The organism is Pseudolabrys sp. (genome assembly GCF_050250095.1).
GTDB lineage: Bacteria > Pseudomonadota > Alphaproteobacteria > Rhizobiales > Xanthobacteraceae > Pseudolabrys.
This window is the reverse complement of sequence record NZ_JBFWPH010000006.1, coordinates 1-224614: the sequence shown is the minus strand read 5'-3', so window position 1 is coordinate 224614 and position 224614 is coordinate 1. Positions and strand designations below refer to the sequence as shown.

The window sequence follows — 224614 nt, the reverse complement described above, 5'->3', positions numbered from 1 at the left end:
CTCGATATCCCGATCCGTCACCCAGACGGCATGCGCCAGCGACGTTTTCGGCGTCAGCAGGCCCAGCCGATCGAGCAGTTCCGGCGTTGTGCAATTATCGCGCCGGTGGCGCTCGATCGCCTGAAGCCGCGTTTCCAGGAGATGCGTGTGGATCGGCAGGTCGTGGCTCTCGGCGAAATCGCGGCAGGCGACGAGAAATTCGTGGCTGCACCGCTCCGGAATGACCGGCGAAAGCGCGAGCCGGACCAGCTCGTTCCCTTCGCAGACCGGAAGCGCTTCCGCCACGCTGTCGAGCGCGAGCCGGCCGTCCCTGAGCGGGAACAGCCGGTCCAGCTCGCTGCGGTAAGCCGAATCCAACCGCTGGAGCAAACCCGGAATGGAATGATGAAACGGAATGTCCGAGACCGCCGGAGCGACGATGGCCCGGAGCCCGATATCGCTATAGGCGCGGACGACAGCCGCGATCACCGGCGCATCGACGACCGGAATATGCGTGAAAACTTCATAGGCAGACGTGACGCCATGTTTGAGCATCTCGATGGCGCCCAACGCGACCGACACATACTGATCTTCCGGCGTCCGGTCGTCCGACAGCGCGGCAAGCTGAAAAAGCCACTCCTCCAGCGGCCTGTTGTCGACGAGGCCTTTCAGCAGATTTTCCCGGCCGTGCGTATGCGCGTTGATAAATCCGGGCACCAGCAGCCGGCCCGAAGCATCGAGACTTTCCGCGCCATCCGGAGGCTGAAGATCGACGCCGACCGCCGCGATGTGCCGCCCCTCGATCAGCACATCCGTCCGCTCCGGCAAACCGTGAGCGGACGAAAGCACCAGTCCATTGCGGATATGCAGGGGCATGCAAATCTGCCTGATCGACCGTGTTCAACAGCGACTTCGGTTACCGGGTCAACAGCGGACCCGGATCCCTGACGAGACCGGCGGTCGCGCAATGCGGGCCGCCGCCGGTCTTCACGAATTCGGACATGTCGATTTCGATGACCTCGATATTCCTCTCACGCAGTGCCTTCGCGGTCTTCGGGTTGCCGGCCGGCAGGACGACAACGCCCGGCTTGAGGACCAGCGTGTTGCAGGCGGAATTATCCGCTTCGGCCGGATCGACCTCGACCAGCTCGATGCCCTTCCGCCGCAGATAGGCAAGGAAGGGCGGCTCCAGGCAACGCGGATCGACCACCGCGACCCAGTCCGACGCCATTCCGAAAGCCATATCGAGATGGATGACGTTCTTGAACGTGGTGAGGTGAATGTCTTCCACGCCGGAATCCTTGAATACGGACCAGACCTGGCGGACGCCTTCCATGTTGGTCGTCTTTCCGACGCCGATCACCAGATGCCTGGGGTCGAGCCATTGGCAATTGCCGCCAAGTTCGAAAACGCCGTCGCCGTGAATCGTGCACAGAATTGGGCAGCCTAGTTCGCCGAGCTTGCGCGCGAGCAGCGCCTCGAAGCCGCGGCGCCACGGCGCCAGGCCGTAACGCGGAATGATGGCGCCGCCATTGATCACGAAAGCCGACGCCGGAGCCCACAGCATGCGCAACCGGCCATAAGGCCCGATCGTTTCCGCCGGCGGATCGAAATAGACGACCTCGCTGCCGAAATCGACCAACACCTTCACCAGCTCTTTGTGCTGACGGCGCATCAGCTCGAGATTCGGAAACGAACCCTGCGTGGCAAAAAAGTGAGGATCGTCGCGCACTTCAGGCGACGCTTCGTTATCGCTCGGCCGGCTCACCATCACCGAACGCAGGTGGCCGATTTCGGACTGCGCACCCCACCGCTTGCCCCAGATCTTCGGAAGCTCGTCCATATATGAGGCCGATTCGATATCGGTTGTCGCCCCGGCCTGAGGTGTCGTTTCGTTCAGCATCTGTTGTTCCACTGTTGTTCGATGACTAGAGGTGCGGCCACGCCGATGTGACCGAGATATTGGCGCGACCGAGGATCCGCTTCGACCGCTGCTCGATTTCCCCGGTGAGCCAGGTCATGTCGATGCCGGGGAATACCCGGTCGCGCATGATGACGCGGCCATTCACGAGGACGGTGCGCACGCTGTCGCCACCGCCGGAATAAACCAGCGTGCGGACCGGGTCGCCCATCGGATGCCAGCAGGGAGCGCGCGTATCGACGACGATGAGGTCGGCCTTCTTGCCGGCCTCGAGAGACCCGATGGCCTCGTCCCACAGGATCGCGCGCGCACCCTTGATCGTCGCCATCTCCAGCGCGGCGTGAGCGCCGAAAGCGTGCGGATCGAGCGTCGCATCCTTGTGAGCGCAGGCCGCGAGGTACATCACGCGGAACATGTCCAGAGTCCGGCCCGCCGTCACCGAGTCGGAACCGAGCGAGATGTTGACGCCCGCTTTGTGCATCTTCGGGAACGTGCCCCGGGAGATGTTTCCATAGGCGCCGTGCATACTCGCCGACGGACAGTGAGCGACCTTCACGTCGTTCTCGGCAAGCCAGCCGATTTCCTCGTCGGTCACCCAGCCCATATGGACCAGATAGAGGTTCGGCCTCAGCATATCGAGCTGCCGCAGGCGCTCCAGAACGCGGACACCCCAGCGCTCGACGCTCATCTCGTTTTCGCCGTCCTGCGCGCAGACATGCGAATGGACCGCGACGCCATAGCGCTCGGCGAGATCGCGAACCGCGACGCAAAGCTCGTCGGACACGTTGTACGGCACACGCAGCGAGAACCAGGCCCGCAGGCAGTCGCCATCCTTGTACTGCTCGACAAGTTTGGCACCACGTTCAATCGCCTGCTCGGTGGTCTCACGCAGATTATCGGGCAGCGGATAGCTCGAGCTGTGAAGGTCGCGGGTCGATCGGGACAGGATCCCGCGAATGCCGATGTCCTTCGCGGCGCGGGCAAGCGCATGCTCGTGATATCCGCCGGGATCGCAGAAACAGGTCGTCCCGTTCAGGATCATTTCGACGAAATTGCCGAGCGAACTCAGATAGACATCGTCTTCGTCGCAATGAGCCTCGTAGGGATAAACCCGCTCATACAGCCATTGCAGGATGCCGACATCGTCGCCGATACCTTTCGAAAGATATTGGCCCGGATGATTATGGGCATCGATCAGGCCGGGCATGATCAGGCCGCCCTGTGCATCGATCTGGGTGGCGCCCTTGAACTGATGCGAAATGTCGCTCGCCTTCCCGACAGCAACGATCTTGTCGGCTTTGATGGCAACGGCGCCGTCGTTATAGATTGTGCGGGCGGCATCCATCGTGATGACGACGCCGCCCGTAACAATCACGTCAACCGCCGCGGGCTCCGCTTGATGAGTCATTTTCTACGCGCCGGGAGTTTGTTTTTACTTCAGGTAGTCGTTGGAGAAGATGTTCGCGGCTGCGTCCTTGGACTTGTCCAGCTTGAACGCCGAGGTGACGATGTCGTAGGTGGCCGTCATCTTGCCGGGGTCCATGTAGCCGACGCCGTTGGCCTTCGCTTCGTCGGTCATGATCAGACCGGCGGCCACTTTCCATTCGGACGCGGAAAGCTCGGGCTTGTTCTCGGGCTGGTGCTTGAGCAGCGCCTTCACCGCCTCGTCGGGATGCTTGACCGAATAGTCGAGCCCGCGCATCGCCGCCTTGACGAAGCGGCGCACCAGATCCGGATTCGCCTTGATGGTGTCTTCATGGACGATGACGGCATTCGCATAAACGCGGAAGCCGTAGTCGGCATAGAGGAAGTGCGTTGTCTTGTCCGGCGTCTGCGCGACGATCTTCGGGCCGCTGGTCAGGAACTCGCAGACCGCGTCCGCCTGACCGGCGGCGAAGGTCGCGATGGCAACCGTGGGATCGGCGATCCGCCACTTCACGGCATTGGCGTCGATTCCGGCGCCGGCGGCGAAGGCCGGAAACATCAGCTTGTTGGCGCTGGTGGCTGGACAGGCAATCGTCTTGCCTTCGAGGTCCTTCGGCGTCTTGAATCCCGATTTCTCGCGGAAGAAGACGGCATGCGGCGCGCGGCCGTAGAACATGCCGACGCCGCGCACGCGGATGCCTTCATTGATCCTCTGAAGGATCACCGAGCCCATGTCGGCGACGCCGAATTCGGCGCGCTTGGCCGCGACCCGCTTCGCGGTATCACCGGAACCGAAGCCACGCATGATGGTGACGTCGATATTGGCCTCTTTGAAATAGCCCTTGTCCAAAGCGAGGAACCAGCCGGCGGCCTCGCCGGTCGCCAGCCAGTTGAGCACGAAAGTCACTTGATCGGGCTTGGTCTGCGCCGACGCCTGCCACGCTATGCTGCTGGCAAACGCCAAACCGAGTGCGAACGATCGAACGAGCTTGATCTGCGTTGGCATGGTCCTTCACTCCTGTTTGTGTATCTATAAAAGTATTATTGCATGTTAGTGTATACTCAATTATACCCGAGATAAGAGGAAAATTTGTGCTCCTCTGCTTCGCAATTAGGCGTCATGCAACGTATCGATATGCGTGGCCGAAAAGAGCACGCAGGGCTTGCGCGATGGTCGGAGGAACTCACGTCCCGATGGATGCGGCGAACCCGCAAGCCGCGCGCGGCTGCCGGCAACGCGGCAAAGCTCGCGAATCCGCAAATCAGAAACTATCGCCAGCGTTGGCATGAGAGGTCAGTGATGAAGACGATCATCAAGAATATCGGCGCAATCGTAACCGGCGATCTTGCCAAGCCGAGGATCGAGGGCGATGCGATCCTCATCGACAACGGACGCATCACCGACATCGGGTACGAGCGCAACCTCAAGGTCGGCGAACGGGACGGCATCATCGACGCCAACCAGATGACGGCCCTGCCCGGCCTGATCGACCCCCATATCCATCTGGTCGTCGGCGACTGGAACCCGCGTCAGTCCGTGTTCGGACCGCTGGAAGGCATGCTCAACGGCGGCGTGACGACAGCGCTGAGCCAGGGCTCGCCCTATCTGCAGGGCCGCCCGCAGACGGCCAAGGGAACCAAAGCACTTTCAATGCTGCTGGCCTACACCTACCAGAACTTCCGGCCGGGCGGCGGACTCAAGGTCCATGGCGGCTCGGTGATTCTGGAAAGCGGCCTGACAAAGGACGACTTCGCCGAGATGCACGAGGCCGGCATCCGGATCGTCGCCGAGATCGGCGGCTCCGGCGTGACCGATCCGAAAGAGGTCAACCCGATGGTCAAATGGGCCCGCGACCTCGGCTGGGTCATCCCCGTTCATTTTGGGCCGAAATCGGTTCCGGCCTCGGCCTCGCTCCTGACGGCGGAAAGCGTGCTGCGCTACGAGCCCGACGTTCTCGTGCACGTCAACGGCGGCTCCACCGCCGCGCCGTGGGACGAAATCGAGAAAACGATCACCCAGTCGGAGGTCTATCTTGAGACCATTTTTGCCGGAAACCCCGCGGTTTCGCACCGGCTGGTCCGCACGCTGCTCGAGCGCGGCGAACTCAACAGACTCCTGATCGGATCGGATACCCCGACAAGCCACGGCGTGGTTCCGATCGCGATGCTCCGCATGGTCTACGAGCTGTCGTCGATGATCGGCATCCCGCCGGAGACGGCCTGGGCCTTTGCAACAGGCAACGTCGCGGATGCCTACAAGCTCGATGTCGGCCGCCTGCGCCCGGGCGCCCCGGCCGATATCCTGCTGATACACACGCCGATCGATTCGTCTGTGAATAATGCGCTCGAATGTCTGGCGAGAGGCGATCTTCCGGCCATTACAATGATCATGGTGGATGGTCGGCTCGTCAGTGAACACGCGAGAAACACGCGGTTCCCGTCGCGAAAGATCAAGGTGGAAAAATACGTGGCGCCGCCGGCTTTCCAAGGCATCGCGGACCCGCTACTCCCTCCGCTGTTCCGCGGCGAGCGGGCCTAAAATCCACCCGGAACTGCTACTATCAGGGCATTCCGGAATCAGGAGGCAAGCGTCGATTGAGCAAGTCACCCCGCACCAAGGGAACGTCCGTCGCCCTCCTCAAGGGTGCGCCGCCGAAGAAGCTTCAAGGTGAGGCGCTCGGGCAATATGCGACGCGCGTGATCCGCGGCGCCATTCGCTCGGGCCAACTCACCGCCGGCGAGCGGCTGCGCGAAGGCGACGTCGGGGCCTGGCTTGGCATCAGCCGAACGCCGGTCCGCGAGGCATTCCAGAGCATTATTTCCGACGGGCTGATGGTTGCCGGCCCGCGGCATGTCGCGATGGTCGCCGAGCTCAACCAAAACCAGCTTCTGGAACTGTACTTCCTGCGCGAGGTGCTGGATGGCGCGGCTTCCGAACTCGCGGCGCGGCTCGCATCGGACGCGGAGATCGATCATCTCCTGGAAATTGCCGAGAGCGAGCTGGCGGCAAAAGACGACCTCGGCCGTCTTGCGATCATCAACAGCGAGTTTCATCACGCTATCTACGCCGCCGCGCGAAACCGCTACCTCACGCAGTCGCTGAATGCCGTCATCGATACGCTGGGTCTGCTTCGTTACTCGTCGGCCGTCCTGCCCGGCAGCATCGAACAGGCCCGATCCGAGCATCTGGCCATTATCGAAGCCATTCGCGATCGCGATGGAAAACGCGCGGACGAGGCGGCACGCAAGCACGTCCGGAATGCGCTTGCCCTTCGCATGAGGCTGTTGCGAAAAGACCGTCAAGCATCCGACAATGCGGATGACAACAACGGCGCCGAGCGGATGTCCGAAGGCTTCCTGCTCCAGAACACCTGGCACCTGAGCAACTAGGCTTTCTCGGCGGCCGGCGATCCGTTCGCCGAATCGCACAATCTCGTTTTGAGCGCCGAATTCAGACCAGGCTGATCTGATCCTTGACCGACCGGTCGTCCTGCCGATGCGCGGGGAAATCCTGCCCGTCCCGGATCACGGTGCGCTCACCGGAAACCGGATGAAGCACGATCGGCGGCGGGCGCTTGAACGTTTCGCGCCCGGCTTTCAATCCGAGCAGAGGCTGAGCCAGCTCCGCAACCGCAGCCTCCGGCGTTTCGGCATCGAGAACGACGAGGTCCGCGGCGGCGCCGACCCGGATGCCGTAGTCTTTCAAATTCATGAGGCGCGCCGATTGCGACGTCACCATCTCGAAACACAGCGCCATCTCCTTCTCCTGCCCGACCTGCTGGATATTGGCGTACAGGTTTGCCATGCGCAGAAGCGAGCAATCGCCGAACGGCGTAAAAGGGTTCATCACGTTGTTGGTCGAAATGCTGCAGGTCACGCCCTGCTGAAGCAGACGATGCGCCGGGGCGACGCCGCGCGGCACCGAATGCGTCTTTCCATGCCCCATGAGAAAAAGGTCGGTCGCAGGCAGGACAGTCACCGCCACGCCGCAGCTGCGCAGCATTTCCGTCGCCTGCTGCAGCACAGGCGGCGGCGCGGCGGACAACTTGGACACATGCCCGATCGCCACGCGGCCGCCGCGACGGTGCTTTTCCGTCTGCCGGCACACCTCGTACAGATCCATGCTTGACGGATCGAGATCGAAATCGAGGTGAAAATCGATATCGACGTCATAGCGCTCCGCCAGTTCGAAAATGCGTGCGATCTGGCCATTGGGGTCGGTGTCGGTATAGGGGCATCCGCCGATGACGTCGGCCCCGCCTTCCAGCGCCTCAACCAGCAGATCGTCGGTCCCCGGATCGTTGAGGAGGCCTTCTTGCGGAAACACGCAAATCTCGAGATCGATCGCCCAGGCGTAGTCCTTCCTGAGCCGGGAGATCGCATCAAAGGCCCGCAGTCCGACACGCGGATCGACCTCGACATGCGTGCGCATGCGCGTCGTTCCCTGGATAAGGGCCTTCTCCAGAACGCGCCGGCCGCGCGCGTAGACATCGTCCTGCGTGAAATCGCGCTTGAGCGCGGAAACCTTGGCGATTGCATGCGCCAGCGATTCCGAATGTCCGCAACGGCCAAGAATGCACGCCTTGTCGAGGTGGATATGCGTCTCTATGAAGCCGGCACAGACAAGGCGGCCACCGAGGTCGATCTCGCGCGCATCAGCGCTTATCGACGGCGCGACCTCTACGATGCGATCCGCGCGTATTCCAATATCCATTGGCCGTTGATGGTCGCTTCCATGGATGCGGCCGCGACGCAGAACAATATCAAGCGGCGATCCCTCGTTCATGCTGACACCTTTTCCCCCGCTTCGGCGCAAACCCGGTCATTGCCGAGATAAGCCGCTTCGAGAGCGGGATCTCCACGCAATGCGTCCGCCGTGTCGGCACGGACCAGCGCGCCCTGTTCGAGCACGTAGCCGCGGTCGGCGACAGCAAGCGTGAGCGCCGCCATCTGGTCGACAAGGAGGATGGTGACCCCCTGGTCGCGCAGATCGGCAAGCACGGAAAACAGTTCCTCGATCATCTGCGGCGCGAGGCCGAGCGACGGCTCGTCGAGCAGAAGAATGCGGGGCTTCGCCATCAAGCCGCGCGCAACCGCCAGCATCTGCTGCTCGCCGCCGGACAAAAGGCCGGCACTGAGGTGCAGCCGCTCGCGCAGGCGCGGAAACCGGCAGAGCAAGGCTTCGATTTCGGATGAATAGTCACCCCTGCCGCGCCGGAACGCGCCGATACGGATGTTGTCGAGCACACTGAATTCCGGAAATATCTGGCGGCCTTCCGGAACCAGCGCCAATCCGCGTCTTGCAATTTCATGCGCAGGCAAGCGCTCGATGGCTTCCTCGCCCAGAACGACCTTCCCGTCGACAGGCCGCAGCAGGCCGCTGAGCGCCCGCATCGTGGTCGACTTGCCGGCGCCGTTGGCGCCGAGCAGAGCGACCATCTCGCCCAGCCCGACCTTGATATCGACGGACTTCAGCACGCCGACCGACCCATAGCCGGCACACAGATCGTCCACCGCAAGCACGCTCTCATCCGGCGCACGCCAGGCCTGCGGGCGCGGTTTGGCCTTGAGTTCACCCGAGCCCAGATAGGCCGCAATCACAGCCGGGTCCTTGCGCACTTTCGCCGGATCTCCGGACGAGATCGGCTTGCCGGCGTCGAGCACGAGGAGCTCGTCGGATATGCCCATGACGAGACCCATATCGTGTTCGACGAGCACGACGGCGATACCGAGATCTGCGATCTGCCTGAGAAGTCTCGACAGGACGTTCTTCTCGCCCTGCACCAGTCCCGCCGCCGGCTCGTCCAGCAGAAGCACCGCCGGGCGAAGCGCCAGCGCCCGCGCGATCTCGACAAGGCGGCGATCGACGTGCGGCAAATCTGCCGCGAGGGCATTGAGCGAACCCTCGTAACCGACGAACCTGAGAAGCCCCGCGGCGATGGCGGTATCCTTCGGCTGGGCAAGCGCGGCGACCGGATTGCCCAAGTGCCCGCGACGGAGGCCAATCAGGACATTGTCCAGCACGCTGAGCGAGGGAAACAGCTTGGTTGTCTGGTAGGTGCGCGAAATGCCGGCGCGCGACGCAACCGTCGCCGACCGACCGGCGAGTTCAACCGCTCCGATACGGATCGAGCCGGTGTTCGGGCGGTAAAAACAACCGATCATGTTCAGCACGGTTGTCTTGCCGGCTCCGTTCGGCCCGATAATGCTGGTCACGCGGCCGAGCGGCGCATTGAGACTCACACCGCTCGCTGCCCGGATGCCGCCGAACGTGATGCCGATGTCCGATACGGTCAGGCCGTCGCCGCCCTTTTCCCGCCGCAGGAAGTCGGTGACCGAAGCAGCCGAAACTTCCGCGCCGGATTCAGCCTTCGGCTTCCGCAGGAAACGGGAGAGAGCGCCGACAATGCCCGAAGGAGCAAGCCATAGCACGACCAGAAGCATGATGCCGAAGCACAGTAAACGATACTCGGCGAGCCCCGAGAGAAGCTCAGGCAGGAGCACGGTCACGACCGCGCCGACCACCGGCCCGAGCGTCCAGCCGATGCCGCCCACGATCACCGCGAAAAGAAAAATGATCGACTGCGAGAGGATGAACGAGCTCGGCGCGATGTACATCATCAGCGGCGCATAAAGCGCGCCGGCAAGACCGGTCAACGCCGCCGATATGGCGAAGGCGGCGACCTTGATTACGAGCGGGTGCAAGGCCACTGAACGCGCAGCGATCTCCGCGTCACGGACGGCGATCATGGCGCGGCCCCAGCCGCTGCGCGCGATCCGGTCGAACAGAACGAGCGCCAGGCCGGCCAGCACGATGGCAAGGATCGCCATTTCGCGTTCGGTGAACACAAAGTCGCCCAGGCTCGGGCCGGCGAAACCCATCAGCCCGTTCTGCCCGCCGGTCAGATCGCGCATCTCGATGATGCCGTGCTCGACAATGAAGCCGAATGCGATGGTGACCATCGCGAGATACGGGCCGGACACACGCATGGCCGGCAGCGCGAGCAAGGCGCCAACCGCGCCGGCGAGAACGCCTGCCGCCAGGAACGCCAGCCAGAAATTGACGCCGTTCAGATTGAGGATGGCGACTGCATAGGCGCCGATGGCATAGAAACCCACATGGCCGAGAGAAATCTGGCCGGTCAGGCCGACCAGGATATTCAGCCCGACGCCGACGATCGTGGTCAGCGCGACGAGGGCAACGACAAAAGTGAAGTAGCTGCCACCGACCAGGGCGAAGACCACGCTGCCGGCGGTGATCAGTCCAATCGCGGCAAGCATCGCCGGGTTGGACGATCCGAAAATATGCTTCATCGGCGTCCTCTCATCAGACCTTGTTGACGGTGGCGTGTCCGAGCAGACCATTCGGCCGCAGCGCGAGCGCGAGGATGATCATCGAAAACACCACGATCTGGGTATAGGTCGACCCGAGATAAGCCGTGACCAAAGCCTCGATCACGCCATACAGAAGCCCGGCAACGATGACGCCGGATGCCGATGTGATGCCGCCGAGAATGGCGACCGCGAAGGCCTTCAGGCCGAATAACGTACCCATGTCGGAATGCACGGAGAACAGCGGCGCGATGAGCAAGCCGGCGAGTCCGGCAAGCGCGGTCGAGATGGCGAACGCAAAGGCGACGACCACCTTGGCATTGATGCCCATGAGACGGGCGGCGTCGCGGTTCTGCACCACCGCGAGCAGCACCTTGCCGATATTCGTGCGGCGGAAAACAAGCTGCAGCGCGATGGCGACCACCACGCCCACCACCGGAATCACAAGCTGCAGCGGGTAAACGCCGGTGCCGAAGAAGTCGATGCTCTGGCTTGCGAGCGGCGACGGCAGGCTGCGCGGCTCCTTGCCGAACGTGAACAGAACGACGTTATCGACGACGATGCCGCCGGCGACGGTGGCCATCAGCCAGGCATCGGAGTTGCGCTCGACGAAAGGCCGCACCAGGAACCGTTCGACAATGAGACCGAACACAGCGCAGCCGGCCAGCGCGATCGGAGCCGCAATCCAGAACGGCATGCCGAGCGTCACCATCAGCACGAAGCCGAGCACGGAGCCGACCATCATCGCGCTGCCTTGCGCGAAGTTGACGGTGTTCGAAACGGTGTAGGTAATGTGGAAGCCCAGCGCGATGAGGCCATACATGGCCCCAAGCCCAAGACCCGTGATGACCGCCGAGGTAAACAGCATCAATCGTCCCCGCTTGGTTCTTTAACGACATGGAGGGCGGCAGGCGCCGGCGCCTGCCGCCCCGCCCGTTGCTATTCGAGGGGGATGATTTCACCTTTCACGAAATGCGTGAAGATGTAGTCGTTCGGACCGAGCGCATCGTGATTGCTCGGCGAAAACGGCTTTACATAGGTCTTGATGAGGCCGTCATACTTGTCGATGGCGTAAAAGCCATTGCGGATGGCGGTTCCGTCGGTGGAGCCCGCCTTCTTCATGGCGAGCGCCGACAGATGCAGCGCATCATAGGCATTGGCGATGCCGACGGCCGGCGTGACATCGGCGAGCGTCTTGACCGAATAGTCGGCCTTCAGCTTGGCAAGGATGTCGTTCGCCTTGGCCGATTGCTTTTCGCTGAACGTGAAGGTCTGAATGAAATGGACCGACTCGCCGCGCGGACCTGCAAGCTCGGTGAAGCGCCCGCCTGCCGGACCCCAATGCGACACGATCGGGACATCCCAGCCCATGCGCTCCAGTGATTTGACGACCTGCGAAGACGGCGCGACGTTGGCCACCATGAACAGCACATCCGCGCCCGACTGCTTCAGGCGCGTGAGCTGCGGCACGACGTCGACATCGTTGGTCTCAAACTTTTCGATGCCGACCGCCTTCAGGTTATGCCTTTTGAGAGAGTCCTGAAGTGCGTGCTCGTTCGATTCGCCCCACGGATTGTTGATGAGGATCATCGCCGGCTTTTTCGTGTGGTGCTTCTTGATCGCGTAGTTGACGAGCGCCTCGCCGACGAAGGCATCCACCGCCGAGACACGGAACACGTAGTTATCCTTGGCGCCGTTTCGGGTGATGTTCGTTCCGGCAGCCCAGACGCCGATGAACGGCGTCTTGACCTGATTGGCGAAGGGCACAATGGCGAGGGACACCGGACTGTCGAGCCCGCCGAAGAGAACCGCGACCTTTTCGCGCTGTATGAGCTCACGCGCCGCAAGCAGACCCTTGCCGGGGTTACTTTCGTCGTCGCGCGAGACAAGCGTGAGCTTGCGGCCGTTGATGCCGCCGGCGGCATTCACCTCGCTGATGGCGATGCTCAATCCGCGGATGATGGCCTCGCCGGATTTTGCCGACTGGCCCGACAGCGCGGCGACCAAGCCGACCTTGATCGGCTCCTGAGCCTGCGCGAGATTGAACGGTGCGGCCAGAAGCAGACTGGCTGCCGAAAGGCCCGCCACCACCAGGCGGCGCGACCAATGCCGATATGCGCATTTCATTTGTCTCTCCCTCTCTGTGCGAAACGCAATGCAACGCGGGTTGCAAATTGCATGCCAGTTTGAGTTTTTTGCACACACTCATGTCCAATTTTTTGAACTATGAGTGGAGCGTTTCCCCGTTTATTATGCATGCAATTAATGCATGCGATTTCTTCCGCGTCCAGTCTATTTTGCCAGGAACGCGGCTTTGCGCCGGAAGGGGGGACCGCAGATGCTTGATCAACGCGTTGAGAAACCAACAGGAGTTGCAGAAATGAGCGCGGCCGGGAAAAAAGCCGATACGGCGAGAGACGCTGAAATCGTGCGCGTCTATCTCGAGACACACATGATCCCCGACCCCGTGGCGGCGGCGAAATATGTCGGTTCCGACTTCACGCTGACCTTCACAGGCGGGCGCAAATTCGACAGCCCGACCGGCGCCACCGGCTTCAATGCACGCCGCTATAAATGGGTGAAGAAGAAGATGGATCGCTTCGAGACCGTCCCCGGCGAGAACGAAACCATCGTGTACAGCCTCGGCACGCTTTACGGCGAATGGCCGGACGGCACGCCCTTCGAAGGCAACCGCTATGTCGACCGCTTCGTTGTCCGCGACGGGCTTATCGTGGCGCAGGATGTCTGGAACGACAGCGCCGAGCGCCTGCTGACCAAAAACGGCATCGAGGCCTGAGACGCCGAGGCGGCGCCGGTCGCATGCCGGCGCCGCTTAATGGCGGCCCGACTTGCGCGGGTTGTCCTTGCGGCGCGCCGGCTTTGCCCGCGCGCTCGCTTCTGCCTTTTCCGTCTTGCCCTCATCTCCGCTCGGCTTATCGTCCGCGCCGTTTGCATAAGGAGCGAGTACATCCATCAGGCTTGTTGTGTGGACGTTGACGGGAGAAATCAGAGCGCGATTGGCAACCTCTTCCAGGTGGAAGTGCATGATGCGTATCGCGGCCTCAACATCGCCTTTTGCAAGGCTTTCCACGATCTCCATGTGCTCATTGATGGCGCATTCGGACGAATGCGGCCGCGCATAGAGCGTCAGCGTCAGTCCGCAGCGCCTGCATATTTCTTGCACATAACGAGTAAGAACCGGGCTGCCGGTCATTTCCGCGAGGATCGTATGGAATTCGGTGGCGAGGTGGACCGAGATGGCCTCGCGCGAGTTCCGCGCCGTGCTTTCCTTGGCGATGTGCTGACGAAGAATGCCGATCTGCTCAGCCGTCAGATGGCCGGCAAGCCGCGTCACAACGAGTCTTTCCAGGCTGAGACGCAGATCGAAGAGATCCCTCGCCTCCTCCCAGCTGGGTGTCGCGACTTCGGCACCCCGGTTGCGCTTGTGATCGACGAGGCCCTCGGCAGTGAGCCGCGCCAAAGCCTGCCGTGCAATGGTACGGCCGACACCGAACCGCTCCCCGACCGTGTCTTCCGGCAACTTGGTGCCCGGCCTTAAGGCCTGCTCGATAATGGCCTGACGCAGAGCGTCGCAAATGCTGCTGATCCGGTCGTTTTCAGAAGGTTTGCTGGGGCGCGGGGCCATTTTAAATCACAGAACAGCGTGTCTGGAATCGGCGGCGTAATACCGCGGTAACGCCGCGTTGTATTCAATCGACCCGCAACATTGCAACCACTTTGAACGTGGAAGCGCGCCGGATGAGTCCGGATCCTGCACCGATGCTTGTGCCGCCGAACCGGTGAGTCTGCCCAGCGCCGAAAGTTTGCACTGCACAATCATCGGGCGGGACCTGCAGCGCCAGTTTGGGGAACCAGGCATCCAGCGGCATCGCGCAAGAAATGGTTGGAGAAACGTGCTGCCTATGCCGGCGCGCGGGACATCACCGGCCAACGACCAGATAAGGTTTGCAAAGCCGTAGCGAGCACTGGGAGTTGATGTTCGCGCGCCGCTGCCGCTCACACGCCGATCCCGGAGGATGGACAGCGCGCCGGTCAAGCTGTCGTCGATCGCGACATTGTCGCGCAGCTTCCCTCGCGAAAGCCGATGCACAAACGGCCGTCTCTACCGATATGGCAGCGATTTCAACAAATCGCGTCGCGATGATGCATTGCGAGGCAACGACCTTGCGAGAAAACCACCTTTCGGAGTGTAATCGGCAATAAACAAAGGAGGGATTTTTGATGAGATCGGGACAAGCCATAACGATCATCGCGGCGGCGGCGCTGGCGGCCAGCATCGGGATCGCCGACGCGAAAGACAAGGTCAAGGTCGGGTTCATCGGACCGCTGACCGGCGGCGTGTCTGCCAACGGTCTCGGCGGGCGCAACTCAGCCGACCTCGCCGTCAAGCTTCGCAACGCCGATCCGAAATCCAAATACGAATACGAACTCGTCGTGCTCGACGACGAATGCAAGCCGAACGTCGCGGTGCAGGTCGCAACCAAGATGGCTGCCGACAAGGAAATCATCGGCGCGGCCACGCACTACTGCTCGGCGACCGCGATCGCGACCGTCGACGTCTATCACAAGTTCGGTTTCCCGATCATCGTCTGGGGCGCGGTGCTGCCCGATATCACCTATCGCAACAAATATGCCGAGGTGCATCGCGTTAACGGCACCATGATCAACCAGAACGACGCCAACGCCGAGCTGCTGCACAAGGTCGGCTATAAAACCGTCGCGATCATCCACGACACCACCGACTACGGCAAAGGCCACAACCAGTACTTCACCAAGGCCTTCGAAAAGCTCGGCGGCAAGGTGCTCGGCCGGTTCGGCGTCACCGCCGACCAGCAGGACTTCACCGCCGAACTCACGCAGATCAAGGCGCTCAATCCCGAAGTGATCTACTTCGGCGGCCTGACGCCGATCGGCGTGCGCATCCGCGCGCAGATGGACAAGCTCGGCATCAAGGCGGTGTTCGATGGCACGTCCGGCATCGTCTCCGACGCCTTCATCCAGGGCGTCGGTCCGCTCGCCGAGGGCGTCCTCGCCTTCCGCGAAGGCGCGCCGACCGAGAAGCTGCCCGGCGGCAAGTTCTTCCTCGAGAAGTACAACGCCCAAAAATACGACAACCCGCCGGAAGCCTATGGTGCGTTCGCCTACTCCGCGATGTCCATGATCCTCGACAGCATCGAGAAGGTCGGACCGGACCGCAAAAAGGTGATTGCCGATCTTGCCAATGTGAAGGATCGCGACTCGATCGTGGGCAAGATTACTTTCGACGACCACGGGCAGAACACCGTTGCCGTCATCACCAAATATGTCATCCAGGACGGCAAATTCGTCGAATGGGATGACAGCGAGTATGCCAGCGGCAAGCGGAAGCTGCCCGGGCAGAAATAAGCCCCGACAGACAATGCGGCGGGACGGTGGCCGTTCCGCCGCATGATCTTCTCCGTCACGACAGGATATCGCGCATGAATGCGGGCTTGCTCGCCCAATATGTCATGAACGGGCTAATGCTCGGCATGATGTATGCCCTCGTCGCCGTCGGCTTCACGCTGTTCTTCGGCGTGCTCGACGTCATCAAGTTCTCCCACGGCGACGTACTTACCGTCGGTGCATTCACCGCGCTCGCCGCCTATATCGGGCTCACCGCGGCCGGCGTGACCAGCGGCCCGGTCGTGCTGCTGCTGATCCTGCTCGCCGCAATTGCGATGATGGCCCTGCTCGGCATGCTGATCGCGCGCGTGCTGGTGATGCCGCTGCGCACCGCTCCGGCGCTCAACACTTTGCTGATCACCTTGATGGCCGGCACGGTGCTGCGCGAAGCCGTGCGGCTGTTCTACCCGCAGGGCGCCAACCCGAAGCCATTTCCCTCGCTGCTGCCAAACGGCTCTTTGACGCTCGGCACCTTCAACCTGCGTTATGACAACGTCATCATGCTCGCCGCCGGCATTGCCGTGATCGTCGCGCTGCAATGGGTGTTGCGGCGCACGACCCTTGGCCTCGCGATCCGCGCGGTCGCGCAGGATGAAGAAACGGCCCGCAGCATGGGGGTGAACTTCACCGCCATCGTGCTGATCACCTTCGCGATCGGCTCGGGCTTCGCCGCCTTCGCTGGAATCATGAACGGCCTCTATTACAACGAGATCAATTTCGGCATGGGACTTTATCTCGGCGTGATCGGCTTCGCCGCCGCAATCGTCGGCGGGCTCGGCAGCGTCTATGGCGCGATCCTCGGCGGCTTCGTGTTCGCCGCGCTGCAGACCATCGGAACTGTCGCGATGCCGTTCGCCAGCGCCTACAAGGACGTCTTCGCTTTCGGCGTCATCATTGCCTTCATGGCCTGGCGTCCGACCGGGCTGATCCAGGAAAAGATCAGCGAGCGCGTGTGATGTCCGCCCCCTCTTCGCACGCGACCACCTCCCTGCCCGCGCTCGCCGCCGTCGCGGCGGTGACCGTCTATCTCGCCGTCCTGCTCGGCGTCGAGAAACAGAATCTGATCATCGCGCTGCTTGCCGGCGCCATCATCTTTGTGACGGCCGCCTATCGCTTCTCCTTTCTCGATCCCGTCGCGCAAAGCTTCTCCGATCACGAAGATACGGTCGGTATCGCCAGCATCGTCGCGCTGGTCCTGCTCGCGGCCTGGTTCCACGAAGACCATTTCGTGCTGCTCCTGATCCTCACGGTGATGCTTTACACAGTCGCGACGCTCGGACTGAACGTGCAGTTCGGCTACGCCGGCGTCCTCAATTTCGCCGGCGCGTCGTTTTTCGGGATCGGCGCCTATACTTCGGCGGTCCTCAACGCGCATACCGCGATCCCGCATCTCCTGGTGCTGGTGATTGGCGGACTGATCGCCGCTGCGATCGGCTCGCTGCTGTTACTGCCGGTGTTGCGCACGCGCGGTCATTACGCCGCGCTGGTGACGATCGCCTTCGCCCTCCTGCTAAAGACCTTCCTTGAGGTCAATGACGTGCTCGGCGGACCACAAGGGCTGCAGGTCAAGCCGATGAACATCCTCGGCTGGTCGTTCAACGACAACGTCACTGTCGCCGGCTACGACCTATCGTTTTATCTCCACTATTTCGTCGTCGCGCTGATCCTGCTAGTCGCCGCCTTTACACTGACGCGCCGGCTGGAGCGATCCTGGATCGGCCTCAATCTCGACGCGCTGCGGCTCGACGAAACGGCTGCCGCCTGCTTCGGCCTCAACATCGCGCGCTGGAAGATCACCGCCTTCACCATCGGCAATTTCCTGATCGGTATCGCCGGCGCGCTGTTCGGCATGATCGGTGGCTTCGTCGCACCGAACAACTACACTTTCGCGGATTCGCTGATCCTCGTCTCGATCCTGCTGCTTGGCGGCATCGGCAATGCCTGGGGGCTCGCGGTTGCGACCGCGATCGTCGTCATCGTTCCGGAGAAGCTACAGACTATCCAGGAATACCGCTTCCTGCTTTACGCGGCGCTGGTGATTCTGGTGCTGCTGTTCCGCCCCGAGGGACTGCTGCCGCGGCCGGTCCGGCGTTACTTCCCCGGGTGGCGCGCATGACCGCCGCCCTGCTGCAAGCCCGTGGCGTCACCCGCCGCTTCGGCGGCGTGGTCGCGCTCGACCAGCTCGATATTGACGTCAACCGCGATGAGGTGGTCGGGCTGATCGGCCCGAACGGGTCCGGCAAGACCACATTCTTCAACGTCATCACCGGGATCTATCCGGTCGACGAAGGCAGCGTGACCTTCGATGGCGTCGACCTGACCAGCGCACCGGCGCCCGCTGTCTACAACGCCGGCATCGCCCGCACCTTCCAGCGTTCCCGGCTGTCGCTGCCGTTGTCGATTTTCGACAACATCATGATCGGCAACCACAAGCGCCTCAATCACGGCCTGTGGTTCAATCTCATTCAGCGTGGCGCATTCCGGACGGAATTCGAGACGCAGTATCGGCAAGCCCGCGCGCTCGTTGAAATCTTCGAACCGCGGCTCGCCGACCGCCTGCTGGAACCGGTCGGCAGTCTGCCGATGATCGATCGCCGCCGCATCGAGATCTGCCGCGCGCTCGTCAGCGAACCGAAGCTGCTGCTGCTCGACGAACCGTCCGCCGGCATGACACACGACGAGACCGATGCCTTGATGAGCGACATCCTGCAGGTCCGCAGCACCATGCCCGGTTTGTCCATCGTCATCGTCGAACACGAAATGGGCGTGATCGAACGCATCACCGATCGCTGCATCGTGCTCAATTTCGGCCGGAAAATCACCGAAGGACGCTATCGCGAGGTCGCCGCCGACCCGCAGGTCCAGGAAGCCTATCTCGGAGTGGCATGATGAGCGGGCGGCTGGAGCTTTCGGACATCACCACCGCTTACAGCAAGGCGGACGTGCTCAACGGCGTATCGTTGACCGTCGAACCGGGACGTATCACCTGCCTGCTCGGCTCAAACGGTTCCGGCAAAACGACGCTGATCCGCTCGATCCTCGGTCTGACGCCACCGCGCGCCGGGCAGGTGCGGTTCGACGGCGCCGACATTACCGGTTTCGCCACCCACCGGATCATCGCAGCCGGCATCGCCTGCATCCCGGAAGGCCGCAAGGTCTTCCCCAAACTGACGGTCGCCGAGAACCTGCGGATCGGCGCCTATCAGGAACGCTCCGCCGATGCGGTCGCCAGCCGTTTCGAGGAGATCTATCGACTGTTCCCGCGCCTCGCCGAACGCAAGAACCAGCTCGCCGGCACCATGTCCGGCGGCGAACAGGCGATGGTCTCGATCGGGCGCGGCCTGATGCGCGCGCCGAAAATCCTGCTGATCGACGAGCCTTCGCTCGGGCTGTCGCCACGTTTCGTGAAGGATAATTTTCGGATTATTCAGGATATCAGCGCCCGTGGCATCACGGTGTTCCTGGTCGAGCAGAACGTCCACCAGACCCTGGCGATCTCGCACTACGGCTATGTTCTGTCGAAAGGCCGGGTGGTGGCGGCCGGGACCGCCGCCGAGCTCGCCGACCGCAGCGAGGTGCGCGAGGCCTATTTCGGCTGACGGCCGGAGCCATCGGCGCGCGCTTGCAGCTCAATTGCGATCTCGTGCGATCACGAATTGCAATCCCGGCGATAGCTTCTGCCGTCAAAGAAAAACGGCAACTAACGCATTGAAACGATTGGTGGGCCCGGGAGGACTCGAACCTCCAACCAGACCGTTATGAGCGCGCTTGCTTTCCTGAAAACTCAGTAGAATCCAGTGCTTTCTGTGAGGTCCGAGGCCGGTTATTCGCGTTCGTTCGCGGGGTTTCTGTGGTCATCCTGTGGTCTGAGGGAACTGAATTTCGTCTCGGGCAATCTGCTTAATTGCATTTGCGGCGTGTAAATTCTTCTACCGGTCACGGCTAGGCGGCACCTCTTCGGCGGTACGATAGGAACAGCGGAGCCTACCGGAAGCAGCCTTGTCCGAATTGTCCGAGAGCATGTAGTCGAGCATCGCGAGCGCATCCTTGGCTTTGCGTGCCTTCAGTTCAAGCCGTCCGTTCCGCAACCGCGCCGTCAGCGATGGATCACCCGCTGCCGCATCCATGAACGCGGCAAGCGCGCCGAGAACCTCCGGTGGAAGCTCCGTCAGCCGGCGCACGAGGCGCGCCATGCCCGGCTCTTGCGTCCAGTAATAAAGCTCGAGAAAGCGCGGCGGCGATGTGGTCTCAACGACCTGTTGCATGAGCTTGCGTAAGTCGGGTTCGGATTTACCGGCCTCCGCTCGTGGGCTCATGATACGGCCGAGGATTTGCCTGGCGGGTGTAACAGGGCTGCGAGATCCATATCCAATTCACTCGACGCGTTCTCGATCAGCGCAATTCTCGCCAACCGGAGCAACATCACGAAGAGCGGTAGCCTCATTTGTGCCCCCTCCAGGATCGCACAATCAATCATGCCCAGCAGTGTCTCGACGTTATCTGCGTAGTTCCGCGGCCCGCGCCCGACCGACGCAGCGGTCTCGACCGCTTTGCCCGTCATTCGGACTACGCCGCCTCCTGTTCGTTCCGGCGCGTCCACACCACCGGAAAGTCCGGACCGCTGAGCGGATCGCCTTCGTTGAGGCGCTGGGTGTGGTGGAGCTGCTTGGGCGCCCAGGGCCGGGTCTTGAATCGGATGTCATCGCCACAATAGCGCAGCGATGCCGCGCGGCGGACCTGATAGCGGCTGTTGTTGCCGCCTGCGCCATGAACCGTGCGGTAGTGATGCACGAGAACATCGCCCGGCTCGACGTCGAAATGGACGATATCGTAGTCAGCCATATTGCCCTCGATGTCGGGTAACGGCTCCCCCTGTGCGCCCGGCAGCGGAGTCTGAGTGATGAAGACGTTGGGTTGATAGAGCCTGCCGTCACGGTGAGAACCGCGCACATACATCATGGCCCCGTTCTCCAGCTTTACCGGGTCAACCGGAATCCAAAGAACACAGCACTGATCGCCGTCGATCTCGAAGTAGGTTGCATCCTGATGGAAGGCGGTACGCTCGCGGGTGCGCGGCTCTTTCACGAACACCTGGTCGCCGAAGAAGTTGACCTTTTCTGAGCCAAGCAGCGCAGCGGCAATCTCTGGCGCGGCACCATTGAGGGTAAAGCGGCGGAAATCGCGCAGCCGCGACGTAATGCCGGTGTCGAGCAGGAAGCTGCCTTTGCTCTGTTCGACCTTGTCGACCAGCAGCGGTTTCCCGCTCTCTTTGATGAAATCCATGATGTCCGAAACATTATGCTGGCCGCCGCTTTCCGATTTCAGCGTGGCGTTGTCATCCGCTTCAAACGCCCGCGTCAGGAAACTCAAGTCATACCCGGCAGGGCTCTCCTTCAGCGTGCGCACCGCTTCATCGATGCTGCCCCGGAGTGAATTGACGGTCTGAAGGTCGAGGATGCCACGCAGCAGGACGACGCCGGCGACATTGTAGGCGGCGATCTCGTCCTTGGTGACCGGACGCGCGAGCTTGGTCATAAGAACCTCCTTAAAGGGAATAAGCGATTCAGTGGACGGCTGCAGCGACGGCCAATGCCGGCTGTGGCGACAGGCGCGGGACACGCACCGTACGCGCGCCGTAATCCCGGATATCCTGCAGCACTTGCTCTGTGATAGGCCAACGAAAGCCCATGCATTCGCCGCCGCCGGGAACACCTTTGCCGCCGCCGTAGGGATGGGATAATCCCAGCGGAATGGTGCGCGGCGTGATCTCGACGAAGCTGGAGAGCGTTCCGCTGTCGATGACGGTCTGGAGATAGGTCAACTGCATCGACAGGCACCACTCCATCAGGCCCGTCAGAAGTCGCACCTTGGCGATACGGTTGTTCTCACGGGTTTTCCTGGTCGGGAGGACGATGTAGCGCGTGGCCTCGTAAATGGTGGGCGACCGCGGCGGCAGGCCATTCTCCACCAGGTGCGGAAAGTAATCGGCCATCAGCGAGGACTTCACGGTGGGCGTCATCCGCACCGATCCTTGAATCTCACCGTCGTCGGTCAGGTCGATAAAATAGAAGGCATTCTCGTCATCGTACTGGTCGATTTCGCAGCCGTTTGAGCACGGCAGAGACCAACCACGGCCTTCGATGAAAACCTGCCGCCGTAATGTGAAGATGCGCTCGAAGTAATCGGCTTTCTCGCGGCGCTGTCGACCGTTCAACACAAGAAACATTTTTCTCCCCCGTCCCTGAGTGGAGAAGATTTTTCCAGTGAGCCGCCATTGCCGCTACTGTAAGAATTTACAGGTGTGAAAAAGCTAGCGCGTTAAAGCGTGATCTCACCGACGCGAATGGCTTGCACAACCGCATAAATGCGGCGGAACGTATCAAGCTTCTTCTTTGCGCTCTCGACGTGGAAGGTGACCGTGCGCGTGGTTACGGACAAGATGTCGGCAATTTCATCGTCCGTCTTGCCTGCCGCCACCCATTGCAGGACTTCGCGTTCCCTCGCCGACAGCGGCTTGTGAGGCTGTTCTTCACGCTGACGCTGCGTGAGCGAACGGCGTAGCGCATGGTGGCTATAAATGCCGATGATTTCCAAGGCAGAACGCGCGCGCGGAGAGAGATTCGGTTCAAGCCCGCAGGCGCTGAAGATTGATACCGACCCCGAACCCGTGACAATCGGGATTAGAAACCCGTCCCGCGCGCTGAACTCGCGGCCCTCATCCATAATCTCCTTCTCGAATTTCGCGAGGTCACGGTTCTTACGGATATCGTTCCAGGAATAAGGATTTAGGTTGCGCCGAAGCTCGCTAATCACGGGGTCGTAGGCGACGTAGTTCTTCTCGACGTAACGCTCGATATATCCCTGCGGGCGATTGTTGAACTGGATGCCGTCTTTCAGTTCGCAGCCAGGCCCCGGCACCGTCCAACTGGTGACGCAGGTGAGCCCGAACCACTCCAGCTCCTGCACAATAAAGCGGCAAATCTCGTCGTAGTCGGAAAGGCCCTGCAGGCGTTCGACAAAGTCGAGCGCGCGCTTTGCGTACCCATCGGCCTCCGATATCCCCACGGCCCACGGCCATTCTTAATTTTGATTATCAATTAGACCCAATTCTAACGATGCCCGCCAGCGCCAACCGCCTGAAGCCACATATCAATTTATTCTTTTTATCCGGCATTTAAATCCGCTATCCGAAGACAAAGTTGGTATCCCGGTATTCCGCTCTGTTCCCGGTTATCAACCTACAGTGATGTCGGGGTTGTAGAAGCCAGTTCGCTGTTGTTCGCTGCGGCATTCAATTTTCAAATATGCCGTAGCCGTCCCTTGTCCCCGCCCGTATTCGCGACGGACGCTGACATAACCAAGGGGCCGCTAACCCGTGTCTGATGTTGCCAAATCTTCAACGATCTCGCGAAGATCGCAAAGAATCATAGGGGGCGGAAACGGGCCATGCTCCACCAAACCGACAAATGCTTCATTCATTTGCCCAAGCAGGTCTGGGTGCTTCCGTTTCATTTCAACGGCCACCGTTTCGATTTTTGAAACAAATCGGATAAACGTCCAGGCGATTAAAAATAGCAGGGACGGATGCAAGTCGGGGCGGCTGATGGAAAGCAACAAGTTTGGCACTCGATCTACGCCCGCACCGCGAAGAACCTGCTGGAATTCATGGCGAGCAACTAATTCACATGCTACGGAAAATGCAGACGTAGCCTTCTCTATAGCGGCCGCACGGCTTTCCGACTCCTCCTGCGCCGTCAAATAGCGGAAGTTTCGTATAGCCTTACGCTGACGTCGCTCGTACTTATTCGGCATACTCTATGCAAGCTCCTGCCGCTCGAGCATTTTATACAGCGGTTCTAGATCGTCAGAACGAAATGGCTTCAAGAATCTATAAGTACGGCCGCTCATCGTGAGGAGACAGCCGCGCGGCATGTACAAATAAGGGAGAATAAAATAGTCGCGAAAATCTGCGATCTTATCGGAACGAACTACGACCAACACATCCTTTTGCCTCTGTCCTTCAACCACACAACGCCATCGACAATGCGTAGCTGGCGCTGAAGGCGGCGTTCGGCCCACAACAATCGCGATAAAGACTCCGTCTGCTGCGTGGATTCGACCATCTGGCACAATTCGCGCAGGGACCCCTCGATTTAAAAGCTCCTGCACTATCGTCGATCTGACAGCTTGCGCGACCCGCCTATTCTCCGGACGGCCTTCTATGAAGGTGTCACGATATCCAACTTCCTTATACGCCTTAGTCAAACCACCAAAATGGTCTCTATACGTATTCGCGCTGGGTCCAACTTGCCGAGTTTCGAGAACCGACCGAGACAGCGCACCACGAACGCACCACAATGCGGTGAGATAATTTTTCAGCTCGTTGCCGTCGTACGGATTTGCGTTTTCTTTCAGCTGCCGCTGCGCGGCCACAAATCTTCCGGGAGAAATTATTCCTTCAAACGCCCCTGGCACCCTCACCCATTCGCTAAACGGATTTCTCTTCGAGCAGCCACCTAGTTTTCTTGAGTACCGGTTGTAAACGTTTGCGCCAGCGTATTTCTCGTTCCGCAGGATTCCGTAGACGCTGACATCATTCCATCGTCGTCCGGTAGCTGATTTAATCTTCCTTGTATTAAGCTCCTTCGCTATCTGCTTGCCTGTCATTTTTTGATCGATGAACATCTCGAAAATCGCCTTTATAAGATTTACCTCCTCATCAGGGCCAGGAACCAGAATTAGCCTATCGTCCTTGATATTTTTTCGTTCGCCCTTTTCTAAGATCATTTTTCTTCGGCCGTTTCGGTCGATCAGACACCGCCGAAGCCCCAGCATAGGTGCTGAGCCAACGTGAAAGCCTTTCAATGCAACCCGCTGCTGGCCCGCGAAAACCTTTTGAGAAAGTTCGCGACTGTACTCCGCTGCCATTACTCTCTTGATGCTCTTAAGAAGAGTCGTAACAATCGTGTTGTCGTTCTCGAACTGCTCGGCGCAGTACTCAACTGTTACGCCCGCCTCCTTGCAGAGATATTCGTAATACGCGCTTTCATCAGCATCCTGAAATCGTCCCCAACGGCTTACATCATAAACAAGTACGGTCCCGAATTTTGCTTCGCCAAGCCTAACGTCGCTCAGTAATTGGCTTAACGCCGGCCGTCCCTTTATCTGCAAGCCGCTTTTTCCGGCGTCGGTATAGGTCCGAACGATTTCGATATTCTTTGCCGCCGCATAGGCGGCAATAGCTGCCGCTTGATTCTCGATTGAGTACCTCTGCATGTCAGTGGACATGCGTATGTACTGAGCGGCAATACGTTGATTTTCTGGGGTCGTCGCCGGCATTCTGAAGGCCTGGAAATTACGAACTATCCAAGCATCAGTTGGAGACAATCAGCGCTTTCGGAACATGCGGAATACAGTTTGGCGATAAAGCATGAATATGTTTAGAGACGTTTGGGTAAAGGTGAATGCTCCTCGGGGAGAGGCTTTTTGGGGTTCTCAAGACTGACGGTTCACAGCCGGGCGATTATTTTCGCCTTCATTGCAATGATCTCGTCGCCCGCCGGAGCCATCGTCGGCCCGGCGCCGCCCGCCCATGGCTGGGCCTCGCGCGCCATCGTGATGATCGTCGATCCGCGAGGGGACCTCTGCACCGGCACCGCGCTGACGCGCGAGCTGGTGCTGACCGCCGGCCACTGCGTCGGCCGGCCGCTCGCCTACAAAGTTCGCGTCTATCAGTCCGGCCAGACCGTCGGCGTCCGCACCATCGCGACGCATCCGCAGTTCAGCATGGCGGCGTACACCGCCGCACGTGTCACGGCGGACGTCGCACTCTTGAAATTAGAAGCACCGCTGCCCGACAGCGTCGTGCCCGCCGTGCTCGCACCCGCGCGCCGCGTCACGGTCGGCGAAACGCTCACCGTTGCCGGCTTCGGCGTCACCGTGCCGTTCACGCCTCGCGGCCTCGGCATTCCGCGTGCGGCCGCGCTCGCCGTCACCGGCCAGCCCGGCTCGCTGCAAATTCGCCTAGTCGATCCGCAAACGCGCGACAAAAGCGCCGGCCTCGGCGCTTGCACCGGCGATTCCGGCGGACCCGCCTTCGAGGCCGGCCGGGCCGCCGTAATCGGCATCGTGGCCTGGTCGACCGGCCCGCAAAGCAGCGAGGGCTGCGGCGGTCTTACTGGACTAACGCCGCTCCTAAACTATCGTAACTGGGTAATTGATACCGCGACGAAACTCGGCGCAGAACTTCCTGCATCCGAATAGTTTTCGTAACCGTATTTATAGCTATACCGTTGGCGCTCGACGGAATCCCTTCCTTAACCTCGGCACAGTGATCGAGCGTGTCACACAGTTGCGCTCGCGACAATGTGAAGCGTGTAACAATATCACAAGTACCGAAACGCTGGTTATTCAGGACTGACGCACGGTAGGGATCTGTTCAGACACCGGCTTCCACACGCGTTTAACCTTGACCGGGCAGAACCCACACCATATCAAGCAACAATATCTCCTGTCTGTTTTCGTTTTAAACGGATACCCGAGTATCGAATGCTCAAAAGCGCGGTGCGATCGCTTCTTTCGGGTCTGCGTTCTCCGGCCTTGCGCCGGAGCATTACTATGATCTGCGCATGTGCATTCTTGTTCGTGACTTTCGCGGATTCGATGTCTCACCTGAATCAGTCCCGCTCAACGATCGTTGTGCAGATTGACCAGAATACGTCAGGCAAGGAGCCGTTGTCCTCCAAGAAGAGCCTTCCGACTGTCGAGCACTGCTTCGCCTGCACGCTCATCGCGATTTTCACGCCCGCGACGGCTTCGCTGACCTGGAACGGCAGCGCGGACCGTGTCGCATGGCTCCCGCCGGCAGACATCGTGCCGTCTCCGCCCGGCATCGAAACTCCTCCTCCCCGATTCTCGATCTGAACGACCGAACGTGACGCCCGGCATGCCTGCCGGCGTCCGGGCTGCATTTTCAGTTCAGGTACGAGACGATGTGCTTTCAACGTACTGCGCTTCTTGCGCTTGCGCTTCTGGCCGCAGGTCCGATCACGACGTGCTTTGCAGCCGACAAACTCACCGGTTTGACGCTCGAACGTGCGCTTCACCGCGCGGTCACTTCCAATCCCAAGCTTGCTGCGGCTGACAGGGATATCGGGATCGCCGCGGGCAAGCATATTCAGGCCGGGGCCATTCCCAATCCGGAACTGTCGTTTGAACTCGACAACGCCTTCGGAACGGAGAGCTTTCGCGGCTTCGATTCCGCTGAAAAGACGATCGGGATCGGCCAACTGATCGAGCTTGGCGGCAAACGCGGCGCGCGGATCGCCGCCGGCGCAGCCGAGTTGCAAAGCGCGCGCTGGCAACGCGAGGCGACCCGGCTCGAAATTCTCTCGGATACCGCCGTTGCTTTTTTCGACGTCCTTGGCGCCCAGCGTAAAGTCCAGATTTTCGACGAACAGATCACGGCGCTCGACCGGCTCGCACCGCTGCTGCAGCGGCGCATCGATGCCGGCGCGTCGTCGCCGGGCGAGATCGCGCGCGTTCAGGTCGCCTCCGATCTCGTGCGCGCGGAACGCGAACGCGCGCGCACGGCCCTCGCCATTGCCCGCCGCGAACTCGCTGTGCTGATGGGCTCCTCCCGGGTCGACTTTTCTTATGTGAGCGGCAACCTGTCGCAAGTTGGCCGTTTGCCGGCATTTTCAGCCCTGCTCCGTCAGATCGACGGCAACCCGCAACTGGCCCGTTGGACGGCCGTGCGCGCGCAAAAGGACGCCGAGCTTCTGTCGGCGCGGCTCAAGAGCGTCCCCGACCTCAAACTGGAGCTTGCCTGGAAACTGATACGCGAGCCCGGCGAGCCCGGCGCCGGCTCGCGTAACAATCAGGCGTTCCGCGTCGGTGCATCGATCCCGATTCCGGTGTGGGACCAGAACCTCGGCAATGTCGCGGCGGCGCGCGAGGAGCGCGCCAAGGTCGAAGCCGAGCGCGACGGCAGCCGGGCCGCTCTGATCCTGACCCTCGCGAAAGCCTATGACAGCCAAGCCGGCGCGCTGCGCGAGATCGAAGTGCTCCGCGGCTCGGCGCTTCCGAATGCGCGTCGCGCGCTCGACACCATCGAAAGCGGCTACAGCCAGGGCCGGTTCGCGCTGCTCGACGTGCTCGATTCACTCGGCACCGCCGCGCAGGTGGCGCAGCGCGAGCAAGAAGCCCTCGTCATCTTCCATACCTCGGTTGCAACTATCCAGGGGCTGACGGGCATCTCGCTCGGCATCACCCGTGTGAGAGGCCAATGAAACGCATCATTCTGACTGCGACGGCACTCGTCGTCGTGCTGGCCGTCGGGGCCGCCGTCTATTGGCGCGCGCCGTCCGCCAGCAACACGCAATCCGCCGAGCATGCCGAACATGCAGGGCATAAAGACGACGAAGCCGGCCACAAGGACGAGCACAAGGACGGCGACAGCAAGGGCGACGGCGACGAACACGGCAAGGAGGGCGTCGAACTGTCCGTTGCAAAAATCGAGGCCGCTCGGATCAGGCTTGAGAAGGCCGCCCCCACCGTTCTGCACGACACCCTTGTCATCAACGGCATCCTGCAGCCGAACCAGGAAAAGCTCGTTCAGGTGACGCCGCGCTTTCCGGGCATCGTCAAGGACGTGCGTGGCAAGGTCGGCGATCGGGTTGGCAAGAATGACGTGCTGGCCCGCGTGGAAAGCAACCAGAGCCTCACCGTCTATGATCTCGTCGCGCCGCTTGCCGGCACGATCATCGACCGGCAGATCGCCCTCGGGGAGTATGTCGGCGAGCAAAAAGTTGCGTTCACGATCGCCGACCTGTCCAGCATCTGGGTCGATTTTTCGATCTATCGGCACGACCTAAACCGGATTCGCACCGGCGATACCGTTCTCGTCGACCCGGAGGACGGCGGACCGAAGATCGAAACCACGCTCGCCTACATCTCGCCGGTCGGGAACAGCGATACGCAAAGCGCGCTGGCAAGGGCGGTGGTCGCCAATGACGGACAGCGGCTGCGCGCCGGCCTATTCGTGACGGGCCGGGTTTCGCTGCGTCAGAAGCCGGTCGGCATCGCGGTCAAGTCGAGCGCAATTCAGACATTTGAGAACCGAACGGTGGTTTTCGTCCGCGAGGGCGAGCGGTTCGAACCGCGCAATATCGTGATTGGCGACCGCGATCAGGACCACGTCGAGGTCACATCCGGGCTACAGGCCGGCGACGTTTATGCCGCCGACAACAGCTTCGTCATCAAGGCCGAGTTGGCGAAAGGGAGCGCGAGCCATGAGCACTGAACCAGCCATGACGGTCATAACAGCCTTTGTCAGACCTCGCATGGAAGCGCGGGTCATCCATCCGCTGCACGACCTTCCCGAGTTTCCCGGCTTCTTCGTTTCGGAGGTTCGAGGCCAGGGGCGCGGCTACGGGAGCGGCGGCTCATATGAAGCGACAGAATCCGACCTGACCTATCTCCGCTTTCTGCAAATTCAGCTCGTATGCCGCGCCGATGCGGCGGAAACCGTTCGGCAAAAAATTGCGGAAGCGGCATGGACCGGTCGCAAGGGCGACGGCGTCATCTTCTCGACGGATGCCGGTTCATTCCTCCGAATTCGCCAAGCAATAGGTCAGCCAGGCGGACACCAGCAATGATCGACGCGATTCTCGCCTTTTCGATCCGGCAACGCTGGCTTGTCATGATCGCCGTCGCGGCGATGGCGGCGTTCGGCATCTGGAACTTCACGCGGCTGCCAATCGACGCCGTACCCGATATCACCAACGTGCAGGTGCAGATCAATTCGTCGGCGCCGGGCTACTCGCCGCTCGAGGTCGAGCAGCGGATCACCTTCCCAATCGAGACTGCGATGGGCGGCTTGCCCCGTCTCGATTACACACGCTCGATGTCACGATATGGCCTAAGCCAGATCACGGTGGTCTTTAAGGACGGCACCGACATCTACTTCGCTCGCCAACTCGTCAACGAGCGTATCCAGCAAGTCAAAGACCAGCTGCCGTCCGGCATCGAAACGTCGATGGGGCCGATCTCGACCGGGCTCGGCGAAATCTACATGTATGCCGTGGAGGCCAAGCCGGACGCGCGCAATAGCCGCGGCGAGCCTTACACTCCAACCGAACTGCGCACGATCCAGGACTGGATCGTCAAGCCACAATTGCGCACTGTGCCCGGCGTCGTCGAGGTCAATTCGATAGGCGGCTTCGAGAAACAGTTTCACGTCCTACCGAACCCGGCACGGCTGCTGGCCTACAAGCTGTCGTTCCGCGACGTGATGACGGCGCTCGCTGCCAACAACGCCAATGTCGGCGCCGGTTATATCGAGCGCAACGGCGAGCAGTATCTGGTCCGCACCCCCGGACAGGTCGCATCCCTCCAGGAAATTCGCGACATCCTGATCAGCACGCGCGGCGGCGTTGCAGTTCGCATCGGCGACGTCGCCGACGTGCGCGAAGGCCGGGAACTGCGAACCGGCGCGGCAACCCTCAACGGCGAGGAGACCGTGCTCGGCACGGCCATGCTCCTGATCGGCGAGAACAGCCGCACCGTCGCCCAGCGCGTGGCCGGCAAGCTCGACGAAATCGCACGCTCACTTCCCGAGGGCGTCGTCGCGCGAGCGATCTACGACCGCACCCATCTCGTCGAGGCCACCATCGCAACCGTGGAGAAAAATCTCGTCGAGGGCGCGGTTCTCGTTGTCGTCATCCTGTTTCTTTTCCTTGGCAATATTCGCGCAGCGGTCGCAACCGCATGCATCATTCCGCTCTCGATGCTCTTCACCATGACCGGCATGGTCGAGTACCAGGTCAGCGCCAATCTCATGAGCCTCGGCGCGATCGACTTCGGCATCATCATCGACGGTGCCGTCATCATCGTCGAAAATTGCCTTGCCCTTCTCGCCGCCGAACAGCACCGCAAGGGCCGGCTTTTGACGGCACCAGAACGGTTCGAGGCGATCCTGAGCGGCGCGCGCGAGGTCGTCCGACCCGCATTGTTCGGCATGGTCATCATCGCCGTGGTTTATCTACCGATCCTCACGCTGACCGGCGTCGAAGGCAAAATGTTCACGCCGATGGCGATCACCGTCCTGATGATCCTGGCCGGCGCCGCAATCCTCTCCATCACCTTCCTGCCGGCCGCCATCGCGATTCTGGTCACCGGCCGCGTATCCGAACACGAGAACTGGCTGATGCGGGCGGCGCGCAAGGGCTATATCCCGCTGCTCGACCTCGCTATCCGTAATCGCGTCATTGCGGTCGCCACCTCAATCGTGCTCGTCATTGCGACCGGCTTCATCGCCTCGCGAATGGGCACGGAGTTCATTCCAAGCCTCGACGAAGGCGACGCCGCGCTCCAGGCGTTGCGCGTTCCGGGGACGAGCCTCAGTCAATCCCTCGAGATGCAGTCGGCGCTCGAGAAACGGCTGGTCAAAATCCCCGAGGTCAAGGAAGCCTTCGCCCGGACCGGAACCGCCGAAGTGGCGACGGATGCCATGCCACCGTCGATCTCGGACGGCTACGTGATGCTCAAGCCACGCGATCAGTGGCCTAACCCGCGGAAGTCTAAGCGCGATCTGGTGGCTGAAATCGAAAAAGCCGCCGTCGAGATTCCGGGAAGCAGTTACGAGCTGTCCCAACCGATCGAGTTGCGGTTCAACGAACTGATCTCAGGCGTGCGCAGCGATGTTGGCGTCAAAATTTTCGGGGACGACCTCGACACGCTACAGACCATCGCGGGACAGGTTCAGACCACACTGCAGACCGTAGCCGGTGCCGCCGACGTCAAGACCGAGCAGGTGTCAGGCCTGCCGATGCTGACCGTCAAGCTCGATCGCGCCGCGCTCGCGCGATACGGCATCAGCGTCGCAGAAATGCAGGAAATCGTCGAAATCGCCATTGGAGGTAAGGAACAGGGAAGCGTTTTCGAAGGCGACCGGCACTTCAATATCGTCGTTCGGCTGCCCGAACATCTGCGCGTCGATATCGACGCCATCAAAGGCCTGCCGATTCCCATTCCGGAGACGCAAGTGCAGGCGCAGGCAAAGACCGTCCGCACGGTTTGGGCGAGTTCGCCGCTTGCTCAGGCGCGTTATGTCCCACTTTCATCGCTCGCGCAGATTGAGATCGCGCCCGGTCCGAACCAGATCAGTCGTGAAAACGGCAAGCGGCGGATTGTGGTCAGCGCCAACGTTCGCGGACGCGACCTCGGCTCCTTTGTCGCCGAAGCGCAGCAAAAGATCGCCGCGCAGGTGAAAATGCCGGCGGGTTACTGGGTCGGCTGGGGCGGCCAGTTCGAGCAGCTCGCGTCCGCCTCACAGCGGCTGGCGATCGTGGTGCCGATTGCCCTGCTGCTGATCTTCGTCCTACTGTTCATGAGTCTTGGATCGGCGTTCGATTCGCTGCTGGTCTTCAGCGGCGTCCCGCTCGCCTTGACCGGAGGCATCGCCGCCCTGGCCTTGCGCGATATTCCGTTATCGATCAGCGCCGGCGTCGGCTTCATTACACTGTCCGGCGTCGCCGTTCTCAACGGCCTCATCATCATCGCCGCCATCCAAGGCCTGCGCGAACAGGGACGACCGCTGGCCGAGGCGGTTCGAGAAGGCGCCTTGATGCGTCTGCGGGCCGTGCTGATGACTTCGTTGGTCGCACCGCTTGGTTTCGTGCCGATGGCGATTGCCACCGGCCCCGGCGCAGAGGTGCAGCGTCCACTTGCGACGGTCGTCATCGGCGGAATTATCTCGTCGGCAATCCTGACGCTCCTCGTCCTGCCGGCACTCTATGTCCTACTCCGAAGGGATAAACCGAAGGCTGTCGTGCGTGGTGACGACCTCCCGCTCGCGCAGGGGAAAATGCCGTGACGCGTGCCCTCGGATTGGCGTCCCCGTTGACGGCGTTCCCGCAATGACAACAAGAGCGGCCACTTGCGCGATCGTCGCGAGCGTCATGCTGACCGTTCTATCGTCGCCATCACTGGCCGGCGACCTCAAACCCGTCGCCGAGTTCGTACGTCCCGCCTATGTGGCGATGACATTGACGATGCTCTGCGCTCGGGACGATCCGTGGTTTCTGACAGATTCAAGTGGGCCGCGCGGGAATCCGATTCAATACGCCGAGCACGTCAAAAACGAGGCTATCATGTCACTCAGCAAGGCGGACGCACTGACCGTCCTTAAAAAGGCGGCCGAGGATGCTCGCCACGAAGCACAACGTGAGTTTCATAAAGTCGTCCCGACGCAGGATTACCGATACTCGCAAATCGCCGGCTGGTGCCGGAGCTATGTCCTGAAATTCGTACGAAATGTCATCAAAACACATGATTTAGATCATTCGCTGCGTATGCGGCATCTCGATCGTGACAAACGGAGACTCGGGCTTAAAAGCCAATAGATAACGGCCGTGATTAGCTTTCGGTTCTGCAGGCTCAGGAGACCCGACGCGCCAAATGAACCACGCGAGTTGAGATGATCCACAACGGTATCCTTTTGGCGTTGCTGTCGGCGCTCCTATTCGGGGCCAGCACGCCCTTCGCCAAGCTGCTTCTAGGAACGGTCGATCCGTGGATGATGGCCGGTATTCTCTATCTCAGCGCCGGAATCGGACTCGCGAGCATTCATGCCTCGCGGACGCTTCTGCGGCTGCCGGTTACCGAAGCTCCGCTTCGTCGCGCGGACATTCCCTGGATTATGATGATTGTCCTCACGGGTGGCGCACTCGGACCCGTTTTACTGATGTTCGGACTCGCCGCGACCGATGCGGCAACGGCCGCCTTGCTTCTTAACCTCGAAGGCCTCGCGACGATGGCGATCGCATGGGTCGTGTTCCGCGAAAATGTCGATCGACGGCTTCTCGCGGGCGCGGGCGCCATGGTCGCCGGCGCTGTTGTGCTGTCCTGGACAGGACAGGCCTCGTTTCATTGGGGGGTGCTGCTGATCGCCGGCGCATGCCTCTGCTGGGGCATTGACAACAACCTGACCCGCAAACTGTCGTCGAGCGATCCGGTGCAGATCGCGATGCTGAAGGGGCTGATCGCAGGTGCATTCAACCTCGTGATCGCCATGGGACACGGCGTTAGCCTTCCGCCGGCAAACACGGCGCTGACTGCGGGCTTGATCGGATTCCTCGGCTATGGTGTCAGCCTTGCCCTGTTCGTCGCCGCGCTCCGGCATCTTGGAACAGCGCGGACCGGCGCTTATTTTTCGCTCGCCCCTTTTGTCGGTGCGATTCTCGCCGTGATGATGCTCGGTGAACCCTTCACGTTCACGCTGGTCATCGCCGGCGCATTGATGGGCGTTGGATTATGGCTGCATCTGTCCGAACGGCACGACCATGAACACACGCATGAAGCGATGGAGCATGAGCACCGTCACTACCACGATGAACACCATCAGCATCACCATGGACCGGACGCACCTCCGGGCGAGCCGCACAGTCACTGGCACCGGCACGAACCACTGACACATCGGCACCCTCACTATCCCGATCTGCACCATCGGCACGGCCATGGCCGCGCCAGTTGAAAGGCTGCTCGCTGTCTGAACTTGCCAATACCGATGTAATCTCGCGCCACTCCCTCGCGTCCGTCGTTACGACAGGGGGCTTCCCGGGCGCTGCATCAAACCTGTCGAGGTAATCTTATGGCGGCCGCCATTCCCTACAAGCTGCGCATCGAAGGCATGGACTGCGCCGCCTGCGCTCTCAAGATCGAAAACGCGATGCAGCGCCTTCCCGGCGTGAGCGACATCAATGTCAGCTATACGGCCGGCACGCTTGCTCTTCAGTTCGATGAAGACCGAACGTCTCCGCAAACGATCGAGAAAAGCATCAGGGCGCTGGGCTATACGCCCGCCGGTGCGCCGGCGCCGTCCGCAAGCCTCCCGAGCAACCGGGACCGGCAACCCTGGTGGCGCGGAACCAAGGGCCGGCTAGTGCTTGGGACTGGCGCGTTGTTTGTGCTCGCGTTCCTGCTTGCGCAGTTACTGCCCGAGTGGGAACGCTGGCTTTATTCGGCGGCGGCCCTTGCCGGCGCACTCCCCTTCGCGCGGCGCGCGCTCGCCGGCGCGATGTCCGGCTCGCCCTTTACCATTGAAACCCTGATGACGGTCGCGGCACTCGGGGCAGTCGCCATTGGCGAGGCCGAGGAAGCCGCCGTCGTCATCTTCCTGTTCGCGGTCGGCGAGCTTCTGGAGACGGTCGCGGCCGGCCGTGCGCGGGCCGGCGTCGAAGCCTTGATCGGCCTCGTGCCGCGGATGGCGCTGCGCGAGCGCGACGGCGCAGTGGAGAAAATCGCTGCCGAGGATCTCAAGGTTGGCGACATCGCGGTCGTGCGGCCGGGCGACCGTATTCCCTCCGACGGCGAGATCATCGACGGCGTCTCCGAGGTCGATGAAGCCCCGGTGACCGGCGAATCCGTGCCGGCGCTCAAAGAAGCCGGCGCACAGGTCTATGCCGGCAGCATCAATGCTAATGGAGAACTTCGGGTCCGGATCAGCCGCGTTGCAGCCGACAACACGATTGCCCGCATCATCCACATGGTTGAGCAGGCGCAGGAGTCCAAGGCACCGACCGCCCGCATGATCGACCGCTTTAGCCGCTGGTATACGCCCTTGGCAATGCTGATGGCGCTCTTCATCATCGTCATTCCCCCCCTGGCGTTCGACGGTGACTGGATGACATGGATTTATCGCGGGCTCGCGGTGCTGCTTATCGCTTGTCCCTGTGCGCTTGTCATTTCCACTCCCGCCGCGATTGCATCCGGCCTCGCCGTCGGCGCGCGACATGGATTGCTCATTAAAGGCGGCAGCGCGCTGGAAACGCTCGGCAAGGTGCGGACCGTTGCTTTCGACAAAACCGGAACGCTGACGCGCGGCCGTCCACAGGTCACGGATGTCGTGGCGCTCTCGGCTGACGAGACCATGGTTCTCGCAAGAGCGGCCGCGGTCGAACGCAACACCAGCCATCCACTCGGCGTCGCCATCGCCGAAGCCGCGGCAGCGCGCGCGCTGGAATTGCCGGCGACGTTCGGCGGCAGCACCGCAACTCCTGGTAAAGCCGTGACGGCGCGCCTGAAAGACGGTTTCGTCTCGGTCGGCTCGCCGCGTTACGCGGCCGAGGTGACGGCAATCGCTCCCGATGTCGCCGAGACGATCACCACGCTCGAAAATCAGGGCAAAACCGTCGTGGCGGTCTTGGCCGACAAGACCATTGAGGGACTTATCGCGCTCCGCGACGAGCCGCGCGAGGATGCCGCCGAAGGCATCGAGCGGCTGACGGAACGCGGCATCCGCGCCGTGATGCTGACAGGCGACAACCGGCGCACAGGCAATGCGATCGCCGGGCAGCTAGGCATGGAGGTACAGGCTGAACTTCTGCCCGACGCCAAGCTCGCCGAAATCGGCCGGCTGCGGGAAACGGGGCCAATCGCCATGGTTGGCGACGGCATCAACGACGCGCCGGCGCTGGCGGCAGCCTCCATCGGCATAGCCATGGGCGGCGGCACCGACGTGGCACTCGAAACCGCTGACGCCGCCCTGCTGAAAAGCCGCGTGACCGGCGTCGCCGAAATGATCGCGCTGTCCCGCGCTACACTCGTGAATATTTGGCAAAACATCACCATCGCGCTCGGCCTCAAATCGGTGTTTCTCATCACCACTCTCTTCGGCGTCACCACGCTCTGGATGGCCATTCTCGCCGATACCGGCGCTACTGTGCTCGTTACCGCCAACGCACTTCGGCTGCTCGCTCGCCGCTCATGAAGCTGCCGCACAATTTGAACAGTATAAAGCCAGATAGCTAGTATCGAGACACTGTATAAACGATCTCGAATACGAGATTAGAACTATTGGACTCATGAACAATTGCTACTTTGTTCATGACTCATACAGATCAGATCGCCATATAGAGCGGCCGTCTGCTCAGCCTGGGCGATTTGGGGGGCGCGGGTTCTAATCCTACCGCTCAACCAAATCACGGATAACGGTTCAGGCTTTTGGCGTGGACTATCCAATTGCGACGTGTCCGTAGGCGTATGGCGCAACAGCGGCACTACCAGTTTCGATATCTTGCAAGGCCGAAACCGAACCCGTCGCAAATTCCAGCGCAGTGCCGCCGTGCAACCGGCGAAGAAGCTCGGAGATTACAAGACATCCGGCGATCAGCCCGACGAATGGTACTCCGACTGTGCGCGACGCAAGCTGTGTCAGGCCGCAGGATTCCATGCCAGCATCTTTGAGACGCTGATAGGCAGGCATGTTTTCGAAGCTTTTCGAGCCTTCGCCGACCTGCCGGGACCACATTTCCTTCGCGCGGCGTGCACCGGGAAAGGTGTGCATGGCAATACTCAGAAAAGCCTCCGGGCCAGCGCCCAATCCCGCCTCGATGACGATGTCGAAACCCGCATCTTCGAGAGCCGCGCGCGCGAGCGCATTATCGACACCACATAAGGCGACGCCCGGCTCGTCGGCAGATCGTCGTGTCCACTCACCAAAGCGCCGCTCCTCGATGAATGTTTCGAAACCTCGCGCTTCCAGCCAATCTGCGACCACGCGGCCCTTGCGGCGGCCAATGTCGCGGATGAACGAGAGCAACGACGTGCTGTCATTTGAGGAAGCGATACGGTCGAAGTCTTGCAGTACGAGTTGTGCCGTCGCCGTTTCGGTATATGGCAACGCGGCAAGCAACCAAGCGAATGCCTGACCGAGATTGCCAAGGCCAATGAGCCAGAGGCGTGAAGGCAGGTAAGCAAGGAGAGGTTCGGTCTCATCGGACGCTAGCCAATTTTTCCCCGGTTGCCAGAGCGAGAGGCCGTGCCCGCGCCGGCCGGCAAGGAGATGATCTCCCGAGTGGAACGCGAACGCTTCAGCTGCACAAATGGCAGCGGCGAGAACCGGCGCAAGCGCCATTGCTGCGTCTTCGTTGAGTCGGTCCGGTTGATGCGCGGGAACCACGCCACCACGCCAGCCTTCCCACGTCATGCGCCACGCCGGGCGTGGCGGCAGCGGGACGGTGCCGATGACAGCATTAGGCCAACCAGGACGCACTGCGGGCGACAGCGCACCCCCCAACTCGAGAACGGCGTCGGCCACACGTGGACTCTTGGACAAAGGCGAAAGGCAGACCGTATCCTCGGGGAGCCCGACAATCTCGACGCCGCCCAGAAGTGTGCGGCGCGCGAGATTCACAAGCGTGAGAAGCGCGGTCTGATGAGGCACGCTGGCGGCGATCTCGGGGCCAACGTGGACAGTAAGGCCGAAGCGCCGCAGCAGCGCCATCGCTTCCTCGTGCGTGCCCGCGCGCCCGTTGTCCATGAAATACTTGGCGGTGCGATGCAACCGCGTGTGATCGATTGGCATGGTCATGGCTAGCTCCAAAAGCCGGTGTAGAAATACGCGGGGGTGTGCCTGGGGCTATGGTCTCTCCATTTGTGATCGCCACGATATTCGTAGATGCCCATGCGGTCTGGCATGATGGGCCAGCGCGCGAAATCGGGAAGGATAATCGCAATGTGCCCGTCCCGTGCGACCATCGGATTGGTCCTATCCGAGTGGCTCTGAAAGCCGACGCCGGGATGCGTGTGAACGTCGGCGACGACGGCACAGCCGCGCGCGCGGCAGGTGGCCCAAAGCATTGCGAAGGCATCGCCATGTAGGACGCAGACGCCGCTCGCGTAAGCCTTGGGATCAAGCTCGTCGTAGTAGATCGCGCCCGTGATCGCGCGGCGACCTTCGGGCGAGGTGCTCCCGATGAGGAAAGCGCCGGCCTCGTGGCGACGCCCGCCGCGCCGGTCGAGCTCATGGACAATGTTCCGCCAGAGCCGCTGGGGACAGCTCAAGCGGTGCTCAGGCGCCCACCACGCCCGAATAGTCGCTATGATGGAGAAGGTCATAGATTTGCTCCAGGTAACACATGATGCCGCGCGCGGGCTTCCACAGGCGGCTGGGGTATTTGGTGCGCCACTCGTCGTGGCCGTCGATTGAGTGACGGTCACACGGCAGATAGAGACATTTGCCGTTCTTCCAGTCCGGCCGGAACACGGCACACACATGCGACGGACCGGTTGGCCATCCCGCGCGTGCCAGAGGTGCGTTCCGCTCGGCGTCCCAAGGCTGCGCCGTGACCGGCGTTTGCCGGTAGCCGGAGCATTCGAAGCGGAACGCGAATGCGTTCGGCGCTTTCGTACGCTCTGGTGCGGTGACCGCGATGACGACGTGCGGCCAGCGCGTAGCGATGTGACGCCAGCGGCCCTCAGCCTCGCCGCAGCGAAACTCTGCTGCGGCGAGGTCTTGTTCAAGCATAAGCCGATCGGGGGGGATGGGTGCGTTCATCGGTTAGCCCTCGACGCGCTTCTCCGGTACGAAGTCGAAACACACGGCGCAGTCATGGCCGTGCACGACCTGGTGCAGCGGCGTATCGCTGGACGGACGCTCAGTCGAGCCGCAGAGCTGGAGGACGTGCTCGGCGGCATCCTTCGGGCTGACGTGGAAGTGCCGCGCGGCCCACGCCTTCACGGCACGAACGCGGGTACCCGGCGCGAAGCGATGCTTCGCGGTCTTGTCGAGGTAGTGCACGGTCGTCTCGATCTGCTGACAGCGGCTGACATGTACGCGGCAGCCGTGCTTGATGTGCGGAAGACGATCGTCGTGGTGGCCGCTTTCGTGCTGCTCGGCTTCGTCGACGAACACAAATGTCTCGGCGTCAATCTTGATGCCGAGCTTTTCGAGCGCGGCGTGGAGTTCGCCGAGCGTCGCCGCCTCGGCAATTTCCAGTTCGTGAAGGCCCGGCTTGCCGTGAACCTGAACGAAGAGTGCGATAGTAGACATAGACGTTATCTCCTTGAACGGGGGCCGGTGACGGGCCCTTCAAAGAGAAAGCGAGACGAAGCCGGAAAAAGCGGAAGTCAACCTCTGCAGATGAAGTAGCAGGGGCAATTCGGACAGACGCGCGCGTCGGGCTTGGGCTGAAAGTTCCCCTGCTCGATGGCCGCGATTGCGTCGGTATACTTCTCGACCGCTTTAGCGTCGTTCTTGGCCACAGTCGGAAGCGCTTTTGCGTTTGCCAGATAGAAGATTTCCACGCTCGTTTGTTTGCCGGCGTAACGATTTACGGCTCCTTGCCGCAAAAGAGCGTAGATCGGCTTATCAGGCTCGGATTTCGTTTCCCGTCCCGTCCGCACGCGCTGGACGCGCACGGTGCCGGCCGGCGTGATGAGCACTCGATCTGGCGTCAGCACAACTTGATGGCGGCCCAGTGGGATCTGCCATTCGGCCCGTTCATATTGGCCAACTTCAGTGGCGATGGCATCGACCATAGATCGCACCATGCCCTCCGCCGCACGCCGGTAATACGGTTCGAACGGATGCGTAACCGGACCGGACTGCTCCCACTCGGCGGATAGCCGCGCAATCGCTTCGGCAACTTTCACTGTGTTTCCATTCTCACGCTCAGCCTCGAGCCAACGCACGGTGCTGTAAACGCAGCGGTGGAATGACACATACGCGGACTCGTCGCGGCCACCCCGCAAGCCCTCGATAACCATGTACCGGTACCGGGCCGGGCACTGCATGTAGATCGCCAGATCGCGCTCGTCATAGCGCTCTGATGCCTCCGGCGGATACAGTTTGACAGGGGAGGTATAGACTTTGCCTGACCCCCGATAGGTCTTGTGCGATACCGCGCTTTGAATGGCCGGGATGAATTTCGACGCCGATGCATTTGTCGTGGTGTAGCGCTCGGCCCGGCTTAGAAAGAGAAAGTCGCGTGCTCGCGAGAGTCCGACAAAGAATAGGGATTGCTCCTCAGCGTCGTGATCGTCAGGTTGCGCAGAGAGCCGTGCCAACGCCGGTGGCGGCGGACATCGGACGCCTTGGCGGATGGTCGGCATATAGCGGGTGGCAAGGGCCGGAAAGTGCACAGCGCGGAACTCTAAGCCCTTGCTACCGTGGATCGTCATCACGCGCACGGCATCCATGTCGGTAGCTTCTGAAGCAACCCTCCGGAATGAACTGTCGTAGTTAAGCACTTCTAAGCGGCGGATGCGGTCGAGAAATCCTTTGCGGCTCGACTGCCCGGCTGCGGCTTGCTCGCTGCAAAACTTCAGCAAATGATAGATTGCAATCAGTTTCTGCTGACCGAGAGCATTGTTGGCACCAAGGAGCGGCAGAAGGTGATTGCTACGCTCGAACAGCCAGGTCGTGAGCAATACCGGACTGCGACTTAGCGATCTGATGCGACTGTCTTGGTCACACGTTGGTAAAGACGCCATCGTTCTAGCGACAAGCAAAAGCAATCACCGCCGCGAGGCCATTATCCCTCTATACGGTGCTTTGCGAGACGTTCTGGCGCGGATTCCGAAACGAGCCACTGCCGTCCTTACCAGCAGCCGAAAACGGGCATGGACCCCGGACGGCTTTGGCAGTTCCTTCAACAAAGCCAAGATTGATGCCGGGATGGCAACCGTGGACCTGCATTTCAATGACCTCCGGGGCACCGCTGCGACCAAATTTTACATCGCAGGCTTCAGTATGCGCGAGATCGCCGAAACGCTCGCGTGGGAAGAAGAGTCGGTCGAGAAGATCATTCGCCGGTACGTCGGGCGGGCTGCCGCTCTCAAAGCCATGATCAAAAAGCTAGAGGGCAAATGACGAACAAAATCTGCAAAACCGCCTGCAAAACTCTACCTCAAATTTCAGTTAAGTGTTGGAGCGGGCGAAGGGAATCGAACCCTCGTATGCAGCTTGGGAAGCTGCCGTTCTACCATTGAACTACGCCCGCACAGGCTCACAATACCGAAGCTGCGGCATCCGCCGCAAGCACGGCATCGTCACTCCTTCTCAACCCTTGAAATGCTTGCTCAGCTTCAGGCTCTGCGCCTGATAGTTGGAGCCGATGCCCTGACCGTAGAGTGTGTCCGGCCGCGCGATCATCTTCTCATAGACCAGCCGGCCGACGATCTGCCCGTGCTCAAGGATGAACGGCACCTCGCGCGAGCGCACCTCAAGCACCGCGCGGGCGCCCCTGCCCCCGGCGCCGGCATAGCCGAAGCCCGGATCGAAGAAGCCGGCATAGTGGACACGGAATTCTCCGACCAGCGGATCGAACGGCACCATCTCGCAGGCGTAATCTGGCGGCACCTGCACGGCTTCCTTGGACGCCAGAATGTAGAACTCGTCGGGGTCGAGGATCAACGCATTGTCCGGCCGCGCCTGCACGGGCTCCCAGTAGTCGGGCACCGTGTAACCGTTGCGCAATTCGACGTCGATCAAGCCGGTGTGCCGCTTGGCGCGATAGCCGACGAGACCGCCGGGGCCGAGCCCCGACAGATCGACGCTGACGCCGACACCCTGCGACACGTCGGCGTCGTCACTGTCGACCAGCCGTTCCTTGGCGTGCAGCGCGCGCAGCGCTTCGGCGTCGAGCAGCGCATGGCCGTGGCGGAAGCGGATTTGCGACAGCCGCGATCCCTTGCGCACCAGCACCGGAAACGTGCGCGGACTGATCTCGGCATAGAGCGGGCCGCGATAGCCGGCGGCGATCTGGTCGAAGCCGCGAATGCGGTCGGCGATCACGCGGGTGAAGACGTCGAGTCGCCCGGTCGAGCTTTTCGGATTGGCGGCCGCCGAGATGTCGTCCGGCAACGCGAGGCTTTCGAGCAGCGGCACGATGTAGACGCAGCCCGTCTCGAGCACCGCGCCCTTGCTCAGCGAAATTTCGTGCAGCGTCAGTTCGGCGATGCGCTCGGCGACTGTGGTGCGGCCCGGCAGGAAGCTCGCGCGGACACGGTAAGCGACCTCGCCCAACCGCAGATCGAGACTCGCGGGCTGGATCTGGTCCGGCGCAAACGGCATCGTGGGCACGATGCCACCGGCCTTCGCCAGCGCCGCGATCATGCGGTCCGGCAGAATGCCCCTGTCATCCTTGCCAAGCGATAGCGTCACGTCGGTCATCCCGTTTTCGTGGGCGATCTAACCCGACGCGCCGCTTGACGGGAAGAGATGCCGGGCGTATCAAAATTTTTATCCCGTGGTCATTTGAGCCGGCCGGCTTGCAGCCACGTTAAATAAATCGCTAAAAGGCCGGGGGCATGTGGACCCGGCCGAGAACTTTTCTCCGGCCGGTTTTTTGTTGGAGAGTCGCATGCCTGCTTCTTCTGATACGACGGCGAAACGCCGCGATTACCGCCCCGAAACCCTGCTCGTCCAGGCCGGCACGCTGAGGTCCGAATTCAAGGAGACCTCGGAGGCGCTGTTCCTCACGCAGGGCTATATTTACGACAGCGCCGAGGATTGCGAGGCGCGCTTCTCCGGCAAGATTCCGGGCTATGTCTATTCGCGCTACTCCAATCCCACCATGTCGATGTTCGAGCAGCGCATGGCCGCGCTCGAAGGCGCGGAAGCCGCGCGCTCGACCGCGACCGGCATGGCCGCCGTCACCACGGCGCTGATGGGTCTGGTGCGCGCCGGCGACCACATCGTCGCCGCCAAGGCGCTGTTCGGCTCCTGCCGCTACGTCATCGAAGACTGGCTCGGCCGCTTCGGTGTCACCTCGACGCTGGTGGACGGCCGCGATCTCGACTCCTGGAAGAAAGCCGTGACCAAGAACACCAAGGCCTTCTTCCTCGAGTCGCCGACCAACCCGACGCTGGAGGTGGTCGACATCGCCGAAGTCGCCAAGATCGCCCACGCCGCCGGCGCCAAGCTGGTCGTCGACAACGTGTTCGCGACGCCGCTTTATCAGAGCCCGCTCAAGCTCGGCGCCGACTGCGTCGTCTACTCCGCGACCAAGCACATCGACGGCCAGGGCCGCTGTCTCGGCGGCATCATTCTCGCCTCCGAGAAGTTCATCATGGACCACGTCCATCAGGTGATCCGGCAGACCGGCCCGTCGCTGTCGCCGTTCAACGCCTGGGTCATGCTGAAGGGTCTCGAGACGCTCGCCGTGCGCGTCGAACGGCAGACCGCGACCGCGGCCTTCGTCGCCGACAAGCTCGCCGGCCATCCGAAGATCGAGCGGCTGATCTATCCGGGCCGGTCTGACCATCCGCAGGCCGACATCATCAAGAAGCAGATGAAGGCCGGCTCGACGCTATGCTCGTTCGAGGTGAAGGGCGGCAAGGCCGGCGCGTTCCGCTTCCTCAACGGGCTGCAACTCACCGGTATCACCAACAATCTCGGTGACGCCAAGAGCCTCATCACGCATCCGACGACGACGACGCATCAGCGGCTGACGCCCGAGCAGCGCGCCGAACTCGGCATCGGCGACGGACTGGTGCGATTCTCGGCCGGGCTCGAACATCCCGACGACGTGCTGGAGGATCTCGTCACCGCGCTCGACGCGGTGTAAAAATTAGCGCGTCGTGGCGCGCGCGGTGGCGACCGGCGGCCGTTTGGTCGCCGCTTCCGCGATCGCCACGGCCAGCGCCCGCGCGACGCAGGCGTAGCTCCAGTCGTTCATGTGCAGACCGTCTTCCGAGATGAAGTCGGCGAAGGTCATGCCGTCGATGACCCGCCAGCGCCGCATCAGTTCGTAGCGGTGGAACACGCCGACGTCGGCAAGCTTGCCGGCGATGCCGATCAGATCGATCGCCTCGGTAACGCCGGCCTTGACGTTGACCTTCGGCGCGAACTGCGGGTCGATCAGGACGATGTCGGCGCCGACGCTCTTTGCGCGCGCGATGCCGTCGCGAATGGCGACGCCTTCATCGGACAGTGGATGATCGCGGATCACCGCGTTGGTGCCGAGTTGCCACAATACGAGGTCCGGCTTCTCCGCGACGACGTCACGGTCGAACCGGGCGAGCATGTCCTTGATCTCTTCGCCACCGACGCCGCGGTTGACGACCTTGAAATCGCGGCCGGGAAAGAGGCGCGCCAGCTCGATCTTGAGGCGGCTCGGATAGGTCGCGTCCAGCGAACTCGCGCCCGCGCCGGCGGTCGACGAGGAACCGATGGCGACGATCGTCACCTGCTGTTTCGCGTCAAGCTTCTTGTGGACCTGCGCCAGGGGATAAGCGAGCCGCACGACGTCGAACGGCACTCGGCACGGCGTGCCGGTTTCCGCGAGCGCGGCGGCGGGTATCGTGATCCCGAACAGGAGAGCGGCTGCGGCGGCGAATAGGCGCGACGGCAGGCAAGTCGTCAAACGCGGCACGATGAGGTTCCAACCCCGGCTATCGCCCGCCCCCTGGCGGCGCGGCCAACCTGGCGCCCTCGGCGACGAGGGAGGCCAGCAGCCGCCCAATGCAATCATGAACCCGCTCGGCGGTGTCAAGTTTTTTCGTGGTGGAATGGAAGTTGAAGGTGCCCTGTTCCGACCAAAGCTGCATGATTCCGAAGCGGTCAAACAAAGGCAGTTCTTGCTGCAATGCAACCCAACGCATGCTTTCGTTGTAGGCGCCAAGCGCAATCATCGATTCCGTGCGCGGACTGTATTGGGAATTGACCAGAACGACGTCGGCGCTGGCCGACCGGGCGGCATTGATGCCGGCGTCGAGGGACGCGCTGAACCGGTCCGGGTCGACCGCGCGCATGGCGTCGATGGTCCCGGTCTGCCAGATCACCAGCGTCGGCTTTGCCGTTCCGAGCATGGATACGAGTTGGACGGACATTTCTGCCGCGCTGCGGCCCCGCTTGACGTCGGTTTCGACGCGGACGGTCACGCCCGGATAGGTCTCTGTCAGGGCCTTCTGCAACCGCGCCGGATAGGCCTTTTCGGCGCCGTCCTTGGTCGGCAGCGTCGAAGAGCCGGCGCCGATCACGAGCACATCCAGTTTTTTCTTGGCGAGCGCCGCAGCGACCTGCGGCAACGGAAAAGCGGCAACCACCTGCGATTCGGCAACCCGGCACGCCGCCGGCATCTCGGCCGAAGCAGGCGCCGACAGCATGACCAGCGCGATCAGCAGCGGCCGCAGCGATTTCATGCATTGCCCCGCGCGTAAGAAGGCGTGTCCGGCGGACGCGCCGAGCCCCCACGCTCGACGCGCTTATACCACGCAATCACCATCGCCGCGCCTGTCATGATTGCTATTCCGGCAAGGCTGACGGCCACCTGCATTGCAACAACGTTCGACACCTCGGTGAAAACAAAGTGGCCGGCGAACGACAAGAATACGCCGAGACAGAAAATTTCCAGCGAATGCTGGCCGCACAGCACCGCCGGATAGACCCAACGCGAGTTCAGCGCCGGCCAGTCGCGTGGAATGAGCCAAAGCGTGATGACGGCCAGCGAGAGGAAATGAGCTATGCGGAGCACGTCGAGATTGGTTTTATTGATTGGATAGATGAGTTCGGACACGACATGCGGCACGTAGATCGCAAGCCGCGGGAAATGCCAAGTCAGCGTGATGGAGAACGCAAAAGCGATATAGGCAATCGCAAGAACCAGCGTAACCGGCGACTCGATCCATCGCCGCAACCGCCGCGCGCCACCGAGCGCGCACCACGCGCCGAACACGAACAGCAACTGCCAGGCGAACGGGTTGAACACCCATGAGCCGCGCGGATAGGACGGGATATTGAAATCGAACCGCCACATCAGAGCATAAAGCGCGGCTGAGGCGACCAGCGCGCCGGTCGAGGAACGCAGCAGCAGCCATAGCGCCGGCGCGAAGCCGAGCAGCAGGACGATATAGAGCGGCAGCACGTCCATGTTGACCGGCTTGAACTTCAGGAGCAGCGCCTGAATGATCGTCTCGTCGGGATGCTGAAGGAAATTGATGATGCCCATTTCCTCGGTGTAGAGCGGGTTGTCGAAGCTGTGGGCGACATAAGCGATCTCGGCGAGATAGATCGCAAACAGGAAGACGTGGGCAACATAGATCTGCCAGGCGCGTTTCAACACCCGCGCGCCGGCGACGACAAAGCCGTTCTGCTGCATGGAGCGGCCATAGACGAAGGCCGCGGTGTAACCCGAAATGAAAACGAAGATTTCGGTGGCGTCGCTGAAGCCGTAATTCCGGATGGTGACCCAGCTCACCACGTTGGACGGGATGTGGTCGAGGAAGATCAGCCAGAGCGCGAGGCCACGGAACAGGTCGAGCCGCAAATCGCGTTTGGACGCAACCGTTGGCTTTACGCCCGTAGACATTGCGGCGTTTCTTTCGTCGCGCTTTTCGGCCATAATTCCGCGAGAGAATCCATTGAATACGAATCTCGAGGCCGGCAGCGGCAGGTTATCTGATGACCCGTTCCTCGACAGCAAGCAATATGTATCGCGCAGTCACACGAAAAATTGAGGTTTCGGTCACGCCGCGTTTCCTGCCGGAGCGATCATCGGAAACCGAGGGCTATTATTTCTGGGCCTATACGATCGGCATCCGAAACCAGAGCGCGGAAACCGTTCAGCTGAAGACGCGGCACTGGCGGATCACCGACGGCAACGGCCGCTTGCAGGAAGTGCGCGGCCCCGGCGTCGTCGGCGAGGAACCGGTGCTCAAACCGGGCGAGTCCTACGAATATACGAGCGGCGTTCCGCTGCAGACGGCGTCCGGTTTCATGCTCGGCAGCTACGGGATGGTGTCGGAAAGCGGCGAGCAATTCGACATCGAGGTGCCGGCCTTTTCGCTCGACTCCCCGGCCAACAAGCGCGTCATCAACTAACGCGGAGGCGGAAGGCAGGCGCCGAGGCGGCGCGCCGCCTGCGCCGGCAAAATCGCCAGCACCGCGCCGGGCGCGGCAAATTCCTGCAACGCACGCAGCGCCGGCTCTTCGAGCGCGACACAACCGGACGTCGAGGTCGCCTGCGGCATCTTGAGATGGATGAAGATGCAGGAGCCGCCGTGTTGCCGGCGGTTGGTCGGATAATCGACCACGATGCCATGCCGGTAGTGCGGAATGCGCCACATGTTCTCGCCATGCACCTTCCAGCCGACTTTGGCGCGCGAGGTGATGGTGTTGTAGGCGGGCGACGCCGGATCGTCGACGCAAACGGTTCCTTCCGTGAGGTGCAGATCACCTGCGCGGCTTGATGGCGCGAGCCCGAAATTCCGTCCCAGCCGATAGATCCCCGCCGGCGCGCGCTTGTCGCCATCGACCTTGACCGGCTCGCCCCGCACAGCAAGTTGCCGGAACGCGAAGGACCACGCGATGCCGTTTCGCCCGATGATCGCAGGCGCGACGCCGCCCGCCGGTCGCCAGCCTGCATTGGGCGCCGCCCGCTCGTAGAGCCGCAACCGCGCCTTGCTGGTGGTCATGCCGTCGGCGGTGACGAGCACAAGCCGGCGCGCCGAGGCAAGCGGCTCGGGACAGGACTGCGCGGCAGCAAGGCCGGACGACGCCATCAGGGCGGCGGCGACCGCAACGGCAGCGGCGCAGCTCTCGCCGGTCCGGCGCATCATGCGGGAGCAACCTCGTCGGGATCGAAGAGGTAAGTGCTGCTGCAGAACTCGCAGGTCACCGAGATGACGCCGTTCTCGACCATATGATCGCGATCGTCCTGCGAGAAGTTCCGCAGCATCGCCTCGACATTCGGCCGCGAGCAGGAGCACTCCGACCGCACATCGGTCGAGTTGAACACGCGCACGCCCCGCTCGTGGAACAGCCGAAACACCAGCCGTTCGCTGGACAGGTCGGGATCGATCAGTTCGACGTCTTCCACTGTCTCGACCAGCGCCCGGCCTTCAACCCAGGCGTCGTCTTCCTCGACCTCGTGCTGCGCCACGCCGTCGGGCGCATCGCCCGGGTCGAGGTCAGCAACCTGCATGCGCTCGGGCGCCCGCGGCAGGAATTGCAGCAGGATGCCGCCGGCGCGCCAGCGATGCTGTGCGCCACCTTCCGCCGCGCGCAGCTCCTCCGCGACCGCGAGCCGCACGCGAGTCGGGATCTGTTCGGAACGCAGGAAATACTCATGCGCGACGTCTTCCAGCGTGCCGCCGTCGAGCGCGACGAGGCCCTGATAGCGATTCATGTCCGGCCCCTGATCGATCGTCATCGCCAGATGGCCGCGGCCGAGCAGCGCGCCGCTGTCCGCCTTGCCCGCGGCAACCGCCGCCTCGACGAGGGCGCGATCGAAGCGCGCGCAGGCGCGCACCTTGTCCGGCGCGGTGTAGTCGACGAGCAGCATGCGAACCGGGCCATCGGCCTGCGTCTGCAGAATAAGCCGTCCTTCGATCTTCAGCGACGAGCCGAGCAGCACAGTGAGCGCAATGGCCTCGCCGAGCAGCTTGGCGACGGGAAGCGGGTAATCGTGCCGGCGCAGAATGTCGTCGACCGCAGGGCCGAGCCGCACGACGCGGCCGCGCAGATCGAGCGCGGAAATTTCGAACGGCAGGATCGCGTCGTCCTCGACCGCGGCGGACGGCGCGCGGGACGGGATGTCGGGATGACGAGTGATATCCGGGCGGGTCATGTCGTCGAATCCGTCGGTGGCAGGCCCTATGGTGGCAGGCCCTATGTAAGCCCGCGGGACGCGATTGCCAGTGCGGCCGGCAACCCCGCCCTAACGCACGTCCGCGTGCATGCACCAGGCGAGCAGGCCCTTCTGGGCATGCAGGCGGTTTTCCGCCTCGTCGAACACCACCGACTGCGGCCCGTCGATCACCTCGTCCGTGACCTCCTCGCCGCGATGCGCCGGCAGGCAGTGCATGAAAATCGCATCCGACTTGGCCTTGGCCATCAGCCGGGCATTGACCTGATAGCGCTTCAGCAGATTGTGCCGGCGCTTGCCGTCCTTGTCGCCCATCGACACCCAGGTATCGGTGACGATGCAGTCGGCATCCTTCACGGCAGCCTCCGGATCGGCGCCGATATGAATATCTGCGCCCGACGACTTCACCCAGTCCAGCAGCCATTTCTTCGGCTTGAGTTCCGGCGGCGTCGCCACCCGCAATTCGAATTTGAACCGCTCGGCCGCATGCATCCACGAGGCGAGCACGTTGTTGGCGTCGCCGGTCCAGGCCACCGTGCGGCCGCTGATCGAGCCGCGCTTTTCCTCGTAGGTCATCACGTCCGTCAGCACCTGACAGGGGTGCGAGCGCCGCGTCAGACCGTTGATGACCGGGATCGTCGCATGGGTCGCAATCTCGGTCACTGCATTGTGGTCGAGAATGCGGATGACGATGGCGTCGACGTACCGCGACAGCACGCGCGCAGTATCGGCCAGCGTCTCGCCGCGACCGAGCTGCATCTCCTGCGCGGTCAACAGGATCGCCTCGCCGCCAAGCTGGCGCATCCCGACATCGAACGAAACGCGCGTGCGCGTCGACGGCTTGTCGAAGATCATTGCCAGCGTCTTGCCGGCGAGCGGATGCTTGTCCGGTTCGCCCGCGGCGCGCCGCTCCTTCATGCGCCGGCTCGCCGCGATGATCGCGTCCAGCGTCTCGCGCGGAATATCGGTCAGATCGAGAAAATGTCTCACGTCGTTGTCCGTCATCAGGCCGCCCCCGCCTTCGGTGGCCGCGCATGATTTTCCGCAATCCTGGCGCAGGCGCGGTCGATGCGGTTCACCGCCTCGACCATCTCCGGCTCACTGAGGATCAGTGGCGGCAACAGCCGTACCACATTGTCACCCGCGCCGACGGTGATCATCTTTTCGGCGCGTAACTCGTCGACCAGTTCGCTGGACGGATTGACCGCCCGCAGGCCGATCAGCAGCCCCTCGCCGCGCACTTCCGCGATCACGGTCGGATAGCGGTCGCGGATTTCGGCAAGCCGCTGCTTGAGCAGCACGGAAATCTTGCACACATGGTCGATGAAGCCCGGCTTCATGATGACGTCGAGCACGGCATTACCGACCGCCATCGCAAGCGGATTGCCGCCGAAGGTCGAGCCGTGCGTGCCGGCAGTCATGCCCTTGCCGGCTTCCGCCGTCGAAAGACACGCGCCGACCGGGAAGCCGCCGCCAAGCGCCTTGGCAAGCGACATGATGTCCGGCGTCACGCCGCTGCGCTGATAGGCGAACAATTCGCCGGTGCGCGCAAAGCCGGTCTGCACTTCGTCGAACATCAGCAGGATATCATGCTGGTCGCAAAGCTGGCGCAACGCGCGCAGGAATTCCGGCGCGGCGACACGCACGCCGCCCTCGCCCTGGATCGGCTCGATCAGGATCGCGGCGGTCTCCGGCCCGATCGCTTTCTTGACGGCTTCGATATCGCCGAACGGTACCTGGTCGAAGCCCTGCACCGGCGGGCCGAAGCCTTCGAGATACTTTTTGTTCCCCGTCGCCGCGATGGTCGTCAGCGTGCGGCCGTGGAACGCGCCCTCGAAGGTGACAATGCGGTAGCGTTCCGGCTTGCCGGAGGCGGACTGGTACTTGCGCGCCATCTTGATCGCGCATTCGAGCGCCTCGGCGCCTGAATTCTGGAAAAACACGAGGTCGGCGAAGCTCGCCTCGCAGAGCCGTGCGGCCAGCCGTTCGCCTTCCGGGATCCGGTAGAGGTTGGAGACGTGCCAGACCTTTTTCGCCTGCTCGGTCAGCGCCTCGACCAGATGCGGATGTGCGTGGCCGAGCACGTTGACGGCAACCCCGGTGGTAAAATCGAGGTAGCGGTCGCCCTCAGCCGTGATCAGCCACGCGCCCTCGCCCCGCTCGAAAGCGAGGTCGATACGCGCATAGGTCGGCAACAGGTGAGAGGCCACGGCACGGTCCGTTCATCGACGGTTCGGTCGAACTGTTTGCAGAACAAATGAAATATGCCGCCCCGCCGGGCGGCACTCGAACCATATTATTGCCGGTCCGCCGGGTGTCAACATAAGCAAAGGCCCACCGCATCGCGGCGCAACAACGATGACTTGTGAATAGTGCCCGTTTTTCCGGCGAAAAATGTGGATGCGTTGACTTCGGCCGAATCGGACTCTTGCCGGCGAGTCACCCGATATTGTAGTTTTTTCCTAGGCCAGCACGAGATGTCGTGAGGCGGATCGGTCTCTTGTTCACTGTCGAAGCGTAGGCGTCCGGCCAGAGCCGCGTCGGACGGCGGTGAGGGATTCCGCCCAGTTTGTGTCACGGATTTGCGTCAAGTGGATGAGGCCAAAGGAGAATTTTCGATGGGTTGGACCGACGAACGGGTCGAATTGCTCAAGAAGCTCTGGGCAGACGGTCTCTCCGCCAGCCAGATCGCGGCCGAACTCGGCGGCATCACCCGCAACGCCGTGATCGGCAAGGTCCATCGGCTTGGCCTGTCCGGCCGCGCCAAGAGCCCCTCCTCGGCCTCCCCGCGCCCGCGCAAGGCCCGCACCTCGTCGCACATGATGCGGGTGCCGCGCGCCGCCATTCGCGGCAACACCGCACTCGCCTACGACTACGAGGTCGCGCCCGAGCCGGAGTTGATCGAGATCCCCGAGCAGCAGCGCAAGACGCTGCTCGAGTTGAACGAGCGGACTTGCCGCTGGCCGGTCGGTGATCCGGGCTCCTCGGATTTCTATTTCTGCGGCGGCGATGCCGAGCCGGAAGCGCCCTATTGCGTGCACCACTCGCGCGTCGCCTATCAGCCGGCGAGCGACCGGCGCCGCGAAAAGCGGCCGTTCCGCTGATTCGGCCGTCCGAACGGACCCCCAAATTGAGTGTCGGTTGACCGGTCGGCCTGCTCGCCAGAGCGCGGCCGGTCAGTCGTTTTTGCCGAAGCGGTCGTCGAAGGCGTAGCCGGCGCCGCGCACGGTGCGGATCGGATCGGTGTCCTGGCCGCGATTGATGACCTTGCGCAGCCGACCGACATGAACGTCCACGGTGCGCTCGTCGATGTAGATCTCGCTGCCCCAGACGCCGTCGAGCAACTGCTCGCGGGAAAACACGCGGCCGGGCCGCTCCATCAGAAACTCAAGCAGGCGGAACTCGGTCGAGCCGAGATCGACCGCGCGTCCATCGCGCGACACCCGTTTCTTCTCGCGGTCGAGCTCGATGTCACCGATCGCCAGCACGCTCGCAACCCGCTCCGGGTTCGCCCGGCGCAGCAGGGCGCGCACCCGCGCCAGCAGCTCCGGCACCGAGAACGGCTTGACGATATAATCGTCCGCGCCGGTCGCCAGCCCGCGCACCTTCTCGCTCTCCTCGCCGCGCGCGGTGAGCATGATGATCGGCAGTTGCTTGGTCTCGGCGCGGGCACGCAGCCGCCGGCACAGCTCGATGCCCGACAGGCCCGGCAGCATCCAGTCGAGCACGACAAGATCGGGGGTCGCTTCCTTCAGGCGGGTGTCGGCGTCGTCGCCGCGCGCAGCCGTTTCCACCTCGTAGCCCTCGGCTTCGAGGTTGTATCGCAGCAACATGGTCAAGGGCTCTTCGTCCTCGACGATCAGGATGCGTGCGCTCATGCTGCGGCGCTCTCCGTTCAACGTCCAGCGGCCTGCGAAATGGCGAAGGTGGTGTCCTCGCCCTTCGGCCGCCGCTCGGTGATCGCCTCACCGCCGATGATGTAATGAACCGTCTCGGCGATGTTGGTGGCGTGGTCACCCATGCGCTCGACGTTCTTGGCGCAGAACATCAGATGAATGCCGAACGTGATGTTGCGCGGGTCTTCGATCATATAGGTGAGAAGCTCGCGGAACACCGACGTACACATGGCGTCGATCTGCTCGTCGCCTCGCCACACCGCCATCGCCTTGGCGTCGTCGCGCCGGGCGTAGGAATCGAGCACAGACTTGAGCTGGCCGAGCACGAGGTCCGACATGTGCTCGACGCCGCGGATCAGCTTCGGCGGCGGGAAGTCGCCGTTGAGGGCGATCACCCGCTTGGCGATGTTCTTGGCGAGATCGCCGATACGCTCGATGTCGTTCGCGATGCGAAGCGCGCCGACGATATCGCGCAGGTCGACCGCCATCGGCTGACGGCGGGCGATGGTGAGGATCGCCTTCTGCTCGATGTCCCGCTGCAAATCGTCGATCTGGGCGTCGGCAGCGGTCACGCGCTGCGCGAGGCCGGTATCGCGGCGCGCCAGCGCATCGACACTGTCCGAAATCAGCTTTTCCGCGAGGCCGCCCATCTCGGCCACCATGCGGGCGAGTTCCTGCAGATCGCTGTCGAAAGCCTTGCTGGTATGGTCGCTCATAACCTGTCGTCCTTCCCTGATCCGCCTCAGCCGAAGCGGCCGGTGATGTAGTCCTGGGTGCGCCGGTCGTTCGGCGAGGTGAAGATCTTGGTGGTGTCGCCGAATTCGACCAGTTCGCCGAGATACATGAACGCCGTGAAGTCCGAGACGCGCGCGGCCTGCTGCATGTTGTGCGTCACGATGGCGATCGTGTAGTCCTCCTTCAGCTCGTTGATCAGCTCTTCGATCTTTGCCGTCGAGATCGGGTCGAGCGCCGAGCACGGCTCGTCGAACAGGATGACCTCCGGCCGCACCGCGACGGTGCGCGCGATGCACAGGCGCTGCTGCTGGCCGCCGGACAGGCTGAGGCCGCTCGCGTTGAGCTTGTTCTTGACCTCCTCCCACAGCGCGGCGCGGGCGAGCGCATGCTGCACGCGATCGTCGAGTTCGGACTTCGGCAGCTTCTCGTAGAGGCGGATGCCGAAGGCGATGTTCTCGTAGATCGTCATCGGGAACGGTGTCGGCTTCTGGAACACCATGCCGATGCGCGCGCGCAGCAGGTTGATGTCCTGCGACGGCGACAGAATGTCCTCGCCGTCGAACAGCACTTCGCCCGTGGCGCGCTGGTTCGGGTAAAGGTCGTACATCCGGTTCAAGATGCGCAGCAATGTCGACTTGCCGCAGCCGGACGGACCGATAAAGGCCGTCACCTTCCGATCATAGAGCGACACATTGATCGACTTCAGCGCACGATGGTCGCCATAGAGGAAGTCGAGATTCTTGACGGCAATCCTTGCCTCGAGCTCCTGCGGATCGACGGCGGAATGCGCGACGATCGGGACGGTGAAGGTGGCCATACTCATGACGATTTCCTCGGCGCCGCAAGGGCACGTGCAACGATGCTCAGGGCAAGCACCGTCAGGGTGATGATAAGCGCGCCGGTCCAGGCCAGTTGCTGCCATTCCTTGTAGGGACTGAGCGCGAACTGGAAGATGACGACCGGCAGGCTCGCCATCGGCGTGTTGAGATCCGCGCTCCAGAACTGGTTATTGAGTGCGGTGAACAGGAGCGGCGCGGTTTCGCCGCTGATGCGGGCGACCGCGAGCAGCACGCCGGTGACCATGCCGGCGCTGGCGGCACGGTAGGCGACCTTGGTGATCATCATCGCGCGCGGCAGGCCGATCGAGGCGCCGGCCTCGCGAAGCGTGTCGGGCACCAGCGTCAGCATGTCCTCGGTCGTTCGCACCACGACCGGCACCACAATGACGCTCAATGCTATGGCGCCGGCGAGGCCCGAGAAGTGCCCCATCTGCGCGACCATCACCTCGTAGATGAACAGGCCGATCACGATCGAGGGCGCGCTTAGCAGGATGTCGTTGATGAAACGCACCACGGACGTCAGCCGGTCGTAGCGGCCGTACTCCGCCATATAAGTGCCGGCGAGAATGCCGAGCGGCGTGCCGATCAGCACGGCGAGCACGGTCATGATGAGGCTGCCGACGATCGGATTGAGCAGGCCGCCGGCCGAACCCGGTGGCGGCGTCATCTGCGTGAAGACTGCGAGGGACAGGCCGCTGAAACCCTTCCAGAGCAGAACCGCGAGGATCAGCACGAGCCAGGCGAGACCGAACAGTGTTGCGCCGATCGAGAGCGTGACGGCGATTCTGTTTTTCTGGCGGCGGCGATAATAGAGGGCGCCGTTCATCGCATCACGCTCCCGCCTTGCGTTGCACGCGCATGAGCATGTAGCGCGCGAGCGCCAGCACGATGAAGGTGATGGCGAACAGGATGAGGCCGAGCGCGATCAATGACGAGGTGTAGATATCCTCGACCGCCTCGGTGAATTCGTTGGCGATGGTCGCCGAAATCGTCGTGCCGGGCGCGAGGATCGAGCCGGAAATGCGGTGCGCATTGCCGATCACGAAGGTCACCGCCATCGTCTCGCCGAGTGCGCGGCCGAGGCCGAGCATGACGCCGCCGATCACGCCGACCCGCGCATAGGGCAGCACCACATAGCGGACCACTTCCCAGGTCGTGCAGCCGACGCCGTAAGCGGCTTCCTTCAGGACCGGCGGTACGGCCTCAAACACGTCGCGCGAAATCGACGTGATGAACGGCAGCACCATGATCGCCAGCACGAGGCCGGAGGTCAGCATGCCGATGCCATAGGGCGGCCCCGCAAACAACGAGTTGAGAAGCGGGATATTGCCGAACACGTCGATCAGGAACGGTTGCAGCGTCGTTTGCAGAAACGGCGCGAAGATGAACAGGCCCCAGATGCCGTAGATGATGCTGGGGATGCCGGCGAGCAGCTCGATGGCGATGCCGATCGGTCGGCGCAACACCATCGGGCACAACTCGGTAAGAAACAACGAGATGAACAGCCCGATTGGAACGGCGATCGCCATTGCGATGATCGAGGTGACGATGGTGCCGTAAATCGGCGCCAGCGCGCCGAAATTGCCGGTGACCGGATTCCAGCTTTCCGTCCAAAGGAAGCTGAAGCCGAATTGGCCCAAGGCGAGGGACGAGCCGTGGATCAGCGACACAATGATGCCGCCGAGGATCACCAGGACCGCGATAGCGGCGGCGCGGGTCAGGCCGCGGAACGCCGCGTCAGTAACCTTCAGTTTTTGGAGAACCTTGGCGCGATCCGGCTTGACAGCCATCGTCGCCCGGACATCCCGTTGCAACGCTACATCAACCATCGGTCGCCTCTCGGCGGGTGGCATCAGGCTCTCCCTTGCTCGCCACCATCGGATCGCTCGACCGACGGCGGGCTAACCGGAGAGCCACTCAATCGGTCCTGTCGGAGGCTGGCAAGCCGCAAACCGAGACCGCGGTGGACAAGAAAAAGGCGCCGTTTGACGCCTTTTCCCCGTTTAGGACCAGGATCAGTTGGTCATCGCGTAGAGGGCTTTGCCGTTCGCGTCCTTGATTTCGGACGCCCAGGTCTTCTTGACGCTGGCGACCACGTTGTCAGGCATGGCGATGTAGTCGAGTTCGCCCGCCATGGCGTCGCCCTTGTCGTAGGCCCACGCGAAGAACTTCAGCGCCTCAAGGGCAACCGCCGGATCGGACGGCTTCTTGTACATCAGGATCCAAGTCGCCGCGGTCATCGGCCAGGATTCCGCGCCCGGCTGGTTGGCGAGGATCACGCCATAGCCGGGCTGCGACGACCAGTTGGCATTCGCCGCAGCAGCCTGAAAGGCCTTCGACTCCGGCGCGACGGTCTTGCCGTCCTTGTTGATCATCTTGGTGAAGGTCAGCTTGTTCTGCAGCGCGTAGGCATACTCGACGTAGCCGATCGAGCCCTTGGTCTGTGCCACGTTGTTGGCGACGCCTTCGTTGCCCTTGGCGCCGATGCCGGCCGGCCACTGCACCGCGGTGTTGGTGCCGACTTTCGACTTCCAATCGGCGCTGACGTCCGAAAGGTAGTAGGTGAAGTTGAAGGTGGTACCGGAGCCGTCCGAACGGTGGACGATGGCGATCGCCTGACTCGGCAGCTTGGCGTTCGGGTTGAGCTTCTTGATCGCCGCGTCATCCCATTTCTTCACGTCGCCCATGAAAATCTTGGCGAGCGTCGGGCCGTCGAGCACGAGTTCGCCGGGCTTCACGCCGTCGATGTTGACGACCGGAACGATGCCGCCCATCACCATCGGGAACTGGACGAGGCCGGTCTTCTCGAGGTCTTCGCCCTTGAGCGGCGCGTCGCTGGCGCCGAAGGTCACGGTCTTGGCCTTGATCTGCTTGATGCCGCCGCCGGAGCCGATCGACTGATAATTCAGGCCGACGCCGGTCTGCTTCTTATAGGCATCAGCCCACTTCGCGTAGACCGGATAGGGAAAGGTCGCGCCGGCGCCGGAGATATCGGCGGCGGCGGCCGGGGTCAGAGCGGCGGCCGCCAACAGGCCCGCCACTGCAAATTTGCTGAAGTGTTTCACTGTCTTCTCCATGTTTGAAGCCGATGGTGGTCCGCCGGTCCATGACCGCCGGTCGTCGACTTACGCGCCGCAGAGGCGCCTTTCGTGAACTCGGTGCGCCTTCTTGCACCGCGGATCCGGGCCGCCCTCGGTTTTCGTCTGGCGTGTTCCGGAACTGGCCGCAGGGTTATGGGCTGCACATGACGCTTTTATAAAAGCTGCATGACAAGCACATGACGGCGCAAAAACTTGAAAAATAAGGAGAAAATGAAGTTCAGCCAACCGCGGCGGGGCGCAATGGCAGATGAAGCGTAAAGGTCGCCCCTGCCCCCGGCGCGCTCTCGATCGCGAGCCGGCCGCCGTGCCGATTGAGCACGTGCTTGACCAGCGCGAGGCCGAGGCCGGTGCCGCCCTGCGCGCGGCTTCCGGCAACATCGACGCGATAGAAGCGCTCGGTCAGCCGCGGCAAATGTTCGGGCGCGATGCCCGGCCCGTAGTCGCGCACGACGATCCGGGCCTCCTCGGTGCCATCCCGCACCACTCCGCGCGACAGCGCGATGTCGACACCCTTGCCGCTCGCGCCGTATTTCAACGCATTCTCGACGAGATTTTCGATGGCCCGCACCAGTTCGTCGCGGTCGCCGAGCACCGTGAGCGACGCAGGCGGCGTGTCGATCCTGATTTCCACGTCACGCTCGCGCGCCAACGGCTGCAGACCGTCGACCACCTGCCTGACGATCGGAGCAAGATCGACCGGCGTATTGGGCCGCAGATGCGCGTTGAGTTCGATCCGCGACAGCGACAGCAGATCGTCGATCAGCCGCGCCATGCGGGCGGCCTGACTGCGCATGATCCCCAGGAAGCGTTCGCGCGCGGCGACATCGTCGCGGGCCGGACCCTGCAGCGTCTCGATGAAACCGGACAGTGCGGCGAGCGGCGTGCGCAATTCGTGGCTGGCATTGGCGACGAAATCGGCCCGCATTTCCTCGACCCTCCGCAATGGCGTGAGATCGTGGAACGTCATCACCAGCAGCTCGCGTGCGGTCTTTGCTTCGCCGGATGGCAGCGCTGCCGGCGCGACGAAGACCTCAAACCAGCGCTCGACCGGCACCCGCTGGTAATATTCGACACGCTGGCTTTCCCCTGTCGTGGAGACGCGACGGATCGCATCGACCACCTCCGGCATGCGCAGCGTGATGAGCGCCGGCTCGGCGGGCCGTAGCGCCGGCGCAATCGCCGCCGCCGGTGCGTTGAACGCCAGCACCTTGCCATCACGGTCAATCACGATGGTCGGCGCAGGGATGCCGCCGATGACGGCGTCGATGACCGCACCGTCCGAAATTACCGCGACGGCGGAGACCGGTGGTGGAACCGCTCGGTCGGCGGCCGACGCTTCTCCCGTCAACGCCTGCCAGGCGGCGCGAAACCGCGTCCGCCAGCCTTGCGGGACGCCATTCGTCGCGTTCGTACCTTCGGCCGCCATGGGTCGCCGCCCGGATTGTCTGACGGATCAGGCGCCGTCGCGTTCGCCGACCCGCTTCTCGATTTCACTGCGCAGCGGCCCGGACACCTCGACGCGCGACGACCGCGAGACCTTGCCCGTCCCGCGCATGTTAATGACGATTTCGCGGATGCCAAGGATGACAACCGCGAGGATGAACGGCGCGATGTAATAGAGCAGTCGGAACAGCAGCAGGCCGGCCAGAAGCTGCTCACGGTCGAACTGCCACAACGCCACCAGCATCGCGGCATCGAACACACCGAGGCCGCCGGGCGCGTGGCTCGCGAAACCCAGCAGCGTCGCCGAGACGAACACCACCGCGAGCGCGATGAAGTCGATCGGCGGATCGCCCGGCAGCAACATATACATCGCCAGCGCGCAGCAGCCGAGATCGACGATGCCGATCAGGATTTGCAGCAGCGTCGAGGGACCGTTCGGCAGCCGCACCACCCAGCCGCCGCGGCCGATGGCGCGCGGCGCGCTCCAGACCCACGCAACATAGGACGCGAGTACGACCAGCATGCCGATCGCGATGGCGCGATTGATCGCCGGCGGCAGTTGATCGACCGCCGAGGCAGCGCTCGGCTCGATAGCGACACCGAGGCCGAGCACCGTGACGTTGCCGAGCCAGAACGTCAGCCCGGCGATGAAGCAGATCTTGGCGACGTCGACCGCATCGAGACCGTAGGCCGAATAGATGCGGTAGCGCACCGCGCCGCCGGTAAAGACCGTCGCGCCGATATTGTGGCCGATCGAATAACTGGTGAAGCCGCCGATCGCCGCGATCCGGTACGGAATGTCGCGATACCCGACGGTTCGCAGCGCGAAAAAATCGTAGAAGGTCAGCGTGAAGTAGCCGCAGGCGACGAAGAACGCCGCGACGGCGATGTGACGGTTGTCGGTCGCACGGATCGCGGCCAGCACCTCGTCGATATCGATGCCGTGCAGCATGCGGTACAGCACGAACAGCGCGACGCCGATGATGCAAAGGCTCAAGACGAAGCCGATGCGATTCCAGCCGATCCGATGTTCGAGGAAGTGGGCTGCCGCGCGCAGCGGGGTCAACATGAAAAGCTCCGGCGGTGCGCCAAGCAGGGCGAACGCGAAACGCCCGCCATCCGTGTGAGATCGACGCCATGCAAGTAGCAGAACGCGCGAGCGGACGCGAGTAGGTTAGAGCCGTGAGATGGCGTCCGCGGCCCAATATCGCAAGCGTCGTTAAGATCGATCAGCTTTCATTTCCCGCCGCCATTGCCTAGATTTCGACACCGCAAAGCCAAGAGCATTTCCGAGACGAGAGCACCCTGCCGTGGCCGGCATGTTCCAGCCTCCTCATTATCCCACCGTCCAGTTCCTCCTGCGCTGGGGCGGCGTCCTCGCGATAGGCATCGCGTTCGCGCCGGTCGCCGCGGCGGCAGCCGCGATCTGGTGCGGCGCGGCCTGGTGGGTCGCGGTGGCAGCAGCAGCCGTGGGCGCAGTCCTCTGGCTTTTCGTCAAGAGCTACGTCGAGGTACTCTCGATCATCGCCGATACCCTGCTGCCCAAATGAACGCCGTCGACGTCGCGGTGATCGGCGGCGGTCTTGCCGGCCTGGTGGCGGCCAACCGCGCCGCCGAATCCGGCCTCGTTGTCGCGGTGTTCGAGAAGGGCGCGGACGAGCGCTATCTCTGCAATACGCGCCTGACCGGCGGCTTCTTCCACATCGCGCTTAATGACATCAACAGCCCGCCGGACCGGCTTCGGCAAATTCTCAACCGCGCGACCCGGGGCGCAGCGCGCCAGGATCTGGTGGATGCGCTCGCGGGCGATGCAGCGCGCGCGCTGACGTGGTTGAAGGCGCAAGGCATGCGCTTCATCAAGGTCGGTCCGCATGGCTACCAGAGCACGGTGTTTGCGCCGCCGGGCCTGCGGCAGACCGGCCTGCACTGGCAGGGCCGCGGTGGCGACGTCGTGCTGCGCATCCTCGGCCCTCTCCTGACGGATAAAAACAACGGCCAGCTGATCCGCGGCACGCGCGCGACCGGCCTTGTCATGGAGGCAGGCCGCTGTGCCGGCGTCGAGGTCGAAGGCACGGTGAACGGCGTCATCCGTGCCGGCGCCGTCGTGATCGCGGACGGCGGCTTTCAGGCCGACATGGATCGGCTGCGCCGGCACATCTCGCCGCAGCCGGAGAAGCTGCGCCAGCGCAACGCCATGACGGGCACCGGCGACGGCGCGCGCATGGCGGAAGCCGCCGGCGCAAAGCTGATCGGGCTCGGCGCGTTCTACGGCCATGTCCAGCATCACGATGCGCTGACCAATGACGCGCTGTGGCCCTACCCGGTGCTCGACATGGTTGCCGCTTCCGGCGTCGTCGTGAATAGCGACGGCGTCCGGTTCTGCGATGAAGGCGAAGGCGGCGTCTCGATTGCCAATGCCATCGCCCGTCTGCCCGACCCCGCGTCGTCGATCGCGATCTTCGACGAAGCGATCTGGGACGGACCCGGCCGCGAATTTCTGTTGCCCGCTAATCCCAATCTCGCCAAAGCAGGCGGCGAGATCATCGAGAGTAACGACATCGCCTCGCTCGCCGCAAAGCTGGCGCTGCCTTCCGCCGCGCTGGAGCAAACCATCGCGACCTATAACGCCGCCTGCGCGTCCGGCGCGCTTACCACCCTAACGCCGACGCGCACCACGTCGTCGATCAAGGCCTGGTCAATCGTCGCGCCGCCATTCCGCGCCGCACGACTCTGCGCCGGCATCACTTACACGATGGGCGGCATCGCCACCAATGCACATGGCTGCGTGCTCGATCGCAACGACGATCCAATCCCGGGGCTTTATGCGGCGGGCTCCACAACCGGCGGTCTCGAAGGCGGCGCACATGCGGCCTACACAGGCGGACTGTCGAAAACACTGGTGTTCGCGCTGCGCACCGGCGAAGCAATCGCGCGACAATTCGGACGCACATTGGCGTAGCGGCGGGCGATCGACGCGCGAATCCCGCGATGCGCCGGAATTCCGGTCCCCATTTTCGCCTCTATTCCCTGTATAATTGACGTGAAGTAAGCGTTGTCCTGCCGCATTTATTGGCGGGCTTCAAAACCGATAAAATCCCAGAGCATTGAGTTGACGTGCATTGTTCCGTCGCCGCAACCGGCCACGGATTCAAGACCATCGATTACGAGGGCCTTTATGAACACCAGCAAAAATCAGAGCAGCCGCCCCAAACTCATCATTCGCAACGCCCGCGCATCCGACATCCCCGGCATCCGCGCCCTGAACGCCAAGGCCTATGCGGCGCTCGGCGCCCATGCCGCCTTTTCGGAAGCGCAATTGCGCGGCCACCAGCATCAGTTTCCCGAAGGACAGTTCGTCGCCGTCTACAAGGACGCCATCGTCGGTTATGGCGCGACGTTTCGCATCAGCGGCGACATCGCGCTCAAGCCGCACGACTGGACCACAATCACGGGCCGCGGCTTCGGCTCGCAGCATGACCAGACCGGCGACTGGCTCTATGGCATGGATGTCTGCGTCGATCCCGACTATCGCGGATTGCGCATCGGCCAGCGGCTTTACAACGAGCGCCGCCGGCTGTGCGAGCACCTGCGGCTGAAGGGCATCGTGTTCGGCGGCCGCATTCCGGGCCTCAGCCGGCGCTGGAAGTCGATCGGCTCCGCCGAGCAGTATGTCGAGCAGGTGCGCGACGGCAAGGTTCGCGACACCGTGATGAGCTTCCAGATGCGCAACGGCTTCGAGCCGATCGGCGTGCTGTCGAACTATCTGCCGTTCGATCATGAATCGCGCGGCTTCGCCACTCACATGATCTGGCGCAATCCGCGCGTAGCGCAGGATGATGCCGAAATGCGCCCGCGCGGCGTGCGACGTCCGCGCTCCGCACGCGTCGCCGCGATCCAGTACCAGCAGCGGCCGATCAAGTCGTTCGAGGAGTTCGCCGCACAGGTCGAGTATTTCGTCGATGCCGTCGCCGACTACAAGGCGGACTTCGCGGTGTTTCCGGAGCTGTTTACGCTGCAGCTCCTCTCGATCGAGAACCGCCACACCAGCGCCGCCAAGGCAATCGCCGCGCTCAACAACTACACCGAGCGGTTCAAGAAACTGATGAGCGATCTCGCGGTCGCCTACAACGTCAACATCATCGGCGGTTCGCATCCGACGCAAGCCCCCGACGGCTCGATTTACAACATCGCCTACGTCTTCCTGCGCGACGGCTCGATCCACGAGCAGTACAAGCTGCACCCGACGCCGAACGAGCGTTACTGGTGGGGCATCCGCGGCGGCACCGACCTCACCGCGATCGATACCGATTGCGGCCGTATCGGCGTGCTGATCTGCTACGACGCGGAATTCCCCGAACTTGCCCGACACCTGATCGACCAGGGCGCCCTGATCCTGTTCGTGCCGTTCTGCACCGACGAGCGGCAAAGTTATCAGCGCGTGCGCTATTGCGGTCAGGCTCGCGCCGTGGAGAACCAGTGTTACGTCGTCATGGCCGGCAACGTCGGCAATCTCCCGAATGTCGAAAACATGGACATCCAGTACGCGCAGAGCTGCGTTTTGACGCCGTGCGATTTCCCGTTCGCGCGTGACGGCATCGCCGCCGACACCACGCCGAACGCGGAGATGGTGTCGATCGCAGACCTGCAACTCGACAATCTGGTCGACGCGCGCCAGTACGGCACCGTGCAGAACCTGCGCGACCGGCGCTTCGATCTTTATTCGGTGCACTGGGTCGACAAGCAGCCGGTGCCGGCCCGCGCCGTGGCCGGGCAACAGCCGGCATCCGAAACACCGGCGGGGCCTCCGCCATCCGAAGCGGCGCAATAGCTCGCCCGTCAAACACGCCAAACCCCGGCTTCCTGCGAAGCCGGGGTTCAAGCCGGGCGCATCGGACTGCGATCAGCCGCAGACCGTGACGCGACGGATACGCTTGCCGTACGGCGTGTAGACGACCTTGCGGACGACGTAGCAGTCGGAGCCGTAGTAGGCCGGGGCGTAGAAGCCGACCGCCGGACCGCGCCAGCCATGCCAGTGCTTGTGGTGGTGATGGCCGTGCCAGCCGGCCGAGGCGGCGGTCGGGACGGCGATCGAAGCGGCAGCGATGGCGGCGGTGGCGCCGGCGGCGATGATGAGCTTGCGGAACATCGTATTGGTGGTCATGGGTCTCTCCTCATGGGTCTCTGGGTGCGGGGATGCGCGGGGGTCGCATCCTGCAGGTTGGGTCGCAGGTCGCCGGCACCCGGTTCAAATCCGGCGCGAAAAAAGCATGCGGCCCTGACCTGCGGCCCTAACCGCCTGTCCCGATTGACTAAAATTTAGCTCTGGTGCGGCATATCGGTCCCGCCGGCTTGCCCGCGTATCGTCGAACCGGGCAACATGGTTTTGTTGCCTCGATATCCTGCGGCCGTGCCGGCCGGTCTTTTGATAGTCCGTTTGAACCTCGCGGCCCCGGCCAGCGACAGACCCAGTGAGCCGAGCGCCCTGTCGATGCAGACGACGTCAGACGATGTCCTGATCGGACGTATCGCCAAAGGTGACCGGCTCGCAATGCAGGTGCTGTTCGCGCGGCACCATGTGCGCGTCTACCGTTTCGTGCTGCGCCTCGTCCGTAACGAGGCGACGGCAGAGGACCTGATCAGCGAGGTGTTCCTCGACGTCTGGCGGCAAGCCGGGAAGTTCGAGGGCCGCTCGCAAGTGTCCACCTGGCTGTTGTCGATCGCGCGCTTCAAGGCGCTGTCGGCGATGCGCAAGCGGACCGACAAGGAACTCGACGACGAAACGGCCGAAGCTGTCGTCGATACGTCGGACGATCCCGAGGTGTCGCTGGCGAAAAAGAACAAGAGCGAGGTCTTGCGCCAATGCCTGACCGCACTGTCACCGGAGCACCGTGAGATTATCGATCTGGTTTACTACCACGAGAAGTCTGTCGAGGAGGTTGCCGGCATTGTCGGCATCCCCGAGGCAACGGTGAAGACCCGGATGTTCTACGCGCGGAAGAAACTGGCGGAAGTTCTGAAGCAAAACGGAATCGATCGAGGCTGGCCATGAATGCGGCGAATAACCAGGCGGGCGAACCGCTCAACGAGATCGAGGAGCTGCTGCCGTGGCACGCGGCCGGCACCTTGAGCCGCCGCGACGCCGCCCGCGTCGAGGAGGCGCTGACGCAGGACCCCGAACTCGCCCGCCGCTACGAGCTGGTGCGCGAGGAACTCGAAGGCACCATTCATCTCAACGAGTCGCTCGGCGCGCCGTCGGCGCGGGCAAGCGAAGTGCTGTTCGCCAAGATCGCGGCGGAACCCAAGCGTACCGCCCTGCCCTCGTTCAACCTCGCCGCACGGTTCTCCGATTTCGTCGCCGGCTTCTCGCCGCGTACGCTCGCCTATGCCGCGGGCGCCGCGGTGCTCGCCATCGTCGTGCAGGCAGGCGTCATCGGCGGCGTGCTGATGCAGGACAAGGTGGGCGCGCCCGGCGGCTACCGCACCGCTTCCGCGCCTGCGACGCAGACGCCGGCCGAGACCGGCAGTTTCGCGATGATCCGTTTTGCCCCGCAGGCGAGCGCCGCCGACATCACCAAATTCCTCGAGACCAACAAGCTGACGATCGCGGGAGGCCCCATGGCCGGCGGCATGTTCCGCGTGCGCGTCGCGATCACCGGACTGCCGAAGGACGAGCTCGCCAGGGTCGTGAAGCAGCTTCAGAATGACAAGGCGGTCGACTTCATCGCCACTGTCGAATAACCGGAAGGAGTGACGCCATGCGCTTGACGCCGGGACTGATCTTCGCCGCAGCGATCGCCTTGCTCGCCGTACCGTCCGTCGACGCCGCGCATGCGCAGGGCAAGGAATTCCGCTCCCACCAGATCAAGCCGAGCGGCAAGCAGAACTATGCGTCGCCGAAGCAGAGCGCGACGCCCGGCCGTGGCAAGGGCGATGGCTATCGCCCGCCTCATCGCGGCGGCGGACATCGCGGTGTTCCGGGCTGGGTCGGACCTGCCGTCGGCGTGATCGGCGGCATCATCGCAACGATGCCGCCCGCGGACGCCGCGCCCCCGCCTGGCCGTTTCATCGACGACCCGAACTTTGTGGACGATGACGATGCGCCGCCGCGCGCCGCGCGCCGCTCCTCGCCGCCGCGTCAGCCGCAAACCGCGCGCCGCGCGACCAGCGGCGTGCCGCCGGCCGGGGAGAGGCGCATGGTGCCGGACGAGGTCGTGATCGAACTGCCGAACATGGTGACGGCGCAGGCGGTCGAAGCGCTGCAGCGGCGCTATCGGCTCGAGCGTCTGGAATCTCAGACCATGACGCTTGCCGGTACCACTTATTATCGCTGGCGCATTCCGGATCGCCGTTCGGTCGCCGCCGTCGTGCGGGCGCTCGAAGCCAACAACGCGGTCGCTTCCGCGCAGCCGAATTATCTCTTCACGCTGCAGCAATCGGAGCCGGAAAAGGTCGTACCGACCGAAGTGAAGGCCGACCCGAACGCCGTCGTGACGCCGCCGCGCGCCACCGGCGCGATGGGCGCCGGCGATCCGGCGCAATATGCGCTGGCAAAGCTGCGGCTCGGCGAGGCCCATGCGCTTGCCGACGGCAACGACGTGCTGGTTGCAGTGATCGACTCCGGCGTCGATCTCGACCACCCCGAACTCAAGGGCGCCGTTGCCGGCACCTTCGACACGCTGAAGTCGCCGCCCAAGCCGCATATGCACGGCACCGCGATCGCCGCGCTGATCGCCGGCCAGGGCCGCCTGAAAGGCGCGGCACCGGCCGCGCGCATCCTCGCGATCCGCGCGTTCGATCCGGACGGCGACAGCGCCGCCGCGACGACGTTCGGCATCCTCAAAGGCATCGACTGGGCGGTCGAGAACAACGCCCGCATCATCAATATGAGCTTCGCCGGTCCGGCGGATCCTGCGATCCAGCGCGCCATCGACTCAGCCGCCAAAAAGAACGTGGTGTCGATCGCCGCCGCCGGCAACGCCGGGCCGAAGTCGCCACCGCTTTATCCCGCCGCCTATCCGGGCGTGATTGCGGTCGCGGCCACCGATGCCGACGACAAGATCTTCAAGGGTTCGAATCGCGGCCGCCACATCGCCGTCGCCGCGCCAGGCGTCGACATTTTCGTCGCCGTTCCAGACGGCGGCTATCAGATGTCGAGCGGCACTTCATATTCGGCGGCGGAGATCAGCGGCATCGTCGCGCTGATGCTCCAGCGCAAGCCCGATCTCACGCCTGCTGCGATCCGCGCCATGCTGATGGCGACCGCGAAGGATCTCGGACCCAGAGGCCGCGACAACGACTTCGGTGCCGGCCTCGCGGATGCCTATCGGGCGGTGACGGAAGACACCGCACACATCAGCCGGGCGGCGCGCTGAGGAGCGGCGGCCGCGCAAACGACGTCCGCCACCCATACGCAACGTCTCACTTGAGGTCGGCCGGAACCTTCAGGCCGCGCAGTCCTGTGTCGGTCACGGGCCAACCAGCAGTTTTCGGACAACGAACTTGAGAACGCATTCGGCAGCGACACCGTCAATTCACTCGCCGAGGCCGGATGGCGCGCCGGGAGGGATTCGAACCCCCGACCCCCAGATTCGAAGTCTGGTGCTCTATCCAGCTGAGCTACCGGCGCATCTGTCGTGAGACGCGGGCGACAGAAGCATGACGGATACCGGAAAAACAGTGCTTTCTCCCCGCCTGAAACCGGAGCCGCCGGCCGCCACCGCGCCCTCACATCAAGCAATAATTGCATCTCAATTCTGTACACGCATAGCGGGATTTTCGCTACCGGACCTTAACCGTGTGAGTCTTAAAACGGGCGCGAAAGCCGGGCCGTATTTTGAAATCCGCAAAGCCATTATGGTTCGACATCGCGCTCATCGGCGCGTTCGCACTGGTGACCACGGCGGCGCTCGCGCGCCTCGCGCTCGACACGGCATTGCCGTTTAGCGACTGCTTCGGGCTGCTGCGATGAACATGCAGGTCACCAGCCTCGAGGCGTTTCAACGCACCGTCGCCATCGCGCTGACGATCCTCGGCGTTCTGCACATTCCGCTGCTGGTGACGATCGCATGGCTGCGCGACATGGACGTCGCGCTCGTCACCGCCACCGCCACGCTGCTCGGCGGGCTTCCCGTCCTCCTGTTCGCTCTCAAGCGGCCGACATTGTCGATCGCTTTTGCGCTGGCGCTGACGCTGGTCGGCCAGACCTCGCTGCTGGTTTTCGTGATGCGCGGGCACCCGTGGCAGATCGAAATGCACTTCTATTACTTCGCCGTGCTCGCGATGCTGTCCGGCTTTTGCGGCTGGCGCACGGTGCTGTTTGCGGCCGGGCTGATCGCGGTCGAGCATCTCGTTTTCAATTTCCTGTTGCCGCAGGCAATCTTCCCCGGCGAGAGCGACATCGCGCGCGTCCTGGTGCATGCAGCGATCGTCGTCGTCGAGACCGTTATGCTGATCGGCATTGGCCTGACGATCCGCAGGGCGTTCGAGGAAGCCGAGGACGCACGCCGCGCCGCGGAACTGTCGACCGCCGAGCTTCAGCGCCTTGGCGACGTCCGCGAGACGACACTCGGCGAGACGACCCAGCGCGCCGAACGGACCCGTCTCCTGCTTGAGCGTTTCGAGACCGAGATGGCGGCTTCCATCGGCTCGCTCCAGATGTCGGCCAAAACGCTGCTCGATCATGCAAGCGCGCTCGATGCCTCCGCCACCAAGACAAGCGCACAGGTCGCAACCGTTTCGACGGTGTCCGAGGTGACCGCCCGCAAGGTGGAGATGGCGGCGCAAGGCGGCGAAGAACTGGCGCGCACCATCGGCGAGGTCGGCGCGAGCGCCGCGCAATCCTCGCAACTCGCGCTGCAGGCCGTTGCCGACGTCGAGAAAACCGACGCGACGATCAATGAAATGGCCTCGGTCGCGGCGGAGATCAGCAAGGTCACCGGCCTCATCAGCGGCATTGCCGCGCAGACCAATCTTCTCGCCCTCAATGCGACGATCGAATCCGCGCGCGCCGGCGAAGCCGGACGCGGCTTCAGCGTGGTGGCCCAGGAAGTGAAGGCGCTGTCGAACCAGACTGCGAAAGCGACGCAGGAAATTGCCACCCGCATCGCGGCGATGCAGGACGCCACCTCCAAGGCGGTCGACGCCATGCGGCAGATATCCGCCCGAATCCGCGAGCTCGGCGGCGTCGCCACCGGCATCGCGGCGGCAGTCGAGCAGCAGGCGTCGGCGACACGCGAAATTTCCGCCAACGTCGCTTCCGCCGCGACCGGCGTCGGCCACGTCGAGAATTCGATCACCGAGATCGAAACGCTGGCGCAGACCAACTCATCTTCCGCCGTGCGCGTCAGCGAAGCAGCCGACGCCGTCGCCAGCCAGACCCGCACCATCGGCACCCGCATCCGGACCTTCGCCAGCGACATCGAGCAGATTCGCGCCAACGCCTGATTCGACAGCCCAAGGAGCGGTCCCCATGACGCCTGAACAAGTTCAGCTGGTTCGCCTGTCGTTCGTCAGCGTCATGGACATCAAGCTCGAGGCCGGGCGGCTGTTCTACGACCGGCTGTTCACCATCGCTCCCGAGGCACGCCCGATGTTCAAGGGTGACATCGAGGCGCAGTCCAAAAAGCTGATGGACACGCTCGCGCTCGCGATCGGAAGCCTCAAAAATCCCGGAGCGTTGCAGGGAATGCTCGACAATCTCGCCCGCCGCCATGTCGGCTACGGCGTGCGCGACGAGCACTATGACAAGGTCGGCGAAGCCCTGCTCTGGACGCTCGAAAAGGGGCTTGGGCCGGCTTTCACGTCCGAGGTCAAAACCGCTTGGGCGTCGCTCTATGACACCGTCGCATCGCGCATGAAGGCCGCGGCGCATCAGCGAACCGCGACGGCGTAACCCCGCGCGCCGCATCGCGCGAGATCAGGCGGGAACGTAAGTCAGCCTGATCACGTCTTCGCCCATCGGATCGCTCGCGATAAGGCGGAGCCGCGGCCGGGGTCCGGCGAAATATGGCTTGCCGCGGCCAAGCACGACCGGGTGCAGGTAGATTCGATACTCGTCGATCAGGCCAAGTTCGGTGAGGCTTCGCGCCAGGTTTGGACCCGCCACCTCAATCTCCCCGTCACGCTCGGCCTTCAACTCACGGACCGCACCCTCAAAGTCGCCCTCGACAAGACTGGCGTTGGGCCCGACCGACTTCAGCGAGCGTGAGACAACCCACTTCGGCTGTTTCCGCCACGCCGCCGCGAAAGCTCGCTCGTCCGAATTCCATTCGGTGTGTTCGTCGTCCCAGTATCGCATGATCTCATACATCTGGCGGCCGTAGATGCTGCCCGCCTGCCCTTGGGCTTCCTCGATGAAATGGCGGAAGAGCGCCGGGCCGGGCGCAAACGCCATATGGTCGACGTAGCCGTCCAGCGACTGATTCATTCCGAACACGAGCTTGGCCATGCGACTTGCTCTCCTCACCCCGCCTGCAGCGCGAATGGGCGGCCGCTTTCAAGACCGGGCGGCAGGCTTACCGGACGGCCATGATAAGCCGCAAAGCCGGCCTCACCTGAGGCGATCAAAGCATCTTTTCGGAAATGGGCGCCGGCGGCGCCGGCGAATACACGGGCAGCAAACGGCGAAAAGTGGCGCGCCCGAAGAGATTCGAACTCCTGACCCCCAGATTCGTAGTCTGGTGCTCTATCCAGCTGAGCTACGGGCGCCGATTACCGCAGCCGGCGTCACCGGGTGCGAAACCGGGGGCATAGCTATCGTCTCGGTCTCTCATTGGCAAGGGCGGCGGACGGTCCCCACCCGCGGCTCCGTCAGACCCCGCGGCCCAGCCCAAAGCGGCATTTTCGACGCCAATCCGCCACCAAAGCATCGCGGCATTGGCCGCCGAGACGATTAACGCCAGCGCCGGCAGACCGAGCATCAGCGGCACGACCGCGAGTTCCAGCGCGACCACCGCGTAGTTCGGGTGCCGCAGCCAGCGATAGGGCCCGGCGGCGATCGGCGGAGCGCCGGGCGACACCAGCACCCGCGTGGTCCAGCGGCGGCCGAGCGTGGCGATCACCCAGACACGGGCGGCCTGCAGCAAAATGAAGACGGCGAGCCACGGCGCCGATACCGCGCGGTCATGGCCGAAGATCCAGAGCGCCGCGAGCCAGCACGCGTGCATGGCAACCATCAGCGGATAATGCCCCGCGCCGAATTCGACGGCGCCGGCCGCGCGCAACCGCGCCGTGTTGGTCCGCGCCAGCAGCAATTCGGCAAGCCGCTGGACAAGGAGAAACAGCACCAGCCACGCGCCCGCTGCGGGCATATCAGGCATGGCCGGCACCGGCCGCATCGAGCGCGGCAAAGCTGGCCGTGAAGCCCGGCCCGAGCGCGGCCATCACCGCGGGACCGTCGAGCCCTCGCCGCAACGCGCGCTCCAGAACGAACAGCACGGTCGGCGCCGACATGTTGCCGTACCGGCGCAGCACTTCGCGCTCATCGGCCACCGCATCGTTGGACAAGCCCAGCGCTGCCTGAACGGCGTCGAGCACCTTGGCGCCGCCGGGGTGAAAGATATAACGGCCGTTGCCGACGATGGTGCTGGCGAATTTTCGCGCCGGCGCGGCGAGCTTCTGCTCCACGAAACGCGGCAGCGACCGCGACAGCACGACACCGAAGCCGGCCGGGTCGATCGACCAGCCCATGATGTCGAGCGTATCGGGCCAGATATGCTCCGCGGTGCGGCCGACGCGCAGCGTTGCGCGGTCTTCCGCGTCGTCCCCTGCCCGCAGCACGACAGCCGCCGCGCCGTCACCGAACAGAGCGGAGGAAATCACATCCGCCTTGTCGCTGCGGTCCGCCCGGAAGGCGAGCGTGCAGAGCTCGACGACGACGACCAGGACCACCTCGCCGGGTGCGGCGCGCGCCAGCCGCGCGCCGACCGAGAGACCCGACACGCCGCCGGCGCAGCCGAGGCCGAACACCGGCACGCGCATGACATCGCTGCGAAACCCGAGACGGCCCGCCAGCCTCGCTTCGAGGCTCGGCGTCGCGACGCCGGTCGACGACACGGTGACGACAACATCGACATCGCGCGCGGTGAGTTTGGCACGGTCGAGCGCATCGCGTGCGGCGACCTCGAACAACGCCGACGCGCCATCGAGATAGGCGTCGTTGCGGTCGCGCCAGTCATGCGGCGCGTCGAACCACTCGATCGGCCGCACGGAATAACGCCGCTCGATGCCGGCATTGACGAACACATCGGCGAGATTGGGAAAGCGTTCGACCACGGGCGCATAGATGCGCAGCGCACGCTCGATCACATCGCCTTGGTCGAGCGCATAAGGCGGCACCGCGGTGGCGAGGCCAAGGATCGCAACCATTCGCGTGACACTCCGGTCAGCCGACGCCCCGGACCACTAACACCGCTATTGCGGCGTTATTCCGCCGCCGGCGTGACGATGCGCGCGCGTTCGCTGCGCCGCGCTTCGAGATCGACCGGACGGTCGGGAATCCTGATGCAGAACGTCGCCCCGATGGTGCCTTCGACGAGGCGCAGTTCGCCGCCATGCGCCCGCACCAGTTCGGCCGCGATCGCGAGGCCGAGGCCGGCGCCGCCCGGCCGCGTCGAGCCATGGAAGGCTTCGAACAGATGCGCCTTCGCGCGTTCCGGCACGCCGGGTCCGGTGTCGGACATCTGGATCACCACGGCGGATCCTTCGCGGCGGCCGACGATGCGGATCTGGTCGCGCACGGGGTCCTTCGAGCCGTGCGTCTCCAGCGCCTGCACGGCATTGCGCGCAAGATTGAGCAACACGCGGAACAACTGCTCGCGGTCGGCATCGGCGGTCAGGCCGCGTTCCACCGCGACGATCCAGCGGATCGGCACGTTGATGCCGAGGCCGAGCGTCTCGTGCACCTCCTCGATCAACGGCTCCAGCACGACTTGCGTGCGCTCCGGCGTCGCGTCAGGCGATGCGCCGTAGGACAATGTCGACTGGCAGAACGCGATGGCGCGTTCGAGTTGACGCATCAGCTTCGGCGCGAAGCGCTGCACCCGCGGCTCCGGCACATCGGCCAGTTGATCGGAAATCAGCTGCGCCGAGGCAAGCAGGTTGCGCAGGTCATGGTTGATCTTCGACACCGCCAGGCCGAGCGCGGCGAGCCGCGTCTTCTGTTGCAGCATCGAGGCGAGTTCGCGCTGCATCGCGCCCAATTCGGTTTCGGCGATTCCGATCTCGTCGCCGCGGCCCGACGGCTTGATGATGTGATCGCCAACCTCCGGCTCGTCGCGAAACGCCACTATCTTGTCGGTGATGCGCCGCATCGGCCGCACCAGCAGACGATGCAGCGTGAAATAGACCAGCATCGCGGTGATGCCGGAGATCAGCAGCGACAACAGCAGGATGTTGACGGAAAACCGCAGCATCGCCTGCTGCAGCGGCCGGCCGTCGACGATGATTTCGAGATAGTCGCCCTCCATCGGAGCCGGACCGATGACGCGCATGATGTCCTTCTCACCGAACAGCAGCACGTGGAACGCATCCGAAATCGCCCGATGCCAGACCACCGAACGCATGTCGATGTCGCGCGCGGCCTGGGTCGGCACTTCCGACGCGGCCAGCAGCTGACGCTTGCCGCCCATCTTCATCGCGACGGCGTGAGCGCCGACGCTTTTCAGGATTTCGCGGGCGAGCGATTCCGGCACCATGCCGCTCGGCGCGGCTTCAAGCACGAGCGCGGCGGTGTGCGCGGCAGCGAGACGGTCGTTGAGCCAGTTGACGCGGAAATTGGCGATCGACGGCACGTAGATCAGCACTTCCGCCAGCATCACAAAGACGACCGTGAGCACCAGCAGCTTGCCGGACAGGCCGAGTCTCAGCCTGCCGCGTTGCGGGGTCCCGTCTGTCGTTCTATCCGTCTGCGGCCGATCTGTTGCCACTGCCTGCCTCGTCTGCGCCGACTCAACCGAGCTTGCGCAGCCATCGAATGATGCGCCGCACCCAAGGACCGGTCAAATCCGGCGCGAAATAGTCGATGGCCGCGCGCTTGCCGATCTCCGACAGCGTCGGGTAAGGCACCACAATACCGGCAAATGCGCGAATATTGAGACGCTGCGATATCGCCAGCGTCCATGTCGTAATCAGCTCGCCGGCCTGCGCACCGACAATGGTGGCACCGAGAATACGGCCGCGCCGGTCGGTCACCACCTTGATATGGCCGCGCGTCTGCCGTTCCGCCTGCGCGCGATCGTTGTCGTGGTAGGGCCAGCGCGCGATGCGAACCTTGATGCCACGCTCACGCGCCTGCGCCTCCGTGAGGCCAGTCTGCGCCAGTTCCGGCTCGGTATACGTGACCCAGGGCACCGCATCGTCGTTCGCCTTCGCCGGCAAGCGAAACAACGCATTCCGGATCACGATGCCGGCATAGTAATTGGCCGCATGGGTGAATTGCAGCCGACCCGCGACGTCGCCGACGGCATAGACGCGGCGATTGCTGGTGCGCAGCCGCGCATCGGTGACGATGCCCTTGCGATCCGTCTTGATGCCGGCGGCCTCGAGGCCGAGCCCTTCGGTCACCGCCTTGCGGCCGGCGGCGACCAGAAGATGCGAGCCCTCGATCGTCTCCTCCTTACCGTCGCCTGAGATCGTCACGGCGATCTTGCCGTTTGCGCGCCCGACGCCCGACACCTTCACGCCGGCGCGGATCGCAACGCCGTCGCGCGCGAGACTGTCGAGCACAAGGCCCGCGCATTCCGGATCGTCCTTGGCGAGCGGCTGCGCCGCCTCGAACACCGTGACGCCGCTGCCGAGCCGGCGGAACGCCTGCGCGAGTTCGACGCCGATCGGACCGCCCCCGATGACCAGAAGATGCCGCGGGAGTTCCGTGAGGTCGAAGATCGTTTCGTTGGTGAGACAAGGCACGCCATCAAGTCCGGGGATCGGCGGCATCGCTGCCTTCGAGCCGGTGGCGACGACGAAACGCCGCGCGCGGATCTCGAAGCCGCCGGCAACGACCGTGTGCCTGTCCTTGAAATGCGCCGCCGCCCTGATGACGCGCACGCCGAGACCGGTGAAGCGTTCCTCTGAATCGACCGGCGCAATCGCGGCGATCACGCGATGGACATGATCGTGAACCTTCTTGAAATCGACAGCGACGCCCTGTGTGCTGACACCAAACGGCTCGCTGTCACGCAGCCCGGCGGCGTGCTTGGCCGCCGCGAGCAGCGCCTTCGAGGGCACGCAGCCGGTGTTGAGGCAATCGCCGCCCATCTCGGCCTTCTCGACCAGCACGACGGGCACGCCGAAGGCAGCCGCGGCCGCCGCGACCGACAACCCGCCGGAGCCTGCGCCGATTACGCAGATATCGGGCGTGAGCAATTCCGCCACGGCTCAACCTCCCTGCTGCGGTTGCGCGGCGCGCAGCCGGCGCACGACAATCGGGATCAGCGCGACCAGCCCGAGCGCAACGAAACCGGCGATCAGTTCCGGCGTCACCGCGTCGCGCAGATCGAAGTCCAGTGTGCAGCCTTCCTTGCCGGCCGCAATGCATGCCTTGAACGCCGTCTCCTGCGCGGCGATGGCGCTGTCGAGGCCGGCGCCGACGAAAGAGAACGCCACCGCGCCGGGCAAGATGCCGATGACCGTCGCGATCACGAAAGTCCGCAGCGGCACGTCGAACAGGGCCGGCGCCAGATTGACCAGCCAGAACGGAAACAACGGCACCAGCCTGAGAAAGAGAAGATAGTTGAAGGCGTCGGCGCGAAAGCCGTCGGCCAGCTTCTCGATCGCGGGGCCGGCCCGGCGCGCCAGAACGTCACCAATCGCCGTCCTCGCGATCAGGAAGACGATCACCGCCCCGGCGGTCGCGCCGGTCACCGAGGCCGCCGCACCGAGCGCGACGCCGAACAAGATGCCGCCCGCCACCGTCAGGAACAGGGACACCGGGATCGAGAGCGCCACCACCACCAGATAGAGGCCGGCGAACAACGCCAGCGCGGCGGCGCAATGCGCGTTAATGAAGCCGTCGATCGCGGTGCGGTGGCGGATCAGGTTATCGAGGCTGAGATGCTCGCCCAGCCCGCAGGCATAGGCGGTCGCGATCAGCGCCAGAACGACGGCGACCGGCAGCCAGCGGCGCACCGCCGACGGGGCCGCGCCGCCCGAACCGGCCTCCGGGTGACCTGTCAAATGACCATTGCCGTCCGATCCCGCCATGCGGCGCCTGAGGCGTTCCCTTTCGGTTCCCGCGGCGGGGTCCGCCCCGCACGCCGGCGCAGAAACCTATACACGAGCGGGCTGCCGCAGAGACCGCTTTCACCGCCTTGTGACGCCGAATTGACAGCGCCGGCCGTCCCAAAAAGGGCCGCAAAACCCTTGATTGACGGGGATATCTCACTCGCTTATAAGCCGCGGCAATCGCGTGCCGATCCGCTTCCTCGCGAGGGCGGTTGGCGTAGCGCCAGGCCGGTTTCGGCCTTGCCGCCGCCACGGCGCGACAATCGGAGAGCAAGTCGTGAAGCGGACATATCAACCGAGTAAATTGGTGCGCAAACGGCGGCACGGCTTCCGTGCGCGCATGGCCACGAAGGGCGGCCGCAAGGTTCTGTCGAACCGCCGCTCGCGCGGTCGCAAGCGTCTCAGCGCCTGACGGCTCCGGCCCGTCGCGCCGGACAATCCGAGATGGAACGGCTGAGGCAACGGGCGGATTTTCTGGCCGCCGCGTCGGGAACGAAAGTACCGGCGGCGGCCTTTGTGCTACAGGCGCGTGAGCGCGGCGATAGCGGCGGAGCCCGGGTCGGCTTCACGGTGTCGAAAAAAGTCGGCAACGCCGTCGAACGCAACCGGGTGCGCCGCCGCCTTCGTGAGGTGGTGCGGCGGTCACCCGAGAATCGTATGCGATCCGGCTACGATTACGTTCTGATCGGACGCCGCGCGGCGCTGGCACTGCCTTTCGAACGCATCACAGACGATTTCGCGGGCGCGCTGCGCCGGCTGCACAACGCACGCAAACCCGGCGAGGCACGGACCCGATGAACGATCACAAAAACACCATTCTCGCCATCGTGTTGTCGGCGATTGTCCTGATTGCCTGGCAGTTTTTTGTTGGGCTGCCGCAGGCGGAGAAGCAACGGCAGGCGCAGCAGCAGCAAGCGGCGCAACAGCAGCAGACGACGCCGGCGCAACCCGGCCAGCCGACCACGACGCCCTCACCGAGCGCGACGCCCGGCAGCGTGCCGACCGCGGCTCAGGCGCCCGCCCCCGCGCAGAGCCGCGCCGCCGCGCTCGCCGCCTCGCCGCGCATCAAGATCGACACGCCGAACCTGACCGGCTCAATCGCGCTCAAGGGCGCGCGCATCGACGACATCGCGCTGACCAAATACCGCGAGACCGTCGACAAGAACTCGCCGGCCATCGTGCTGCTGTCGCCGTCCGGCAGCGCCGACCCGTTCTACGCGCAGTTCGGCTGGACCGGCGCCGCCGGCACCACCGCCAAGCTGCCGACCGCCGACACGCTGTGGACGCAAGCCGGCTCCGGCGCGCTCACCGTCGGCCAGCCGGTGACGCTGACCTGGAACAACGGCGAGGGCCTCACCTTCAAGCGCACCGTCGCGGTCGACGACAAGTATCTGTTCACGATCAAGGACGAGGTGGCGAACAGCGGCTCCGCGCCGGTGACGCTCTATCCTTACGCGCTGGTGTCGCGCCACGGCACGCCGCACACGCTCGGCTACTACATTCTCCATGAGGGCCTGATCGGCGTGATGGGCGACAAGGGCCTGCAGGAGATGACCTACTCCAAGATGCAGGATCTGAAGCCGAACGCGCAGAACCTGAAGCAGGAGAGCTTCGACGTCACCAATGGCTGGCTCGGCTTCACCGACAAATACTGGGCGGCCGTGCTGCTGCCGAACACCGACGCGCACCTGAAGGCGAGCTTCTCGGCCGGCACGCTCGGCAAGACGCCGACCTACCAGACCGACTACCTGCTCGACGCGCAGACCATCGCGCCCGGCGCAACCGGCACCGCCAATGCGCGGCTGTTCGCCGGCGCCAAGGAAGTCGCGGTCATTAACGAGTACGAGAAGAAGCTCAACCTCAACCGCTTCGACCTGATGATCGACTGGGGCTGGTTCTATTTCATCACCAAGCCGATGTTCGTGGTGATCGACTACTTCTTCCGCCTGCTCGGCAATTTCGGCATCGCGATCCTGCTCGTCACCGTGCTGATCAAGCTCGTCTTCTTCCCGCTCGCCAGCAAGTCCTACGCCTCGATGGCGAAGATGAAGGCGGTGCAGCCGGAGATGACGGCGATCCGCGACCGCTACGCCGCCGACAAGGCGCGCCAGCAGCAGGAATTGATGGAGCTTTACAAGCGCGAGAAGATCAACCCGCTCGCGGGCTGCCTGCCGATCGTGATCCAGATCCCGGTGTTCTTCGCGCTCTACAAGGTGCTGTTCATCACCATCGAAATGCGGCACGCGCCGTTCTTCGGCTGGATCCACGACCTTTCGGCGCCCGACCCGACCAACCTGTTCACGCTGTTCGGGCTGATCCCCTACGACCCGACGATCATTCCGGTGGTCGGCCACTTCCTGCATCTCGGCCTGTGGCCGCTGATCATGGGCGTGACGATGTGGGTGCAGATGAAGCTCAACCCCGCGCCGCCGGACCCGACGCAGGCGATGATCTTCAACTGGATGCCGATCATCTTCACCTTCATGCTGGCGAGCTTCCCGGCCGGCCTCGTGATCTACTGGGCGTGGAACAACACGCTGTCGGTGATCCAGCAGGCCTATATCATGCGCAAGAACGGCGCGAAGATAGAACTGTTCGACAACATCAGGTCGACATTCGGGAAGAAGAAGGCGGAGGGGTCGTAGCGACTCCTCGCCAAGGCTGTTCAGTAAGATTGAATGCGAATGCCCGGCCTTGGTGCCGGGCGTTTTCGTCTTTACTGTTCATTTGTGAGAAAGACGTGGATGCCCGGCCTAAAGCCGGGCATGACAGAGCTATGACCGAATTCAATTTCACCCGCGACGAACTGGAAACCGGCCGGAAGATTTTCACCGGCGAGTGGGACTTCATCGCCGCCGCGAGTTCCGAAGCCGTGCTGCCGCGCGCGCGCGGCACCGAGATCGCCTTTGCCGGGCGCTCCAATGTCGGCAAGTCGAGCCTGATCAACGCGCTCACCGCGCGCAAAAGCCTCGCGCGCACCTCCAACACGCCGGGCCGCACGCAGGAACTGATTTTCTTTTCGCGGAAAGACGGGCTGACGCTGGTGGACATGCCGGGCTACGGCCACGCCGCCGCCTCCAAGCAGAAGATCGGCGCCTGGACGCAGCTCATCCATCAATACCTCGTCGGCCGCGCCAACCTCGCCCGCGTCTATGTGCTGATCGACGCGCGGCACGGCCTGAAGGACACCGACGACGGCGTGCTGGAGACATTGAGCAAGGCGGCGGTGAGCCACCAGATCGTGCTGACCAAGGCGGAAGCCGTGAAGCCGGCGGAGCTGACCGAGCGCATCGCGCAGACGGAAGCGGCGCTCGAAAAGCGCCCGGCGGCGTTCCCCGGCGTGCTCGCGACCTCCTCGCACGAGGGCACCGGCATTCGCGAACTGCGCGCGGCGGTGGCGAGGCTGCTCAACGAGCGGAAGGGGTGACGGGTACACTGTCATGCCCGCGCTTGTCGCGGGCATCCACGTCTTAGCAGCCTGTCAGTAAGAAAGACGTGGATGGCCGGGACAAGCCCGGCCATGACCTGAGGATGACGGCGCGTTCGCTGCACAATATAGTCCCGCCATGGACTCCCTCCTCATCGCCCTCGCCGGACTGATGGGCGCGGCCGGCGTCGCGCTCGCCGCCGCCGGCGCGCACGGCAAGCCCGGCTCCGGCCTCGACAGCGCCGGCACTCTACTGCTGATCCACGCTGTCGCGGTGATCGCGGCGGCGCTCGCCGCCCGCAACGGGCTGGTCGCCCGGCCGCTCGGCACGCTCGCCGTCTGGGGCTTCGTGATCGGCGCCTCGCTGTTTGCCGCCGACGTCGCGGCGCGCGCATGGCTTGGCTCCCGGCTGTTCCCCTTCGCCGCACCGGCCGGCGGCCTGATCCAGATCGCAAGCTGGCTCGGCCTCGCCGTGGCGGCGCTGCTGGCGATGCGCGGATAGGGCTTTTTCATAGGCGCATGATCTTTTCCGAAAACCGGTTCCCACTTTTCGGGATCATGCGCTAAAAGAGCCGCGCCAACACGGGAAGCCGCGATGACGAAATCCACGCTCGATCCGCAGGAACAGGCCCGCGTCCTCTCCGAGGCGCTGCCGCACATGCAGCGCTACGACGAGGAAATCATCGTCATCAAGTATGGCGGCCACGCCATGGGCGACGAGACGGTGGCGCGCTCCTTCGCGCGCGACATCGTGCTGCTGGAGCAGACCGCCATCAATCCGGTGGTGGTGCATGGCGGCGGCCCGCAGATCGAGGCGATGCTGAAGAAGGCCGGCGTGCAGTCGCAGTTCGCCGGCGGCCTGCGCGTCACCGACGAGAAGACGCTCGAGATCGTCGAGATGGTGCTGGCCGGCTCGATCAACAAGCAGATCGTCGGCTACATCAACGCCGCCGGCGGCAAGGCGATTGGCCTGTGCGGCAAGGACGGCAACATGGTCACCGCGCGGAAAGTGAGCCGCACGGTGCGCGACCCGGATTCCAACATCGAGAAGGTGGTCGATCTCGGCTTCGTCGGCGAGCCGAGCGAGGTCAACACCTTCGTGCTCGACACCGTGCTCGGCCGCGAGCTGATCCCGGTGTTGGCGCCCGTCGCCGCCGGCGCCAACGGCGCGACCTTCAACGTCAATGCCGATACCTTCGCGGGCGCCATCGCCGGCGCGCTGAAGGCGAAGCGCTTTCTGCTGCTAACCGACGTTCCGGGCGTGCTCGACAAGTCGAAGCAGCTCATCAAGGATCTGTCCGCCGCCGACGTGCGCAAGCTGATCGCCGACGGCACGATTTCCGGCGGCATGATCCCGAAGGTCGAGACCTGCCTCTACGCGCTGGAACAGGGCGTCGAGGGCGTCGTCATCCTCGACGGCAAGGTTCCGCATGCGGTGCTGCTGGAACTCTTCACCGACCACGGCGCCGGCACGCTGATCCACCGGTAGCTGGCGGCCTTTCCGCTCGTTCCTTATCTCCCGCCCGCATAGGCGCAGCACTCGACTTCCACCAGCGCGCCGAGCGCCAGTCCATTGGTGCCGAAGGCGGAGCGCGCCGGCAGGCGGTCGGGATCGAAATACGTGACGTAGATCGCGTTGAACGCCGCCCATTGCGACATGTCCGCCAGCATCACCGTACACTTGAAGACGTCGCGGAACGAAAGGCCGTTCTCCGCGAGCGTGGCGCCGGTGTTTTCCATCGTCTGCCGCGCCTGCGCCTCCATGCCGCCGGGCACCAGCTCCATCGCCTTGCCGGGAACGTTGCCGAGCGTACCCGACAGATAGAGCACGTCGCCGATCCGCACGGCCTGGCTGAACGGCAGCTTTGTCGCCCGGGCTGCCGGTGTGTTAATGAATTGCATCGCCCCTTCCGCCTTTTTTCTTCGCGGCCGTGCGGCCAATGGCCCGCGCCCGCCGTCCTTCGAGACCCGCCTTGTATCTCATTCCGGGGCACAGGCGTGAGCGCCTCGACGACACGGTGTCGCATGCAGCGCTGCTCGAACTCTTCACCGACCACGACGCCGGCACGCTGATCCATCGGTAGTACGGCTCATTGCTATTCAGGCTGTCATGCCCGCGTAGGCGGGGCATCCAGTAAACTCTTAGAGTACGGTGCGTACTGGATCGCCCGCCTTCGCGGGCGATGACAGATGATGGGCTGGCACGCCAGCCGCAAAACGCCGATCATCCCCGCAATGATTCGCGCACTCCTCCTCACGACAGTTCTGCTTGCCCCCTGCGCCGCGCGCGCGGAACTCACGCTGTGCAACCGCACAAGCTATGTGATGGACGCCGCGCTCGGCGTCGAGAGCCACGCCGTGTTTGCGACGCGCGGCTGGTTCCATCTCGAGCCGGGCCAGTGCAGCAGGATCGACGACGTTCCCGACGGCGACACGGTCTATGTCCACGCCCGCACCTCCGCAGTCTACGGCACGGCGCCCTTGCCGCAGACCGGCCATGCCGATCTCTGCGTGCGGCCGACCGACTTCCGCATCGAGAATGCGCGCGGCTGCGCCGACCCGGTGCGCTTCACCGCGATCCACCCCGCCGCTAGCGACAAGGGACCGACCGCGACGCTGGCCGAGGAAGCCGACTACGATTTCACGCAGGCGCGGCTCGCCGGCATTCAGCGGCTGCTGACCATCGCCGGCTATGACGCCTATCCGATCGACGGCGTGCAGGGCTCGCGCACGAGCGCCGCGCTCAACAAGTTCATCGCCGACCGCAAGCTGCCGGCCGGCGCGGCCGAAAATGCCGGTTTCTTCGCCACGCTGATGCAGGCGGCGCAGAGCCCCGGCGGCTCCGGCTTCAGCTGGTGCAACGAGGTGCGCTATCCGGTGATGGCGGCGCTCGGCGTCGTCGAGATGGGAACCATCGTCACCCGCGGCTGGTATCGCGTCGAACCCGGCCAGTGCCTGCGCCCGGACATCCACGGCGGGCCGCTGAAAGTCTACAGCTATGCGGTGGCGGTGGACCGCAACGGCGCCGCCATCAAGGCGCAAGGAAAAACGCTGGCGTGGGGCGGCGATGTCGCGCTATGCACCCGCGACGGCAAGTTCGAATTGAGCAACCACAAGGATTGCGCCGGCCGCGGCCTCACCCAGACGAGTTTCGCGGTTGTCGATCTCGCCGGACAAGACGCCGTCACCATCCGTTTCAAGGACCAGTAGCCGCTCGTGCCTGCATCGCCGTCATCGCGTGATTTCACCAAAGTCGAGACCTGGGTGTTCGATCTCGACAACACGCTCTATTCGCATCATCTCAACCTGTGGCAGCAGGTCGACGACCGCATCCGCGACTTCATCGTCGACTTCCTCAAAATTCCGCACGACGAAGCCTTTCGCGTTCAGAAGGACTACTACAAGCGCTACGGCACGACGATGCGCGGGCTGATGACCGAGCACGGCCTCGAACCCGACGACTATCTCGACTACGTGCACGCGATCGATCATTCGCCGCTGACGCCGAACCCGGCGCTCGGCGCCGCGCTCGAACAGCTGCCGGGCCGCAAGCTGATCCTCACCAACGGCACCCGCAAGCATGCCGACGCAGTGATGAAGCGCCTCGCGGTGGACGGGCATTTCGAGGACGTGTTCGATATCGTCGCCGCCGACCTGGAGCCGAAGCCCTCGGCGCGCACCTACGAGCGCTTCCTCGAACGGCACAAGGTCGATCCGGGCAAGTCCGCGATGTTCGAGGATCTCGCCCGCAATCTTGAAGTGCCGGACGCGCTCGGCATGACGACGGTGCTGGTGGTGCCGGAAGGCCAACGCGAGGTGTTCCGAGAGGACTGGGAGCTTGCCGGCCGCGACGCGCCCCACGTCCATCACGTCACCGACGATCTCGTCGGCTTCCTCAACACCCTGCTCGCCGCCCGTCGCCGGCCGGCCTGAGGTCAGGCCGCGCTCGCGCTGCTGTCGCGCCGCTGCGGCGAAGCCCCGGCGCCGTTTCCGGTCAGCGCCGGCGGCGCGTCCTTGATGTGCAAATCGCGCTGCGGGAACGGGATCGAGAGCCCGGCGGCTTCGAGCACCTGTTTTCCCTTTTCGGTCATGTCGCGATACACCGACAGGTAATTCGTCGTTTGCGTCCAGACCCGGAGCCGCAGCACGACGGCGGAGTCGCCCAGCTGATCGACGAAGACGATCGGTTCGGGATCGGACAGCGCGCGCTCGTCGTCGCGCGCCGCCTTCAGCAGCACCTCCTTGCCCTTGGCGACGTCGTCCTCGTAAGCGATGCCGAACGACAGATCGGCCATGCGGGTCGGGCGGCGCGTGAAATTCGTGATGCGCTTGTTCCACAGTTCCGAGTTCGGCACGAACAGATAAAGGCCGTCATAGGACTGCAGCTCGCAAGCGAACAAGCCGACGTCGGTCACGGTTCCGGTCACCGAGCCGGTGTCGATATAGTCGCCGACGCGAAACGGCCGCAGCCACAACAGCATCAGCCCGGCGGCGATATTCGACAGCGTGCCCTGCATGGCAAGGCCGATGGCGAGGCCGACCGCGCCGAGTGCGGCGATGATGCTGGTGGTCTGGATACCGAGCTGGCCGAGCACCGCGACGATAAACAAGGTCAGGATGCCGTAACGGACCAGCGAGGCGATGACGCCGCACAGCGTGCGCTCGATATGCGACTGGCGCGACAGCAGCGCGATCATGGCGCTCTCGGCCCGGCCGGCGATCCACCACCCGGCGGCGAGCAGCAGCAGCGCGCTGATCAGACGCGGCAGCGCGTCCGCCGCCCATACCGACAAGGCGGTCAGAAATGTGCTGACCTCGTTGGTGAGTTCCGCGGCGGTTGCTTCCATCGATGGCTCCTTCCTTCGCTTCCGTATTACCGGATTCGGCACGTTACCTTAGTCGCCGAGACGGCGATATTATGCGCGCGCTTGACAGTTGCAGCGGTTCCCCCGAAAAACCGACGCCATCAAATTCATCGGGGCCGAAGCGACCATGCCGACCAAATCGAAATCCACCAAGACCGGCAACAAGGCCGATCTCGCCAGACTCGAAAAGACCATCGACGAGGCCTTCGAGAAGCGCGACGGCATCAACGCCAGGACCAGGGGGCCGGTCCGCAAGGCGGTCGATCAGGCGCTGGCGCTGCTCGATGCCGGCGAGGCCCGCGTCGCCGAACGGCAGAGCGACGGCGCCTGGAAGGTCAACCATTGGCTGAAGAAGGCGGTGCTGCTGTCGTTCAGGCTCAACGACATGAGCGTCATCAAGGGCGGCGCCGGCAAGGCGGTGTGGTGGGACAAGGTACCTTCGAAGTTCGACGGCTGGAACGCCGCGAAGTTCAAGACCGCCGGCTTCCGCGCGGTGCCGAACTGCGTGGTGCGGCGCTCGGCCTATATCGCGCCGGGCGTGATCCTGATGCCGTCCTTCGTCAATCTCGGCGCGCGTGTCGACTCCGGCACGATGGTGGATACCTGGGCCACCGTCGGCTCCTGCGCGCAGATCGGCAAGAACGTGCATCTGTCCGGCGGCGTCGGCATCGGCGGCGTGCTGGAGCCGCTGCAGGCCGGCCCGGTCATCATCGAGGACAACTGCTTCATCGGCGCGCGCTCGGAAGTCGTCGAAGGCGTGATCGTGCGCGAGGGCTCGGTGCTCGGCATGGGCGTCTATATCGGCATGTCCACAAAGATCGTCGATCGCGAGACCGGCAAGATCTATATGGGCGAAGTGCCGCCCTATTCCGTCGTCGTCTCCGGCACCATGCCGGGCAAGCCGCTGCCGAACGGCGAGCCGGGCCCGAACCTCTATTGCGCCGTCATCGTCAAGCGCGTCGACGAGCGCACACGGAGCAAGACCAGCATCAACGATCTGCTGCGCGACTAGCCGAACTCGGATCCTTACCTCCCCTTGAAAAGGGGAGGTCGGTTTGCGAAGCAAACCGGGTGGGGATCGCTTTGTGACCCCCCACCCCAGCTCTCCCCCTTTCAGGGGGAGGGAGATAGTCTGCGGTCACCCTGCCACGCTTTCGAGAGCACAATGCCCGCCGACCCCGTCGCCATCACCGCCGATCTGATCCGCTGCCCGTCGGTGACGCCGGCCGAGGGCGGCGCCCTCACGTTCCTCGAGAAGACGCTGAAGGCCGCCGGCTTCACGGTCCATCGCAAGGTGTTCCACGAGCCGGGCGCGGAGGACGTCGAGAACCTCTACGCGCGCATCGGAACGAACGGACCGCACCTCACCTTCGCCGGCCACACCGATGTCGTGCCGCCGGGCGAGGAGACGGCGTGGACGCTGCCGCCGTTCTCCGGCGAGGTGAAAGGCGGCGAGTTGTACGGCCGCGGCGCGGTGGACATGAAGGGCGGCATCGGCTGCGCGGTCGCGGCGGCGCTCGATCATCTCGCCGGCAACGGCGGCAAGCCGCAAAAGGACGGCAAAGGCTCGATCTCGTTCCTCATCACCGGCGACGAGGAAAGCATCGCGGTCAACGGCACGCCGAAGCTGCTGTCATGGGTCGCGGAGATGGGCGAGACGTTCGACCACTGCATCCTCGGCGAGCCGAGCAACGTCAACGAACTGGGCGACACCATCAAGATCGGCCGCCGCGGCTCGCTCAACGGCCATCTCATCGTGCGCGGCAGGCAGGGCCACGTCGCCTACCCGCACCGCGCGGTCAATCCGATCCGCGGACTGGTCAGGCTTATCGAGGCGCTGCAGGGCGAACCGCTCGATACCGGCAGCGAGTTGTTCCCGCCGTCGCATCTCGAATTCACCTCGGTCGATGTCGGCAACAAGACGGTCAACCTCATTCCCGGCGAGGCGCGGGCGCGCTTCAATATCCGCTTCAACGACCGGCACACGCTCGATGGGCTGAAGGAACTGCTGCACGCGCGCGCGAAAAAGGCCGCCGGCGCCGAGGTCAATTTCGAATTCATGTTCGAGCCGTCGAATGCCGGCGTGTTCGTCGTCAAGCAGGGACCGTTCACCGACATGGTGGTGGGCGCGATTTCCGAAGTGACGGGGCGCAAGCCGGACCTCTCGACCTCCGGCGGCACGTCCGACGCCCGCTTCATCGCCGCCTATTGCCCCGTGGTCGAATTCGGCCTCGTCGGGCAGACCATGCATCAGGTCGACGAGCGCGTGCCGGTCAAGGACCTGACCGCGCTGACCGGGATTTACCGGCGGATATTGGGGGCTTATTTCAAGTAGCAATCTTTTCCGTCGCCCCGGGCGAGCGCAGCGAGGCCCGGGACTCATAGCTTCCGACTCTGCGGCTTACGACCGATCTTTGCGATGATGGGTCCCCGCCTGCGCGGGGACGACGCAGTGCCTCAATAATCCACCTTCATCAGATAAAGCCCGTCCGGCGGGGCGACGGTGCCGCAAGCGGTGCGGTCGCGCGCGTCGCGCGCCTTGCGCAGATCGTCCGGCGACCATTTGCCGTCGCCGACCAGAACCAACGAGCCGACCATCGAACGCACCTGATTGTGCAGGAACGAGCGCGCCGAGCAATAAACGTCGACCTCGTCGCCGGAACGGACGACATCAAGCACGTCGAGCGTCTTCACCGGCGATTTCGCCTGACATTCGGTGGAGCGGAACGTCGTGAAATCGTGTCTGCCGATCAGGAAGCGCGCCGCCGCCTGCATCGCGGCCTCGTCGAGCGGGCGCGGCACCCGCCAGGCGCGGCCGAGATCGACCGCGAGGTCGGGCCGGCGATTGACGATGCGGTAGCGATAGTGCCGCTTCACGGCGGAGAAGCGCGCGTCGAACGTATCCGGCACTTTCTCGGCGGCAAGCACCGCGACCGGGTGCGGCCGCAAATGGGCATTGAGCGCGTCGCGCACCGTGTCGGTGTCCCAGTCGCGCGCGAGATCGACATGCGCGACCTGCCCGCGCGCATGCACGCCGGCGTCGGTGCGCCCGGCGCCCTGCACCGCGGCCTTCTCTGCCGTCAGCGCCTCGATCGCCGCCGTGAGCGCGCCCTGCACGGTGAGATCGACCGGCTGGATCTGCCAGCCGCGGAACGGCGCGCCGTCATATTCGATGGTGAGCTTGTAGCGCGGCATGGTCAGGACAACGCCGAAAACGCGCGCGCGTAGCGCACCGCGCCGGAGGACGGCGCGCGCGGCGACAGCGCAAGCGACTGGAAATAGGGGCCGGGATAAGGCGTCTCGAACCGCGCGGCGGACGCGGCGGCAAAACCGAAGCGGCCGTAATAGGCCGGCGCGCCGAGCACGAAGACCAACGTCTCGCCGGACTGCTTCAGGCGCCGAAGACCGTCCTCGATCAGCGCCGTGCCGATGCCACGCCGCTGCTGCGCCGGCAGCACGGCGACCGGAGCAAGCGCGACGGCGGGATCGCCTTCGATCTGCATCCGCGAGAACGCGACATGGCCGATCACGCCGCCGTCGTCGGCGACCAGCGACAGCAGGAGATCGCCGTCGCGGCGCAAGGCATCGACCAGATCGGCCTCCTGCGCGCCGGCGAACGCCGCTTCGTTGACGGCGCGAATGGCGGCGACGTCCGCAAGCGTTTCGTCGCGGACAGCGAGCGTCATGACAGCACCGTGTCGGCCGGCACCGCATTGCCGCGCAGGAATTCCTCCGCACTCATCGCTTTTGCACCGGCGCGCTGCACCTGCACGAGCCGCACCGCGCCGTCGCCGCAGGCGATGGTCAGACGCGCATCGAGCACGGTGCCGGGAGCGGGGTTATTGTTTTTTGGCCCGTCGCCGCGCGTCGCGCGCAGCACTTTCACCCGCGTGCCGTCTGCGAGTTCAAACCATGCGCCAGGAAACGGCGCGAGGCCGCGGATGTGATTCTGGACGTCCTGCCACGGCTTGGCCCAGTCGATGCGAGTTTCCGCCTTGTCGATCTTGGCGGCGTAAGTCACGCCCGCCGCCGGCTGCGGCGTGAAGCCGAGCGAGCCGCGCTCGAGCGCGGCCAGCGCCCGCACGATGGCGTCGGCGCCGAGCCGCGACAGCGCGTCGTGCAGTTCGCCAGCCGTCATGTCCGGCGCGATCGGCAGCCGGTCGACCATCGCGACATCGCCGGTGTCGAGGCCCTCGTCCATCTTCATGATGCTGACCCCGGACTCAGGATCGCCCGCCATGATGGCGCGGTTGATCGGCGCGGCGCCGCGCCAGCGCGGCAGCAGCGAGGCATGAATGTTGAAGCAGCCGAGCGCGGGTGCATCGAGCACGGGCTTGGGCAGAATGAGGCCATAGGCGACAACCACCGCCGCATCGGCGTTGAACGCCGCGAACTCCGCCTGCGCGGCATCGTCGCGCAGTGTCTTCGGCGTCAAAACCTTCAGGCCAAGTTTCGTCGCCTCGCGCTCGACCGGCGACGGCGTGAGTTCGAGGCCACGGCGGCCGGCCTGCTTCGCCTCGCGGGTATAGACGGCAACGATCTCGTGTCCGCGCGCGGCGATCTCGACCAGCGCCGGCACCGCGAAGTCGGGCGTGCCCATAAAGATCAGCCGCATCGGTTGTCGCGCCTCGGGCGGCCGCGGGCCGCCTTACAATTCGTGGGTCGGATTCGGCACATGCGGCGCGGCGCCCGCCTGCTTCGCCGCCTTCTTGAACTTCCTGACCACCATGTCGCGCTTGAGCTTCGACAGGTAGTCGATGAACAGCACGCCGTTGGTGTGGTCGATCTCGTGCTGAAGGCAGGTCGCGAGCAGGCCGTCGGCCTCGATCTCCCGCTCCTTGCCGTCGATATCGAGATATTTGACCTTCACCGCCGCCGGCCGCTCGACCTCCTCGTAATAGTCGGGGATCGACAGGCAGCCCTCCTCGTAGGCACCCTTCTCCTCCGACGACCAGACGACCTGCGGATTGATGAAGACCTGCGGCGCCGGCGGGTCGTCCTTCTTGGCGAGGTCCATGGTGACGACGCGCAGCGGCACGCCGATCTGGATCGCCGCGAGGCCGATGCCAGGCGCGGCATACATGGTCTCGAACATGTCGTCGACCAGCGCGCGCAACTTGCCGTCGAAGGCGGTGACGGTGTCGGACGTCTGCCGCAGCCGGGGGTCGGGAAGGATGACGAGATCGCGGGTTGCCATGGCCCGCGATGTAAGGCGAAGGCCTTGCAAGGTCAATGGAATCCCCGCCGTTCGCCGTTCGTTCGCGCAGCCTCTCGAATCGCGCTAGAATCGGCGGCCAAGGAAACAGCCATGAACGACATTCTGATCACGGTCGGCGGGACCGGCATCACCACCGGCGTCGCCCTGCTCGCCGGCTTCGGCCTGCTGACGCCGGCGCTGCTGATCGTCATCGCGGTGCTGGTCGCGCGGGTCAGCCGCGCGCGCCACATCGAGACCGCCACCCAGGCGATGCGGGCAGAGGACATGGACCTGCGGATCGGCGACATCGCCCGCGCCCAGGCCGAGGCCGCCGGCCGGCTTCACGCGATGCACGAGGCGCTCGCCGCGCGGCAGGGCGAACTCGCCAAGGTGCTGGGCGAACGGCTCGACACCGTGACGCACCGGCTCGGCGAGTCGATGCACAACACGACCAAGCACACGGTCGAGAACCTGCAGAAGCTCAACGAGCGGCTGGCCGTGATCGACACCGCGCAGCGCAACATCACCGAGCTTGCCTCGCAGGTGACCTCGCTGCAGGGCGTGCTCGCCAACAAGCAGCAGCGCGGCGCGTTCGGACAAGGCCGCATGGAGATCATCATCCAGGACGGGCTGACCAAGGATCAGTTCTCGTTTCAGGCCACGCTGTCGAACGGCAAGCGGCCTGACGCCTGCGTCTATCTGCCCGAGGCGCCCGCGCTGGTCGTCGACGCCAAGTTTCCGCTGGAAGCCGTCACCGCCTTCCGCGAGGCGGAGAGCGACGAGATGCGCAAGCAGGCGGCGGCGCGCGTGCGCACCGATGTTTCCAAGCACATCGCCGACATCGCCGACAAATACCTGATCCCCGGCGAGACGCAGGACATCGCGCTGATGTTCGTGCCGTCGGAATCGATTTATGCCGAGCTGTATGACAGCTTCGACGACCTGTTCCAGCGCGCCTATCGCGCCAAGGTCATCATCGTGTCGCCGTCGCTGCTGATGCTGGCGATCCAGGTGATCCAGCAGATCCGCCGCGACGCGCGCATGCGCGAGGCGGCCAGCAAGATCATCTCCGAGGTGGCGCATCTGATGGCCGACGTCGAGCGGCTGCGCGACCGCGTCGGCGCGCTCGACAAGCATTTCGGCCAGACCTCGAAGGACATCGAGCAGATCACCATCTCGGTCGACAAGATCGTCAGCCGCGGCGAGCGTATCCAGAACGTCGAGTTCGAGGGTGACGCGGCGAGCGCGGACGTGATCCCCGCGCCGATCCGCAAGCTGCAGGCCGGGGAATAAATGGCCGCCACGCCTGAGAGCGCCGCGCAAAAGCCCGGCACGTTCGACGCCGTCGCCGTCTATTTCAAGCCGCGCGTGCTCATCGTCCTGCTGCTCGGCTTCTCGTCCGGCCTGCCGCTGGCGCTGTCCGGCTCGACACTGTCGGTGTGGCTGACCGAGCGCGGCGTCGATCTCGGCACCATCGGTTTGTTCTCGCTGGTCGGCCTGCCCTACACCTTCAAGTTCGCCTGGGCTCCGATCGTCGATGCGCTCGATGTGCCGGTGCTGTCGCGCCTGCTCGGCCGCCGCCGCGGCTGGCTGATCCTCACGCAACTGCTGCTGATCGCCGCCATCGTTGTCCTCGGCCTCACCAACCCGCTGAAATCGCTGCCGCTCGTCGTGTTCGGCGCGGTGCTGGTCGCAGCCGCCTCCGCCACGCAGGACATCGTGGTGGACGCCTTTCGCGTCGAGAGCCTCCCCGTCAGCGAACAGGGCGCGGGCATGGCCGGCTATGTCGCGGCCTACCGCATCGGCATGCTGGCTTCCGGCGCGGGCGTCCTCGTGCTGGTCGCCTGGTTCGAGCATCTCGGCATCGCCCGCGACAGCGTGTGGCTGTGGGGCTATGTCGCGGCCGCGGCCTGCATGGCGGTCGGCATGATCGCGACGCTGCTGGCGACGGAGCCGGACGCACCGAAACCCGCCTCCGGAACGGGCGAACGGCATAACGCGGTGCGCCGCCTTTACGACACCGCCATCGGCGCGTTCGGCGACATGCTGACGCGCAACTCGGCCATCGCGATCCTGCTCTTCGTCGTGCTCTACAAGTTCTGCGACGCCTTCGCCGGCGCGCTGACCGCCGCCTTCGTCATCAATATCGGTTTCGACAAGGCGACCTATGCGGCCGTCGTGAAGGGCGTCGGGCTTGCCGCCGCGCTGATCGGCGGCTTTGCCGGCGGGGCGGTGGTCCGCGCCCTGCCGCTGTCCACGAGCCTCTGGATCGGCGGCATCCTGCAGATGGCGTCGAACCTCACCTTTTCTTGGCTCGCGGTGGTCGGCGTCAGCGTGCCGGCGCTGACCGCGACCATCATCGTCGAGAATTTCACTGGCGCGATCGGCACCGTGATCTTCGTCGCTTACATCTCGGCGCTGTGCGGCGACCGCGCCCACACCGCCACCCAATATGCGCTGCTGACCGCGCTCGCCGCGGTCGGCCGCACCACGCTCGCCTCCGGTGGCGGCTTCATTGCGGAATCCACCGGCTGGGTGACGTTCTTCGTCATCACCGCGGTCGCGGCGATTCCGAGCCTCGTCCTGCTGTGGTGGCTGCAGCTGCGCGGCCACTTCGCGCGGCTGGAAAAGCCGAAGGGGCCGATTGCGGTTGACGATTAGAGGCTAGAGCGCCGCTATTCCTCCGCTGTCATCGCCCGCGAAAGCGGGCGATCCAGTACACACCGCATGTCAGCTGTTTACTGGATGCCCCGCCTGCGCGGGGCATGACAGCACAGAACGAAAAGCAAACTCAATACGGCAGGCCGACGTAGTTCTCCGCGAACGCCTGCTGCGCGCGCTCCGACGAGATCAGATATTCCAGCTCGGTCTTCTGCAGCTTGCGCTCATAGGGCGTGTAGGCGGGAAAACGATGCAGCATCATGGTCATCGACCATGAGAAGCGCTGCGCCTTCCAGACCCGCGCCAGCGCCTTCTGCGAATAGCTTTCGAGGCCCTTGTCGTCGCCCTTCCGGTAGTGATCGACGAGGCCGTGATAGAGGTAGTGCACGTCGGAGGCCGCGCTGTTGAGGCCCTTCGCGCCGGTCGGCGGGAAGATGTGCGCGGCGTCGCCGGCGAGAAACAGCCGGCCGTATTGCATCGGCTCGGCGATGTAGCTGCGCAGCGGCGCGATGCTTTTCTCGATCGACGGACCGGTCTGCATCCGCACGCCGACATCTGGAGGAAGACGCCGCTTCAGTTCTTCCCAGAACGCCTCGTCCGACCAGTCGTCGACCTTGTCCTCGAGCGGCACCTGAATGTAGTAGCGGCTCAGGACCTGCGAGCGCAGCGAGCACAGCGCGAAGCCGCGCTCGTTGCCGGAATAGATCAGCTCGTGCGAGACGGGCTTTGTTTCCGACAGCACGCCAAGCCAGCCGAACGGGTAGACCCGCTCGTATTCGCGCAGCACGTCGGCGGGGATCGACTTGCGGCTGATGCCGTGGAAGCCGTCGGCGCCGACGACGAATTCGCAATCGACGCGCTCGGCCTTGCCGTCCTTCACGTAGGTCACGTAAGGCGCGTCGGACTTGAGATCGTGCAGCGCGACGTCCGCAGCCTCGTGGATGACCACGCCGCCCATTTTCTCGCGCGCCTCGTAAAGATCGCGCGTCACCTCGGTCTGCCCGTAGACGATGACCGTGCTGCCGCCCGAACCCTTGAACAGATCGATCCGGGTCAGTCCCTTGTCGTGGGCGATGGAGACGCCCTCGTGCACCTCGCCTTCGCGATCGAGACGGTCGCCGCAGCCGGCCTCGTGCATCAGCTTGGCGAAGCCGCGCTCCAGCACGCCGGCGCGGATGCGCGCCAGCACATAGTCGCGGGTGTGCTTTTCGAGGACGATGTTGTCGATGTCCTTGCCGTGCAGGAGTTGCGACAGCAGCAAGCCCGCCGGACCGCCGCCGATGATGCAGACCTGCGTTTTCATCGCGAATCCTCCCATCCGGCCGTCCCGCGCCGGTTGCACAATTTCGCGCCGGCCCGCCCCGCCGGGAATGGATCAAGCGCACTTTGTCTTGTACAAATCGAACATGGCCCAAGCGTCCGCAAAGGCTTCCAGACCCGCCGGCAAAGCCGCGCCGCGCAAGCCGGTCGCGAAACGGCCGGCGATCCAGTCCTACAACCTGTTCGGCGAGGTCCGCGACCTGCCGGACGTCGTGCATTGCGAAACCATCGCCAGCCGCTCCTCGCTGCACGACTGGCAGCTCGCGCCGCACCGCCACGGCCGGCTGCATCAGGTGCTGCTGATCGCGCGCGGCGGCGGCACCGCGACGATGGAAAGCGGTGCGCACCGCCTGCGCGCGTTGAGCGTCGTCAACATGCCGGCGAACCACGTTCACGGCTATGCGTTCCACCCCGGCACGCAGGGCTTTGTCGTCACCATCGCCACCGAAATTCTCGACGAGGTGCTCAACGCCCCGGAAGGACTCGACCGCGCGCTCGCCACCGCGACGGTGCTGCGCGCGACGCCAGAGATACGCCGCCTGATGGCCGATATTTTCGCCGAATATGGCGGCCGGAATTTTGCGCGCGCCCACATCCTCAAGGCGCTGTCGGCGATGCTGCTCGGCCACGTCGCCCGCGCGCTCGCCGCGACGCGCGCGCCGGCGAAGGCTGCAACCGGCGTCGACATCCTGCGCCGGTTCGAGGCGCTGATCGACGCGCATTATCTCGAGCACTGGCCGGTGGCGCGCTACGCGAAGGATCTCGCGATCACGCCGACGCATCTCTCCCGCCTCGCCCGCGAGGCGTTCGGCTGCCCGGCGACCCACATGATCCGCGACCGGCTGGTGCGCGAGGCGCGGCGCAACCTCGTCTATACCAACAAGCCGGTGTCGGAGATCGCCTACGCGCTCGGCTTCGAGGACCCGGCCTATTTCAGCCGCACCTTCGCCAACGCCACGGGCCTCGCGCCGAGCGAGTTCCGCGAGAAGGTGTATAAAGGGGTTTGACAACTGTCACCGTCATCGCCCGCGTAGGCGGACGATCCAGTACACAGCCATTTCCGTAGTTTACTGGATGCCCCGCCTTCGCGGGGCATGACACTCAAACAGCAATCTCAAAACAACGTCCGCTGCTTGATCGCCGCCGACAGCGTGCCTTCGTCGAGATAGTCCAGCTCGCCGCCGACCGGCACGCCATGCGCGAGCCGCGTCACCTTGACGTTGGCATCCTGCAACAGCTCGGTGATGTAATGCGCGGTAGTCTGCCCGTCGACCGTGGCGTTGAGTGCGAGGATGACTTCCTTGACGCCGTCGTCATGCGCGCGCGACACCAGCGCATCGATCGACAGATCGCCCGGCCCGACGCCGTCGAGCGGCGACAGCGTGCCGCCGAGCACATGGTAGCGGCCGTTGACCGCCTGCGCGCGTTCGAGCGCCCACAGATCGGCGACGTCGGCCACGACGACGATGATCGAGGCGTCGCGGCGCAGATCGGTGCAGACCGTGCAGGGATCGTGGGTGTCGATATTGCCGCAGGTCTTGCAGACGACGATCTTGTCGATCGCGGTTTGCAGCGCCGCGGTGAGCGGCGCCATCAGCAGTTCGCGCTTCTTGATGAGATGCAGCGCGGCACGGCGCGCGGAGCGCGGCCCCAGACCCGGCAGCCGCGCCAGCAGCTGGATCAGGCGCTCGATTTCGGGACCGGCAACGGCGGTGGGCATCTAGAACAGCTTCAGCCCCGGCGGCAGCGGCAGGCCGCCGGTGAGCGATTTCATCTTGTCCTGCAGCAGCTCCTCGGACTTGCGGCGTGCATCGGCATGCGCGGCGACGATCAGGTCCTCGAAGATGTCTTTCTCTTCGGGCTTGTAGAGCGAGGGATCGGCGGTGATGCCTTTCAGCTCGCCCTTGCCGGTCAGCCGCACGGTGACCATGCCGCCGCCGGCCGTGCCCTCGACCTCGATGCGGTCGAGTTCGGCCTGCAGCTCCTGCATTTTCTGCTGGAGCTGCGCCGCCTGCTTCATCATGCCCATAAAGTCGGCCATCGCTCAGTCCTGCTCGTCGTCATAGGGCGGCATGTCGCCGGCAAAATCTTCGCCTTCGGCGGTTTCGCCGCGCACGCTCACGCCGACGATCTCCGCGCCGGGAAAGCGGTCCAGCACCGACCGCACCAGCGGGTTGGCGCGCACGCCGCGCTTCAACTCGACCTCGCGGGCCTCGGCCTGCGCCTTCAGTGTCGGCGCGCCCGGCTCGGTCGAGACCACCACCATCCAGCGCTTGCCGGTCCATTCGCCGAGCTTGCGCGAGAGTTCGTTGACCAGCGTCGGCCGCGCGCTCGCCTCGAGCGCGATCTCGAGCCGGCCCTCCTCGCAGCGCACCAGCCGCACGTCGCGTTCCAGCGCCATCTTCATCGTCACGTCGCGCTTGTCGGCGGCGAGCGCCACGATATCCTCGAGCTTGCCGAGCGCCGGCGCGGGCGCGGCATCGGCAGCCGCGCGCGGCGCGGCCATCGGGCTCTGCATCGGCGCAGCCATTGGCGCGGTCATTGGCGCGGTCATGGCAGAGCCACGCGGCGCACCGCGCGGCGCATCGTAACGCGGCGCGCTCGCGGAGGACGCCGCCGTCACGCCGCCATTGCCGTGACTTTGACCGCTGCCGTTGCCGCCCGCGGGACGCGCGGCGGCGCCTTCGCTCACCCCGCCGCCGTTGTCGAGCGAGCGGATCACCTCGTCGGGCGTCGGCAGGTCGGCGGCATAGGCGATGCGCACCAGCACCATCTCGGCGGCGGCGAGCGGACGGGCGGCCTGCGCGACCTCGTTCATGCCCTTCAGCAGCATCTGCCAGGCGCGCGACAGCACGCGCATCGACAGTTGCGTAGCGAAGGCGCGGCCGCGCGTGCGCTCAGCCTCCGACAGCGACACGTCGTCGGCGACCGACGGCACCACCTTCACGCGGGTCACGAAATGGGTGAACTCGGCGAGATCGGCGAGCAGCACGGCAGGGTCGGCGCCGATGTCGTATTGCTCGCGAAGCTCCTTCAGCGCCGCAGCGGCGTCGCCTTTCATCAAGGCTTCGAACAGATCGACGATGCGCACGCGGTCGGCAAGGCCGAGCATCTGCCGCACGTCATCGGCGCGAACAGGCCCCGCAGCATGTGCAATCGCCTGATCGAGCAGCGACAGCGAGTCGCGCACCGAGCCTTCCGCCGCCCGCGCGATCAGCGCCAGCGCGCCCTGCTCGGCGTCGACATTTTCCTTCGTCGCGATTCCGGCAAGATGGTCGACCAGCAGCGATGCGTCGACGCGGCGCAGGTCGAACCGCTGGCAGCGCGACAGCACCGTGACCGGCACTTTGCGGATTTCGGTGGTCGCGAAGATGAACTTGGCGTGCGGCGGCGGCTCTTCCAGCGTCTTCAACAGCGCATTGAACGCCGCGCCGGACAGCATGTGCACTTCGTCGAGGATGTAGACCTTGTAGCGCGCCGAGACCGGCGCGTAGCGGATCGCATCGTTGATCTGGCGGACGTCGTCGACGCCGTTATGCGAGGCGGCGTCCATCTCCAGCACGTCCATGTGCCGGCTTTCCATGATCGCCTGGCACTGGGTGCCGAGCACCGGCATCTTGATCGTCGGGCCGGTGACGGACCCGTCCGGCAATTCGTAATTCAGCGCGCGGGCGAGGATGCGCGCGGTTGTCGTCTTGCCGACGCCGCGCACGCCGGTGAGGATCCAGGCCTGCGGGATGCGGCCGGTCTCGAAGGCGTTCGAGACCGTGCGCACCATCGCGTCCTGGCCGATCAGGTCGTCGAAGGTGGACGGGCGGTATTTGCGCGCCAGAACGCGGTAGCCGGTCTCGTCGGTGGTGGCGTCGTTCATCGGTACCGCTGGCTCCGCCGCAATCCTACCCGCCGGAAGACGGATGCGCGGGTCAATTTATACCGGGCCGGCTGCACGCCGGACCCGGATGCCCGCGCATGACGCGAAATCTCTGTGAATTAGGTGGGAGGCTGACGAGCGACCCGATCCGTGCTCGTTAGGGCTGCTTCCTTCCGGACCTGACCCGGTTGGCGAGTGGTTCGTCCACCGCCAACCTCCCGCTGCCTATATCGGGCGAACGGGCCGGGAAAGCAAGCGGGGCTGGCTCGCCTCTGCTAGCTTTCCCTGGAAAGAATCGGCGGGATTTTCAATGACTTCCGAGACAAAAACGCCGTGGAGCCTCGACCCGCGGCTGGCTGCCGACACGGTCGCCGCCGGCGATCTGCCGCTGTCGCGCGTGCTCTTGAGCAACGACGCCAATTATCCGTGGCTGATCCTGGTGCCGCGGCGCGCCCGCGCGGTGGAGCTGATCGACCTGGCGGCCAACGACCGCGCCCAACTGATGGACGAGATCGCGCGCGTTTCGACCGTGCTCAGGGACCTCACCGCCTGCCACAAGCTCAATGTCGCGACGATCGGCAACATGGTGGCGCAACTGCACATCCATGTCATCGCGCGGTTTCGCGACGACGGCGCCTGGCCGGCACCGGTCTGGGGCAAGCTGCCGGCGAAGCCTTACGATCCGCCGGTCCGCGACGCCTTCCTGCGCGACCTCAAGGCCGCGCTCGCGGCCGACGGCGGCGGTCAGCTCGAATAAGAAGTGTACTGCTTCTCTTCGACGATCTCGGAGTCGAGCAGTTCGTTGATGGCGCGCTTGATCCGCGCCCGCTGGTCGTTGTTGAGATAGACCGACCGCGTCAGGCTGATGAATTCCTGATCGAAGGTCTTGGCCGCTTCCTTGGCGCGTGTGCCGTTCTCGATGTCCCACAGCTTCTCGTTCATCGCCTTCAGCTCGGCCTTGAGCGCGGCCAGCTTGTCCGGCTGGACCCCGAGCGTCTCGACCACCTGCGCCAGCGCGGCAAGTTCGCGCTTCACATTGTCGAGCGCCTGCGGCGCGGTCAGCCGCTGTGCCTTGATCTCGAGGATCGTCAGCTTGTCAAACAGGTCGCCCCACGACAGCGGAACCAGCGGTGCGCCGCGTTTGGGCCGGGCCGGCGAATTGCTCAAGGGTCGGGACTCCGGTTTCGATCAGGGCCGATTGTGCCGCTTCTCTATGATCCGGCGGCGATTGTACCGCAAGCGCGGAATTTGATAGTCAAAACAGTCCCATGCTCAGGCATCGACCGCCGCGCCAGCCATGACCGATCAGGCCCCGCCCGCTCTCGCGCGCGCCCCCCGGCGCGTGCTCGTCATCACGCTCGCCCGGATCGGCGACGCGCTGCTGACCACGCCCCTGATCCGCAGCCTGCGCCGCGCCTGGCCGGACGCGACAATCGACGTGCTGACGTTCAAGGGCAGCGCCGCGATGTTCCGCGGCAATCCCGACATCGCCGGCATCCTGACGCTGCCCGGCAAGCCCTCCGCCGCCGACAGCCTGCGGCTCGCCGTGCGACTGTGGCGGCACTACGACCTCGCGATCTCGACCCAGAGCGGCGACCGCCCCACCTTCTACGCCGCGCTGGCCGCGCCCTATCGCGCAGGCGTGGTCGCGCCGGGCGTCCGCACGGTAAGCGACACGATCAAGCGTTGGCTGCTCCAGCGCGCGGTCGTGACCGACGATACCCGCCACCGCGTCGATCAGGCGCTACAGCTTGCCGACGCGCTCGGCGTCCCCCGCGTGCCGGAGCTGGTCGCGCCGGCGGGCGATCCCGCCACGCCGAAACCCGCCGCGCCTTATGCCGTGATCCATGCCGCGCCGATGTTCCGCTACAAGCAATGGACCAAAGACGGCTGGCGCGCGCTCGCCGCGCATCTCGCAAAGCGCGGCGTAGGCCTCGTCGCGATCGGCAGCCCCGACCCGGCCGAGCAGGCTTACCTGCGCGACGTCTGGGACGGCGTCACCACCGTGCAGATCGCCGCATGGCCGGCGACCACGGCGCTGCTGCAAGCGGCGAGCGTCTATGTCGGCCCCGACACATCCGTCACGCATCTCGCGGCGGCAACCGGCTGTCCGACGGTCGCGCTGTTCGGCCCGATGGACCCGCGGCTGTGGGGGCCGTGGCCGGCCGGCGGCATGACGAAACCGTGGCAAGCCAGCGGAACCATCCAGCATCAGGGCAATGTGTGGATCGTGCAGAACCCGCTGCCCTGCCTGCCCTGCGGCTACGAGGGCTGCGAGCGGCACGTCGCGAGCCACAGCCAGTGCCTCGACGAACTTGCGCCGACGCAGGTGATCCGCGCCGTCGACGACGCGCTGGCCGCCGCATAAAGACGGCGTGCATTGCGCGGGCTGGTCGCCCGTGCCAGTAGTGGCGTCGATGTCGTCCCGCATCGACCTCGGTCCAAAGCCCCGCCTCGGATACACCGACAGCCGCCTTCTGCGTGCCGCGGAACTGCGCCGCGATGGCGCGTCGATTGCCGCGCTGGCGGCCGATCCGCGCGCCGCCTGCTACGTCGTCGGCGGCGAGTTGATCGTGCTCACCAAGGCGGAACCCGCCAGCAATCCACTGTTCTCGGTATCGCAGGCGAGCACGCTCGGCACGCCGGGCGAGATGATTTTTCTCGGACTCGATGACGGCGCGCCGCGCTTCGGCTTCGGCCTCGCGCCGCAAAGCGCGGAGGCGCTGAAGGAGCGCGGCGATCTCGTCGTCACCGATCTGCGCTCCATCGCCGTGCAGGGGCTGGTCGAGGCCGACCACCTGCCGCCGATCGCGGAAGCCAAGGCCGTTCTGCACTGGCACACGCGGCACCGCTTCTGCGCCAATTGCGGCGCGCCGACCGACGTGACCGATGCCGGATGGCGGCGCGACTGCCCGGCCTGCAAGGCGCAGCATTTTCCGCGCACCGATCCGGTCGTCATCATGCTCGCGGTGGACGGCGACCGCTGCCTGCTCGGCCGCTCGCCGCGTTTCGCGCCGACCATGTGGTCGTGCCTCGCCGGTTTCGTGGAACCCGGCGAAAGCATGGAAGACGCGGTGCGGCGCGAAACGCTGGAAGAAGCCGGCATTGCCTGCGGCCGCGTCCGCTATTTCGCCACACAACCGTGGCCTTTTCCTATGTCGCTGATGATCGGCTGCCACGCGCAGGCGTTGAGCCGGGACATCACGGTGGACCGCGACGAACTCGAAGACGCGCGCTGGTTCTCGCGCGACGAGGCCGCGCAGATGCTGACGCGGCGTCATCCCGACGGACTGACGACGCCGCCCGGCGTCGCCATCGCCTATCACATCATCCGGAGCTGGGTGGAAGACGGGATCGAATTTGACTGACGGCAGGCAGACGACACGCAAGCCGCACATCCTTTGCGCCGGCAACGCCGTGCAGGACATGGTCATGCGCGTGGAGACATTTCCCGCGCCCGGCATGAAAATCCGCGCGTCGGATTTCGTCATCGTCGGCGGGGGTTGCGCCGCCAACGCCGCCGTGGCGGCGACACGGCTGGGCGCCGTTGCGCGCTACGCCGGCCCGCTCGGCGGCGAGGACGACGAGACCAGCGACAATATCGTGCGCGGGCTCGAACAGCAGGGCATCGATTGCAGCGGCGCGATGCGGATCGCCGGCGCGGTCGCGCCGGTATCGCTGATCCTGCTCGACGCCCACGGCGAGAAGACCATCGCGACTCGGCGCGGCAGCGGACTGACGGAAGCCGCGCCGGCCGACCCCGAACGGCTGGTCGAGGGCGTCGACGGCGTGCTGGTCGACAACGCCTTCACGGCTTTCGTCATGCCGGTCTGCAAGGCGGCGCGGCGGCGCAATCTTCCCGTCGTGATGGATCTCGACCGCGCGACGGAATGCAATGAGCCGTTGCTGCAATGCGCCACCCATCTGATCTCGTCGGCGCAGGCGCTGCGTTACGCCACGAAAGTCGACGACCTGAAGGAAGGGCTTGCGGTCTTCGGCCGCCACGTCGATTGCTTCCTCGCCGTCACCGACGGGCCGAACGGCACCTACTGGCTGGAGAACGGCCGCGTCCGCCATTTCGATGCGTTCAAGGTCGACACCATCGACACGCTCGGCGCCGGCGACACGTTTCACGGCGCGTTCCTGTTCGGCATTCTCACCGGGTGCGACGCTGTCGAGGCGATGCGGTTTGCCGCGGCCGCGGCCGCGATCAAATGCACGCGGTTCGGCGGCCTGACCGGCGCGCCGACCTATAACGAGGTCACGGCGTTTCTGCGGGAACGCGCGCCGGCGGCGGCGAAGTAATCCGCTATTTCTGCGTCGACGGACAGGGCGCGCCGCACGGCGCGCAGGCGCCGGCAAAGTCTTCCGGCGACACCGCGCGGCCGCTCGAGGGACTGGTGAGGTGGTTCGCCACGATGGCGACGAAACCGATCAGCACGACGGCGATGTAGACGCTTCTCATGGGTCAGTCTCTCGACAGGCCGAACAGCGGCCGCAGGCGAATGCCGATGGTGGAGCCCAGGAGCGCCATCACGAACCAGACCCAGCCGTGTAGCGAGCCGGACGCGACGCCGCCGACAAAGGCGCCGATGTTGCAGCCAAAGCCAAGCCGCGCGCCCCAGCCCATCAGCAGACCGCCGACCGCGGCCGCCATCAGCGAGCCGAGCGGCGGCCAGGCGGTGCGCGCGAACGGCTTCATCGCCGCCGCGGCCGCCATCGCGCCGAAGATCATGCCGAAATCCGTGAGGCTCGAGGTGTCGGACAGCACCGAATCCTGCAGCGCGCGCTTCGGCCCTTCCCATTGCCAGAACGCGGCCTGCGAGAAATCGACGCCGGCCAGCGCGGCAAGCTTGGCGCCCCACACGGTAAAGCCGAAGGTGACGCTCCATGGATGGCCGCCGGCGACGAACACTGCGATGGTGAGCAGGCCGATAATGACGCCGCCGATGACGTAGTTGCGCGACGGCACGTAGACCGCACCGCGGCGCTTCGCGACCAGCATCGCGATCCACGCCATCACGGCGAGGCTCGCGAGCGTTGCGAGCAGGCCGCCCCACGGGCCGAGATAATCCGCCGCCAGCACCGGATCGACGCCGCCGAGCGCCAGCGCCGACGGCAGCGACAGGCTGCCGAACACGCTGCCGACGATGAAGAACGCGAGCGTGATCAGCATGCGGCCGGAGCCGCCGCCCGCCGTGTAGAGCGTGCCGGAGCCGCAGCCGTTGCCGAGCTGCATGCCGATGCCGAACACGAAAGAGCCGATCAGCAGCGACGGGCCGAGCGGCGCGATGGCGCCGCCGAAGCCGGGCACGAGCTTCGCCACCGGCACGATGACCAGCGCGCCGATCGCGACGACGATCAGGCCGCCGATCAGGCCGTCGGCCCTGCCCTGCGTCAGAAAGCGCCGCCATGACGCGGTGAAGCTGAACTCCGCGACCAGAAAGGCCGCGCCGAGGCCGAAGCCGCCGAGGATCAGCGCCGCCGACCACGGCTGGCCGTCGAGCAGCACCAGCGCCACCAGAACGGCGGTCGCCAGAATGGAAATCGCGAGGAAAAGAGGATCGCGCCTGCGCGCCGGACGAACGTCCGGCGCCGTCATCGAAACGGTTGTCATTGTCGGTCTTGTGTCGCTCTCGCGCTGGATCGCCAGCTCTGTCGCTTCGTCGGACGCGCGACTCAGGAACCGAGGCCGAGCGCCTTCTTCAGATCATCCCATTTGGTGCGGGACGATTCAACCGCGCGGTCGGCATGCGAGGTCCACTCGACCATCGAGCCGTCATAGAGGCGCACGTCCTTGCGGCCGAGCAATTCGTGCAGCACGAACCAGTCGGTCGCCGCCCAGTGGCCGGTGTTGCAGTAGGTCACCGCCGGCCCCTCGGGAACGGACGCCGCCGCCGCGGCGAGTTCCGCGCGGGGCTTCAGCCGATTCTTCACCGGATCGTAGAAGCGCGCGCTGTCGAGGCTGACCGAACCCGGAATGTGGCCATAGGCGGCCGCCTGCGGCGCCTTCTCTTTGCCGAGGAAGAAGCCTTGCGGCCGCGCATCGATCAGCGTCGCCTTGCCGCCGTTCTTTGCGCCGGCGGCGACCTGCTCGCCGGTGGCGAGCGACTTGTCATTGAAGGTGGCGGTGAAGATCGCCGGCGACGGCTGGCTCTTGCCGTTCGCGACATCGTTGCCGGCGGCCTTCCAGGCGGCGAAGCCGCCATCGAGGATCGAAACCTCGTTCACGCCGACGGTCTTCAGCGTCCAGTAGACACGCGCGGCGGAACCGAAATCGGTGTAGCTGACGCCGGCCGGCACCACGACGACATGGCTGCCCTCGTCGATGCCCAGATCGCCGATCAGCTTTTCAAGCTCCGCGACGGTCGGCAACATGAAGGGCACGCCCTGGCGTTCGACGCGCCAGCCGGACTTGTCGTAGTCGGTGTGCACGGCGCCGGGAATGTGGGCCTTCTCGTAGGCGTCCTTGCCGCCGCCATCGATCGCCGAACGGATATCCAGCACGACGACCTTGGCGTCGGCGCGATGCGCCTTCAGCCAGTCGACCGACACCAGCGGATCGGCGGCAAGCGCCGGCGTGGCGATGGCAGCCGACAGCACGGCGGCGGCGGCGATACGGCGGAAAGTCCGGGCGAGCGAAGCGGGTACGAGATGAACCATGGCAGTGCCTGAGGCGTTGAAGCCGTCCGCAGGGGCGGCTGAATTGCACTTGAAATAGAATGTTTTTCTCTGTAAAGACAGATGCGGACGCAAAAAAGAAAATATTTTCCTATATAGCGTCCTAAACGGAACATTCCGTCTCTTTTTTGGAAAGTTGAGAGAATGGACGCCATCGATCGCAAGATCCTCGCCGTGGTGCAGAGCGACGCCTCGCTGTCCGTCGCCGAAATCGGCCAGCGCGTCGGCCTGTCGTCGACGCCGTGCTGGAAGCGCCTGCAGCGGCTCGAAGCCGACGGCGTGATCCAGCGCCGCGTCGCGCTGATCGATCCCGACAAGGTCGGGCTCGGCATCACCGTGTTCGTCTCGGTGGAGACCGGCGACCACTCCAACGACTGGCTGAAGCGTTTCGCCGAGACGGTGTCGGCAATGCCGGAGGTGATGGAGTTCTACCGGATGGCGGGCGACGTCGACTACATGCTGCGTGTCGTCGTGCAGGACATGGCGAGATACGACGCTTTCTACAAGCGCCTGATCGCCGCCGTGCCGCTGAAGAACGTGACCTCGCGCTTCGCGATGGAGCGCATCAAGTCGACGACCGAACTGCCGATCCCGGAGAGCCCGGCGGCGTAGCTTTGTTTGGACGCGTTTTCTTCACGCGAGCCGGTACCCACTTCGCTTGAAAACGCGATGGACCGTTATGAGGTCCGCGTCACCGTCGGCGGCTGCCGCGGGCTCATATACATCTTGTCGGTGAGGTTGAGCGTGCCGGTGATGGTGTGGCCGATCACCGGCTTGTAGGCGTAGCTCACCTCGCTCAGGATCAGCGAGGTGTTTGGCACCGCGAGCGCCGACGGCAGCGTCACCGAGGAGCCGACCCCGCGTTTGGTGCCCTGATAGGTCTCGCTCCACTTCACCGTCGCCTTGCCGTCCTTGTCGATATCGACGCAGGTCACCACGATCTGCAGCGGCGTGCGCGAATACGGCGACATGATCGAGGCCGAGGCATTCAGGATGTTCGACACGTCGGCGTCCGACAGCGTCGCAGTCTGCGCGGCGAGGTTCGCCATCGTGCCGGCGGTCAGCGTAACCTTGCGGTCGATGCTGATGCCTTCGGAAATCTCGACGCCGCTCAAATAAAGCCCGACCATCAACGGCGCGAGCAATGCGAACTCGACGGCGGATACGCCGCGGCGGTCGCGGCTAAAGCACAGCAAACGACGGCGAAGAGCGGTCAGCATGACGGATCTCACTGATAGGGTTCGTTGCGGAACGCCGCCGTCGCCACCAGCAGCCGCTTGTTGCCGTTCTGGTTGTCGAGGTTGTTGCTGAGCAGCGAGACGTAGATCGGCCACTGGTAGTAGAGGCTGACCACCACGATGTCGCCCGGTCCGCCCGGCTGATACTTCATCTTCGTCGTGTCGAACTGGCCGTTGTTGTAAGGCGGCGTGGTGCTCGCCGCCGAGAAGCTCGTATAGGTCTGGACGTTGACGTAGACCTTGTCGGCGCAGTCGAACAGGCCGACGATCTGCTCGCAGACCTTTTGCTTGAACGTCGCCTGCGTCAGGCCGCCGGTCTGCGCCTGGCCGGTCAGGATCAGCCGGCTCGAATTGGTGACGGCGGCTTCCAGCGTCTGCCCTGCGAAGAAGACCAACGCGGTTTCCATGATCGCGAAGACCAGCGCGAGGAACGGCGTCGCCACCAGCGCAAATTCGATCGCCGCGGCGCCGTCGTCGCGCCGCGCGAAGCCGCGCGCCAAACGCAGCGGCAACCGGCGGCGCAAGCCGTTCAGGAGGTCGATCGCAATGCGGCGGGTCATGCGGACGTCTCTGTCGCGGAGGAAGCGGTGGCGATAGTCCTAGCAAAACCGCGTTGTCGAAGTGTTTCCGGCGATCCGGAAAAGCCGGGCGAAGCCGTTAAACAGCCGCTAACCAAGAGCGCAGCGCAAGCCTCACGGCCGCTTACTTGGTTGCGCCGCCGGCGGCCTGGCCGTTGCGGGCCGTGGTCTCGGCAAGCGTCTGGGCGAAATAGGCCGGCCCGTCGCCGAGCGTGATGCGCGGCTCGCATTTCGGCGCGCAGCTCCAAGTCTCGCGGTCGACGCCGCGGAACACGGTGACGAGATCGCCGGTGCCGGGACCGACGACCTGGACCATGTCGGTTTTCACCTCGCGGCCGGCGCGATCGAGCGCGATCAGGTTGGTGGAGCCGTAGCCCTTGCCGGTCACGATCAGGATGCCGCCGTTCTGCAGCGTCGCATCGGCGATCAGCGGATTGCCGATCACGACCGTGGCGGCGCGCTCCGGCAACCGCATGATGTGAGACTGGTCGATATTGACCCGGACGGTGTCGGCATAGGCGCTGCCGGCCATCAGCACGGCGCCCAGCAGGCCGGCGGCCGCAGCGCGGCGCCCTTGAGGACACGACATCGGAAACTCCAGCACGCGGGTACACAACACACGGCCGGCAGGATGCACGTCACGACAGGACGGCAGCCCCCGCGGCCATCCTCAGTTGACTGCAAATTGGTGAATCAACCGCAAAATGACGTGGTGAACGAAATGCAAAGATGCGGAACCGCCCGTCAGGCGGTTACTGGCGGAACGGATAAACGATCTGCGCGCCGAAACTGGCGGGAAAGTTCTTGTCGTCGATGCCGTAAGCGTCCGGCAGCTGCTTCTCAGGCATGTAGAAGGTGCCGAAGATCAGATCGATCACCGGAAACGTCCCGGCGAAATTGCTCGAGCCGCCGCGGTCCGCCGCGGTGTGATGCCAGCGGTGGAACACCGGCGTCGCGATAACGTATTTCAGCGGGCCGAGCGTCCAGTTCAGATTGGCATGCACGAAAGCCGAATGAGCGGTCGTGAACGGCCCGACCCACAGCATGATGTTCGGCGAGATGCCGGCGAGCAGCAGCGCCGCATCGACGATGACGGTGCCGAGCAGGATGTTCACCGGATGGAAGCGCGCCGCCGAGATCCAGTCGAGTTCTTCCGAGGAGTGATGGACCGCGTGGTACTTCCACATCTGGCGGCCGTGATAGAGCCGGTGGAACCAGTACAGCAGGAAGTCCGAGGCGACGAGGAAGATCAGCGCCTGCGCCCACAGCGGCAGCACCGCGACCGGGCCGAAGCCGTTGTCGAAGAATTTCATCAGCGAGTCGACGTCATGGATGCCGTAGATATAGGCGGCGCCCAGGACCATCAGGCCGATGCGCACGAACCGCGCGATCAGCGGAATGAAGAACCAGTACAGCACGTCGGTGACGATCTCGCGCTTGCGCCACCACGGCTTGCCGGGATTGCAGGCCGACCAGTGCGTCAGCACCGCGAAGACGACGCCCATCGCAATGGTGATGGGGAGAATTTTCAGCAAGGTCTGCCCGGCGACTTCGACGACAGACAGGATTTCGGCGAGCATTTCGGGACCGCGCGATGCGTGAAAGACCGGCCGGTCCGGTATCCGCCTTGCCAGTTAATTCAGCGTGAATGGCGCGCCGCGCGGAACCCGCGAAATATCGGCGACCGCCGGCGCAAGTAATCGGACCCGCAGGGCCAAGCGAAACGGCCTTCGCAGGCCGTCTCAAATATTGGCGAACGGGCGCGCGGCCGTCCGATGAACCCTCAAGTCTATTCTCAATATTACATAGAATTATTCAGTTAAACTACCTATTAACCGTAATATTCTCTTAGAGATATTTCATTAACTACGTCATAAACGCTCATCAATACCCGATTATTCTTCGTTCTGATTAACCGAGGTGCAAGACCTCACTGATAATTTTCGACGTAGTCCGGGTGAGCCGGAGCTACCAATCCGGTTGCCGGATGCGCTCAGACAGCCCACGTGTGGATCCAAGGAGCTAAAGATGAAGAAGCTTTTCGTGCGCTTTATGCAGGACAGCTCGGGCGCGACCGCCATCGAATACGGCCTCATCGCGGCCGGCATCTCGGTCGCGATCATCGCGGTCGTCAACGGCCTCGGCACCAAGCTGAACACCTCGTTCTCGAGCATCTCCTCGCAGCTGAAATAAGCTGAAACGCTCGATTTCCGAACGAAACAAGGGCTCCGGTTTGCGCCGGAGCCTTTCTGCTTTTGGGGCGGCCCTCCGCCCGCCGTTCGCTGCAATTTGCCTGCAATTTGACGGCAAACTCCGCGAAAAGCCGAACGTTTCAAGCCATCAGTTGTTGGAGTTTTGTTCCTACGTTACGCCCCGCGTTCAGGACGAACGCCACACACAAGGGCTCTTAGCGATGCAACTCATCAAGCGCTTCCTGCAAAACCAAGCTGGCGCGACGGCTATCGAATACGGTCTCATTGCGGCCGGCATCTCGATCGCCATCATCGCGGTCGTCAACGGCCTCGGCACCCAGCTGAACAACACCTTCTCGAGCGTCTCCAGCCAGCTCAAGTAATCCACGCGCGCATCCGGACTGAAAAGGCTCCGGTGGGCTGCCGGAGCCTTTTTATTTTGGCGGCCGGCGCGGAAATCCCGCTGCCGCTAACCGAACCGCAAGCTTGACCGCCGTAACCTCGCATGCGGCCCGCTCCGGCGCGCCGAGGGAGGCCTCATGGTGCTCGATGCGATTCGCCTGATCCTGTTTCCGGCCGCCATGGCTTTCGCGGCCTCGAGCGATCTCCTGACCATGACGATCTCGAACCGGCTGACGCTGGCGCTCGCCGGCGGCTTCGCGGTGCTGGCCTTCGCGGCGGGCATGAGCCTCAACGAAGCCGGCATGCACCTCGCCGCCGGCGGCCTCGTGCTTGCGATCGGCTTCGGCTGCTTCGCGATGGGCTGGATCGGCGGCGGCGACGCCAAGCTCGCGGCGGCGATCGCGCTGTGGTTCGGCTTCGAACACCTGATGACCTACCTGATTTACGCCTCGCTGCTCGGCGGCGTCCTGACCGTGCTGCTGATCCAGTTCCGCGCCCTGCCGCTGCCCGCCGCGCTCGCCAGGCAGCCGTGGATCATGCGGCTGCATGAGAAGAGCGCCGGCGTGCCCTACGGCATCGCGCTCGCGGCGGCGGCGCTGATCGTTTATCCCGACACCGACTGGATGAGCCATCTCGCCGGCTGAACGCGCACACACGCGGACGCAACGTGAAGCAAGACAAAATTAACTCACGTTAGATACCGCTCTTTAACCATACCTTGACCATTACCTGCTCAAATCCGGCGCGAACGGTCGTACCGGCCGCCATGTGTTTTGGCGTCGCGTCTGTCGCCGCGTTTGTAGGAAGTGAAGCGTATGAAAGCTGCGCGTCTTGTCGTGTTGACGGTTGCGATCGCCGCCGGTGGCGTTGCCGCCATGCTGGCCGGCCGCTCCGATCCGCCGCCGCCCGCTCCTTCCCAGCCCGAAGCGAAGATTCCCACGGTCGACGTTCTCGTCGCCAAGAATGACATTCCGCTCGGCCAGGTGGTCGGCGCCGGCGACATGCAGTGGCAGGACTGGCCCGCCGCCGCCAACACCGGCAACTTCATCCGCAAGAGCGACCGTCCCGACGCCGTCGAATCGCTGACCGGTTCGATCGCGCGCGCGCCGTTCGTCTCCGGCGAGCCGATCCGCGACGCCAAGCTCGTCAAGGCGAAAGGCTCCGGCTACATGGCCGCGATCCTGCCCGCCGGCATGCGCGCGGTCTCGACCGAGATCTCGCCGGAAACCGGCGCGGGCGGCTTCATCCTGCCGAACGATCGCGTCGACGTCATTCTCTCGCGCCGCGGCCGCGACAGCGACAAGGACACGCCCAACCAGGCGGAAATCATTCTGAACAACATCCGCGTGCTCGCCATCGACCAGGCGGTCGAGGAGAAGAACGGCCAGAAGGTCGTGATCGGCAAGACCGCGACGCTCGAACTGTCGCCGCCGCAGGCCGAAACGCTCGCGACTGCGCGCCAGCTCGGCACCATCTCGCTCGCGCTGCGCTCGATCACCGACTCGAACGCCACCGACAAGCCGGCCGACGACGACGCGGGCGGCAAACGCAACTCCGTGAACGTGATTCGCTTCGGCGTCAGCTCGACCGCGACGACGAAGTAACCAGGGGAATGGACCTCGAAATGCACCCCTTGAAGCGCTCCCTGATGCGTCCTTTGCCGAACTGGAGCCGGGCGGTTCCGCTGCTGGCCCTGATCGCCGTCGCGGCAGGCTCGCCGGTGACGCCGACGGTCGCGGCCGACGCGCCGTCCACGGTCATCCGCGTCGCGGCGAGCGAGGCCACCTCGCGCTTCGTGCCGCTCGGCGTCGGCAAGTCGGTCGCCATCGATCTGCCGGCCGACATCAAGGACGTGCTGGTCGCGGACCCCAAAATCGCCAATGCGGTGATCCGCACGTCGCGCCGTGTCTACATGATCGGCGTCAAGGTCGGGCAGACCAACATCTTCTTCTTCGACGCCCACGGCCAGCAGATCGCCGGCTTCGACATCGCGGTGACCCGCGATCTCAACGGCCTGCGCGGCGCGCTGAAGCAAATCCTCCCTGACGCCGATATCCGCGTCGAAGGCATCAATGACGGCGTCATGCTGACGGGCAGCGCTGCGAGCGCCGCCGACGCCCAGCAGGCCTATGAACTCGCTTCGCGACTGGTCGGCGACGGCACCAAGGTCGTCAACGGCATTTCGGTGCGCGCGCGCGACCAGATCATGCTGAAGGTCACGGTCGCCGAAGTGCAGCGCGACGTCATCAAGCAGCTCGGCATCGACCTCAACGGCACCACCAATTTCGGCTCGGCCGTCATCAACTACACCAGCAACAATCCGTTCACGGCGACCGGCCAGGCGCTGACCAATTCGGCGCTGAGCGCGGGCTGGTCGAACCTCACCGCGCAATTGCGCGCGATGGAACGCGCCGGCGTGATCCGCACGCTCGCCGAGCCGAACCTGACCGCGATCTCCGGCGAGACGGCGACCTTCATCGCAGGCGGCGAATTCCCGATCCCCAACGGCCTATCGTGCGACACCACCAAGTCGCCGCCGGTCTGTCAGTCGCAGATCGACTTCAAGAAATTCGGCGTCAGCCTGGTGTTCACGCCGGTGGTGCTGTCGGAAGGCCGCATCAGCCTGAAGGTGCTGACCGAGGTGTCCGACCTGTCGTCGGAAAACGCCATCACCATGCAAGTGCCGGGCTCGACCCAGGCGCTGACCATTCCCTCGATCCGTACCCGCCGCACCGAAACGACCGTCGAGGTTCCCTCCGGCGGCTCGCTGGCGCTGGCCGGCATGATCCAGGAACAGACCAAGCAGCAGATCAACGGCATTCCCGGCCTGATGCAGGTGCCGATCCTCGGCACGCTGTTCAAGAGCCGCGACTACATCAACCGCCAGTCCGAGCTGATGGTGCTGGTGACGCCCTACGTGGTCCGCGCCGTCGCGCAGAACAAGCTGTCGCGGCCCGATGACGGCTTCGCCGACGCCAACGACGCGCAGACCGTGCTGCTCGGCCGCTTCAACCGCATCTACGGCAACGGCGAGGCGGCGCCCGCCGCTCCCGCCGTCACCACCACGACGCGCAATCACCGCAGCAACTACGGCTTCATCCTCGACTGAACGCCGGCAGGAGACCTTCGATGTCGCAGACCTCTTCCACGACCGCTCGGGGCCGTGTGCCGGCATTCCTCCGCGTCGTGGCGATCGGCTCGCTCGCCGTGACGCTCGCCGGCTGCTACTCGCAGCATCAGGCGCGGGCGCCCTACCCGGTCGACTACCGGCAGCGCCATCCGATCGCGCTCGTCAACGGCAACCAGACCGTCGAGGTTTTCCTCGGGCAGAACCGCGGCGGCCTGTCGCCGGCGCAGCGCGCCGACGTGCTCGCCTTCGCGCAGTCCTGGAAGCGGGACGCCACCAGCGGCATCCTGATCGACGTGCCGAAGGGCGGCCGGACCGACCGCGCCGCGCAGGACTCGCTGCGCGAAATCCATTCGATCTTCGCGGCCTCGGGCATCCCCGGCGCCGGCGTGCGCGTGCGCTCCTATAGTGCGCCGGGCGGCTCGCTCGCCTCGATCAAGCTGAACTATTCGCGGCTGATGGCGAAGGCCGGCCCGTGCGGCCGCTGGCCGGACGACCTCGGCCCGTCCGATACGCCCGACCACATGCAGAATTATCCGTACTGGAATCTCGGCTGCGCCAGCCAGCGCAACCTCGCCGCGATGGTCGACAACCCCGCCGATCTCGTCCAGCCGCGCGGCGAAGCGCCGGCGATGGCGGGACGCCGCGCCGTGATGTTCGACAAGTATCGCAAGGGTGAGACGCCGGGCGCCAACTACCCGAACGACTCGGGCCACGGCTACGCCAACGGAAAAATCAGTGAAGTCGGAAAATGATTAGGCACCCCCAGCAAATTCCCGTCGTAGACGACGCGGGCGTCACCACCGCCCCGGCCGAAGCGATCATCGAGGAGCACATCGCTCCGGCGCCGCGGGTGTCGGTGCAGGCGTTCTGCGAGACGGTCGAGACCGCCGCCGCGGTGCAGTCGGCCGGCGAGGACCGCCGGCTCGCCAAGGCGCATATCAAGATCCAGATGGGCGGCGCCATCGCCGCCGTCGAGGCCTATCGCAGCGGCCCGACCCCGAACGTCATCATCGTCGAGTCCGAAGGCCGCGCCGAGGAAATCGTCGAGGGCCTCGACCAGCTCGCCGAGGTCTGCGACTCCGGCACCCGCGTCGTGGTGATCGGCCGCATCAACGACGTGATGCTCTATCGCGAGCTGACCAAGCGCGGCGTCAGCGAATATCTGATCGCGCCGACCGGAACGCTCGACGTGGTGCGGGCGATCTGCGGCCTGTTCAACCAGCCCAACACCAAGCCGATCGGCCGCATCGTCGCCGTCGTCGGCGCCAAGGGCGGCGTCGGAGCCTCCACGATCGCCCACAACGTTGCCTGGTCGACGGCGCGCGATATCGCGCTCGACTCGGTCGTGGTCGACCTCGATCTCGCCTTCGGCACCGCCGGCCTCGATTTCAACCAGGACCCGCCGCAGGGCGTCGCCGACGCGGTGTTCTCGCCGGACCGCGTCGACACCAATTTCGTCGATCGCCTGCTGTCGAAGTGCACCGACCAGCTGAGCCTGCTCGCCGCCCCGGCGACGCTCGAGCGGGTTTACGACTTCGGCGCGGAATCCTTCGACGCGATCATCGACTCGCTGCGCACCTCGGTGCCCTGCACCATGCTCGACGTCCCGCATCAGTGGAACGGCTGGACCCGCCGGCTGCTGATCGCGGCCGACGACATCATGATCGTCGCGCAGCCGGACCTCGCCAACCTGCGCAACGCCAAGAACCTCGCGGACCTCCTGCGCCAGCAGCGTCCGAACGACCGGCGTCCGCTGTATTGCCTGAACCAGGTCGGCATGCCGAAACGCCCGGAGATTTCGCCCGCCGATTTCGCCAAGGCGCTGGAAGACGAACCGGCCGCCATCATCCCGTTCGATCCGCAGTTGTTCGGCACCGCCGCCAACAACGGACAGATGATCGCCGAGGTGTCGTCGAGCCACAAGACGACCGAGCTGTTCCGCCAGATGGCCCAGATCGTGACCGGCCGCGCGGAGGTGAAGCGTTCGCGCGGCGGCCTGCTGTCGCCGCTGATCGGCAAGCTGATGAAGCGTTCGGCCTGAGACGGGTTGGGAGTAAGGAATAGTGTTCGGCAAGCGTAGCAGTCCCGCCGGCGTCACGGTCGCACCGCCCGCGCCGAAGCAGGCGCCCGCGCCCGCGGAAGCGCCGCGGCACGTCGCGGACGCCCCGCCGACCGCGCCGGCCGCGCCGCCCGTCGAGGGCGGCCGCACGCCGTTTTCGTCCGAAGGCCTTGGCGCGCCGCTGATCTCCGCGCCGGCCGGGAACCGCCCGCCCGCCGGCATCAACACCAACATGGCCGCGAGCGCGATCGACTCGCGCAAGTCAGACACCTATTACGAAACCAAGGGCACCGTGTTCGGCGCCCTGATCGAGGCGATCGACCTCGCCCAGCTCGCCCGGCTCGACGCCGTCGCAGCGCGCGAGGAAATCCGCGACATCGTCAACGAGATCATCGCGATCAAGAACATCGTGATGTCGATCTCCGAGCAGGAAGAGCTGCTCGACGACATCTGCAACGACGTGCTCGGCTTCGGCCCGCTCGAGCCGCTGCTCGCGCGCGACGACATCGCCGACATCATGGTCAACGGCTCCGGCACGGTCTACATCGAAGTCGCCGGCAAGATTCAGCGCACCGGAATCCGGTTCCGCGACAACCAGCAACTGCTGAACATCTGCCAGCGCATCGTCAGCCAGGTCGGCCGCCGCGTCGACGAAGCCTCGCCGATCTGCGACGCGCGCCTGCCGGACGGCTCCCGCGTCAACGCCATCGTGCCGCCGCTGTCGATCGACGGCCCGGCGCTCACCATCCGCAAGTTCAAGAAGGACAAGCTGACGCTCGACCAGCTCGTCAAGTTCGGCACGATCACGCCGCAGGGCGCCGACATCCTCCAGATCGTCGGCCGCGCCCGCGTCAACACGCTGGTGTCCGGCGGCACCGGCTCCGGCAAGACCACGCTGCTGAACTGCCTCACCCAGTTCATCGAATCGACCGAACGCATCATCACCTGCGAGGACGCCGCCGAGCTTCAGCTGCAGCAGCCGCATGTGGTGCGCCTCGAAACCCGGCCGCCCAATCTCGAGGGCGAAGGCCAGGTCACCATGCGCGAGTTGGTGAAGAACTGCCTGCGTATGCGTCCGGAACGCATCATCGTCGGCGAAGTGCGCGGACCCGAAGCGTTCGACCTGTTGCAGGCGATGAACACCGGCCACGACGGCTCGATGGGCACGCTGCACGCCAACAGCCCGCGCGAGGCGCTGTCGCGTCTCGAATCCATGATCACGATGGGCGGCTTCTCACTGCCCTCGCGCACCATCCGCGAGATGATCGTCGCCTCGGTCGACGTCGTCGTGCAGGCCGCCCGCCTGCGCGACGGCTCGCGCCGCATCACACACATCACCGAGGTGATGGGCATGGAAGGCGACGTCATCATCACGCAGGATCTGTTCGTCTACGAGATGACCGGCGAAGACGCGCAAGGCAACATCATCGGCCGTCACCGCTCGACCGGCATCGGCCGGCCGAAATTCTGGGACCGCGCCCGCTATTACGGCGAGGAGAAGCGGCTCGCCGCCGCGCTCGACGCCGCCGAAGCGGCCAACGAAGACATCAAGGGCTAGAGGGGGCAGGACATGCAACCCCTCGCAGTCTTCGCCCTCGCCTCGATCGCGGTCGGGGGCATCGTCTATGTCTTTCTCTATCCGATCCTGTCCGGCGAGCGGCAGGCGGAGAAACGCAAGGCCAGCGTCGCCAAGGCCGAGCCGGTCCGCGCGACCCGCAACGCGCCGCGCTCGCGCCGCGACACCGTGGAAAGCGCGCTGAAGGATCTCGAGCAGAGGCACAAGAAATCGAGCAAAGTGCCGCTGCCGATCAAGATCTCGCAGGCCGGGCTGACGTGGTCGAAGCGCCAGTATTTTCTCGTTTCCGGCGCGCTCGGCCTCGGCCTGTTCCTGGCCGGCCTCGTCTTCGGCGTCGGCCTGCTGGTGGCGCTGGCGTTCGCCTTTGTCGGCGCGTTCGGCCTGCCGATGTGGATGCTGAAATTCCTCAAGAAGCGCCGCGAGGCGAAGTTTCTTGCCGCGTTCCCCGATGCCGTCGACGTGGTGGTGCGCGGCATCAAGGCCGGCCTGCCGCTGCTCGACTGCCTGAAGATGATCGCCGTCGAAGCGCCGGAGCCGGTGAAATCCGAGTTCCGCTCCGTCGTCGAGACGCAGGCGATCGGCATCCCGATCGGCGAGGCCTGCGGTAAGATCTACGAGAGCATGCCGGTGCCGGAAGCCAACTTCTTCGCCATCGTGATCGGCATCCAGCAGAAGGCCGGCGGCAACCTGTCCGAAGCGCTCGGCAACCTGTCGCGCGTGCTGCGCGACCGCAAGAAGATGAAAGCCAAGATTCAGGCGATGTCGCAGGAGGCCAAGGCTTCCGCCGGCATCATCGGCGCGCTGCCGATCGCCGTGATGATCCTCGTTTACATCAGCAGCCCGAACTACATCTCGCTGCTGTGGACCGAGCCGCTCGGCCGGTTGATGCTGGCGGCGTCCGCGGTGTGGATGACGATGGGCATCCTGGTGATGAAGAAAATGATCAACTTCGACTTCTGAACACGGTCCCGAACGCAAGCCTATGCTCGATCTTCTCGTCAATGCAATCGAGGTCAAGACGCTGGCGATGGTGTTTGCCGCCATCGCCGCGGGCGCGACCGTATTGACGATCGCGATGCCGCTGTTGTCCGGTAACAATCTCGACAAGCGGATGAAATCGGTCGCGATCGAGCGCGAGAAGATCCGCCAGCGCGAACGCGAGCGGCTGGCGCGCGGCGAGAAGGCGACGCTGCGCCAGTCGCCGAAGCAATATGTCCAGACCGTCGTCGAGAAATTCAACCTCGCCAAGTGGGTCGGCCAGGAGGAAGCGCGGCTGAAGCTGGTGCAGGCCGGCTATCGCGGCCAGGCGCCCTATGTGACCTATCTGTTCTTCCGCATGGTGACGCCGATCTGCGCCTTCGCCGCGGCGCTGTTCTATCTGTTCGTCGTGATCGAGTTCAACCAGCCGCCGCTGGTGAAATTCGGCATCGGCATCGGCGCCGCCTATCTCGGCATGCACCTGCCGCTGATGCTGTTGAAGAACAAGATTCAGCGCCGGCAGCTCACGATCAAGCGCGCGTTCCCGGACGCGCTCGACCTGCTGCTGATCTGCGTCGAGTCCGGCATGTCGGTCGAGGCCGCCTTCAAGCGAGTGTCCGAGGAGATCGGCTCGCAGTCGGTGCCGCTCGCCGAGGAACTGACGCTGACGACTGCGGAACTGTCCTACCTGCCCGACCGCCGGCAGGCTTACGAAAACCTCGCCAAGCGCACCGATCTCGACGGCGTGAAGTCGGTCTGCATGGCGCTGCAGCAGGCGGAGCGCTACGGCACGCCGCTCGGGCAGACGCTGCGCGTGATGGCGCAGGAAAACCGCGACATGCGCATGACGGAGGCCGAGAAGAAGGCCGCCGGCCTGCCGCCCAAGCTCACCGTGCCGATGATCCTGTTCTTCCTGCCGGTGCTGTTCGTGGTCATTCTCGGCCCCGCCGTCATCAAGGTGATGGGGCTGTAGGCGCCGGATTTCAAGTCAGAGCAGCGTCATTCCGGGGCCGACCAAAGGTCGGAACCCGGAATCCAGTCTCAAAGACTGCCTTCGTGTTTCTGGATTCCGGATCGCCGCTTCGCGGCGTCCGGAATGACGAGCGGAGAGCCTTTAGTTGTTCACCCGCGCGACTTGCCGCGCCGGCCGCTCGAAGGCTGCCCGGTGCGTTGGACGCCGCCGCGCTGCTCGATCATCTGCTTCAGCTCGTCGACCGCGGCGGCCGCTTCGGCCGGCGGCAGATCGGCACGCACGACCTGCTCGGCCTCGTCGAAACGGCCCTGCAGCGCGACAACGAGCGCAAGGTTCTGCCGCACCTTCGGCTCGGCGCCGGGCTGGGCGGCGGCCTGACGCAAAGTCGACTCGGCGCGGCGCAAATCCTTGGTCAGCGCGTAGGACAGGCCGAGATTGGACAGCACCGACGGATCGTTCGGCTTGATCTTCAGCGCGCTCGCGTAGTGGCGGCGCGCCTCCTGCGGGCGGCCGAGCTGGTCGAGCACCGCGCCCTGCGCGTTGAGGATGCGCCAGTCCGGCTGGTCCGGCGTATGGGCGCGGCCGAGCACCTCGAGCGCCTGCTGCAGCTTGCCGACATCGGCGAGCGCGCGGCCGAACTCGCCGAGCAATGCGCGGTTGTGCGGATTCTTGATCGAGGCCTGTTCGAGCACCGCGGCGGCCTGCGTCTTGCGGCCGGTCGCGCGCAGCGCCTGGGCGTAGCGCATCGCCACCTCGGCGTCCGCCGTGTTGGCCTCATAGCGCGGCTCCCAGTAGTCGGCGGCGCGGCGCCATTCGGCGTCGGTGCGCGGCTCCCGCTGGCTGCCGATCGAACCGGTGACGTCGTCGCCGCCCGTCGTCTTGCAGCCGGCCATCGGCAGCGCCAGGACGGCGGCGAGCGCGGCGGTGGCGAGCAAACCTGTGATGCGGGGTAAAGGCACTGGTCCGGGCATCCTTCGGGCGTCTTTTGGGGCGACCGGTCCGAGCAATAAAACGTTAACCCTAACGCGCGGTTAACCCGGCGCAGATTTCGTGGGCCGGCGGCACGGCAGGCGCCGCCACATTTGCCACGACGCCGCGCCGGGCTGGCGAATCCGCCGGGCCCAAGGCCATAGTGCGGGCCATGACAAACGCCCTGCACCCGATTTTTGCGGCCGACGCCAAAGCGGCGGCAAAGGCCATCCCGATCTGGTTCGTCCACAAATCCAATGCGGCGTCGCTGACGCGGCAGCTCGACGCCGCCGGCCGCGCCTTCCTCGACGCATCCGGCTTCGAGCCCTCGCCCGGCCGCTGCGCGCTGGTGCCGGCCAAGGACGGCAAGCTCGCCGCCGTGCTGTTCGGCATCGAGCAGCCCGACGCCAGGACCAAAAACCTGTTCCTGCCCGGCACGCTGGCGAATCTTCTGCCGGACGGCGCCTATCGTTTCGCCAACGCGCCGCACGACGCCCGGCTCGCCGCGCTCGCCATCGCGCTCGGCGGCTACAACTTCACGCGCTATCGCAAGACCAAGGCCCGCGCGATCAAGCTGATCGCGCCGGACGGCGTCGACGCCAAGGAGCTTTCGGCGATCATCGACGGCGTGACGCTGGCGCGCGACCTCGTCAACACGCCGGCCAACGATCTTGGGCCGGCCGAACTCGAGACCGCCGCGCGCAAGGTCGCGCGCGCGCACGGCGCCAAGCTGCGCGTCACCGCCGGCCGCGCGCTGGAGAAGCAGTTTCCGCTGATCCATATCGTCGGCATGGGCTCGCCGCGCGCGCCACGGCTGATCGACTTCACCTGGGGCAAGCCAAGCCATCCGAAAGTCACGCTGGTTGGCAAAGGCGTCTGTTTCGATACCGGCGGGCTCGACATCAAGCCCAGCAGCGCGATGCTGAACATGAAGAAGGACCTCGGCGGCGCCGCCACCGCGCTCGCGCTCGCGCACATGATCATGGCCCGCAAGCTGCCGGTGCGGCTACGCGTGCTGGTTCCCGCGGTCGAGAACTCCATTTCCGGCATCAGCTTCCGCCCGCGCGACGTCTTTACCTCGCGCAAGGGCATCACGGTCGAGATCGGCAACACCGACGCCGAGGGCCGTCTCATTCTCGCGGATGCGCTGTCGCTGGCCGACGAGGAAAAGCCCGACCTGATGATCGACTTCGCGACGCTGACCGGCGCGGCGCGCGTCGCGCTCGGTCCCGACATTCCGCCGTTCTTCACCGACGACGACCGGCTGGCGGCGAGCCTGATGATCGCGGCGACCGCGGAGAGCGATCCGCTGTGGCGGCTGCCGCTGTGGCGGCCCTATGAGGCGATGCTCGATACCAAGGTGGCCGACATCAACAATGCCGGCGCCGGCGGCTTCGCCGGATCGATCACCGCGGCGCTGTTCCTCGCGAAATTCGTCGAGCAGGCCAAGGCCTGGGTGCATTTCGACATCTTCGCCTGGACGCCGGCGAGCAAGCCGGGGCGCCCGGAGGGCGGCGAGTGCCAGGCCGCCCGCGCGATCTACGCGCTGCTGTGTGAACGCTACGAACAATAAATGACCCTCGACCGCCGCCTCAACGCCTTTCGCCCCGACCTCGCCGACGCCCGTTTGCAGGGCAAGGTCGAGGCCGCGCGGTTTACCGACGGCGAGGTTTATGAGGTGGTCCACGCGCAGGCGCCGCTGCGGCGCGAGCCGCGCCACGACGCCGCGCTCGACACCGAAGCGCTCTATGGCGAGCGCGTCCGGGTCTACGAAATCGATGAGGAAGGCTGGGCCTGGGGCCAGCTCGAAGCCGACAGTTATGTCGGCTACCTGCCGGCCGCGGCGCTCGCGCGCGAAAGCGCGCCGGCGACACACAAGATCGCCGCGCTGCGCAGCCACGGCTTTCCCGGCCCCGACATCAAGCTGCCGCCGTTCGTCGCGCTGCCGCTCGGCGCGCGGCTCGCGGTGACGCGCGAGGACGGCAGCTTTGCCGTGACCGCCGCCGGACTTTATGTGCCGCGCCAGCACCTCGCGGCGATCGATGCAAAAGAGCACGATCCGGTCGCCGTCGCGGAACGGTTCCTCGGCACGCCTTATCTCTGGGGCGGCAAGACCACGCAAGGCATCGACTGCTCGGGGCTGGTGCAGGTCGCGATGAACGCCGCCGGCCGGCCCTGCCCGCGCGACAGCAACATGCAGGAGCAGACCGTCGGCACCGCGGTCACGCTCGACGCGCTCGCGCGCGGCGATCTGGTGTTCTGGAAGGGCCACGTCGCCGTCGCGCGCGACAAGGACACCATCGTTCACGCCAATGCGTTTCACATGGCGGTCGCGATCGAGACGGTCGCCGCCGCGGTGGCGCGGATCGGCGCGGCCGGCAGCCCGGTGACGAGCGTGCGGCGGCCCTGATCCTTTTTGTTTAAAAAAAATCGGCAGCCTCGCGGCTGCCGAAGTCAGGGGTAGAACGGCAGGTACCGTCTCTACTGGAATAACTTCATGGCATTGATGAGCGTCTGGGTGACGCCGGCAAGCAGCGGGATGCCGACAAAACACCAGGCGAGAACCAGATGCAGCGTTGTCGTTTTCGATTGATCGACATTTTGCATGGTGGACTCCTCTCTCCGCTAATGAGCGCTGCCGACGGGAACCGCACCGGCATTGGCCGGGTGATCCGCCTGCATGTGGTAACGGCTGTTCACCGCACGCACGAAGAAGTTGGCGATGAAGCCGATCACCAGCAGGCCGGCCATGATGTACATGGTGGTGTTGTAGGCCTGTGCCTTCGGCACGCCGTGAGTGACATTGTATTCCCGGATGTAATTGATCAACACGGGGCCGACGATGCCGGCGGCCGACCAGGCCGTCAGCAGGATGCCGTGAATGGCGCCGACGTAACGCACGCCGAACATATCCTTCAGGTAGGCCGGCACGGTCGAGAACCCGCCGCCATACATCGACACGATGATCAGGAAGCAGAACACGAACAGGTACACATTGCCCGTCGCGCCGGCGAACGGCACCGTCACATAGAGGATGAAGCCGAGCGTCATGAACACGAAGTAGGTGTTCTTGCGGCCGATATAGTCGGACACCGAAGCCCACGAGAAACGTCCGCCCATGTTGAACAGGCTCATCAGGCCGACCAGACCGGCGGCCGCGATGGCGGTGATGTGGCCGGGGAACATTTCCTGGCTCATCGCCGACGCCTGACCGAGCACGCCGATGCCGGCCGTGGTGTTGAGGAACAGCACGATCCAGATCAGCCAGAACTGCGGAGTCTTCACCGCATCATAAACATAGACGTCGTTCCTGCTGATGAGCTTGCTCTGTTTCGGCGGAACGAAGCCTTCTGGTTTCCAGTCCGCCGCCGGCACGCGCACGATCGCGGCGCCGACCATCATGAACACGAAGTAGGCGCAGCCCATCACGATGAAGGTTTCGAACACGCCGACATGGGTCGACGTCGCAAACTTGCTCATCAGCCAGACCGACAGCGGAGACGCCACCAGCGCGCCGCCGCCGAAGCCCATGATCGCCATGCCGGTCGCCATGCCCGGACGATCCGGGAACCACTTGATCAGCGTCGAGACCGGCGAGATGTAGCCGATGCCGAGCGCGCAGCCGCCGATCACGCCGTAGCCGAGATAGATGATCCAGAGGTTGTGCAGATAAATGCCGAGCGCCGAGATCAGGAAGCCGCCCGCCCAGCACAGGCCGGCGGTGAACATCGCCTTGCGCGGCCCGCCTTCCTCGACCCAGCGGCCGAACACGGCGGCCGAAATGCCGAGCACAGCCATCGCGATCGAGAAGATCCAGCCGAGATCGGTCAGCTTCCAGTCCCCCGGCGCCGACTGCGACACGCCGATGAGGCGCGTCATCGGCAGGTTGAACACGCTGAACGCATAGGCCTGGCCGATGCAAAGATGCACGCACAGCGCCGCCGGCGGCACCAGCCACCGGTTGAAGCCCGGCTTGGCGATGGTGCGCGACCGGTCAAGGAACGGTAGAAAACTGCTCATAAGACTTTCCTCCCTCTGTTGATGTCCGGCGGCTTGACGCCGCTCGTTTTCTCATCCGCATGTTTCGGCGGATTGTGGTGTGGCGGGCTGTTCGGGCTCCCCACGCGACGTTTCCGTCGCCGCAAGCCGCCAAAGCCCGTTCGCCCGAAGCCCCTTCACGAAGGTCCAGCGGTCCGCCATCGCCGTGACGGCCGCGGGATTGCCGTCGACGACGGCGTTGGCCGCGTCGCGCGTGGCGGCGACGATCTCGCTGTCGAAGGTGACGACGATCTGCACCTGACCATCGATGACCGCGGCTTCCTCGATCCGCGCGTCGTTCAGGCAGACGAAGCGCGTCGAGACGCGATGCTGACGCGCTTCGCGCAGCGCGATGGCATGAACGAAGGTGCGGTAGACGTCGGCGGTCAGCAGGTCCGCCAGCAGCTCGCGGTCGCCCTTGGCGAAGGCGAGCACGATCGCCTCGTAGACGAGACGCGCGCCCTGGAGAAACCGGTCGGCGTCGAACGAGCCGTCCATCGCCGCGATCCGGCGCAGATCTCCGGTGACGTTGCCGGCCACCGCGCACGGAGGTGCGGCGTCGTGCATCTCGGGATGAGCGCCGGGCGCGAGCGGGCCGCTGTCCGCCGCTTCGTCGAGACAGGTCGAGAGACGCAACTCGCGCGAGGCGCGCGTGCGCAATTCCTCGTACTTGCGGCCGACCGTCCAGAAGACGAGCGCAAGAACAACGATCAGGACCAGGGAATTGGCGTCGAAGCCCACGAATCCGCTCTCTTTTTCTCGTTTTCAGGGTGCCTATCGGATTAAAGTGGGACAAACGAAATTAATTCGAGTTTAATAGCAATATTATTGCTAGATAGGCTGAGCGAACGGGCACGGCATGGATATCGATCTCGCACGCACATTCCTGACCATCGTCTCGACGCGCAGTTTCATCCGCGCCGCCGAACGGCTGAACGTCAGCCAGACCACCGTGAGCGCGCGCGTGCGCTCGCTCGAGGAGCAGCTCGGCCGGCCGCTGTTCGTGCGCAACAAGGCCGGCGCGTCGCTGACGCCGGCCGGCGAGCAGTTCCTGCGTTACGCGCCGAACTTCGTGCAGCTCTGGGAGCGCGCCCGCCATCAGGTCGCGGTGCCGCCGGGCCGCACCGCGGTGCTGGCGATCGGCGGCGAACTCAGCCTGTGGCACCCGCTGATGCTCGACTGGCTGGTGTGGATGCGCCGCGCCGCCGCCGACATCGCGCTGCGCGTTCAGGTCGGGCTGCCGGAAGGGCTGATCACGCAGGTCGCAGAAGGCATGCTCGACGTCGCGGTGATGTATGCGCCGCAGAACCGGCCCGGCCTGCGGGTCGATCAGATTCTCGAGGAGACGCTGGTGCTGGTCACCACCGATCCGAGCGTGAAGCCGCTGTCCTCGCCGGACTATGTTTATGTCGACTGGGGTCCGGAATTCGCGATCCATCACGGCATGAGCTTTCCCGACGTGACCAATCCCGGCCTGTTCGTCGGTCTCGGGCCGCTGGCCTTGAGCTACATCGTGGAGGCCGGCGGCTCCGGCTATTTCAGGCGCCGCGCCGCCAAGCCCTATCTCGACAGCGGCAAGCTGCACCTCGTCGACGGCGCGCCGAGTTTCGCCTATCCGATTTACGCGGTGCGCGCGGCCAATGCCGACGAGGTGCTGGTCGAGCAGGCGCTCGACGCGCTGCGCTCGGTGGCCGCGCTCGACGCCCACGCCGCATAAAGGCGCATTCCGTAAGGCTTTTCACATGGTCGCATCAACTGCCGGGCGGTTGCGCCGGCCGCCGACCGCGGGCCATGATGCCTCGCGGATAAATCGGAGCAGCCTATGACGACCCCCTGCATCATCACCGTCGCGATCACCGGATCGGTGCCGACCAAGGCCGACAATCCGGCGGTGCCGATCACGGTGCCGGAGCAGGTCGAGTCGACTCAGGCCTCGTTCGAGGCCGGCGCGTCGCTCGCGCATTGTCACGTGCGCAATGACGACGGCACCACCTCCTCCGATCCGGAGAAATTCGGCCGGCTGGTCGAGGGCCTGAAGAAACACTGCCCCGGCATGATCATCCAGCTCTCGACCGGGGGGCGCTCCGGCACCGGCCGCGAGCGCGGCGGCATGCTGCCGCTGCGGCCGGACATGGCCTCGCTGTCGACCGGCTCATGCAACTTCCCGACCCGCGTCTACGAGAATTCGCCGGAGCTGGTCGACTGGCTCTCCGCCGAGATGATCAAATACGACGTCAAGCCCGAGATCGAAGCCTTCGACCTGTCGATGATCTTCCAGGCGGTAAAGATGGAAGAGGCCGGCAAGATCAAGGGACCGCTGCATGTGCAGTTCGTCATGGGCGTGAAGAACGCCATGCCGGTCGACAAGGAGACCTTCGACTTCTACGTGAAAACGCTCAAGCGCATCGCGCCGCAGGCGACCTGGACCGGCGCCGGCATCGGCAAGGGCCAGCTGATGCTCAACCGCTGGAGTCTCGAGGCCGGCGGCCACTGCCGCACCGGGCTCGAGGACAACATCCGCTGGGACGAAAGCGGCAAGCTCGCGCCGTCGAACGCCGCGCTGGTCAAACGGCTAGCCGACCTCTGCGCCGAATACGGCCGGCGGCCGGCGACGACGGCGGAAGCGCGGCAGATCCTGGGACTGGCGGCGTAGTTATTTCCCGCACATCACCTGACCGCACTTCTGTGCAGCCGCGACGACGCCGGCCAGCGCCTTCTTGCCCGGATAACCGACAAAGCTGACGCCCCTGATGACGAGGCCCGGCGTCGCCTGGATGCCGAGCGCGTCGCCGAGCTGTAAGTGCTGCTTCATGTCGCCGGCGAAGGATTCCGAATTGGCGAGATCGAACACCTTCTGCGGATCGAGGCCGATCTGCTTGGCCGCCTCGAAGGCGCGCTTGTCGTCGATGACGCCGCGGCCCTGATAGACCAGCCGATGAAACTTGTAGAATTGATCGGGCGTCGCGAGCTTCACCACCGCATATTCGATGCGCGCGGCGAGGATCGACGGGATGCCGAGCACCGGAAACGGCACCAGCACGAGCCGCAGGTTCGCGTTGCTTTTCACCAGCGTGTCGATGTCGGCGGAGGCCCGCCGGCAATACGGACAGTTGAGATCGTAGAACTCGTACAGCGTCACCTTGCCGTTCGGGTTGGCGGCAACCACCACGTTCGGCAGCTTCTCGATACGGGCTTCGAGATCCGACGAGATTTTATGGTTGGCGATGATCTCGCCATCGTCGGCCTTGATCGGATAGTCGCCCTGATCGGCGCGCGCCACGACGGCGAGGCTGGACGAAACAAGGAGAGCAATGAAAATTTTGCGCGCGAGGCCGGACATGGATCGTTTCTTTGCTGACGGGAATGCAGCCCCGTCTTGCCCGACCGCGCGGGACACGCGCCAGTCACGACTGCGTGAGATGCCCTACTGCGCCACCACGCCCTCGGGCGCCGTTTCGAGCTTGAAGGCGGCGGCGAACAGCGCGCGGGTGTAGTCGCTCTTCGGGCGCTTGAAGAGATCGGCGGCCGCGCCCTCTTCCACGATCTTGCCGTTGCGCATGACGACTAGCCGGCTCGCCATCGCCGCGACCACGCGCAGGTCGTGCGAGATGAACATATAAGTGAGGTCGCGCCGCTTCTGCAGGTCGCGCAGCAGATCGACCATCTGCGACTGGAACAGCATGTCGAGCGCGCTGGTCGGCTCGTCGAGCACCACGAAGGTCGGCTCCAGCACGGCGGCGCGCGCGAGCGCAATACGCTGACGCTGGCCGCCGGAGAACTCGTGCGGATAGCGCTGGCGCATCTCGGCATCGAGACCGACGTCGCGCAGCGCGGCGATCACCTTCGCCTCGCGCTCCTGCTCGCTCATCTTGGGGAAATGCACCTCCAGCCCCTCAGCGATGATGTCGCCGACCGCCATGCGCGGCGACAGCGAGCCGTAGGGGTCCTGGAACACAATCTGCATGTCGCGGCGCACGGGCCGCATCTCCTTGAAGGTCAGGCCCTGGATCGGCTTGCCGAGGAACACGATCGGCCCCTGCGAGGAGATCAGCCGCAGGATGGCGAGGCCGAGCGTGGTCTTGCCGGAGCCGGATTCGCCGACGACGCCGAGCGTCTCGCCCCGGCGCAGCTCGACGCTGACGCCGTCGACCGCCTTGATGTGGCCGACCGTCTTGCGCAGCACGCCGCGCCGGATCGGGAACCAGACCTTCAGATCGTCGGTCTTGACGACCAGTGGCGCGTCCGGCCGCGACGGCGCCGGATCGGGCTTCGGCTCGGCGGCAAGCAGCGCCTTCGTATAGGGATGCTCCGGCGCGGTGAAGACACGCTCGACCTCGCCGGCCTCGACGATTTTGCCGCGCTGCATGACGCAGACACGATCCGCGACCTTGCGCACGATGCCGAGGTCGTGGGTGATGAACAGCATCGACATGCCGAGCCGCTTCTGGGTTTCCTTCAGAAGCTTGAGGATTTGCGCCTGCACGGTGACGTCGAGCGCGGTTGTCGGCTCGTCGGCGATCAGCAGGTCCGGCTCGTTCGCCAAGGCCATCGCGATCATTACACGCTGACGCTGGCCGCCGGACAATTGATGCGGATAGCTGCCGAGCCGCGACGCCGGATCGGGAATGCCGACCTCGGTCAAGAGTTCGAGCGTGCGCTTGCGCGCGGCGGCAGCCGAGATCGGCTGATGAAGCTGCAGAATCTCGCCGATCTGCTTCTCGATGGTGTGGAGCGGATTGAGCGAGGTCATCGGCTCCTGGAAGATGATGGTGATGTCATTGCCGCGCACCCGCCGGATCTCGTTCTCGCGCATCGCCGAGAGGTTTTGCCCCTTGAACAGAATCTCGCCGGTCGGGTGATGCGCCGCCGGATAAGGCAGCAGCTTCATCACCGACAGCGCGGTGACCGACTTGCCGGAACCGGATTCACCGACCAGCGCCACCGTCTCGCCCCGGGCGATGTCGAACGACACGCGATCGACCGCCGTGACCTGCCGCGCGCCCTCGCCGAAGGCGACCGACAGATCCTTGATTTCGAGGAGCTTTTCGGCCATCGGCGTTACCTGAAGGTCTTGCGCGGGTCGAAGGCGTCACGCACCGCCTCGCCGATGAAGATCAAGAGCGACAGCATGATCGCCAGCGAGAAGAAGCCGGTGAGGCCGAGCCACGGTGCCTGCACATTGGCCTTGCCCTGCGACAGCATCTCGCCGAGCGAGGGCGAGCCGGGCGGCAGGCCGAAGCCGAGGAAGTCCAGCGCGGTCAGCGTCATCACCGACGACGACAGGATGAACGGCAGGAAGGTCATGGTCGCGACCATCGCGTTCGGCAGCAGGTGGCGGAACATGATGACGGCATTCGACACGCCGAGCGCACGGGCCGCCTGGATGTATTCGAAGTTGCGGCCTCGCAGAAACTCGGCGCGCACCAGTCCGACCAGCGACACCCACGAGAACAGCAGCAGAATGCCGAGCAGCACGAAGAAGCCGGGCACCAGCACCGAGGAGATAATGAGCAGGAGATAAAGCGACGGGATGGCGGTCCAGATCTCGATGAATCGCTGGAACAGCAGATCGACCCAGCCGCCGAAATAGCCTTGCACTGCGCCGGCGGCGACGCCGATGATCGAGGAAATCACCGTGAGGATCAGCCCGAACAGCACCGATATCCGGAAACCGTAAATGAGCCGCGCCACCACGTCGCGACCCTGATCGTCGGTGCCGAGCCAGTTGTATTCGAGGTCGCGGCAGCCGGAGAGCTTCTTGCGCTCGACCACCGGCTTGCACTCGGCCTCGGTGAGCATCCAGGTCGGCGCGGAGGGCGCCGGCGTCGGCAGATCGAGGTTATGGGTGTCGTAGGAGTAGCGGATCGGCGGCCAGTAGATGCCGCCGCCCTTCTCCTTGATGAGGTTCTGCAGGAACGGATCGCGATAGTCCGCCGCCGTCTCGAAATCACCGCCGAACGCGGTCTCCGGATAGGTCACCACCGCCGGGAAGAACAGCTTGCCGTTGACGTGGATCAGGAATGGCCGGTCGTTGGCGATGAATTCCGCGAACAGCGAAACGAAGAAAAGAATGAGGAACAGCCACAGCGAGACATAGCCGCGCCGGTTGGCCTTGAAGTTCTGCCAGCGCCGGCGGTTCAGCGGCGACAGCGAAAACCGCCCGCGCACCGGCATGACGCTGCCGGCGCCGGTCGAGGCCGCGGATTCCGGGAGCTTGCCGCTGATCTCGGCGTCCACCTAGACCTCCCGCGTCTCGAAATCGATGCGGGGATCGATCCAGGTATAGGTCAGGTCCGACAGCAGGTTCACCACCAAGCCGACCAGCGAGAAGATATAGAGCGTCGCGAATACCACCGGATAGTCGCGATTCAGCACGCTTTCGAAGCCCAAGAGGCCGAGCCCGTCGAGCGAGAAAATCGTCTCGATCAGCAGCGCCCCGGTGAAGAAGGCGTGCACGAAAGCGCCGGGGAAACCGGCGACCACGATCAGCATGGCGTTGCGGAAGATGTGGCCGTAGAGCACCTGCCGGTCCGAGCAGCCCTTGGCGCGCGCGGTCAGCACATACTGCTTGCGGATCTCGTCGAGGAACGAGTTTTTCGTCAGCAGCGTCATGGTCGCGAAGGCCGAGAGCGCCATCGCGATGATCGGCAGCGTCAGATGCCAGAAATAGTCGATGATCTGTTCCCACCACGGCAACGAGCTGAAATTATCCGAGGTGAGACCGCGCAGCGGGAACCAGTCGAAGAACGAACCGCCGGCAAACAGGATGATGAGCAGGATCGCGAACAGGAAGCCCGGAATGGCGTAACCGACGATGATGACGCTGGAGGTCCAGACGTCGAAGGCCGAGCCGTCCTGCACCGCCTTGCGGATGCCGAGCGGGATCGAGATGAGATAGGTCAGCAGCGTCATCCAGATGCCGAGCGACATCGAGACCGGCAGCTTCTCCTTGATGAGCTGCATCACGCTGACGTCGCGGAAATAGCTCGAGCCGAAATCGAACCGCGCGTAGTTCCAGAGCATCAGCCCGAAGCGCTCATAGGCCGGCTTGTCGAAGCCGAACTGCTTTTCGAGCTTCTTGATGAATTCGGGATCGAGGCCCTGCGCACCGCGATATTTCGACGACATGGCGTCGAACTGGTTGCCACCCTGCACGCCGCCGCGGGCGCCGAAATCGCCCGACTGCGAGCCTGAAATGCGCGAGGTGGCGCCGGTGTCGGAGCCGGTCAGCTGCGCGATCACCCGCTCGACCGGCCCGCCCGGCGCGAACTGCACCACGACGAAGGAGACGAGCATGATGCCGAGCAGCGTCGGGATCATGAACAGCAGACGGCGGACGATATAGGCGGCCATGCGGCGTTTATTTCCTCGGTCATTCCGGGGCGACGCGAAGCGTCGAACCCGGAATCCAGCTCTGGATTCCGGCTCCGGCCCTGCGGGCCGTGCCGGAATGACGAATCGACTTTATCCTTTCCGCTCCAGCTTGGCGGCTTTGCTCGGGTCGTACCACCAGGTTTCGACGACGCCGCGGGCATAGCGCGGTTTCTGCGCCGGCTTCGAGAAAACGTCCCAATAGGCGAGCCAGTGCGACCCTTTGTACCAGTGCGGAATCCAGTAGCGTCCGGCGCGAATCACGCGGTCGAGCGCGCGGCAGGCGATCACCAGTTCCTCGCGCGATTTGGCGGCGACGATCTGCTCGATCAGCGCATCCACCGCCGGATCGGCGATGCCGGCGACGTTCTGGGTGCCCTTGGTGGCGGCCGCCTGCGAGGAGAAATACGTGCGCAGCGAATCGCCCGGCGTCTCCGAGAAGCTGAACCGCTGCACCACGATGTCGAAATCGAAGTCATCGACCCGCTTGCGGTACTGCACCGGATCGACGATGCGCAGGCTGGCGTCGACGCCGAGCGTCTGCAGGTTCTTGATGTAGGTCAGGTGATGCGGCTTGAAGGTCGGCTCCTCGATCAGGAACTCGATCGTCAGCGGCTCGCCGCCCGGCAGCATGCGCTTGCCGTCCTTGACCGGGTAGCCGGCCTTGGTGAGCAACTGCGAGGCGCGGCGCAGTAGCTTCCTGTCATGGCCCGAGCCGTCGCTGACCGGCGGCACGTAAGGCTCGTCGAATACTTCCGCCGGCAGCTTGTCGCGGAACGGCTCGAGCAGCGCGACCTCGGCCGCCGACGGCTTGCCCTTCGCCATCATGATCGAATTCTGGAACACCGAATGGGTGCGCTCGTAGGAGCCGTACATCAGGTTCTTGTTGGTCCATTCGAAGTCGAAGGCGTCGTCAAGCGCCTCGCGCAGCTCGCGGCTCTTGAACTTCTCGCGCCGCGTATTGATGAACCAGCCTTGCGCGCCGGAGGGCGTGTCGTCCGCCAGCACGTCGCGTTTCACCTTCCCCTCGCGCAGCGCCGGGAAGTCGTAGCGCGTCGCCCAGACCCGCGAGGTGAATTCCTCGCGCAGCAGATAGGCCTTCGCGGTGAAGGCCTCGAAGCCGACATCGCGGTCGCGGAAATATTCGTAGCGCACCGTGTCGAAATTGTACTGGCCGCGCGACACCGGCAGGTTGGCGCCCCACCAGTCCTTGACGCGCGCATACTCGATGAAGCGTCCCGGCTCCGCCTTGCCGACCTTGTAGGCGCCGCTGCCGAGCGGCGGCTCCATCGTCGACTGGTCGAACGGCTGCTTGCCGTAATAGGCGCGCGAAAAGATCGGCAGACCGGCGACGAACAGCGGCACGTCGCGGGCGCGCTTCTCGGCAAAGCGCACGATCACGGTGCCGTCGTCCGGCGCGTCCGCGCCTTTCAAGTCGCGCAGCAGTTGCGTGACGATCGGGTGGCCGTTTTCCTTGAGCGTCGTCAGCGACCAGGCGACATCCCGCGCGGTGAGCTTGCTGCCGTCGTGGAAGGTCGCCTCCGGACGCATCTTGAACGTATAGGTCAGGCCGTCCTCGGAGATCGCCACCGATTGGGCCGCGAAACCATACATCGCATCCGGCTCGTCGTTCGCCCGCGCCATCAGCGAGGCGAAGATCATGTCGAGGCCGAACGCACCCTCGCCTTTGAGGATGTAGCCGTTGAGCGAATTGAAGGTGAGGAACGAGCCGTTGAAGCCGCGCCGGCTGATGATTTCCGAATAGGCGCCGCCCTTCGGCGCCTGCGGATTGACGTAAGGGAAATGCGCGAAATCGGCCGGGTGCTTGAGGTCGCCGAAGGCCGACATACCGTGGCGCGCGCCCTCGCCCTCGGCCTGCTGCGCAAGCGCGCCGCGCAATCCGAACGGCGGCAGCACGCCCGCCGCGGCCGCGCTTGCGGCCAGAACCAGCGTGCGGCGTCGGCTGAGCGGCAACATCAGGAGCGCTGCGGCGTCTTCGCCGCCTTTTTGTCGTCCCACCACCAGATGGTCGGAAACGCGGACAGTCCGTATTTCGGCATCGCGTCGGGCCGCGCGAAGCGGTCCCAGCGCGCGGTGCGCACCTTGCCGTAGGTCCATTGCGGCACGACGTAGTGGTTCCACAACAGCACGCGGTCGAGCGCATGCGTGGCGGCGACCAGATCGTCGCGGTCCTTGGTGAAGATCACCCGCTCGATCAGCGAGTCGATTGCCGGATTCTTGATGCCGACCAGATTGCGCGAGCCGGGCTGATCGGCGGCCTGCGAGCTCCAGAAGCCGCGCTGCTCGTTGCCCGGCGACAGCGACTGGCCCCAGACCGTGGTGACGATGTCGTAATCCCACTGCCGCAACCGGTTCTCATATTGCGCGGAATCGACGATGCGCGCATTGACGGTGACGCCGAGCCGCTCCAGCGACGGCTTGTAAAACAGGATGAAGCGTTCGCTCGAGGGATCCTGCGCGAGAAATTCGACGCTGAACGGCTCGCCGGTCTTGACGTTGACGAGCTTCGTGTTGCGGATTTCGTAGCCCGCCTCCTTCATCAGCCGGATCGCCTCGCGCAAATTGGTACGCACCGCCTGCGGGTTGCCGTTGACCGGATTCTTGTACGGCGTCGTGAACACCTCCGGCGGCACCTTGTCGCGCAGCGGCTGAAGAATTTCGAGCTCGCGGCCCTGCGGCACGCCCGAGCACGCCAGCTCGGTGCCCTCGAAGTAACTGTTGATGCGGTGATACTGGCCGAAGAAAATCTGCTTGTTCATTTCCTCGAAGTCGAAGGCGTGGTTGAACGCCATGCGGACCTTCGGGTCCTTGAACTTGTCACGGCGGATGTTGAAGGCGAAAGCCTGCATCACGCCGAAATTGCGGATCGGGAATTCCTCCAGCACGACCCGCTTGTCCTTCACCGCGGGAAATTCGTAGGCCGTCGCCCAATTCTTGGCGCTGTTCTCGGTGCGCCAGTCGACCTGATCGCCCTTGAAGGCTTCGAGCGCAACCGTGGTGTCGCGGAAATACTCGAAGCGGAACTCGTCGAAATTGTTGGTGCCGATGTTGACGGGCAGGTCCTTGCCCCAATGGTCCTTCACCCGCTCCATCACCACGGTGCGGCCAGGCGTGAAGTCCTTGATGCGGTAAGGCCCGCTGCCGAGGATCGGCTCGAGCGTCGTCTGCGTCACATCCCGCTTCTTGCCGCTCTTGTCGGTGCCCTCCCACCAATGCTTCGGCAGCACGAACAGCTGGCCGACAATCAGCGGCAGTTCACGGTTGCCAGGCTGGTCGAAGGTGAAGGTGACATCGCGTTCGCCGGTCTTCTCGGCCTTGACGACGTGGCGGTAATAGGCGCCGAGCTGCGGGCTGTTCGCCTTGATGACGCCGAGCGAGAAAACGACGTCCTCCGGCGTCACCGGCTTGCCGTCGTGCCAGCGGGCCTGCGCGCGCAGGCGATAGGTGACGGAGGAATAATCCGGCGGATAGCTCATCGCCTCGGCGAGCAGGCCGTATTCGGTCGAGACTTCGTCGAGCGCGCCGGTCGTTAGCGTCTCCACCACCAGCTCCGGGCCGCGCGCAAGGCTGCCCTTCACGCCGGCGACCACGATGTTGAAGTTGTCGAAGGTGCCGAACGCGATCTGGCGCACGGTGCCGCCCTTCGGCGCGTCCGGATTGACATAAGAGAAATGCTTGAAGCCGGCCGGCTGGCCCGGCTCGCCGAACAGCGACAGCCCGTGCCGCCACACCTTTTCGCCTGCCTGCGCCTGCGCCGCCGCGCGGTCCGGCAGCACAATCTGCGGCAGGCCGGAGCCGGCCAGCGCTGCGACGCCGGTCAGAAGCACGGTGCGGCGGGACACGGTCATGCGGTCAGGCTCCCGGATAAAACGCAGAAATCAACGCATTTCGCAGGATTATGTCGGTTTTCCGGTGCGCTGGCACCTTACCGGCGAATGAAATCTTGGCTTCGGCATCACTTTCCTGTGGGCGCGGCGCGCGTGCCGCGACAAGCCGCCGCAAAAGCAAAACGGCCGGGCAATAACCCGGCCGTTCGCATGGGATCGCAATGCTGCGATTATTTCGGCTGGCCTTCCGCCGGCTTGGCCGGCGCAGGCGCCGCGCCCGGCTTCGGAGCAGCAGCAGGAGCCGCGCCGTCTTTCGGAGCAGCGCCTTCCGCCGGGGCCGCCGCAGCTTCAGCCTTCGGCAGCGGCTGCGGGCTGTCGGACAGCGTGCGCAGATAGGCGATGACGTCGGCGCGCTGGGTGTCGCGCGAGATGCCGGCGAAGCTCATGTTGGTGCCGGGGATATAGCCGCGCGGATTGGCGAGGAACTTGTCGAGCTCGTCGTAAGTCCACTTGCCGCCCTTGGCCTTCATCGCCGCCGAGAAGTTGAAGCCGCCGCGGCCGGTGCCGCGCTCGTGACCGACGATGTCATAGAGGTTCGGGCCGACCCGGTTCGGGCCGCCCTTTTCGAAGGTGTGGCAGGCCTGGCACGGCTTGATCGCGGCCTGGCCCTTTTCAACCGACGCACTGGCGAGCCGCACGCCGATCGGCTTCTCCGGCTCCTTCTTTGCCTCCGCCGCGCCGCCGTGGCTTTCCTCAACCGCGATGGCGAAGCCGGGCTTTTCCGGCTTGTGGGGGGCGAAGATCGCGCCGGAGGCGATATTCAGCGCCAGCAGCACCAGACAGGCGCCGAGCACGGCACCCATCACCTTGTTCATTTCAAACGAATTCATGTCAGACAGGCTCCCGGAGGCGGGCGGCGCAACACCGCAGGATCGGCGGCGGCAGCGGCGATCAGATACCGTTTTGCGGGGTCACTGGCAACCCGTATAAGCGGGCTATATTGCGCAATCCGCAAGGGTTTTCAGGCGTTCCACCGGCCATGCACGACGTGCTCGTCCTCATTCCGGCCCGCATGGCGTCGACCCGCCTGCCCGGCAAGCCGCTGATCGATATCGCCGGCAAGCCGATGATCGTCCGCGTCGCCGAGCAGGCGAAGGCGGCCCATATCGGCGAGGTCGTGGTCGCGACCGATTCCGGCGCAATCGCCACCGCCGTCGAGAAGGCAGGCACCCGCGCCGTGCTCACCGGCGCCGACCATACCTCCGGCTCCGACCGCATCCACGAGGCGCTGCATGCGATCGATCCGGAAGGCCGGGCGAAAATTATCGTCAACGTACAGGGCGATTTGCCGACAGTGGCGCCGGCCGACATCCGCGCCGCGCTCGAACCACTGAAGGACGAGGCGGTCGACATCGCGACGCTCGCGGCGGCCATCTCGAAGCCGGAAGAACTGACCAACCCCAATGTCGTGAAGGTCTATGGCGAGCCGGCGGGACCGCACCGGCTGCGGGCGACGCGCTTCACCCGCGACAACGCGCAAGGCCCCGCCCCGCATTATCACCACATCGGACTCTACGCCTATCGCCGCGCCGCGCTCGAACGTTTCGTCGCGCTGCCGCCGTCGGCGAACGAACAGCGCGAGCGGCTCGAGCAGCTGCGCGCGATGGATGCCGGCATGCGCTTCGACGTGATGATCGTGCAGACCGTTCCGCTCGGCGTCGATACGCCAGAGGATCTGGAAACCGCCCGGCGCATGCTGGCGCGCTAAAGCGAGCGCCGCTCAGAGGCGGTGGGAAAATCCGATATCGGTGGGATAGCCAAAGCCGCAGGAGCAGGCGTAGTGCATGCGGCCCTGCGGCCTGCGCACCGCCGGCGCGATGCGGGACAGCGTCATGCGCTCGCCGCAGTGCGGACACAGGACAATCGGAATGGCGGATACCGTGCCAAACTCCTCGTCGCCAAACGGACGCAGGTCTTCGGCAATCGTCGATGTCTTCACTGGGAACGCTCCGGTTGGCCCGCAACAAAACGCGCAGGCCTCCGGGCGGTTCCCTAATTTCTTGCCGCCGACCGAATGTCGCCGGCAGGCCACTCCGGCCGGCGATATTCGACGCCGCACTCACATTCAAACAAGAGCTTGTTCTCGCCGGACGCAGCCAGCGGCTCGATGGTCATCAACCGCATTGCTCTCCTGCAGCGCGGGCATCTCATCGCCGGAACCGGAGATTGCGGCTCAAATGTCTTGATCTCAGCGGTCATCGTTATCTCCCTTCGTCGCTTGTCGCGGGAGCGGGAGCACACGCTGTCTCTCAGCCACTGATGCTCGGAAATTATTCCCTCAGTGATGAATCATCCTAGCCCGGAAAGGAGGCCGCCGTGTGTCGGCTGTGTTACGTGGGAATGCATAAAAACGACGCACCGCTCCAAGTCACTCCAAACATACGGGATTTCACTCAAGATTTCGGGAAAGCATCGACCGCAAACGACAGGATTTCAAGTCCTGCATCGTCGATGACCGACATCGTGTAGCGCGACCAGTCCATGTCGAACATGGCGCAATCGTGAAACGTCAGTTCTCTGGCGACGGCGACGGCATGGGTGCGCGCCGCATCGTCGTCGGGCAAATCGGTGCCCTCGTGATCCAGCACCGAGTCAGCGTTGCATAAATTGAAACGATAGACCGGCATGTTTTCCTGATCTGCTAAGTCTTCTCGATGCCGATCGCGACCAGCAAGCGGTCCCGGCGCATCGCCCCGTAACATTCGCACGCGCATTTCTCGACCTCGTCGCGATCGAGCAAGGTGATGCGTCCGCGGCTGTAGCTGATGAGGCCTTTGTCCTGCATGGTCTGCGCCAGCAGCGTCACGGTGGTGCGCCGCACGCCAAGCATCTGCGCGAGAAATTCCTGCGTCAGCGGAATGTCGTTGCTGCCGACCCGATCCGCGCTCTGCAGCAGCCAGCGGCACAGCCGCGACGAGGCGTCATGCGCGGCGTTGCAGGCGGACGTCTGCTGCGATTCCGCCCACAAGACCTCGGTGTATCGCATGATGACGTCATGCGCGGCCTTGTTGCCCGCCACATGCTGGGCAAAGCGCGACACCGGAACCGCGACGAACGAGCCACCGATCTGGACATTGACGCGGGTGAACGACAGACGCCGTCCGAGAGCGGCGTGCAGTCCGACCGCGCCTTCACGGCCGACGGTCGTGGCTTCGATCATGCCGCCGCCTTCCGTCACGATCAGCAGCGAGATCAGGCCGGTCTGCGGAAAATAGATGGTGTCGACCGGGGCGCCCACCTCGTACAGAACCCGTCCCTGCGCGAGGCTGACGGTCCGCATGTCGCGTCGGGCCAGTTCGAGCAGGTCGGCGGGAAACGAAGCGAGCAGCCGGTTGCCGGTGGTGGGCGAAAGCGCAATGTCCATAATTCTCCGATCGAAAAGAAATTTCGCCGCCGAGGGCGGAGCGGGACAATGGTTGCGTGTTTGTCCTGTAAGCGCCCCCAGTGGGGCGGCATCATGCCGGGCTGCGTTTCACGCACTGTCCGGTCTGCGACTTAAGGCGCCAACGCGGCCGCCCCTATGCACATCATCGATGTGAGGCCGCTCAATCGTCACGAGTGACAGCAACGCGCCTGTCGTGCCGGCCTATTGGAGAGGTAGTCGGGGATTACGGCGGATTGGGGCCGTGCCAGGGGAAGTCCGCGGCAAGTTTTGTGGCCGCGCTGAGGCAGCGGCGGAACCGTCGGAAACTGGGAGCCGTTGGCGCTTCTGCGGCCATGTTGACTTGTCCCGGAAGGTTTGCGACCCAACCCGCCAAACAGAGGTGGGCGGGCGATGGCCAGGAAGAAGATCGTTTTTCAGGGCGAGTTGGGAGCCAATTCGCACCTCGCATGCCAGGAGGCCTATCCGGACTACGAGCCGGTGCCCTGCCCGACCTTCGAGGACTGCTTCACCGCGCTCACCGGCGGCGACGTCGATCTCGGCATGATTCCGATCGAGAATTCGGTGGCCGGCCGGGTCGCCGACATTCACCACCTGATGCCGACCTCGAGCCTGCACATCGTGGCGGAGTGGTTCCTGCCGATCCGCAACCAGCTGATGGCGCCGAAGGGCGCGAGCCTGAAAACCATCAAGACCGTGCAGAGCCACGTCATGGCGCTCGGCCAGTGCCGCGGCACCATCCGCGACCTGAAGCTCAAGCCGGTCGTCGCCGCCGACACCGCGGGCTCCGCCCGCGAGGTCTCGGAGGCCAGGGACATCACCCGCGCCGCGATCGCCTCGCGGCTCGCGGCCGAGATCTACGGCCTCGACATCCTCAAGGAGAATGTCGAGGACGAGTCGCACTCGACCACCCGCTTCGTCGTGCTGTCGCGCGAGAAAAAATGGGTCGCCCACGGCCAGGGCAAGACCATCACCACCTTCGTGTTCCGCGTGAGAAACGTGCCGGCGGCGCTCTACAAGGCGATGGGCGGCTTCGCCACCAACGGCGTCAACATGACCAAGCTGGAAAGCTACATGGTCGGCGGCAACTTCTTCGCCACGCAATTCTATGCCGACGTCGAAGGCCACCCGGACGACCGCGCGCTGGTCTTCGCGCTGGAAGAACTTGCCTTTTTCTCGAAAGAACTGACCATTCTCGGCGTCTACCCGGCGCATCCGTTCCGCGACACCTTCAAGGAAGAGAAGGACTGACCTGCTTGCCGGGCTGCGTCGCGCGGCCGGTGCCGGCGTTCTTCTAAAGCCGCATTGCGTGGCTTATATTGCCCCTCGAAGGAGATCCGATGGGCACGCTGGTGATCCTCGACATCATGGGGGGTGCCGCGCTGCTGCTCTGGGGCCTGCACATGGTCCAGAGCGGAATCATGCGCGCATTCGGTCCGCAGCTTCGCCGCTTTCTGTCCGGCGCACTCGGCAACCGCTTCGCCGCCTTCGGCGCCGGCCTCGGCCTCACCGCACTCCTGCAAAGCAGCACGGCGACCGGCCTGATGACGGCCTCGTTCGCGGCGGAAGGCCTCGTCGGCCTTGCGCCCGCGCTCGCCATCATGCTCGGCGCCAATGTCGGCACCACGCTGATCGTGCAGGTGCTGTCGTTCAAGGTCACTGCGGTCGCGCCGGTGCTGTTCGTCATCGGCCTCGTCTCGTTCCGGGCCGGCTCGCGCACCATGCTGAAAGACCTCGGCCGCGTATCCATCGGCATCGGCCTGATGCTGCTGGCCCTGCACATTCTGATCGACACGTTGGCGCCCGCCGAAAGCGCGCCCGCCGCGCGCGCCGTTCTCTCGGCGCTGACGGCCGACCCGGTGCTGTGCATCGTCATCGCCGGCATCGTCACATGGGCGGTGCATTCGAGCGTTGCGACCGTGCTGCTGACGATGTCGCTCGCCTTTTCCAATTTCGTCACCCCGGAAGCGGCGCTCGCGCTGGTGCTCGGCGCCAATCTCGGCAGCGCGGTCAATCCGCTGTTCGAGGGCACCCGGCGCGGCGACCGCGCGAGCTATCGCGCGCCGCTCGGCAACCTCATCAACCGTCTCGCCGGCGTGCTGCTGGTGACGCCGTTCCTGCCCGAGATCGCGAGCCTGCTCCAGCCGCTGCAGCCCGACATGGCGAAAATGACGGCACAGTTCCACATCGCGCTCAATGTCGGTCTCGCCGCGCTGTTTCTGCCGCTGCTGTCGCCCATGGCCGCGCTGCTCACCAAGCTGATCCCCGACCAGCCCCGCAGCAACGACGCCTCGGCGCCGAAATATCTCGACGAAAGCGCGCTCGACACGCCGTCGCTGGCGCTCGCCGATGCCGCGCGCGAGACGCTGCGCGTCGGCGATGTCGTCGAATCCATGCTGCGCAAGGCGATGCTGGCGTTGAAGGGCGGCGACCGCGCGCTGATCGGCGAGATCTCGGCGATGGACAACACCGTCGACCGGCTCGACGAGGCGATCAAGCTCTACGTCACCAAGCTGACACGCGGCACGCTCGACGAACGCGAAAGCCGCCGCGCGATGGAGATCATCTCCTTCACCATCAATCTCGAGCATATCGGCGACATCATCGACAAGAACCTCAATGAGCTGGCCGCCAAGAAGAACAAGCGGAACTTAAGTTTCTCTGAGGACGGCGCCGCCGAACTCGAAGCCTTTCACAAGGACGTGCTGGACAGCCTGCGCATCGCCTTCGGCGTCTTCATGTCCGGCGACGTCGCCGACGCGCGCCGGCTGCTGGCGGAAAAGACGCGGCTGCGCAACGCGGAGCGGCTCGCCGCCGAGCATCATCTCGAACGGCTGCGCGAGGGCCGGCCGGAAACGCTGGAAACCACCAGCCTGCATCTCGACGTGCTGCGCGACATGCGGCGCATCCACTCGCATATCTGCGCCGCCGCCTATCCGGTGCTGGAAGCCGCCGGTGTCGCCACCGCCGAAGACAGCGAGGCGGCAAGCCGCGCGCTGACGCCGCTTGGCGTTCCCAAACCCGCGACCAAATAAAACCGGCAATTCAATTACTGGCAGCGGCCGTAATAGCCGAAACCGCGCGTCGAATCGGTGACGATCCAGCAGCGCTCCGGCTCGAGCCGCAGTCCCTCGCCCGGCTCCACGCGCACCGGCGAATGGCGTGAAGTCCGCGGCACGCGCGCCGCGGGCGGGACGTCCGCCTCTTCCTGGGCGCGCGCTTCATGCGCTTCGTCGCGGCCGCGCGCCGTATCGGGCCTGGCGCGCTCGCGCGCTTCGGCGGCTTCGTAGGGCTGGCGTGCGTCGGTGGCTTCGTTGCGCTTGCGCGCCTCCGCGGCCTCCTGCCGCTTTTGCGACGAGGCAGGACGAACGCGGGTCGAGCTCGTCGTCTCCGGCTCGGCCTTTTCCGCCGCCACGGCCTGCGCGGCCGGTGGCCGCTTCGCCGTGATCGGCTTCAGCAGCGTGCCGTAAAGCGCCAGCACGCCGACGAAGGCGGCGACGAGGCTCACGATGTAAGCAACAAACGCCATTGCGGTTAGATTGGCCCCTGCGGACACGATGTCCACGCGCGCAAGTGTCACACCCGGACGAGTGTCACTGCTGCGTAACGCGCAGAGCCAGAATTTGTTCCGCCGCCACAATTCCCGTCGCGAAAGCGCCGTGCGCGGTCGAAAAATCGCCCGGCGAGCACGCTTCGCCGGCAAAAAACAATCGATCGTCGACGGATGCGGCGAGTTTCGCGCGATCGTCGGCATGTCCGGGCAGCGCATAGGAGTACGAGCCGCGCGCGAACGGATCGTTGTGCCATTGGTGGACATGAATGAGGCCGATGCGATCGGCAAAATCGCTGCCGAACACGCCGGTAAGTTCCTCGCGCGCGAACGCCATGAAGCCGCGCTCGCCGTCCTGTTCGAGCGCGGCGGCGCAGCGCCCGCCGAAATAAGCTTCGATCATCGGCCGTCCGAACGGGCGAAAGTGGTAATTGCCGGTGCCGGCGCGGTCGGTGCGGCCGAAAATCCGCAAATCCGCTTCGAAATCCTCCGCGCGTTCGAGCGACAGGAACAGCTTGTCGGCGAGACCGAGCGGCAAGCCGCGCGCCGCCGCGACCTTGTCGGGCAGCGCCGGCGCAAACAAGGCGTCGTCGGCGAGGAGCGACGTCGGCAGCGTGACGATCGCGCGGCCGGCGGCGAGCGCGCCTTTCGCGGTGTCGATACGCAGTTGCGCGCCGCTGCGGTCGATCCGTGTCACCGGGCAGTCGAGCACGGTATTGAGGCCCTCGCCGTGCGCGGCCACCGTCGCGCCGTAACCCTGAAGCACGCGCCAGTTGACGCCGGTATCGGCGTAACGGTCGGTGTCGTAGACCGACACGCGGTCGAGTTCGGCGCCGCTGATGTAAGTGCTCGCGGCATTCAGCGCTGCGTTCCAGCGGCCGTTTTCCGGCAGCAGATTGGCGAGCGCCTGATCGGGCTGCTCGCGCGCGGCGTCCTCGGCGCGGCCGAACAGGTCGCGCAGCGCGCCCCAGAACTCGCGATGCTGCGCGGCGGGGAAAATCGCCTCCGGGCCGGGCCGCTCCCACGGCGGCCGCGTGCGATCGACGGTCTTGCCCTGCACGACGGCGATGGCGTTCCACGGGTTGCGGTCGGCGGAGTGCAACCAGCCGCAGCCATTGTCGAGCGCGCGGCCGCCGCGGTCGAGCACCGTGAAGGCGCGTCCGCCGAGCCGCGCGCGCGCCTCGACCAGCAGATAGTTCACGCCCGCGGCGTGCAGCCGCCGCGCCGCGCCGATGCCGGCCGCGCCGCCGCCGACCACCACGACTTCGTATTCACCGTTCGTCATTCTGTAGAATTTGAGATTTCGTCTGTCCGAGAGCTTTCAGGGCGGCGGACTGTGCCGTCACGACCGTGGCATTGCAATGACCGGCAAGCGAAAGGCGGGTCTGCGCCCGACGCAGCCCGCCTTTTTCTTTTCGACCGAAGGTTGCCGTCAGAAATCGACGATGATCTTGAAGCCGCCGTAGATCATGCGCTTGGCGTCGAACGGCGCCTTGCCGGTCATCATCTTCGCGAGCCGTTTGTCGGCCATCACCTTCTTGAGCACGGCGTCGCGGTGCTTGCGCGACTTGTAGACGATCCAGGAGAACATCACCGTCTCGGTGCTCTTCTGCTTGACGCTGCGCGGGAACGAGGTGCGCTTGCCCCAGGCAACGTCGTCGGCGACGCTCTCGCGGAATTCCAGCGCGCCGTATTCCATCCAGACCTTGCCGGCCTTGCGGGCCATGGTGCGGTAAGCCGCGACGCTGCGCTTGGGCACCGGCACGATAAATCCATCGACGTAAGACATGGCTTCCTCCTGTTGTAATCCGTTTCAGGGCTTCGCTTCGGCAACCGCCTTGAGCTTGGCGAGACCCGCTTCGAAATCGCCGCCGACCATTTTGTCCATGTCGAAGAAGACGTGGATGATCTTGGCGAAGAATGGCGCGGGGCCGCGCATGTCCCACGTCACCACGCTAGCGTCGCCCTGCGGCGCCAGCGTGAAATCGACCGTGTTGTGCGCCTCGAACGGCCGGGTGAAATCGAGCTTGAGCGCGACTTTGCTCGGCGCCTCGGCCTGCGTGATCTCCATGCTGCCGGAACCGATAGTCTTGTCGCCGTCCCAGCCATAGGTGGCGCCCTTGCCGCTCGCCACAGCGCCATAGGTCCGCTTCATATTGGGGTCTTTGGTCTCGTAGGGAGACCACTCCCGCCAGCGGTGGAAATCCGCGATCAGCGGATAAATCCGCTCCGGCGGCGCATTGATCGTCGCCGACCGCTTGACCTGGAAGGTGTCGGGCTTCCGCGCCGCGAGGAGCAGCACGACGACGAGGCCGAGGACGAGAACGGCGGCGACGATACCGATGATTTTCAGCATGGCTGAACTCTGGTCTTTCGATCAATCGTTGCGATAGGGAAACAGCGCGCGCAGGCGCGGGTCGCGCAGGTAAAGGCCGGCCCAGGCCAGCGCGCCGATGGCGAGCACGGTGAGGTTGTGCGGCCACAGCGGGCCGGCATCGCGCAGGTGAGCGGCCATCGCCCCGCCGAGGAAACCGGTGATCAGCACCGCGCCGAGCACCGCGGTGCGCGGAAGGGCGTAGAGCACCGCGCAGACCAGCACGGTGAGGCCGATATGCTGCGCACGTTCGAGCGGAATGCCGGCCTCCCTCATGCCCTGGACGACGGCGTCGATCGGGATCAGCTTGGTGGCCGCGTCCATCAGCAGGAAGGCGACCACCAGCGCGGTGACGACACGGCCGGTCCAGAGGACGGGCCTGCTCTCGAAATTCATCGCCCGCCCCGTTACATCGGTTTCGCGACGATCAGCATCCAGTGCATGCCGAACTTGTCCTGCACCATGCCGAAGGTCTTGGCGAAGAAGGTTTCCATCAGCGGCTGGGTGATATTGCCGCCCTTGGCGAGCGCGTCGAAGATGCGCTGCGCATCCGGCACCGTATCGGCGGCGATCGCCAGCGATGACCCTTCGAATTTCGTCGTACCGCCGCCGCAGCCGTCGGACATGAAAATCGTGGTGTCGCCGATCTTGAACTGCGCGTGCATCACGAGATCCTTGTTCTCCGGCGGCACGCCCGACTGGTCGGGGCTGTCGCTGAAGCGCATCACCATCTCGTCGGTGGTGCCGATCGCCTCCTTGTAGAACTTGAGGGCTTCGGCGGAGCGGCCGTTGAAGAACAGGTAGGAGTTCGTATGCATGGGAGGTTCCTTTGACTGGGTTACGTTGGGTTCAGTTTTGAAAAATCAGCCGGCGTAGGCTTTCTGCAGCACCGCGATGTCGAGCTTGCGCATCTGCAGCATCGCCTTCATGGCGCGATTGGCTTTGGCGCGGTCGGTGTCCTTGATCATGGCAATCAGGACTTTCGGCGTGACCTGCCAGGACAGGCCGAACTTGTCCTTCACCCAGCCGCAGGGGCCTTGCTCACCGCCTTCGCCGAGCTTGCTCGAGAAGTAGTCGACCTCGTCCTGCGTCTCGCAGAAGACCTGGAACGACACCGCCTCGCTGTGCTTGAACAGCGGGCCGCCGTTGAGCGCGACGAAGGGACGGCCTTCCAGCTCGAACTCGACGGTCATCACCGAGCCCGGCGGCTTGCCGTGAACGTCCTGCCCTTCGCTGGTGTAGTGGCTGACCGACTTGATCTTCGAATCCTTGAAAATCGAAACGTAGTGCTTGGCGGCTTCTTCACCGTTCGAGTCGAACCACAGGCAGGCTGTGATGTTGTGCGAAATGGCCATAGCGGTACTCCGGGGTTACGAAACAATCATTGCGACTTGGTGAGAACGATGTGAGTGGCGGCGGCGGTCGCGACGTGTTCGGTGACCGCAAAGCCGAGCGCCGGCAGGTCGATGCCGGAGAGCAGATGCTCGCCGGAGCCGAGCAGCACCGGCGAAACGGCGAGATGCATCTCGTCGATCGAACCGGCCTGCAGATATTGACGGATGGTGGAGACGCCGCCGCCGATGCGGACGTCCTTGGCTCCCGCGGCGTCGCGGGCCTGCCGCAGCGCGGACTCGATGCCGTCGGTGACGAAATGAAACACCGTGCCGCCTTTCATCGTGACGGGCGCGCGCGGATGGTGAGTGAGCACGAACACATGGCAGTGGTATGGCGGCTCGTCGCCCCACCAGCCTTTCCAGCGATCGTCCGGCCACGGGCCGCGCACGGGGGCGAACATGTTACGGCCGAGAATCCACGCGCCGACATTCTCGAAGCCGCGCGCGGCGAAATCGTTATCGGGGCCGGTGGTGCCATCGGTCTTGCCGAGCACCATCGTCTGAAACGTCCGCGTCGGGATCATCCACCCGTGCAGCGTCTCGCCGCCGGCGCCGAGCGGTCTCTCGAGGCTCTGGCCCGCGCCGGCGCCATAGCCGTCGAGCGACACCGTGAAGCCGCGCACCGTTACCCTGCCCGACGCGGGATTATGTCTTGCGGCCACGCTTCTTCTCCTTCGGCTTGCGATTCTTGTTGCGGTCCTTATTGCGATCCTTGGCGTCCTTCGGGTTCTCCCCGTCGCCCTGCGCCTGCAGCTCGCGCAGATAGTCGTCGAGCCGGTCGAACCGCTCCTCCCAAAGCTTGCGGTAGCGTTCGAGCCAGTCATCGACCGGCCGCAGCGCCCTGGCGTCGAGCTTGCAGGGCCGCCATTGCGCCTCGCGCCCGCGGGTGATCAGACCCGCCTGCTCCAGCACCTTCAGATGCCTGGAAATCGCCGGCCCCGAGATGTCGAAGGGCTTGGCGAGATCGCTGACCGAGGTTTCGCCGAGCGCCAGCCGGGCGAGGATCGCCCGGCGGGTCGGATCGGCAAGGGCCGAGAAGGTGGCGCTGAGGTGGTCCTGCATGGCTTTTATCTAACCACTCGGTTATTTAACTTAATGGCTAAATACGAGAGCTGGAGCCGGAAGTCAAGCGACCGCCGGGGGCCCGCCGCCGGGACATTTCCGCGCACCGGGCCGGCCTGCTAAATCCAGAGCAGATTCTTCGCTCCCAGAACCAGCACGGACAGGATCCGCACCGACATGACCCGCCTTTCCGACAAAGTCGCTCTCGTCACCGGGGCCGCGCGCGGCATCGGCCTCGCCACCGCCAAGCGCTTCCTCGCCGACGGCTGGCAGGTCGCCCTGCTCGATATCAATGCCGAGACGCTCCATCGCGCGTTTGCCGAGATCGCAAAGCCGGACACCACGCTGGCGCTCGAATGCGACGTCTCGGACCCGCAGTCGGTGGCCGGCGCTTTCGCCTCGCTGGTGCAGCGGTTCGGCCGGCTCGACGCGCTGGTCAACAATGCCGGCATCGCGATCTTCGGCCCGATCCTGCAGACGAGCTTCGCCGACTGGTCGCGCGTGCTCGCGGTCAACCTGTCGGGGCCGTTCCTGTGCTCGCAGGCCGCCGCACCGTTGATGCGCGACAATGGCGGCGGCGCCATCGTCAACATCACGTCGATCTCCGGCTTGCGCGCCTCGACGCTGCGTGTCGCCTACGGCACCAGCAAGGCCGGCCTCGCGCATTTGACCAAGCAGCAGGCGGTGGAGTTCGCGAGCTACGGCGTCCGCGTCAACGCGGTGGCGCCGGGTCCGGTCGACACCGCGATGGCGAAGGCCGTGCACACCCCTGAGATCCGCGCCGATTACCACGACCACATGCCGCTCAATCGCTACGGGCTGGAGCAGGAACTCGCGGAGGCGATCTACTTCCTGTGCAGCGATCGCGCGAGCTACATCACCGGTCAGGTGCTGGCGGTGGACGGCGGATTCGATTCGACCGGCATCGGCCTGCCGACGCTGCGCAAGGATGCGCGGAACAGCTAGACCGCGACACAGGCCAACAATTGCCGCTCACCCCCGCGAAAGCGGGGGTCCAGAACCAAATAACCGGCTTGTGAGCGACACTCTGGATTCCCGCTTGCGCGGGAATGAGCGGAGTTTGAGCTAGACCGCGACGCGGCTGAGGAAGCCTTCGATGCGTTCTTTCAGACCGTTGGCGGCGTTCTCCACCGTCCCGGTCGCGCCGAGCACCGTCGTCGAGGCCGCGCGCACCTCGTCGATCGCCGTGTTGACCTCGTGCAGCACGGTGACGACCACCTTGGCGGCGTCCGCCGCGCCGGAGACGTTGCGCGCAATCTCGCCGGTCGCGCTGTCCTGCTGCTGCAGGGCGCGCGCCACCGCCGAGGTATAGCCGTCGATTTCCTGCATGCGGCCGGTGTTGCGGCGGATCGCATCCACCGCTTCCTGCGTCGAGGATTGCACCGCCTCGATCTGGCAGGCGATGCGCTCGGTCGCCTTCGCGGTCTGCACCGCGAGCGTCTTCACTTCCGCCGCGACCACCGCGAAGCCGCGCCCCGCCTCGCCGGCGCGCGCGGCCTCGATGGTGGCGTTCAGCGCCAGAAGATTGGTCTGCTCGGCGATGTCGCTGATGAGGCTGGCGACGTCGCCGATCTCCTGCACCGTCTCGGTCAGCCGGCGCATCTGCGCGTCGGCCGCGTCGGCCTCGCTGACCGAGGAGCGCACCAGCTCCGCGGCGTGGCCGACCTGCTGGCCGATCTCGGCGATCGACACCATCAGTTCCTCGGCCGCGCTTGCCGCCGTGGTGATGTTGGTGGAGGCCTCGTCGGACGTGACGACGGCGTGGCCGGCGCGCTCGGCCGTGCGCCCCGACGATTGCGTCAGCGCGGCGGCGACCGACTTCAGCGCCGCGGCGCCCTCGCCGACCGTCTTCAGCGCCAGCGCGACGGTTTCGCGGAAGGCGCGCAACTCGGCGTCGATCTCGGTGCGGCGGCGCTCCTGCTCGGACATCGCCGCGTTCTGGCGTTCCGCCTTCATGCGCTCGGTGATGTCGTCGTGGGTGCCGATCCAGTATTTGCGGTCGGCGATCGGCCGGTTGCAGACCAGCACGGTGCGGCCCTCCGGCGTATCGACGACGCGGCTCATCGTCTCGCCGTTGCGCATCAGCGCCAGCACGTCCTCGCAGTATTTTTCGGGATCCATGTCGATATTGCCGACGGTCTTGCGGTTGCGCAGCGCGTCGAGCAGCAGCGCGCCGGGCTTCACCACCTCGCGCGACAGCCGGTACATATCGATATAGCGGTCGTTGAAGAAGACGATGCGGCCGTCGTTGTCCGCCATGATGACGGCCTGCGTCATGTTGTTGAGAACCTTGATGAGCAGGCTGGGGTCCGTGGTCGAACGCAGCACCGCCGCGCGGCGCCAATAGACGGCACCTGCCGCGCCTGCAAGCAGCGCGATCAACGCAAGCGCATAAAGCCAGGTGTCGAGCATCATGCCACCAGCCCGGTTTCGCCGGCTGACAGCTTTATGACGCAAGAATTTATGAATTGTTAACCCAACGCGGGGCAGCGGAAATTACGCGCGGGACTGCTCGTAACGGGCGACGAATTGCGGCGAAACCGCTCGCAACCGCTCCAGATCGATCCGGCCCGACCGCGTCAGGTAGCTCATGGCGAAGTCGTAGGGCGGAAGCTGGAGGTGCTCGGCAAAGCGCTCGTACCACGCCGCGCTGGCGTTCGCCCCGCTGACGATCTTTTCGACGATGGGCCGCCGCGCCGCCGCGAAGGCCGGCAAGGCCGCCGCGACGTCATCGCCGTGCGCGGCCAGCGCCCGGTCGAGCGCGATGGCGTCCTCCATCGCGAGTCGCGTGCCGGAGCCGATGGAGAAATGCGCGGTGCGCAATGCGTCTCCGATCAGCACGTATTTGCCGTGATGCCAGCGGGCGTTCGAGACCTGCGGAAAGCGCCGCCAGATCGAATTGTTGGAGATCAGCCGGTGGCCGTCGAGCGCGTCGGCGAACACTTTTTCGCACAGGGCGCGGGCGTCGTCGGCCGGCATGCGCTCGAAGCCGGCGCGCACGAAGCTCGCCTCGTCCATCTCGACGATGAACGTGCTGCGGTTCGCCGCGTAACGATAGTGATGCGCATTGAAATCGCCGATCGGCGTGTGACGAAAGGTCTGCGTCAGCGTGTCGAACGGCCTGGTGGTGCCGAACCAGGCGAAGCGGTTATTGAGATAAGAGAGGCTTGCGCCGAACTCCTGCTCGAATGTCTTGCGCACCAGCGAATTGACGCCGTCGGCGCCGACCATCAGGTCGGCTTCGCCAAGCTCGTCGAGCGAGGTCACCGCGCGCTCGAACTGCGGCACGACGCCGACCGAGGCGAGCCGCGCCTGCAGCATCTGAAGAAGCTGCAACCGGCCGACCGCGGCGAAGCCGATGCCGTCGAGCGTCACCCGCTCGTTGCGCAGCACCAGCGTCATGTCGCTCCACACCTCCATCGCCGGCGTGATGGCGGCATAGGTCTCCGGATCGTCCCCGCGCAGGAACTCCAGCGCGCGGTCGGAAAACACCACGCCGAAGCCGAAGGTGGCGTTGGCCGGGTTCTGCTCGACGACGGTGACGTCCGCGCCCGGCTGGCGGCGCTTGATGAGATACGCGAGATAAAGGCCGGCCGGGCCGGCGCCGAGAATGACGATGCGCATGCCGCCTTTTATCGCAGCAACCGCCGCGCGTCATGTTAGACTACACATGAAATAAATTGCCGGAGGCTCCGATGCATCTGCTTTCGCTCGCGCTTGGCCTGCACATCCTGAGTGCCGTCGTTTGGGTCGGCGGCATGTTCGCCGCCTATCTCTGCCTCCGCCCGGCGGCAGGCGCGCTCGAGCCGCCGCAGCGGCTCGCGCTGTGGCGCGGCTTCTTTCAGCGCTTCTTCCCCTGGGTCTGGGTCGCGGTCGTCCTGCTGCTCGTCAGCGGCTACTGGATGCTGGTCTCGACCTTCGGCGGCTTCGCAAAGGCGCCGCTCTACATCAACCTGATGCAGACCATCGGCCTCGTCATGGTGGCGCTTTATGCGTGGCTGTTCCACGGGCCGTGGCTGAAGTTCAAGCGCGCGGTCGACGCGCAGCAATGGCCGGACGCCGGCGCGCAGTTGAACCGCATCCGCCAGATCATCGCGATCAATCTGCCGCTCGGCCTGATCGTGGTCGCGATCGGCGGCACGGGACGGTTCTGGGGCTGACTTTCCCCTCCGTCATTCCGGACGTCGCGCAGCGACGATCCGGAATCCAGAGACATGGAATGTGATTGCTGGATTCCGGGTTCGCGCCCTCGGCGCGCGCCGGAATGACTGGAAATCAAATCGTCTGGTTGTACTTGCCGACTTCCGGGTGCGTGCGCAGCACGGTGTCGATCGCCTTGAACATGTCGCGCATGCGCTGTTCGGAGACCGGGCTTTCGACCACGACGACGAGTTCCGGCTTGTTCGATGACGCCCGCACCAGCCCCCAGGTGCCGTCCTCGACGGTGACGCGCACGCCGTTGACGGTGACGACATCGCGCACCGTCTGACCGGCGACCGGCTTGCCGTCGGCATGCGCCTTCTGGAAGTGCTCGGTGACGGCTTCGACGACGCCGTATTTCTTCTCGTCGTCGCAATGCGGCGACATGGTCGGCGAGCCCCACGTCTTGGGCAGCGCCTTGCGCAGGTCGGCCACCGTCTTGTCCGGGTTGCGGTCGAGCATGTCGCACACCGCGAGGGCGAAGATCATGCCGTCGTCATAGCCGCGGCCATAGGGCTTGTTGAAGAAGAAGTGGCCGGACTTCTCGAAGCCGGCCAGTGCGCCGAGTTCGTTGACGCGGCGCTTGATGTAGGAATGGCCGGTCTTCCAGTAGTCGGCCTTGACGCCGTTCGCCTTCAGCACCGGATCGGTGTTGAACAGGCCGGTCGATTTCACGTCGACGACGAAGGTCGCGTTCTTGTGGATCGACGACATGTCGCGCGCCAGCATGACGCCGACCTTGTCGGCAAAAATCTCCTCGCCCTCGTTGTCGACAACGCCGCAGCGGTCGCCGTCGCCGTCGAAGCCGAGCGCGACGTCGGCGCGGTTGACCAGCACCGCGTCGCGCATCGCGTGCAGCATCTCCATGTCTTCGGTGTTCGGATTGTACCGCGGGAAGGTGTGATCGAGATTGCAGTCGAGCGGCACCACCTCGCAGCCGATCGCCTCCAGCACCTTCGGCGCGAAGGCGCCGGCGGTGCCGTTGCCGCAGGCGGCGACGACCTTCAGCTTGCGTTTCAGCTTCGGCCGGTTGGTGACGTCGGCGATGTACTGCGCCGGGAAATTCTCGACGAAGTGATAGCTGCCGCCGGCCTTCGCCGCGAACTTCGCCTCCAGCACGATCTCCTTCAGCCGCGTCATCTCTTTCGGGCCGAAGGTGAGCGGACGGTTGGCGCCCATCTTCACGCCGGTCCAGCCGTTGTCGTTGTGCGAAGCCGTCACCATCGCAACGCAGGGCACGTCGAGCGCGAACTGCGCAAAATACGCCATCGGCGTAATCGCCAAGCCGATGTCGTGAACCTTGCAGCCGGCCGCCATCAGGCCGGAGATCAGCGCCATCTTCACCGAGGCGGAATAGGCGCGGAAATCGTGGCCGGTGACGATCTCGGGCTTCACGCCCATCTCGTGGATCAGCGTGCCGAGGCCGAGGCCCAGCGCCTGCACGCCCATCAGGTTGATTTCTTTTTCCAGCAGCCAGCGCGCGTCGTATTCGCGGAAGCCGGTCGGCTTCACCAGCGGCGAGGATTCATACTCATAGGTATTGGGCGTGAGCGCGGGCCTGGGCGCAGGAAACATCGAAACCTCTGGTCGGCAATAAGACGATATCCAATAGCGCACCCCGGCGGGCGCGCAAGAACGTCGTGCGGGCGATCTTCCTGCGGGCGGAAAACGACGGAATTGTGGGCTTACTGCTCGAGCACCATGCGGCCGTTGGCGTATTCGTAGCGCTTGAGCCGCGACAGGAACGACACGCCAAGCAGATTGGTGCTCAGGGCCTCGTCGGGCAGCACCATGGCGCTGACGTCATAGACGGTGATGCCGCCGATCTCGACCCGGCGAAGCTTGGTGCGCGCCGCCTTGACCTCGCCATTGGCGGTCGAGACGCGCGCGGTGTAGTCGCGGTGCGAGGGCCGCACGCCGACGCGGAAGGCGTCGCTCTCGCGCAACACGACGACCGAGGCGCCGGTGTCGACCACGAAGTCGATGCGGCGGCCGTCGACCTCCGCCTCGGCGCGGAAGTGACCGCTGCGGTCGCCGTCGAGCGTCACCCGGCGCGAGTAGCTCGCCGCGCTCGGCTCGATCGGGGCCGGCGGCGGCTCGACATATTTCGCCTGCGCGTTGAGACCGGCGCGCGGCTGGTCCGGCCGCGCCATGAATTCGTCGGCGGTGTAGCGCGCCAGCACGCCGCCGCCGAGAAACACGATTGCCGCAAAGAGAAGAAGAGAACGCATCGTCCCAGCCTGCCCCGTTATCGGCGGCACATCACCACGGCGGCTGCCAAGGCCGGCTTAACGGCGCGCCGCCACCCGGCGGCATGGTGAGCGGGGGGTTAAGCGAATGCCTCGAATTGACGGACACTACTCCCCCCGCGGCTTGGCGCGGCGGGTGGCGGGCGCTTTCAAAGGATCGTCCGGCCAGGGATGCCGCGGATAGCGGCCCTTCATCTCGGTCTTCACGTCGGCATAGCTGCCGCGCCAGAAGCCCGGCAGGTCGCGCGTCACCTGCACCGGCCGGTGCGCGGGGGACAGGAGTTCGATCACCAGCGGCACCCGCCCCTTGGCGATGCTCGGATGCACGCCGAGCCCGAACAATTCCTGCACGCGGATCGCGAGTTTCGGCCCCTCCTCCGCCTCGTAGTCGATCGGCACATGGGAGCCAGACGGTGCGGCGAAATGCGTCGGCGCTTCGGCGTCGAGCCGCCTGCGCAGTTCCCACGGCAGAGCCGCGTCGAGCGCATTGCCGAGATCGTCGGCGCCGATCTGCGACAGCGCGGTCTTGCCGGTGAGGAAGGGACCAAGCCATTCGGCGGCACTTGTCGCCAGCGCCGCATCGGAAAGGTCAGGCCACTCGTCACCTTCAGATTTGCGCAGGAAGTTGACGCGATTGCGGAACTGCAACTGCGCCTTGCTCCACGGCAGCCGCGCGATGCCGAGCGCGGCGATGCCTTCGGCGAGTTTGCGCGCCGTTTCCTCGTCCGGCTTCACGGACAAAACCTGCTCATTGAGCATGAGCGCGCCGAGCTTGCGCCCGCGCCGCGCGCGCAACGAAGCGGAGGCAGCGTCGAACGTCACCTCCTCGCGCTGCGCGATATGCGCGGCGAACAGCGTCTCAATCTCCTCGCTGGAAATCGGCGCGGCGAGCACGATGCGGCTGTTGGCCGCCACGCCGGTCATCTCGGCCACCGCGAGAAACGGCTCGCGGGCGAGCGACGACGCCGGATCGAGATTGCCGCCACGACCATTGGCGAGCACGAACTGGCCTTCGCCGCCGCGCCGTTTCGCGACGCGGTCGGGATAGGCGAGCGCGAGGAGAGCGCCGGGGCACAATTCCTCTCCGTCACTCTGGGACGCGCTGGAAGCGTGGACCCGGAGTCCAGTTCTGGATTCCGGGTTCGCCGCTTCGCGGCGCCCCGGAATGACGAGTTCATTCCACCGCTTCGCCATCGCGCGCGCATCCTCGGCGCGGCGCGAGCGGTCGCGTCGCAGATTGTCGAGCCGGTGGCGCAAATCCGGATCGTCGCCGCCCAGCCCGCGCTCGGTCAGGATTGCCGCGATGTTGGCCGCAAGCTCGCCCGCCCCGCGCATACCGGCATCGACCACCATGCGCGCGAGCCGCGGCGGCAATGGCAGCGCGCGCAGCTTGCGGCCCTCGTCGGTGATGCGGCCGTCCGCATCGATGGCGTCGAGTTCGACCAGCAGCGCCCTGGCCTCGCTCAGCGCAGCCCGCGGCGGGGAATCGAGAAAGGCGAGCTTGGCAGGATCGGCCGCACCCCATTGCGCGAGGTCGAGCACGAACGAGGTGAGATCGGCGGACAGGATTTCCGGCCGTGTATAAGGCTCGAGCGAGCCGGTCTGCGGCTCGTCCCATAGTCGGTAACAGACACCCGGCTCGGTGCGCCCGGCGCGGCCGCGCCGCTGATCGGCCGCCGCGCGCGACACCCGCACGGTTTCAAGCCGCGTCAGCCCCACGTCGGGCTCGTAGCGCGGCACGCGGGCAAGGCCTGAGTCCACGACAATGCGCACGCCCTCGATGGTGAGCGAGGTTTCCGCGATGCTGGTTGCGAGCACTACCTTGCGCCGGCCTTTTGGCGCGGGCGCGATGGCGCGATCCTGCACCTGTGCGTCGAGTGCGCCATAGAGCGCGACGACATCGACCGAAGGATCGCGCAGGTTGTCCTTCAACAGAGTTTCGGTGCGGCGGATTTCCCCGGCACCCGGCAGAAACACCAGCGCGGAGCCGGTTTCCGCGCGCAGCGCGCGGGCGACCGCGTCCGCCACCTGGTTCTCGATCCGCGCGCGCTGGTCGCGGCCGAGATAGCGCGTCTCCACGGCAAAGGCGCGACCTTCGCTTTCGACCACCGGCGCGTCGCCGAGGAGCGCCGCCACCCGCGCGCCGTCGAGCGTCGCCGACATCACGAGGATACGCAGGTCGTCGCGCAGGCCCTGCTGCGCGTCGCGCGCCAGCGCGAGGCCCATGTCGGCGTCGAGCGAGCGTTCATGGAATTCGTCGAACAGCACCGCGGCGACGGCCGCAAGCGAGGGATCGTCGATGATGAGCCGCGAGAAAATGCCTTCGGTGACCACCTCGATGCGCGCGCGCTTCGACACTTTCGAGCCGAACCGCACCCTCAAGCCCACGGTGTCGCCGACCTGCTCGCCCAACGTTTGCGCCATGCGCGCGGCGGCCGCGCGCGCCGCGATGCGGCGCGGCTCCAGCACGAGAATCTTGCCGTTCTTCACCCACGGCTCGTCGAGAAGCGCGAGCGGCACCCGCGTGGTCTTGCCGGCGCCCGGCGGCGCGACCAGCACGGCGGCGTTGTTCGCCGCCAGCGCCCGCGTCAGGCCCGGCAGCGCGTCGTCGATGGGGAGTGGGGTATCGAAACTGCGCATCAGCACTCAGTCTATCGTCAGACCCGCTCATTCCCGCGAAAGCGGGAATCCAGCGAATTGATTTGGACCCCCGCTTTCGCGGCGGTGAGCGGAGATTTGTATCAGGAATATTGCGGGCAGCTCGTCCCCCGCCTTCGCGGGGGACAACAGCTTCTGTGCGGCGCTACAAAGGGAGTCATCGCTTCGGCCGCCCGACGCTCTCGTAAGTGAATCCCTGCGCGGCGACGTCGCCGGCGCGGTAGACGTTGCGCAGGTCAACCAGCACCGGCCTTGCCATCACCTGCTTCAGCCGCGCGAAGTCGAGCGCGCGAAACTGCTCCCATTCGGTGACGATCACGAGCGCGGACGCGCCGGACGCGCAATCGTAAGCGTCCTTGCAATAGGTCACGTCGCCGCCGAGCAAGGGCCTCGCCTGCTCCATGCCGGCGGGATCGTAGGCACGCACGGCCGCGCCCATGTCGCGCAGCGCGGCGATCAGCGGCAGCGACGGCGCCTCGCGCATGTCGTCGGTGTTCGGCTTGAAGGTCAGTCCCAGCACGGCGACGGTCCTGCCGCGCAGGTCGCCACCGAGCGCGGCCGAGACTTTCTTCGCCATGCCGCGCTTGCGCGCATCGTTGACCGCCGCGACCGTCTCGACGATGCGCAGCGGCGCGTCGTGGTCCTGCCCGGTCTTGATCAGTGCCACGGTGTCCTTGGGGAAACACGAACCGCCATAGCCCGGCCCCGCATGCAGGAACTTCGACCCGATGCGGTTGTCGAGGCCGATGCCGCGCGCGATCTCCTGCACGTCGGCGCCGACCTTTTCGGCGAGATCCGCGATCTCGTTGATGAAGGTGATCTTGGTGGCGAGAAAGGCATTGGCCGCGTATTTGATGAGTTCCGCGGTGCGCCGCCCGGTGAACATCAACGGCCCGCGATTGATATGCAGCGGACGATACAGCGCCTCCATCACCGCTTTCGCCCGCGCGTCGTCGGTGCCGACCACGATGCGGTCGGGATGCTTGAAGTCCTGGATCGCCGCACCTTCGCGCAGGAATTCCGGGTTCGACACCACCGCGAATTCCGCATCGCTGCGCGTCTCACGCATCACGCGCTCGACCTCGTCGCCGGTGCCGACCGGCACGGTCGACTTGGTCACGACGACGGTGAAGCCTTTCAGCGCCGCGGCGATCTCGCGCGCCGCGTCGAATACATAAGTGAGGTCGGCATGGCCGTCGCCGCGCCGCGACGGCGTGCCGACCGCGATGAACACTGCCTCGGCTTTACCGACCGCACCGGCGAGATCGCGGGTGAAGGTCAGCCGGCCGGCTTTCGCGTTTGTCGCGACCAGCGCGTCGAGCCCCGGCTCGTAAATCGGAATTTGTCCGGCGTTCAGCGCGCCGATCTTGGCGGCGTCGCGGTCGACGCACACGACGTCGTGGCCGAAGTCGGCAAAGCAGGCCCCGGAGACGAGGCCGACATAACCGGTGCCGATCATGGCGACGCGCATGGTTTCCGCCGCGGTAGGGTTAACGGGACGCCAAGCATCAGAGACGCCGCGCTTTCTAGCAGAGCAGGCGCGGGCTTGCGAGCCGGATACCGCCGCCTTTCTGCGGTGGCGTAAACGCCAAAGCAACGTCTTTACGCCATACCAGACGGCAAAAGGGACGGCGCTTATGGGCACGCATCAGAGCATCACGTCGCGCGACGGGCGCGTCGACTGGGTCGACTACGCCAAGGGCTTCTGCATCGTCATGGTGGTGATGATGCACTCGACGCTCGGCGTCGAGGCCGCAGCAGGCGCGACCGGCTGGATGCACCACGTCGTCGAATTCGCCCGGCCGTTCCGCATGCCGGACTTCTTCATGATCTCCGGCCTGTTCCTCGCGCTCGTCATCGACCGCGACTGGCGCACTTATCTCGACCGCAAGGTCGTCCACTTCGCATACTTCTATATCCTCTGGATGACGATCCAGTTCGCCTTCAAGGCGCCCGGCATGGCGGCCGAACTCGGCGCGGCCGGCGTCCTGAAAATGTATGCGCTGTCGTTCATCGAGCCGTTCGGCACGCTGTGGTTCATCTATCTGCTGCCGATCTTCTTCGTGTTCATCAAGCTGACGAAGCGCATCCCGGTCTGGGTGATGTGGCCGATCGCGGCGGCGATGGAAATTTCGCACCTCAATGTCGGCTGGATGGTGATCGACGAGTTCTTCTCGCGCTTCATCTACATCTACACCGGCTATGTGCTGGCGCCGCATATCTTCAAGGTCGCTAACGAGGTCCAGCGCAAGCCCTGGAAAGGCGCGCTGCTGCTCGCGCTGTGGGCGCCGGTCAACGGCTATATGGTCTGGGCCGGCTGGTCGACGCTGCCCTTCATCTCGCTCGCGCTCGGCCTGATCGGCGCGGCGGCGGTGATCCGCGTCTCGGCGCTGTTCTCGGTCGGCCGCGTGTTCGACGCGCTGCGCTACTGCGGCGAGCATTCGATCGTGATCTACCTCGCCTTCTTCCTGCCGATGGCCGCGAGCCGCGCGGTGCTGTTGAAGACCGGCATTATCACCGACCTCGGCGCGATCGCGCTGATCGTCACCGCCTGCGGCGTGATCGGCGCGCTCGTCCTCTATTGGCTCGCCCGCAACACCCCGGCCCGCTTCCTGTTCGAACGGCCCGCAATGTTCTGGCTGACTGAAAAGCGCCGCCCCGCCCTGCAGCCGGCGGAATGATTCACACCCCGGCCGGGACGGATTGCTAAAGCGGCGCGGACGGCCCACATTCGGGCCATGCCTGCAAAGTCGAAGCCCGCGAAACCGGCGGCGAAAGCCGCGTCAAAATCCACGGCCAACCCGGCCGCAAAGGCGGCCGCGACAAAGCCCGCCGCGAAACCGGCGCCGAAATCCGCCGCCGCGTCCGGCCTGAGGAAAGGCGACCACGTCTTTCTGGTCGACGGCTCCGGCTACATCTTCCGCGCCTATCATGCGCTGCCGCCGCTCACCCGCAAGTCCGACGGGCTGCAGGTCAACGCCGTGCTCGGCTTCTGCAACATGCTGTGGAAGCTGCTGAAAGAAATGAAGCCGGAAAACCGCCCGACCCATCTCGCGGTGATCTTCGACAAATCGGAAAAAACCTTCCGCACCGAATTCTATCCCGACTACAAGGCGCACCGCCCCGAACTGCCGGAAGACCTGCGGCCGCAGTTTCCACTGATCCGCGACGCGGTGCGCGCCTTCGAAATCCCCTGTCTCGAGCAGCAGGGCTTCGAGGCCGACGACCTGATCGCGACCTATGCCCGCCTCGCCTGCGAGGCCGGCGCGACCACCACCATCGTGTCGTCCGACAAGGACCTGATGCAACTCGTCGGCAACGGCGTCACGATGTACGACACCATGAAGGACAAGGTGATCGGCCGCGACGAAGTGATCGAGAAATTCGGCGTGCCGCCGGACAAGGTCATCGAGGTGCAGGCGCTGATCGGCGATTCCTCCGACAACGTGCCGGGCGTGCCCGGCATCGGCGTGAAAACCGCAGCGCAGCTGATCGGCGACTACGGCGACCTCGAAACGCTGCTGGCGCGCGCAAGCGAGATCAAGCAGGACAAGCGCCGGCAGACGCTGATCGACAATGCGGAGCTGGCGCGGCTGTCCAAGCGCCTCGTCACGCTCGACCAGCATGTGCCGCTCGAGGTGCCGGTCGACGATCTCGCCGTGCATGAGCCGGACTACAAGCATCTGATCGCCTTCCTCAAGGCGATGGAGTTCAACACCATCACCCGCCGCGTCGCGGAAGAGGCCGAGATCGACGCCTCACAGATCGAGCCCGACACGCGGCTGATCGCCGGCACGCCGAAGCTCGGCAGCGCTCCGGCGGAAGCGCCGGCGCGCGATGACGGCGCAAAAGCCGCCGGAAAACCGGCGGTGAAATCCGGCAAGAGCGGCAACGGCGCGGCCTCGCCCGCCGCGCTCGCCACCGCGCGCGCCGAAACCGTGCGCGCCATCGCCTTCGACCGCGGCAAATACGAAACCGTGTCGACGCCGGAACGGCTGGCACACTGGATCGCCCGCGCACGCGAGGAAGGCGTCGTCGCCGTCGACACCGAAACGACCAGCCTCGACCCGATGCAGGCGGAGCTGTGCGGCTTTTCGCTCGCGGTGACGCCAAATGAGGCCTGTTACGTGCCGGTCGGTCATCGCGAAGGCGGCGCGGCGGCCGGCGGCGACCTGTTCGCGCCGCAGGCGAAGCTCTGCGAAGGGCAAATCCCCGAGGCCGAGGCGCTGAAGGCGCTCAAGGGCCTGCTGGAAGACCCCGGCGTGCTGAAGATCGCGCAGAACCTGAAATACGACTGGCTGATCTTCGCCCAGCGCGGCATCGACACCGCGCCGTCCGACGACACCATGCTGATGTCCTACGTGCTCGACGCCGGCAAGGGCGGCCACGGCATGGACGATCTCGCGCGCAAGTGGCTCGGCCACGACACCGTGAAATATGACGACGTCACTGGCACCGGCAAGACGCGCATCACCTTCGACTGCGTCCACATCGAGAAGGCGACCGAGTACGCGGCGGAAGACGCCGACGTCACGCTCCGGCTGTGGCTCGCGCTGAAACCGCGGCTGCCGGCCGAGCATGTCACCACGGTCTACGAGACGCTCGAGCGCAACATGCCGGTGGTGCTGGCGCGCATGGAGCAGCGCGGCATCTCGATCGACAGACAGGTTTTGTCGCGGCTGTCCGGCGAGTTCGCGCAGAAACAGGGCGCGCTGGAAGACGAAATCCAGAAGCTCGCCGGCGAGCCGCTCAATCCGGGATCGCCCAAGCAACTCGGCGAAATCCTGTTCGGCAAGATGCAGCTGCCGGGCGGCACCAAGACCAAGACCGGGCAATGGGCGACCGGCGCCCGCGCGCTTGAAGACCTCGCCGAGCAGGGCCACGAGTTGCCGAAGAAGATCCTCGACTGGCGGCAGGTCTCGAAGCTGCGCTCGACCTATACCGAGGCGCTGCCGACCTACGTGAACCCGGCGACGCATCGCGTCCATACGAGCTACGCGCTCGCCGCGACGACGACCGGCCGCCTTTCCTCCTCCGAGCCGAACCTGCAGAACATCCCGGTGCGCACCGAGGACGGCCGCAAGATCCGCCGCGCCTTCGTGCCGGCGGAGGGCATGAAGCTGGTTTCGGCCGACTACTCGCAGATCGAGCTGCGGCTGCTCGCCGAGGTCGCCGACGTGCCGACGCTGCGCCAGGCGTTCAAGGACGGCGTCGACATTCACGCCATGACGGCGTCGGAAATGTTCGGCGAGCCGATCAAGGGCATGAAGCCGGAGACGCGCCGCCGCGCCAAGGCGATCAACTTCGGCATCATCTACGGCATTTCGGCCTTCGGGCTTGCCGCGCAGCTCGGCATCGGCCGCGAGGAGGCCGGCAGCTACATCAAGAAATATTTCGAGCGCTTCCCCGGCATCCGCGATTACATGGACGAGACCCGCGAGTTCTGCCGTAACAATGGCTATGTGCTCACGATCTTCGGCCGCAAGTGTCACTACCCGGAGATCAAGTCGCCGAACCCGTCGCTGCGCGCCTTCAACGAGCGCGCGGCGATCAACGCGCGGCTGCAGGGCTCGGCCGCCGACATCATCCGCCGCGCCATGATGCGCATCGAGCCGGAACTGGCGAAGGCGAAGCTCGGCGCGCAGATGCTGCTGCAGGTCCACGACGAACTGATCTTCGAAGTGCCGGACAAGGAAGTGACGAAAACCCTGCCGATCATCCAGAAGGTGATGGTCGAGGCGCCGATGCCAGCCGTCGCGCTCAAGGTGCCGCTGCAGGTGGATGCCCGCGCCGCGTCCAACTGGGACGAGGCGCACTAGTTTCTGTCATGCCCGGCCCTGTGCCGGGCATCCACGCCTTTCTTCTTCGACAATACTTAAGACGTGGATGGCCGGGACAAGCCCGGCCATGACGGGATGTGAATCACATCTCCTTCAAAAACCGCCGGAACGTCGGGTTGTCCACCACAGCATCGCGGCCGGCGTCGATCAGCGCGTCGACCGACTCCGCCGGCAGGTTGAAGGTGGTCGGCACCGCGTTGAGCTTTTTCGCCCGCGCCGGATCGAGCTGCGAGAACCCGACCTGCCCGATCTCGACCTTGAGATCGCGGCAGTTCCACGGACCGGCGCGACCGCGCAGCTTGGCGACCTCGGCGGGCTTGAGCGAGCAGCGCCAGCGCACCATGCCGTCGCGCCAGTTCTTCATCGTCGCCTCGAAGGCGGCGTAGCTTGCATGCGCGTTGGCGTCGACCAGCACGTCGACCACCGCGCCGACCAGTTCCTTGCCGGCCGGGCCTTCGAGCGTGGTCGACCAGTTGCCTTCCGGCCCGCGGCCGGCATCGACGACGAGGAACAGCATCCGCCGCAGCTTGACGGCGTCCTCCGGCCGCAGCGGCCCGTAAGGCGTGCCGGAGCCGGCGCGCATGATCGTGATCGCGCTCAGTCCGTAATTGTCGATCAGGCCGCCGTCGAACAGCTTGACGTATTTCACCTTGCCGCTGCGGATATCGACGAGCCCCTTGGTATAGGCATGCAGTTGCGGCGAGGTGGTCGGGTCGGCCGCCGCGCGCGTCACCCATTCCGGCAGCGGTGTCGGGCAGCGCTCCGGGTAGGATTCGATGACGATCGGCGCGAAGGCCGCCGGCACCGCTGACGAGGCCGCGACCGCCGCCGCAAGCGGATAGCTCAGGATGTCGCTGCACGCCGCCGCGAAGGACAGCGGCACGAAGGGAAACGGCGAGCGGCTGTAGATGTCGGTGGCGTTGATGAGAACGATCGGCCGCCGCCTTGCGAACATCTGGCCGAGCGTCGCGTCGTGGAACAGGTTCTCGTTCAGCCAGTCGCGCATCCGGTTGTCGGTGTTGACGCCGCCGCCCATCGCCCGGCTCAGCGTGCCGAGATTGACGCTGGTTTCGAGCGCCGCCATCACGTTCTTGGTCAGGAACTTCTGCCGGAAGTCGGTGAGCGCATCGCGGCCGCGCAGGCCGAAATAGGCCGCCGTCACCGAGCCGCCGGACACGCCCGACACCAGCGCGACATGGTCGAGCACGCTTTCCTGCTTGTTGCCCGCGCGCAGCGGCGTCCTGGCGAGGCCGTCGAGCACGCCGAAGGCGAACGAGGCCGCGCGGGTGCCGCCGCCGGAGAAGGCGAGCCCGATCACCGTGCCGCCGGCGCCGCCCTCCTTCTCGAAATCCGCGCCCGCCGCCGCGGCGGCCGCGCCGGCGCTCTGCACGATCGGCGACGCGGACGGCTGGTTGAGCGGAAGATTATGAACCGAAGCGCAGGCGGCGATGCCCAGTGCCACGGCCCCCAGCAGCAATGCGGTCGCTTGTTTCATTCAGCCCCCGAATACGCAGACACGGCTGCGCGCGCGGATTGCCACGCGCACGTCCAAGCGGAGCCACGGCTCACTTTAGTTGAAAGCACCCGCCGCCGTCATCTGCCGCGTTGCAGGATCAGCGCCCCGAGCAGGCCCGCGACGATCGAACCGGCAAGAACGCCGAGCTTGACCTGCGTTTCGTAGGCCGGATCGAGCCCCTCGAAAGCAAGCGAGCCGATGAACAGGCTCATGGTGAAGCCGATGCCGCAGAGAACGCAGACGCCGAACAGCTGCCGCGTGCTCGCCCCCGCCGGCATCTGGGCATGGCCGGTTCGGATCAGCAGCCACACCGAGCCGAACACGCCCGCCGCCTTGCCGGCGACGAGGCCGGCGGCGATGCCGAGCGGCACCGGCGCAAGCAGGCTCGACGGCGTCAGGCCGGCGAGCGACACGCCGGCATTGGCGAAGGCGAACATCGGCAGAATGGCGAAGGCCACCCAGGGATGCAGCCCGTGCTCCAGCGCATGGGCGAGAGGGCTGCCGTCCGCCTTCTTCATCGGGATCGCCAGTGCGGTAATGACGCCGGCAAGCGTCGCGTGGACGCCGGACTTCAAGACGCAGACCCAGATCACGAGGCCGACGGCGATGTAGATGTCGGCGCGGCGCACGCCCGCGCGATTGAGCGCAAACAGGCAGCCGGCGCCAGCAAGCCCGACCAGCAGCACCGGCAAGGCTAGATCCGCCGTGTAGAAGACGGCGATGACGACGATGGCGCCGAGGTCGTCGATGATCGCGACGGCGGTGAGAAACACCTTGAGCGAGGCCGGCACCCGCGAGCCGAGCAGCATCACGATGCCGAGCGCGAAGGCGATGTCGGTCGCCGCCGGGATCGCCCAGCCGCGCAGCGCGGTGGCGTCGCCGAGATTGATCAGCGCATAGATCGCCGCCGGCGCCGCCATGCCGCCGAGCGCCGCGACCGCCGGCAGCATCGCCTGGCGGCGCGAGGCAAGCTCGCCCTCGACGAACTCGCGCTTGACCTCGAGGCCGACGAGAAAGAAGAACACCGCCATCCACAGGTCGTTGACCCACAGCAGCAGCGGCTTGCGCAGCACCAGCACGCCGCCGATGTCGACCGTGCCGGGGATGCGGCGGAACTCGTCATAAAACTGGTGCAGCGGCGAATTGCTGACGATCAGCGCCGCCAGCGCGGCGATGCCGAGCACCACGCCGCCGGTCGCCTCGTGCGCGAAGAAATCCGCAAAGGCCGACAGCCCCCGCTTGCGGGGCTGCGGCCGCGGTTTCGGTTGTCGTGAAGGAGGCCGGCCCGCCATTCCTCAGCGTTTCTTTTTTCCGGATTTCTTGGCGGCCTTTTTGCCGGACTTTGCCTTGGCGGATTTGGCCTTGCTGCTGCGGCGCGACGCCGAGGAAGACGCGGCCGCGGCGGCGCGCGCCGGCACGACGGCGATGGCCTCGATTTCGAACAGCGCGCCGGGCCGCGCCAGCTGCGAGATGCCGACCGTCGTGCTTGCCGGCGGCGACTTCACATTGACATGGCGGTCGCGCACCTCGCGGAACAGCGGCATGTGCGTCATGTCGACGAGATAGTTGTTGATCTTGACGACGTCGTTCATCGTCGCGCCGACCGCTGCCAGCGCGAATTTCAGATTGACGAAAGCCTGTTCGGCCTGCGCGGCGAAATCGCCGGGCGCACCGACCAGCCGGTTCTCGATATCGAGGCCGAGCTGGCCGGCGATGTAGATCGTGCGCGCGGGACCCATCGTGTCGACCACATAGGTGTAGCCCGGCGGCGGAGCCATCGTCTTCGGATTGAGGAACTTGTTCGCCATGACGCCCTCCTGTTGCAGCCGCCGTGGCGGCCGATTGCGCGAAGCCTAGCACGACGGCGACAGCGTGCCGCGTGCGGCCGTTTGGCCTTGACTTCGCCCACCCCTTCCTCAACTTTTGGCCGCGTTACTGGCGCGGGGGACTGAAATGACTGCAACCGGGTTGAAGCTTGCCGCCGGCGCGGCTGCCGCCGCTTTTCTGCTGCCGGCGCCGGCCCACGCCGCCGAAGCCCTGCCCGGCGCCGCCATGTCGATCCTGTGGGGCCTGCCTTTCGCCGGCCTGCTGCTGTCGATCGCGACCGGCCCGCTGTTTTACCCGCATCTGTGGGAGCATCATTACGGCAAGTTCGCCGCCTTCTGGGCGGCCTGCGTCGTGGTGCCGATGTATTTTTCGTTCGGCGCGTGGCCTGCGAGCGACGCGCTCGCGCATACGCTGCTGCTCGAATACATCCCCTTCATCCTGCTGCTGCTCGCGCTGTTCACCACCGCGGGCGGCATCTATCTCGAAGGCAACCTGCACGGCACGCCGGCAACCAACACGGTGCTGCTCGGCATCGGCACCGTGCTCGCAAGCTTCGTCGGCACCACCGGCGCCGCGATGATCCTGATCCGCCCGGTGATCCGCGCCAACGACGACCGCGTCTACAACGTGCACGTCATCGTGTTCTTCATCTTCCTCGTCTGCAATGTCGGCGGCGCGCTGACCCCGCTCGGCGATCCGCCGCTGTTCGTCGGCTTCCTCAAGGGCGTCGACTTCTTCTGGACGCTGCAGAACATCCTGGTCGAAACGGCGGTGGTCGCCGGCATCCTGATGCTGCTGTTCTTTGCGCTCGACACCTGGCTGTTCCGCCGCGAACGGCCGATGACTCATCCCAAGGATCCGACGCCCGATCGGCCGCTGAAGCTGCACGGCACGATCAACTTCGCGCTGATCGGCGTCGTCATCGCCGCGATCCTGATGAGCGCCTACTGGAAGCCCGGTGTGTCGCTGCACATCATGTCGAGCCACATCGAGTTGCAGAACGTGCTGCGCGACCTGATCTTCATCGCAGTGACGTTCGCTTCGCTGGCGTTGACCGCGAAGAGCTTCCGCGAGCACAACAACTTCTCGTGGGGACCGATCCTCGAGGTCGCCAAGCTGTTCGCCGCGATCTTCATCTGCATTGTGCCGGTGATCGCGATCCTGCGCGCCGGGCACGAGGGCGCGCTGGCGCCGCTGGTCGCGCTGGTCAGCCATGCCGACGGCACCAACAACAACGCCGCCTATTTCTGGCTCACCGGCGTCTTGTCCTCGTTCCTCGACAACGCCCCGACCTATCTGGTGTTCTTCGAACTGGCCGGCGGCGATCCGCAGAAGCTGATGACGACCTTTGCCGCCACGCTTGCCGCGATCTCGACCGGCGCGGTCTACATGGGCGCCAACAGCTATATCGGCAACGCGCCGAATTTCATGGTCTATGCCATCGCCCGGCACCGCGGCATCAAGATGCCGTCGTTCTTCGGCTACATGCTGTGGTCCTGCGGCATTCTGTTACCGATCTTCGTGGTGGTGACGCTTCTGTTCTTCCGCGCGTGACCCGCTGAAAGCGCCGTTCTGCGGCGCAGAAGCCGCGTCGTCGTGGTTTGGCCGTCTTTGAACTTTCCCATGACTGGCGCGTTTTGAGAGAGAACCCTCTCTGACGGAGCCGGCATGCCCATGTTTGCGTTATTGGGAACCCGCCGCCTGACAAAGCGGACGCGCACGATCGCGGGCCTCGCGGCGTGCGCTCTTGTCGTTGGGCTCGGAACGCCCGCCCCGGCTCATGCGGAAGGCTTCTTCGAGGCGCTGTTCGGCGGCCTGAAGCGCGCGGTGCGCGGCGCCGGGCAGGTGCCGAAGGCGATCATTGCCCCGATCGAGCCGCTCGGCGACGCGATGCGCGGCCAGCCGCAGATGCAGCAACAGACCGAAGCCGGCCGCAGCGGGCCCGCCTACTGCGTGCGCACCTGCGACGGCTACTACTTTCCGGTGCGCAGCGCCGCAGGCGTAAGCCCGAAGCAGATGTGCGGCTCGCTGTGCCCCGCCTGCGAGACCAAGGTGTTCTACGGCAGCGGCAGCATCGAAACGACGGTCGCCGCCGACGGCACGCGCTACGCCGACATGCCAAAGGCTTATGCCTATCGCCAGACGATTTCCGACGCCTGCACCTGCAACGGCAAGTCGCCGCTCGGCCTTGCGAGGATGGCCGTCGCCAACGACCCGACGCTGCGCAGCGGCGACGTGGTGGTGACCCGGCGCGACGCGATGGTGTTCAACGGCGCGCGCGGCGAGGAGCGCCGCTTCACGCCGGTGAAGGACTATCCCGGCTTCTCGCAGAGAATGCGCAACTCGCTCGAACGGATCGACGTCGCGGCAAGTCATGAGCAAAGCACCGCCCCGACCGGTCGCGTCAATGCAACGGACGACGCGCTGAAGGCCCGCGCCGAGGCGCCTCCCGCCGCGACGGCGACAAAACCCGAGGCGCCGGCAGCGCCGGCCTCATCCTCGCAGAGTTCGCTCGACTTCCATCAGCGCTGGGCGGCCGACAGCACCGAAATCGCCTCGTCGAACGCGCGCTTCAACTTCGTCAACACCTCGCCGCCCACGCGATAGCCGTTACTGCGGCCGCAGCGCGAGGCCGATGCGTTCAAGCTCGGCGGAATAGCAGAACACCGAGAACAGGATGACCACCGCGCCGGTGAAGCGCAGCACCAGCAGCACGGGGTCCGCGATCTCCGTGAGCCCCGGCAGATGCCGGAACACGACGAGCGCGAAGAAGGCCGTGCCGAACACGAAATTGATCCGCGCCGCGAACAGCACGATATGACTGACGAAATGGTTTTGCGCGCCGAGCACCAGCGGCACATGGCGCAGCCGATACCAGTAGGCGCAATGAAACAGCGCAATCGCAGCAAGCAGGATGACCGGCGATTCCGGCAGGTCGAGAAGCTGATGGCCGGAAGACGACATCACCGCGCCGTAGAGCGGCACCGACGCCGTAACGAAGACGATAGCCGCCAGCGTCTCGATGGCGAACAGCGCGAGATAGGCGCGGCGCTTGGTTCGGGCGGCTTCGGAGGTCATGGGGTCGGTCTTGCGGCGGCAGGTTTCGGCGGCGTGACGATAGCAACAAAGCGCGGCGGCACAAACGCCGCTCAGGACAGCCGCGCCAGCACATCCTCGGCGAGCGACAGCGAGGAGGTCAGCCCCGGCGACTCAATGCCGAACATCTGCACCAGCCCCGGCAGCCCGTGGCCGTCCGGCCCGTCGATCAGGAAATCGGCGGCCGGCTCGCCCTTCCCCGTCAGCTTGGGGCGGATGCCGCAATAGTCGGCGGCGAGCGTGCCGTCGCGAAGGCTCGGCCAATAGGTGCGGATGCGCTCGTAGAACGACGCCGACCGCGCGGGGTCGACCGTGTAGTCCTCTTCGTCGATCCACTGGACGTCGGGGCCGAACCGCATGCGCCCGGCAAGATCGAGCGTGACGTGAACGCCGAGGCCGCCGTCAACCGGCGTCGGATAGATCAGCCGCGAGAACACCGGCCGCCCGGTGTAGGAAAAGTAGTTACCCTTGGCGAGCACCAGCCGCGGCACGCGCTCTTTCGGATAGTCCGGCATCGACCGCGCCACGCCTTGCGCGCCAAGCCCGGCGCAATTCACCACCGCGTCGAAGGCGAACACGCCGCCATCGGCGCCGCCGAACGTCACCTGCCACTGTGCGCCTTTCCGCTCGGCACGCGTGACCGGCGTATTGAAGGCGATGGCACCGCCTTTGTCCTCGAGGTCGCCGCGCAGCGCCAGCATATAGGCATGAGCGTCGATGATGCCGGTTTCCGGCGACAGCAGCGCGCCGGTGCAATTCAGTTCGCCTTCGAGCGCCCGCGCCGCCGCGCCGTCGATCAGCGCGAGGCCCTCGACCTCGTTGATCGCGCCTTGCCTGCGGATGGTTTCGATCTTCGCCAGCTCGGCGTCGTTCGTCGCGACGATCAGCTTGCCGCATTTGCGATGCGGAACGCCGTGGCTGGCGCAGAACTCGTAGAGCATCCGCCGGCCGCGCACGCAGTGCAGCGCCCGCAGGCTGCCGGTCGGGTAATACATGCCGGCGTGGATGACTTCGCTGTTGCGCGAGGAAATGCCAGTGCCGATCGCGTTCGCCGCTTCGGCGACGATCGTCTCATGGCCGGCGCGCGCCGCCGCGCGCGCGACACTGAGACCGACAACGCCGGCGCCGATGACGAGAATCTGCATGCGACATTCCGATGCACGGGAGGCACGCGGGCATAGACCATTCGCGGCGCGCGTGCCAGCCGCCGCGATAAAATCGGCGGCGGGGGCCGTTAATCTTACCCGCGATCAAACCACAGGTGCGACCGCATGGCCTTGACCCCCGGCGGGTGGCTGGCAGAGTTTCGCCCGATCGCTGCAGCCCCGATGAGGATGACGATGCACCGCTTCCGGACGACGACACTCGCGATGGCCGCCGTGCTGGCGCTCGCCGCCCCCGCTACCGCCGCGACCTGCCGCAACACCGCGAAATTCGACGACTGGCTCGCCGATTTCAAGAAAGAAGCCGTGGAGAAAGGCATCTCGCCGCAGGTGATCGAGGCCGCCTCGCCGCATCTCAAATTCTCCCAGCGCATCATCCAGCATGACCGCGCGCAGGGCGTGTTCAACCAGTCGTTCCTGACCTTCTCCGACCGCATGGTCGCCGCCCACCGGCTGCAGAACGGCCGCCTGCATCTGAAGAAATATGCCGCGCTGTTCGACAAGGTGGAGCAGGAATTCGGCGTGCCGGCGCCGCCGCTCGCCGCGTTCTGGGGCTTGGAAAGCGACTACGGCAAGAACACCGGCAAGAGCAACGTCTTCACCGCCATCGCGACGCTGGCCTACGACTGCCGCCGCGGCGAATTCTTCCGCGAGCAGCTGTTCGATGCGCTGCGCATCGTCCAGAAAGGCGACCTCACCGTCGAGGACATGCTCGGCGGCGACTGGGCCGGCGAACTCGGCGCCATGCAATTCACCGCGTCCGACTACTACAAGAGTGCGGTCGACTATGACGGCGACGGCCGGCGCAATCTCATCAAGAGCACGCCGGACACCGTCGCCTCGGCCGGCAACTTCCTGAAGTCGCTCGGCTGGAAGCGCGGCGAGCCCTGGCTCACCGAAGTGAAGATCCCGCAAAGCCTGCCGTGGCAGGAGGCCGGCCTCGACGTGCAGCACCCCGTCTCGCAATGGGCGAAATGGGGCGTGCGCGGCGCGCATGCCCGGCTGCCGGACGGCAAGCTGCAAGCTTCGCTGCTGTTGCCGATGGGCCGCTTCGGCCCGGCCTTCCTCGCCTACGAGAACTTCCGCGTGCTGCAGGGCTGGAACTCGTCGATGGTCTATGTGACGACCGTCGCCTATTTCGCCACCCGGCTCGACGGCGCGCCCGCGGTGTCACGCGGCTCGCCGGACATCGAGATGCTCGACATGCAGCAGGTGCGCGAGCTTCAGCGCCTGCTGCTGAAGAACGGCCACGACATCGGCGACGTCGACGGCAAGGTCGGCGAGAAGACCCGCGGCGCGGTGAAAAAAATGCAGATCAAGCTCGGCCTTCCGGCCGACTCGTGGCCGACCTCCGACCTGATCCGCCGCATGGGCGGCAATGCCGCGCCGGCCGCGCCGCGCGCCGAAGCGCAGAACGAGCCGCGGCGGCGTCAGCCGCAACAGCGCCAGCAGTCGCCGTTCCCGCTGTTTCAGCGGCAATAAGGTGCGTCAGTTGGTGCCGAGAAAAATTCCGCGCACGAAATCGCGGTAAAGCAGAATCTGCCGCGGCAGCGCGTCGTTGTCCTTGAAGACGCGGCCGAGAATGATGCCGCCTTCGACCAGCGCGGTCGCCATGTCGGCGAGCGCATCGAAATCGACCGCCTGGCGCGGCGGATATTTCTCCGCGATCAGATCGAAGCGGCCGCGGAACCGCCTTCGCCATGCCAGCATCCCGTCAGCATTGAGCTTGCAAACCTCGGCGTTGAACAGCGTGTCCTGATAGGCGAACGACGCAGCGAGACAGCCGGGATAGTTCATCGGCAGGTCCGCCATCATCTCGGCGAACATCTTGAGGCCCACGAGAAAGCCGTGCAGCGGATCTTCGTTGAGCTCGTCGGCGCGGCTGAACAGATCGTCGAGCAGCGCCTGATCGCGATCGAGGTAGCGCAGCAGCATCGCCTTGGCGAGTTCGGCCTTGTCCCTGAAGTGATAGAAGAACCCGCTCTTGGTGATGCCGACCGCGGCGATCACTTCATCGATCGAGGTCGCGGCGAAGCCTTTGGCGAGCACGGCCGCTTCCGCCACTTCCAGGATGCGCTCGCGGGTGTCCCTGCGCGGCGCGGCTTCTCGCGACGTCGTCTCGTGCATGGGGCACTGTACCATGAGTCAAGTTCGGCCCCGACGGACGGCATGTCGCGCCCTTCCTTTGCGTAACGCATTGAATTGTTCTGCGAATTTTTCGCGCGCCGCTGCACCATCAGTCGGCTAGTCGCCCCCCGCCGCCTGCCCTATCTCCGCGCGCATCGCCGCGGCCCGTCGCGGTCCCCGAAGTCCAGCACCGCATTAAGGACCACACCGATGTCAAAACCAATGTATCGCGCGCGCCTGCCGCAAACCGCGAGCAAGATTTTCCTCACCGACGGCGGCATGGAAACCACGCTCATCTTCCATGAAGGTCTGGAACTGCCGCTGTTCATGGCTTTCCCGCTGCTCGACGACGAACGCGGCCACCGCCACCTCCGCGATTATTATCGTCGCTACTGCAAAATGGCAGCCACCGCCGGCCTCGGCTTCGTGCTCGAAAGTCCGACCTGGCGCGCCAACCGCGACTGGGCCGGGCGGATTAGCTATTCCGGCCTGCGCCTTGCCGGCGTCAACCGTAAGGCGATCGAGCTGATGCTGAACCTGCGGGCCGAATTCGAAACTCCGGCCTCGCCCATGCCGATCTCCGGAAATATCGGCCCGCGCGGCGACGGCTACGTGCCGGGCAAGCTGATGAGCGCGGCGGAAGCCGCGGACTACCACGGCGAGCAGATCGCGACCTTTGCCGACACCGCCGCCGACATGGTCAGCGCCTTCACGCTCAATTATGCCGAGGAAGCCATCGGCATCGCGCGCGCGGCAAGCGCGGCGGAAATGCCGGTCGTCATCTCCTTTACGGTCGAGACCGACGGCCGTCTGCCGACCGGGCAGACGCTGCGCGAAGCGATCGAACAGACCGACATGGAGACCGGCGCGGCCCCCGCCTACTACATGCTCAACTGCGCGCACCCGACGCATTTCGAGGCGCATATCGCCAAGGGCGGCCGGTGGTTGAACCGCCTGCGCGGATTGCGCGCCAATGCTTCCTGCCGGAGCCATGCGGAACTTGACGCGGCGACCGATCTCGACGCCGGCGATCCTGTCGACCTCGGCAAGCGGTATGCGGACCTGCGCCGCAGGCAGCCGCACATCAACATCCTTGGCGGCTGTTGCGGCACCGACCACCGTCACGTCGAGCAGATTTGCTTCGCCTGCACGGCGGTCGCGGCTTAAACGCCATCGCGAGCGCAAACCTCACGGGCGGCCCGGCACAGTCCGGGCCGCCCGTGAGGTTTGCGCGCTGCACCGGAGCGGCTTCGCAACCGCGAAGGCGAGACGGTTTCACATTTCGACCACAGCGCCGACACGCGCCGCTCAAAATCCTCACCAAACTTGAGCGAGAGGGGATCGGCTGTCGCCCGCGCGCGCAGCGTTTGGAGGACGACGTCATGCTCAAGATGTCCGGTGGCTTTTCAGCCAGTCTGGCCGCTCTCTCCGTTCTGGTCGCGGCCGGCCTGCCGCTGACCGCAATCTCGCTCGCCACACCGGCCGGCGCTCAAAACCTGGTGCCGCAGAAGAAGGCTGCGCCCGCCGCGAAGCCTGCGCCGCGCGCTGCACCAAGAGCAGCGCCAAGAGCGGCACCGCGAGCCGCCGCGCCGCGACCTGCGCCGAACCTCGCCGCGCCAAGGGCTGCACCGAGAGCAGCGCCGCGAGCGGCGGCGCCGCGCGCCGCGCCGCGTCCTCACAATATCCAGCGCGCGGCCCCGGCGCGTCCGCGGCCGCAACGGCAAGCCGCGCCGCCGCGGCGGCAACCGCCGGCCGCAATCGTTTCACCAAACCGGCAGGCGCCAGCCGCGGCGAGGCAGATCAATCCCGCGCAGCAGCGCGTGCAGGAGCGCGCGCAGCGCGCCCGGGAAAACCGCGAACTGCGCCGGCTGCCGCCGGCCCAGCGCGCGCAGCGCCGCGAGGACATTCGCAACGCCCGCGAGGAACGGGCCAAAGAGCGCGTCAAGGCAGGCGCGGCGCAACAGCCTGCGCAAACGCCGAACCGCGCGACGCTGACGCCGCAGCAACGCCGCACCGAACGCACCGAGCGTTTGCGCGAGCGCCGTGAGGAACGCGCACAGCGCCGGCGTGAGGATCGCGACCTGCGGGCCGTGCCGGCGGCGCAGCGCGCCCATCGGCGCGACGATATCCGTCAGGCCCGCGAGACGCGCGCGGAGCAGCGGCGGCAGGCGCGGGAGAACCGCCTGCAACAGCGCAACGCCGGTGACAACATCGCGCGCGGCAATGCGCTGACGAACCAGAGCCGGGCCGCGCGCCGCGACGACATCCGCCGCAACGGGCAGGCGCGAATCTCGCGGCAGGCCGCGCGGCAGGGCCGTTTCGCCGCCGCGCTGCAATCCAACATCGCGATGGCGTCGGCCAACCGCGACGCCGGCATCTACCGGGCACGCGCGGAACGCTGGGCCGCCCGCCGCGCGTGGCGGCAAGGTCTGCGCGCCGCCTTCGTGCCGTGGTACGGCCCGGTGTTCTGGCCCTACGCCTACAGCGACATCTTCTACTACTCGTTCTGGCCGGGCGGTTACGACGACGGCTACTGGTACTACGCCTATGACGACTTCATCGACGGACTGTTCTGGGGCGAAGCCGGCCCGCCGGACGACTATGTCTATGCCGACCCGCCCCCGGTGCGCAGCGCGCGCACAGCGCCCCGCGTGACCTATGCGGCGGTGCAGAGCGTCTGCAAGCAGCCGGGCAACGGCATCACCGCCTGGCCGTTCGCCGAGATCGGGCGCATCGGTCTCAACGCCGAGCAGACGACGTTGCTCGGAGATGTGCGCAAGGCTGCCGCCGAGTCGGCCGCGGCCTTCAAGGAGACTTGTCCGACGGAGGCCGCCTTCCCGCTCACGCCGCCCGGCCGTCTCGGCATCATGACGGCGCGGCTCGACGCCACGCTCGAAGCGGTGCGCACGGTGCGGCCGGCGCTCGAGGCGTTCTATGACTCGCTGAACGACGAGCAGAAGGCCCGCTTCAACCGGATCGGCCCGAAGGACGGCAAAAGCAGCGACGAGGTCCGGCAGGCTGCCGCGGCGACCGGCAAGAGCTGCGCGGAGCCGAAACCCGGCCTCGCCAACCTGCCGATCGAGGAGATCGAGGATACGGTGAAGCCGACCGAAGCGCAGGAAGCGCCGTTACGGAAACTCGAGGACTCCACCGTGAAGGCAGTGTCGATTCTGCAGGAGGCCTGCCCGCAGGATGTGCCGCAGACACCGACCGGCCGTCTCGCACTCATGGAGAAGCGCCTGCAGGCGATGCGCGACGCCGCCAACGAAGTGAAGACGCCGCTCGAGGAATTCTACGCCTCGCTGTCGAACGAGCAGAAAGCGCGCTTCAACTCCATCGGGCAGACGCTCGCGAAGGCCGGCGACGACGAATAATTCTCTCGCCCTTACGGCGCACAAACAAAAAGGGCGGCCCGCAAGGCCGCCCTTTTCGATTCCGTCGGCGCAGCGACTATTCCGCCGCCAGCTTCACCTGCGGCGCGGCCGCAGCGATGTCCGGCGTGACGTGCTTTTCGAACTTGGCGAAGTTCTTCTGGAACATGCCGACCAGATCGCGCGCGGTCTTGTCGAATTCCGAGTTGTCGGCCCAGGTCTTGATCGGATCGAGCAGGTTGGCGTCGACATCCGGCACCGCGGTCGGTACCGCAAAACCGAAATAGGGATCGGTGCGGAACTTGGCGTTTTTCAGCGAGCCGTTGAGCGCGGCGGTCAAGAGCGTGCGGGTCGCCTTGATCGGCATGCGGCGGCCGACGCCGTATTTGCCGCCGGTCCAGCCGGAATTGACCAGCCAGCAATCGACATTGTGCTCGGCGATGTATTTGCGCAGCAGGTCGGCATAGACCGACGGGTGCCGCGGCAGGAACGGTGCGCCGAAGCAGGTCGAGAATTCCGGCTGCACGCCGACGAGGCCCTTTTCGGTGCCCGCCACCTTGGCGGTGTAGCCGGACAGGAAGTGATACATCGCCTGCGTCGGAGTGAGCTTGGCGATCGGCGGCATCACGCCGAAGGCGTCCGCCGTCAGCATGATGATGTTCTTCGGGTGACCGGCGCGGCCGGTGCGCGAGGCGTTCGGGATCGACTCCAGCGGATAGGCCGAACGGGTGTTCTCGGTCTTGCCGGCGTCGTCATAGTCCGGGACGCGGGTGACCGGATCGAACGTCACGTTCTCCAGCACCGCGCCGAACTTGTTGGTGGCGTCCCAGATTTCCGGTTCGGCTTCCTGCGACAGCTTGATGGTCTTGGCGTAGCAGCCGCCTTCGAAATTGAAGATGCCGTCCGGACCCCAGCCGGTTTCGTCGTCGCCGATCAGGATACGGTTCGGGTCCTGCGACAGCGTGGTCTTGCCGGTGCCGGACAGGCCGAAGAACAGCGCGCTCTCCTTGCCGTCGGTCGAAACGTTGGCGGAGCAGTGCATCGGCACGACGTTCTGCGCCGGCAGGTAGAAGTTGAGCGTTGTGAAGACCGACTTCTTCATCTCGCCCGCATAGGACGAGCCGCAGATCAGTACGATCTTGCGGGTGAAATCGATCGCCACCATCGTGTCGGAGCCTTCGCGGCCGCCGTGACGCTTGGCGTCGGGGACGAAGGACGGGCAATCGATGATGGTGAGGTCGGGAACGAAGCCGGCGATGTCGTCCTGCGGCGGGCGGATCAGCAGCGTACGGATGAACAGCGAGTGCCAGGCATATTCGGTGAAGACGCGGGTCTTGATGCGGTATTTCGGATCGGCGCCGCCGTAGAGGTCCTGCGCGAAGAGTTTCTTGCCTTTGCAGTGCGCGAGGAAGTCGGCGTAGAGCACATCGAAGTGCTCTTTCGAGAGCTTGCGGTTGCCGTCCCACCAGAGCGTGTTCTCGGTCAGCGCATCGACGACGGTGTGCTTGTCCTTCGGCGAGCGGCCGGTGTGGTGGCCGGTCTCCGCGCAGAGCGCGCCGCCAACGACGATGTTGGCTTCGCCCGCGGCGATCGCATGTTCGTAAAGGCTTGGCGCGGTCAGGTTCCAGTGGACTTCGGCAAGGTCTTTCAAGCCGAATTTGTCAGCGCCATAGGCGCTGTTCCGCACACCCGTCTCTTTCACGAAATCCTCCCAAACAGGCGGAGCCGCGATCCGCCACTCACTTTTGATCCCTGATGCCCCCCGGCTTTGGCGCGGCTTGGACCGAGTACGCCAAAGTATAACCCGCTGCCGAAAAGCGCGCGACCATAGTCACACGGCCGTCACCTTGCCAACCCCACGGCCACTCATGCGCGCCTTTCATTTTCGCAATGCGTAAAGATGCGCGCCCGCATCCACAACGATGCGCAAGCGCCGTATCCGGGCCGAGGCCTAATGCGGCGCGCGCTAATTAAAAATACAGTTAGTTACATGCGCACGACGCTACGCCGCGCGCGCCTGCTGCGCGAGCTGCACCAGAACCTGGCGCAGTTCGCCGCCGGTGGTGACGCGCTGCGGGAACGGCAGCCGCAGTCCGACGTTGCCGAGTTGAAGGTCGAGGCCGTCGGGATCGCAGCCGACGCAGCGCCAGTCGCCGTCCGGCGCGCCGAGCAGTTTCGTCGCATAGAGCCGCACCGCCTCGGCGTGGTCGCTGTTCATGTGTGCGATGGCGCCCTCTTCCGCCTCGATCAGCGCTTCGGCGCCGCTCACATCGGTGAGAATGTCCAACGCCGCGAGATCGGCGGCGCGCGCGAAGCCGCCATTGAGATGCGCCGACACCACGGCCATGCGCCAGAACCGGAAGTCGGGAAAGTCCGCGTAGAGCTGCGACTTCGGGTGACGCGCGAGAAAGCGCCGCCGCAGCCGCGCGGCATCGACGCCGTCCGGCGCGACCGTTTCAAAATCGCCGAGCACGGTGAGACGCGGATGCGCCAGCGCATCGCCCTTGCCGGTCTCCGCCAGCAGCAGCGAAGCGCGGCCGTCGGTTTCGAGATTGGCGGTGTGCGTCGCGAGCTTGGAGATCAGAATGAGCGGCGCGCCGTCGACGTCGGTTGCGACATTGACCAGCGAGGCGAACGGATAGCCGCCGTTGCGGTCGATGGTGCCGAGCGTGCCGGAACGGATCGCCCGCAGCAGCGAACGCGCGGCCTCGCGCGGCTTGAAGTCGGCCGGCGGCGCCGCGTTCTCCGGCACGCGGCCCGGCATCGAACCCGGCAGCGGCGCTGTCGTGTCGGTCATGGCCGTCCTTTGATCCCGCGATGGCCGGGCATCGGTGAAATCTTGATCATGGGCCGTTTCGCGTTTCGTTCAGGGTGTGCGCGAACGATTCCGGCGGAACCGGACCCCAACCGGGGGGTTTATGGCGTATGCCTTGTAAACGTGGCAGAATCACATAGTTGAACCAGTATTGACACATTTAAGCCCGCGTTCTTGGGCTCAAAGGACGCCGTATTTCACGACTGAAGGCGCACCCATATGCCAACAATCGCTCTGGTTGATGACGACCGCAATATTTTGACGTCCGTTTCGATTGCGCTCGAGGCGGAAGGCTATCGCATTATGACCTACACGGACGGCGCTTCGGCTCTGGACGGTTTCAAGACCTCGCCGCCCGACCTCGCCATTCTCGACATCAAGATGCCGCGCATGGACGGCATGGAAACCCTGCGCCGGCTGCGGCAGAAGTCCGACATGCCGGTGATCTTCCTCACCTCCAAGGACGAGGAGATCGACGAACTGTTCGGCCTCAAGATGGGCGCCGACGACTTCATCCGGAAGCCGTTCTCGCAGCGGCTGCTGGTCGAGCGCGTCAAGGCGGTGCTCCGCCGCGTCTCGCCGAAGGACGGCGCCGCGCCCAAGGAGATTGACACCGCCAAGGCGCTGGAGCGCGGCGCGCTCCGCATGGACCCGGAGCGTCACACCTGCACCTGGAACAACCAGCCGGTGACGCTGACCGTCACCGAGTTCCTGATCCTGCAGGCGCTCGCCACCCGCCCCGGCGTCGTGAAAAGCCGCAACGCGCTGATGGATGCGGCCTATGACGACCAGGTTTACGTCGATGACCGCACCATCGACAGCCACATCAAGCGGCTGCGCAAGAAATTCAAGGTGGTCGACGACGACTTCGAGATGATCGAGACCCTTTACGGCGTCGGTTACCGCTTCAAGGAAGCCTGATCGGCGCGGGCCATTCGGCCCGACGCCGACCTGACGTTGCCTCGCCGTTGCGTTACACTGCGGCATGAAGGCGAAGCGCGCGTTCCGGCCGGTGCGGCCGGACCGTGCTCGATTGGAAAGCGAACGCGGGATGGCCGCCGGTCCGGCGCTGCAGTCCCGCATGAGGCCAGTTGGGGGCCGGCAACCTTGACCTTGCAGGCTTGAACCACGTGCTGGAGCGAACCTCCGGACTGACGGACGAACCGGCCGAGACGGAACAGCCGGTGGAGGCCGAACCGCGCCGCAGCGGACGGCTTCGTTCGGCGATGAAGTCGGCCTGGCGCTTCCTCATCGCGCAAAGCTTCTCCAGCCTGACGCGCCGCATCGTCATCCTCAATCTCGCCGGCCTGATCGCGCTGCTTACCGGCGTGCTTTACCTGTCGCAGTTCCGCGCCGGCCTGATCGATGCGCGCGCGCAGAGCCTGCTCGTGCAGGGCGAGATCATCGCCGGCGCGATCGCGGCCTCCGCGACGGTCGAGACCAACGCCATCACCATCGACCCCGAGCGGCTGCTCGAACTGCAGGCCGGCGAAAGCTACGGCCCCACCGACGATGCGTTGTCCGGCATCGAATTCCCGATCAACCCCGAGCGTGTCGCCCCGGTGCTGCGCCGCCTCGTCTCGCCGACCCGCACCCGCGCGCGCATCTACGACCGCGAGGGCGTGCTGATCCTCGACAGCCGCAACCTTTACGGCCGCGGCGACATCCTGCGGTTCGACCTGCCGGCGCCGGGCGCCGGCGATCCGGGACTGGTCGAGCGGCTGACCATCGCGATCCGCCGCTGGTTCAGCCGCGGCGACCTGCCGCTTTACAAGGAACTCGGGCCCGACAACGGCAAAGGCTATGCGGAGGTCGAACAGGCGCTCGCCGGCCTCAAAGCCAGCATGGTGCGCATCAACGAGCGCGGCGAAGTCATCGTGTCGGTCGCGGTGCCGGTGCAGCGTTTCCGCGCGGTGCGCGGCGTGCTGATGCTGTCGACCCAAGGCGCCGACATCGACCAGATGGTCGAGGCCGAGCGGCTCGCCATCCTCAAGGTGTTTCTGGTCGCCGCCGCCGTCATGGTGGTGTTGTCGATCCTGCTCGCCGGCACCATCGCCGGCCCGGTGCGCCGGCTTGCCGACGGCGCCGAACGGGTACGCCGGCGCATCCGCACCCGCGTGCAAATCCCCGACTTCACCCGCCGCAACGACGAGATCGGCGAACTGTCGGGCGCGCTGCGCGACATGACCGACGCGCTGTACTCGCGCATCGAGGCGATCGAGAGTTTCGCCGCCGACGTCGCACATGAGTTGAAGAATCCGCTGACCTCGCTGCGCTCCGCGGTCGAGACGCTGCCGCTCGCGAAAAACGAGGACAGCCGTAACCGGCTGCTCGGCGTCATCATGCACGACGTGCAGCGGCTCAACCGGCTGATCAGCGACATCTCCGATGCGAGCCGTCTCGACGCCGAGTTGCAGCGGCAGGAGGCCGAGCCGGTCGACGTGCGCAAGCTGCTGGAGGCTCTCGTCACCGCCGCCGACGTGCAGCCGGGCGATGTGTCCGTCACGCTCGCGTTCCAGAGCGGCGGCGCGAACGACTTCCGCGTGCCGGGCCACGACTCGCGGCTCGCGCAGGTGTTCACCAATCTGATCGAGAACGCGCGCTCGTTCTCGCCCGAGGGCGGCACGGTGCGCGTCACCGGCCGGCGGCTGAAGAACCACATCGACGTGATCGTCGACGACGACGGCCCCGGCATCCGCCCCGACGCGCTCGACAAGATCTTCGAGCGTTTCTACACCGACCGTCCGCACCAGGGCTTCGGGCAGAACTCCGGCCTCGGCCTGTCGATCTCCAGGCAGATCATCGAGGCGCATGGCGGGCGCATCCATGCCACCAACCGGGTGATGCCGGCCGCCGATGACGACACGCCGCGCGTGCTCGGCGCGCGTTTCATCGTGCAACTGCCGGCGATGTAATCGGTCGTTTCCGGTTTCCGCTCACCCCCGCGAAAGCGGGGGTCCATGCTGACATGCAGAAGCGTCCGGCGTATCGTTTGCTGGGTCGGATTGGAGCGGGTTCCTGGCATGGCGTTTTGTGTTTACATGCTGACGAACAAGCGCAGCGGTACGCTTTACATCGGCATGACCGACAATCTCGTAAAGCGAATTTGGCAGCACCGCGAAGGCGTCGTCGAAGGTTTCACCAATCGCTACGGCCTAAAGTTGCTCGTCTGGTTCGAAACGCATGAATCGCGCGAGTCAGCCTTTGCACGCGAACGTCAGATGAAGAAATGGAATCGGGCGTGGAAATTGCAACTGATCGACAAACAGAACCCCGAATGGCGAGATTTGTGGAACGATATCGCCGCCTGAGTTTCTCAATCTGGATTCCCGCTTTCGCGGGAATGAGCGGTTGGGGAGCGGCTTGAGTTCGACCGTCCATGCCAGCGCGGTGCTGACCGGCGCGACGGCGCTGTTGATCCGCGGTCCCTCCGGCTCCGGCAAGTCGCGGCTCGCGCTGGCGCTGATCGAGGCGGCCCGCTGCGGCACTTTGCCCTTCGCGCGCCTCGTCGCCGACGACCGCACCGCGCTCGAGACCGCTGCCGGCCGGCTGCTGGCGCGACCGGCCCCTGCGCTCGCCGGTCTGATCGAGGTCCGCGGCCTTGGGTTACGCCGCCTGCCCTGCGAGCCGGTCGCAACGATCGGCCTCGTCGTCGATCTGGCGAGCCCGGACGCCACGCGGCTGCCCGAACCCGCCGCCACCATGACCGAAATTTTAGGGGTGACGCTCCCTCGCATTCCGGTCGCCCCCGGCATAGATGCGCTGCCGGTTGTGATCGCCGCCCTCCACACGGACGCCGGACCGGATTGACCCGGACGGGCGAACTGCGCTAACCCGCGCCTCCCGAGTGGAGAATGGTAACCATAAAGGGCCTAGGATCGGCCCGCGTGGCGGAGCCGGCAGGGCCTTCCCGACCCCTCTTTTTGCATTGCACAATAAACCCTATATAGGGGGGAGCGGTCCTTGCGTCCGAAGTTTGGATGGTCCAGATGAGCGGCTCTTCTTGCGGCGCAACAGGACGCGCACGGTGAGTTACCGATGATCGGTCTCGTTCTTGTGACCCACGGCCATCTGGCGACGGAATTCCGTTCCGCCCTTGAGCATGTGGTCGGCCCGCAGCGTCAGATCGAAGCCATCACCATTGGCCCCGAAGACGATGTCGAGCAGTCGCGCCGGCACATCGTCGATGCGGTCAAGCGCGTCGACAGCGGCCAGGGCGTCGCCATCCTCACCGACATGTTCGGCGGCACCCCGTCCAACCTCGCGATTTCGGTGATGAGCCAGCCCAAGGTCGAGGTGCTGGCCGGCATCAACCTGCCGATGCTCATCAAGCTCGCCAAGGTCCGCGAGACCTGTCCGCTGGAGCAGGCGGTCGCCGCCGCGCAGGAGGCGGGCCGCAAATACTGCACGATCGCCAGCCGGGTTCTGAACGGGAAATGACCGGCGAAGACGAAGTCCCCGGCAGCACGGACCCCGACGGTCCGCTCGTCCGCGAGATCGAAATCGTCAACAAGAAGGGATTGCACGCCCGGGCTTCCGCCAAATTCGTGCAGATGGCCGAACAGTTCACCTCAGCGATCACCGTCGGACGCGGCAGCGAAACCGTCGGCGCGACCTCGATCATGGGACTGATGATGCTGGCCGCCGGCCCCGGCACCAGGGTGACCATCACCGCGGACGGCCCCGACGCCGTCGAGGCGATGGACGCGCTGTGCGGCCTGATCGCCAACCGCTTCGGCGAAGAAGATTAAGCTCTTTCTTCCGCTCGTCCCCGCGAAAGCGGGGACCCATTGCAACAACTCATCGAGATTGGTTCTGGATTCCCGCTTACGCGGGAATGAGCGGAATTTGAGTTAGATCACCAAAACCGCGCCGTCGCAGCGGATGCCGGACATCCAGACGTCCGCCTGCCCCAACCCGACGCCGAGCGTCTGCAGCACCGACGACAGCACCTGATCGACCGGCGACACCGCGTTGCCGATCAGCGACGACACGCCCGAGGAAATCAGCGGCGCGCCGAGCCCGAGGCCGAGCACGCTGACATTGAGCTGAAGGTCGCCGACGAGACGCGACAGCAGCGTGGCGGTGAAATTCGACGTGCCGACCGTCTTTTTGGTTTCATTCAGAATGTCGTTGTAACTGAAGTTCACCGGCGTCGGCGTCAGGTTGCCGACATTGGCATGCGCCCGCGCCGTCACCTTAATGCCGGCGACATTGACGAGTGTCGCTGCGCCCGGACTGGGCGCCACGCTGAAATTCGTGAAGTCCGCCGCGGACACATCGCCGATCCAGGCATCGACCACGCCGGGCGTCACCGCGACCCGCGCGGTCGAGGTCGCCACGTCCGGGAAACCGCAGGCGAGATCGGAAATCTGCGCGGTGGCCGGTGCGATCTCGATATAGATCGGCAGCTTCACCACGGAGTAAGGCGCGGCGCCCAGCAGATTGACGGTGAGCAGCAGCCGCGTCTGCGCGGTATGCACCGTCGTGCCCGGCCCGCCGAACGTCGCCCAGCTCGTGCCCTTCGGCCGCTCGCCGATCGACAGCTTCACGTCGGCGGACACGATGCCCGGCACATTGGTGTCGATCGTGAAAGCCGCCTGGTTCTCGCCGTTGGCCAGCGCGCCGGTCACCGCCAGCATGTCGTAGGCCGACAGCGCGGCCGACACCTTCGGTTTATCGCCGACCGCGAGGCTGCCGTAAGGACCGGGATCGATCATGGGCAGCGTCTTGATCTTGGTCGTCAGCCCCTGCGCCGCGCGCGCGACGTCTTCCATCGCCGTGACTCCCGCATCGGTCGTGCCGTATTTCGCTTTTGCCGTATCGAGCATCGCCTGCACGACGTCGCTCGTCTTCACCTTGCTGTCGAGCAGCGTGTCGTAGGTGACGCCGGTGAACTGCGCCCGCGTCGCCAGGGCTTTCAGAAAATCGAACGCGTCGAGCTTCATCGCGATCAGCGCGTTGTAGTCCATCGCCGACAGCGACAGCGAGGTGCCGAGCAGGCCGCCGAGCAACTTGTTGATGAGGCCGCCGTCGACCTTCAACAGCCGCGAGCCGACGGAGATCGTGGCGAGCGATGACAGCGCGGCGGTCGCGGTGGTGTGAATGGCGAAGGCGTCGCGGCCGGTGACGGCGCGCGCGAAAAACAACGGCGTGGTGGTGTCGAGCGTTACCCGCGCCGCGTTGGCGGACGCCTTTGCCGAGACGACGAAACGCTTGTCCGGCGCCAGCGCCGGGTTCGGCGTATAGACCCCGTATTCCAGCGTGTAGGCAGCATCGCGCAGCCGGTTGCGCGCGATGGTGTCGCCTGCCGCTGCGTCTGCATTGGCAATGTTGCTGGCCGCGGCGAGCGCGGCGAGGTCCGCCACGCTCTGCGCCTTGCGACGGTCGAGATAGACCGCGCCGACATCAACGCCGAGCGCGGTGAATCCGACCAATGCGGTCATCAGCAGCGCCGACAGGATGGCGATGGCGCCCCGCCGGTCGCGCGCGAATGCTCCGAGAAGTCGGCGCACCATGCCCTCCTAGAACCCGCCGCGCTGGATCGAGGCGGTGCGGACGATGACGGGGTTCGGCATCGGGATCAGGTTCGGCAGGTTGAAGATGAACATGCCGGAGGCGTCGTAGCTGATCGTCACCGAGAACACGCCGGTCGAAGCGTCAGTCGCCGCGGCCTGCAGCGTCAGCTCGTTGGCCTGCAGAAACGGATAGGAGGCGACGCTGAGGTTGATCGTGGTTCTGGCCAGCGACAGCCGCTCCGCATCGCTCAGACCGGCGACGGACGCGCGCGCCGCCTCTGCCGTGATCTGCTGGATGTTGTGGACGAGAGCGAGATAGCTGCCATAGGCGAAAACACCGAGAAGCAGCATCAGGTAGATCGGCAGGACGATCGCGAACTCGACGGCGGACGATCCGCGCCGGTCTGCGATGAAGAAGAGCTTTCGTTTGGCCTTGCACTCCATGCGCGCAAGGATTTCACGCGCGCATTGACGGCCGTTGAAAGATTCCATCGACGGAATTGAGCGCCGGCAAAATCTGATGCCGGTGCCGGTTTTTATCGCCGATCAAAAACGGCGGCGCTCGCGCGCGCGGCCGGACGCGCGCCGTTGCGCGGCCTGGCATCCTCCGCCGGCGCAAGCTTGCCCAGCGCGGCGATCAAGTCTCTCAACGACGCGGCATCGAAGCCGGAACGAACGGCAATGCCGGCGCGCACCGGCGCAATCGGCGGCAGATAATATTCGCGCGCCACGATCAACGGCTCGTTCAGCCGCCGCAACGGCTGGCCGATCAGGCCGATGCCCGCCGATGCCGCCGCGACCCGCGCGTGGCGGTCGGGGCTGGCAAAGGCGACGCGATAGGACAGCCCGGCGCGCTCGAGCGCGCCGATCGCCAGCATGTCGGACAGGCTGCCCGGCCAGGTCACGAGCGGGATCGGCGTGCCGGGGCTCAGCACGAAATCGCGGCTGCGCGCCCACACGAAGTCTTCGCTCCATGACCCGACAAGATCGAGGTCATGCCGGCCGTCGTCGAGCAGACAAGCGATATCGCTGAAACCTTCGGAAAGCCGCCGCGCCAGTTCCGCCGAGGTGTCGCAGGCGACGTGCAGCGGAACGGGCGCGCCGGTCTGCTTCCAGATGTCGAGAAACGGTTCGGCATAGACCGTCGACAGGCCGAGGCGCACCGGTTGCCCGGCCTGCGCCGCACCGCCGAGCGACAGGATCTGATCGTTGGCGTCGAGCAGCTTGCGCGCGTGGTTCAGCACCAGCCGTCCGAGCGGCGTGAAGTCGAGGCCGCCGCCGTTGAGCCGGCTGAACACCGGTCCGCCGACCAGTCCTTGCAGGCGCTTGACCTGCGCGCTGATCGCCGGCTGCGTGAGGCCGAGCCGGTCCGCCGCCCTGGTAAAGCTGCCGGTCTCGGCGATCACCGCAACCGTGCGGACGATCTCGGTCGGGATGTTGGTGTGCTGGTGTCGCCTGTGCACCGCTTCGGAATCCTGCAATCCGGCACCATGATGGTTACGGTGATTTTCTACTATAGGTAGCAATAATTTTTTATTAAACATAAAGTAGCGTCAATAGATCGAAAAATGCCGGAATACCCGGCATTCCGATAACCGGCGCTATATAAAGATATCCTTATGCATGCATTGCGAGGGCGGCGTCAGCCTGTTATAGCCACCCGCGAAACCCCCTCACCCACTCCCAAGTAGCCGGACAGGATCGTCATGAACGCGCCGACCAAGGCCAAAGCCGCCAGCGAATACATCGTCAAGGACATCAACCTCGCCGATTTCGGCCGCAAGGAAATCTCGCTGGCCGAGACCGAAATGCCGGGCCTGATGGCGACGCGCGAGGAATACGGTTCGAAGCAGCCGCTCAAGGGCGCCCGCATCGCCGGCTCGCTGCACATGACGATCCAGACCGCGGTGCTGATCGAGACGCTGACCGCGCTCGGCGCCGACGTGCGCTGGGTCTCCTGCAACATCTATTCGACGCAGGACCACGCCGCCGCGGCGGTGGCCGCGGCCGGCGTTCCGGTCTTCGCGGTCAAGGGCGAGACGCTGACGGAATACTGGGACTACACCGCCAAGCTGTTCGACTGGCACGGCGGCGGCTACCCCAACATGATCCTCGATGACGGCGGCGACGCCACGATGTTTGTCCATCTCGGCGTCCGCGCCGAAAAGGGCGACACCGCGTTCCTCGACAAGCCCGGCGTCGAGGAAGAGGAAATCCTGTTCGCGCTCATCAAGAAGTGCCTGAAGGAAAAGCCGAAGGGCTGGTTCGGCGAGATCGCCAAGTCGATCAAGGGCGTCTCGGAAGAAACCACCACCGGCGTGCACCGCCTCTATGAAATGCAGAAGGCCGGCTCGCTGCTGTGGCCGGCGTTCAACGTCAACGACTCGGTCACCAAGTCGAAGTTCGACAACCTCTACGGCTGCCGCGAGTCGCTGGTGGACGGCATCCGCCGCGGCACCGACGTGATGATGTCGGGCAAGATCGCGATGGTCGCCGGCTTCGGCGACGTCGGCAAGGGCTCGGCCGCCTCGCTGCGCCAGGCCGGCTGCCGCGTCATGGTCTCCGAGATCGATCCGATCTGCGCGCTGCAGGCGGCGATGGAAGGCTACGAGGTCGTGACGATGGAAGACGCCGCGCCCCGCGCCGACATCTTCGTCACCGCCACCGGCAACAAGGACGTCATCACCGTCGACCACATGCGCGCGATGAAGGATCGCGCCATCGTCTGCAACATCGGTCACTTCGACAACGAGATTCAGGTCGGCGGCCTGAAGAACCTGAAGTGGAACAACATCAAGCCGCAGGTCGACGAGATCGCCTTCCCGGACGGTCACCGCATCATCCTCTTGTCGGAAGGCCGCCTCGTGAACCTCGGCAACGCGATGGGCCACCCGAGCTTCGTCATGTCGTCGTCCTTCACCAACCAGACGCTGGCGCAGATTGAGCTGTGGACCAACCAGGGCAAGTACGAGAAGAAGGTCTATACCCTGCCGAAGAAGCTCGACGAGAAGGTCGCCCGCCTCCACCTCGACAAGATCGGCGTCAGGCTCACCAAGATGAGCAAGGAGCAGGCCGACTATATCGGCGTCGCCGCCGAAGGCCCGTTCAAGAGCGACCACTACCGTTACTGAGCGGTCGCGCAGTCTCCGATAATTCCAGCCGCCGCGGGCTCACCCCGCGGCGGCTTTGCTTTGTCCGATTGAATTCGCCCTGGAACTCGCGTTATCTGCCGGCATCCGCGGCGGGGCCGCCGGATCGGGGGCAACGGCGGGATCATGGTCACGGAAGCTTCGGCCACGAGCGACGCATCCGCGCGAGCCGCGCCCGAGCTTGCCGTCATCCTGCCGACCTTCAACGAGCGCGCAAATCTGCCGATCGTCACCGCGCGCATCGCGCAGGCGCTCGCCGGCATCGACTGGGAAATCGTCATCGTCGACGACAATTCGCCGGATGGCACCGGCGAGGAGGCCAACCGCATCGCCGCGCAGGACCGCCGCATCCGCTGCATCCACCGCATCGGCCGGCGCGGCCTCGCCGGCGCCTGCATCGAGGGCATGCTGGCGACGCCGGCGAAATATGTCGCGGTGATGGACGCCGACCTGCAGCACGACGAGGCGCTGCTGGCGCGCATGCTCGCCACGCTGCGCGACGGCAAGGCCGACCTCGCGGTCGCCAGCCGTTTCGCCGAGGGCGCGGTGCAGGCGGGCCTGAGCGCCAACCGTGACCGCGCCAGCCGTTTCTCGATCGCGGTCGTCAACCGCTTCCTCAAGGTCGACCTCACCGATCCGATGAGCGGCTTCTTCATGCTGGAGCGCCGCACCGTCGAGGAGCTGGCCCCGTCGCTGTCGACGCAGGGCTTCAAGATCCTGCTCGACATCGTCGCCACCGCGCGCGGCCGGCTGCGCGTCGCCGAGTTTCCCTTTACGTTTGGGCAGCGCCAGCACGGCGACAGCAAGCTCGACTCCCGCGTCGCCCTCGACTTCGCGCAATTGCTGCTCGCCAAGTTCACCGACGACGCGGTGTCGTTCCGCTTCGTACTGTTCTGCATCGTTGGTCTCTCCGGCGTCGGCGTTCACATGGCGGTGCTCGCGGGGCTCCACGACTTCACCGCCTGGCGTTTCGACGTGACGCAGGCGGTCGCCACCGTCATCGCCATCGCCTGGAACTTCGTGTTCAACAACGCCTTCACCTATCGCGACCAGCGGCTGACCGGCTGGCGCTATCTGCGTGGCCTCGTCAGCTTCGAGGTGATCTGCGCGATCGGCGCGATTTCCAATGTCGGCATCGCGAGCCTGATCTACGGCCAGCAGGGCGCGTGGTGGCTTGCCGGCCTGTCCGGCGCACTGATGGGCGCGGTGTGGAACTACACCGTCAGCGCCGCGTTCGTCTGGCGCGCGCGGTAACGGGTGATCCACGAAGTTTCTCCGTCACCCTGAGGTGCGCGGCGAAGCCGCGCCTCGAAGGGCGACGGCCCAGACGCTGAATTTCTCTCACTGGCTTATTTGAAGCAAGTCTGCCGACGCCGAGTTGCAGTGGCCGTCCATCCTTCGAGGCTCGCCGCTCACGCGGCTCGCACCTCAGGATGACGGATTAATACCGTCAGAAGACCGGACTTGTACATTCGGCCTTCGCCACAACAACACCGCCAGCCCGCCGAGCAGCACCATCGAGCCGGCAATCAAAAAGCCGTAGCGGAACGCGATGTGCGCGAGCGCCTTGCCGGTCAGGTCGTTCGAAGTGCCGGTCAACAGCACGAAACTGACCACGAGTAACGGCACCAGAATGCGCCGCAGGCCGCGGTCGTGGATCGCGCCGGCCACCAGCAGCGTATAGGGCAGGATCAGCAGCACGAAGTGATAGCGGCTGGTGATCGGCGACAGCGCCAGCGTCGCGATCAGCAGGATCGCGCCGTCGATGGCGATGTGATCGTTGCGGCGCGGCGACTTGAACATCATCGCCGTGCAGGCCGCGATCAGCGTCAGGTCCAGCGCGAGCAGCACGAAGCGCCCGCCGGCCGACCAGTCGGTGCCGGCGGCAAGCCGCTGCACCACGCCGCGGAACGACTGGTTGTTGAGGTTCTGGCCCATCCACATGTCCCAGAACGTCTGTCCGCCGGCCGAGCCGCCCGGCGTCAGCGCCGGGCCGGCGACGACGCCGATCCAGTCCATGAAGAAGTGCGGCCTCGCGCCGGTCGCCATCGTGTAGAGGTCCGGAAGGACGCAGAAGAACGCCAGCGCCACGACGAACACGCCCGCCGCCATGAAGCGGCGGCGGAAGATCAGATAGGGCAAAAAGATCAGCGGCGTCGCCTTCACCGCGGTGGCGAGCGCGAGCCACACCGCGGCGGAGCGGTCGCGGTCCTGCGACAGCGCGTGAAGCCCGAGCAGGATGACGAAGAACGCCAGCGTGTCGAACGCCTGATAGACGAACACCGCCTGCGCGAACTTGATGCTGAGCAGAAGCACGAAGGCGCGCAGCCAGAACAGCGTGCGCGCGTCGTCCGCCACCGGATAGAGCCGCCGCGCGAACCGCTCCGACAGCACGTAGCAGCCGATCGTCGCCGCGATCGAGATCGCGTACCAGATGACGTTGCGCCAGCCCATCGACAGCGGCACGAAGGGCGTCATGAAGAAGGCGAGCGCCGGCGGATAACTGAACAGCTCGGCGCAGGAAATGATCGGCTGGTTCTTCAGGAAGCAGGCCGCGCCGTCGGGATAGACCGTCATGCCGACGGCGCCCTTGGCGAAGCGCGGGAAGTAGGCGACGGCCGCAACCGCCAGCACGATCCAGCCGCCGTAACGGGCGAAAAACGCCTTCCAGCCGGTTTCGCCTGCCGCGGCGGTCATGGTCGCCTCCCCGTCGGCGGCGCGCGCCGGTTCCCTGAACGGCCCGCCTTTTATCATGGGACCACCCGCATACAAGGCGGCGTCAGGCCTCCTTGAAGCCCCGCCGGGCGGGTGCTATCTCGCCGCCATGACGGCGGTACCAATCACGAATATCCGCAACTTTTCCATCGTCGCCCATATCGACCACGGCAAATCGACCCTCGCCGACCGGCTGATCCAGCTGACCGGCGGGCTCGACGCGCGGGAGATGGCGGGGAAGGAACAGGTGCTCGATTCAATGGACATCGAGCGCGAGCGCGGCATCACCATCAAGGCGCAGACCGTGCGCCTGAAATACCGCGCCAAGGACGGCAAGGATTACATCCTCAACCTGATCGACACGCCCGGCCATGTGGACTTCGCCTATGAGGTGAACCGCTCGCTCGCCGCCTGCGAGGGCTCGCTGCTGGTCGTCGACGCCTCGCAGGGCGTCGAGGCGCAGACCCTCGCCAACGTCTATCAGGCGATCGACAACAATCACGAGATCGTCCCGGTCCTCAACAAGATCGACCTGCCGGCCGCCGAACCCGAAAAGGTCAAGCAGCAGATCGAGGACGTGATCGGCCTCGACGCCTCGGACGCCATCGGCATCTCGGCCAAGACCGGCATGAATATCGATCAGGTGCTGGAAGCCATCGTCACCAAGCTGCCGCCGCCGAAGGGCGACCGCGACGCGCCGCTGAAGGCGCTTCTGGTGGATAGCTGGTACGACGTCTATCTCGGCGTCGTGGTGCTGGTGCGCATCGTCGACGGCGTGCTGAAGAAGGACATGCGCATCCGCATGATGGGCACCGACGCCGTCTACGACGTCGACCGCACCGGCGTGTTCACGCCGAAGCTGACGATGGTGGATGAGCTTGGCCCCGGCGAGATCGGCATGCTCACCGCCTCGATCAAGGAAGTCGCCGACACCCGCGTCGGCGACACCATCACCGACGACAAGAAGCCGACCGCGCAGCCGCTCGCCGGCTTCCGCCCCGCCATTCCGGTCGTGTTCTGCGGCCTGTTCCCGGTCGATGCCGCGCAGTTCGAGGACCTGCGCGCCGCGATGGGAAAGCTGCGCCTCAACGACGCGAGCTTCACCTTCGAGATGGAAACCTCCGCCGCGCTCGGCTTCGGCTTCCGCTGCGGCTTCCTCGGCCTGCTGCACCTCGAGATCATCCAGGAGCGGCTGTCGCGCGAGTTCAATCTCGACCTGATCGCGACCGCGCCCTCGGTCATCTACAAGATCACGCTGCGCGACGGCTCCCATCTCGACATTCACAACCCGGTCGACATGCCGGACGTGACGCATATCGCGGAGATGCAGGAGCCGTGGATCGAAGCGACGATCCTGACGCCGGACGAATATCTCGGCGCGGTGTTGAAGCTCTGCCAGGACCGCCGCGGTTCGCAGAAGGAACTCACCTACGTCGGCAACCGCGCCATGGTGAAATACGACCTGCCGCTCAACGAAGTGGTGTTCGACTTCTACGACCGGCTGAAGTCCGTCTCGCGCGGCTATGCCTCGTTCGACTATCACCTGACCGATTACAAGCCGGCCGATCTCGTCAAGCTGCAGATGCTGGTCAACGGCGACCCGGTCGACGCGCTGTCGATGCTGGTGCACCGCACCCGCGCCGAGAGCCGCGGCCGCGCCATGGCCGAGAAGCTGAAAGAGCTGATCCCGCCGCACATGTTTCAGGTGCCGATCCAGGCCGCCATCGGCGGCAAGATCATCGCCCGCGAAACCGTGCGCGCCTTCCGCAAGGACGTCACCGCGAAGTGCTACGGCGGCGACGCCACCCGTAAACGGAAACTTCTCGACAAGCAGAAGGAAGGCAAGAAGCGGATGCGCCAGTTCGGCAAAGTCGACATCCCGCAGGAAGCCTTCATCGCGGCGTTGAAGGTGGATGTGTAGCGGCGGAGCCGCCGAAACAGGCCGTAACGGCTGCTTCACGTCATTCCGGGGTGGCGCGCAGCGGCGAACCCGGAATCCAGAAACACGAAGACAGCCAGCTTTGCTGGATTCCGGGTTCGCGGCCTGGTGGCCGCGCCCCGGAATGACCGAAAAGATTTGTGCATGATCCGTCTCGACAACATCTCCAAGCAGAACGGCCACCAGCTTCTCTTTGTCGAAGCCTCAGCGGCGCTCAACAGAGGCGAGAAGGTCGGCCTCGTCGGCCCCAATGGCGCCGGCAAGACCACGCTGTTCCGCATGATCAAGGGCGAGGACCTGCCGGACGAAGGCCAGGTCGCGGTCGATCGCGGCGTCACCATCGGCTATTTCAGCCAGGACGTCGGCGAGATGGCGGGACGCAGCGCCGTCGCCGAGGTGATGGACGGCGCCGGCCCGGTGAGCGAGATCGCCGCCGAGATGAAAGAACTGGAAACGGCGATGTCGGATCCCGCTCTGGCCGAACCGGACCGTGCCGACGAGATGGAAGCCGTCATCGCGCGCTACGGCGAGGTGCAGCACCGCTTTCAGGAACTCGACGGCTACGGGCTCGAGGCTCGCGCCCGCGAGGTGCTGGCCGGCCTCTCGTTCAGCCCCGAGATGATGGACGGCGACGTCGCCAAGCTGTCCGGCGGCTGGAAGATGCGCGTCGCGCTCGCCCGCATCCTGCTGATGCGGCCCGACGCCATGCTGCTCGACGAGCCGTCGAACCATCTCGACCTCGAAAGCCTGATCTGGCTCGAGCAGTTCCTCAAGGGCTACGAGGGCCTGCTGCTGATGACCTCGCACGACCGCGAGTTCATGAACCGCATCGTCGGCAAGATCGTCGAGATCGACGGCGGCGGGCTGACGACCTATGCCGGCGACTATGCATTCTACGAGCAGCAGCGCGCCTTGAGCGAGAAGCAGCAGCAGGCGCAGTTCGAGCGCCAGCAGGCGATGCTCGCCAAGGAGATCAAGTTCATCGAGCGCTTCAAGGCGCGCGCGTCTCATGCGGCGCAGGTGCAGAGCCGCGTGAAAAAGCTCGACAAGATCGAGCGCGTCGAGCCGCCCCGGCGGCGGCAGACCGTGTCGTTCGACTTCCCGCCCGCGCCGCGCTCCGGCGACGACGTCGCGGTGCTGAAGAACGTGCAGAAGGGCTATGGCAGCCGCAGCATCTATGACGATCTCGATTTCACCGTGCGCCGCAAGGAGCGCTGGTGCGTCATGGGCGTCAACGGCGCGGGCAAATCGACGCTGTTGAAGTTGGTCGCCGGCGCGACCGCCCCGGACGACGGCACGGTGACGCTCGGCGGCAGCGTGAAGATGGGTTATTTCGCGCAGCACGCGATGGACCTGCTCGACGGCGAGCGCACGGTGTTCCAGACGCTGGAGGACGCCTTCCCGCAGGCCGGGCAAGGCTCGTTGCGCACGCTCGCCGGCTGCTTCGGCTTTTCCGGCGACGATGTCGAGAAGCGGTGCCGGGTGCTGTCGGGCGGCGAGAAGGCGCGGCTGGTGATGGCGCTGATGCTGTACGATCCGCCGAACTTCCTGGTGCTGGACGAGCCGACCAACCATCTCGATATGGCGACCAAGGAAATGCTGATCGCGGCGCTGCGCGACTACGAGGGCACCATGCTGTTCGTCTCGCACGACCGGCATTTCCTCGCCGCGCTGTCGAACCGCGTGCTGGAGCTGACGCCCGAGGGCGTCCATCAGTACGGCGGCGGCTACACCGAATATGTCGAACGCACCGGCCACGAGGCGCCGGGGTTGCAATGATCCGCCTTTCCCGCCGCACGTTCGTCGCGGGCACCCTCGCCTTCCCGTTCGCCGCGCGCGCGGCCGACAACCCGCTTGCCGCGATCGAGCGGACATATCGCGGCCGGCTCGGCGTCACGATCCTCGACACCGCAACGGGGCGCACACTGTCGCATCGCGCCAACGAACGCTTCGCGATGTGCTCGACCTTCAAGCTGCTCGCAGCGGCCGCGATGCTGAAGGGCGTCGATGACGGCCGCGAGACACTCGGCCGGCAGGTCGCGATCACAAAGGATAAAGTCATCGCCTATTCGCCGGCGGTCGAGAAACACCTCGGCGGCGCGATGACGCTCGCCGCGCTGTGCGAGGCGGCGGTAACGCTGAGCGACAACGGCGCCGCGAACCTGATCCTCGAAGCGCTCGGCGGGCCGAAGGCGGTCACCGCGTTGGCGCGCAGCCTCGGCGACACGGTGACAAGGCTCGACCGCACCGAACCCGCGCTGAACGACGTGCCGCCCGGCGACGTGCGCGACACCACCACGCCCGCCGCGATGGCCCGGACCGTGCGCGCGCTCACCCTCGGCGATGCGCTGTCCGACGCCTCGCGCCGGCAGCTGTGCGACTGGCTGATCGCCTGCAAGACCGGCGACAAGCGCCTGCGCGCCGGATTGCCGAAGGACTGGCGCGTCGGCGACAAGACCGGCACCGGCCCGCGCGGCATCGCCAACGACGTCGCGGTGATCTGGCCGACGGGACGCGCACCGCTGGTCGTCACCGGCTATTATCAGGGCGCGAAGTCTCGAAACGACAGGAGCGCGAACGGCCACCGCGACGCCGTGCTGGCCGAAGTCGGCCGCGTCGCCGCGGCGTTCTGAGGACGCAACGCATCATGTGGCGCGCGATGACGACGAGCGACCTGGCGTCCGTCAACGGGATCGCCGCCGTCGTGCATCCCGGCTACCCGGAAGACGCCGCGATTTTTTCCGAGCGCCTCGCGCTCTATCCCGCCGGCTGCCACGTTCTCGTGGCAGGCGGGGGCGCGCCTGGCGGCTACATCGTCAGCCACCCCTGGCGGGACCGGGAACCGCCGCCGCTGAACACGCGGCTCGACGTCCTGCCCGCAAAGCCCTCGACCTATTACATCCACGACATCGCGCTGCTGCCCGAGATGCGCGGCACCAAGGCCGCACAGGAGATCGTCACCCTCCTGATCGGTCACGCGCGCGCGGCCGGCCTGCCCGCCGTCTCGCTGATCGCGGTCAACGACTCGCAAGCCTTCTGGCAGCGCATGGGCTTTGCCCGCGTCGACGACGGCATGCTCGGCGCCAAGCTGAAAAGCTATGGCGGCGATGCCTGCTTCATGATCCGCCCGCTGTAAACCGCGTTCCGGCGCAACGAGGGAACGATCCGGCATCCGCAACGTTAAGTCGTGGGGCGATGCGCAAGGGAGAGTCGTCCATGCCACGCGGCGACAAGTCGAGTTACACGAGCAAGCAGAAGCGGCGGGCCCGCAAGATCGAGAAGGGCTACAAGAAACGCGGCGTCAGGACCAAGGAAGCCGAGCGCCGCGCCTGGGCCACCGTCAACAAGGAATCCGGCGGCGGCAAGAAGTCCGGCTCCGGCCGCGGCAAGAAGCCGAACCGCTCCGCCTCCAGGAAAGGCGGCCGCAAGGGCGGCAAGGCGTCGGCCAACCGTTCGGCGGCGGCGCGCTCACGCTCGGCCAGGAAGGCGGCGCGCACCCGCAAACGCCGCGGGCATTGAGTGATCGATATTCCGGGCTAGCCTGCTTTAGCAAAAATAGCCGGCGACCAGGCTGCGATCGCGGCAGAGCGCCATTATTGCTCGGGCAGCACTCTCTTTATCGCCGCCTTCACGCGCTCCACTGCCTCTTGCTTTGAATCGGAATAGTCGCCATCAATTTTTGCCATCATCGCAAACCATTTTGGAAATTCGTCGCGAGCGACTGGATTCTCGTAAACACCACGCGCTGCTCGAGTTAAAAGATTTTGGGTAAGTTCGATTTCGCCCAATTCCGATAGCAGTTCTTGTTCGGTCTCAATATCGATTGGGATAGCTAAGCGCTCGCTGGCGGACCTTACCAGCAGTGTCAAGAGGTCAGCCTCTTCTCCGATCATCGAATTGTCGGATCTCGCGACCTCTAACAATAGAATTGCCGTAGGTCGCAGTTCATCAAATATAGCTTTCTTCGACGCCCGTTTTGGCCGATTGACGGACGCCGTCGTAGCGCCTTCATCGGCTTTTACATTGCGCCTGCGAGGTAGCGGGCCATCTGGCACCGGCGGTGGCGCAGTGAGATTGGTTGGCGAGACCGGGATTCCCGATGAAACTAGCTTGGAGAATGGCTGCATGAATTCGGACGGGAATTTTTCGAGCCAGAGATATACAGAAAGCGCAAGCCAAGCATCCTCAAGAGCGCTGTGCTTCGTTCCAATTCTTTTCAAACCAATTTCGTTGCAAATTGCATTGAGCGATGCTCTGCCGGGCAAGCCAGCGCGCCGATAAGCATTCATCGTACAATACGACTGGATTTTCGGCGACTGCGCTCCTAAAGCGACAAACTCTCGTTCGATGAAATTCAAATCGAAGCTTGCATTGTGCGCAACTACAATTTGACCTGCTTCAATGAAGTCGCGGATTGTGTCCAAGTGATTTGAAAATGGTGCTTGGTGCCTGAGCGTCCAATCGGGATATCCGTGCACCTCCTCGGCCCTGGGGTGACTCTTTCTTCCCGGGTCAAAAATCAGATGCAAAAAACGAGCATCGATCAATTTGTTAGAGGAACGATCAAGCTCAAGACGCCACGCACCGAGGCTTACGATTCGATCTCTCGAATGAAGCCCTGTGGTTTCAACATCCACCGCCACGATAGAATTTAAGAGCTGCGGCATGGTAGCCCCTCACCACCTGCAATCACCTGAGCATTTCAATGCAAATGTTAACGCACGACAATCCGGTCTTGACGTTATAGGAAAATAATCATATAACTGCAAAATGCTCGCCGGACGCGGCGAGGCGCGTTCATTGCGTGTCATGACACGCAAGGACGGTGATGCTTCGGGAGGCGCAGCCGGTTTCGCAAACCGGCGCGTGCTCTCGCAAAGCACGCGGGCGGGCCCGATCGCAAGGGACCCCGCCGCATGGAGCCTCGCAAGCTCCTGGCGCCTCCCGAAGCCTCATGATCGGGAATGCACGGCGCCCCCGCGCCGTTCAAAGAACAGGGGCGCACGCGCATGCCCGGTTTACCGGATATGCAGCAACTAAAAAGCTGCTCTCCTACCTCGCTTGAAGTGTGATCCGTGTCACGCACCCAAACCGCTCACCCCCGCGAAAGCGGGGGTCCAGAAACAAAATGAATGCCATTCTTAGCGTTAGTATGCTCTGGATTCCCGCTTCCGCGGGAATGAGCGGAGTTTGGCTCGACCGAACGAGCTACCCGCTACAGCTTGAACAGCTTCTCGGCGTTGCCGTGCGCGATGCGCGCGCGGTCGGACGGGCTGACCGGAAGCTTTTCCAGAAATTCGCGCGCCTCCGCCATCGGCGCGTAAGGATAGTCGGCCGAGAACATGATGCGGTCGACGCCGACCTCGAGCAGCAGGTTGAGGAAGGTCGGCGTGTAGTTGAAGCCGCCGAAGGTGTAGTGCACGTTCTCGCGCAGATAGGCGCTGAACGAGCGCTCGAGGTTGAAGTTCGGCGCGCGCGACGCGACCGAGTCCATGCGCTCCAGCATGAAGGGCAGGCCTTCGCCCATGTGGCCGATCACGATCTGCAGCTTGGGGAAGCGGTCGAACACGCCGCGCGCCATCATGCGGATGACGTGCACGCTGGTCTCGATGTGCCAGCCCCAGGCCGGACCGGCGAGAATCATCATCGCCGGTTGCGGGAAGCCGCCGAAATAGGCGTCCACCACGGGCTTCGGCGGAATGGTCGGGTGCAGATAGATCGGCGCGGCCAGCGCCTCCGCCGCTTCGAGAATCGGCCAGAAGAACTCGTCGTCGAGATAGCGGCCGCGCACATGGCCGTTGATCACCGCGCCCTTGAAGCCGTCCTTCATGCGGCGCTGCAATTCGTTCACCGCCTTGTCGGGCGCGAGCGTCGGCAGCGCGGCAAGTCCGGCAAGGCGCGTCGGATGACGGCGCACCGCGTCGGCCAGCACATCGTTGACCTCGCGCGCGGTGGCGATCGCCTCATCGGCCGTCTCGCACTGTTCGGTGCCGGGCGAGTTGATCGACAGCAGCTGCATATCGATACCGGCCTCGTCCATCTCGGCGAGCCTCTTGTCGCCGAGGTCGGCAAGCTGCGCGAACAGCCGCTCGCCCGCCGCGCCGCGCGCTTTCTTGAAGCCCTCGGCGGAGGCACGCCCCGCGCCCGCGAGAAAGCCGGGCGTCACATAATGTTCTTCAAGGGCGATGGTCCGCATGGGAGCTTCCTCGTGCTGTTGTCGTCTTGGGCCGGCGCGCCGGAGGCGTCGCGGCGCGCGCAGACTGCGCGACCGGGATCGACAAGACAAGCCGTCTCCGGAGATGGGCCGCCTGCGCTACCAGCGGAACCCGCGGCCGTCCTGATAGACGACGATGCCCTCATCGTCGTAGCGGCGCAGGCGGCGCGCGGGCCGCTCGTCATAAGGATCGAAGCCACGGTCGTAGCGTACCACGGGCGGCGCGGCTTCGTAGACGCGAACGCGGCGCGAGGCGCGTGGCCGGCCGAGATCGCCCTCCCAGTCGCGGTATTCCACCGCGCCATAGGCGCGCCCGCGAGTGGCCGGCGCGGTGCGCTCGGGAGCGCGGCGCGCGGCGTAAGTGTCAGCGCCGATGCTGCCGCCGATCGCGATGCTGGTGTTGTTCATGCCGTGCACGCGCACCAGCTCGAACAGCATCGCGGCATGCGCGCGCGACAACCGCACGCAGCCGTGCGAGGCGGGACGGCCGAGCTTGCCTTCCTCGTAGGTGCCGTGGATCGCGTAACCGCCGTAGAAGAACACCGAGTTCGGCATCGGCGCGTCGTCGTATTTCTTCGAGTAGTAGACGCGCGCGAGACGGATGGCGCGAAACTGACCCGCCGGCGTGTCGTAGCGCCCGCGTCCCGTCGACACCGGCCAATGGAAGGTGCGGCCGCCGTCGACCGAGACGGTCATGCTCTGGCTCGACTTGTCGATATAAACGCGGATGCCGGCCTCGGCCGGCGCGGCCCATGCGAGCGACGCGAGGGCGGCGGCAATCGTCACGGCAATCACAACACAACGCTGACGCATCAACTCAAGCCCCGGAACGTCCGCACCACCGCGCCCATACAATCATGTGCCCGGCGGCACAAGCTGACAAAGCGCGCATTAACCATTCGAAACATCGTTAAGGCGCGGCAAACGACGCCGCCGCGCCTACCAGGTGAAGCCGTATTTGCGGTAGATCGCGCGCAGTTCGGCCTGGCTGCCGACCTTCATGGTGACGACATGCGTGCCGGGACGCAGCGCTTCCGGCGGCGCGCGATCGCCGCGCACCACCACGTTTGCTTCGCGCACGACAGCCGGCTCGACATGCAGCTTTGCGACCGGCGCAGCGACAGCAGCCTTGTCCGGCGTCGCGTTGCGCGGCGCCGTTTCCTCAACGGCCGCCATTTTCACCGGCGGCAGCGGCGGCAGGGCCTTCGCGCTGACCGTTTCCACCGGAGCCGCATCGGACGGCTTGCTGCCGTCATTCGACGCCGCCTTGCCGAAGGCATCGAAACCGGCGTGGCGATCATAGGGCACGGTGCGATCCTGCACCGACGGCGAACGATCGCGATAGCGGTGACGATGGCGATAGTGCCGCGGCTCCGCCGGCGTCACCGAGCCGTCGAGCCGCAGGCCGGTGACGACGATGCGGGTGCCGCGAATGCCCTGCGCGCGCGCCAGCGAGAACAGCGTCGCGGCGTTGTCGGGATGCAGCCGCACGCAGCCGTGCGAGGCGGCGCGGCCGAGATGGCGCACCTCCGTGGTGCCGTGCACCGCATAGCCGCGATAGAAGAAGATCGAGAACGGCATCGGCGCGTTGTCATACTTGCGCGAATACCACGACCGCTCGAAGCGCACCGGACGCCACTGGCCGCTCGGCGTCGCGTAGCGGCCGCGCCCGGTCGACACCGGCCAGCGATACATCTCGCTGCCGTCGACCGTGACCGACATGCGCTGGTCCGCCTTGCTGATGGTGACGACGAGTTCGGCTTTTGCCGGTGAAGGAAACCAGAGGCCCGCGGAAACGACGCCCGCAGCACATAGAAGGCCACAACGCCACATATCAGCACCCCATTCCCTGCGAATTCCGCGACAACTGTCGCGGCCCGGCGCGGCGCTGTAAAGGCTTTGTTAACCATAAAATTTGCGGGCGATGTGCCAGCAATCCCAGAGGCTTGGCGTTCCCCGGGCGCGGAGGGGACGGCGGTGGCCCTGTTGCCGCCTAAACCATTCCGTCTAATTTCCCTGACACCAAACGGCGGAGCCGTTAGATCGGCTGTCATGCTGGCGAGAACCGGATCCTATCTCCTGCTTGCGGTTGTGCTGGGCGCCCTCGCGTTCGAGGGCGTCGGCCGCTATTCGCGCGCGCAGTCGCCCTCGCCGGACAGCGCCGCTGCCGATTCCAATGTCGAAGGACCGGTCCAGCCTGTCGTCGAACCGAAGCAGGCCGAACCGGCGCAACCGGAGCAGAAGCCCGCGCGGCCCGTGCAGCGCGCGGCGCCGCCGGCGCCGACGGTGACAGCGCCGCCGCCCGCCGCCGCGGCTCCGCCTGCATCGCCGCCTGCCGCTGCATCGACGCCGGCCGTCACCGCGCCGATTGTGACCGCGCCCGCTGCGAATCCGCCGGCCGCGACCGCGCCGGTGGTCGCCAGTCCGCCCGCGACCCCTGCGCCTGTCGTCGTCGCGCCGTCCGCGCCGACACCGACACCGGCTGCGATCGCGCCGAGCGGCACGCCCGCGATCGCGCATCCGCCGATCCCTCCCATCAAGGCCGACAAGATCGACAAGAAGGATGCGAAGGCCGCGGCCTACGATCTGTTCGGCGCCAAGAAGCTGCCGTCGATCGGCCATGCCGCCGCGATCGGCTACTATCCCGGCGGCTGCCTCGCCGGCGGCGTCGAGCTTCCGGTTGACGGCCCGAACTGGCAGGTGATGCGGCTGTCGCGCAACCGCAACTGGGGCCACCCGAACCTGATCCGCTTTGTCGAAAATTTCGCCGCGCGCGCCTCGAAGGCGACCGGCTGGCACGGCATCCTGGTCGGCGATCTCGCGCAGCCGCGCGGCGGCCCGACCCGCACCGGGCACAAGAGCCATCAGACCGGACTCGATGTCGATATCTGGTTCCTGCCCATGCCGGACCACAAGCTGACACGGCAGCAGCGCGAGGATCTCTCGGCCAACAACCTCGTCGCCGGCGACTGGAAGCACATCAATCCGAAAGTCTGGACGCCGCAGCACATCGCTTTCATCAAGACCGCTGCGTTGAGCCCCGGCGTCGAGCGCGTGCTGGTCAACGCCGCGATCAAGAAGGAACTCTGCCGCGCCGTCGGCCCGAAGACCGACTGGCTGCGCAAGGTGCGCCCGTGGTACGGGCACCACGATCACATCCATGTCCGTCTCGCCTGCCCGGCGGACTCGCCGAACTGCCGGCACCAGCCGGCGGTGCCGGAGGACGAGGGCTGCGGCAAGGCGCTCGACTTCTGGTTCTCGGACAAGGTTCTGAAGCCGGTGACGAAGTTCAAGCCGCGCAAACCCATGACGCTTGCGGATTTGCCGCCGGCCTGCAAAACAGTGCTGGCAGCGCCAGCCAAGTAACTGGTTCTGCTTTGCAGGACTTTGCCCATGAAACTCTGCCGCTTCGGCGACAACCGCCTCGGCCTCGTCACCGGCGATCAGGTGCGCGACGTCACGGCCGCGCTCGATGTGCTGCCCACCGCGCGCTACCCCTACCCGCAGCATGACGTGCTGATCGCCAACCTGCCGAAGCTCGCGGCTCGCGTGGGCGAAATCGCCGGCAGCGCGCCGGTGCTGACGCTGAAGGACTGCAAGCTGCTCACGCCGGTCGCCAATGCCGGCAAGGTGGTCGCCGCCCCCGTCAACTACAAGAAGCATCTCGAGGAAGCGCGTTCCGATCCGGAGCTGCATCACCAGAACCAGATCGCCGAAATCCAGCGCGTCGGGTTGTTCCTGAAGGCGACCAGTTCGGTGATCGGCGCGGGCGAGGAGATCGTCATCCGCCATCCCGACCGGCGCACCGACCACGAGATCGAACTCGCCGCGGTGATCGGCAAGACCGCCGACAAAGTGACGCGCGAGCAGGCACTCGATCATATAGCCGGCTACTGCCTCGGCCTCGACATCACCGTGCGCGGGCCGGAAGAGCGCTCGCTGCGCAAGTCGATCGACACCTACACCGTGCTCGGGCCCTGGTTCATCACCGCCGACGAGGTCGGCAACGCCAGCGAACTCGATCTCGAGCTCACCGTGAACGGCGAGCCGCGGCAAAAGGCCAACACCCGCGATCTGGTGATCGGCATCGCCGACCTGATCGTGTTCGCCTCGTCGTTCTACACGCTGCATCCGGGCGACGTGATCCTCACCGGCACGCCGGAAGGCGTCGGCCCGATCAAACCGGGCGACACGATCGACGCGCGGATCACGAAGGTCGGCGCAATGCAGGTGAAGGTGCGCGGCGCCTGACGCACCGTCACGCCAGCGGCAAGACGTTGGTGTATTTGACCTGTTCGAGCGCGAAGCTCGATTCGATCGAGGCAACGCCTTCGAGCCGCGTCAGCTTCTGCTTCAGGAACCGCTCGTAGGCCGCAAGGTCCGGCACCACGACGCGCAGCCAGTAGTCGCGCGGGCCGGTCATCAGGTAGCACTCCAGCACTTCCGGCCAGCGCGCGATGGTTTTCGAGAAGCGGTCGAGCGCGTCCTGCTTCTGCTTGTCGAGCTTGATCGAGATGAAAACGCTGACCGGCAGGCCGACCGCCTGCTGGTCGAGCACCGCGACGTAGCGGGCGATCACGCCGGCCTTTTCCATCAGCCGCACCCGGCGCAAGCACGGCGAAGCCGAAAGCCCGACCTCGCCGGCGAGGTCGGCCAAGCTGATGCGCCCGTTTTCCTGCAGCGTTTTCAGGATTTTACGGTCGGTCTCGTCGAGCGCGAATTCCGGCATGTTCCGCCTCAAAAGCGATATCTGTTGGCAGATTATGCCAATTCTGACGTTATTTGAAGTGGATATTGGCAGCCTTTGCCCGTCCGGCAGCGCGATAATGCCGACCTCACCGGCGTCCGGGACAAACGACATGGCAAGCGATCTCGACATTCTGCGCGAACTGGAGAAGAAGATTCTCTGGCTCGCGAGCTGGACCATCCACAACGCTAACCATCTTCGCGACAACGGCGACGGCGTGAAGGTCGGCGGCCATCAGGCCTCGTCCGCCTCGCTCGCCACCATCATGACCGCGCTTTACTTCGACGCGCTGCGCCCGGAAGACCGCGTCGCGGTGAAGCCGCACGCCTCCCCGATCTTCCACGCCATCCAGTATCTGCTCGGCAAGCAGACCCGCGAGCGGCTCGAAGCCTTCCGCGGCTACAAGGGCGCGCAAAGCTATCCCTCCCGCACCAAGGACGCCGACGATGTCGACTTCTCGACCGGTTCGGTCGGCCTCGGCGTCGCGCAGACGCTGTTTTCGTCGCTGACGCAGGACTATGTGCGCGCGCACGGCTGGGGCAAGACCTCGGCCGGACAGACGCGCCGCGAAGGCCGCATGGTCGCGCTGGTCGGCGACGCCGAGATGGACGAAGGCAACATCTTCGAGGCGCTGCTCGAAGGCTGGAAGCAGGGCCTGCGCAATTGCTGGTGGATCATCGACTACAACCGGCAAAGCCTCGACGCGGTGGTGCGCGAAGGACTCTGGGAACGCTACGAGCAGCTGTTCAAGAATTTCGGCTGGAAGGTCGTCATCGTCAAATACGGCGCCCTGCAGGAAGCCGCGTTCAAGGAGCCGGGCGGCGACGTTCTCAAGCGCTGGATCGACAACTGCCCGAACCAGCTTTACTCGGCGCTGGTGTTCGCCGGCGGCGCGGCGTGGCGCAAGCGTCTGCGCGACGAGATCGGCGACCAGGGTCCGGTGTCGGCGCTGATCGACAGCCGCAGTGACGAAGAACTTGCCGCGCTGATGAACAATCTCGGCGGCCATGACCTCTCCGCGATGCGCGCGGCGTTCCGCGCTAATGACGATCACGATCAGCCGGTCTGCTTCATCTGCTACACCATCAAGGGCTTCGGCCTGCCGCTGGCCGGCCACAAGGACAACCACGCCGGCCTGATGACGCCGGCGCAGGTCGACACGCTGCGCACCGCGCTGAACGTGCGGCCGGGCCACGAGTGGGACAAGTTCGAGGGACTGTCGCTGCCGCAGGACGCGATCGAGACATTCCTGTCGAACGTGCCGTTCGCGCAAGGCGGCACGCGGCGGCTCGAAGCGCCTGAACTCGCCATTCCCGAAGACCTGCCGGTGACGATCCAGCCGGTGATGGCGACGCAGATGGGCTTCGGCGCGATCCTCCAGGAGATCGGCCGCAGCAAGGCCGACTATGCCGAGCGCATCGTCACCACGTCGCCGGACGTCACGGTGTCGACCAATCTCGGCCCGTGGGTGAACCGGCGCGGACTGTTCGCGCGGCAGGCGATGGCCGACACCTTCAAGAACGAGCGCATCCCCTCGACCTTCAGCTGGGAGTTTTCGCCGCAGGGCCAGCACATCGAACTCGGCATCGCCGAGATGAATCTGTTCATCCTGCTTTCCGCGCTCGGCCTGTCGCATTCCATCAACGGCGAGCGGCTGCTGCCGATCGGCACGCTGTACGATCCCTTCATCGCGCGCGGTCTCGATGCCCTGAACTATGCCTGCTATCAGGACGCGCGTTTCATTCTAGCCGCGACGCCGTCCGGCATAACGCTCGCCGGTGAAGGCGGCGCGCATCAGTCGATCGGCACGCCGCTGATCGGCATGGCGCAGGACGGCCTCGCCGCCTTCGAGCCGGCCTATGTCGACGAGCTGGCCGCGATCATGGCGTGGTCGCTCGCCTACATTCAAAAGAGCGGCGGCGAAATATCGGAGCAGAACTGGCTGCGCGACGAAACCGGCGGCTCGGTTTACCTGCGCCTCTCGACACGGCCGATCGAACAGATCCAGCGTCCGATGACGCCGGAACTACGCCAGGGCATCGTGGACGGCGCCTACTGGATGCGCAGGCCGGGGCCGAACTGCCAGGTGGTGGTCGCCTATACCGGCGCCATCGCACCGGAAGCGATCGAGGCGGTCGGCCTGATGGCGGAAGACCGCCGCGACGTCGGTCTGCTTGCCGTCACATCCGCGGACCGGCTCAATGCCGGCTGGACCGCGGCGCAACGTGCCCGCGAGCGTGGCCTCGTCCACGCGCGCAGCCATATCGAACGGCTGCTGGAAGACGTGCCACCGCATTGCGGCCTCGTCACCGTGATCGACGGCCACCCTGCGACGCTCGCCTGGCTTGGCGCGGTCGGCGGCCATCGCGTGCGCCCGCTCGGCGTCGAGCATTTCGGGCAGACCGGCAGTCTCGCCGAGCTTTATCGTCACTACGGCATCGATGCGAACGCCATCGTCGCCGCCGCGCAGGCGATCGCGCCGGGCCGCCCGATCCGCCATCTCAAGGCGCTGCCGTAACCGGCCGCGGATTGGCCATGCGAAACTTGCCGACTGTCCGCGGGACACCCGGCAAGCAGGCCGTCAATACGGCTGGATGGTCAGTGCAGGCCGCCAAACACCCAGATCAGCAGCAGGATCGGGAGCGGCACGCCGATCAACCACAAAAGCAAATAACGGCCCATGTGAAACTCCTGTCGTTCTTCAAATGACTTGCGTCAAGCAGATAACGCCTGAACCGGCCATTCATCTCCGTCACGCAGACAAATTTTTTATCGCCCGCGCGACGCCGCCCAATCCCCGCCTTGAATCGAGACCACGGTCCCGGGATTAGGCGCGGGCCAGCGCGCAGCAATGATTTGGAGATAAGAGATGAAGGCGAGAAAACCGAAGCCAAAAAAGGGCGTTGCCAAGGCAGCTGCCCACGGCGACAGCGGCAGCAACGGTGGCCACGCGGGCAATACGTTTCGTACCTATTTTTCGAAGTTCGCGCAGAAAGCCTCGCACGCCGCCGGTTCGCCGGCCGCATTCACGCTCGCGATCGCGATCATCGTCGTCTGGGCGGTGTGCGGCCCGATCTTCGGCTACAGCGATACCTGGCAGCTCATCATCAACACATCGACGACGATTGTCACGTTCCTGATGGTCTTCCTGATCCAGAACACGCAGAACCGCGACTCGCTGGCGGTACAGCTCAAGTTGAGCGAACTTGTGCTGGCAATGCACGGTGCGAAAAACAATGTCGCGACCATCGAAGAGTTGTCCGACGACGAGCTGGAACATCTGCACAAGGAGATGTGCGCACATACCGAAAAAATGAAAGCCGCGCTCGACCGCCGGCGTGGTTAGCCGGCGGCGGTCGCGGCCCGAAATCCCCGCGATGAGCGCCGTCAGATGCGTCCCATCAACGCGAGAATGATGACGATAATCAGGACGACGCCCAGCAGGCCGCCGGGGTAATAGCCCCAGCCGCGGCTGTAGGGCCACGTCGGCAGCGCGCCGAGCAGAATCAAAATCAGGATAACGATAAGAATCGTGGACATATGCGGTCCCCTTAAAAATGAGCGCCGGCAGCCGGTGAAAAGCCGCCGCCAGCCAATAACGACGCAGGACGCAAAAGGTTCCCGTGCCGGAACCCGCCGATAAACGCAGGAAAGCGCAGCGACGTCAGCGCCGGTCCTGCAGGATCATCTCGGCGCCCTTCTCGGCGATCATGATGGTCGGCGAATTGGTGTTGCCGGAGGTGATCGCGGGCATGATCGAGGCGTCGACCACCCGCAGCCCATCGACCCCGATGACGCGCAGCCTGGCGTCGACCACCGCCATCGGATCGTCGTCGCGCCCCATCTTCGCGGTGCCGACCGGATGGAAGATCGTGGTGCCGATATCGCCCGCGGCCTTCACCAGCGCGGCCTCGTCGTCATCGCGAACCTGAGGGCCGGGCAGGTATTCTTCCGGCTGATAAGGCGCGAGCGCCGGCTGGCCGATGATCCGCCGCGTGACGCGGATCGACTCGGCGGCCACGCGTCTGTCTTCCGGCGTCGCCAGATAATTCGGCCGGATCGCCGGTGCGTCGCCGGGCTTGTTGGATTTCAGCGTCAGCGCACCGCGGCTGGTCGGCCGCAGATTGGCGACGCTCGCGGTAAAAGCCGGGAAGTCGTGCAGCGGATCGCCGAACTTGTCGAGCGATAGCGGCTGGATGTGATACTGCAAATTCGCGCGGTCCTGCGCGGGATCGGATTTGGTGAAAGCGCCGAGCTGCGAAGGCGCCATCGTCAGCGGGCCACGGCGGAACAGCGCGTAGTTTACGCCCATCCAGCCGCGCTGGATCAACGACCGATACATCTCGTTCAGGGTGCGGATGCCGCTGACCTTGTAGATCATCCGCAACTGGAGATGATCGTGCAGGTTCTGCCCGACCCCCGGCTTGTCCAACGCGAGCGCAATGCCGTGCTCCGCGAGATGCGCGGCAGGACCGATGCCCGACAGCATCATGATCTGCGGCGAGCCGATCGCGCCGGCCGCCATCACCACCTCGCCGCGGCAGCGCGCGGTGCGCTCCACGCCGTCCTTTTCGTTTCCTTGCCGCCAGCGCACGCCGGCCGCGCGCTTGCCCTCGAACAGCAACCCTTCGACCATGCAGCCGGTCTCGAGCCGCAGGTTCGGCCGGTTCAGCACCGGCTTCAGAAAGCCGCGCGCCGCCGACCAGCGCCGTCCGCGCTTCTGGTTGACGTGAAAATAGCACGAGCCTTCGTTGTCACCGGTGTTGAAGTCCGCGATCGGCGGAATGCCGGCCTGTTTCGCCGCCTCGCGCCAGACATCGATGATGTCCCAGCGCAGCCGCGGAAACTCGACATGCCATTCGCCGCCGATATTGTGGTGATCGCCCGCGCCCAGAAAACTGTGCTCGTGCTTCTTGAAATAGGGCAGCACGTCATCCCACGACCAGCCCGGCAGACCAAGCTGACGCCAGTGGTCGTAGTCGCCGGCCTGCCCGCGCATATAGACCATGGCGTTGATCGCCGACGAGCCGCCGATCACCTTGCCGCGCGGATAGCTCAATGAGCGGCCATTGAGGCCCGGCTCCGGCTCGGTCTTGAACATCCAGTCCGAGCGCGGATTGCCGATGGCGAACAGATAGCCGACCGGAATGTGAAACCAGATCCAGTTGTCGCGACCGCCGGCTTCCAGCACCAGCACGCGGTTCTTCGGGTCCGCCGACAGCCGGTTCGCCAGCACGCAGCCGGCCGAACCCGCGCCAACCACGATGTAGTCGAACTCACCGATGCCGCCGTCTGCCTCACCCGCCATGATACGCACTTTACCTTGCGGCTCCGGACTTGCTAGACTTGCGATAACGACCAGTCGCCCATTGTGCATGGGCGGCAAGCACGGAACGGCGGTTCCAGCATTCGGTCGCTTCACCTGAAGCCCATCGACGCGCCCAAGGCGCGGCATTGCAGCGCATCATCGCGCTGTGGGAGAACCGCCATGTCTTTTCGCACTACGCGTTTCCGACTGTTTCCCGTCCTCGCCCTGCTCGCGGCCATGGTCGCGGCGCAACCCGCTCCGGCGCAGGACACCACCCTCACCGTCTTCGCCGCCGCGTCGATGCGCAACGCGCTCGACGATTTCAATGCGCAGTTCACCAAGGCCACCGGCATCAAGGTGACAGCGAGCTATGCCGCGACCTCGGCGCTCGCGAAGCAACTCGAATCCGGCGCGCCGGCCGATGTGTTCATCTCCGCCGACCTCAAATGGATGGACTACGCGATCGACAAAAAGCTGGTGAAGCCGGACACCCGCGTGAATCTGCTTGGCAATGAGCTGGTGCTGATTGCGGCAAAGGACTCCAAGCTCGACAAAGTCGCGATCGGCAAGGGTTTCGACATCGCCAAGCTGGCCGGCGACGGCCGCATCGCCGTCGCCGACGTGAAGGCCGTGCCGGCCGGGCGCTATGCCAAGGCGGCGCTGACCTCGCTCGGCGTGTTCGACAAGGCCGAGCCGAAGCTCGCCCAGGCGGAGAATGTTCGCGCCGCCCTTGCCTATGTCTCGCGCGGGGAAACTCCGGTCGGCATCGTCTATGCGACCGATGCCAAGGCCGACCCCGGCGTGAAGGTCGTCGGTGTGTTTCCTGAGGATTCGCACCCGCCGGTCACCTATCCGGTGGCGGCGACGCCGAACGCCAGGACCGAGGCGGCCAAATACCTGCAGATGCTGCGCACGCCGGCCGCACGCACAACTTTCGAGAAATACGGCTTCAGCTTCCTCATCAAGCCGACCACCTGAGGCAAGACGCAGCCCGCATGCTCGACCTGACGCCGCAAGACTGGACGGCCATCGCGCTGTCCTTGCGGGTATCCCTGATTGCGACCGCGTTCGCCCTTCCGTTCGGCGTCGCGGTCGCGTGGTTGCTTGCGCGCAAGACCTTCTGGGGCAAGAGCATCCTCAACGGCGTGATCTATCTGCCGCTGGTGCTGCCGCCGGTGGTCACCGGCTATCTGCTGCTGCTCGCATTCGGCAGGAAGGGACCGGTCGGCGCCTTCCTCGCCGAGCAGTTCGGCATCGTCTTCGCCTTCCGCTGGACCGGCGCGGCGCTCGCCTGCGGCGTGATGAGCTTCCCGCTGATGGTCGGCGCGATCCGCCTCTCCATCGAGTCGATCGACCGCAAACTCGAAGGCGCTGCTTCGACACTCGGCGCCAACGGATTCTGGGTGTTCCTGACGGTCACGCTGCCGCTCGCGCTGCCCGGCATCATCGCCGGCGCGGTGCTCGCCTTCGCCCGCGCGCTCGGCGAATTCGGCGCAACGATCACCTTCGTCTCCAATATTCCCGGCGAGACGCAGACCATCTCGGCCGCGATCTACACACTGACGCAAGTGCCGGGCGGCGACGCCCAGGCTTTGAATCTCGTTATCGTCGCGATCGTCTTGTCGCTCGCCGCGCTGATCGTGTCCGAATGGTTCAACCGCCGCGCCGGCGCGCGGCGTCACGGAGATTGACGTGCTGACCGTCGACATCGACAAGACGCTCGGCGAGACCCGCATCGTCGCCCGCTTCGAGGGCGATGGCGGCGCGACGGCGCTGTTCGGCCCGTCCGGCGCCGGCAAGACCTCGATTGTCGGCATGATCGCCGGCCTGATCGCACCGGACCGCGGCCGCATCGAATTCGACGGCGAGACGCTGTTCGACGATGCCCGCAGGATCAACGTTGCGGCGCACCGGCGGCGCATCGGCTGCGTGTTTCAGGAAGGCCGGCTGTTTCCACACCTCTCAGTGCGCCGCAATCTCGACTACGGCCGCTGGATGCGCGGCCTGCCGCGCGACGAAACCCAGTTCGCCCAGGTGATCGGGATGCTGGACATTGGCGCATTGCTCGACCGGCGGCCGGGCGCGCTGTCGGGCGGCGAACGCCAGCGCGTCGCGCTCGGCCGCGCGCTTTTGATGAAGCCGCGGGCGCTGCTGCTCGATGAGCCGCTCGCCTCGCTCGACGCGCGGCGCAAGCGCGAAATCCTGCCCTATTTCGAGCGGCTGCGCGACGAAGCCAAACTGCCGATGATCTACGTCAGCCACGACGCGACCGAGGTGCGCCGCGTCGCGCAACGCGTGGTGCGCATCGAGGACGGCCGAGTCGTCGCAACCGGCGGCCTCGAACTGCTCGACGAAGCAGCGGCGGGCTAGAACAGCCGGCGCTCGAGCCGTTGCAGCGCCGCCTTTATGCGTCCGACCAGATTTTGCGGTGGCGCAGGGTCCGGCTCGTCGAGCCGCAGACCGACCGTCGTCACCTTGCCGCCGGAGACCTTGTGCGCGACCAGCGCCACCTCGCCCCACATCAGCACGTCACCCTGGCGCGGCGCGCGGTCAAGGTGGGTGACGAAATAAGTGTTGAGCTGCATCATCGGATCGGCGTCGGTCGCCGGCAGGCCGTAGAATTCCGAAAGACCGCCGAGCGTCGTCGCGCCCGGCACGAAGAAGTCGCCGAGCAGCGCGGGATCGGTCGCCGACAGATGCGGCATGTCGACGAAGAAGCGATCGAGCGACTGCGCCTTTTCCGGCGGCGCCAGCAGATAAATGTAGTCGCCCTCGCGAACTTTGCCGGCTTCCGAGGGCAGCAGGATCTTCTCCTCGCGGATGATCAGCGTCGGCCGCGCCCATGACGGGATCAGGCCGCGGCGCAGGAACGGGCTGTTGGCCGGCACAGGATAGCCGACGATCTCCTGCGCGAGCTGGCCGGGAAGGTCGAGCTCGACGCGGCGCGGCAGCGGATCGTTACGCGCGAAAGCGACGTCGAGCCGCCGCGCGGCGAGACCGATGGTCCAACCTTGAATGAGCAGCGAGGTGAGCACCACCACGAAGGCGATGTCGAAGTAAATGTATGACGTCGGCAGGCCGACCAGCAGCGGGATCGATGCGAGGAAGATGCCGACCGCGCCGCGCAGACCCACCCACGAAATGAAGAGTTTCTCGTTCCAGCGGAATTTGAACGGCGACAGGCACAGGAACACGGCGGCCGGCCGCGCGATCAACATCAGCGCCGCCGAAACGACCAGCGCGGCGATCAGGCTGTTCATCAACCGGGCCGGCCACACCAGCAGACCGAGCAAGACGAACATGACGATCTGCGCAAGCCATGTAATGGCGTCGAGAAAGGTGACGACCGAATTGTGCGCGCGGGTCGGCCGGTTGCCGACGACGAGGCCCGCGAGATAAACGGCGAGAAATCCCGAGCCGTGCACCGACTGCGTCAGTGCGAAGACCGCCAGCGCGCCGACCGCGACGAATGGTGCGTGCAGACCCTGCGCGAGTTGCAGGCGGTTCAGCGTCAGCACCATCAGATGTCCGCCGACAAAGCCGATCAGGCAGCCGAGCGAAACTTGACGCGCAAGGTCGTAGCCGAGTTCCGACCACGATTTGCTGCCGGCGAGCAGGATCTCCACCAGCATGACCGCCATGAAGATCGCAAAAGGGTCGTTGGTGCCGGACTCGACCTCCAGCGTCGCGCGCACATTCGGCCGCAGGCGAAGGCCGCGGGCATTGATAAGGAAGAACACCGCCGCCGCGTCGGTCGAGCCCACCACCGCGCCAACCAGCAGCGCTTCGGTCCAGCCGAGGCCGAGCAAATATTTGGCAAATGGCGCGGTAATGGCCGCCGTCACCAGCACGCCAACCGTCGCCAGCAGCAACGCCGGCGCCAGCACGCTGCGGAACGTCTGCATCCGCAGCCGCAGCCCGCCGTCGAACAGGATCAGGGCCAGCGCCACCGATCCGACGGTGTAGGCCGTCGTCACATCGTCGAATTTGATGCCGCCGATACCGCCCTCGCCGGCCAGCATGCCGACGATCAAGAACACGAGCAGCAGCGGGGCGCCGAACCGCAGCGCGAGCAGGCTCGACAGAATGCCGGCAAGGATCAGCAGGCTGCCCAGCAGGATTGCGAGGCTGACGACGTCAAGTTGCGCCATGTATACGAATCTCCGCCCCTCTATAGGACGGATTTGCCCCTGCCAGAGCAATGAAAAATTGCGTGCGACGCGCCGTTGCCGCGATTCCGAGCGGGTCGCGGCGTCATGCCGCGCTGGGGGTGTCCGCCGGCGATTGACCGGCGGGTCCGGGAATGTGCGCCAGCATCGCCTTGGCGATCTCGTGCTCGCCCATCACCACAGCGGTCGCGCCGTGCTTCATCAGATGTTCGATCTCGGCTTCGGAATGCGCCCGCGCGACGATGCGCAATGCCGGACTGAGAGCGCGCGCCTGCTGGACGACCTGCCCGCCTTCGAAGGCGTCGGGAATGGCGACCAGCACGCAACGCGCAGCGGTGATATTGGTCGCCGCCAGCACCGCGGGATCGGCGGCATTGCCGGTGATCACATCGCGGCCTTCCGCCCGCAGCGCCGCCGCCTTCTGCGGCTCGTCCTCGACGATCAGAAACGGCGGTCCGCCCACCGGGGCCGTCGCAGTGATGAAGCTGCCGACCCGGCCATGGCCGATCAGCACGATATGGTCCGTGAGCGCGGTCATCGGCACCGGCTCGTGCGCCGCGGTGGCGGCCGGCGTCTCGACTTCCGCGGGCGCTGCCTGCGGCTCCGGCGCAGCACCGGCGGGTGCGTGCGCGGCCTCCTTGGCGGCTTCCTTGGCGGCCTGCTTGGCCGCGTCGGCGGCCGCCCAGCGGTCGAGCAATGCGAACAGCAGCGGATTGAGCATGATCGACAGGATGGCGCCGGCGAGAACCAGGTCGCGCCCGCGCTCGGGCATCAGACCGAGCGCAACGCCGAGCCCCGCAAGGATAAAGGAGAACTCGCCGATCTGGGCGAGGCTCACCGAGATCATCAGGGCCGTCGGCGTCGGATAGCCGAACAGCCGCACGATGGCGAAGGCAGCGACCGACTTGCCGAACACGATGATCAGAACTGTGACGAGCACGGGCCAGAAATCGCGCACAACGATGGCCGGATCGAACAGCATGCCGACCGACACGAAGAACAGCACCGAGAACGCATCGCGCAGCGGCAGCGTCTCGTTGGCGGCGCGCTGACTCAGTTCGGATTCGCTCATCACCATTCCGGCGAAGAACGCGCCCAGCGCGAAGGACACGCCGAACAGCGACGCCGCCGCGAAGGCGACGCCGAGCGCAATCGCAAGCACCGACAGGCGGAACAGTTCGCGCGACCCGGTATGCGCGACGGCGTGAAGCATCCACGGAATGATCCGGCGGCCGACGATCAGCATGACCGCGACGAATGCGACGACCTTGCCGAGCGTGATGGCGAGCGGTGTCAGCAGCGAAACGATGTCGGTTCCACCCGCGCCGCCATCTTTGAGGATCGGTGCGACCGCCGGCAACAGCACCAGCGTCAGCACCATTGCGAGGTCTTCGACGATCAGCCAGCCGACCGCGATGCGGCCGCGTTCGGTTTCGACCAGACGGCGCTGCTGCATCGCGCGCAACAGCACCACGGTGCTGGCGACGGACAAAGCGAGGCCGAACACCAGCCCGCCGCCGATCGACCAGCCGAGCCATGCCGCAAGGCCCATGCCAAGCAGGGTCGCCACCGCGATCTGCACCACCGCGCCCGGCAGCGCGATGGCGCGCACCGCGAGCAGGTCCTTCAGCGAGAAATGCAGCCCGACGCCGAACATCAGCAGGATGACGCCGATTTCCGCGAGTTCGTTGGCGATCGCCTGATCGGCGGTGAAGAAGCCGGGAACACCCGGACCGAGCAGCACGCCGGCGACGAGATAGCCTACCAGCGGCGACAGCCGCAGGCGCTGCGCAACGGCGGCGAGCAGGAACGCCAGCACCAGACCCGCCACGATGGTGGAGATCAGCGGCGTGGAATGCGGCATTCGAGGAACCTCCTGCGCGGCACTTTACGCCACGAAACGGAACGCCCGAACCGCTGTCAAGCGACGGCGCGCCGCGACAGCGGCGCGCCGGAATCAGGGAATCAGAACGCGACCTTGTCGCCGCCCTTGAGCGACAGGATCTCGCGCGCCTCGTCCGGCGTCGCAACCTCGAGGCCGAGACCCTCGAGAATCTGGCGGGCCATCTTGACCTGCTGCGCGTTGCTCTCGGCCAGCTTGCCGGGTCCGATCCAGAGCGAATCCTCGAGGCCGACGCGGACGTTGCCGCCCATCGAGGCTGCCATCGCGGCGATACGCATCTGGCTCTGGCCCGCGCCCAGCACCGACCAGTGATACTGGTCGCCGAACAACCGGTCGGCCGTGCGCTTCATCTGCATGACGTCTTCCGGATGCGGGCCGATGCCGCCGAGAATGCCGAACACCGACTGGATGAACAGCGGCGGCTTGACGAGGCCACGGTCGAGGAAGTGCCGCAACGTGTAGAGATGGCCAATGTCGTAGCATTCGATCTCAAAGCGGGTGCCGTTGTCGGCACAGGTCTTCAGGATGTATTCGATGTCCGCGAAGGTGTTCTTGAACATGCCCTTGGCGGAGTTCTCCAGATACGGCTCCTCCCAGTCGTATTTGAACTTGCCCTTGAAGCGCGGGATCATCGGATAAAGACCGAAGTTCATCGTTCCCATGTTGAGGGACGCGACCTCCGGCTTGAAGGTCGCGGCCGGCTGCACGCGCTCCTCGACCAGCATGGTCGGCGAGCCGCCGGTGGTGAGGTTGATGACGACATTCGACGATTGCTTGATGACCTTCAGAAACGGCTCGAACGCGGCCGGGCTCTGGTCCGGGCGACCGTCCTTCGGATTGCGCGCATGCAGGTGAACCACGGCGGCGCCGGCCTCCGCCGCGCCGAGCGCGGCGTCCGCGATCTGCTGCGGGGTGATCGGCAGATGAGGCGACATCGACGGCGTATGAATTGCGCCGGTTACGGCACAGGTAATGATGACTTTGCGCGACTTCGCCATGGCGTTTCGTTTCCCTGTCACGAATACTGATCTAGCAGGATGAGTGGATCGAGCCCGATTGGACCTGCGGCCGATCCTAGAGCATGATCCCGAAAAGTGCGAAGCGGTTTTCGGAAAAGATCATGCTCAGACAATAACCTAAAGCGCGATGGCGATTCTATTCCATGTCATCGCGCTTTAGAGTATCAGCCGGACGCGGGCCACCGTGTCCGGCCGAGTTAAGGACCGCTCCTTGAACAGCGTGAAAATCTCGACGGTCATGACCGGCGTCCTCTGCGGCATCGTCGCCGCATTCGGGTGGGCGGCCGGCTTCGTCGCCGCCAAACACGGGGTGACCGTCGGCTTCACGCCTGCCGATCTCGCCATGCACCGCTTTCTGTGGACCGGACTGTTCCTGATCGTCCCGGTGCTGCGGCAGGGCATCGGCGACCTCGGCGGCGTCGGCTGGGGCCGCGGATTGATCGTCCTGCTGCTCGCCGGACCGCCGCAATCACTGCTGGCCTATACCGGCTTCACGCTGGTGCCGCTCGGCCATGGCACCACGATCCAGCCGGCCTGCGCCGCGCTGTTCGGCCTGATCCTCGCAACGCTCATGTTGCGAGAGCCGATGCTGCCGCGGCGCATTCTCGGCGGCGCGGCGATCATCGTCGGCCTGCTGGTATTCGGGGGCGAGTCGGTCACCAGCATCGGCGCGCATGGCGTCGGCGGCGACCTGCTGTTCGTCACCGCGGGAATTTTCTGGGCGGTGTTCGGCACGCTGCTGCGGCAATGGCGCATGGACGGCATGCGGGCGGTGGCGAGCGTCGCGGCGCTGTCCGTTCTGTTACTGGCGCCGCTCTATTTTGCGTTGATCGGCACCGGCAACATCATGCGGCTGGGGCTCTGGGAAAACTTCATCCAGATCGCCGTGCAGGGCGTGCTCGCCGGCGTGCTGCCGATTTATCTGTTCGCCCGTTCGGTCGCTCTGCTCGGCGCCGGCCGCGCGGCAACCTTTCCCGCACTGGTGCCGGTGTTCGGCCTGCTGATCGGCTTCGCTGCGCTCGGCGTGGTGCCGACCTGGCCGCAAATGGCCGGCACCGCCCTCGTCATCATTGGCTTCCGTTTCGCGCTACAATAATCAAGCTTCCGGCCCGGCATACTTGCCGGCGGTCTCCGGGAACATCGACTTGACGATCTTCATCTTCGAGATGTCGACCGTCGCATCCATGTGCAGGAAGATCGCGGCATCGCGGAACAGCTTCTCGACGCCGAAGTCGAGCATCATGCCGTTGCCGCCGTGCAGTTCGACGCAATGCTGCGCGACCTTCATGATCTCTTCGGACGCATAGACCTTCGCCATGTTGCAAAGCGTGTCGGCATCAGCGGCCTTCTCGTCGACCGCCTGCGCCGCGCGCGCGACCAGCGCCCGCACCGCCTCGATGCGCGTCGCCATGTCGGCGAGCCGCAGCGCCACCGCCTGATGCTTGATCAGGATGCGGCCGCCCTGCACGTAGTTCTGCACATAGTCGGACGTGACCTCGAAGGCGCGGATGCCGACGCCGAGGTTCTTCGCCGCCTGGATGATCTTGCCGGGACGGAAATAGATGCCGGCGGTGGCGAGCGCCTCGTTCTCGACCATCAGATGATCCTCGGGGACCTCCATGTCCTCGAACACCAGCTCGCCGTTGTTCATGAAGCGGCAGCCGAGCGTCTCGTTGCAGCGTGCGACGGTGAGGCCGGGCGTGTTGCGCGGCACCAGGAACGACGACGTTCCCTGCAGCATGCCGACTTTCGGATTGGTGTTAGCGTAGACGACATAGAGTCCGGCGTCGTAGCCGTTCGAGATGAACTGCTTGCGGCCGTTGATGATCCACTTGTCGCCCTTCTTTACCGCCTTGGTCTGCATCGCCGCTTCCGGCACGTTGTAAGGCAGCCAGCGATCGGACGCGCCGCGCGGCTCGGTCAGGCAATGCGCCAGCAGGAACTGCGGGTCTTCCATCAACCGCTTGAACCATTTCTCCTGCAGATGCTTCGGCGCGAACTGGCGCAGCAGCACCGAGACCTTCCAGTTCTGCACCAGCTTGTCGGCCAGCCCCGAGTCGCCGCGCGCGATCTCCTGCGAAATGATCGCGAAGGTCTGCACCTCGCTCGCCTTGTCGAGTTCGATGCCGCCGAACTCCTCGGGAACGCCGAGCGCGCGAATACCGACATTCTCGGCGCCCTGAAGAATCTCCTTCGGCAGACGGTCGTCCGGCGTCATGCTCCATTCGCGCTGCCAGTTCGCCCGCATGAACGGAATGATGACGTCGTCGACGAATTCGCGGCAGGACTGCCGCATCAGCCGCTGGTCTTCGGTAAGGCCCCGGTCGCTCATCAGCGAAACTCCCTGTTGTGCAATCGCGGCGATCATGATCCGCTTCCGAAAATAATTCCATGGAGGAACTGCCATGCAGGTCGGGATGATCGGCGCCGGTCGGATGGGCACAGCGATGGCTCGAAATCTCATCAAAGCCGGACACAAGCTGCGCATTTTCGATATCGCGAAAGACAACCTGCGCGAGCTTGAGAAAGACGGCGCCGAGATCGCTGCCAGCACCAAGGATGCCTTCGGTGGCGACGTCACCATTTCGATGCTGCCGAATGACGAAGCGATGCGCGCGGTATTCGTGACCGGTGACACGCTGCCCGCCAGCGGCGCCAAAACCATTCACGTCAACATGGCGACCGCCTCGGTCGCCTGCGCGGATGAGTTGACCGCGCTGCACAAGCAACGCGGCGTGCCCTATATCGCCGCAACGGTGTGGGGCAGACCCGACGCCGCGGCGGCGGCGAAACTGAGCATCGTCACCGCCGGCGATGCGGCGGCGATCGACAAGGCACAACCGCTGTTCGACGTGCTCGGCCAGCGCACCACCCGGCTCGGCGACAAGCCGAGCAACGCCAATGTCGCCAAGATCGCCGGAAACCTGATGGTCGCGGCCGCGATCGAGGCGATGGGTGAAGCCGCCGCGCTGGTACGCGGCTACGGCCTGTCCTCCGGCGACTTTCTCAATACCGTCAACACGGCGCTGTTCGACGTTCCGGTCTATCGCGGCTACGGCAACCTGATCGCGACCGGGGCTTACGAGCCGCCGGGATTCGATCTAGTGCTCGGCCTCAAGGACGTGCGGCTCGCGCTCGCCGCCGGCGAGAAGGCGAATGTGCCGCTGCCGTTCGCCAGCGTGCTGCGCGATGCCTTCCTCGACTCCATCGCGAACGGCGACGGCAAAAAGGATTGGGCGGCAATCGCGCGTGGCGCCGCGCGCCGGGCGGGACTTGAGAGCTAGGCCGCCTTCCGGTCGGCTAGGAACGTTCCCATGCGCTCGAGCGCCTTGAGGATGTTCTCGGTCGAGTTGGCGTAGGACAGCCGCAGATAGCCCTCGCCGAGAATGCCGAAATCCGGGCCGCCGATCGTCACCACGCCGGTGTCGTTCAGGAGCGCGGTGGCAAGCTCCTTGGCTTTCCAGCCGGTCTTCTTGACGTTCGGGAACGCATAGAACGCGCCCTTCGGTGTGATGCAGGACACGCCCGGCAGCTTGTTCAGGCCTTCGACCACGACCTTCCGCCGCCGGTCGAACTCCGCGATCATCTTCGTCACCTCGTCCTGCGGGCCGGTGAGCGCGGCAAGCCCGGCATATTGCGCCGAGGCGTTGACGCAGGAATGCAGATTGACCGCGAGCTTGCGCGCGTAGTCGAAAAGTTTGCCGGGAAACACAGCGTAGCCGAGCCGCCAGCCGGTCATCGCATAGGTCTTCGACCAGCCGTTGAGCAGGATCAGCCGGTCGCGGATCGAAGGATATGACAGCAGGCAAACGTGCTGCAGCCCGTCATAGACCATGTGGTCGTAAATCTCGTCCGACATCACCGCGACGTCCGGCCACTTGTCGAGCCCTGCGACGAACTTGTCGACTTCCGGTTTCGGCGTGACGCCGCCGGTCGGGTTGGCCGGCGAGTTGACGATGATGAGCCGCGTCTTCTTCGTAATGAGGCCGAGCGTTTCCTCCGCCGAGAAGGCAAAGCCGTTCTCCTCGCGGATCGGCACCGGCACCGGCGTCGCGCCGGTGAACTCGATCATCGAGCGGTAGATCGGAAAGCCGGGATCCGGATACATGATCTCGACGCCCGGCTCGCCGAACATCAGGATCGACATGAACATGGTCGGCTTGCCGCCGGGCATGATCATCACGCTGTCCGGGTTGACCTCGACCGCGTAACGCTTGTGCAGGTCGGCGGCGACCGCCTCGCGCAACGCCGGGATGCCGTTCGCAGCGGTGTAACCGTGATGGCCGTCACGCAGCGCCTTGACTGCAGCCTCGACGATGAAGTCCGGCGTCCTGAAATCGGGTTGCCCGATGCCGAGGCTGATGATGTCGCGGCCCTGCGCGGCGAGCGCGTTGGCGCGAGCCAGCACCGCAAAGGCGTTTTCCTCACCGATCCGGTCAAAGGCCGCGATGGTTTTCAGCATGAGACGTCCTTGAGCTTCCCCGGTGCGCCCGCTGTGGCGCGGGTCGTTTCGCGGCGCTAGTTTGAGCGTATTTCCGCAATGAAATCAAACCCGTCGCGGCGGCGAGCGGGAGTGCGCGCCATCAGCGCCGGTCATACGACAATCGCGGAAATGCATTGGCGGAGACTTCCCGGCCATGCCACTTTCAGCCGCGCGTCGCTTGCGGCGCCAACCGAACATACGGATCGTCATGGCCAGCCCCCGCCCTTCCACCGCCGACAAGCGCAAGACCTATCGCGCGCTGCACGAGACCGGCTGCTTCGTCTTGCCCAATCCGTGGGACATCGGCAGCGCGCGCTATCTCCAGCATGCCGGCTTCAAGGCGCTGGCCTCGACCAGCGCCGGCTACGCCTTCGCGCAAGGGTTGCCGGACGCCGCCGTCGACCGCGACATGATGCTGGCGCATCTGCGCGACCTCGCCGCGGAAACCGACGTGCCAATCAATGCCGACTACGAAGGCGGCTATGCCGACGATCCCGGCGAGGTCGCGGCGAACGTCAAGCTTTGCATCGACACCGGCGTCGCCGGCCTCTCCATCGAAGACGCAACGATGGACGACTCGATCCCGCTCTACGATTTCGACCTTGCCTTGGCGCGCGTGCGCGCTGCCCGCGCGGCGATCGACAAAACCAACAGCGGCGTGCTGTTCACGGCGCGCACCGAAGGCTTCATCCGCAACCGACCGGATATCGACGAAACGGTGCGGCGGCTGAAAGCCTTCGCCGACGCTGGCGCCGACTGTCTCTACGCGCCGGGCGTGCGCAGCCGCGAGCATATCGAGGCGGTGATCAAATGCGTCGCGCCGAAGCCGGTGAATATCCTGATGCCGGCCAATCTCGGCTTCTCGGTGCGCGACCTCGAACAGATGGGCGCGCGGCGCATCAGCGTCGGCGGCTCGCTGGCGCGGGTCGCATGGACTGCCGTTGCTCGCGCGGCGAAGGAGATGCTCGATCCTGGCACCTTCACCTGCTTCGACGGCACCATGACCAATGCGGAGCTCAACAAGCTGTTCCGCGAGGATGCGAAGAAACGCAATCTGTCGTGACGCAATCCGAACCCCAGCCCGTCACGGGACAGCCGGTCGGCCTCAAGGTCGACGCGACACCGGCGCTGCGCCCCGGCCCGGAGACGCTCGAAGGCCGCTACGGCCGCGTGACGCGACTTGCGCCGCAGCACGCGGAATCGCTCTGGGCCAACGCCAAGGGCCATGACGCGATCTGGACCTACATGGCCTATGGTCCGATCGCCGATGCGAACGAATTCGCGCGCTGGATCGAAGGCCGCATCGCGCTGGACGACCCCTACTCCTATGCGATCCTCGATCCCGCCGGACGCGCGGTCGGCATCGCCACGTTGATGGAAATCCGGCCACAGACGCGCGTGATCGAGGTCGGCCACATTCTTTATATGCCGGCGCTGCAACGCACGCCGCTTGCCACCGAGGCGCAGTTCCTGCTGGCGCGCTACGCTTTCGAAACGCTGCGCTACCGCCGCTATGAATGGAAATGCGACGCGTTGAATGCACCGTCGCGCCGCGCGGCGCAGCGTTATGGCTTCACCTTCGAGGGCCTGTTTCGCCAGCACGTCATCGTGAAGGGGCGCAACCGCGACACCGCCTGGTTTTCCATCCTCGACGGCGAGTGGCCGCAGCGGAAGGCGAACTTCGAACGCTGGCTGTCGCCGGACAATTTCGACGCCGGCGGCCGGCAGAAGCTCAGCCTCGGCGCCCTGAACAACGCCGCCCGTTCATGACCGCAAGTGCCGAAAGCGCGCGCCTGCGCGATCACCAGCCCTTCGTGCTGTTCTGGTTCGTGCGGCTCGCCTCGACCATCGGCTATCACATGGCCGCGGTGGCGATCGGCTGGAAGGTCTATGAAATCACCGGCAGCGCGCTCGACCTCGGCCTGATCGGCCTCATTCAGTTCGTGCCGGCGGTGGCGCTGACGCTGCTGATCGGCCATGTCGCCGACCGCTACGACCGGCGGCTCATCATCCGCCTCTCGCAAGCCGCCTATGCGCTCGCCTCGCTCGCGCTGTTCTGGAGCTTCTGGAGCGGGGCGGTCACGCGCGACATCCTGTTTGCCGTCGTATTCGTCATCGGTTGTGCCCGCGCCTTCGAGCTGCCGACCACGAGCGCCCTGGTGCCCGCGACGGTGCCGGCGGCGCTGATCCCGCGCGCCACCGCCGGCTGGGCCTCCGCCAACCAGGCGGCCGTCATCAGCGGTCCCGCGCTTGGCGGCCTGATCTATGCGTTCAGCCCGACACTGGTGGCGGCGCTCTGCGTCGTGTCCTTTGCCGCCGCCATCGTCCTCGTCAGCCTGATGCGGATGGAGCGCAGCGCGCCGAAGCGCGAGCCTGCGACCCTCGCCTCCGTGCTCGCCGGCTTCGACTACATCCGCAAGCGCGAGCGGCTCCTGGGCGTCATCTCGCTCGACCTGTTCGTGATCCTGCTGGGCGGCGCAACCGCCCTGCTGCCGATCTATGCCAGCGACATCCTGCACGCCGGCCCGCTCGGACTCGGCATTCTGCGCTCGGCCCCCGCGATCGGCGCACTGACGGTGGTGACCATCCTCTCGCATACTCCGATCGAACGGCATGTCGGCCTCGCGATGTTCGGCGCCGTCGCAATGTTCGGCCTGTCCACCGTCGTCTTTGCCGTTTCGACGTGGCTGCCCCTGTCGGTGTTCGCGCTCGCCATCCTCGGCGCAAGCGACGCGATCAGCGTCGTCATCCGGTTCTCGCTGGTGCAGATCGAGACACCGGACGCCATGCGCGGCCGCGTCAGCGCCATCAACTACATGTTCGTCGGCACGTCGAACACGCTCGGCGAATTCGAGTCCGGCCTGCTCGCCTCCTGGTTCGGCGCCGTGGCCTCGGTCCTGATCGGCGGCGTCGGGTCGTTGCTCGTCGCCGGAATCTGGATGATGCTGTTCCCGTCGCTGCGGCGGATCGACCGCTACGAACTGCCGCCGGATCAAGCGAAGAGGTAGAGAATGCATGTCCTGGTGACCGGCGCGGCCGGCATGATCGGCCGAAAGCTGCTGGCGCGCCTCGCGAGCGACGGCGGACTGAACGGCCAGCCGATCGAACATCTGACTCTGATCGATGTGATGACGCCGGAGGCCCCGGCCGGCTTCAAGGACAAGGTGACGGCGGTCGCCGCCGATCTTGCGGCGCCGAGCGTCGCAGACAAGCTGATCGCGCCGCGGCCCGAAGTGGTTTTCCATCTTGCCGGCGTCGTCTCCGGCGAAGCGGAGACCAATTTCGAAAAGGGCTATCACGTCAATCTCGACGGCATCCGCAACCTGATCGAGGCGATCCGCGTCGTCGGTGACGGTTACCGGCCGAAAGTGATCTTTACATCGTCGATTGCGGTTTACGGCGCGCCGTTCCCACATGCCATTCCCGACGAATTCAACCTGACGCCGCTCACGTCCTACGGAACGCAAAAAGCCATCGGCGAGTTGCTGCTGGCCGACTATACCCGCCGCGGTTTCCTTGAGGGCGTCGGCATCCGCCTGCCCTCGATCTGCATCCGGCCCGGCAAGCCGAACCTCGCCGCATCTGGCTTTTTCTCCGGCATTATCCGCGAGCCGCTCGCAGGGCAGGAAGCAGTGCTGCCGGTGTCCGACACCGTGCTGCATACCCATGCGAGCCCGCGCGCGGCGGTCGGCTTCCTCGTTCACGCCGCAAGCCTCACGCGAGAGCAGATCGGCCCGCGCATCGGCCTCGCCATGCCGGGCGTGTGCTGCACGATCGCCGAGCAGATCGAGGCGCTGACCCGCATTGCTGGTCCCAAGGTCGCGGCCCGCATCCGCCGGCAGCCGGACGAACTGGTGACGCGCATCGTGTCAGGCTGGCCGCACCGGTTCGACGCCCGCCGCGCCCGGGAACTCGGCTTCGTCGCGGAGACCGGTTTCGACGAGATCATCCGCGCGCATATCGACGATGAATTAGGCGGCAAAATCCCGGCCTGAAACGGCGGCTTGCCTTGGCCTCCCGAAGCCTCCTACATTGGCTTCATCATGAATTATGTCGATGCCGCAGCCGCGCCGCTGCGTAAAACCGGTCAAATCAAGCTCTATGGCCCGTCGGCCTTCGAAGGCATGCGCAAGGCGGGACAGCTGGCTGCGCGCTGCCTCGATGTGCTGGTCGACGCGGTCAAGCCGGGCGTCACCACCGACGCCATCGACAGAATCGTCTACGAATTCGGCCGTGACCACGGCGCCCTGCCGGCGACGCTGATGTATCGCGGCTACCGCAAGTCGACCTGCACCTCGATCAACCATGTGGTCTGCCACGGCATCCCCAATGCGAAGCCGCTGAAGGACGGCGACATCGTCAATATCGACGTGACGCTGATCCTCGACGGCTGGCACGGTGACTCCAGCCGGATGTATGCGGTCGGGGATATTCCGCGCCGCGCCGAGCGTCTGATCGAGGTCACCTACGACGCCATGATGCGCGGGATCGCGGTGATCCGCCCCGGCGCAACCACGGGCGACATCGGCCATGCCATTCAGACCTTCGTCGAAGCCCAGCACATGAGCGTGGTGCGCGACTTCTGCGGCCACGGCCTCGGCCGGCTGTTCCACGACGAGCCGAACATCGTCCATGTCGGCCGCCCCGGCGAAGGCGTCATCCTTCGGCCCGGCATGCTGTTTACCGTCGAGCCGATGATCAATCTCGGCCGCCCGCACGTCAAAGTGCTGTCCGACGGCTGGACCGCGGTAACGCGCGACCGTTCGCTGTCGGCCCAGTTCGAACACTCGGTCGGCGTCACTGATACCGGCGTCGAGATCTTCACATTGTCGCCAGGCAAGCTCGACAAGCCCCCCTATCGCAGTTGACGGGAGTGTGGCCGGGTCGCGAAGATTGGCCCCATCCTGCCGCAAAGCCGAACACTGCAGGATAAGGCAGGCGCGATGCCACGGTCACTCAACAGCGGCCTGAAGAACAACAACGGGAAGCGCAGCAAGGACGGCCTGAAGGCCGGCGAGCTTGCCGAAGCGCCGCATTACTACGGCCATCGCGAGCGGCTGCGGTCGCGCTTCCGCGACGCCGGCAGCGAGGCGGTCAGCGACTACGAATTACTCGAGCTGCTGCTGTTCCGCGCCTTGCCGCGGCGCGACGTGAAACCGCTCGCCAAGGCTCTGGTCGAAAAATTCGGCTCGTTCGCGGAGGTCATCGCCGCGCCCCGCAACCGGCTCGCCGAGGTGCGCGGGCTGGGCGACGCCGCCATCACCGAATTCAAGATCGTGCAGGCGGCAGCGAACCGCCTCGCCCGCGGCGAGGTGAAACGCCGGGCCGTGCTGTCCTCATGGTCCGCGGTGCTGGACTATTGCCGCGCCACGATGGCGTTCGCGGACAAGGAGCAATTTCGCATCCTGTTCCTCGACAAGCGCAATCAGCTGATCGCCGACGAGGTGCAGCAGGTTGGCACCGTCGATCACACGCCGGTCTACCCGCGCGAAATCGTCAAGCGCGCGCTCGAGCTTTCCGCGACCGCGCTGATCCTGGTCCACAATCACCCCACTAACCTCAATTCGATCACTCTGGATCACGCTCAAGCACATTGAAACACTAAAAAAATAGCGATTTTTTGCCGTTGCGTAGTGGGGGCGGTTTTGGCAAATTGGGGGCTGT

At 65.1% G+C, this 224614-nt stretch carries 216 protein-coding genes, 3 tRNA genes, 1 other RNA gene, 1 pseudogene and 1 riboswitch (1 of these 222 cut by a window edge); of the genes and pseudogenes, 101 read left to right on the top strand and 120 right to left on the bottom strand.

The genetic code is table 11. The features are described 5' to 3' along the window. From AB7F10_RS17755 to AB7F10_RS17740, 4 genes are all read right to left on the bottom strand, one after another. Nucleotides 1–855 carry the 5' portion of an amidohydrolase family protein gene (locus AB7F10_RS17755; RefSeq protein ID WP_428563033.1) on the bottom strand. 603 nt of this gene lie to the left of the window's left edge, so only the first 855 of its 1458 coding nucleotides appear in the window; the start codon lies at nucleotides 853–855; the stop codon falls past the left edge of the window. A 40-nt stretch (nucleotides 856–895) separates the two neighbouring features. Next, nucleotides 896–1822 carry a dimethylarginine dimethylaminohydrolase family protein gene (locus AB7F10_RS17750; protein ID WP_428563035.1) on the bottom strand — a complete coding sequence of 309 codons (927 nt, stop codon included), beginning with the start codon at nucleotides 1820–1822 and terminating at the stop codon, nucleotides 896–898. 85 nt (nucleotides 1823–1907) lie between these two features. Next, nucleotides 1908–3275 (bottom strand): amidohydrolase family protein, encoded by a 1368-nt coding sequence (locus tag AB7F10_RS17745; RefSeq protein ID WP_428563037.1) that lies wholly within the window; start codon nucleotides 3273–3275, stop codon nucleotides 1908–1910. Nucleotides 3276–3332: 57 nt separating this feature from the next. Beyond that, entirely contained in the window at nucleotides 3333–4331 is a 999-nt protein-coding gene (locus tag AB7F10_RS17740) for an ABC transporter substrate-binding protein (RefSeq protein WP_428563039.1), read from the bottom strand. A 294-nt stretch (nucleotides 4332–4625) separates the two neighbouring features. On the opposite strand from AB7F10_RS17740, the gene AB7F10_RS17735 reads away from it, so the two are divergent. Next, on the top strand, nucleotides 4626–5864 hold the full coding sequence (locus AB7F10_RS17735; RefSeq protein WP_428563041.1) for an amidohydrolase family protein: 1239 nt from the start codon (nucleotides 4626–4628) through the stop codon (nucleotides 5862–5864). Between the two features lie 56 nt (nucleotides 5865–5920). Next, nucleotides 5921–6715, top strand: coding sequence for a GntR family transcriptional regulator (locus tag AB7F10_RS17730; RefSeq protein ID WP_428563043.1), 795 nt, complete (start codon nucleotides 5921–5923; stop codon nucleotides 6713–6715). Between the two features lie 61 nt (nucleotides 6716–6776). Here AB7F10_RS17730 and AB7F10_RS17725 read toward each other — a convergent pair whose 3' ends face one another. The 4 genes from AB7F10_RS17725 to AB7F10_RS17710 all read right to left on the bottom strand — a co-directional run bounded on the left by AB7F10_RS17725 (nucleotide 6777) and on the right by AB7F10_RS17710 (nucleotide 12784). Beyond that, a complete protein-coding gene (locus tag AB7F10_RS17725) occupies nucleotides 6777–8111 on the bottom strand; it encodes an amidohydrolase family protein (RefSeq protein ID WP_428563045.1) in 1335 nt (444 codons plus the stop codon). Further along, complete coding sequence (locus AB7F10_RS17720) at nucleotides 8108–10639, bottom strand: ATP-binding cassette domain-containing protein (protein WP_428563047.1); 2532 nt, start codon at nucleotides 10637–10639, stop codon at nucleotides 8108–8110. The genes AB7F10_RS17725 and AB7F10_RS17720 overlap by 4 nt, the downstream gene beginning before the upstream one ends. A gap of 13 nt (nucleotides 10640–10652) precedes the next feature. Continuing rightward, entirely contained in the window at nucleotides 10653–11525 is an 873-nt protein-coding gene (locus AB7F10_RS17715; RefSeq protein ID WP_428563049.1) for a branched-chain amino acid ABC transporter permease, read from the bottom strand. A 71-nt stretch (nucleotides 11526–11596) separates the two neighbouring features. Next, complete coding sequence (locus tag AB7F10_RS17710; protein WP_428563051.1) at nucleotides 11597–12784, bottom strand: ABC transporter substrate-binding protein; 1188 nt, start codon at nucleotides 12782–12784, stop codon at nucleotides 11597–11599. A gap of 253 nt (nucleotides 12785–13037) precedes the next feature. On the opposite strand from AB7F10_RS17710, the gene AB7F10_RS17705 reads away from it, so the two are divergent. Continuing rightward, nucleotides 13038–13454, top strand: a complete 417-nt coding sequence (locus tag AB7F10_RS17705) for a nuclear transport factor 2 family protein (RefSeq protein ID WP_428563053.1) — start codon at nucleotides 13038–13040, stop codon at nucleotides 13452–13454. 36 nt (nucleotides 13455–13490) lie between these two features. Here AB7F10_RS17705 and AB7F10_RS17700 read toward each other — a convergent pair whose 3' ends face one another. Next, nucleotides 13491–14303, bottom strand: a complete 813-nt coding sequence (locus AB7F10_RS17700; protein ID WP_428563055.1) for a GntR family transcriptional regulator — start codon at nucleotides 14301–14303, stop codon at nucleotides 13491–13493. Between the two features lie 596 nt (nucleotides 14304–14899). On the opposite strand from AB7F10_RS17700, the gene AB7F10_RS17695 reads away from it, so the two are divergent. The 5 genes from AB7F10_RS17695 to AB7F10_RS17675 all read left to right on the top strand — a co-directional run bounded on the left by AB7F10_RS17695 (nucleotide 14900) and on the right by AB7F10_RS17675 (nucleotide 19701). Beyond that, nucleotides 14900–16063 carry a branched-chain amino acid ABC transporter substrate-binding protein gene (locus AB7F10_RS17695; protein WP_428563057.1) on the top strand — a complete coding sequence of 388 codons (1164 nt, stop codon included), beginning with the start codon at nucleotides 14900–14902 and terminating at the stop codon, nucleotides 16061–16063. A gap of 74 nt (nucleotides 16064–16137) precedes the next feature. After that, complete coding sequence (locus tag AB7F10_RS17690) at nucleotides 16138–17058, top strand: branched-chain amino acid ABC transporter permease (protein ID WP_428563059.1); 921 nt, start codon at nucleotides 16138–16140, stop codon at nucleotides 17056–17058. Further along, nucleotides 17058–18218, top strand: coding sequence for a branched-chain amino acid ABC transporter permease (locus AB7F10_RS17685; RefSeq protein WP_428563061.1), 1161 nt, complete (start codon nucleotides 17058–17060; stop codon nucleotides 18216–18218). The genes AB7F10_RS17690 and AB7F10_RS17685 overlap by 1 nt, the downstream gene beginning before the upstream one ends. Further along, complete coding sequence (locus AB7F10_RS17680; protein WP_428563063.1) at nucleotides 18215–18991, top strand: ABC transporter ATP-binding protein; 777 nt, start codon at nucleotides 18215–18217, stop codon at nucleotides 18989–18991. Before AB7F10_RS17685 ends, AB7F10_RS17680 begins: the two co-directional genes overlap by 4 nt. Beyond that, complete coding sequence (locus tag AB7F10_RS17675; protein ID WP_428563065.1) at nucleotides 18991–19701, top strand: ABC transporter ATP-binding protein; 711 nt, start codon at nucleotides 18991–18993, stop codon at nucleotides 19699–19701. Before AB7F10_RS17680 ends, AB7F10_RS17675 begins: the two co-directional genes overlap by 1 nt. 330 nt (nucleotides 19702–20031) lie before the next feature. Here AB7F10_RS17675 and AB7F10_RS17670 read toward each other — a convergent pair whose 3' ends face one another. The 7 genes from AB7F10_RS17670 to AB7F10_RS17640 all read right to left on the bottom strand — a co-directional run bounded on the left by AB7F10_RS17670 (nucleotide 20032) and on the right by AB7F10_RS17640 (nucleotide 25441). Further along, nucleotides 20032–20418, bottom strand: a complete 387-nt coding sequence (locus tag AB7F10_RS17670) for a hypothetical protein (RefSeq protein WP_428563067.1) — start codon at nucleotides 20416–20418, stop codon at nucleotides 20032–20034. Further along, nucleotides 20415–20663, bottom strand: a complete 249-nt coding sequence (locus tag AB7F10_RS17665) for a hypothetical protein (protein ID WP_428563069.1) — start codon at nucleotides 20661–20663, stop codon at nucleotides 20415–20417. Before AB7F10_RS17665 ends, AB7F10_RS17670 begins: the two co-directional genes overlap by 4 nt. Nucleotides 20664–20668: 5 nt before the next feature. Further along, complete coding sequence (locus tag AB7F10_RS17660) at nucleotides 20669–21637, bottom strand: phytanoyl-CoA dioxygenase family protein (protein WP_428563071.1); 969 nt, start codon at nucleotides 21635–21637, stop codon at nucleotides 20669–20671. Nucleotides 21638–21665: 28 nt separating this feature from the next. Continuing rightward, the gene (locus AB7F10_RS17655; protein ID WP_428563073.1) at nucleotides 21666–22328 is read right to left on the bottom strand and encodes an acyl-homoserine-lactone synthase; all 663 of its coding nucleotides are present in this window, start codon (nucleotides 22326–22328) and stop codon (nucleotides 21666–21668) included. A 92-nt stretch (nucleotides 22329–22420) separates the two neighbouring features. Then, a complete protein-coding gene (locus AB7F10_RS17650) occupies nucleotides 22421–23167 on the bottom strand; it encodes a helix-turn-helix transcriptional regulator (RefSeq protein WP_428563075.1) in 747 nt (248 codons plus the stop codon). A gap of 303 nt (nucleotides 23168–23470) precedes the next feature. Continuing rightward, nucleotides 23471–23914, bottom strand: coding sequence for a hypothetical protein (locus AB7F10_RS17645; RefSeq protein ID WP_428563077.1), 444 nt, complete (start codon nucleotides 23912–23914; stop codon nucleotides 23471–23473). 3 nt (nucleotides 23915–23917) lie between these two features. Next, on the bottom strand, nucleotides 23918–25441 hold the full coding sequence (locus tag AB7F10_RS17640) for a recombinase family protein (protein ID WP_428563079.1): 1524 nt from the start codon (nucleotides 25439–25441) through the stop codon (nucleotides 23918–23920). Nucleotides 25442–25645: 204 nt separating this feature from the next. On the opposite strand from AB7F10_RS17640, the gene AB7F10_RS17635 reads away from it, so the two are divergent. Beyond that, a complete protein-coding gene (locus AB7F10_RS17635; RefSeq protein ID WP_428563081.1) occupies nucleotides 25646–26365 on the top strand; it encodes a S1 family peptidase in 720 nt (239 codons plus the stop codon). Nucleotides 26366–26778: 413 nt separating this feature from the next. On the opposite strand, the gene AB7F10_RS17630 is transcribed toward AB7F10_RS17635, so the two are convergent. Continuing rightward, the gene (locus AB7F10_RS17630; protein ID WP_428563461.1) at nucleotides 26779–27207 is read right to left on the bottom strand and encodes a hypothetical protein; all 429 of its coding nucleotides are present in this window, start codon (nucleotides 27205–27207) and stop codon (nucleotides 26779–26781) included. On the opposite strand from AB7F10_RS17630, the gene AB7F10_RS17625 reads away from it, so the two are divergent. The 7 genes from AB7F10_RS17625 to AB7F10_RS17595 all read left to right on the top strand — a co-directional run bounded on the left by AB7F10_RS17625 (nucleotide 27094) and on the right by AB7F10_RS17595 (nucleotide 36872). Further along, nucleotides 27094–28392, top strand: a complete 1299-nt coding sequence (locus AB7F10_RS17625) for a TolC family protein (protein WP_428563083.1) — start codon at nucleotides 27094–27096, stop codon at nucleotides 28390–28392. The genes AB7F10_RS17630 and AB7F10_RS17625 overlap by 114 nt on opposite strands. Next, nucleotides 28389–29405 (top strand): divalent metal ion exporter adaptor subunit IhpB, encoded by a 1017-nt coding sequence (ihpB, locus tag AB7F10_RS17620; RefSeq protein WP_428563085.1) that lies wholly within the window; start codon nucleotides 28389–28391, stop codon nucleotides 29403–29405. The genes AB7F10_RS17625 and ihpB overlap by 4 nt, the downstream gene beginning before the upstream one ends. Then, the gene (locus tag AB7F10_RS17615) at nucleotides 29395–29760 is read left to right on the top strand and encodes a P-II family nitrogen regulator (RefSeq protein ID WP_428563087.1); all 366 of its coding nucleotides are present in this window, start codon (nucleotides 29395–29397) and stop codon (nucleotides 29758–29760) included. The genes ihpB and AB7F10_RS17615 overlap by 11 nt, the downstream gene beginning before the upstream one ends. Next, the gene (locus AB7F10_RS17610) at nucleotides 29757–32978 is read left to right on the top strand and encodes an efflux RND transporter permease subunit (protein ID WP_428563089.1); all 3222 of its coding nucleotides are present in this window, start codon (nucleotides 29757–29759) and stop codon (nucleotides 32976–32978) included. Before AB7F10_RS17615 ends, AB7F10_RS17610 begins: the two co-directional genes overlap by 4 nt. Before the next feature lie 43 nt (nucleotides 32979–33021). Next, nucleotides 33022–33507, top strand: coding sequence for a hypothetical protein (locus AB7F10_RS17605; RefSeq protein WP_428563091.1), 486 nt, complete (start codon nucleotides 33022–33024; stop codon nucleotides 33505–33507). Nucleotides 33508–33581: 74 nt separating this feature from the next. After that, entirely contained in the window at nucleotides 33582–34637 is a 1056-nt protein-coding gene (locus AB7F10_RS17600) for a DMT family transporter (RefSeq protein WP_428563093.1), read from the top strand. A 117-nt stretch (nucleotides 34638–34754) separates the two neighbouring features. Next, on the top strand, nucleotides 34755–36872 hold the full coding sequence (locus tag AB7F10_RS17595) for a heavy metal translocating P-type ATPase (RefSeq protein WP_428563095.1): 2118 nt from the start codon (nucleotides 34755–34757) through the stop codon (nucleotides 36870–36872). Between the two features lie 243 nt (nucleotides 36873–37115). Here the strand turns inward: AB7F10_RS17595 and AB7F10_RS17590 are convergent, their stop codons facing one another. From AB7F10_RS17590 to AB7F10_RS17570, 5 genes are all read right to left on the bottom strand, one after another. Beyond that, a complete protein-coding gene (locus AB7F10_RS17590; protein ID WP_428563097.1) occupies nucleotides 37116–38474 on the bottom strand; it encodes a hypothetical protein in 1359 nt (452 codons plus the stop codon). A 2-nt stretch (nucleotides 38475–38476) separates the two neighbouring features. Continuing rightward, entirely contained in the window at nucleotides 38477–39001 is a 525-nt protein-coding gene (locus AB7F10_RS17585) for a hypothetical protein (RefSeq protein ID WP_428563099.1), read from the bottom strand. Next, nucleotides 38955–39440 carry a DUF7665 family protein gene (locus tag AB7F10_RS17580; RefSeq protein WP_428563101.1) on the bottom strand — a complete coding sequence of 162 codons (486 nt, stop codon included), beginning with the start codon at nucleotides 39438–39440 and terminating at the stop codon, nucleotides 38955–38957. Before AB7F10_RS17580 ends, AB7F10_RS17585 begins: the two co-directional genes overlap by 47 nt. A 3-nt stretch (nucleotides 39441–39443) precedes the next feature. Next, nucleotides 39444–39935, bottom strand: coding sequence for a hypothetical protein (locus AB7F10_RS17575; protein WP_428563103.1), 492 nt, complete (start codon nucleotides 39933–39935; stop codon nucleotides 39444–39446). A 77-nt stretch (nucleotides 39936–40012) separates the two neighbouring features. Then, nucleotides 40013–41314 (bottom strand): 3'-5' exonuclease, encoded by a 1302-nt coding sequence (locus tag AB7F10_RS17570; RefSeq protein ID WP_428563105.1) that lies wholly within the window; start codon nucleotides 41312–41314, stop codon nucleotides 40013–40015. Between AB7F10_RS17570 and AB7F10_RS17565 the strand changes: the two genes are divergently transcribed. Continuing rightward, a complete protein-coding gene (locus AB7F10_RS17565; RefSeq protein WP_428563107.1) occupies nucleotides 41307–41756 on the top strand; it encodes a tyrosine-type recombinase/integrase in 450 nt (149 codons plus the stop codon). The two genes, AB7F10_RS17570 and AB7F10_RS17565, sit on opposite strands and share 8 nt — an antisense overlap. Before the next feature lie 56 nt (nucleotides 41757–41812). Here AB7F10_RS17565 and AB7F10_RS17560 read toward each other — a convergent pair. Further along, nucleotides 41813–41886: transfer RNA gene (locus tag AB7F10_RS17560), tRNA-Gly, on the bottom strand. A 59-nt stretch (nucleotides 41887–41945) separates the two neighbouring features. Then, nucleotides 41946–43058: a 2'-deoxycytidine 5'-triphosphate deaminase gene (locus AB7F10_RS17555; RefSeq protein WP_428563109.1), complete on the bottom strand. Its 1113-nt coding sequence runs from the start codon at nucleotides 43056–43058 to the stop codon at nucleotides 41946–41948. Nucleotides 43059–43124: 66 nt separating this feature from the next. After that, nucleotides 43125–43203: riboswitch (SAM riboswitch) on the top strand. 45 nt (nucleotides 43204–43248) lie between these two features. Here AB7F10_RS17555 and AB7F10_RS17550 point away from each other — a divergent pair. After that, nucleotides 43249–44454, top strand: coding sequence for an O-succinylhomoserine sulfhydrylase (locus tag AB7F10_RS17550; protein ID WP_428563111.1), 1206 nt, complete (start codon nucleotides 43249–43251; stop codon nucleotides 44452–44454). 3 nt (nucleotides 44455–44457) lie between these two features. Here the strand turns inward: AB7F10_RS17550 and AB7F10_RS17545 are convergent, their stop codons facing one another. From AB7F10_RS17545 to AB7F10_RS17535, 3 genes are read right to left on the bottom strand one after another with little or no spacing between them, the layout of a single operon-like run. After that, on the bottom strand, nucleotides 44458–45261 hold the full coding sequence (locus AB7F10_RS17545) for an SGNH/GDSL hydrolase family protein (protein WP_428563113.1): 804 nt from the start codon (nucleotides 45259–45261) through the stop codon (nucleotides 44458–44460). 19 nt (nucleotides 45262–45280) lie between these two features. Further along, nucleotides 45281–46030 carry an SGNH/GDSL hydrolase family protein gene (locus AB7F10_RS17540; RefSeq protein WP_428563115.1) on the bottom strand — a complete coding sequence of 250 codons (750 nt, stop codon included), beginning with the start codon at nucleotides 46028–46030 and terminating at the stop codon, nucleotides 45281–45283. Then, a complete protein-coding gene (locus tag AB7F10_RS17535) occupies nucleotides 46027–47196 on the bottom strand; it encodes an OpgC domain-containing protein (protein WP_428563117.1) in 1170 nt (389 codons plus the stop codon). Before AB7F10_RS17535 ends, AB7F10_RS17540 begins: the two co-directional genes overlap by 4 nt. A 119-nt stretch (nucleotides 47197–47315) precedes the next feature. Between AB7F10_RS17535 and apaG the strand changes: the two genes are divergently transcribed. Next, nucleotides 47316–47708, top strand: coding sequence for a Co2+/Mg2+ efflux protein ApaG (apaG, locus tag AB7F10_RS17530; protein ID WP_428563445.1), 393 nt, complete (start codon nucleotides 47316–47318; stop codon nucleotides 47706–47708). Here apaG and AB7F10_RS17525 read toward each other — a convergent pair. The 4 genes from AB7F10_RS17525 to AB7F10_RS17510 form a co-directional block, all read right to left on the bottom strand. Then, complete coding sequence (locus AB7F10_RS17525) at nucleotides 47705–48445, bottom strand: hypothetical protein (protein WP_428563119.1); 741 nt, start codon at nucleotides 48443–48445, stop codon at nucleotides 47705–47707. The genes apaG and AB7F10_RS17525 overlap by 4 nt on opposite strands. Beyond that, complete coding sequence (locus tag AB7F10_RS17520; RefSeq protein ID WP_428563121.1) at nucleotides 48442–49455, bottom strand: Hsp33 family molecular chaperone; 1014 nt, start codon at nucleotides 49453–49455, stop codon at nucleotides 48442–48444. Before AB7F10_RS17520 ends, AB7F10_RS17525 begins: the two co-directional genes overlap by 4 nt. Nucleotides 49456–49545: 90 nt before the next feature. Next, nucleotides 49546–50478: an ornithine carbamoyltransferase gene (argF, locus tag AB7F10_RS17515; RefSeq protein WP_428563123.1), complete on the bottom strand. Its 933-nt coding sequence runs from the start codon at nucleotides 50476–50478 to the stop codon at nucleotides 49546–49548. Next, a complete protein-coding gene (locus tag AB7F10_RS17510) occupies nucleotides 50478–51683 on the bottom strand; it encodes an aspartate aminotransferase family protein (protein WP_428563125.1) in 1206 nt (401 codons plus the stop codon). Before AB7F10_RS17510 ends, argF begins: the two co-directional genes overlap by 1 nt. Nucleotides 51684–52091: 408 nt before the next feature. Between AB7F10_RS17510 and AB7F10_RS17505 the strand changes: the two genes are divergently transcribed. After that, nucleotides 52092–52577, top strand: a complete 486-nt coding sequence (locus tag AB7F10_RS17505) for a GcrA family cell cycle regulator (protein ID WP_428563127.1) — start codon at nucleotides 52092–52094, stop codon at nucleotides 52575–52577. Nucleotides 52578–52649: 72 nt separating this feature from the next. Here the strand turns inward: AB7F10_RS17505 and phoB are convergent, their stop codons facing one another. The 8 genes from phoB to AB7F10_RS17465 form a co-directional block, all read right to left on the bottom strand. Then, entirely contained in the window at nucleotides 52650–53351 is a 702-nt protein-coding gene (gene phoB / locus AB7F10_RS17500; protein ID WP_428563129.1) for a phosphate regulon transcriptional regulator PhoB, read from the bottom strand. A 17-nt stretch (nucleotides 53352–53368) separates the two neighbouring features. After that, nucleotides 53369–54085, bottom strand: a complete 717-nt coding sequence (gene phoU, locus AB7F10_RS17495; protein WP_428563131.1) for a phosphate signaling complex protein PhoU — start codon at nucleotides 54083–54085, stop codon at nucleotides 53369–53371. A 26-nt stretch (nucleotides 54086–54111) separates the two neighbouring features. Further along, a complete protein-coding gene (gene pstB, locus AB7F10_RS17490; protein WP_428563133.1) occupies nucleotides 54112–54927 on the bottom strand; it encodes a phosphate ABC transporter ATP-binding protein PstB in 816 nt (271 codons plus the stop codon). Then, a complete protein-coding gene (gene pstA / locus AB7F10_RS17485) occupies nucleotides 54924–55769 on the bottom strand; it encodes a phosphate ABC transporter permease PstA (RefSeq protein WP_428563135.1) in 846 nt (281 codons plus the stop codon). Before pstA ends, pstB begins: the two co-directional genes overlap by 4 nt. Before the next feature lie 4 nt (nucleotides 55770–55773). Then, nucleotides 55774–56733, bottom strand: a complete 960-nt coding sequence (gene pstC / locus AB7F10_RS17480) for a phosphate ABC transporter permease subunit PstC (protein WP_428563137.1) — start codon at nucleotides 56731–56733, stop codon at nucleotides 55774–55776. Between the two features lie 225 nt (nucleotides 56734–56958). Beyond that, a complete protein-coding gene (pstS, locus tag AB7F10_RS17475) occupies nucleotides 56959–58020 on the bottom strand; it encodes a phosphate ABC transporter substrate-binding protein PstS (protein ID WP_428563139.1) in 1062 nt (353 codons plus the stop codon). A 241-nt stretch (nucleotides 58021–58261) separates the two neighbouring features. Then, nucleotides 58262–59470: a sensor histidine kinase gene (locus tag AB7F10_RS17470; protein WP_428563141.1), complete on the bottom strand. Its 1209-nt coding sequence runs from the start codon at nucleotides 59468–59470 to the stop codon at nucleotides 58262–58264. 27 nt (nucleotides 59471–59497) lie between these two features. After that, the gene (locus tag AB7F10_RS17465) at nucleotides 59498–60556 is read right to left on the bottom strand and encodes a UPF0104 family protein (protein WP_428563143.1); all 1059 of its coding nucleotides are present in this window, start codon (nucleotides 60554–60556) and stop codon (nucleotides 59498–59500) included. Between the two features lie 241 nt (nucleotides 60557–60797). Between AB7F10_RS17465 and AB7F10_RS17460 the strand changes: the two genes are divergently transcribed. The 3 genes from AB7F10_RS17460 to AB7F10_RS17450 all read left to right on the top strand — a co-directional run bounded on the left by AB7F10_RS17460 (nucleotide 60798) and on the right by AB7F10_RS17450 (nucleotide 64315). Further along, nucleotides 60798–61037 (top strand): hypothetical protein, encoded by a 240-nt coding sequence (locus tag AB7F10_RS17460; RefSeq protein ID WP_428563145.1) that lies wholly within the window; start codon nucleotides 60798–60800, stop codon nucleotides 61035–61037. Beyond that, entirely contained in the window at nucleotides 61034–62446 is a 1413-nt protein-coding gene (locus AB7F10_RS17455; protein WP_428563147.1) for an FAD-dependent oxidoreductase, read from the top strand. The genes AB7F10_RS17460 and AB7F10_RS17455 overlap by 4 nt, the downstream gene beginning before the upstream one ends. Before the next feature lie 216 nt (nucleotides 62447–62662). Next, nucleotides 62663–64315 (top strand): GNAT family N-acetyltransferase, encoded by a 1653-nt coding sequence (locus AB7F10_RS17450; protein WP_428563149.1) that lies wholly within the window; start codon nucleotides 62663–62665, stop codon nucleotides 64313–64315. A gap of 72 nt (nucleotides 64316–64387) precedes the next feature. On the opposite strand, the gene AB7F10_RS17445 is transcribed toward AB7F10_RS17450, so the two are convergent. Continuing rightward, entirely contained in the window at nucleotides 64388–64648 is a 261-nt protein-coding gene (locus tag AB7F10_RS17445; protein ID WP_428563151.1) for a hypothetical protein, read from the bottom strand. 327 nt (nucleotides 64649–64975) lie between these two features. Here AB7F10_RS17445 and AB7F10_RS17440 point away from each other — a divergent pair, with 327 nt between their 5' ends. From AB7F10_RS17440 to AB7F10_RS17430, 3 genes are read left to right on the top strand one after another with little or no spacing between them, the layout of a single operon-like run. Beyond that, the gene (locus tag AB7F10_RS17440; RefSeq protein ID WP_428563447.1) at nucleotides 64976–65536 is read left to right on the top strand and encodes a sigma-70 family RNA polymerase sigma factor; all 561 of its coding nucleotides are present in this window, start codon (nucleotides 64976–64978) and stop codon (nucleotides 65534–65536) included. Continuing rightward, nucleotides 65533–66225 carry an anti-sigma factor family protein gene (locus tag AB7F10_RS17435; RefSeq protein ID WP_428563153.1) on the top strand — a complete coding sequence of 231 codons (693 nt, stop codon included), beginning with the start codon at nucleotides 65533–65535 and terminating at the stop codon, nucleotides 66223–66225. The genes AB7F10_RS17440 and AB7F10_RS17435 overlap by 4 nt, the downstream gene beginning before the upstream one ends. Before the next feature lie 17 nt (nucleotides 66226–66242). Next, a complete protein-coding gene (locus AB7F10_RS17430; RefSeq protein ID WP_428563155.1) occupies nucleotides 66243–67859 on the top strand; it encodes a S8 family serine peptidase in 1617 nt (538 codons plus the stop codon). Between the two features lie 177 nt (nucleotides 67860–68036). Here AB7F10_RS17430 and AB7F10_RS17425 read toward each other — a convergent pair. Continuing rightward, nucleotides 68037–68113, bottom strand: a tRNA-Arg gene (locus tag AB7F10_RS17425). A 207-nt stretch (nucleotides 68114–68320) separates the two neighbouring features. Here AB7F10_RS17425 and AB7F10_RS17420 point away from each other — a divergent pair. The 3 genes from AB7F10_RS17420 to AB7F10_RS17410 are packed head-to-tail and all read left to right on the top strand — an operon-like array spanning nucleotide 68321 to nucleotide 70378. Beyond that, nucleotides 68321–68455, top strand: a complete 135-nt coding sequence (locus AB7F10_RS17420) for a hypothetical protein (RefSeq protein WP_428563157.1) — start codon at nucleotides 68321–68323, stop codon at nucleotides 68453–68455. Then, on the top strand, nucleotides 68452–69930 hold the full coding sequence (locus tag AB7F10_RS17415; RefSeq protein ID WP_428563159.1) for a methyl-accepting chemotaxis protein: 1479 nt from the start codon (nucleotides 68452–68454) through the stop codon (nucleotides 69928–69930). The genes AB7F10_RS17420 and AB7F10_RS17415 overlap by 4 nt, the downstream gene beginning before the upstream one ends. Before the next feature lie 25 nt (nucleotides 69931–69955). Further along, a complete protein-coding gene (locus AB7F10_RS17410; protein ID WP_428563161.1) occupies nucleotides 69956–70378 on the top strand; it encodes a globin family protein in 423 nt (140 codons plus the stop codon). A 24-nt stretch (nucleotides 70379–70402) separates the two neighbouring features. Here AB7F10_RS17410 and AB7F10_RS17405 read toward each other — a convergent pair whose 3' ends face one another. The 7 genes from AB7F10_RS17405 to AB7F10_RS17375 all read right to left on the bottom strand — a co-directional run bounded on the left by AB7F10_RS17405 (nucleotide 70403) and on the right by AB7F10_RS17375 (nucleotide 76659). Beyond that, nucleotides 70403–70933, bottom strand: coding sequence for a dihydrofolate reductase family protein (locus AB7F10_RS17405; protein WP_428563163.1), 531 nt, complete (start codon nucleotides 70931–70933; stop codon nucleotides 70403–70405). 183 nt (nucleotides 70934–71116) lie between these two features. Further along, nucleotides 71117–71193, bottom strand: a tRNA-Arg gene (locus AB7F10_RS17400). Beyond that, a complete protein-coding gene (locus AB7F10_RS17395; protein ID WP_428563165.1) occupies nucleotides 71184–71804 on the bottom strand; it encodes an isoprenylcysteine carboxyl methyltransferase family protein in 621 nt (206 codons plus the stop codon). The genes AB7F10_RS17400 and AB7F10_RS17395 overlap by 10 nt, the downstream gene beginning before the upstream one ends. Then, nucleotides 71797–72852, bottom strand: coding sequence for a type III polyketide synthase (locus tag AB7F10_RS17390; RefSeq protein ID WP_428563167.1), 1056 nt, complete (start codon nucleotides 72850–72852; stop codon nucleotides 71797–71799). Before AB7F10_RS17390 ends, AB7F10_RS17395 begins: the two co-directional genes overlap by 8 nt. A 56-nt stretch (nucleotides 72853–72908) precedes the next feature. Beyond that, a complete protein-coding gene (locus tag AB7F10_RS17385) occupies nucleotides 72909–74300 on the bottom strand; it encodes a sensor histidine kinase (protein ID WP_428563449.1) in 1392 nt (463 codons plus the stop codon). A gap of 133 nt (nucleotides 74301–74433) precedes the next feature. Continuing rightward, nucleotides 74434–75858, bottom strand: coding sequence for a dihydrolipoyl dehydrogenase family protein (locus AB7F10_RS17380; protein ID WP_428563169.1), 1425 nt, complete (start codon nucleotides 75856–75858; stop codon nucleotides 74434–74436). Nucleotides 75859–75861: 3 nt separating this feature from the next. Beyond that, complete coding sequence (locus AB7F10_RS17375) at nucleotides 75862–76659, bottom strand: TVP38/TMEM64 family protein (RefSeq protein WP_428563171.1); 798 nt, start codon at nucleotides 76657–76659, stop codon at nucleotides 75862–75864. 325 nt (nucleotides 76660–76984) lie between these two features. Between AB7F10_RS17375 and rpmH the strand changes: the two genes are divergently transcribed. From rpmH to argB, 6 genes are all read left to right on the top strand, one after another. Beyond that, complete coding sequence (gene rpmH / locus AB7F10_RS17370) at nucleotides 76985–77119, top strand: 50S ribosomal protein L34 (protein WP_428563173.1); 135 nt, start codon at nucleotides 76985–76987, stop codon at nucleotides 77117–77119. Nucleotides 77120–77151: 32 nt separating this feature from the next. After that, nucleotides 77152–77505: a ribonuclease P protein component gene (gene rnpA, locus AB7F10_RS17365; RefSeq protein WP_428563175.1), complete on the top strand. Its 354-nt coding sequence runs from the start codon at nucleotides 77152–77154 to the stop codon at nucleotides 77503–77505. Beyond that, entirely contained in the window at nucleotides 77502–79352 is a 1851-nt protein-coding gene (yidC, locus tag AB7F10_RS17360; RefSeq protein ID WP_428563177.1) for a membrane protein insertase YidC, read from the top strand. The genes rnpA and yidC overlap by 4 nt, the downstream gene beginning before the upstream one ends. A 131-nt stretch (nucleotides 79353–79483) precedes the next feature. Further along, nucleotides 79484–80134 (top strand): ribosome biogenesis GTP-binding protein YihA/YsxC, encoded by a 651-nt coding sequence (gene yihA, locus AB7F10_RS17355; protein WP_428563179.1) that lies wholly within the window; start codon nucleotides 79484–79486, stop codon nucleotides 80132–80134. 139 nt (nucleotides 80135–80273) lie between these two features. Further along, nucleotides 80274–80636, top strand: coding sequence for a DUF423 domain-containing protein (locus AB7F10_RS17350; RefSeq protein ID WP_428563181.1), 363 nt, complete (start codon nucleotides 80274–80276; stop codon nucleotides 80634–80636). Between the two features lie 93 nt (nucleotides 80637–80729). Next, nucleotides 80730–81623, top strand: a complete 894-nt coding sequence (gene argB, locus AB7F10_RS17345; protein ID WP_428563182.1) for an acetylglutamate kinase — start codon at nucleotides 80730–80732, stop codon at nucleotides 81621–81623. Between the two features lie 23 nt (nucleotides 81624–81646). Here argB and AB7F10_RS17340 read toward each other — a convergent pair whose 3' ends face one another. Further along, nucleotides 81647–82036: a RidA family protein gene (locus AB7F10_RS17340; protein ID WP_428563184.1), complete on the bottom strand. Its 390-nt coding sequence runs from the start codon at nucleotides 82034–82036 to the stop codon at nucleotides 81647–81649. A gap of 333 nt (nucleotides 82037–82369) precedes the next feature. Here AB7F10_RS17340 and AB7F10_RS17335 point away from each other — a divergent pair, with 333 nt between their 5' ends. Both AB7F10_RS17335 and AB7F10_RS17330 read left to right on the top strand, forming a co-directional pair. After that, nucleotides 82370–83344, top strand: a complete 975-nt coding sequence (locus AB7F10_RS17335; protein ID WP_428563186.1) for a DUF1036 domain-containing protein — start codon at nucleotides 82370–82372, stop codon at nucleotides 83342–83344. A gap of 6 nt (nucleotides 83345–83350) precedes the next feature. Further along, nucleotides 83351–84067 carry a pyrimidine 5'-nucleotidase gene (locus AB7F10_RS17330; protein ID WP_428563188.1) on the top strand — a complete coding sequence of 239 codons (717 nt, stop codon included), beginning with the start codon at nucleotides 83351–83353 and terminating at the stop codon, nucleotides 84065–84067. 2 nt (nucleotides 84068–84069) lie between these two features. Here AB7F10_RS17330 and AB7F10_RS17325 read toward each other — a convergent pair whose 3' ends face one another. After that, complete coding sequence (locus AB7F10_RS17325) at nucleotides 84070–84981, bottom strand: mechanosensitive ion channel family protein (protein ID WP_428563190.1); 912 nt, start codon at nucleotides 84979–84981, stop codon at nucleotides 84070–84072. A gap of 145 nt (nucleotides 84982–85126) precedes the next feature. Between AB7F10_RS17325 and dapD the strand changes: the two genes are divergently transcribed. Together dapD and dapE are read left to right on the top strand one after the other, a co-directional pair. Continuing rightward, nucleotides 85127–86011 (top strand): 2,3,4,5-tetrahydropyridine-2,6-dicarboxylate N-succinyltransferase, encoded by an 885-nt coding sequence (gene dapD / locus AB7F10_RS17320; RefSeq protein ID WP_428563192.1) that lies wholly within the window; start codon nucleotides 85127–85129, stop codon nucleotides 86009–86011. 153 nt (nucleotides 86012–86164) lie between these two features. Further along, nucleotides 86165–87334 carry a succinyl-diaminopimelate desuccinylase gene (gene dapE, locus AB7F10_RS17315; protein ID WP_428563194.1) on the top strand — a complete coding sequence of 390 codons (1170 nt, stop codon included), beginning with the start codon at nucleotides 86165–86167 and terminating at the stop codon, nucleotides 87332–87334. Between the two features lie 122 nt (nucleotides 87335–87456). On the opposite strand, the gene truA is transcribed toward dapE, so the two are convergent. The 4 genes from truA to AB7F10_RS17295 are packed head-to-tail and all read right to left on the bottom strand — an operon-like array spanning nucleotide 87457 to nucleotide 90196. Continuing rightward, nucleotides 87457–88194 carry a tRNA pseudouridine(38-40) synthase TruA gene (gene truA / locus AB7F10_RS17310; protein ID WP_428563196.1) on the bottom strand — a complete coding sequence of 246 codons (738 nt, stop codon included), beginning with the start codon at nucleotides 88192–88194 and terminating at the stop codon, nucleotides 87457–87459. Between the two features lie 2 nt (nucleotides 88195–88196). Further along, a complete protein-coding gene (locus tag AB7F10_RS17305) occupies nucleotides 88197–88685 on the bottom strand; it encodes a GNAT family N-acetyltransferase (RefSeq protein WP_428563198.1) in 489 nt (162 codons plus the stop codon). Then, nucleotides 88682–89614, bottom strand: coding sequence for a methionyl-tRNA formyltransferase (fmt, locus tag AB7F10_RS17300; RefSeq protein ID WP_428563200.1), 933 nt, complete (start codon nucleotides 89612–89614; stop codon nucleotides 88682–88684). Before fmt ends, AB7F10_RS17305 begins: the two co-directional genes overlap by 4 nt. 33 nt (nucleotides 89615–89647) lie before the next feature. Further along, the gene (locus tag AB7F10_RS17295; RefSeq protein WP_428563202.1) at nucleotides 89648–90196 is read right to left on the bottom strand and encodes a peptide deformylase; all 549 of its coding nucleotides are present in this window, start codon (nucleotides 90194–90196) and stop codon (nucleotides 89648–89650) included. Between the two features lie 111 nt (nucleotides 90197–90307). Here AB7F10_RS17295 and AB7F10_RS17290 point away from each other — a divergent pair, with 111 nt between their 5' ends. Both AB7F10_RS17290 and AB7F10_RS17285 read left to right on the top strand, forming a co-directional pair. Then, complete coding sequence (locus tag AB7F10_RS17290; RefSeq protein ID WP_428563204.1) at nucleotides 90308–91489, top strand: DNA recombination protein RmuC; 1182 nt, start codon at nucleotides 90308–90310, stop codon at nucleotides 91487–91489. Then, nucleotides 91490–92857, top strand: a complete 1368-nt coding sequence (locus tag AB7F10_RS17285) for an AmpG family muropeptide MFS transporter (protein WP_428563206.1) — start codon at nucleotides 91490–91492, stop codon at nucleotides 92855–92857. 130 nt (nucleotides 92858–92987) lie between these two features. On the opposite strand, the gene pobA is transcribed toward AB7F10_RS17285, so the two are convergent. Then, nucleotides 92988–94160 carry a 4-hydroxybenzoate 3-monooxygenase gene (gene pobA / locus AB7F10_RS17280; RefSeq protein ID WP_428563208.1) on the bottom strand — a complete coding sequence of 391 codons (1173 nt, stop codon included), beginning with the start codon at nucleotides 94158–94160 and terminating at the stop codon, nucleotides 92988–92990. A 103-nt stretch (nucleotides 94161–94263) separates the two neighbouring features. Between pobA and AB7F10_RS17275 the strand changes: the two genes are divergently transcribed. Continuing rightward, nucleotides 94264–95184: a helix-turn-helix domain-containing protein gene (locus tag AB7F10_RS17275; RefSeq protein WP_428563210.1), complete on the top strand. Its 921-nt coding sequence runs from the start codon at nucleotides 94264–94266 to the stop codon at nucleotides 95182–95184. A gap of 107 nt (nucleotides 95185–95291) precedes the next feature. On the opposite strand, the gene recR is transcribed toward AB7F10_RS17275, so the two are convergent. The 4 genes from recR to ffs all read right to left on the bottom strand — a co-directional run bounded on the left by recR (nucleotide 95292) and on the right by ffs (nucleotide 98267). Then, entirely contained in the window at nucleotides 95292–95897 is a 606-nt protein-coding gene (recR, locus tag AB7F10_RS17270; protein WP_428563212.1) for a recombination mediator RecR, read from the bottom strand. Continuing rightward, nucleotides 95898–96218 (bottom strand): YbaB/EbfC family nucleoid-associated protein, encoded by a 321-nt coding sequence (locus tag AB7F10_RS17265; RefSeq protein WP_428563214.1) that lies wholly within the window; start codon nucleotides 96216–96218, stop codon nucleotides 95898–95900. It lies immediately after the preceding gene. A 3-nt stretch (nucleotides 96219–96221) separates the two neighbouring features. After that, nucleotides 96222–98048 (bottom strand): DNA polymerase III subunit gamma/tau, encoded by a 1827-nt coding sequence (locus tag AB7F10_RS17260; protein WP_428563216.1) that lies wholly within the window; start codon nucleotides 98046–98048, stop codon nucleotides 96222–96224. A gap of 123 nt (nucleotides 98049–98171) precedes the next feature. Next, nucleotides 98172–98267, bottom strand: an RNA gene (gene ffs, locus AB7F10_RS17255) — signal recognition particle sRNA small type. A gap of 91 nt (nucleotides 98268–98358) precedes the next feature. Here ffs and AB7F10_RS17250 point away from each other — a divergent pair. Then, nucleotides 98359–98805: an HIT domain-containing protein gene (locus AB7F10_RS17250; RefSeq protein ID WP_428563218.1), complete on the top strand. Its 447-nt coding sequence runs from the start codon at nucleotides 98359–98361 to the stop codon at nucleotides 98803–98805. Here the strand turns inward: AB7F10_RS17250 and AB7F10_RS17245 are convergent. Then, a complete protein-coding gene (locus AB7F10_RS17245; RefSeq protein ID WP_428563220.1) occupies nucleotides 98793–99215 on the bottom strand; it encodes a DUF6165 family protein in 423 nt (140 codons plus the stop codon). The two genes, AB7F10_RS17250 and AB7F10_RS17245, sit on opposite strands and share 13 nt — an antisense overlap. Nucleotides 99216–99345: 130 nt before the next feature. Here AB7F10_RS17245 and AB7F10_RS17240 point away from each other — a divergent pair, with 130 nt between their 5' ends. From AB7F10_RS17240 to AB7F10_RS17230, 3 genes are read left to right on the top strand one after another with little or no spacing between them, the layout of a single operon-like run. Continuing rightward, nucleotides 99346–100416, top strand: coding sequence for a glycosyltransferase family 9 protein (locus AB7F10_RS17240; RefSeq protein ID WP_428563222.1), 1071 nt, complete (start codon nucleotides 99346–99348; stop codon nucleotides 100414–100416). Nucleotides 100417–100465: 49 nt separating this feature from the next. Then, the gene (gene nudC / locus AB7F10_RS17235; RefSeq protein WP_428563224.1) at nucleotides 100466–101416 is read left to right on the top strand and encodes an NAD(+) diphosphatase; all 951 of its coding nucleotides are present in this window, start codon (nucleotides 100466–100468) and stop codon (nucleotides 101414–101416) included. Next, the gene (locus AB7F10_RS17230; protein ID WP_428563226.1) at nucleotides 101409–102353 is read left to right on the top strand and encodes a PfkB family carbohydrate kinase; all 945 of its coding nucleotides are present in this window, start codon (nucleotides 101409–101411) and stop codon (nucleotides 102351–102353) included. Before nudC ends, AB7F10_RS17230 begins: the two co-directional genes overlap by 8 nt. Before the next feature lie 4 nt (nucleotides 102354–102357). Here AB7F10_RS17230 and AB7F10_RS17225 read toward each other — a convergent pair whose 3' ends face one another. The 3 genes from AB7F10_RS17225 to AB7F10_RS17215 all read right to left on the bottom strand — a co-directional run bounded on the left by AB7F10_RS17225 (nucleotide 102358) and on the right by AB7F10_RS17215 (nucleotide 104711). Next, nucleotides 102358–102513, bottom strand: coding sequence for a hypothetical protein (locus tag AB7F10_RS17225; RefSeq protein WP_428563228.1), 156 nt, complete (start codon nucleotides 102511–102513; stop codon nucleotides 102358–102360). A 3-nt stretch (nucleotides 102514–102516) separates the two neighbouring features. Next, a complete protein-coding gene (locus AB7F10_RS17220; RefSeq protein WP_428563230.1) occupies nucleotides 102517–103665 on the bottom strand; it encodes a YeeE/YedE family protein in 1149 nt (382 codons plus the stop codon). Between the two features lie 62 nt (nucleotides 103666–103727). After that, nucleotides 103728–104711, bottom strand: a complete 984-nt coding sequence (locus AB7F10_RS17215; protein ID WP_428563232.1) for a sulfurtransferase — start codon at nucleotides 104709–104711, stop codon at nucleotides 103728–103730. Between the two features lie 162 nt (nucleotides 104712–104873). Between AB7F10_RS17215 and AB7F10_RS17210 the strand changes: the two genes are divergently transcribed. After that, entirely contained in the window at nucleotides 104874–105341 is a 468-nt protein-coding gene (locus tag AB7F10_RS17210) for an Lrp/AsnC family transcriptional regulator (protein WP_428563234.1), read from the top strand. 65 nt (nucleotides 105342–105406) lie between these two features. Here AB7F10_RS17210 and AB7F10_RS17205 read toward each other — a convergent pair whose 3' ends face one another. The 4 genes from AB7F10_RS17205 to AB7F10_RS17190 all read right to left on the bottom strand — a co-directional run bounded on the left by AB7F10_RS17205 (nucleotide 105407) and on the right by AB7F10_RS17190 (nucleotide 108125). Further along, entirely contained in the window at nucleotides 105407–105949 is a 543-nt protein-coding gene (locus AB7F10_RS17205; protein ID WP_428563236.1) for a TadE/TadG family type IV pilus assembly protein, read from the bottom strand. Between the two features lie 8 nt (nucleotides 105950–105957). Next, nucleotides 105958–106527 (bottom strand): TadE/TadG family type IV pilus assembly protein, encoded by a 570-nt coding sequence (locus AB7F10_RS17200; protein WP_428563238.1) that lies wholly within the window; start codon nucleotides 106525–106527, stop codon nucleotides 105958–105960. A gap of 142 nt (nucleotides 106528–106669) precedes the next feature. Further along, a complete protein-coding gene (locus AB7F10_RS17195) occupies nucleotides 106670–107134 on the bottom strand; it encodes a pilus assembly protein N-terminal domain-containing protein (protein ID WP_428563240.1) in 465 nt (154 codons plus the stop codon). 163 nt (nucleotides 107135–107297) lie between these two features. Continuing rightward, nucleotides 107298–108125, bottom strand: a complete 828-nt coding sequence (locus AB7F10_RS17190) for a sterol desaturase family protein (protein ID WP_428563242.1) — start codon at nucleotides 108123–108125, stop codon at nucleotides 107298–107300. A 448-nt stretch (nucleotides 108126–108573) separates the two neighbouring features. On the opposite strand from AB7F10_RS17190, the gene AB7F10_RS17185 reads away from it, so the two are divergent. The 10 genes from AB7F10_RS17185 to AB7F10_RS17140 all read left to right on the top strand — a co-directional run bounded on the left by AB7F10_RS17185 (nucleotide 108574) and on the right by AB7F10_RS17140 (nucleotide 117855). After that, nucleotides 108574–108738, top strand: coding sequence for a Flp family type IVb pilin (locus AB7F10_RS17185; RefSeq protein WP_428563244.1), 165 nt, complete (start codon nucleotides 108574–108576; stop codon nucleotides 108736–108738). A gap of 220 nt (nucleotides 108739–108958) precedes the next feature. Continuing rightward, nucleotides 108959–109120, top strand: a complete 162-nt coding sequence (locus AB7F10_RS17180; RefSeq protein ID WP_428563246.1) for a Flp family type IVb pilin — start codon at nucleotides 108959–108961, stop codon at nucleotides 109118–109120. Nucleotides 109121–109276: 156 nt separating this feature from the next. Next, nucleotides 109277–109783 carry an A24 family peptidase gene (locus tag AB7F10_RS17175; protein WP_428563248.1) on the top strand — a complete coding sequence of 169 codons (507 nt, stop codon included), beginning with the start codon at nucleotides 109277–109279 and terminating at the stop codon, nucleotides 109781–109783. Nucleotides 109784–109954: 171 nt separating this feature from the next. Beyond that, on the top strand, nucleotides 109955–110743 hold the full coding sequence (cpaB, locus tag AB7F10_RS17170) for a Flp pilus assembly protein CpaB (RefSeq protein WP_428563250.1): 789 nt from the start codon (nucleotides 109955–109957) through the stop codon (nucleotides 110741–110743). Between the two features lie 8 nt (nucleotides 110744–110751). Next, the gene (locus AB7F10_RS17165) at nucleotides 110752–112248 is read left to right on the top strand and encodes a type II and III secretion system protein family protein (protein ID WP_428587193.1); all 1497 of its coding nucleotides are present in this window, start codon (nucleotides 110752–110754) and stop codon (nucleotides 112246–112248) included. Nucleotides 112249–112268: 20 nt separating this feature from the next. After that, nucleotides 112269–113021, top strand: coding sequence for a CpaD family pilus assembly protein (locus tag AB7F10_RS17160; protein WP_428563254.1), 753 nt, complete (start codon nucleotides 112269–112271; stop codon nucleotides 113019–113021). Beyond that, nucleotides 113018–114310 (top strand): AAA family ATPase, encoded by a 1293-nt coding sequence (locus tag AB7F10_RS17155; protein WP_428563256.1) that lies wholly within the window; start codon nucleotides 113018–113020, stop codon nucleotides 114308–114310. Before AB7F10_RS17160 ends, AB7F10_RS17155 begins: the two co-directional genes overlap by 4 nt. A 22-nt stretch (nucleotides 114311–114332) precedes the next feature. Further along, on the top strand, nucleotides 114333–115886 hold the full coding sequence (locus tag AB7F10_RS17150) for a CpaF family protein (protein WP_428563258.1): 1554 nt from the start codon (nucleotides 114333–114335) through the stop codon (nucleotides 115884–115886). A gap of 12 nt (nucleotides 115887–115898) precedes the next feature. After that, entirely contained in the window at nucleotides 115899–116864 is a 966-nt protein-coding gene (locus tag AB7F10_RS17145) for a type II secretion system F family protein (RefSeq protein WP_428563260.1), read from the top strand. 22 nt (nucleotides 116865–116886) lie between these two features. Next, the gene (locus AB7F10_RS17140; RefSeq protein WP_428563262.1) at nucleotides 116887–117855 is read left to right on the top strand and encodes a type II secretion system F family protein; all 969 of its coding nucleotides are present in this window, start codon (nucleotides 116887–116889) and stop codon (nucleotides 117853–117855) included. A gap of 149 nt (nucleotides 117856–118004) precedes the next feature. Here AB7F10_RS17140 and AB7F10_RS17135 read toward each other — a convergent pair whose 3' ends face one another. Next, on the bottom strand, nucleotides 118005–118814 hold the full coding sequence (locus tag AB7F10_RS17135; protein WP_428563264.1) for a tetratricopeptide repeat protein: 810 nt from the start codon (nucleotides 118812–118814) through the stop codon (nucleotides 118005–118007). Between the two features lie 182 nt (nucleotides 118815–118996). Here AB7F10_RS17135 and AB7F10_RS17130 point away from each other — a divergent pair, with 182 nt between their 5' ends. Both AB7F10_RS17130 and AB7F10_RS17125 read left to right on the top strand, forming a co-directional pair. Continuing rightward, entirely contained in the window at nucleotides 118997–120397 is a 1401-nt protein-coding gene (locus AB7F10_RS17130; RefSeq protein WP_428563266.1) for a leucyl aminopeptidase family protein, read from the top strand. Next, the gene (locus AB7F10_RS17125; protein ID WP_428563268.1) at nucleotides 120398–121234 is read left to right on the top strand and encodes an NlpC/P60 family protein; all 837 of its coding nucleotides are present in this window, start codon (nucleotides 120398–120400) and stop codon (nucleotides 121232–121234) included. Nucleotides 121235–121305: 71 nt separating this feature from the next. Here AB7F10_RS17125 and AB7F10_RS17120 read toward each other — a convergent pair whose 3' ends face one another. Genes AB7F10_RS17120 through AB7F10_RS17110 form a run of 3 tightly spaced genes read right to left on the bottom strand, consistent with a single transcriptional unit; the run spans nucleotide 121306 to nucleotide 123603 of the window. Continuing rightward, nucleotides 121306–121431: an MFS transporter small subunit gene (locus AB7F10_RS17120; protein ID WP_428563270.1), complete on the bottom strand. Its 126-nt coding sequence runs from the start codon at nucleotides 121429–121431 to the stop codon at nucleotides 121306–121308. 18 nt (nucleotides 121432–121449) lie between these two features. Continuing rightward, entirely contained in the window at nucleotides 121450–122844 is a 1395-nt protein-coding gene (locus tag AB7F10_RS17115; RefSeq protein WP_428563272.1) for an L-lactate MFS transporter, read from the bottom strand. 51 nt (nucleotides 122845–122895) lie between these two features. Then, nucleotides 122896–123603: a Tim44/TimA family putative adaptor protein gene (locus AB7F10_RS17110; RefSeq protein WP_428563274.1), complete on the bottom strand. Its 708-nt coding sequence runs from the start codon at nucleotides 123601–123603 to the stop codon at nucleotides 122896–122898. Nucleotides 123604–123721: 118 nt separating this feature from the next. Between AB7F10_RS17110 and AB7F10_RS17105 the strand changes: the two genes are divergently transcribed. Both AB7F10_RS17105 and AB7F10_RS17100 read left to right on the top strand, forming a co-directional pair. After that, the gene (locus AB7F10_RS17105) at nucleotides 123722–124579 is read left to right on the top strand and encodes a LysR family transcriptional regulator (RefSeq protein WP_428563276.1); all 858 of its coding nucleotides are present in this window, start codon (nucleotides 123722–123724) and stop codon (nucleotides 124577–124579) included. A 105-nt stretch (nucleotides 124580–124684) separates the two neighbouring features. Next, nucleotides 124685–125515 (top strand): 3-keto-5-aminohexanoate cleavage protein, encoded by an 831-nt coding sequence (locus AB7F10_RS17100; RefSeq protein ID WP_428563278.1) that lies wholly within the window; start codon nucleotides 124685–124687, stop codon nucleotides 125513–125515. On the opposite strand, the gene AB7F10_RS17095 is transcribed toward AB7F10_RS17100, so the two are convergent. The 7 genes and pseudogenes from AB7F10_RS17095 to AB7F10_RS17065 form a co-directional block, all read right to left on the bottom strand. Continuing rightward, complete coding sequence (locus AB7F10_RS17095; protein WP_428563280.1) at nucleotides 125516–126202, bottom strand: DsbA family protein; 687 nt, start codon at nucleotides 126200–126202, stop codon at nucleotides 125516–125518. It lies immediately after the preceding gene. 84 nt (nucleotides 126203–126286) lie between these two features. Further along, nucleotides 126287–127915: an ABC transporter ATP-binding protein gene (locus AB7F10_RS17090; protein ID WP_428563282.1), complete on the bottom strand. Its 1629-nt coding sequence runs from the start codon at nucleotides 127913–127915 to the stop codon at nucleotides 126287–126289. Nucleotides 127916–127920: 5 nt separating this feature from the next. After that, nucleotides 127921–129036 (bottom strand): ABC transporter permease, encoded by a 1116-nt coding sequence (locus AB7F10_RS17085; RefSeq protein ID WP_428563451.1) that lies wholly within the window; start codon nucleotides 129034–129036, stop codon nucleotides 127921–127923. Nucleotides 129037–129099: 63 nt separating this feature from the next. Continuing rightward, nucleotides 129100–130215 (bottom strand): microcin C ABC transporter permease YejB, encoded by a 1116-nt coding sequence (locus tag AB7F10_RS17080; RefSeq protein ID WP_428563284.1) that lies wholly within the window; start codon nucleotides 130213–130215, stop codon nucleotides 129100–129102. A gap of 111 nt (nucleotides 130216–130326) precedes the next feature. Next, a complete protein-coding gene (locus tag AB7F10_RS17075) occupies nucleotides 130327–132210 on the bottom strand; it encodes an extracellular solute-binding protein (protein WP_428563286.1) in 1884 nt (627 codons plus the stop codon). Further along, on the bottom strand, nucleotides 132210–134102 hold the full coding sequence (locus tag AB7F10_RS17070) for an extracellular solute-binding protein (protein ID WP_428563288.1): 1893 nt from the start codon (nucleotides 134100–134102) through the stop codon (nucleotides 132210–132212). The genes AB7F10_RS17075 and AB7F10_RS17070 overlap by 1 nt, the downstream gene beginning before the upstream one ends. Before the next feature lie 329 nt (nucleotides 134103–134431). After that, a pseudogene (locus AB7F10_RS17065) lies at nucleotides 134432–134971 on the bottom strand (c-type cytochrome); the annotation flags it as partial. Between the two features lie 149 nt (nucleotides 134972–135120). On the opposite strand from AB7F10_RS17065, the gene AB7F10_RS17060 reads away from it, so the two are divergent. After that, the gene (locus AB7F10_RS17060; protein ID WP_428563290.1) at nucleotides 135121–135849 is read left to right on the top strand and encodes a 3-deoxy-manno-octulosonate cytidylyltransferase; all 729 of its coding nucleotides are present in this window, start codon (nucleotides 135121–135123) and stop codon (nucleotides 135847–135849) included. Between the two features lie 12 nt (nucleotides 135850–135861). Here AB7F10_RS17060 and AB7F10_RS17055 read toward each other — a convergent pair whose 3' ends face one another. The 3 genes from AB7F10_RS17055 to AB7F10_RS17045 all read right to left on the bottom strand — a co-directional run bounded on the left by AB7F10_RS17055 (nucleotide 135862) and on the right by AB7F10_RS17045 (nucleotide 137505). Next, the gene (locus AB7F10_RS17055) at nucleotides 135862–136080 is read right to left on the bottom strand and encodes a hypothetical protein (protein WP_428563292.1); all 219 of its coding nucleotides are present in this window, start codon (nucleotides 136078–136080) and stop codon (nucleotides 135862–135864) included. Nucleotides 136081–136534: 454 nt separating this feature from the next. After that, entirely contained in the window at nucleotides 136535–136768 is a 234-nt protein-coding gene (locus AB7F10_RS17050; RefSeq protein ID WP_428563294.1) for a DUF6894 family protein, read from the bottom strand. A 14-nt stretch (nucleotides 136769–136782) separates the two neighbouring features. Beyond that, nucleotides 136783–137505 (bottom strand): Crp/Fnr family transcriptional regulator, encoded by a 723-nt coding sequence (locus AB7F10_RS17045; RefSeq protein WP_428563296.1) that lies wholly within the window; start codon nucleotides 137503–137505, stop codon nucleotides 136783–136785. Nucleotides 137506–137916: 411 nt separating this feature from the next. Here AB7F10_RS17045 and AB7F10_RS17040 point away from each other — a divergent pair, with 411 nt between their 5' ends. Both AB7F10_RS17040 and AB7F10_RS17035 read left to right on the top strand, forming a co-directional pair. After that, on the top strand, nucleotides 137917–138774 hold the full coding sequence (locus AB7F10_RS17040) for a prephenate dehydratase (protein ID WP_428563298.1): 858 nt from the start codon (nucleotides 137917–137919) through the stop codon (nucleotides 138772–138774). Nucleotides 138775–138863: 89 nt separating this feature from the next. Continuing rightward, nucleotides 138864–140558: a Na/Pi cotransporter family protein gene (locus AB7F10_RS17035; protein ID WP_428563300.1), complete on the top strand. Its 1695-nt coding sequence runs from the start codon at nucleotides 138864–138866 to the stop codon at nucleotides 140556–140558. Between the two features lie 14 nt (nucleotides 140559–140572). Here AB7F10_RS17035 and AB7F10_RS17030 read toward each other — a convergent pair whose 3' ends face one another. The 9 genes from AB7F10_RS17030 to AB7F10_RS16990 form a co-directional block, all read right to left on the bottom strand. After that, entirely contained in the window at nucleotides 140573–141052 is a 480-nt protein-coding gene (locus tag AB7F10_RS17030) for a hypothetical protein (protein ID WP_428563301.1), read from the bottom strand. Nucleotides 141053–141116: 64 nt separating this feature from the next. Further along, nucleotides 141117–142358, bottom strand: coding sequence for a flavin monoamine oxidase family protein (locus tag AB7F10_RS17025; RefSeq protein ID WP_428563303.1), 1242 nt, complete (start codon nucleotides 142356–142358; stop codon nucleotides 141117–141119). Nucleotides 142359–142505: 147 nt separating this feature from the next. Further along, nucleotides 142506–142862, bottom strand: a complete 357-nt coding sequence (locus AB7F10_RS17020) for a DUF1428 domain-containing protein (RefSeq protein ID WP_428563305.1) — start codon at nucleotides 142860–142862, stop codon at nucleotides 142506–142508. Nucleotides 142863–142886: 24 nt separating this feature from the next. Beyond that, nucleotides 142887–143429 carry an SRPBCC family protein gene (locus AB7F10_RS17015; RefSeq protein ID WP_428563307.1) on the bottom strand — a complete coding sequence of 181 codons (543 nt, stop codon included), beginning with the start codon at nucleotides 143427–143429 and terminating at the stop codon, nucleotides 142887–142889. A gap of 21 nt (nucleotides 143430–143450) precedes the next feature. Beyond that, the gene (locus tag AB7F10_RS17010) at nucleotides 143451–143843 is read right to left on the bottom strand and encodes a DoxX family protein (RefSeq protein ID WP_428563309.1); all 393 of its coding nucleotides are present in this window, start codon (nucleotides 143841–143843) and stop codon (nucleotides 143451–143453) included. Between the two features lie 11 nt (nucleotides 143844–143854). Beyond that, nucleotides 143855–144265, bottom strand: coding sequence for a VOC family protein (locus tag AB7F10_RS17005; RefSeq protein ID WP_428563311.1), 411 nt, complete (start codon nucleotides 144263–144265; stop codon nucleotides 143855–143857). Nucleotides 144266–144310: 45 nt separating this feature from the next. Beyond that, nucleotides 144311–144802 (bottom strand): VOC family protein, encoded by a 492-nt coding sequence (locus AB7F10_RS17000; protein ID WP_428563313.1) that lies wholly within the window; start codon nucleotides 144800–144802, stop codon nucleotides 144311–144313. Between the two features lie 26 nt (nucleotides 144803–144828). After that, entirely contained in the window at nucleotides 144829–145503 is a 675-nt protein-coding gene (locus tag AB7F10_RS16995) for a dihydrofolate reductase family protein (protein WP_428563315.1), read from the bottom strand. Further along, nucleotides 145487–145903: an ArsR/SmtB family transcription factor gene (locus AB7F10_RS16990; protein WP_428563317.1), complete on the bottom strand. Its 417-nt coding sequence runs from the start codon at nucleotides 145901–145903 to the stop codon at nucleotides 145487–145489. The genes AB7F10_RS16995 and AB7F10_RS16990 overlap by 17 nt, the downstream gene beginning before the upstream one ends. A gap of 177 nt (nucleotides 145904–146080) precedes the next feature. Here AB7F10_RS16990 and AB7F10_RS16985 point away from each other — a divergent pair, with 177 nt between their 5' ends. Beyond that, nucleotides 146081–146869 carry an SDR family NAD(P)-dependent oxidoreductase gene (locus AB7F10_RS16985; RefSeq protein WP_428563319.1) on the top strand — a complete coding sequence of 263 codons (789 nt, stop codon included), beginning with the start codon at nucleotides 146081–146083 and terminating at the stop codon, nucleotides 146867–146869. A 120-nt stretch (nucleotides 146870–146989) separates the two neighbouring features. On the opposite strand, the gene AB7F10_RS16980 is transcribed toward AB7F10_RS16985, so the two are convergent. Next, on the bottom strand, nucleotides 146990–148339 hold the full coding sequence (locus AB7F10_RS16980) for a methyl-accepting chemotaxis protein (protein WP_428563321.1): 1350 nt from the start codon (nucleotides 148337–148339) through the stop codon (nucleotides 146990–146992). Between the two features lie 81 nt (nucleotides 148340–148420). Beyond that, nucleotides 148421–149548, bottom strand: a complete 1128-nt coding sequence (locus tag AB7F10_RS16975) for an FAD-dependent monooxygenase (protein ID WP_428563323.1) — start codon at nucleotides 149546–149548, stop codon at nucleotides 148421–148423. A 71-nt stretch (nucleotides 149549–149619) separates the two neighbouring features. Here AB7F10_RS16975 and AB7F10_RS16970 point away from each other — a divergent pair, with 71 nt between their 5' ends. Then, nucleotides 149620–150084, top strand: a complete 465-nt coding sequence (locus AB7F10_RS16970) for a CopD family protein (protein ID WP_428563325.1) — start codon at nucleotides 149620–149622, stop codon at nucleotides 150082–150084. 115 nt (nucleotides 150085–150199) lie between these two features. Here the strand turns inward: AB7F10_RS16970 and AB7F10_RS16965 are convergent, their stop codons facing one another. The 4 genes from AB7F10_RS16965 to AB7F10_RS16950 form a co-directional block, all read right to left on the bottom strand. Continuing rightward, a complete protein-coding gene (locus tag AB7F10_RS16965) occupies nucleotides 150200–151699 on the bottom strand; it encodes a phosphomannomutase/phosphoglucomutase (RefSeq protein WP_428563327.1) in 1500 nt (499 codons plus the stop codon). A gap of 110 nt (nucleotides 151700–151809) precedes the next feature. Next, nucleotides 151810–152355 carry a TIGR02281 family clan AA aspartic protease gene (locus AB7F10_RS16960; protein ID WP_428563329.1) on the bottom strand — a complete coding sequence of 182 codons (546 nt, stop codon included), beginning with the start codon at nucleotides 152353–152355 and terminating at the stop codon, nucleotides 151810–151812. Between the two features lie 126 nt (nucleotides 152356–152481). Then, a complete protein-coding gene (gene hrpB / locus AB7F10_RS16955) occupies nucleotides 152482–155013 on the bottom strand; it encodes an ATP-dependent helicase HrpB (protein WP_428563453.1) in 2532 nt (843 codons plus the stop codon). Nucleotides 155014–155188: 175 nt separating this feature from the next. Beyond that, nucleotides 155189–156502: a UDP-glucose dehydrogenase family protein gene (locus tag AB7F10_RS16950; RefSeq protein WP_428563331.1), complete on the bottom strand. Its 1314-nt coding sequence runs from the start codon at nucleotides 156500–156502 to the stop codon at nucleotides 155189–155191. Nucleotides 156503–156668: 166 nt separating this feature from the next. Here AB7F10_RS16950 and AB7F10_RS16945 point away from each other — a divergent pair, with 166 nt between their 5' ends. Both AB7F10_RS16945 and polA read left to right on the top strand, forming a co-directional pair. Further along, nucleotides 156669–157712: an acyltransferase family protein gene (locus tag AB7F10_RS16945; RefSeq protein WP_428563333.1), complete on the top strand. Its 1044-nt coding sequence runs from the start codon at nucleotides 156669–156671 to the stop codon at nucleotides 157710–157712. 57 nt (nucleotides 157713–157769) lie between these two features. Then, a complete protein-coding gene (gene polA, locus AB7F10_RS16940; RefSeq protein WP_428563335.1) occupies nucleotides 157770–160850 on the top strand; it encodes a DNA polymerase I in 3081 nt (1026 codons plus the stop codon). A 103-nt stretch (nucleotides 160851–160953) separates the two neighbouring features. On the opposite strand, the gene AB7F10_RS16935 is transcribed toward polA, so the two are convergent. From AB7F10_RS16935 to AB7F10_RS16925, 3 genes are all read right to left on the bottom strand, one after another. Next, on the bottom strand, nucleotides 160954–162366 hold the full coding sequence (locus AB7F10_RS16935) for a patatin-like phospholipase family protein (protein WP_428563337.1): 1413 nt from the start codon (nucleotides 162364–162366) through the stop codon (nucleotides 160954–160956). A 98-nt stretch (nucleotides 162367–162464) separates the two neighbouring features. Next, nucleotides 162465–163679, bottom strand: a complete 1215-nt coding sequence (gene nhaA, locus AB7F10_RS16930) for a Na+/H+ antiporter NhaA (RefSeq protein ID WP_428563339.1) — start codon at nucleotides 163677–163679, stop codon at nucleotides 162465–162467. A 3-nt stretch (nucleotides 163680–163682) separates the two neighbouring features. Continuing rightward, nucleotides 163683–164195, bottom strand: coding sequence for a RidA family protein (locus AB7F10_RS16925; protein ID WP_428563341.1), 513 nt, complete (start codon nucleotides 164193–164195; stop codon nucleotides 163683–163685). 145 nt (nucleotides 164196–164340) lie between these two features. Here AB7F10_RS16925 and AB7F10_RS16920 point away from each other — a divergent pair, with 145 nt between their 5' ends. Together AB7F10_RS16920 and AB7F10_RS16915 are read left to right on the top strand one after the other, a co-directional pair. After that, nucleotides 164341–165768, top strand: a complete 1428-nt coding sequence (locus AB7F10_RS16920; RefSeq protein ID WP_428563343.1) for a sodium:proton antiporter — start codon at nucleotides 164341–164343, stop codon at nucleotides 165766–165768. A 114-nt stretch (nucleotides 165769–165882) separates the two neighbouring features. Further along, nucleotides 165883–166821 carry a DUF2865 domain-containing protein gene (locus tag AB7F10_RS16915; RefSeq protein ID WP_428563345.1) on the top strand — a complete coding sequence of 313 codons (939 nt, stop codon included), beginning with the start codon at nucleotides 165883–165885 and terminating at the stop codon, nucleotides 166819–166821. A gap of 3 nt (nucleotides 166822–166824) precedes the next feature. Here AB7F10_RS16915 and AB7F10_RS16910 read toward each other — a convergent pair whose 3' ends face one another. Together AB7F10_RS16910 and AB7F10_RS16905 are read right to left on the bottom strand one after the other, a co-directional pair. Beyond that, nucleotides 166825–167292 (bottom strand): hypothetical protein, encoded by a 468-nt coding sequence (locus tag AB7F10_RS16910; RefSeq protein WP_428563347.1) that lies wholly within the window; start codon nucleotides 167290–167292, stop codon nucleotides 166825–166827. 71 nt (nucleotides 167293–167363) lie between these two features. Then, nucleotides 167364–168455: an NAD(P)/FAD-dependent oxidoreductase gene (locus tag AB7F10_RS16905; protein ID WP_428563349.1), complete on the bottom strand. Its 1092-nt coding sequence runs from the start codon at nucleotides 168453–168455 to the stop codon at nucleotides 167364–167366. Between the two features lie 195 nt (nucleotides 168456–168650). Here AB7F10_RS16905 and AB7F10_RS16900 point away from each other — a divergent pair, with 195 nt between their 5' ends. Next, entirely contained in the window at nucleotides 168651–169955 is a 1305-nt protein-coding gene (locus tag AB7F10_RS16900) for a lytic murein transglycosylase (RefSeq protein WP_428563351.1), read from the top strand. Nucleotides 169956–169961: 6 nt separating this feature from the next. On the opposite strand, the gene AB7F10_RS16895 is transcribed toward AB7F10_RS16900, so the two are convergent. Next, a complete protein-coding gene (locus AB7F10_RS16895) occupies nucleotides 169962–170615 on the bottom strand; it encodes a TetR/AcrR family transcriptional regulator (protein WP_428563353.1) in 654 nt (217 codons plus the stop codon). Nucleotides 170616–170810: 195 nt separating this feature from the next. Between AB7F10_RS16895 and AB7F10_RS16890 the strand changes: the two genes are divergently transcribed. Beyond that, the gene (locus tag AB7F10_RS16890; RefSeq protein ID WP_428563355.1) at nucleotides 170811–171767 is read left to right on the top strand and encodes a homocysteine S-methyltransferase family protein; all 957 of its coding nucleotides are present in this window, start codon (nucleotides 170811–170813) and stop codon (nucleotides 171765–171767) included. 653 nt (nucleotides 171768–172420) lie between these two features. Beyond that, a complete protein-coding gene (locus AB7F10_RS16885) occupies nucleotides 172421–173974 on the top strand; it encodes a Spy/CpxP family protein refolding chaperone (RefSeq protein WP_428563357.1) in 1554 nt (517 codons plus the stop codon). 76 nt (nucleotides 173975–174050) lie between these two features. Here the strand turns inward: AB7F10_RS16885 and AB7F10_RS16880 are convergent, their stop codons facing one another. Then, nucleotides 174051–175673, bottom strand: coding sequence for a phosphoenolpyruvate carboxykinase (locus AB7F10_RS16880; RefSeq protein ID WP_428563359.1), 1623 nt, complete (start codon nucleotides 175671–175673; stop codon nucleotides 174051–174053). A gap of 300 nt (nucleotides 175674–175973) precedes the next feature. After that, entirely contained in the window at nucleotides 175974–176768 is a 795-nt protein-coding gene (locus AB7F10_RS16875; protein WP_428563361.1) for a HugZ family protein, read from the bottom strand. Between the two features lie 237 nt (nucleotides 176769–177005). Here AB7F10_RS16875 and AB7F10_RS16870 point away from each other — a divergent pair, with 237 nt between their 5' ends. The 6 genes from AB7F10_RS16870 to AB7F10_RS16845 all read left to right on the top strand — a co-directional run bounded on the left by AB7F10_RS16870 (nucleotide 177006) and on the right by AB7F10_RS16845 (nucleotide 181537). Beyond that, entirely contained in the window at nucleotides 177006–177707 is a 702-nt protein-coding gene (locus tag AB7F10_RS16870; protein WP_428563363.1) for a response regulator transcription factor, read from the top strand. A 209-nt stretch (nucleotides 177708–177916) separates the two neighbouring features. Then, nucleotides 177917–179701 (top strand): stimulus-sensing domain-containing protein, encoded by a 1785-nt coding sequence (locus tag AB7F10_RS16865; RefSeq protein WP_428563365.1) that lies wholly within the window; start codon nucleotides 177917–177919, stop codon nucleotides 179699–179701. 126 nt (nucleotides 179702–179827) lie between these two features. After that, complete coding sequence (locus AB7F10_RS16860) at nucleotides 179828–180097, top strand: GIY-YIG nuclease family protein (RefSeq protein ID WP_428563367.1); 270 nt, start codon at nucleotides 179828–179830, stop codon at nucleotides 180095–180097. Between the two features lie 52 nt (nucleotides 180098–180149). Continuing rightward, nucleotides 180150–180596, top strand: a complete 447-nt coding sequence (locus AB7F10_RS16855; RefSeq protein ID WP_428563369.1) for an HPr kinase/phosphorylase — start codon at nucleotides 180150–180152, stop codon at nucleotides 180594–180596. A 228-nt stretch (nucleotides 180597–180824) separates the two neighbouring features. Continuing rightward, entirely contained in the window at nucleotides 180825–181226 is a 402-nt protein-coding gene (locus AB7F10_RS16850; protein ID WP_428563371.1) for a PTS sugar transporter subunit IIA, read from the top strand. Beyond that, nucleotides 181223–181537 (top strand): HPr family phosphocarrier protein, encoded by a 315-nt coding sequence (locus AB7F10_RS16845; RefSeq protein WP_428563373.1) that lies wholly within the window; start codon nucleotides 181223–181225, stop codon nucleotides 181535–181537. The genes AB7F10_RS16850 and AB7F10_RS16845 overlap by 4 nt, the downstream gene beginning before the upstream one ends. A 102-nt stretch (nucleotides 181538–181639) precedes the next feature. Here the strand turns inward: AB7F10_RS16845 and AB7F10_RS16840 are convergent, their stop codons facing one another. Genes AB7F10_RS16840 through AB7F10_RS16830 form a run of 3 tightly spaced genes read right to left on the bottom strand, consistent with a single transcriptional unit; the run spans nucleotide 181640 to nucleotide 184767 of the window. After that, on the bottom strand, nucleotides 181640–183304 hold the full coding sequence (locus AB7F10_RS16840; protein WP_428587191.1) for a pilus assembly protein TadG-related protein: 1665 nt from the start codon (nucleotides 183302–183304) through the stop codon (nucleotides 181640–181642). 6 nt (nucleotides 183305–183310) lie between these two features. Next, nucleotides 183311–183796: a TadE/TadG family type IV pilus assembly protein gene (locus tag AB7F10_RS16835; protein WP_428563377.1), complete on the bottom strand. Its 486-nt coding sequence runs from the start codon at nucleotides 183794–183796 to the stop codon at nucleotides 183311–183313. 44 nt (nucleotides 183797–183840) lie between these two features. Then, nucleotides 183841–184767 (bottom strand): LysR family transcriptional regulator, encoded by a 927-nt coding sequence (locus AB7F10_RS16830; RefSeq protein WP_428563379.1) that lies wholly within the window; start codon nucleotides 184765–184767, stop codon nucleotides 183841–183843. Between the two features lie 243 nt (nucleotides 184768–185010). Here AB7F10_RS16830 and ahcY point away from each other — a divergent pair, with 243 nt between their 5' ends. After that, nucleotides 185011–186435 carry an adenosylhomocysteinase gene (gene ahcY, locus AB7F10_RS16825; protein ID WP_428563381.1) on the top strand — a complete coding sequence of 475 codons (1425 nt, stop codon included), beginning with the start codon at nucleotides 185011–185013 and terminating at the stop codon, nucleotides 186433–186435. Nucleotides 186436–186579: 144 nt separating this feature from the next. After that, nucleotides 186580–187707, top strand: a complete 1128-nt coding sequence (locus AB7F10_RS16820; protein ID WP_428563383.1) for a glycosyltransferase — start codon at nucleotides 186580–186582, stop codon at nucleotides 187705–187707. Between the two features lie 174 nt (nucleotides 187708–187881). Here AB7F10_RS16820 and AB7F10_RS16815 read toward each other — a convergent pair whose 3' ends face one another. Then, nucleotides 187882–189150, bottom strand: coding sequence for a glycosyltransferase family 87 protein (locus AB7F10_RS16815; protein ID WP_428563385.1), 1269 nt, complete (start codon nucleotides 189148–189150; stop codon nucleotides 187882–187884). Nucleotides 189151–189277: 127 nt separating this feature from the next. On the opposite strand from AB7F10_RS16815, the gene lepA reads away from it, so the two are divergent. The 5 genes from lepA (at nucleotide 189278) to AB7F10_RS16790 (ending at nucleotide 194626) form a co-directional block, all read left to right on the top strand. Beyond that, the gene (gene lepA, locus AB7F10_RS16810) at nucleotides 189278–191089 is read left to right on the top strand and encodes a translation elongation factor 4 (protein WP_428563387.1); all 1812 of its coding nucleotides are present in this window, start codon (nucleotides 189278–189280) and stop codon (nucleotides 191087–191089) included. Between the two features lie 162 nt (nucleotides 191090–191251). Next, entirely contained in the window at nucleotides 191252–192886 is a 1635-nt protein-coding gene (locus AB7F10_RS16805; protein WP_428563389.1) for an ABC-F family ATP-binding cassette domain-containing protein, read from the top strand. After that, on the top strand, nucleotides 192883–193740 hold the full coding sequence (gene bla, locus AB7F10_RS16800; protein ID WP_428563391.1) for a class A beta-lactamase: 858 nt from the start codon (nucleotides 192883–192885) through the stop codon (nucleotides 193738–193740). The genes AB7F10_RS16805 and bla overlap by 4 nt, the downstream gene beginning before the upstream one ends. A gap of 26 nt (nucleotides 193741–193766) precedes the next feature. After that, nucleotides 193767–194243: a GNAT family N-acetyltransferase gene (locus AB7F10_RS16795; protein ID WP_428563393.1), complete on the top strand. Its 477-nt coding sequence runs from the start codon at nucleotides 193767–193769 to the stop codon at nucleotides 194241–194243. An 80-nt stretch (nucleotides 194244–194323) separates the two neighbouring features. Continuing rightward, nucleotides 194324–194626, top strand: a complete 303-nt coding sequence (locus tag AB7F10_RS16790; RefSeq protein WP_428563395.1) for a plasmid stabilization protein — start codon at nucleotides 194324–194326, stop codon at nucleotides 194624–194626. A 74-nt stretch (nucleotides 194627–194700) separates the two neighbouring features. Here the strand turns inward: AB7F10_RS16790 and AB7F10_RS16785 are convergent, their stop codons facing one another. From AB7F10_RS16785 to AB7F10_RS16770, 4 genes are all read right to left on the bottom strand, one after another. Further along, the gene (locus AB7F10_RS16785) at nucleotides 194701–195774 is read right to left on the bottom strand and encodes an exonuclease domain-containing protein (RefSeq protein ID WP_428563397.1); all 1074 of its coding nucleotides are present in this window, start codon (nucleotides 195772–195774) and stop codon (nucleotides 194701–194703) included. A gap of 548 nt (nucleotides 195775–196322) precedes the next feature. Beyond that, nucleotides 196323–197303: an amidohydrolase family protein gene (locus AB7F10_RS16780; RefSeq protein WP_428563399.1), complete on the bottom strand. Its 981-nt coding sequence runs from the start codon at nucleotides 197301–197303 to the stop codon at nucleotides 196323–196325. A gap of 117 nt (nucleotides 197304–197420) precedes the next feature. Continuing rightward, on the bottom strand, nucleotides 197421–198107 hold the full coding sequence (locus AB7F10_RS16775) for a L,D-transpeptidase (RefSeq protein ID WP_428563401.1): 687 nt from the start codon (nucleotides 198105–198107) through the stop codon (nucleotides 197421–197423). Between the two features lie 153 nt (nucleotides 198108–198260). After that, the gene (locus AB7F10_RS16770; protein ID WP_428563403.1) at nucleotides 198261–199154 is read right to left on the bottom strand and encodes a L,D-transpeptidase; all 894 of its coding nucleotides are present in this window, start codon (nucleotides 199152–199154) and stop codon (nucleotides 198261–198263) included. 219 nt (nucleotides 199155–199373) lie between these two features. Between AB7F10_RS16770 and mepA the strand changes: the two genes are divergently transcribed. Then, the gene (gene mepA / locus AB7F10_RS16765) at nucleotides 199374–200687 is read left to right on the top strand and encodes a penicillin-insensitive murein endopeptidase (RefSeq protein WP_428563405.1); all 1314 of its coding nucleotides are present in this window, start codon (nucleotides 199374–199376) and stop codon (nucleotides 200685–200687) included. A 27-nt stretch (nucleotides 200688–200714) separates the two neighbouring features. Further along, on the top strand, nucleotides 200715–201572 hold the full coding sequence (locus tag AB7F10_RS16760; protein WP_428563407.1) for a fumarylacetoacetate hydrolase family protein: 858 nt from the start codon (nucleotides 200715–200717) through the stop codon (nucleotides 201570–201572). A gap of 7 nt (nucleotides 201573–201579) precedes the next feature. Here AB7F10_RS16760 and AB7F10_RS16755 read toward each other — a convergent pair whose 3' ends face one another. Next, on the bottom strand, nucleotides 201580–202050 hold the full coding sequence (locus AB7F10_RS16755) for an Lrp/AsnC family transcriptional regulator (RefSeq protein WP_428563409.1): 471 nt from the start codon (nucleotides 202048–202050) through the stop codon (nucleotides 201580–201582). Nucleotides 202051–202180: 130 nt separating this feature from the next. Between AB7F10_RS16755 and AB7F10_RS16750 the strand changes: the two genes are divergently transcribed. Further along, on the top strand, nucleotides 202181–204586 hold the full coding sequence (locus AB7F10_RS16750; protein ID WP_428563411.1) for a transketolase: 2406 nt from the start codon (nucleotides 202181–202183) through the stop codon (nucleotides 204584–204586). 351 nt (nucleotides 204587–204937) lie between these two features. Next, nucleotides 204938–205414: a low affinity iron permease family protein gene (locus AB7F10_RS16745; RefSeq protein WP_428563413.1), complete on the top strand. Its 477-nt coding sequence runs from the start codon at nucleotides 204938–204940 to the stop codon at nucleotides 205412–205414. A gap of 41 nt (nucleotides 205415–205455) precedes the next feature. Here AB7F10_RS16745 and AB7F10_RS16740 read toward each other — a convergent pair whose 3' ends face one another. After that, nucleotides 205456–205608: a DUF3309 domain-containing protein gene (locus AB7F10_RS16740; RefSeq protein ID WP_428563415.1), complete on the bottom strand. Its 153-nt coding sequence runs from the start codon at nucleotides 205606–205608 to the stop codon at nucleotides 205456–205458. 124 nt (nucleotides 205609–205732) lie between these two features. Then, nucleotides 205733–207376, bottom strand: coding sequence for a GMC family oxidoreductase (locus AB7F10_RS16735; RefSeq protein WP_428563417.1), 1644 nt, complete (start codon nucleotides 207374–207376; stop codon nucleotides 205733–205735). Between the two features lie 237 nt (nucleotides 207377–207613). Here AB7F10_RS16735 and modA point away from each other — a divergent pair, with 237 nt between their 5' ends. Genes modA through modC form a run of 3 tightly spaced genes read left to right on the top strand, consistent with a single transcriptional unit; the run spans nucleotide 207614 to nucleotide 209746 of the window. Beyond that, nucleotides 207614–208354 carry a molybdate ABC transporter substrate-binding protein gene (modA, locus tag AB7F10_RS16730; RefSeq protein ID WP_428563455.1) on the top strand — a complete coding sequence of 247 codons (741 nt, stop codon included), beginning with the start codon at nucleotides 207614–207616 and terminating at the stop codon, nucleotides 208352–208354. A gap of 17 nt (nucleotides 208355–208371) precedes the next feature. Beyond that, nucleotides 208372–209067, top strand: coding sequence for a molybdate ABC transporter permease subunit (gene modB, locus AB7F10_RS16725; protein WP_428563419.1), 696 nt, complete (start codon nucleotides 208372–208374; stop codon nucleotides 209065–209067). Between the two features lies 1 nt (nucleotide 209068). Next, nucleotides 209069–209746, top strand: coding sequence for a molybdenum ABC transporter ATP-binding protein (gene modC / locus AB7F10_RS16720; protein ID WP_428563421.1), 678 nt, complete (start codon nucleotides 209069–209071; stop codon nucleotides 209744–209746). Here the strand turns inward: modC and AB7F10_RS16715 are convergent. The 3 genes from AB7F10_RS16715 to AB7F10_RS16705 all read right to left on the bottom strand — a co-directional run bounded on the left by AB7F10_RS16715 (nucleotide 209743) and on the right by AB7F10_RS16705 (nucleotide 214446). Further along, nucleotides 209743–211527: a potassium/proton antiporter gene (locus AB7F10_RS16715; protein WP_428563423.1), complete on the bottom strand. Its 1785-nt coding sequence runs from the start codon at nucleotides 211525–211527 to the stop codon at nucleotides 209743–209745. The two genes, modC and AB7F10_RS16715, sit on opposite strands and share 4 nt — an antisense overlap. Nucleotides 211528–211630: 103 nt before the next feature. Beyond that, nucleotides 211631–213409, bottom strand: coding sequence for a YbaL family putative K(+) efflux transporter (gene ybaL / locus AB7F10_RS16710; protein ID WP_428563425.1), 1779 nt, complete (start codon nucleotides 213407–213409; stop codon nucleotides 211631–211633). A gap of 101 nt (nucleotides 213410–213510) precedes the next feature. Then, nucleotides 213511–214446 carry a 3-keto-5-aminohexanoate cleavage protein gene (locus tag AB7F10_RS16705; RefSeq protein WP_428563427.1) on the bottom strand — a complete coding sequence of 312 codons (936 nt, stop codon included), beginning with the start codon at nucleotides 214444–214446 and terminating at the stop codon, nucleotides 213511–213513. Between the two features lie 241 nt (nucleotides 214447–214687). Between AB7F10_RS16705 and AB7F10_RS16700 the strand changes: the two genes are divergently transcribed. Beyond that, the gene (locus tag AB7F10_RS16700) at nucleotides 214688–215563 is read left to right on the top strand and encodes a DMT family transporter (protein WP_428563457.1); all 876 of its coding nucleotides are present in this window, start codon (nucleotides 214688–214690) and stop codon (nucleotides 215561–215563) included. Here AB7F10_RS16700 and AB7F10_RS16695 read toward each other — a convergent pair whose 3' ends face one another. Further along, nucleotides 215564–216799: an acyl-CoA dehydrogenase family protein gene (locus AB7F10_RS16695; protein WP_428563429.1), complete on the bottom strand. Its 1236-nt coding sequence runs from the start codon at nucleotides 216797–216799 to the stop codon at nucleotides 215564–215566. It lies immediately after the preceding gene. 73 nt (nucleotides 216800–216872) lie between these two features. Here AB7F10_RS16695 and AB7F10_RS16690 point away from each other — a divergent pair, with 73 nt between their 5' ends. Then, complete coding sequence (locus AB7F10_RS16690; protein ID WP_428563431.1) at nucleotides 216873–217751, top strand: NAD(P)-dependent oxidoreductase; 879 nt, start codon at nucleotides 216873–216875, stop codon at nucleotides 217749–217751. Here AB7F10_RS16690 and AB7F10_RS16685 read toward each other — a convergent pair. Next, nucleotides 217748–218929 (bottom strand): pyridoxal phosphate-dependent aminotransferase, encoded by a 1182-nt coding sequence (locus AB7F10_RS16685; RefSeq protein ID WP_428563433.1) that lies wholly within the window; start codon nucleotides 218927–218929, stop codon nucleotides 217748–217750. The two genes, AB7F10_RS16690 and AB7F10_RS16685, sit on opposite strands and share 4 nt — an antisense overlap. 229 nt (nucleotides 218930–219158) lie before the next feature. Here AB7F10_RS16685 and AB7F10_RS16680 point away from each other — a divergent pair, with 229 nt between their 5' ends. From AB7F10_RS16680 to AB7F10_RS16655, 6 genes are all read left to right on the top strand, one after another. Further along, nucleotides 219159–220013 carry an isocitrate lyase/PEP mutase family protein gene (locus tag AB7F10_RS16680; protein ID WP_428563435.1) on the top strand — a complete coding sequence of 285 codons (855 nt, stop codon included), beginning with the start codon at nucleotides 219159–219161 and terminating at the stop codon, nucleotides 220011–220013. Further along, nucleotides 220010–220720 carry a GNAT family N-acetyltransferase gene (locus tag AB7F10_RS16675; RefSeq protein WP_428563437.1) on the top strand — a complete coding sequence of 237 codons (711 nt, stop codon included), beginning with the start codon at nucleotides 220010–220012 and terminating at the stop codon, nucleotides 220718–220720. The genes AB7F10_RS16680 and AB7F10_RS16675 overlap by 4 nt, the downstream gene beginning before the upstream one ends. Next, complete coding sequence (locus tag AB7F10_RS16670) at nucleotides 220717–221958, top strand: MFS transporter (RefSeq protein WP_428563439.1); 1242 nt, start codon at nucleotides 220717–220719, stop codon at nucleotides 221956–221958. Before AB7F10_RS16675 ends, AB7F10_RS16670 begins: the two co-directional genes overlap by 4 nt. Nucleotides 221959–221961: 3 nt before the next feature. Beyond that, nucleotides 221962–222945: a D-erythronate dehydrogenase gene (gene denD, locus AB7F10_RS16665; protein WP_428563441.1), complete on the top strand. Its 984-nt coding sequence runs from the start codon at nucleotides 221962–221964 to the stop codon at nucleotides 222943–222945. Between the two features lie 48 nt (nucleotides 222946–222993). Then, nucleotides 222994–223818 (top strand): type I methionyl aminopeptidase, encoded by an 825-nt coding sequence (gene map, locus AB7F10_RS16660; protein WP_428563459.1) that lies wholly within the window; start codon nucleotides 222994–222996, stop codon nucleotides 223816–223818. Between the two features lie 75 nt (nucleotides 223819–223893). Then, a complete protein-coding gene (locus AB7F10_RS16655; protein WP_428563443.1) occupies nucleotides 223894–224547 on the top strand; it encodes a JAB domain-containing protein in 654 nt (217 codons plus the stop codon). Nucleotides 224548–224614 lie beyond the last annotated feature (67 nt).

Excerpts from the sequence above, each read along its gene's own strand:
- pstA (WP_428563135.1), bottom strand. The coding sequence starts at position 55,769 with ATGAACGGCGCCCTCTATTATCGCCGCCGCCAGAAAAACAGAATCGCC.
- AB7F10_RS17525 (WP_428563119.1), bottom strand. The coding sequence starts at position 48,445 with ATGATGCGCCGGACCGGCGAGAGCTGCGCCGCTGCCGTTGCGGTCGCC.
- AB7F10_RS17520 (WP_428563121.1), bottom strand. The coding sequence starts at position 49,455 with ATGACCCGCCCGGATATCACTCGTCATCCCGACATCCCGTCCCGCGCG.
- AB7F10_RS17440 (WP_428563447.1), top strand. The coding sequence starts at position 64,976 with ATGCAGACGACGTCAGACGATGTCCTGATCGGACGTATCGCCAAAGGT.
- AB7F10_RS17060 (WP_428563290.1), top strand. The coding sequence starts at position 135,121 with ATGCACGACGTGCTCGTCCTCATTCCGGCCCGCATGGCGTCGACCCGC.
- AB7F10_RS17385 (WP_428563449.1), bottom strand. The coding sequence starts at position 74,300 with ATGCTGGCGGAAGTGCTGATCTACGTGCCGTCGATCGCCAATTTCCGC.
- denD (WP_428563441.1), top strand. The coding sequence starts at position 221,962 with ATGCATGTCCTGGTGACCGGCGCGGCCGGCATGATCGGCCGAAAGCTG.
- AB7F10_RS16920 (WP_428563343.1), top strand. The coding sequence starts at position 164,341 with ATGACTGCAACCGGGTTGAAGCTTGCCGCCGGCGCGGCTGCCGCCGCT.
- AB7F10_RS17615 (WP_428563087.1), top strand. The coding sequence starts at position 29,395 with ATGAGCACTGAACCAGCCATGACGGTCATAACAGCCTTTGTCAGACCT.
- AB7F10_RS17335 (WP_428563186.1), top strand. The coding sequence starts at position 82,370 with ATGATTCGCGCACTCCTCCTCACGACAGTTCTGCTTGCCCCCTGCGCC.
- nudC (WP_428563224.1), top strand. The coding sequence starts at position 100,466 with ATGTCGTCCCGCATCGACCTCGGTCCAAAGCCCCGCCTCGGATACACC.
- AB7F10_RS16705 (WP_428563427.1), bottom strand. The coding sequence starts at position 214,446 with ATGGCGAAGTCGCGCAAAGTCATCATTACCTGTGCCGTAACCGGCGCA.
- AB7F10_RS16870 (WP_428563363.1), top strand. The coding sequence starts at position 177,006 with ATGCCAACAATCGCTCTGGTTGATGACGACCGCAATATTTTGACGTCC.
- AB7F10_RS17340 (WP_428563184.1), bottom strand. The coding sequence starts at position 82,036 with ATGCAATTCATTAACACACCGGCAGCCCGGGCGACAAAGCTGCCGTTC.
- AB7F10_RS16795 (WP_428563393.1), top strand. The coding sequence starts at position 193,767 with ATGACGACGAGCGACCTGGCGTCCGTCAACGGGATCGCCGCCGTCGTG.
- AB7F10_RS17180 (WP_428563246.1), top strand. The coding sequence starts at position 108,959 with ATGCAACTCATCAAGCGCTTCCTGCAAAACCAAGCTGGCGCGACGGCT.
- AB7F10_RS17695 (WP_428563057.1), top strand. The coding sequence starts at position 14,900 with ATGAGATCGGGACAAGCCATAACGATCATCGCGGCGGCGGCGCTGGCG.
- nhaA (WP_428563339.1), bottom strand. The coding sequence starts at position 163,679 with ATGGCGGGCCGGCCTCCTTCACGACAACCGAAACCGCGGCCGCAGCCC.
- AB7F10_RS17720 (WP_428563047.1), bottom strand. The coding sequence starts at position 10,639 with ATGAAGCATATTTTCGGATCGTCCAACCCGGCGATGCTTGCCGCGATT.
- AB7F10_RS17285 (WP_428563206.1), top strand. The coding sequence starts at position 91,490 with ATGGCCGCCACGCCTGAGAGCGCCGCGCAAAAGCCCGGCACGTTCGAC.
- AB7F10_RS16975 (WP_428563323.1), bottom strand. The coding sequence starts at position 149,548 with ATGCGCATCGTCATTCTCGGCGCCGGCCCGGCCGGCCTTTATCTCGCG.
- AB7F10_RS17665 (WP_428563069.1), bottom strand. The coding sequence starts at position 20,663 with ATGACGGGCAAAGCGGTCGAGACCGCTGCGTCGGTCGGGCGCGGGCCG.
- AB7F10_RS17350 (WP_428563181.1), top strand. The coding sequence starts at position 80,274 with ATGGACTCCCTCCTCATCGCCCTCGCCGGACTGATGGGCGCGGCCGGC.
- AB7F10_RS16815 (WP_428563385.1), bottom strand. The coding sequence starts at position 189,150 with ATGACCGCCGCGGCAGGCGAAACCGGCTGGAAGGCGTTTTTCGCCCGT.
- AB7F10_RS17160 (WP_428563254.1), top strand. The coding sequence starts at position 112,269 with ATGTCGCAGACCTCTTCCACGACCGCTCGGGGCCGTGTGCCGGCATTC.
- AB7F10_RS17450 (WP_428563149.1), top strand. The coding sequence starts at position 62,663 with ATGAACACCAGCAAAAATCAGAGCAGCCGCCCCAAACTCATCATTCGC.
- apaG (WP_428563445.1), top strand. The coding sequence starts at position 47,316 with ATGTATCGCGCAGTCACACGAAAAATTGAGGTTTCGGTCACGCCGCGT.
- AB7F10_RS16960 (WP_428563329.1), bottom strand. The coding sequence starts at position 152,355 with ATGCGTTCTCTTCTTCTCTTTGCGGCAATCGTGTTTCTCGGCGGCGGC.
- AB7F10_RS17735 (WP_428563041.1), top strand. The coding sequence starts at position 4,626 with ATGAAGACGATCATCAAGAATATCGGCGCAATCGTAACCGGCGATCTT.
- AB7F10_RS17265 (WP_428563214.1), bottom strand. The coding sequence starts at position 96,218 with ATGGCCGACTTTATGGGCATGATGAAGCAGGCGGCGCAGCTCCAGCAG.
- AB7F10_RS17600 (WP_428563093.1), top strand. The coding sequence starts at position 33,582 with ATGATCCACAACGGTATCCTTTTGGCGTTGCTGTCGGCGCTCCTATTC.
- AB7F10_RS17040 (WP_428563298.1), top strand. The coding sequence starts at position 137,917 with ATGGCCAGGAAGAAGATCGTTTTTCAGGGCGAGTTGGGAGCCAATTCG.
- argF (WP_428563123.1), bottom strand. The coding sequence starts at position 50,478 with ATGACGGACAACGACGTGAGACATTTTCTCGATCTGACCGATATTCCG.
- AB7F10_RS17610 (WP_428563089.1), top strand. The coding sequence starts at position 29,757 with ATGATCGACGCGATTCTCGCCTTTTCGATCCGGCAACGCTGGCTTGTC.
- AB7F10_RS17205 (WP_428563236.1), bottom strand. The coding sequence starts at position 105,949 with ATGCTGACCGCTCTTCGCCGTCGTTTGCTGTGCTTTAGCCGCGACCGC.
- AB7F10_RS17535 (WP_428563117.1), bottom strand. The coding sequence starts at position 47,196 with ATGTCTACGGGCGTAAAGCCAACGGTTGCGTCCAAACGCGATTTGCGG.
- AB7F10_RS17295 (WP_428563202.1), bottom strand. The coding sequence starts at position 90,196 with ATGGCAACCCGCGATCTCGTCATCCTTCCCGACCCCCGGCTGCGGCAG.
- AB7F10_RS16990 (WP_428563317.1), bottom strand. The coding sequence starts at position 145,903 with ATGCAGGACCACCTCAGCGCCACCTTCTCGGCCCTTGCCGATCCGACC.
- AB7F10_RS16770 (WP_428563403.1), bottom strand. The coding sequence starts at position 199,154 with ATGTGGCGTTGTGGCCTTCTATGTGCTGCGGGCGTCGTTTCCGCGGGC.
- AB7F10_RS17130 (WP_428563266.1), top strand. The coding sequence starts at position 118,997 with ATGACAAACGCCCTGCACCCGATTTTTGCGGCCGACGCCAAAGCGGCG.
- AB7F10_RS16850 (WP_428563371.1), top strand. The coding sequence starts at position 180,825 with ATGATCGGTCTCGTTCTTGTGACCCACGGCCATCTGGCGACGGAATTC.
- lepA (WP_428563387.1), top strand. The coding sequence starts at position 189,278 with ATGACGGCGGTACCAATCACGAATATCCGCAACTTTTCCATCGTCGCC.
- AB7F10_RS16715 (WP_428563423.1), bottom strand. The coding sequence starts at position 211,527 with ATGGCGCAACTTGACGTCGTCAGCCTCGCAATCCTGCTGGGCAGCCTG.
- AB7F10_RS16985 (WP_428563319.1), top strand. The coding sequence starts at position 146,081 with ATGACCCGCCTTTCCGACAAAGTCGCTCTCGTCACCGGGGCCGCGCGC.
- AB7F10_RS17015 (WP_428563307.1), bottom strand. The coding sequence starts at position 143,429 with ATGCTGAAAATCATCGGTATCGTCGCCGCCGTTCTCGTCCTCGGCCTC.
- AB7F10_RS17685 (WP_428563061.1), top strand. The coding sequence starts at position 17,058 with ATGTCCGCCCCCTCTTCGCACGCGACCACCTCCCTGCCCGCGCTCGCC.
- AB7F10_RS17390 (WP_428563167.1), bottom strand. The coding sequence starts at position 72,852 with ATGGTTGCGATCCTTGGCCTCGCCACCGCGGTGCCGCCTTATGCGCTC.
- AB7F10_RS17740 (WP_428563039.1), bottom strand. The coding sequence starts at position 4,331 with ATGCCAACGCAGATCAAGCTCGTTCGATCGTTCGCACTCGGTTTGGCG.
- AB7F10_RS17240 (WP_428563222.1), top strand. The coding sequence starts at position 99,346 with ATGACCGATCAGGCCCCGCCCGCTCTCGCGCGCGCCCCCCGGCGCGTG.
- AB7F10_RS17020 (WP_428563305.1), bottom strand. The coding sequence starts at position 142,862 with ATGTCTTACGTCGATGGATTTATCGTGCCGGTGCCCAAGCGCAGCGTC.
- AB7F10_RS17465 (WP_428563143.1), bottom strand. The coding sequence starts at position 60,556 with ATGTTGACCCCGCTGCGCGCGGCAGCCCACTTCCTCGAACATCGGATC.
- polA (WP_428563335.1), top strand. The coding sequence starts at position 157,770 with ATGCCTGCAAAGTCGAAGCCCGCGAAACCGGCGGCGAAAGCCGCGTCA.
- AB7F10_RS16915 (WP_428563345.1), top strand. The coding sequence starts at position 165,883 with ATGCCCATGTTTGCGTTATTGGGAACCCGCCGCCTGACAAAGCGGACG.
- phoU (WP_428563131.1), bottom strand. The coding sequence starts at position 54,085 with ATGAGCGACCATACCAGCAAGGCTTTCGACAGCGATCTGCAGGAACTC.
- ahcY (WP_428563381.1), top strand. The coding sequence starts at position 185,011 with ATGAACGCGCCGACCAAGGCCAAAGCCGCCAGCGAATACATCGTCAAG.
- AB7F10_RS17175 (WP_428563248.1), top strand. The coding sequence starts at position 109,277 with ATGGTGCTCGATGCGATTCGCCTGATCCTGTTTCCGGCCGCCATGGCT.
- AB7F10_RS17195 (WP_428563240.1), bottom strand. The coding sequence starts at position 107,134 with ATGTCGTGTCCTCAAGGGCGCCGCGCTGCGGCCGCCGGCCTGCTGGGC.
- AB7F10_RS16845 (WP_428563373.1), top strand. The coding sequence starts at position 181,223 with ATGACCGGCGAAGACGAAGTCCCCGGCAGCACGGACCCCGACGGTCCG.
- AB7F10_RS16905 (WP_428563349.1), bottom strand. The coding sequence starts at position 168,455 with ATGCAGATTCTCGTCATCGGCGCCGGCGTTGTCGGTCTCAGTGTCGCG.
- dapE (WP_428563194.1), top strand. The coding sequence starts at position 86,165 with ATGCCCGCCGACCCCGTCGCCATCACCGCCGATCTGATCCGCTGCCCG.
- ybaL (WP_428563425.1), bottom strand. The coding sequence starts at position 213,409 with ATGCCGCATTCCACGCCGCTGATCTCCACCATCGTGGCGGGTCTGGTG.
- AB7F10_RS16785 (WP_428563397.1), bottom strand. The coding sequence starts at position 195,774 with ATGCCGCAGCTCTTAAATTCTATCGTGGCGGTGGATGTTGAAACCACA.
- truA (WP_428563196.1), bottom strand. The coding sequence starts at position 88,194 with ATGCCGCGCTACAAGCTCACCATCGAATATGACGGCGCGCCGTTCCGC.
- AB7F10_RS16680 (WP_428563435.1), top strand. The coding sequence starts at position 219,159 with ATGGCCAGCCCCCGCCCTTCCACCGCCGACAAGCGCAAGACCTATCGC.
- AB7F10_RS17185 (WP_428563244.1), top strand. The coding sequence starts at position 108,574 with ATGAAGAAGCTTTTCGTGCGCTTTATGCAGGACAGCTCGGGCGCGACC.
- AB7F10_RS17050 (WP_428563294.1), bottom strand. The coding sequence starts at position 136,768 with ATGCCGGTCTATCGTTTCAATTTATGCAACGCTGACTCGGTGCTGGAT.
- AB7F10_RS17670 (WP_428563067.1), bottom strand. The coding sequence starts at position 20,418 with ATGAGCCCACGAGCGGAGGCCGGTAAATCCGAACCCGACTTACGCAAG.
- AB7F10_RS17325 (WP_428563190.1), bottom strand. The coding sequence starts at position 84,981 with ATGGAAGCAACCGCCGCGGAACTCACCAACGAGGTCAGCACATTTCTG.
- AB7F10_RS16735 (WP_428563417.1), bottom strand. The coding sequence starts at position 207,376 with ATGGCGGGTGAGGCAGACGGCGGCATCGGTGAGTTCGACTACATCGTG.
- modA (WP_428563455.1), top strand. The coding sequence starts at position 207,614 with ATGGTCGCGGCGCAACCCGCTCCGGCGCAGGACACCACCCTCACCGTC.
- AB7F10_RS17655 (WP_428563073.1), bottom strand. The coding sequence starts at position 22,328 with ATGTTTCTTGTGTTGAACGGTCGACAGCGCCGCGAGAAAGCCGATTAC.
- AB7F10_RS17750 (WP_428563035.1), bottom strand. The coding sequence starts at position 1,822 with ATGGACGAGCTTCCGAAGATCTGGGGCAAGCGGTGGGGTGCGCAGTCC.
- AB7F10_RS17005 (WP_428563311.1), bottom strand. The coding sequence starts at position 144,265 with ATGCATACGAACTCCTACCTGTTCTTCAACGGCCGCTCCGCCGAAGCC.
- AB7F10_RS17225 (WP_428563228.1), bottom strand. The coding sequence starts at position 102,513 with ATGAGAAGCGTCTACATCGCCGTCGTGCTGATCGGTTTCGTCGCCATC.
- AB7F10_RS16740 (WP_428563415.1), bottom strand. The coding sequence starts at position 205,608 with ATGTCCACGATTCTTATCGTTATCCTGATTTTGATTCTGCTCGGCGCG.
- AB7F10_RS17250 (WP_428563218.1), top strand. The coding sequence starts at position 98,359 with ATGACTTCCGAGACAAAAACGCCGTGGAGCCTCGACCCGCGGCTGGCT.
- AB7F10_RS16745 (WP_428563413.1), top strand. The coding sequence starts at position 204,938 with ATGAAGGCGAGAAAACCGAAGCCAAAAAAGGGCGTTGCCAAGGCAGCT.
- AB7F10_RS16755 (WP_428563409.1), bottom strand. The coding sequence starts at position 202,050 with ATGCCGGAATTCGCGCTCGACGAGACCGACCGTAAAATCCTGAAAACG.
- AB7F10_RS17710 (WP_428563051.1), bottom strand. The coding sequence starts at position 12,784 with ATGAAATGCGCATATCGGCATTGGTCGCGCCGCCTGGTGGTGGCGGGC.
- yidC (WP_428563177.1), top strand. The coding sequence starts at position 77,502 with ATGAACGATCACAAAAACACCATTCTCGCCATCGTGTTGTCGGCGATT.
- AB7F10_RS17505 (WP_428563127.1), top strand. The coding sequence starts at position 52,092 with ATGGGTTGGACCGACGAACGGGTCGAATTGCTCAAGAAGCTCTGGGCA.
- AB7F10_RS16910 (WP_428563347.1), bottom strand. The coding sequence starts at position 167,292 with ATGACCTCCGAAGCCGCCCGAACCAAGCGCCGCGCCTATCTCGCGCTG.
- map (WP_428563459.1), top strand. The coding sequence starts at position 222,994 with ATGAATTATGTCGATGCCGCAGCCGCGCCGCTGCGTAAAACCGGTCAA.
- AB7F10_RS17405 (WP_428563163.1), bottom strand. The coding sequence starts at position 70,933 with ATGGCCAAGCTCGTGTTCGGAATGAATCAGTCGCTGGACGGCTACGTC.
- AB7F10_RS16895 (WP_428563353.1), bottom strand. The coding sequence starts at position 170,615 with ATGGTACAGTGCCCCATGCACGAGACGACGTCGCGAGAAGCCGCGCCG.
- AB7F10_RS16860 (WP_428563367.1), top strand. The coding sequence starts at position 179,828 with ATGCTGACGAACAAGCGCAGCGGTACGCTTTACATCGGCATGACCGAC.
- AB7F10_RS16840 (WP_428587191.1), bottom strand. The coding sequence starts at position 183,304 with ATGGTGCGCCGACTTCTCGGAGCATTCGCGCGCGACCGGCGGGGCGCC.
- AB7F10_RS16760 (WP_428563407.1), top strand. The coding sequence starts at position 200,715 with ATGAAACTCTGCCGCTTCGGCGACAACCGCCTCGGCCTCGTCACCGGC.
- bla (WP_428563391.1), top strand. The coding sequence starts at position 192,883 with ATGATCCGCCTTTCCCGCCGCACGTTCGTCGCGGGCACCCTCGCCTTC.
- phoB (WP_428563129.1), bottom strand. The coding sequence starts at position 53,351 with ATGAGCGCACGCATCCTGATCGTCGAGGACGAAGAGCCCTTGACCATG.
- AB7F10_RS17095 (WP_428563280.1), bottom strand. The coding sequence starts at position 126,202 with ATGTCCGGCCTCGCGCGCAAAATTTTCATTGCTCTCCTTGTTTCGTCC.
- AB7F10_RS17595 (WP_428563095.1), top strand. The coding sequence starts at position 34,755 with ATGGCGGCCGCCATTCCCTACAAGCTGCGCATCGAAGGCATGGACTGC.
- argB (WP_428563182.1), top strand. The coding sequence starts at position 80,730 with ATGACGAAATCCACGCTCGATCCGCAGGAACAGGCCCGCGTCCTCTCC.
- AB7F10_RS16750 (WP_428563411.1), top strand. The coding sequence starts at position 202,181 with ATGGCAAGCGATCTCGACATTCTGCGCGAACTGGAGAAGAAGATTCTC.
- AB7F10_RS17555 (WP_428563109.1), bottom strand. The coding sequence starts at position 43,058 with ATGACCGACGTGACGCTATCGCTTGGCAAGGATGACAGGGGCATTCTG.
- AB7F10_RS17035 (WP_428563300.1), top strand. The coding sequence starts at position 138,864 with ATGGGCACGCTGGTGATCCTCGACATCATGGGGGGTGCCGCGCTGCTG.
- AB7F10_RS16970 (WP_428563325.1), top strand. The coding sequence starts at position 149,620 with ATGCATCTGCTTTCGCTCGCGCTTGGCCTGCACATCCTGAGTGCCGTC.
- AB7F10_RS16670 (WP_428563439.1), top strand. The coding sequence starts at position 220,717 with ATGACCGCAAGTGCCGAAAGCGCGCGCCTGCGCGATCACCAGCCCTTC.
- AB7F10_RS17550 (WP_428563111.1), top strand. The coding sequence starts at position 43,249 with ATGCCTGCTTCTTCTGATACGACGGCGAAACGCCGCGATTACCGCCCC.
- AB7F10_RS16695 (WP_428563429.1), bottom strand. The coding sequence starts at position 216,799 with ATGAGCGACCGGGGCCTTACCGAAGACCAGCGGCTGATGCGGCAGTCC.
- pstS (WP_428563139.1), bottom strand. The coding sequence starts at position 58,020 with ATGGAGAAGACAGTGAAACACTTCAGCAAATTTGCAGTGGCGGGCCTG.
- AB7F10_RS17430 (WP_428563155.1), top strand. The coding sequence starts at position 66,243 with ATGCGCTTGACGCCGGGACTGATCTTCGCCGCAGCGATCGCCTTGCTC.
- AB7F10_RS16890 (WP_428563355.1), top strand. The coding sequence starts at position 170,811 with ATGTCAAAACCAATGTATCGCGCGCGCCTGCCGCAAACCGCGAGCAAG.
- AB7F10_RS17190 (WP_428563242.1), bottom strand. The coding sequence starts at position 108,125 with ATGCTCGCCGAAATCCTGTCTGTCGTCGAAGTCGCCGGGCAGACCTTG.
- AB7F10_RS17165 (WP_428587193.1), top strand. The coding sequence starts at position 110,752 with ATGGACCTCGAAATGCACCCCTTGAAGCGCTCCCTGATGCGTCCTTTG.
- ihpB (WP_428563085.1), top strand. The coding sequence starts at position 28,389 with ATGAAACGCATCATTCTGACTGCGACGGCACTCGTCGTCGTGCTGGCC.
- cpaB (WP_428563250.1), top strand. The coding sequence starts at position 109,955 with ATGAAAGCTGCGCGTCTTGTCGTGTTGACGGTTGCGATCGCCGCCGGT.
- AB7F10_RS17260 (WP_428563216.1), bottom strand. The coding sequence starts at position 98,048 with ATGAACGACGCCACCACCGACGAGACCGGCTACCGCGTTCTGGCGCGC.
- AB7F10_RS17705 (WP_428563053.1), top strand. The coding sequence starts at position 13,038 with ATGAGCGCGGCCGGGAAAAAAGCCGATACGGCGAGAGACGCTGAAATC.
- AB7F10_RS16690 (WP_428563431.1), top strand. The coding sequence starts at position 216,873 with ATGCAGGTCGGGATGATCGGCGCCGGTCGGATGGGCACAGCGATGGCT.
- AB7F10_RS17645 (WP_428563077.1), bottom strand. The coding sequence starts at position 23,914 with ATGCCGAATAAGTACGAGCGACGTCAGCGTAAGGCTATACGAAACTTC.
- AB7F10_RS17075 (WP_428563286.1), bottom strand. The coding sequence starts at position 132,210 with ATGTTGCCGCTCAGCCGACGCCGCACGCTGGTTCTGGCCGCAAGCGCG.
- AB7F10_RS17115 (WP_428563272.1), bottom strand. The coding sequence starts at position 122,844 with ATGAGCAGTTTTCTACCGTTCCTTGACCGGTCGCGCACCATCGCCAAG.
- AB7F10_RS17700 (WP_428563055.1), bottom strand. The coding sequence starts at position 14,303 with ATGGCCCCGCGCCCCAGCAAACCTTCTGAAAACGACCGGATCAGCAGC.
- AB7F10_RS17140 (WP_428563262.1), top strand. The coding sequence starts at position 116,887 with ATGCTCGATCTTCTCGTCAATGCAATCGAGGTCAAGACGCTGGCGATG.
- AB7F10_RS17030 (WP_428563301.1), bottom strand. The coding sequence starts at position 141,052 with ATGGCGTTTGTTGCTTACATCGTGAGCCTCGTCGCCGCCTTCGTCGGC.
- AB7F10_RS17410 (WP_428563161.1), top strand. The coding sequence starts at position 69,956 with ATGACGCCTGAACAAGTTCAGCTGGTTCGCCTGTCGTTCGTCAGCGTC.
- AB7F10_RS17445 (WP_428563151.1), bottom strand. The coding sequence starts at position 64,648 with ATGACCACCAATACGATGTTCCGCAAGCTCATCATCGCCGCCGGCGCC.
- AB7F10_RS17155 (WP_428563256.1), top strand. The coding sequence starts at position 113,018 with ATGATTAGGCACCCCCAGCAAATTCCCGTCGTAGACGACGCGGGCGTC.
- AB7F10_RS17215 (WP_428563232.1), bottom strand. The coding sequence starts at position 104,711 with ATGGTTCATCTCGTACCCGCTTCGCTCGCCCGGACTTTCCGCCGTATC.
- AB7F10_RS16945 (WP_428563333.1), top strand. The coding sequence starts at position 156,669 with ATGGGCACGCATCAGAGCATCACGTCGCGCGACGGGCGCGTCGACTGG.
- AB7F10_RS17200 (WP_428563238.1), bottom strand. The coding sequence starts at position 106,527 with ATGACCCGCCGCATTGCGATCGACCTCCTGAACGGCTTGCGCCGCCGG.
- AB7F10_RS16980 (WP_428563321.1), bottom strand. The coding sequence starts at position 148,339 with ATGATGCTCGACACCTGGCTTTATGCGCTTGCGTTGATCGCGCTGCTT.
- AB7F10_RS17210 (WP_428563234.1), top strand. The coding sequence starts at position 104,874 with ATGGACGCCATCGATCGCAAGATCCTCGCCGTGGTGCAGAGCGACGCC.
- AB7F10_RS17000 (WP_428563313.1), bottom strand. The coding sequence starts at position 144,802 with ATGGCCATTTCGCACAACATCACAGCCTGCCTGTGGTTCGACTCGAAC.
- AB7F10_RS17680 (WP_428563063.1), top strand. The coding sequence starts at position 18,215 with ATGACCGCCGCCCTGCTGCAAGCCCGTGGCGTCACCCGCCGCTTCGGC.
- AB7F10_RS17575 (WP_428563103.1), bottom strand. The coding sequence starts at position 39,935 with ATGTCTACTATCGCACTCTTCGTTCAGGTTCACGGCAAGCCGGGCCTT.
- AB7F10_RS17220 (WP_428563230.1), bottom strand. The coding sequence starts at position 103,665 with ATGACAACCGTTTCGATGACGGCGCCGGACGTTCGTCCGGCGCGCAGG.
- AB7F10_RS17395 (WP_428563165.1), bottom strand. The coding sequence starts at position 71,804 with ATGCCTGATATGCCCGCAGCGGGCGCGTGGCTGGTGCTGTTTCTCCTT.
- rnpA (WP_428563175.1), top strand. The coding sequence starts at position 77,152 with ATGGAACGGCTGAGGCAACGGGCGGATTTTCTGGCCGCCGCGTCGGGA.
- AB7F10_RS16835 (WP_428563377.1), bottom strand. The coding sequence starts at position 183,796 with ATGGAATCTTTCAACGGCCGTCAATGCGCGCGTGAAATCCTTGCGCGC.
- AB7F10_RS17025 (WP_428563303.1), bottom strand. The coding sequence starts at position 142,358 with ATGACGAACGGTGAATACGAAGTCGTGGTGGTCGGCGGCGGCGCGGCC.
- yihA (WP_428563179.1), top strand. The coding sequence starts at position 79,484 with ATGACCGAATTCAATTTCACCCGCGACGAACTGGAAACCGGCCGGAAG.
- AB7F10_RS17080 (WP_428563284.1), bottom strand. The coding sequence starts at position 130,215 with ATGGCCGCCTATATCGTCCGCCGTCTGCTGTTCATGATCCCGACGCTG.
- AB7F10_RS16900 (WP_428563351.1), top strand. The coding sequence starts at position 168,651 with ATGCACCGCTTCCGGACGACGACACTCGCGATGGCCGCCGTGCTGGCG.
- AB7F10_RS16925 (WP_428563341.1), bottom strand. The coding sequence starts at position 164,195 with ATGGCGAACAAGTTCCTCAATCCGAAGACGATGGCTCCGCCGCCGGGC.
- AB7F10_RS17145 (WP_428563260.1), top strand. The coding sequence starts at position 115,899 with ATGCAACCCCTCGCAGTCTTCGCCCTCGCCTCGATCGCGGTCGGGGGC.
- mepA (WP_428563405.1), top strand. The coding sequence starts at position 199,374 with ATGCTGGCGAGAACCGGATCCTATCTCCTGCTTGCGGTTGTGCTGGGC.
- AB7F10_RS17120 (WP_428563270.1), bottom strand. The coding sequence starts at position 121,431 with ATGCAAAATGTCGATCAATCGAAAACGACAACGCTGCATCTGGTTCTC.
- AB7F10_RS17305 (WP_428563198.1), bottom strand. The coding sequence starts at position 88,685 with ATGACGCTCGCTGTCCGCGACGAAACGCTTGCGGACGTCGCCGCCATT.
- pobA (WP_428563208.1), bottom strand. The coding sequence starts at position 94,160 with ATGAAAACGCAGGTCTGCATCATCGGCGGCGGTCCGGCGGGCTTGCTG.
- AB7F10_RS17580 (WP_428563101.1), bottom strand. The coding sequence starts at position 39,440 with ATGAACGCACCCATCCCCCCCGATCGGCTTATGCTTGAACAAGACCTC.
- AB7F10_RS16655 (WP_428563443.1), top strand. The coding sequence starts at position 223,894 with ATGCCACGGTCACTCAACAGCGGCCTGAAGAACAACAACGGGAAGCGC.
- AB7F10_RS17590 (WP_428563097.1), bottom strand. The coding sequence starts at position 38,474 with ATGACCATGCCAATCGATCACACGCGGTTGCATCGCACCGCCAAGTAT.
- AB7F10_RS17470 (WP_428563141.1), bottom strand. The coding sequence starts at position 59,470 with ATGGCGGCCGAAGGTACGAACGCGACGAATGGCGTCCCGCAAGGCTGG.
- pstC (WP_428563137.1), bottom strand. The coding sequence starts at position 56,733 with ATGGCTGTCAAGCCGGATCGCGCCAAGGTTCTCCAAAAACTGAAGGTT.
- AB7F10_RS17540 (WP_428563115.1), bottom strand. The coding sequence starts at position 46,030 with ATGAAATCGCTGCGGCCGCTGCTGATCGCGCTGGTCATGCTGTCGGCG.
- AB7F10_RS17275 (WP_428563210.1), top strand. The coding sequence starts at position 94,264 with ATGGCCCAAGCGTCCGCAAAGGCTTCCAGACCCGCCGGCAAAGCCGCG.
- AB7F10_RS17125 (WP_428563268.1), top strand. The coding sequence starts at position 120,398 with ATGACCCTCGACCGCCGCCTCAACGCCTTTCGCCCCGACCTCGCCGAC.
- AB7F10_RS17640 (WP_428563079.1), bottom strand. The coding sequence starts at position 25,441 with ATGCCGGCGACGACCCCAGAAAATCAACGTATTGCCGCTCAGTACATA.
- AB7F10_RS17085 (WP_428563451.1), bottom strand. The coding sequence starts at position 129,036 with ATGCCGGTGCGCGGGCGGTTTTCGCTGTCGCCGCTGAACCGCCGGCGC.
- AB7F10_RS17675 (WP_428563065.1), top strand. The coding sequence starts at position 18,991 with ATGAGCGGGCGGCTGGAGCTTTCGGACATCACCACCGCTTACAGCAAG.
- AB7F10_RS16965 (WP_428563327.1), bottom strand. The coding sequence starts at position 151,699 with ATGTTTCCTGCGCCCAGGCCCGCGCTCACGCCCAATACCTATGAGTAT.
- AB7F10_RS17435 (WP_428563153.1), top strand. The coding sequence starts at position 65,533 with ATGAATGCGGCGAATAACCAGGCGGGCGAACCGCTCAACGAGATCGAG.
- AB7F10_RS16805 (WP_428563389.1), top strand. The coding sequence starts at position 191,252 with ATGATCCGTCTCGACAACATCTCCAAGCAGAACGGCCACCAGCTTCTC.
- recR (WP_428563212.1), bottom strand. The coding sequence starts at position 95,897 with ATGCCCACCGCCGTTGCCGGTCCCGAAATCGAGCGCCTGATCCAGCTG.
- AB7F10_RS17725 (WP_428563045.1), bottom strand. The coding sequence starts at position 8,111 with ATGAACGAGGGATCGCCGCTTGATATTGTTCTGCGTCGCGGCCGCATC.
- dapD (WP_428563192.1), top strand. The coding sequence starts at position 85,127 with ATGCCGACCAAATCGAAATCCACCAAGACCGGCAACAAGGCCGATCTC.
- AB7F10_RS17690 (WP_428563059.1), top strand. The coding sequence starts at position 16,138 with ATGAATGCGGGCTTGCTCGCCCAATATGTCATGAACGGGCTAATGCTC.
- AB7F10_RS17070 (WP_428563288.1), bottom strand. The coding sequence starts at position 134,102 with ATGACCGTGTCCCGCCGCACCGTGCTTCTGACCGGCGTCGCAGCGCTG.
- fmt (WP_428563200.1), bottom strand. The coding sequence starts at position 89,614 with ATGCGGCTGATCTTTATGGGCACGCCCGACTTCGCGGTGCCGGCGCTG.
- AB7F10_RS17290 (WP_428563204.1), top strand. The coding sequence starts at position 90,308 with ATGAACGACATTCTGATCACGGTCGGCGGGACCGGCATCACCACCGGC.
- modB (WP_428563419.1), top strand. The coding sequence starts at position 208,372 with ATGCTCGACCTGACGCCGCAAGACTGGACGGCCATCGCGCTGTCCTTG.
- AB7F10_RS17105 (WP_428563276.1), top strand. The coding sequence starts at position 123,722 with ATGGATATCGATCTCGCACGCACATTCCTGACCATCGTCTCGACGCGC.
- AB7F10_RS17455 (WP_428563147.1), top strand. The coding sequence starts at position 61,034 with ATGAACGCCGTCGACGTCGCGGTGATCGGCGGCGGTCTTGCCGGCCTG.
- AB7F10_RS16935 (WP_428563337.1), bottom strand. The coding sequence starts at position 162,366 with ATGAAACAAGCGACCGCATTGCTGCTGGGGGCCGTGGCACTGGGCATC.
- AB7F10_RS17625 (WP_428563083.1), top strand. The coding sequence starts at position 27,094 with ATGTGCTTTCAACGTACTGCGCTTCTTGCGCTTGCGCTTCTGGCCGCA.
- AB7F10_RS16780 (WP_428563399.1), bottom strand. The coding sequence starts at position 197,303 with ATGCGGACCATCGCCCTTGAAGAACATTATGTGACGCCCGGCTTTCTC.
- AB7F10_RS16790 (WP_428563395.1), top strand. The coding sequence starts at position 194,324 with ATGCCACGCGGCGACAAGTCGAGTTACACGAGCAAGCAGAAGCGGCGG.
- AB7F10_RS17100 (WP_428563278.1), top strand. The coding sequence starts at position 124,685 with ATGACGACCCCCTGCATCATCACCGTCGCGATCACCGGATCGGTGCCG.
- hrpB (WP_428563453.1), bottom strand. The coding sequence starts at position 155,013 with ATGCGCAGTTTCGATACCCCACTCCCCATCGACGACGCGCTGCCGGGC.
- AB7F10_RS17635 (WP_428563081.1), top strand. The coding sequence starts at position 25,646 with ATGATCTCGTCGCCCGCCGGAGCCATCGTCGGCCCGGCGCCGCCCGCC.
- AB7F10_RS17010 (WP_428563309.1), bottom strand. The coding sequence starts at position 143,843 with ATGAATTTCGAGAGCAGGCCCGTCCTCTGGACCGGCCGTGTCGTCACC.
- AB7F10_RS16950 (WP_428563331.1), bottom strand. The coding sequence starts at position 156,502 with ATGCGCGTCGCCATGATCGGCACCGGTTATGTCGGCCTCGTCTCCGGG.
- AB7F10_RS17090 (WP_428563282.1), bottom strand. The coding sequence starts at position 127,915 with ATGGCCGAAAAGCTCCTCGAAATCAAGGATCTGTCGGTCGCCTTCGGC.
- pstB (WP_428563133.1), bottom strand. The coding sequence starts at position 54,927 with ATGAGTATGGCCACCTTCACCGTCCCGATCGTCGCGCATTCCGCCGTC.
- AB7F10_RS17045 (WP_428563296.1), bottom strand. The coding sequence starts at position 137,505 with ATGGACATTGCGCTTTCGCCCACCACCGGCAACCGGCTGCTCGCTTCG.
- AB7F10_RS17415 (WP_428563159.1), top strand. The coding sequence starts at position 68,452 with ATGAACATGCAGGTCACCAGCCTCGAGGCGTTTCAACGCACCGTCGCC.
- AB7F10_RS17605 (WP_428563091.1), top strand. The coding sequence starts at position 33,022 with ATGACAACAAGAGCGGCCACTTGCGCGATCGTCGCGAGCGTCATGCTG.
- AB7F10_RS16685 (WP_428563433.1), bottom strand. The coding sequence starts at position 218,929 with ATGCTGAAAACCATCGCGGCCTTTGACCGGATCGGTGAGGAAAACGCC.
- AB7F10_RS16875 (WP_428563361.1), bottom strand. The coding sequence starts at position 176,768 with ATGACCGACACGACAGCGCCGCTGCCGGGTTCGATGCCGGGCCGCGTG.
- AB7F10_RS17715 (WP_428563049.1), bottom strand. The coding sequence starts at position 11,525 with ATGCTGTTTACCTCGGCGGTCATCACGGGTCTTGGGCTTGGGGCCATG.
- AB7F10_RS17585 (WP_428563099.1), bottom strand. The coding sequence starts at position 39,001 with ATGACCTTCTCCATCATAGCGACTATTCGGGCGTGGTGGGCGCCTGAG.
- AB7F10_RS17660 (WP_428563071.1), bottom strand. The coding sequence starts at position 21,637 with ATGACCAAGCTCGCGCGTCCGGTCACCAAGGACGAGATCGCCGCCTAC.
- AB7F10_RS16820 (WP_428563383.1), top strand. The coding sequence starts at position 186,580 with ATGGTCACGGAAGCTTCGGCCACGAGCGACGCATCCGCGCGAGCCGCG.